Origin of the sequence: Micromonospora sp. NBRC 110009 (assembly GCF_030518795.1) — a bacterium.
Taxonomy (GTDB): Bacteria; Actinomycetota; Actinomycetes; order Mycobacteriales; family Micromonosporaceae; genus Micromonospora.
Map to the genome: position 1 here is coordinate 1,301,446 of NZ_CP130427.1, position 227,594 is coordinate 1,529,039.

Annotated in this window: 214 protein-coding genes, 1 tRNA gene and 2 pseudogenes (2 of these 217 only partly in view); 94 read left to right on the forward strand and 123 right to left on the reverse strand. The window is 73.3% G+C overall.

The features are described 5' to 3' along the window. Window positions 1–44, reverse strand: partial view of an SCO6745 family protein gene (locus Q2K19_RS06155; protein ID WP_302768325.1) — the start only. The gene continues 814 nt to the left of window position 1, outside the view; only the first 44 of its 858 coding nucleotides appear in the window; its start codon is at window positions 42–44; its stop codon lies off the left edge, out of view. A 173-nt stretch (window positions 45–217) separates the two neighbouring features. Between Q2K19_RS06155 and Q2K19_RS06160 the strand changes: the two genes are divergently transcribed. The 3 genes from Q2K19_RS06160 to Q2K19_RS06170 are packed head-to-tail and all read left to right on the forward strand — an operon-like array spanning window position 218 to window position 3,389. Then, window positions 218–1,501 carry a sigma-54-dependent transcriptional regulator family protein gene (locus Q2K19_RS06160; RefSeq protein ID WP_302768327.1) on the forward strand — a complete coding sequence of 428 codons (1,284 nt, stop codon included), beginning with the start codon at window positions 218–220 and terminating at the stop codon, window positions 1,499–1,501. 38 nt (window positions 1,502–1,539) lie between these two features. Then, a complete protein-coding gene (adh, locus tag Q2K19_RS06165) occupies window positions 1,540–3,045 on the forward strand; it encodes an aldehyde dehydrogenase (protein WP_302768329.1) in 1,506 nt (501 codons plus the stop codon). Further along, window positions 3,045–3,389, forward strand: coding sequence for a DUF779 domain-containing protein (locus Q2K19_RS06170; RefSeq protein ID WP_302768331.1), 345 nt, complete (start codon window positions 3,045–3,047; stop codon window positions 3,387–3,389). The genes adh and Q2K19_RS06170 overlap by 1 nt, the downstream gene beginning before the upstream one ends. 45 nt (window positions 3,390–3,434) lie before the next feature. On the opposite strand, the gene Q2K19_RS06175 is transcribed toward Q2K19_RS06170, so the two are convergent. From Q2K19_RS06175 to Q2K19_RS06220, 10 genes are read right to left on the reverse strand one after another with little or no spacing between them, the layout of a single operon-like run. After that, complete coding sequence (locus Q2K19_RS06175; protein ID WP_302768333.1) at window positions 3,435–5,543, reverse strand: HEAT repeat domain-containing protein; 2,109 nt, start codon at window positions 5,541–5,543, stop codon at window positions 3,435–3,437. Continuing rightward, on the reverse strand, window positions 5,518–5,829 hold the full coding sequence (locus tag Q2K19_RS06180) for a helix-turn-helix domain-containing protein (protein WP_302768334.1): 312 nt from the start codon (window positions 5,827–5,829) through the stop codon (window positions 5,518–5,520). The genes Q2K19_RS06175 and Q2K19_RS06180 overlap by 26 nt, the downstream gene beginning before the upstream one ends. Beyond that, a complete protein-coding gene (locus Q2K19_RS06185; RefSeq protein WP_302768335.1) occupies window positions 5,826–6,218 on the reverse strand; it encodes a type II toxin-antitoxin system RelE/ParE family toxin in 393 nt (130 codons plus the stop codon). The genes Q2K19_RS06180 and Q2K19_RS06185 overlap by 4 nt, the downstream gene beginning before the upstream one ends. A gap of 27 nt (window positions 6,219–6,245) precedes the next feature. Next, window positions 6,246–7,259 carry an agmatinase gene (speB, locus tag Q2K19_RS06190; RefSeq protein WP_302768336.1) on the reverse strand — a complete coding sequence of 338 codons (1,014 nt, stop codon included), beginning with the start codon at window positions 7,257–7,259 and terminating at the stop codon, window positions 6,246–6,248. Continuing rightward, window positions 7,256–8,458, reverse strand: a complete 1,203-nt coding sequence (locus Q2K19_RS06195) for a saccharopine dehydrogenase family protein (protein ID WP_302768338.1) — start codon at window positions 8,456–8,458, stop codon at window positions 7,256–7,258. Before Q2K19_RS06195 ends, speB begins: the two co-directional genes overlap by 4 nt. Further along, the gene (locus tag Q2K19_RS06200; protein WP_302768339.1) at window positions 8,458–9,879 is read right to left on the reverse strand and encodes an NAD(P)/FAD-dependent oxidoreductase; all 1,422 of its coding nucleotides are present in this window, start codon (window positions 9,877–9,879) and stop codon (window positions 8,458–8,460) included. Before Q2K19_RS06200 ends, Q2K19_RS06195 begins: the two co-directional genes overlap by 1 nt. After that, window positions 9,876–10,712 (reverse strand): ABC transporter permease, encoded by an 837-nt coding sequence (locus tag Q2K19_RS06205; RefSeq protein WP_302768340.1) that lies wholly within the window; start codon window positions 10,710–10,712, stop codon window positions 9,876–9,878. The genes Q2K19_RS06200 and Q2K19_RS06205 overlap by 4 nt, the downstream gene beginning before the upstream one ends. After that, entirely contained in the window at window positions 10,712–11,623 is a 912-nt protein-coding gene (locus Q2K19_RS06210; protein WP_302768342.1) for an ABC transporter permease, read from the reverse strand. Before Q2K19_RS06210 ends, Q2K19_RS06205 begins: the two co-directional genes overlap by 1 nt. Further along, window positions 11,620–12,774 carry an ABC transporter ATP-binding protein gene (locus Q2K19_RS06215; RefSeq protein ID WP_302768344.1) on the reverse strand — a complete coding sequence of 385 codons (1,155 nt, stop codon included), beginning with the start codon at window positions 12,772–12,774 and terminating at the stop codon, window positions 11,620–11,622. The genes Q2K19_RS06210 and Q2K19_RS06215 overlap by 4 nt, the downstream gene beginning before the upstream one ends. A 5-nt stretch (window positions 12,775–12,779) precedes the next feature. Then, window positions 12,780–13,964, reverse strand: a complete 1,185-nt coding sequence (locus tag Q2K19_RS06220; protein ID WP_302768345.1) for a polyamine ABC transporter substrate-binding protein — start codon at window positions 13,962–13,964, stop codon at window positions 12,780–12,782. Window positions 13,965–14,171: 207 nt separating this feature from the next. Here Q2K19_RS06220 and Q2K19_RS06225 point away from each other — a divergent pair, with 207 nt between their 5' ends. From Q2K19_RS06225 to Q2K19_RS06240, 4 genes are all read left to right on the forward strand, one after another. Further along, on the forward strand, window positions 14,172–14,684 hold the full coding sequence (locus Q2K19_RS06225; protein ID WP_302768347.1) for an Lrp/AsnC family transcriptional regulator: 513 nt from the start codon (window positions 14,172–14,174) through the stop codon (window positions 14,682–14,684). A gap of 148 nt (window positions 14,685–14,832) precedes the next feature. After that, window positions 14,833–16,179, forward strand: a complete 1,347-nt coding sequence (locus Q2K19_RS06230) for an aspartate aminotransferase family protein (protein ID WP_302768349.1) — start codon at window positions 14,833–14,835, stop codon at window positions 16,177–16,179. Continuing rightward, a complete protein-coding gene (locus Q2K19_RS06235) occupies window positions 16,164–16,883 on the forward strand; it encodes a pyridoxamine 5'-phosphate oxidase family protein (RefSeq protein WP_302768350.1) in 720 nt (239 codons plus the stop codon). Before Q2K19_RS06230 ends, Q2K19_RS06235 begins: the two co-directional genes overlap by 16 nt. After that, a complete protein-coding gene (locus Q2K19_RS06240) occupies window positions 16,883–18,259 on the forward strand; it encodes an NAD(P)/FAD-dependent oxidoreductase (protein ID WP_302768352.1) in 1,377 nt (458 codons plus the stop codon). Before Q2K19_RS06235 ends, Q2K19_RS06240 begins: the two co-directional genes overlap by 1 nt. Window positions 18,260–18,366: 107 nt before the next feature. Here Q2K19_RS06240 and Q2K19_RS06245 read toward each other — a convergent pair whose 3' ends face one another. Next, window positions 18,367–18,738: a DUF3499 domain-containing protein gene (locus Q2K19_RS06245; RefSeq protein ID WP_302768354.1), complete on the reverse strand. Its 372-nt coding sequence runs from the start codon at window positions 18,736–18,738 to the stop codon at window positions 18,367–18,369. Between the two features lie 154 nt (window positions 18,739–18,892). On the opposite strand from Q2K19_RS06245, the gene Q2K19_RS06250 reads away from it, so the two are divergent. Then, complete coding sequence (locus Q2K19_RS06250; protein ID WP_091260118.1) at window positions 18,893–19,342, forward strand: metallopeptidase family protein; 450 nt, start codon at window positions 18,893–18,895, stop codon at window positions 19,340–19,342. 94 nt (window positions 19,343–19,436) lie between these two features. Here the strand turns inward: Q2K19_RS06250 and Q2K19_RS06255 are convergent, their stop codons facing one another. The 8 genes from Q2K19_RS06255 to Q2K19_RS06290 form a co-directional block, all read right to left on the reverse strand. Beyond that, window positions 19,437–19,697, reverse strand: coding sequence for a WhiB family transcriptional regulator (locus Q2K19_RS06255; RefSeq protein ID WP_013284161.1), 261 nt, complete (start codon window positions 19,695–19,697; stop codon window positions 19,437–19,439). A gap of 493 nt (window positions 19,698–20,190) precedes the next feature. Next, window positions 20,191–20,532, reverse strand: coding sequence for a phospholipase (locus tag Q2K19_RS06260; RefSeq protein ID WP_302768372.1), 342 nt, complete (start codon window positions 20,530–20,532; stop codon window positions 20,191–20,193). Between the two features lie 10 nt (window positions 20,533–20,542). Beyond that, window positions 20,543–21,940: a DUF4331 domain-containing protein gene (locus tag Q2K19_RS06265; protein ID WP_302768373.1), complete on the reverse strand. Its 1,398-nt coding sequence runs from the start codon at window positions 21,938–21,940 to the stop codon at window positions 20,543–20,545. 96 nt (window positions 21,941–22,036) lie between these two features. Further along, on the reverse strand, window positions 22,037–22,315 hold the full coding sequence (locus tag Q2K19_RS06270) for a hypothetical protein (RefSeq protein WP_302768375.1): 279 nt from the start codon (window positions 22,313–22,315) through the stop codon (window positions 22,037–22,039). A 170-nt stretch (window positions 22,316–22,485) separates the two neighbouring features. Beyond that, window positions 22,486–24,993 (reverse strand): bifunctional FO biosynthesis protein CofGH, encoded by a 2,508-nt coding sequence (locus tag Q2K19_RS06275; RefSeq protein WP_302768376.1) that lies wholly within the window; start codon window positions 24,991–24,993, stop codon window positions 22,486–22,488. A gap of 167 nt (window positions 24,994–25,160) precedes the next feature. Further along, window positions 25,161–26,072: a hypothetical protein gene (locus Q2K19_RS06280; protein WP_302768377.1), complete on the reverse strand. Its 912-nt coding sequence runs from the start codon at window positions 26,070–26,072 to the stop codon at window positions 25,161–25,163. Continuing rightward, the gene (locus Q2K19_RS06285; protein WP_302768378.1) at window positions 26,069–27,547 is read right to left on the reverse strand and encodes a transposase; all 1,479 of its coding nucleotides are present in this window, start codon (window positions 27,545–27,547) and stop codon (window positions 26,069–26,071) included. The genes Q2K19_RS06280 and Q2K19_RS06285 overlap by 4 nt, the downstream gene beginning before the upstream one ends. After that, window positions 27,544–27,720 (reverse strand): hypothetical protein, encoded by a 177-nt coding sequence (locus Q2K19_RS06290; RefSeq protein ID WP_302768379.1) that lies wholly within the window; start codon window positions 27,718–27,720, stop codon window positions 27,544–27,546. Before Q2K19_RS06290 ends, Q2K19_RS06285 begins: the two co-directional genes overlap by 4 nt. Before the next feature lie 99 nt (window positions 27,721–27,819). Here Q2K19_RS06290 and cofD point away from each other — a divergent pair, with 99 nt between their 5' ends. Continuing rightward, window positions 27,820–28,767 carry a 2-phospho-L-lactate transferase gene (gene cofD, locus Q2K19_RS06295; RefSeq protein ID WP_302768380.1) on the forward strand — a complete coding sequence of 316 codons (948 nt, stop codon included), beginning with the start codon at window positions 27,820–27,822 and terminating at the stop codon, window positions 28,765–28,767. After that, window positions 28,764–29,852 (forward strand): coenzyme F420-0:L-glutamate ligase, encoded by a 1,089-nt coding sequence (locus Q2K19_RS06300; protein WP_302768381.1) that lies wholly within the window; start codon window positions 28,764–28,766, stop codon window positions 29,850–29,852. The genes cofD and Q2K19_RS06300 overlap by 4 nt, the downstream gene beginning before the upstream one ends. Window positions 29,853–29,909: 57 nt before the next feature. Here the strand turns inward: Q2K19_RS06300 and Q2K19_RS06305 are convergent, their stop codons facing one another. Then, the gene (locus Q2K19_RS06305) at window positions 29,910–30,911 is read right to left on the reverse strand and encodes an ArsR/SmtB family transcription factor (RefSeq protein WP_302768382.1); all 1,002 of its coding nucleotides are present in this window, start codon (window positions 30,909–30,911) and stop codon (window positions 29,910–29,912) included. Window positions 30,912–31,174: 263 nt separating this feature from the next. Then, window positions 31,175–32,212: a hypothetical protein gene (locus tag Q2K19_RS06310; protein WP_302768383.1), complete on the reverse strand. Its 1,038-nt coding sequence runs from the start codon at window positions 32,210–32,212 to the stop codon at window positions 31,175–31,177. A 39-nt stretch (window positions 32,213–32,251) separates the two neighbouring features. Between Q2K19_RS06310 and Q2K19_RS06315 the strand changes: the two genes are divergently transcribed. Then, window positions 32,252–32,827: an NUDIX hydrolase gene (locus Q2K19_RS06315; RefSeq protein WP_302768384.1), complete on the forward strand. Its 576-nt coding sequence runs from the start codon at window positions 32,252–32,254 to the stop codon at window positions 32,825–32,827. A gap of 21 nt (window positions 32,828–32,848) precedes the next feature. On the opposite strand, the gene Q2K19_RS06320 is transcribed toward Q2K19_RS06315, so the two are convergent. After that, the gene (locus Q2K19_RS06320) at window positions 32,849–33,940 is read right to left on the reverse strand and encodes a mannose-1-phosphate guanylyltransferase (protein WP_302768385.1); all 1,092 of its coding nucleotides are present in this window, start codon (window positions 33,938–33,940) and stop codon (window positions 32,849–32,851) included. A gap of 66 nt (window positions 33,941–34,006) precedes the next feature. Further along, window positions 34,007–35,152, reverse strand: a complete 1,146-nt coding sequence (locus Q2K19_RS06325; RefSeq protein ID WP_302768387.1) for a glycosyltransferase family 4 protein — start codon at window positions 35,150–35,152, stop codon at window positions 34,007–34,009. 150 nt (window positions 35,153–35,302) lie between these two features. Here Q2K19_RS06325 and Q2K19_RS06330 point away from each other — a divergent pair, with 150 nt between their 5' ends. Beyond that, window positions 35,303–35,992, forward strand: a complete 690-nt coding sequence (locus Q2K19_RS06330) for a TIGR03089 family protein (RefSeq protein WP_302768388.1) — start codon at window positions 35,303–35,305, stop codon at window positions 35,990–35,992. 7 nt (window positions 35,993–35,999) lie between these two features. On the opposite strand, the gene Q2K19_RS06335 is transcribed toward Q2K19_RS06330, so the two are convergent. Next, entirely contained in the window at window positions 36,000–37,988 is a 1,989-nt protein-coding gene (locus tag Q2K19_RS06335; RefSeq protein ID WP_302768389.1) for an acetoacetate--CoA ligase, read from the reverse strand. 176 nt (window positions 37,989–38,164) lie between these two features. Continuing rightward, on the reverse strand, window positions 38,165–38,683 hold the full coding sequence (locus Q2K19_RS06340) for an acyl-CoA thioesterase (protein WP_302768390.1): 519 nt from the start codon (window positions 38,681–38,683) through the stop codon (window positions 38,165–38,167). 23 nt (window positions 38,684–38,706) lie between these two features. On the opposite strand from Q2K19_RS06340, the gene Q2K19_RS06345 reads away from it, so the two are divergent. Further along, on the forward strand, window positions 38,707–39,366 hold the full coding sequence (locus Q2K19_RS06345) for a hypothetical protein (RefSeq protein WP_302768391.1): 660 nt from the start codon (window positions 38,707–38,709) through the stop codon (window positions 39,364–39,366). 48 nt (window positions 39,367–39,414) lie between these two features. Here the strand turns inward: Q2K19_RS06345 and Q2K19_RS06350 are convergent, their stop codons facing one another. Next, on the reverse strand, window positions 39,415–40,578 hold the full coding sequence (locus tag Q2K19_RS06350; RefSeq protein WP_302768392.1) for an acyl-CoA dehydrogenase family protein: 1,164 nt from the start codon (window positions 40,576–40,578) through the stop codon (window positions 39,415–39,417). Window positions 40,579–40,826: 248 nt separating this feature from the next. On the opposite strand from Q2K19_RS06350, the gene Q2K19_RS06355 reads away from it, so the two are divergent. After that, window positions 40,827–42,254, forward strand: a complete 1,428-nt coding sequence (locus Q2K19_RS06355) for a UDP-glucose dehydrogenase family protein (protein WP_302768393.1) — start codon at window positions 40,827–40,829, stop codon at window positions 42,252–42,254. A 160-nt stretch (window positions 42,255–42,414) separates the two neighbouring features. Further along, window positions 42,415–47,319 carry an SCO7613 C-terminal domain-containing membrane protein gene (locus tag Q2K19_RS06360; protein WP_302768394.1) on the forward strand — a complete coding sequence of 1,635 codons (4,905 nt, stop codon included), beginning with the start codon at window positions 42,415–42,417 and terminating at the stop codon, window positions 47,317–47,319. A 24-nt stretch (window positions 47,320–47,343) separates the two neighbouring features. On the opposite strand, the gene purE is transcribed toward Q2K19_RS06360, so the two are convergent. From purE to Q2K19_RS06375, 3 genes are all read right to left on the reverse strand, one after another. Beyond that, the gene (gene purE / locus Q2K19_RS06365) at window positions 47,344–47,814 is read right to left on the reverse strand and encodes a 5-(carboxyamino)imidazole ribonucleotide mutase (RefSeq protein ID WP_302772297.1); all 471 of its coding nucleotides are present in this window, start codon (window positions 47,812–47,814) and stop codon (window positions 47,344–47,346) included. Window positions 47,815–47,828: 14 nt separating this feature from the next. Beyond that, entirely contained in the window at window positions 47,829–48,989 is a 1,161-nt protein-coding gene (locus Q2K19_RS06370; protein ID WP_302768395.1) for a 5-(carboxyamino)imidazole ribonucleotide synthase, read from the reverse strand. A 66-nt stretch (window positions 48,990–49,055) separates the two neighbouring features. Then, window positions 49,056–49,532, reverse strand: coding sequence for a hypothetical protein (locus Q2K19_RS06375; protein ID WP_302768396.1), 477 nt, complete (start codon window positions 49,530–49,532; stop codon window positions 49,056–49,058). Window positions 49,533–49,633: 101 nt separating this feature from the next. Between Q2K19_RS06375 and Q2K19_RS06380 the strand changes: the two genes are divergently transcribed. Both Q2K19_RS06380 and Q2K19_RS06385 read left to right on the forward strand, forming a co-directional pair. Then, window positions 49,634–50,191: a PadR family transcriptional regulator gene (locus tag Q2K19_RS06380; RefSeq protein ID WP_302768397.1), complete on the forward strand. Its 558-nt coding sequence runs from the start codon at window positions 49,634–49,636 to the stop codon at window positions 50,189–50,191. 7 nt (window positions 50,192–50,198) lie between these two features. Then, window positions 50,199–50,849, forward strand: a complete 651-nt coding sequence (locus tag Q2K19_RS06385) for a pyridoxine/pyridoxamine 5'-phosphate oxidase (RefSeq protein ID WP_302768398.1) — start codon at window positions 50,199–50,201, stop codon at window positions 50,847–50,849. 3 nt (window positions 50,850–50,852) lie between these two features. Here Q2K19_RS06385 and Q2K19_RS06390 read toward each other — a convergent pair whose 3' ends face one another. From Q2K19_RS06390 to mca, 4 genes are all read right to left on the reverse strand, one after another. After that, complete coding sequence (locus tag Q2K19_RS06390) at window positions 50,853–52,889, reverse strand: thioredoxin domain-containing protein (RefSeq protein ID WP_302768399.1); 2,037 nt, start codon at window positions 52,887–52,889, stop codon at window positions 50,853–50,855. A gap of 52 nt (window positions 52,890–52,941) precedes the next feature. Further along, on the reverse strand, window positions 52,942–55,431 hold the full coding sequence (locus Q2K19_RS06395; protein ID WP_302772300.1) for a putative bifunctional diguanylate cyclase/phosphodiesterase: 2,490 nt from the start codon (window positions 55,429–55,431) through the stop codon (window positions 52,942–52,944). A gap of 220 nt (window positions 55,432–55,651) precedes the next feature. Further along, window positions 55,652–55,945 carry a hypothetical protein gene (locus tag Q2K19_RS06400; RefSeq protein WP_302768400.1) on the reverse strand — a complete coding sequence of 98 codons (294 nt, stop codon included), beginning with the start codon at window positions 55,943–55,945 and terminating at the stop codon, window positions 55,652–55,654. Between the two features lie 48 nt (window positions 55,946–55,993). After that, on the reverse strand, window positions 55,994–56,875 hold the full coding sequence (gene mca, locus Q2K19_RS06405) for a mycothiol conjugate amidase Mca (RefSeq protein WP_302768401.1): 882 nt from the start codon (window positions 56,873–56,875) through the stop codon (window positions 55,994–55,996). 212 nt (window positions 56,876–57,087) lie between these two features. Here mca and Q2K19_RS06410 point away from each other — a divergent pair, with 212 nt between their 5' ends. Next, window positions 57,088–57,522 carry a DUF4307 domain-containing protein gene (locus tag Q2K19_RS06410; protein WP_302768402.1) on the forward strand — a complete coding sequence of 145 codons (435 nt, stop codon included), beginning with the start codon at window positions 57,088–57,090 and terminating at the stop codon, window positions 57,520–57,522. Window positions 57,523–57,664: 142 nt separating this feature from the next. Next, window positions 57,665–58,165, forward strand: coding sequence for a transcription elongation factor GreA (gene greA, locus Q2K19_RS06415; protein ID WP_302768403.1), 501 nt, complete (start codon window positions 57,665–57,667; stop codon window positions 58,163–58,165). Between the two features lie 134 nt (window positions 58,166–58,299). On the opposite strand, the gene ilvA is transcribed toward greA, so the two are convergent. Genes ilvA through Q2K19_RS06435 form a run of 4 tightly spaced genes read right to left on the reverse strand, consistent with a single transcriptional unit; the run spans window position 58,300 to window position 63,059 of the window. Continuing rightward, window positions 58,300–59,520 carry a threonine ammonia-lyase gene (gene ilvA / locus Q2K19_RS06420; protein WP_302768404.1) on the reverse strand — a complete coding sequence of 407 codons (1,221 nt, stop codon included), beginning with the start codon at window positions 59,518–59,520 and terminating at the stop codon, window positions 58,300–58,302. Beyond that, entirely contained in the window at window positions 59,517–60,437 is a 921-nt protein-coding gene (locus Q2K19_RS06425) for a DUF4328 domain-containing protein (RefSeq protein ID WP_302768405.1), read from the reverse strand. The genes ilvA and Q2K19_RS06425 overlap by 4 nt, the downstream gene beginning before the upstream one ends. Before the next feature lie 50 nt (window positions 60,438–60,487). After that, window positions 60,488–61,900: an amidase gene (locus tag Q2K19_RS06430; RefSeq protein ID WP_302768406.1), complete on the reverse strand. Its 1,413-nt coding sequence runs from the start codon at window positions 61,898–61,900 to the stop codon at window positions 60,488–60,490. 16 nt (window positions 61,901–61,916) lie between these two features. After that, a complete protein-coding gene (locus Q2K19_RS06435; protein WP_302768407.1) occupies window positions 61,917–63,059 on the reverse strand; it encodes a cystathionine gamma-synthase in 1,143 nt (380 codons plus the stop codon). 96 nt (window positions 63,060–63,155) lie between these two features. Between Q2K19_RS06435 and Q2K19_RS06440 the strand changes: the two genes are divergently transcribed. The 4 genes from Q2K19_RS06440 to msrA all read left to right on the forward strand — a co-directional run bounded on the left by Q2K19_RS06440 (window position 63,156) and on the right by msrA (window position 65,476). Continuing rightward, entirely contained in the window at window positions 63,156–63,485 is a 330-nt protein-coding gene (locus Q2K19_RS06440; RefSeq protein ID WP_302768408.1) for a hypothetical protein, read from the forward strand. Beyond that, entirely contained in the window at window positions 63,486–64,178 is a 693-nt protein-coding gene (locus Q2K19_RS06445; RefSeq protein ID WP_302768409.1) for a nucleotidyl transferase AbiEii/AbiGii toxin family protein, read from the forward strand. It begins immediately after the preceding gene. 95 nt (window positions 64,179–64,273) lie between these two features. Beyond that, a complete protein-coding gene (locus Q2K19_RS06450) occupies window positions 64,274–64,693 on the forward strand; it encodes an HIT family protein (RefSeq protein WP_302768410.1) in 420 nt (139 codons plus the stop codon). A gap of 123 nt (window positions 64,694–64,816) precedes the next feature. Beyond that, the gene (gene msrA, locus Q2K19_RS06455) at window positions 64,817–65,476 is read left to right on the forward strand and encodes a peptide-methionine (S)-S-oxide reductase MsrA (RefSeq protein WP_302768411.1); all 660 of its coding nucleotides are present in this window, start codon (window positions 64,817–64,819) and stop codon (window positions 65,474–65,476) included. Between the two features lie 40 nt (window positions 65,477–65,516). Here the strand turns inward: msrA and Q2K19_RS06460 are convergent, their stop codons facing one another. Further along, a complete protein-coding gene (locus Q2K19_RS06460; protein ID WP_302768412.1) occupies window positions 65,517–66,050 on the reverse strand; it encodes a carbonic anhydrase in 534 nt (177 codons plus the stop codon). Window positions 66,051–66,135: 85 nt separating this feature from the next. On the opposite strand from Q2K19_RS06460, the pseudogene Q2K19_RS06465 reads away from it, so the two are divergent. The 4 genes and pseudogenes from Q2K19_RS06465 to Q2K19_RS06480 all read left to right on the forward strand — a co-directional run. Then, a pseudogene (locus tag Q2K19_RS06465) lies at window positions 66,136–66,213 on the forward strand (peptide-methionine (S)-S-oxide reductase MsrA); the annotation flags it as partial. Window positions 66,214–66,418: 205 nt separating this feature from the next. Then, window positions 66,419–68,203 carry an N-acetylglutaminylglutamine amidotransferase gene (locus tag Q2K19_RS06470; protein WP_302768413.1) on the forward strand — a complete coding sequence of 595 codons (1,785 nt, stop codon included), beginning with the start codon at window positions 66,419–66,421 and terminating at the stop codon, window positions 68,201–68,203. 2 nt (window positions 68,204–68,205) lie between these two features. Next, a complete protein-coding gene (ngg, locus tag Q2K19_RS06475) occupies window positions 68,206–70,032 on the forward strand; it encodes an N-acetylglutaminylglutamine synthetase (protein ID WP_302768414.1) in 1,827 nt (608 codons plus the stop codon). Next, window positions 70,029–71,204, forward strand: coding sequence for an osmoprotectant NAGGN system M42 family peptidase (locus Q2K19_RS06480; protein WP_302768416.1), 1,176 nt, complete (start codon window positions 70,029–70,031; stop codon window positions 71,202–71,204). Before ngg ends, Q2K19_RS06480 begins: the two co-directional genes overlap by 4 nt. Before the next feature lie 104 nt (window positions 71,205–71,308). Here Q2K19_RS06480 and Q2K19_RS06485 read toward each other — a convergent pair whose 3' ends face one another. Beyond that, on the reverse strand, window positions 71,309–73,024 hold the full coding sequence (locus Q2K19_RS06485; protein ID WP_302768417.1) for an alpha/beta hydrolase domain-containing protein: 1,716 nt from the start codon (window positions 73,022–73,024) through the stop codon (window positions 71,309–71,311). A 471-nt stretch (window positions 73,025–73,495) separates the two neighbouring features. Here Q2K19_RS06485 and Q2K19_RS06490 point away from each other — a divergent pair, with 471 nt between their 5' ends. The 3 genes from Q2K19_RS06490 (at window position 73,496) to Q2K19_RS06500 (ending at window position 75,983) form a co-directional block, all read left to right on the forward strand. Further along, a complete protein-coding gene (locus Q2K19_RS06490) occupies window positions 73,496–74,425 on the forward strand; it encodes a ribonuclease Z (RefSeq protein WP_302768418.1) in 930 nt (309 codons plus the stop codon). Continuing rightward, window positions 74,422–74,931 (forward strand): GNAT family N-acetyltransferase, encoded by a 510-nt coding sequence (locus Q2K19_RS06495; RefSeq protein WP_302768419.1) that lies wholly within the window; start codon window positions 74,422–74,424, stop codon window positions 74,929–74,931. Before Q2K19_RS06490 ends, Q2K19_RS06495 begins: the two co-directional genes overlap by 4 nt. A 101-nt stretch (window positions 74,932–75,032) precedes the next feature. After that, window positions 75,033–75,983, forward strand: a complete 951-nt coding sequence (locus Q2K19_RS06500) for a S1C family serine protease (protein ID WP_302768421.1) — start codon at window positions 75,033–75,035, stop codon at window positions 75,981–75,983. 111 nt (window positions 75,984–76,094) lie between these two features. Here Q2K19_RS06500 and Q2K19_RS06505 read toward each other — a convergent pair whose 3' ends face one another. Both Q2K19_RS06505 and Q2K19_RS06510 read right to left on the reverse strand, forming a co-directional pair. After that, complete coding sequence (locus Q2K19_RS06505; RefSeq protein WP_302768423.1) at window positions 76,095–77,465, reverse strand: cystathionine beta-synthase; 1,371 nt, start codon at window positions 77,463–77,465, stop codon at window positions 76,095–76,097. 75 nt (window positions 77,466–77,540) lie between these two features. Then, on the reverse strand, window positions 77,541–77,897 hold the full coding sequence (locus Q2K19_RS06510; protein ID WP_302768425.1) for a YkvA family protein: 357 nt from the start codon (window positions 77,895–77,897) through the stop codon (window positions 77,541–77,543). A gap of 139 nt (window positions 77,898–78,036) precedes the next feature. Between Q2K19_RS06510 and Q2K19_RS06515 the strand changes: the two genes are divergently transcribed. From Q2K19_RS06515 to Q2K19_RS06530, 4 genes are all read left to right on the forward strand, one after another. Further along, on the forward strand, window positions 78,037–79,080 hold the full coding sequence (locus Q2K19_RS06515; protein WP_302768427.1) for an SGNH/GDSL hydrolase family protein: 1,044 nt from the start codon (window positions 78,037–78,039) through the stop codon (window positions 79,078–79,080). 138 nt (window positions 79,081–79,218) lie between these two features. Next, window positions 79,219–80,016 carry an SGNH/GDSL hydrolase family protein gene (locus tag Q2K19_RS06520; protein ID WP_302768429.1) on the forward strand — a complete coding sequence of 266 codons (798 nt, stop codon included), beginning with the start codon at window positions 79,219–79,221 and terminating at the stop codon, window positions 80,014–80,016. Between the two features lie 77 nt (window positions 80,017–80,093). Continuing rightward, window positions 80,094–81,356 carry an acetyl-CoA C-acetyltransferase gene (locus tag Q2K19_RS06525; protein WP_302768431.1) on the forward strand — a complete coding sequence of 421 codons (1,263 nt, stop codon included), beginning with the start codon at window positions 80,094–80,096 and terminating at the stop codon, window positions 81,354–81,356. Window positions 81,357–81,396: 40 nt separating this feature from the next. Beyond that, window positions 81,397–82,878: a CYTH and CHAD domain-containing protein gene (locus tag Q2K19_RS06530; RefSeq protein WP_302768433.1), complete on the forward strand. Its 1,482-nt coding sequence runs from the start codon at window positions 81,397–81,399 to the stop codon at window positions 82,876–82,878. A 5-nt stretch (window positions 82,879–82,883) separates the two neighbouring features. Here the strand turns inward: Q2K19_RS06530 and Q2K19_RS06535 are convergent, their stop codons facing one another. From Q2K19_RS06535 to Q2K19_RS06550, 4 genes are all read right to left on the reverse strand, one after another. Continuing rightward, entirely contained in the window at window positions 82,884–83,204 is a 321-nt protein-coding gene (locus Q2K19_RS06535) for a hypothetical protein (protein WP_302768434.1), read from the reverse strand. A gap of 17 nt (window positions 83,205–83,221) precedes the next feature. Beyond that, window positions 83,222–83,980 carry a Bax inhibitor-1/YccA family protein gene (locus Q2K19_RS06540; RefSeq protein WP_302768435.1) on the reverse strand — a complete coding sequence of 253 codons (759 nt, stop codon included), beginning with the start codon at window positions 83,978–83,980 and terminating at the stop codon, window positions 83,222–83,224. 128 nt (window positions 83,981–84,108) lie between these two features. Then, a complete protein-coding gene (locus tag Q2K19_RS06545; protein ID WP_302768436.1) occupies window positions 84,109–84,945 on the reverse strand; it encodes a Bax inhibitor-1/YccA family protein in 837 nt (278 codons plus the stop codon). Window positions 84,946–85,051: 106 nt separating this feature from the next. Beyond that, window positions 85,052–85,135 (reverse strand) — tRNA-Leu (locus tag Q2K19_RS06550). A 103-nt stretch (window positions 85,136–85,238) separates the two neighbouring features. Between Q2K19_RS06550 and Q2K19_RS06555 the strand changes: the two genes are divergently transcribed. Beyond that, window positions 85,239–87,071, forward strand: a complete 1,833-nt coding sequence (locus Q2K19_RS06555) for a hypothetical protein (protein WP_302768437.1) — start codon at window positions 85,239–85,241, stop codon at window positions 87,069–87,071. A gap of 94 nt (window positions 87,072–87,165) precedes the next feature. On the opposite strand, the gene Q2K19_RS06560 is transcribed toward Q2K19_RS06555, so the two are convergent. The 11 genes from Q2K19_RS06560 to Q2K19_RS06610 all read right to left on the reverse strand — a co-directional run bounded on the left by Q2K19_RS06560 (window position 87,166) and on the right by Q2K19_RS06610 (window position 96,409). Beyond that, complete coding sequence (locus tag Q2K19_RS06560) at window positions 87,166–88,497, reverse strand: NAD(P)/FAD-dependent oxidoreductase (RefSeq protein ID WP_302768438.1); 1,332 nt, start codon at window positions 88,495–88,497, stop codon at window positions 87,166–87,168. A gap of 102 nt (window positions 88,498–88,599) precedes the next feature. Beyond that, a complete protein-coding gene (locus Q2K19_RS06565) occupies window positions 88,600–89,172 on the reverse strand; it encodes a hypothetical protein (protein WP_302768439.1) in 573 nt (190 codons plus the stop codon). Continuing rightward, window positions 89,169–90,533 (reverse strand): DUF58 domain-containing protein, encoded by a 1,365-nt coding sequence (locus Q2K19_RS06570; protein ID WP_302768440.1) that lies wholly within the window; start codon window positions 90,531–90,533, stop codon window positions 89,169–89,171. Before Q2K19_RS06570 ends, Q2K19_RS06565 begins: the two co-directional genes overlap by 4 nt. Further along, complete coding sequence (locus tag Q2K19_RS06575) at window positions 90,533–91,540, reverse strand: AAA family ATPase (RefSeq protein WP_302768441.1); 1,008 nt, start codon at window positions 91,538–91,540, stop codon at window positions 90,533–90,535. Before Q2K19_RS06575 ends, Q2K19_RS06570 begins: the two co-directional genes overlap by 1 nt. Beyond that, a complete protein-coding gene (locus Q2K19_RS06580; RefSeq protein WP_302768442.1) occupies window positions 91,540–92,124 on the reverse strand; it encodes a hypothetical protein in 585 nt (194 codons plus the stop codon). Before Q2K19_RS06580 ends, Q2K19_RS06575 begins: the two co-directional genes overlap by 1 nt. Next, window positions 92,121–92,861 (reverse strand): DUF4129 domain-containing protein, encoded by a 741-nt coding sequence (locus Q2K19_RS06585; protein WP_302768443.1) that lies wholly within the window; start codon window positions 92,859–92,861, stop codon window positions 92,121–92,123. Before Q2K19_RS06585 ends, Q2K19_RS06580 begins: the two co-directional genes overlap by 4 nt. A gap of 20 nt (window positions 92,862–92,881) precedes the next feature. Continuing rightward, entirely contained in the window at window positions 92,882–93,595 is a 714-nt protein-coding gene (locus Q2K19_RS06590) for a uracil-DNA glycosylase (RefSeq protein WP_302772301.1), read from the reverse strand. Between the two features lie 19 nt (window positions 93,596–93,614). Beyond that, window positions 93,615–94,301 carry a dienelactone hydrolase family protein gene (locus tag Q2K19_RS06595; protein WP_302768444.1) on the reverse strand — a complete coding sequence of 229 codons (687 nt, stop codon included), beginning with the start codon at window positions 94,299–94,301 and terminating at the stop codon, window positions 93,615–93,617. Between the two features lie 112 nt (window positions 94,302–94,413). Then, entirely contained in the window at window positions 94,414–94,935 is a 522-nt protein-coding gene (locus Q2K19_RS06600; RefSeq protein ID WP_302768446.1) for an LppU/SCO3897 family protein, read from the reverse strand. 143 nt (window positions 94,936–95,078) lie between these two features. Next, on the reverse strand, window positions 95,079–96,080 hold the full coding sequence (locus Q2K19_RS06605) for an HAAS signaling domain-containing protein (protein ID WP_302768447.1): 1,002 nt from the start codon (window positions 96,078–96,080) through the stop codon (window positions 95,079–95,081). After that, window positions 96,077–96,409: a PadR family transcriptional regulator gene (locus Q2K19_RS06610; protein WP_302768448.1), complete on the reverse strand. Its 333-nt coding sequence runs from the start codon at window positions 96,407–96,409 to the stop codon at window positions 96,077–96,079. Before Q2K19_RS06610 ends, Q2K19_RS06605 begins: the two co-directional genes overlap by 4 nt. 82 nt (window positions 96,410–96,491) lie before the next feature. Here Q2K19_RS06610 and Q2K19_RS06615 point away from each other — a divergent pair, with 82 nt between their 5' ends. After that, complete coding sequence (locus Q2K19_RS06615) at window positions 96,492–97,121, forward strand: LysE family translocator (RefSeq protein ID WP_302768449.1); 630 nt, start codon at window positions 96,492–96,494, stop codon at window positions 97,119–97,121. Window positions 97,122–97,198: 77 nt separating this feature from the next. Then, window positions 97,199–97,891, forward strand: coding sequence for a hypothetical protein (locus Q2K19_RS06620; protein WP_302768450.1), 693 nt, complete (start codon window positions 97,199–97,201; stop codon window positions 97,889–97,891). A 99-nt stretch (window positions 97,892–97,990) separates the two neighbouring features. Here the strand turns inward: Q2K19_RS06620 and Q2K19_RS06625 are convergent. Next, window positions 97,991–98,154 (reverse strand): annotated as a pseudogene (locus Q2K19_RS06625) (Ppx/GppA phosphatase family protein); the annotation flags it as partial. Window positions 98,155–98,178: 24 nt separating this feature from the next. Here Q2K19_RS06625 and Q2K19_RS06630 point away from each other — a divergent pair. Then, window positions 98,179–98,421 carry a LysE family transporter gene (locus Q2K19_RS06630; RefSeq protein WP_302768451.1) on the forward strand — a complete coding sequence of 81 codons (243 nt, stop codon included), beginning with the start codon at window positions 98,179–98,181 and terminating at the stop codon, window positions 98,419–98,421. A 34-nt stretch (window positions 98,422–98,455) separates the two neighbouring features. Here Q2K19_RS06630 and Q2K19_RS06635 read toward each other — a convergent pair whose 3' ends face one another. Continuing rightward, on the reverse strand, window positions 98,456–98,629 hold the full coding sequence (locus Q2K19_RS06635) for a VOC family protein (RefSeq protein ID WP_302768453.1): 174 nt from the start codon (window positions 98,627–98,629) through the stop codon (window positions 98,456–98,458). Window positions 98,630–98,660: 31 nt separating this feature from the next. Here Q2K19_RS06635 and Q2K19_RS06640 point away from each other — a divergent pair, with 31 nt between their 5' ends. Then, window positions 98,661–99,023, forward strand: a complete 363-nt coding sequence (locus Q2K19_RS06640) for a type II toxin-antitoxin system RelE/ParE family toxin (protein WP_302768454.1) — start codon at window positions 98,661–98,663, stop codon at window positions 99,021–99,023. After that, window positions 99,020–99,337, forward strand: coding sequence for a helix-turn-helix domain-containing protein (locus tag Q2K19_RS06645; protein WP_302768456.1), 318 nt, complete (start codon window positions 99,020–99,022; stop codon window positions 99,335–99,337). Before Q2K19_RS06640 ends, Q2K19_RS06645 begins: the two co-directional genes overlap by 4 nt. A gap of 28 nt (window positions 99,338–99,365) precedes the next feature. Here Q2K19_RS06645 and Q2K19_RS06650 read toward each other — a convergent pair whose 3' ends face one another. The 6 genes from Q2K19_RS06650 to eno form a co-directional block, all read right to left on the reverse strand. Continuing rightward, window positions 99,366–99,539, reverse strand: a complete 174-nt coding sequence (locus Q2K19_RS06650) for a hypothetical protein (protein ID WP_302768458.1) — start codon at window positions 99,537–99,539, stop codon at window positions 99,366–99,368. Window positions 99,540–99,550: 11 nt separating this feature from the next. Further along, a complete protein-coding gene (locus Q2K19_RS06655; RefSeq protein WP_302772303.1) occupies window positions 99,551–100,480 on the reverse strand; it encodes a Ppx/GppA phosphatase family protein in 930 nt (309 codons plus the stop codon). Between the two features lie 88 nt (window positions 100,481–100,568). Continuing rightward, window positions 100,569–101,081 (reverse strand): amino-acid N-acetyltransferase, encoded by a 513-nt coding sequence (locus Q2K19_RS06660; RefSeq protein WP_302768460.1) that lies wholly within the window; start codon window positions 101,079–101,081, stop codon window positions 100,569–100,571. A 1-nt stretch (window position 101,082) separates the two neighbouring features. Then, window positions 101,083–101,640 carry a DUF501 domain-containing protein gene (locus tag Q2K19_RS06665; protein ID WP_302768462.1) on the reverse strand — a complete coding sequence of 186 codons (558 nt, stop codon included), beginning with the start codon at window positions 101,638–101,640 and terminating at the stop codon, window positions 101,083–101,085. Between the two features lie 23 nt (window positions 101,641–101,663). Then, the gene (locus Q2K19_RS06670; protein WP_302768464.1) at window positions 101,664–102,299 is read right to left on the reverse strand and encodes an FtsB family cell division protein; all 636 of its coding nucleotides are present in this window, start codon (window positions 102,297–102,299) and stop codon (window positions 101,664–101,666) included. Window positions 102,300–102,328: 29 nt separating this feature from the next. Then, window positions 102,329–103,612, reverse strand: a complete 1,284-nt coding sequence (gene eno, locus Q2K19_RS06675) for a phosphopyruvate hydratase (protein WP_302768467.1) — start codon at window positions 103,610–103,612, stop codon at window positions 102,329–102,331. Between the two features lie 209 nt (window positions 103,613–103,821). On the opposite strand from eno, the gene Q2K19_RS06680 reads away from it, so the two are divergent. Further along, window positions 103,822–104,514, forward strand: coding sequence for a hypothetical protein (locus Q2K19_RS06680; RefSeq protein WP_302768469.1), 693 nt, complete (start codon window positions 103,822–103,824; stop codon window positions 104,512–104,514). Beyond that, entirely contained in the window at window positions 104,511–105,368 is an 858-nt protein-coding gene (locus Q2K19_RS06685) for an NAD(+) diphosphatase (RefSeq protein WP_302768470.1), read from the forward strand. Before Q2K19_RS06680 ends, Q2K19_RS06685 begins: the two co-directional genes overlap by 4 nt. A gap of 45 nt (window positions 105,369–105,413) precedes the next feature. Here Q2K19_RS06685 and Q2K19_RS06690 read toward each other — a convergent pair whose 3' ends face one another. The 4 genes from Q2K19_RS06690 to mfd all read right to left on the reverse strand — a co-directional run bounded on the left by Q2K19_RS06690 (window position 105,414) and on the right by mfd (window position 112,605). Beyond that, entirely contained in the window at window positions 105,414–107,033 is a 1,620-nt protein-coding gene (locus Q2K19_RS06690; protein WP_302768473.1) for a DUF885 domain-containing protein, read from the reverse strand. 78 nt (window positions 107,034–107,111) lie between these two features. Beyond that, window positions 107,112–108,113, reverse strand: a complete 1,002-nt coding sequence (locus Q2K19_RS06695) for a nucleoside triphosphate pyrophosphohydrolase (protein WP_302768475.1) — start codon at window positions 108,111–108,113, stop codon at window positions 107,112–107,114. Window positions 108,114–108,115: 2 nt separating this feature from the next. After that, window positions 108,116–108,913: a hypothetical protein gene (locus Q2K19_RS06700; protein WP_302768478.1), complete on the reverse strand. Its 798-nt coding sequence runs from the start codon at window positions 108,911–108,913 to the stop codon at window positions 108,116–108,118. 47 nt (window positions 108,914–108,960) lie between these two features. Further along, window positions 108,961–112,605 carry a transcription-repair coupling factor gene (mfd, locus tag Q2K19_RS06705; protein ID WP_302768481.1) on the reverse strand — a complete coding sequence of 1,215 codons (3,645 nt, stop codon included), beginning with the start codon at window positions 112,603–112,605 and terminating at the stop codon, window positions 108,961–108,963. Between the two features lie 134 nt (window positions 112,606–112,739). Here mfd and Q2K19_RS06710 point away from each other — a divergent pair, with 134 nt between their 5' ends. Then, on the forward strand, window positions 112,740–113,648 hold the full coding sequence (locus Q2K19_RS06710) for a helix-turn-helix domain-containing protein (protein ID WP_302768483.1): 909 nt from the start codon (window positions 112,740–112,742) through the stop codon (window positions 113,646–113,648). A 270-nt stretch (window positions 113,649–113,918) separates the two neighbouring features. Continuing rightward, a complete protein-coding gene (locus tag Q2K19_RS06715) occupies window positions 113,919–114,602 on the forward strand; it encodes a cyclase family protein (RefSeq protein WP_302768484.1) in 684 nt (227 codons plus the stop codon). A 10-nt stretch (window positions 114,603–114,612) separates the two neighbouring features. Here the strand turns inward: Q2K19_RS06715 and Q2K19_RS06720 are convergent, their stop codons facing one another. After that, window positions 114,613–115,653, reverse strand: a complete 1,041-nt coding sequence (locus Q2K19_RS06720; RefSeq protein WP_302768486.1) for a S66 family peptidase — start codon at window positions 115,651–115,653, stop codon at window positions 114,613–114,615. A gap of 82 nt (window positions 115,654–115,735) precedes the next feature. Here Q2K19_RS06720 and Q2K19_RS06725 point away from each other — a divergent pair, with 82 nt between their 5' ends. After that, the gene (locus Q2K19_RS06725; RefSeq protein ID WP_302768488.1) at window positions 115,736–116,788 is read left to right on the forward strand and encodes an ABC-2 transporter permease; all 1,053 of its coding nucleotides are present in this window, start codon (window positions 115,736–115,738) and stop codon (window positions 116,786–116,788) included. Window positions 116,789–116,912: 124 nt separating this feature from the next. Then, window positions 116,913–119,699 (forward strand): phosphoenolpyruvate carboxylase, encoded by a 2,787-nt coding sequence (gene ppc / locus Q2K19_RS06730; protein WP_302768489.1) that lies wholly within the window; start codon window positions 116,913–116,915, stop codon window positions 119,697–119,699. Window positions 119,700–119,759: 60 nt separating this feature from the next. Here ppc and Q2K19_RS06735 read toward each other — a convergent pair whose 3' ends face one another. After that, complete coding sequence (locus Q2K19_RS06735) at window positions 119,760–120,566, reverse strand: hypothetical protein (RefSeq protein WP_302768492.1); 807 nt, start codon at window positions 120,564–120,566, stop codon at window positions 119,760–119,762. Window positions 120,567–120,620: 54 nt separating this feature from the next. On the opposite strand from Q2K19_RS06735, the gene rmuC reads away from it, so the two are divergent. Both rmuC and Q2K19_RS06745 read left to right on the forward strand, forming a co-directional pair. Then, window positions 120,621–121,799, forward strand: coding sequence for a DNA recombination protein RmuC (rmuC, locus tag Q2K19_RS06740; RefSeq protein WP_302768495.1), 1,179 nt, complete (start codon window positions 120,621–120,623; stop codon window positions 121,797–121,799). A 242-nt stretch (window positions 121,800–122,041) separates the two neighbouring features. Beyond that, on the forward strand, window positions 122,042–125,311 hold the full coding sequence (locus Q2K19_RS06745; protein ID WP_302768496.1) for a S8 family serine peptidase: 3,270 nt from the start codon (window positions 122,042–122,044) through the stop codon (window positions 125,309–125,311). Window positions 125,312–125,376: 65 nt separating this feature from the next. Here the strand turns inward: Q2K19_RS06745 and Q2K19_RS06750 are convergent, their stop codons facing one another. Then, window positions 125,377–125,820, reverse strand: coding sequence for a hypothetical protein (locus Q2K19_RS06750; protein ID WP_302768497.1), 444 nt, complete (start codon window positions 125,818–125,820; stop codon window positions 125,377–125,379). Window positions 125,821–125,861: 41 nt separating this feature from the next. Continuing rightward, window positions 125,862–126,848: a 4-hydroxy-3-methylbut-2-enyl diphosphate reductase gene (locus Q2K19_RS06755; RefSeq protein ID WP_302768498.1), complete on the reverse strand. Its 987-nt coding sequence runs from the start codon at window positions 126,846–126,848 to the stop codon at window positions 125,862–125,864. 245 nt (window positions 126,849–127,093) lie between these two features. On the opposite strand from Q2K19_RS06755, the gene xseA reads away from it, so the two are divergent. Both xseA and Q2K19_RS06765 read left to right on the forward strand, forming a co-directional pair. Then, window positions 127,094–128,260 carry an exodeoxyribonuclease VII large subunit gene (xseA, locus tag Q2K19_RS06760; RefSeq protein ID WP_368046143.1) on the forward strand — a complete coding sequence of 389 codons (1,167 nt, stop codon included), beginning with the start codon at window positions 127,094–127,096 and terminating at the stop codon, window positions 128,258–128,260. Window positions 128,261–128,273: 13 nt separating this feature from the next. Then, a complete protein-coding gene (locus Q2K19_RS06765; protein WP_302768502.1) occupies window positions 128,274–128,486 on the forward strand; it encodes an exodeoxyribonuclease VII small subunit in 213 nt (70 codons plus the stop codon). A gap of 50 nt (window positions 128,487–128,536) precedes the next feature. Here the strand turns inward: Q2K19_RS06765 and Q2K19_RS06770 are convergent, their stop codons facing one another. Together Q2K19_RS06770 and Q2K19_RS06775 are read right to left on the reverse strand one after the other, a co-directional pair. Further along, a complete protein-coding gene (locus Q2K19_RS06770) occupies window positions 128,537–129,379 on the reverse strand; it encodes a hypothetical protein (RefSeq protein WP_302768504.1) in 843 nt (280 codons plus the stop codon). Window positions 129,380–129,575: 196 nt separating this feature from the next. Next, entirely contained in the window at window positions 129,576–130,343 is a 768-nt protein-coding gene (locus Q2K19_RS06775) for a DUF4245 domain-containing protein (protein ID WP_302768507.1), read from the reverse strand. 159 nt (window positions 130,344–130,502) lie between these two features. Between Q2K19_RS06775 and glpX the strand changes: the two genes are divergently transcribed. Continuing rightward, window positions 130,503–131,534, forward strand: coding sequence for a class II fructose-bisphosphatase (glpX, locus tag Q2K19_RS06780; protein WP_302768509.1), 1,032 nt, complete (start codon window positions 130,503–130,505; stop codon window positions 131,532–131,534). Then, complete coding sequence (locus tag Q2K19_RS06785; protein ID WP_302768512.1) at window positions 131,531–132,502, forward strand: DMT family transporter; 972 nt, start codon at window positions 131,531–131,533, stop codon at window positions 132,500–132,502. Before glpX ends, Q2K19_RS06785 begins: the two co-directional genes overlap by 4 nt. A gap of 3 nt (window positions 132,503–132,505) precedes the next feature. On the opposite strand, the gene Q2K19_RS06790 is transcribed toward Q2K19_RS06785, so the two are convergent. After that, the gene (locus Q2K19_RS06790; protein ID WP_302768514.1) at window positions 132,506–133,423 is read right to left on the reverse strand and encodes an NAD-dependent epimerase/dehydratase family protein; all 918 of its coding nucleotides are present in this window, start codon (window positions 133,421–133,423) and stop codon (window positions 132,506–132,508) included. 135 nt (window positions 133,424–133,558) lie between these two features. Here Q2K19_RS06790 and Q2K19_RS06795 point away from each other — a divergent pair, with 135 nt between their 5' ends. Further along, complete coding sequence (locus tag Q2K19_RS06795) at window positions 133,559–134,251, forward strand: TetR/AcrR family transcriptional regulator (protein ID WP_302768516.1); 693 nt, start codon at window positions 133,559–133,561, stop codon at window positions 134,249–134,251. Window positions 134,252–134,265: 14 nt separating this feature from the next. Here Q2K19_RS06795 and Q2K19_RS06800 read toward each other — a convergent pair whose 3' ends face one another. The 6 genes from Q2K19_RS06800 to Q2K19_RS06825 all read right to left on the reverse strand — a co-directional run bounded on the left by Q2K19_RS06800 (window position 134,266) and on the right by Q2K19_RS06825 (window position 139,659). Continuing rightward, window positions 134,266–135,234: an NAD(P)/FAD-dependent oxidoreductase gene (locus Q2K19_RS06800; RefSeq protein WP_302768517.1), complete on the reverse strand. Its 969-nt coding sequence runs from the start codon at window positions 135,232–135,234 to the stop codon at window positions 134,266–134,268. A gap of 103 nt (window positions 135,235–135,337) precedes the next feature. Then, complete coding sequence (locus tag Q2K19_RS06805; RefSeq protein WP_302768520.1) at window positions 135,338–136,000, reverse strand: rhomboid family intramembrane serine protease; 663 nt, start codon at window positions 135,998–136,000, stop codon at window positions 135,338–135,340. A 116-nt stretch (window positions 136,001–136,116) separates the two neighbouring features. Next, on the reverse strand, window positions 136,117–136,791 hold the full coding sequence (locus Q2K19_RS06810; protein ID WP_302768522.1) for an aggregation-promoting factor C-terminal-like domain-containing protein: 675 nt from the start codon (window positions 136,789–136,791) through the stop codon (window positions 136,117–136,119). Window positions 136,792–137,076: 285 nt separating this feature from the next. Then, on the reverse strand, window positions 137,077–138,492 hold the full coding sequence (locus Q2K19_RS06815) for a PhoH family protein (protein ID WP_302768523.1): 1,416 nt from the start codon (window positions 138,490–138,492) through the stop codon (window positions 137,077–137,079). A 344-nt stretch (window positions 138,493–138,836) separates the two neighbouring features. Further along, window positions 138,837–139,283, reverse strand: a complete 447-nt coding sequence (locus Q2K19_RS06820) for a hypothetical protein (RefSeq protein WP_302768524.1) — start codon at window positions 139,281–139,283, stop codon at window positions 138,837–138,839. A gap of 34 nt (window positions 139,284–139,317) precedes the next feature. Continuing rightward, window positions 139,318–139,659, reverse strand: a complete 342-nt coding sequence (locus Q2K19_RS06825; RefSeq protein WP_302768525.1) for a hypothetical protein — start codon at window positions 139,657–139,659, stop codon at window positions 139,318–139,320. A 264-nt stretch (window positions 139,660–139,923) separates the two neighbouring features. Here Q2K19_RS06825 and Q2K19_RS06830 point away from each other — a divergent pair, with 264 nt between their 5' ends. The 3 genes from Q2K19_RS06830 (at window position 139,924) to otsB (ending at window position 141,791) form a co-directional block, all read left to right on the forward strand. Continuing rightward, entirely contained in the window at window positions 139,924–140,364 is a 441-nt protein-coding gene (locus tag Q2K19_RS06830; protein WP_302768527.1) for a helix-turn-helix domain-containing protein, read from the forward strand. Window positions 140,365–140,543: 179 nt separating this feature from the next. Then, a complete protein-coding gene (locus Q2K19_RS06835; protein WP_302768530.1) occupies window positions 140,544–140,897 on the forward strand; it encodes a hypothetical protein in 354 nt (117 codons plus the stop codon). Between the two features lie 69 nt (window positions 140,898–140,966). Beyond that, window positions 140,967–141,791, forward strand: coding sequence for a trehalose-phosphatase (otsB, locus tag Q2K19_RS06840; protein WP_302768531.1), 825 nt, complete (start codon window positions 140,967–140,969; stop codon window positions 141,789–141,791). A gap of 127 nt (window positions 141,792–141,918) precedes the next feature. On the opposite strand, the gene Q2K19_RS06845 is transcribed toward otsB, so the two are convergent. From Q2K19_RS06845 to Q2K19_RS06860, 4 genes are all read right to left on the reverse strand, one after another. After that, on the reverse strand, window positions 141,919–142,689 hold the full coding sequence (locus Q2K19_RS06845; RefSeq protein WP_302768534.1) for an isoprenyl transferase: 771 nt from the start codon (window positions 142,687–142,689) through the stop codon (window positions 141,919–141,921). A 31-nt stretch (window positions 142,690–142,720) separates the two neighbouring features. After that, window positions 142,721–143,857, reverse strand: a complete 1,137-nt coding sequence (locus Q2K19_RS06850) for a geranylgeranyl reductase family protein (protein ID WP_302772305.1) — start codon at window positions 143,855–143,857, stop codon at window positions 142,721–142,723. A gap of 122 nt (window positions 143,858–143,979) precedes the next feature. Next, entirely contained in the window at window positions 143,980–144,849 is an 870-nt protein-coding gene (locus tag Q2K19_RS06855) for a hypothetical protein (RefSeq protein ID WP_302768536.1), read from the reverse strand. Between the two features lie 39 nt (window positions 144,850–144,888). Further along, window positions 144,889–146,730 (reverse strand): phosphoenolpyruvate carboxykinase (GTP), encoded by a 1,842-nt coding sequence (locus Q2K19_RS06860; protein ID WP_302768538.1) that lies wholly within the window; start codon window positions 146,728–146,730, stop codon window positions 144,889–144,891. A 436-nt stretch (window positions 146,731–147,166) separates the two neighbouring features. On the opposite strand from Q2K19_RS06860, the gene Q2K19_RS06865 reads away from it, so the two are divergent. After that, window positions 147,167–147,757 carry a GtrA family protein gene (locus tag Q2K19_RS06865; protein ID WP_368046130.1) on the forward strand — a complete coding sequence of 197 codons (591 nt, stop codon included), beginning with the start codon at window positions 147,167–147,169 and terminating at the stop codon, window positions 147,755–147,757. Window positions 147,758–147,820: 63 nt separating this feature from the next. Beyond that, complete coding sequence (locus Q2K19_RS06870; RefSeq protein ID WP_302768543.1) at window positions 147,821–148,516, forward strand: GtrA family protein; 696 nt, start codon at window positions 147,821–147,823, stop codon at window positions 148,514–148,516. Between the two features lie 85 nt (window positions 148,517–148,601). Here Q2K19_RS06870 and Q2K19_RS06875 read toward each other — a convergent pair whose 3' ends face one another. After that, complete coding sequence (locus Q2K19_RS06875) at window positions 148,602–149,174, reverse strand: PH domain-containing protein (RefSeq protein ID WP_302768545.1); 573 nt, start codon at window positions 149,172–149,174, stop codon at window positions 148,602–148,604. A gap of 129 nt (window positions 149,175–149,303) precedes the next feature. Further along, on the reverse strand, window positions 149,304–150,179 hold the full coding sequence (locus Q2K19_RS06880; protein ID WP_302768548.1) for a biotin--[acetyl-CoA-carboxylase] ligase: 876 nt from the start codon (window positions 150,177–150,179) through the stop codon (window positions 149,304–149,306). Window positions 150,180–150,277: 98 nt separating this feature from the next. Here Q2K19_RS06880 and Q2K19_RS06885 point away from each other — a divergent pair, with 98 nt between their 5' ends. After that, the gene (locus tag Q2K19_RS06885; protein ID WP_302768550.1) at window positions 150,278–151,861 is read left to right on the forward strand and encodes an acyl-CoA carboxylase subunit beta; all 1,584 of its coding nucleotides are present in this window, start codon (window positions 150,278–150,280) and stop codon (window positions 151,859–151,861) included. Between the two features lie 49 nt (window positions 151,862–151,910). On the opposite strand, the gene Q2K19_RS06890 is transcribed toward Q2K19_RS06885, so the two are convergent. The 5 genes from Q2K19_RS06890 to Q2K19_RS06910 all read right to left on the reverse strand — a co-directional run bounded on the left by Q2K19_RS06890 (window position 151,911) and on the right by Q2K19_RS06910 (window position 155,824). Further along, the gene (locus Q2K19_RS06890; RefSeq protein ID WP_302768551.1) at window positions 151,911–152,792 is read right to left on the reverse strand and encodes a hypothetical protein; all 882 of its coding nucleotides are present in this window, start codon (window positions 152,790–152,792) and stop codon (window positions 151,911–151,913) included. Further along, window positions 152,785–153,288: a SigE family RNA polymerase sigma factor gene (locus Q2K19_RS06895; RefSeq protein ID WP_302768554.1), complete on the reverse strand. Its 504-nt coding sequence runs from the start codon at window positions 153,286–153,288 to the stop codon at window positions 152,785–152,787. The genes Q2K19_RS06890 and Q2K19_RS06895 overlap by 8 nt, the downstream gene beginning before the upstream one ends. A 58-nt stretch (window positions 153,289–153,346) precedes the next feature. Next, on the reverse strand, window positions 153,347–154,330 hold the full coding sequence (locus tag Q2K19_RS06900) for a ketopantoate reductase family protein (RefSeq protein WP_302768555.1): 984 nt from the start codon (window positions 154,328–154,330) through the stop codon (window positions 153,347–153,349). Window positions 154,331–154,354: 24 nt separating this feature from the next. After that, entirely contained in the window at window positions 154,355–154,960 is a 606-nt protein-coding gene (locus Q2K19_RS06905) for a class I SAM-dependent DNA methyltransferase (RefSeq protein ID WP_302768556.1), read from the reverse strand. Between the two features lie 120 nt (window positions 154,961–155,080). After that, complete coding sequence (locus Q2K19_RS06910; protein WP_302768557.1) at window positions 155,081–155,824, reverse strand: M50 family metallopeptidase; 744 nt, start codon at window positions 155,822–155,824, stop codon at window positions 155,081–155,083. Between the two features lie 100 nt (window positions 155,825–155,924). Here Q2K19_RS06910 and Q2K19_RS06915 point away from each other — a divergent pair, with 100 nt between their 5' ends. Together Q2K19_RS06915 and Q2K19_RS06920 are read left to right on the forward strand one after the other, a co-directional pair. Further along, the gene (locus Q2K19_RS06915; protein WP_302768558.1) at window positions 155,925–156,476 is read left to right on the forward strand and encodes a Uma2 family endonuclease; all 552 of its coding nucleotides are present in this window, start codon (window positions 155,925–155,927) and stop codon (window positions 156,474–156,476) included. A 124-nt stretch (window positions 156,477–156,600) separates the two neighbouring features. Next, window positions 156,601–157,353, forward strand: a complete 753-nt coding sequence (locus Q2K19_RS06920; RefSeq protein ID WP_302768560.1) for a GH25 family lysozyme — start codon at window positions 156,601–156,603, stop codon at window positions 157,351–157,353. A gap of 96 nt (window positions 157,354–157,449) precedes the next feature. Here the strand turns inward: Q2K19_RS06920 and Q2K19_RS06925 are convergent, their stop codons facing one another. Both Q2K19_RS06925 and Q2K19_RS06930 read right to left on the reverse strand, forming a co-directional pair. Beyond that, window positions 157,450–157,680 (reverse strand): hypothetical protein, encoded by a 231-nt coding sequence (locus tag Q2K19_RS06925; protein ID WP_302768563.1) that lies wholly within the window; start codon window positions 157,678–157,680, stop codon window positions 157,450–157,452. 88 nt (window positions 157,681–157,768) lie between these two features. Further along, window positions 157,769–159,742, reverse strand: a complete 1,974-nt coding sequence (locus tag Q2K19_RS06930; protein ID WP_302768566.1) for a serine/threonine-protein kinase — start codon at window positions 159,740–159,742, stop codon at window positions 157,769–157,771. Window positions 159,743–159,833: 91 nt separating this feature from the next. Between Q2K19_RS06930 and Q2K19_RS06935 the strand changes: the two genes are divergently transcribed. The 6 genes from Q2K19_RS06935 to Q2K19_RS06960 all read left to right on the forward strand — a co-directional run bounded on the left by Q2K19_RS06935 (window position 159,834) and on the right by Q2K19_RS06960 (window position 164,475). Further along, entirely contained in the window at window positions 159,834–160,046 is a 213-nt protein-coding gene (locus tag Q2K19_RS06935; protein WP_302768567.1) for an acyl-CoA carboxylase subunit epsilon, read from the forward strand. Window positions 160,047–160,138: 92 nt separating this feature from the next. Continuing rightward, a complete protein-coding gene (locus Q2K19_RS06940; protein WP_302768569.1) occupies window positions 160,139–160,591 on the forward strand; it encodes a hypothetical protein in 453 nt (150 codons plus the stop codon). Beyond that, window positions 160,588–162,006, forward strand: a complete 1,419-nt coding sequence (locus tag Q2K19_RS06945) for a hypothetical protein (RefSeq protein WP_302768571.1) — start codon at window positions 160,588–160,590, stop codon at window positions 162,004–162,006. Before Q2K19_RS06940 ends, Q2K19_RS06945 begins: the two co-directional genes overlap by 4 nt. A 56-nt stretch (window positions 162,007–162,062) precedes the next feature. Beyond that, window positions 162,063–163,145: a S8 family serine peptidase gene (locus Q2K19_RS06950; RefSeq protein WP_446839764.1), complete on the forward strand. Its 1,083-nt coding sequence runs from the start codon at window positions 162,063–162,065 to the stop codon at window positions 163,143–163,145. Between the two features lie 10 nt (window positions 163,146–163,155). After that, window positions 163,156–163,812: a Maf family protein gene (locus Q2K19_RS06955; protein ID WP_302768575.1), complete on the forward strand. Its 657-nt coding sequence runs from the start codon at window positions 163,156–163,158 to the stop codon at window positions 163,810–163,812. Window positions 163,813–163,821: 9 nt separating this feature from the next. After that, window positions 163,822–164,475 carry an O-methyltransferase gene (locus tag Q2K19_RS06960; RefSeq protein ID WP_302768577.1) on the forward strand — a complete coding sequence of 218 codons (654 nt, stop codon included), beginning with the start codon at window positions 163,822–163,824 and terminating at the stop codon, window positions 164,473–164,475. A 4-nt stretch (window positions 164,476–164,479) separates the two neighbouring features. On the opposite strand, the gene Q2K19_RS06965 is transcribed toward Q2K19_RS06960, so the two are convergent. From Q2K19_RS06965 to Q2K19_RS06980, 4 genes are all read right to left on the reverse strand, one after another. Then, window positions 164,480–165,841, reverse strand: a complete 1,362-nt coding sequence (locus Q2K19_RS06965) for an MFS transporter (protein WP_302768579.1) — start codon at window positions 165,839–165,841, stop codon at window positions 164,480–164,482. Between the two features lie 128 nt (window positions 165,842–165,969). Next, window positions 165,970–166,725, reverse strand: coding sequence for an ABC transporter permease (locus Q2K19_RS06970; protein WP_302768581.1), 756 nt, complete (start codon window positions 166,723–166,725; stop codon window positions 165,970–165,972). A 17-nt stretch (window positions 166,726–166,742) separates the two neighbouring features. Beyond that, entirely contained in the window at window positions 166,743–167,702 is a 960-nt protein-coding gene (locus Q2K19_RS06975; RefSeq protein WP_302768582.1) for an ATP-binding cassette domain-containing protein, read from the reverse strand. Between the two features lie 121 nt (window positions 167,703–167,823). Then, the gene (locus Q2K19_RS06980) at window positions 167,824–168,435 is read right to left on the reverse strand and encodes a PadR family transcriptional regulator (protein WP_302772307.1); all 612 of its coding nucleotides are present in this window, start codon (window positions 168,433–168,435) and stop codon (window positions 167,824–167,826) included. A 145-nt stretch (window positions 168,436–168,580) separates the two neighbouring features. On the opposite strand from Q2K19_RS06980, the gene Q2K19_RS06985 reads away from it, so the two are divergent. Beyond that, window positions 168,581–170,332, forward strand: coding sequence for an acetyl/propionyl/methylcrotonyl-CoA carboxylase subunit alpha (locus tag Q2K19_RS06985; RefSeq protein ID WP_302768584.1), 1,752 nt, complete (start codon window positions 168,581–168,583; stop codon window positions 170,330–170,332). A gap of 132 nt (window positions 170,333–170,464) precedes the next feature. Beyond that, entirely contained in the window at window positions 170,465–171,904 is a 1,440-nt protein-coding gene (locus tag Q2K19_RS06990; protein ID WP_302768586.1) for a GuaB1 family IMP dehydrogenase-related protein, read from the forward strand. A gap of 53 nt (window positions 171,905–171,957) precedes the next feature. Here Q2K19_RS06990 and Q2K19_RS06995 read toward each other — a convergent pair whose 3' ends face one another. Further along, the gene (locus tag Q2K19_RS06995; RefSeq protein WP_446839686.1) at window positions 171,958–172,518 is read right to left on the reverse strand and encodes a TetR/AcrR family transcriptional regulator; all 561 of its coding nucleotides are present in this window, start codon (window positions 172,516–172,518) and stop codon (window positions 171,958–171,960) included. Between the two features lie 92 nt (window positions 172,519–172,610). On the opposite strand from Q2K19_RS06995, the gene Q2K19_RS07000 reads away from it, so the two are divergent. From Q2K19_RS07000 to Q2K19_RS07010, 3 genes are all read left to right on the forward strand, one after another. Next, window positions 172,611–173,132 (forward strand): MarR family winged helix-turn-helix transcriptional regulator, encoded by a 522-nt coding sequence (locus Q2K19_RS07000; RefSeq protein WP_302772309.1) that lies wholly within the window; start codon window positions 172,611–172,613, stop codon window positions 173,130–173,132. Further along, window positions 173,126–174,859, forward strand: coding sequence for an ABC transporter ATP-binding protein (locus tag Q2K19_RS07005; RefSeq protein ID WP_302768590.1), 1,734 nt, complete (start codon window positions 173,126–173,128; stop codon window positions 174,857–174,859). Before Q2K19_RS07000 ends, Q2K19_RS07005 begins: the two co-directional genes overlap by 7 nt. Window positions 174,860–174,933: 74 nt before the next feature. Continuing rightward, window positions 174,934–176,967 carry an ABC transporter ATP-binding protein gene (locus Q2K19_RS07010; RefSeq protein ID WP_302772310.1) on the forward strand — a complete coding sequence of 678 codons (2,034 nt, stop codon included), beginning with the start codon at window positions 174,934–174,936 and terminating at the stop codon, window positions 176,965–176,967. A 112-nt stretch (window positions 176,968–177,079) separates the two neighbouring features. Here Q2K19_RS07010 and thrS read toward each other — a convergent pair whose 3' ends face one another. Then, on the reverse strand, window positions 177,080–178,297 hold the full coding sequence (thrS, locus tag Q2K19_RS07015; protein ID WP_302768593.1) for a threonine--tRNA ligase: 1,218 nt from the start codon (window positions 178,295–178,297) through the stop codon (window positions 177,080–177,082). Between the two features lie 502 nt (window positions 178,298–178,799). Here thrS and Q2K19_RS07020 point away from each other — a divergent pair. Together Q2K19_RS07020 and Q2K19_RS07025 are read left to right on the forward strand one after the other, a co-directional pair. Beyond that, complete coding sequence (locus Q2K19_RS07020) at window positions 178,800–179,420, forward strand: DedA family protein (RefSeq protein ID WP_302768595.1); 621 nt, start codon at window positions 178,800–178,802, stop codon at window positions 179,418–179,420. 83 nt (window positions 179,421–179,503) lie between these two features. After that, window positions 179,504–180,127 (forward strand): DUF998 domain-containing protein, encoded by a 624-nt coding sequence (locus Q2K19_RS07025; protein ID WP_302768598.1) that lies wholly within the window; start codon window positions 179,504–179,506, stop codon window positions 180,125–180,127. Here Q2K19_RS07025 and Q2K19_RS07030 read toward each other — a convergent pair. Next, window positions 180,105–181,508 carry an NAD(P)H-quinone dehydrogenase gene (locus Q2K19_RS07030; RefSeq protein WP_302768601.1) on the reverse strand — a complete coding sequence of 468 codons (1,404 nt, stop codon included), beginning with the start codon at window positions 181,506–181,508 and terminating at the stop codon, window positions 180,105–180,107. The two genes, Q2K19_RS07025 and Q2K19_RS07030, sit on opposite strands and share 23 nt — an antisense overlap. A 106-nt stretch (window positions 181,509–181,614) precedes the next feature. Between Q2K19_RS07030 and Q2K19_RS07035 the strand changes: the two genes are divergently transcribed. After that, window positions 181,615–182,070, forward strand: a complete 456-nt coding sequence (locus Q2K19_RS07035; RefSeq protein ID WP_302768602.1) for a gamma-glutamylcyclotransferase — start codon at window positions 181,615–181,617, stop codon at window positions 182,068–182,070. 72 nt (window positions 182,071–182,142) lie between these two features. On the opposite strand, the gene Q2K19_RS07040 is transcribed toward Q2K19_RS07035, so the two are convergent. Genes Q2K19_RS07040 through Q2K19_RS07055 form a run of 4 tightly spaced genes read right to left on the reverse strand, consistent with a single transcriptional unit; the run spans window position 182,143 to window position 185,494 of the window. Next, on the reverse strand, window positions 182,143–183,102 hold the full coding sequence (locus Q2K19_RS07040) for a GNAT family N-acetyltransferase (protein WP_302768606.1): 960 nt from the start codon (window positions 183,100–183,102) through the stop codon (window positions 182,143–182,145). Between the two features lie 36 nt (window positions 183,103–183,138). Then, a complete protein-coding gene (locus Q2K19_RS07045) occupies window positions 183,139–183,882 on the reverse strand; it encodes an SCO6745 family protein (RefSeq protein WP_302768608.1) in 744 nt (247 codons plus the stop codon). Between the two features lie 43 nt (window positions 183,883–183,925). Further along, window positions 183,926–184,864 (reverse strand): coiled-coil domain-containing protein, encoded by a 939-nt coding sequence (locus Q2K19_RS07050; protein WP_302768610.1) that lies wholly within the window; start codon window positions 184,862–184,864, stop codon window positions 183,926–183,928. A 3-nt stretch (window positions 184,865–184,867) separates the two neighbouring features. Beyond that, window positions 184,868–185,494, reverse strand: a complete 627-nt coding sequence (locus Q2K19_RS07055; RefSeq protein ID WP_302768611.1) for an MBL fold metallo-hydrolase — start codon at window positions 185,492–185,494, stop codon at window positions 184,868–184,870. Window positions 185,495–185,616: 122 nt separating this feature from the next. Here Q2K19_RS07055 and Q2K19_RS07060 point away from each other — a divergent pair, with 122 nt between their 5' ends. Then, window positions 185,617–186,594 carry a DUF4349 domain-containing protein gene (locus Q2K19_RS07060; RefSeq protein ID WP_302768615.1) on the forward strand — a complete coding sequence of 326 codons (978 nt, stop codon included), beginning with the start codon at window positions 185,617–185,619 and terminating at the stop codon, window positions 186,592–186,594. Here the strand turns inward: Q2K19_RS07060 and Q2K19_RS07065 are convergent. Continuing rightward, the gene (locus Q2K19_RS07065; RefSeq protein WP_302768617.1) at window positions 186,551–187,810 is read right to left on the reverse strand and encodes an amidohydrolase; all 1,260 of its coding nucleotides are present in this window, start codon (window positions 187,808–187,810) and stop codon (window positions 186,551–186,553) included. The two genes, Q2K19_RS07060 and Q2K19_RS07065, sit on opposite strands and share 44 nt — an antisense overlap. A 631-nt stretch (window positions 187,811–188,441) precedes the next feature. Beyond that, the gene (locus tag Q2K19_RS07070; RefSeq protein ID WP_302768620.1) at window positions 188,442–190,025 is read right to left on the reverse strand and encodes an acyl-CoA mutase large subunit family protein; all 1,584 of its coding nucleotides are present in this window, start codon (window positions 190,023–190,025) and stop codon (window positions 188,442–188,444) included. 208 nt (window positions 190,026–190,233) lie between these two features. On the opposite strand from Q2K19_RS07070, the gene Q2K19_RS07075 reads away from it, so the two are divergent. Both Q2K19_RS07075 and Q2K19_RS07080 read left to right on the forward strand, forming a co-directional pair. Next, complete coding sequence (locus Q2K19_RS07075) at window positions 190,234–192,267, forward strand: serine/threonine-protein kinase (RefSeq protein WP_302768622.1); 2,034 nt, start codon at window positions 190,234–190,236, stop codon at window positions 192,265–192,267. Between the two features lie 49 nt (window positions 192,268–192,316). Further along, the gene (locus tag Q2K19_RS07080) at window positions 192,317–193,984 is read left to right on the forward strand and encodes a phospho-sugar mutase (protein WP_302768623.1); all 1,668 of its coding nucleotides are present in this window, start codon (window positions 192,317–192,319) and stop codon (window positions 193,982–193,984) included. Window positions 193,985–194,047: 63 nt separating this feature from the next. On the opposite strand, the gene Q2K19_RS07085 is transcribed toward Q2K19_RS07080, so the two are convergent. Further along, the gene (locus Q2K19_RS07085; protein WP_302768626.1) at window positions 194,048–194,728 is read right to left on the reverse strand and encodes a GOLPH3/VPS74 family protein; all 681 of its coding nucleotides are present in this window, start codon (window positions 194,726–194,728) and stop codon (window positions 194,048–194,050) included. Between the two features lie 141 nt (window positions 194,729–194,869). Then, on the reverse strand, window positions 194,870–195,502 hold the full coding sequence (gene upp, locus Q2K19_RS07090; RefSeq protein ID WP_302768629.1) for a uracil phosphoribosyltransferase: 633 nt from the start codon (window positions 195,500–195,502) through the stop codon (window positions 194,870–194,872). A 123-nt stretch (window positions 195,503–195,625) separates the two neighbouring features. Here upp and deoC point away from each other — a divergent pair, with 123 nt between their 5' ends. The 10 genes from deoC (at window position 195,626) to Q2K19_RS07140 (ending at window position 207,182) form a co-directional block, all read left to right on the forward strand. Then, on the forward strand, window positions 195,626–196,585 hold the full coding sequence (gene deoC / locus Q2K19_RS07095) for a deoxyribose-phosphate aldolase (protein WP_302768632.1): 960 nt from the start codon (window positions 195,626–195,628) through the stop codon (window positions 196,583–196,585). A 5-nt stretch (window positions 196,586–196,590) separates the two neighbouring features. Next, the gene (locus Q2K19_RS07100; protein ID WP_302768635.1) at window positions 196,591–198,021 is read left to right on the forward strand and encodes an aldehyde dehydrogenase family protein; all 1,431 of its coding nucleotides are present in this window, start codon (window positions 196,591–196,593) and stop codon (window positions 198,019–198,021) included. Further along, a complete protein-coding gene (locus Q2K19_RS07105) occupies window positions 198,014–198,838 on the forward strand; it encodes an aldehyde dehydrogenase family protein (protein ID WP_302768637.1) in 825 nt (274 codons plus the stop codon). The genes Q2K19_RS07100 and Q2K19_RS07105 overlap by 8 nt, the downstream gene beginning before the upstream one ends. Before the next feature lie 205 nt (window positions 198,839–199,043). Beyond that, a complete protein-coding gene (locus Q2K19_RS07110; RefSeq protein ID WP_302768639.1) occupies window positions 199,044–199,475 on the forward strand; it encodes a BlaI/MecI/CopY family transcriptional regulator in 432 nt (143 codons plus the stop codon). A 10-nt stretch (window positions 199,476–199,485) separates the two neighbouring features. Next, complete coding sequence (locus Q2K19_RS07115) at window positions 199,486–200,391, forward strand: M56 family metallopeptidase (protein WP_302768642.1); 906 nt, start codon at window positions 199,486–199,488, stop codon at window positions 200,389–200,391. A 102-nt stretch (window positions 200,392–200,493) separates the two neighbouring features. Further along, window positions 200,494–201,741: a cytochrome ubiquinol oxidase subunit I gene (locus tag Q2K19_RS07120; RefSeq protein ID WP_302768644.1), complete on the forward strand. Its 1,248-nt coding sequence runs from the start codon at window positions 200,494–200,496 to the stop codon at window positions 201,739–201,741. 11 nt (window positions 201,742–201,752) lie between these two features. Further along, entirely contained in the window at window positions 201,753–202,760 is a 1,008-nt protein-coding gene (locus Q2K19_RS07125) for a cytochrome d ubiquinol oxidase subunit II (RefSeq protein ID WP_302768647.1), read from the forward strand. Next, window positions 202,757–204,433 carry a thiol reductant ABC exporter subunit CydD gene (gene cydD / locus Q2K19_RS07130; protein WP_302768649.1) on the forward strand — a complete coding sequence of 559 codons (1,677 nt, stop codon included), beginning with the start codon at window positions 202,757–202,759 and terminating at the stop codon, window positions 204,431–204,433. The genes Q2K19_RS07125 and cydD overlap by 4 nt, the downstream gene beginning before the upstream one ends. Before the next feature lie 134 nt (window positions 204,434–204,567). Continuing rightward, window positions 204,568–206,457: a thiol reductant ABC exporter subunit CydC gene (cydC, locus tag Q2K19_RS07135; protein WP_446839762.1), complete on the forward strand. Its 1,890-nt coding sequence runs from the start codon at window positions 204,568–204,570 to the stop codon at window positions 206,455–206,457. Window positions 206,458–206,513: 56 nt separating this feature from the next. Continuing rightward, window positions 206,514–207,182, forward strand: coding sequence for a permease prefix domain 1-containing protein (locus Q2K19_RS07140; RefSeq protein ID WP_302768650.1), 669 nt, complete (start codon window positions 206,514–206,516; stop codon window positions 207,180–207,182). Between the two features lie 6 nt (window positions 207,183–207,188). Here Q2K19_RS07140 and Q2K19_RS07145 read toward each other — a convergent pair whose 3' ends face one another. Further along, a complete protein-coding gene (locus tag Q2K19_RS07145; protein ID WP_302768652.1) occupies window positions 207,189–207,530 on the reverse strand; it encodes a PadR family transcriptional regulator in 342 nt (113 codons plus the stop codon). Window positions 207,531–207,609: 79 nt separating this feature from the next. Here Q2K19_RS07145 and Q2K19_RS07150 point away from each other — a divergent pair, with 79 nt between their 5' ends. The 3 genes from Q2K19_RS07150 to Q2K19_RS07160 all read left to right on the forward strand — a co-directional run bounded on the left by Q2K19_RS07150 (window position 207,610) and on the right by Q2K19_RS07160 (window position 212,343). Continuing rightward, complete coding sequence (locus Q2K19_RS07150; protein ID WP_302768655.1) at window positions 207,610–208,617, forward strand: DNA primase; 1,008 nt, start codon at window positions 207,610–207,612, stop codon at window positions 208,615–208,617. A gap of 40 nt (window positions 208,618–208,657) precedes the next feature. Beyond that, entirely contained in the window at window positions 208,658–210,988 is a 2,331-nt protein-coding gene (locus tag Q2K19_RS07155) for a transposase (RefSeq protein ID WP_302768657.1), read from the forward strand. Window positions 210,989–211,119: 131 nt separating this feature from the next. Further along, window positions 211,120–212,343 (forward strand): ABC transporter substrate-binding protein, encoded by a 1,224-nt coding sequence (locus tag Q2K19_RS07160; protein ID WP_302768658.1) that lies wholly within the window; start codon window positions 211,120–211,122, stop codon window positions 212,341–212,343. 126 nt (window positions 212,344–212,469) lie between these two features. Here Q2K19_RS07160 and Q2K19_RS07165 read toward each other — a convergent pair whose 3' ends face one another. The 4 genes from Q2K19_RS07165 to Q2K19_RS07180 all read right to left on the reverse strand — a co-directional run bounded on the left by Q2K19_RS07165 (window position 212,470) and on the right by Q2K19_RS07180 (window position 217,483). Further along, the gene (locus tag Q2K19_RS07165) at window positions 212,470–213,063 is read right to left on the reverse strand and encodes a GTP-binding protein (protein WP_302768660.1); all 594 of its coding nucleotides are present in this window, start codon (window positions 213,061–213,063) and stop codon (window positions 212,470–212,472) included. Window position 213,064: 1 nt separating this feature from the next. After that, window positions 213,065–213,442, reverse strand: a complete 378-nt coding sequence (locus tag Q2K19_RS07170; protein ID WP_046567086.1) for a DUF742 domain-containing protein — start codon at window positions 213,440–213,442, stop codon at window positions 213,065–213,067. 100 nt (window positions 213,443–213,542) lie between these two features. Next, window positions 213,543–213,947, reverse strand: coding sequence for a roadblock/LC7 domain-containing protein (locus Q2K19_RS07175; RefSeq protein ID WP_302768662.1), 405 nt, complete (start codon window positions 213,945–213,947; stop codon window positions 213,543–213,545). Beyond that, entirely contained in the window at window positions 213,944–217,483 is a 3,540-nt protein-coding gene (locus Q2K19_RS07180; RefSeq protein ID WP_302768664.1) for a sensor histidine kinase, read from the reverse strand. The genes Q2K19_RS07175 and Q2K19_RS07180 overlap by 4 nt, the downstream gene beginning before the upstream one ends. 460 nt (window positions 217,484–217,943) lie before the next feature. On the opposite strand from Q2K19_RS07180, the gene Q2K19_RS07185 reads away from it, so the two are divergent. Further along, window positions 217,944–218,285 (forward strand): hypothetical protein, encoded by a 342-nt coding sequence (locus Q2K19_RS07185; RefSeq protein WP_302768665.1) that lies wholly within the window; start codon window positions 217,944–217,946, stop codon window positions 218,283–218,285. Here the strand turns inward: Q2K19_RS07185 and Q2K19_RS07190 are convergent, their stop codons facing one another. Both Q2K19_RS07190 and Q2K19_RS07195 read right to left on the reverse strand, forming a co-directional pair. Then, complete coding sequence (locus Q2K19_RS07190; RefSeq protein ID WP_302768667.1) at window positions 218,286–219,362, reverse strand: adenosine deaminase; 1,077 nt, start codon at window positions 219,360–219,362, stop codon at window positions 218,286–218,288. A gap of 45 nt (window positions 219,363–219,407) precedes the next feature. Continuing rightward, entirely contained in the window at window positions 219,408–219,821 is a 414-nt protein-coding gene (locus tag Q2K19_RS07195; RefSeq protein ID WP_302768669.1) for a PPOX class F420-dependent oxidoreductase, read from the reverse strand. A 102-nt stretch (window positions 219,822–219,923) separates the two neighbouring features. On the opposite strand from Q2K19_RS07195, the gene Q2K19_RS07200 reads away from it, so the two are divergent. Beyond that, a complete protein-coding gene (locus Q2K19_RS07200; RefSeq protein WP_302768671.1) occupies window positions 219,924–220,409 on the forward strand; it encodes a MarR family winged helix-turn-helix transcriptional regulator in 486 nt (161 codons plus the stop codon). A gap of 1 nt (window position 220,410) precedes the next feature. After that, the gene (locus tag Q2K19_RS07205) at window positions 220,411–221,346 is read left to right on the forward strand and encodes a putative RNA methyltransferase (protein ID WP_302768674.1); all 936 of its coding nucleotides are present in this window, start codon (window positions 220,411–220,413) and stop codon (window positions 221,344–221,346) included. Between the two features lie 8 nt (window positions 221,347–221,354). Here Q2K19_RS07205 and Q2K19_RS07210 read toward each other — a convergent pair whose 3' ends face one another. From Q2K19_RS07210 to Q2K19_RS07235, 6 genes are all read right to left on the reverse strand, one after another. Further along, window positions 221,355–222,035, reverse strand: coding sequence for a DUF4272 domain-containing protein (locus Q2K19_RS07210; protein WP_302768677.1), 681 nt, complete (start codon window positions 222,033–222,035; stop codon window positions 221,355–221,357). A 101-nt stretch (window positions 222,036–222,136) separates the two neighbouring features. Next, window positions 222,137–223,417, reverse strand: coding sequence for a thymidine phosphorylase (locus Q2K19_RS07215; protein WP_302768680.1), 1,281 nt, complete (start codon window positions 223,415–223,417; stop codon window positions 222,137–222,139). A 64-nt stretch (window positions 223,418–223,481) separates the two neighbouring features. After that, on the reverse strand, window positions 223,482–224,201 hold the full coding sequence (locus Q2K19_RS07220) for a cytidine deaminase (RefSeq protein WP_302768682.1): 720 nt from the start codon (window positions 224,199–224,201) through the stop codon (window positions 223,482–223,484). A 93-nt stretch (window positions 224,202–224,294) separates the two neighbouring features. Next, complete coding sequence (locus Q2K19_RS07225) at window positions 224,295–225,575, reverse strand: ABC transporter permease (RefSeq protein ID WP_302768684.1); 1,281 nt, start codon at window positions 225,573–225,575, stop codon at window positions 224,295–224,297. Between the two features lie 2 nt (window positions 225,576–225,577). Further along, window positions 225,578–226,936: an ABC transporter permease gene (locus Q2K19_RS07230; RefSeq protein ID WP_302768685.1), complete on the reverse strand. Its 1,359-nt coding sequence runs from the start codon at window positions 226,934–226,936 to the stop codon at window positions 225,578–225,580. Further along, window positions 226,933–227,594, reverse strand: the end of a protein-coding gene (locus Q2K19_RS07235; RefSeq protein WP_302772315.1) for an ABC transporter ATP-binding protein. It continues 931 nt past the right edge of the window; the window shows 662 of its 1,593 coding nt (coding positions 932–1,593); the start codon falls outside the window, past its right edge — the gene reads right to left on this strand; it ends in the stop codon at window positions 226,933–226,935. Before Q2K19_RS07235 ends, Q2K19_RS07230 begins: the two co-directional genes overlap by 4 nt.

Sequence of the window (227,594 nt, forward strand, 5' to 3'; positions counted from 1 at the left end):
GGCTCGATGAGCTGCCACATCTTCCGGACCATCGTCAGTTCCACGTCTGCCTCCCGAGACCGTCATCTTGTCGATGTCAAGTTTGGCCCCGGCGACAGCAACTTGTCAATGACAAGATAGGCCCGACACTTCGTCGGGCCCATCGCCGGGAGAAGTCAGCAACCGGTATTGGCGATCAGCGGTGAGCTGGGTCACCATGGGCGCGAGGAGGTCGCCGATGGCTGACCCGTGGCTCGCCCTGGAATTCGGCGCCGATCCGGCGGAGCGGATCGCGCAGGTCGGTGCCGCCCACGAAGCGTTCCTCAACGGCGGCACCCCGCCGGACCGGGTCCGCGAGGTGGTCCGGCGATCGTGGGAGCGGTCCGCCCTGCTCGATCCGGAGACCACCGCCCCGGTCGACCTCACCGACGACGCCCTGGAGAGCTACCGGGCCGCCCACCCCCTCGCCCGGGTGCTGCCACTCTTCCGCGACCTGCTCGGCGGCATCGCCACCGACGGCGCCCACCTGATGGCGGTCTGCGACGCCCACGGGCGGCTGCTCTGGGTGGAAGGCCACCCCGGGGTGCTCCGGCACGCCGAGCGGATGAACTTCGTGCCCGGCGCCCGCTGGGACGAGACCCACGCCGGCACCAACGCCCCCGGCACCGCCCTGGCCGTGGACCACAGTGTCCAGATCTTCGCCACCGAGCACTTCGTCCGGCCGGTGCAGCGCTGGACCTGCGCCGCCGCCCCGATCCACGACCCGATCACCGGCCGGCTGCTCGGCGCCGTCGACATCACCGGCGGCGACCACCTGGCCATCCCGCAGAGCCTCGCCCTGGTCCGGGCCACCGCCCGGGCCGCCGAGACGTTCCTGGCCGGGGCCGCCCCCGCCGAGCCCGACCTGCTGCACGTCACCGCGCTCGGCCGCGACGAGGCGGACCTGCGGATCGGCGGCCGGCGCATCCGGCTCGGGCGGCGGCACAGCGAGCTGCTGGTGCTCCTCATCGACCACCCCGAGGGGCGGACCGGCGAGCAGCTCGGCCTCGACCTCTACGGCGACGACCGGCTGCACCCGGTCACCCTGCGCGCCGAACTGTCCCGGCTGCGCCGGGCGCTCGGCGAGGAGCTGCTCGACTCCCGCCCGTACCGGCTGCGGCCGAGCGTGCGCGCCGACTTCCGTACTGTCACCGAGCTGCTGGAACGCGGCGACCCGGCAGGGGCGCTCCAGGCGTACCCCGGGCCGTTGCTGCCCGGGTCGGACGCACCGGGAGTGGCGCGACTGCGCCGCCTGGTCGACGGGCAGCTGCGCGCGGCCGTGCTGGCCACCGCGGACCCGGCGCTGCTCGCGGCCTGGACCGCGACGCCCGCCGGCGCCGACGACCTCACCGCGTGGCAGGCCCTGGCGCGGGCGTTGCCGCCGGGCGCGCCCCGCCGGCCGCTCGCCGTCGCGCGGGCCCGCCAGCTCGCCTCGGAGTACGACCTCCCGCGCGCAACGTTCCTGCAACGTCGCGGAAACTAACGTCGCTCGCCATCCACCCACGGACGGCGGAGGTACCCATGGCGCGCTACGACGCCCCCACCCACTGGCAGTCCCGGTACGACCACTTCATCGGCGGCGAGTACGTGAAGCCGCACGGCGGCCGGTACTTCGAGAACCCCACCCCGGTCACCGGGCAGACCTTCTGCGAGGTGGCCCGGGGCACCGCCGAGGACGTCGAGAAGGCCCTCGACGCGGCGCACGGCGCCGCCGACGCGTGGGGCCGCACCTCGGTCGCCGAGCGGTCACTCATCCTCAACAAGATCGCCGACCGGATGCAGGAGAACCTGGAATCCCTCGCCATCGCCGAGACCTGGGAGAACGGCAAGCCGGTACGGGAGACCCTGGCCGCCGACATTCCCCTGGCGATCGACCACTTCCGCTACTTCGCCGGGGCGATCCGGGCCCAGGAGGGTTCGCTCGGCGAGATCGACGACGACACGGTGGCGTACCACTTCCACGAGCCGCTCGGGGTGGTCGGGCAGATCATCCCGTGGAACTTCCCGCTGCTCATGGCCACCTGGAAGCTCGCCCCGGCGCTCGCCGCCGGCAACGCGGTGGTGCTCAAGCCCGCCGAGCAGACCCCGGCGTCCATCCACTACCTGCTCTCGCTCATCGCCGACCTGCTGCCGCCGGGCGTGGTCAACGTGGTCAACGGCTTCGGTGTCGAGGCGGGCAAGCCCCTCGCGTCCTCGTCCCGGGTGGCGAAGGTGGCGTTCACCGGCGAGACCACCACCGGGCGGCTGATCATGCAGTACGCCAGCGAGAACATCAAGCCGGTCACGCTGGAACTGGGCGGCAAGAGCCCGAACATCTTCTTCGACGACGTCAGCGCCGCCCGCGACGACTTCTTCGACAAGGCGCTCGAAGGCTTCACCATGTTCGCCCTCAACCAGGGCGAGGTCTGCACCTGCCCGTCGCGGGCGCTGATCCAGCAGGGCCACTACTCCGACTTCCTCGCCGCCGCCGTGGAGCGGACCCGTCAGGTGCGGCAGGGGCACCCGCTGGACACCGAGACGATGATCGGCGCGCAGGCGTCGAACGACCAGCTGGAGAAGATCCTGTCCTACCTGGACATCGGTCAGCAGGAGGGCGCCAAGGTGCTCACCGGCGGTTCGCGGGCGGACCTCGGTGGGGACCTGTCCGGTGGCTACTACGTCGAACCCACGATCTTCGAGGGCGACAACTCGATGCGGGTCTTCCAGGAGGAGATCTTCGGCCCGGTGGTCTCGGTGACCTCCTTCGCCGACCTGGACGACGCCGTGAAGATCGCCAACGACACCCTGTACGGCCTCGGCGCGGGCGTCTGGACCCGGGACATCAACACCGCGTACCGGGCCGGGCGGTCCATCCAGGCGGGCCGGGTCTGGACCAACTGCTACCACGCGTACCCGGCGCACGCCGCGTTCGGCGGCTACAAGCAGTCCGGCATCGGCCGGGAGAACCACAAGATGATGCTGGAGCACTACCAGCAGACCAAGAACCTGCTGGTCAGCTACTCCCCGAAGAAGCTCGGCTTCTTCTGATGGGCGACCCGGTGACGCTGACGCCCGCGGCGGCCGACCTGATCCGGTCGCTGCGGGCGGCGCACGGCCCGATCATGTTCCACCAGTCCGGCGGCTGCTGCGACGGCAGCGCCCCGATGTGCTACCCGGCCGGCGAGTTCCGCACCGGCGGCTCCGACATCCGGCTGGCCTCGCTCTCGGTGGACGGCGTCCCCGAGCCCGTCGAGTTCTGGATGTCCGCCGCCCAGTGGGAGCTGTGGAAGCACACCAGGCTCACGGTCGACGTGGTGCCGGGTCGAGGCAGCGGCTTCTCCCTGGAAGCCCCCGAGGGCGTCCGCTTCCTCATCCGCTCCCGACTCGCCTGACCAGCCGGGGCCTCCCGACCGCCGGGCGGCCCCGGCTGCCGGCGATTACCGGTCGAGGACGGCCACCGCCGCGCGCAGGTCGCGCCGGAGCCGCTCGTCCTCCCAGGCGGTGTCCACGTAGACCCCGCCGGTGACCACCCGGGCGTCCCGCTCGGCGAAGTCCCGCAGCGCCGGCAGCACACTCCGGGCTTCCATCTCCACCAGCAGCGGGAGCACGTCGCGCGTCCGCCCCTCCTCGATGAGGCGGACCAGGAGCGGCGCAAGGTCGTCCGGGGACACGCCGATCCGCCAGAGCGCCCGTACCGGCGCCACCGGGCCCACCCGCTCGCCGAGCAGCTTCCACAGGGCCGGTTCGTACTGCGGCTCGGGGAACCGGGCCACCAGGTCGGCGGCGGCGGACGCGGCCCACCAGCCGGTGCCGAGCACCGCCTGGACGGTGGGCGGCACCGCGTCACGGTCGCCGGTCAACCCGCCCACCACCCGGGCGGCCAGCAGCTGCGCGTACCGCTCCGCCTCCGTCTCCAGCGCAATCCCGGTCAGGTACGACCGCAGCCTCGGCAGCAGCGCGCCGAGCGCCGGGACCGCGTCGAAAGCCTGCCGGAGCCGCCAGTCGTCGCCGTTCGGTCCCGCGTCGAGCTGCCGGGCGACAGCGGTCACCACCGGCTCGACCTCACCCGTGACCCGCCACAGCGTCACCCCGGCACGGACGTCGCCCCGGGCGGCCGCCATCCGCAGCTCCGGCACCGCCGGCTCGGGCGCCGCCCCGATCGCGGCGAGCGCGGCCGCCACCCGCGCCGGGGCGACCGGCAGGGCGGCCACCAGCTCCGGTACGGCGGCGGAGGCGGCCGGCCCCCACCGTTCGAGCAGGGTGGCCAGCCCGGTGACCAACGTCGGGTGGTTTGCGCCGGCCAGGTGACGCCGGGCCGCGGCGAGCACGGCTTCGTCAAAGGGTGGCTGGTCAACCGGCAGTCGCACCTCGTGCCCGCCGGCCCAGACCGCGCAGATCACGTCGACCCAGCGCGGGTCGGCCAGCATGGCGAGGGTCTCCACCGCCCGCTGCTGCGGTGTAAAGCCGGTGGCTTCCACCACCGCCGGCCAACCGGCGGCGACGCGTGCCAGCTCGTCGGCGTGGGCAGCCGCGGCCGGACCGGCGGTGCGCAGCGCTCGGACCGCCTCGGCCCGGACGCTCTCGTCCGGGTCGTGCAGCGCCTGCCCGAGCAGGGGCAGCAGCAGGGCCGGGGCGGAACGCAGCTGCCGGCACCGGTCACCGATCGCGTACGCCGCGGCCATGCAGGCCTGCGGCGCGGCGGTCAGCAGGCGGCCGAGCAGTTCCCGCACGAACCGCTCGTCGGCCTCGCTCACCAATTCGTCCAGCGCCCCACCCTGGCGCTGCCAGGCGTAGTCCAACTCCACCGCCTGGTCGAACGCGGCGGCCAGCGCCTCCGCCGCACCCGCCGGCCAGGGCAGCCCGGCCCGCTTGATCGCAACGGCGGCGGCGACGCGTACCGGATGTTCCTCCTCGTGCAGCGCGGCGGCCAACAGACCAGCGGCCCCGCCCGTGTCCCGCAGCCCGAGCGCCAGCGCGAGCGCGGCCCGGACGGTGGGATCGTCCTCGGTGGCCCACCGGTCCCGCAGCAGGGTCACCGGGAGCCGGTCGCCGCACTGCGCCACCGTGTACGCCGCGGCCGCCCGGATCTCTGGATCGGGATCGTCGAGCAGCGGCGGGAAGCGGTCCGCCTGCGCGCGTACCGCCTCGCAGACCTCCTCCGCCTCCTCGCCCCACGCGTGGTGCGGGTCGGCCAGCATCCCGACAGTGGCGAGGAACCAGCCCCGCCGGTGCTGCGCGGTCGACGCCAACTCGACGAGGAACGGGACGGCCGGCACCGTCGCGGGGTAGACGTCGCCCTGGTGGAAGATGCTGCCGATGATCTCGTCAAAGGCCTCGCCGACCTCGTCGTCGTCGTCGGAGGCGAGCGCCCGCAGCAGGTCAGGGATATCCTCCGCCGTCCCGTAGGCGTGGGTGAGCTGCGTCCAGTCGATCTCGTCCAGCCGGTTCAACACCCGGCGCACTCTACGCCGCAGCTCGGCGCAGGCGTACCCGTCGCCGTCCAGGTCGTACCGGTACGGCTCACGCGATCTGACGAAGGTCGTCACCGTAGTCGAAGATGATCCGCAGCCTGGCCCCGAGAGCGTTCGCGTACCGGCTCAAGGTGGCCACCTCGTTCACGTCGAGGTCGCCGTTCTCGATCTGGCTCACCCGACCCGGCGTGACACCCATGAGGTCGGCGACCTGCCGCTGGGTGAGCCCCAGCCGCTTGCGCTCCTCGGCGAGGTGGAAGGCACTCACCCACGCCTCGGTGCGAGTCCGCTCCTCCTCGTACGCCGCGTCGTCACCGCCGAGCTCGGCGCGCACCTCATCCCAGTCGTAGAACTCCGTCACGACTCCCCCCTTCGCTCGCGCTCAGTGTCGAGCCAAGCCTTGTACGCAACCTCCGCCACCGGGATGTTCCGCTGATACCACCCGGCCCAGTCCCGCGCCTTGTTGCCTGCGACGAGGAGCACGGCCTGCGACCAGGGGTCAAAGACAAACAGCACGCGGATCGCGACCTCCCGGCCGGACCGAGGCCGAAGCTCCTTCAGGTTACGAATGCTGCTCCCGCGCAGTGTGTCCACGAGTGGCCGCCCCAGTCCCGGCCCAACCTCCGCCAACTTGTCCACGGCGACCCGCACGCTCTCGTACGAGGCGGGGTCGGATCGCCGCAGCTCGCGTAGCCACTGGCGAACCTCACCGGTGACCCGGACCGACCAACGTCCCCCGCCAGCACCCATGCCTCAACTATAGCTCGAACTAAACCCTCAGCGGGCGTCGAGGAGGGGTTGGCGGGGGTTCCAGGGGGGGCCGCCGGCGGCGTCGCGGCGGCGGCGGGCGATCGCCGACAACGCCTCCAGGACCACGCGGTTGCCCAGGTAGGCGGTGATGTCGGCGTGGTCGTACGGCGGGGCGACCTCGACCACGTCCACCCCGACGATCGGCAGCTCGTAGCAGCAGCGGCGGACGGCGTCGAGGAGCTGCCGCGAGGTCAGCCCGCCGGGTTCCGGGGTGCCGGTGCCGGGGGCCATGCCGGGGTCGACCACGTCCACGTCGACGGAGAGGAAGACCCCCTCGCACTCGTCGGTCGCGATCCCGAACGCCTCCGTGAGGCACTCGTCCAGCCCTCGGGCCACCACCTCGGTCATCTCGTACGAGCGCATCCGCTGGTCGGCCATCCAGGACAGGGTCTCCGGGCCGGGCCAGTAGCCGCGCAGGCCGATCTGCAGGAAGCGGTCGCCGCGGACCGCGCCGGACTCGATGAGCCGGCGCATCGGCTGGCCGTGCCCGTGCAGCGAGCCGAACTCGATGTCCCCGGTGTCGGCGTGCGCGTCGAAGTGCACCAGCGACACCCGGCCGAACCCGTGCTGCCGAGCCACCCCGGTGGCGTCGGGCAGGGCGATCGAATGGTCCCCGCCCAGCACGATCGGGATGGCGCCGGCGCGGGCGACCGCGTGGACCGCTGTCTCCAGCGACGACAGCGACCGCTCGATGTCGCCGGAGAACATCTCCACGTCACCGGCATCGTAGACGCGCAGGTCCTGCAACCCGTCCACCCGCAGCGCGAGGGATGGGCGGGAGCCGTCGTGCGGCAGGTAGCAGGCCTGGCGGATGGCGGACGGGCCGAACCGGGTGCCGGGCCGGTGCGAGGTGCCGCCGTCGAAGGGCGCCCCGACGATCACCACGTCCGCGTCGGCGTAGGTGACCGGCTCCTCCAGGGTGCACGGTGGCACCCCGAGGAAGGTGATGTCGGGTCCGAACATGGGACCGTAGCGGGTCACCGCTCCTCCATCCCCCACGGCGAGCCGTAGCTGGTCAGCAGGTCGAGGAAGGGTACCGGGGGCAGCGCCTCGGGGCCGAGCACGCCGGTGCCGGACCAGGCGCCGGTGGCGAGCAGTTCCAGCGCGACGACGGGGTTGATCGCGGTCTGCCAGACCACCGCCTGGTGGCCGTACTCCTTCATCGACCACTCGTTGTCGACCACGTGGTAGAGGTAGACCTTCCGGTGCCGGCCGTCCGGGCCGGTGCCGGTCACGTACGTGCCGGCGCAGGTCTTGCCGCGCATCCGGTCGCCGAGCGTGGCCGGGTCGGGCAGGCAGGCGGCCACGACATCGCGGGGAGAAACCGAGGCGCCGCCCACCCGAACCGGCTTCGTCGAGTCGAGGCCGAGCTTGTGCAGGGTCTTCAGCACCTCGATGAACTCGTCACCGAGGCCGTACTTGAAGGTGACCCGCTTCGCCTTCACCCAGCGCGGGATCAGCAGCACCTCCTCGTGCTCCACGTTGACGCACTCGACCGGGCCGATCCCCTCGGGGAACTCGAAGACCTCCGGCTCCGAGAACGGCGGGGTGGTGTACCAGCCCCGGTCGGCCGCCCAGATCACCGGCGGGTTCAGGCACTCCTCGATGGTGGTCCAGATGGAGAACGAGGGCGCGAAGTCGTAGCCGTCGACGGTGAGGTTCGCCCCGTCGCGTACCCCGATCTCGTCGATCTCGGCGAAGAGCTCGTCGGCGGCGTAGCGGGCGAACACGTCGGAGAGGCCGGGCTCGATGCCGATGCCGCAGAGCGCCAGCCGGCCGGCGTCGGACCACTGCTCGGCCACGGCGAACTGCTCGTCGCCGAGCTTCACGCCGGTCTCCGCGTGGGGCGCGGTCGGGTGCGGCCGGGACAGCGACATCGCCATGTCCAGGTAGTCGGCCCCGGCGGCGAACGCGCCCTCGAAGATCGGCATGACGAAGCGCGGGTCGACCGCGTTGAGCACATGGGTGATCCGGTGTTCCCTACAGAGCGCGGCGACCGCCTCGGCGGAGGAGGCGTCGACCCGGGCGGCGACGAACCGGTCGCCGTGGCCGGCCACCGCCAGCGACGCGCGGTCGAGATCGTAGTCGGCGACCACCATGGTCTCGAAGAAGGAACGGCGGGCGGCGATGGATACGGCGGCGGAGCCGACGCCACCGGCGCCGACGAGGAGGATACGCATCAGGAGTCGAACCCCAGTCCAAGATGATCGAGAGTACGGAGCCAGAGGTTGCGGCGCCCCTCCCGCGCGTCGGCGCGGGCGAGCGACCAGCGGGTGAGGTTGATGCCGGCGGCCCGGAAGGGCTCCGGCGGGAACGGCAGCGGCTTGCTCCGGACCAGGTCGAGCCGGGTCAGCGGAGTCTCCTCGTCGCCGAGCAGGTCGAGCATCACCCGGGCGCCGAACCGGGTGGCTCCGACGCCGAGCCCGGTGAACCCGCCCGCGTACGCGAGCCGCCCCTCGTAGGCGGTGCCGAAGAACGCGCAGAACCGGGTGCAGGTGTCGATCACCCCGCCCCAGCGGTGGCTGAACGCCAGCCCTTCCAGTTGCGGGAAGGTGGTGAAGAAGTGTTCGGCCAGGGCGGTGAAGGTGGCCTCTCGCTGCTCCAGCTCCGGGGCGATCCGGTTGCCGTAGTGGTAGATCGCGTCGTAGCCGCCGAAGAGGATCCGACCGTCGGCGGTGATCCGGTAGTAGTGGAACTGGTTGCCGACGTCGGCCAGCCCCTGCCGGTTCACCCAGCCGACCGCCTCGCGTTGCGCCGCCGACAGCGGCTCGGTCATCAGCGCGTAGTCGTAGACCGGCACCAGCCAGGCGCGCAGCCGGCGCAGCAGCGGCGGGAACGCGTTGGTGGCGAGCACGACCTGCCGGGCCCGGACGGCACCGGGTGCCCCGTCCGGGCCGCCGGCCGTGGCCGCGCGCAGCGCGCCGCCGTCGTGGCGCAGGCCGGTGACCCGGGTCTGCTCGTGCAGGCGTACGCCCAGGTCGAGGGCGGCACGGCGGAGCCCCCAGGCGAGCTTCGCCGGGTCCAGCATGGCCACCCGGTCCCGGTCCCACATCCCGCCCAGATACGTCGGGGAAGCCACCTCGGCGCGTACCTCGTCGCGGTCGAGCAGTCGGACGTCGTGGCCGTACCGGCGGGCCAACTCGGCGTCCTCGGCGAGCCCGGCGAGCTGGTACGGCTCGACGGCCACCGCCAGCTCGCCGGTGCGCTCGAAGTCGCAGTCGATGCCGTGCTTGTCGAGGGTGACCGCGATGGCGTCCAGGTTCTCCCGGCCGAGCCGTTCCAGCTCGGCGATCTCGCCCGGGAACCGGTCGACGCCGTTGGCCAGGCCGTGGGTGAGCGAGGCGGCGCAGAACCCGCCGTTGCGCCCGGACGCCGCCCAGCCGCAGGTGCCCGCCTCGACCAGGAGCACGTCGCGGTCCGGGTCGGCCTCCTTGGCGAGCAGCGCGGTCCAGAGGCCGGCGTACCCGCCGCCGACCACCAGCAGGTCGGCGTCGTGCGGGCCGGTCAGCGGCGGCAGCGGGTCGGGGCGTTCCGGTCGGTCCAGCCAGTACGGCACGGGCGCGGCGTCAGCCAGCGCCCGGCCGGTATGCGGGAGGTTCATGACGCGCTCGTCGGCGCCCCGACGGCCGCGGCGGGCGCCACCAGCGCCGCCCGGCGCGCCCGCCGGCCGCGCAGCGTGCTGGCGCCAACCAGCACCAGCGCGATCACGAACATCGCCGTGCCGATGACGTTGACCTGCGGCGGGATGCCCCGCTGGGCGGCGCCCCAGACGTACATCGGGAAGGTGACGGTGGTGCCGGCGTTGAAGTTCGTGATGATGAAGTCGTCGAAGCTGAGCGAGAAGGCCAGCAGCGCGGCGGCCACGATGCCGGGCAGCACCAGGGGCAGGGTGATCCGCCGGAAGGTCTGCCACTCGCTGGCGTACAGGTCCATGGCGGCCTCCTCCAGCCGCCGGTCCATGCCGGCGAGCCGGGCCTTCACGGTGACCACCACGAACGACACGCAGAACATCACGTGCGCGATCACGATGGTCCAGAAGCCCTGCGGCACCCCGGCGGAGACGAAGAGGGCGAGCAGCGAGGTGCCCATCACCAGCTCGGGGGTGGCCATCGGCAGGAAGATCAGGCCGTTGATCCCGGACCGGCCGCGGAAGCCGTGCCGGACCAGGGCGAACGCCATCAGCGTGCCGAGGATGGTGGAGACCACGGTGGCGATCAGGCCGATCTCCATGCTCCGCACCACCGCGTCGCACATGTCCGCGGTGGCGCACGGCTGGGTCCAGTTGTCCAGCGTGAACTCGTTGAAGTCGTACGACAGCCGGCTGGACGGCCGGTTGAAGGAGAGCCCGGCGACCACCAGGATGGGCAGGGAGAGGTAGCCGAGGACGAGCAGGGCCACGCCCATCACCCACCGATCGGCGATCCAGCGCCGCATCACAACACCTCCTCCGTGCCGGCCTTGCGCAGGTAGACGAAGACGATCGCGAGGATCGCCGCCATCAGCAGGAACGACAGGGCGGCGCCCTGCGGGTAGTCCAACCGGACCAGGAACGCCGAGTCGATGACGTTGCCGATCATGTATTCGTTCGGGGTGCCGAGCAGCTCGGCGTTGATGTAGTCACCGGTGGCCGGGATGAAGAAGAGCAGCGTGCCGGCGATCAGGCCGGGCATGGACAGCGGCAGGGTGACCTTCCGGAAGGCCCGCAGCGGGCTGGCGTACAGGTCGCTCGCCGCCTCCAGCAGCCGGTAGTCGAGCCGCTCCAGGCTCGCGTACAGCGGCAGCACCAGGAACGGGAGGAAGTTGTACGTCAGGCCGAGCACCACCGCGAACGGGGTGGCCAGCAGCCGGCCGTCCGGCCCGAGCAGGTGCACGTCGCGCAGCAGCCCGACCAGCCAGCCGTTGTCCGACAGGATGGTCTTCCAGGCCAGCGTGCGCACCAGGAAGCTGGTGAACTGCGGCGCGACCACGGCGACCAGCAGCAGGTTCTTCCACCGGCCGGCCTTCTGCGCGATCGCGTACGCCAGCGGGTAGCCCATCAGCAGGGCCAGCACCAGCGCGATCGCCGAGTAGGCGAACGACCGGACGAAGTGCGGCCAGTACGCCTGCAACGCGTCCGGGTAGTTGCCGAACGCCCAGGTCATCGCGTACCCGGTGGAGAGGGATCCGGCCGGGTCGTAGAGGCTGGCGGCGGCGAGCTGGAGCAGTGGCAGGGCGAAGAAGACCAGCAGCCAGGCCGCGCCCGGCAGCAGCAACAGGTACGGCAGCAGCTTGAACCGCCCCCGCCGGGGTGCCGGCGGCGTGGCCGGCTCCCCCGTCGAGGTCGGTACGTGGGCCAGCGCGGTCATGACGCCACGCCCACCGGCGGCTCGTCCAGCAGTGGGGCGGTCTGGTCGTCCTCACCGGAGCCGCGGGGCAGCACGAAGGCGTGCCGGGGGTCCCAGTGCGCGGTCACCGGGGCGGCGAGGGAGAGCCGGCCGCCGACCCCGCTGTTCGCGGCGAACACCGACAGCTCGCTGCCCCATGCCGTCCGCACCAGGTACTGGGTGCTCACCCCGACGTACGAGGCGTCGGTGACGATGCCGCCGACGTGCTGGTGCCCGCCCGGCACGTCGGCGGGGTCGTCGACCAGGTGCAGCTTTTCGGGGCGTACCCCGAGGAAGACCGGCCCGCGGTCCACCCGGGCCCGGGCCGCGGGCACCGAGAAGCGCGAGCCGTGGGCGGTGACCAGCACGTCGTCCCCGCTGCGCCCGGCCGCCTCGCCGGCGAGCAGGTTGGACTGGCCGAGGAAGTTCGCCACGAACGCGGTGGCCGGGAACTCGTACAGGTCGGCCGGGGCGCCGAGCTGCTCGATCCGGCCGGCGTTCATCACCGCGACCGTGTCGGCCATGGTCATGGCCTCCTCCTGGTCGTGGGTGACGTGCACGAAGGTGATGCCGACCTCGGTCTGGATCCGCTTCAGCTCGATCTGCATCTGGCGGCGCAGCTTCAGGTCGAGCGCGCCGAGCGGCTCGTCCAGCAGCAGCACCTGCGGGTGGTTGATCAGCGCGCGGGCCAGCGCGACCCGCTGCTGCTGCCCGCCGGAGAGCTGGGCGGGCTTGCGCCGGCCGTAGCCTTCGAGCTGCACCAGCGCCAGCATCCGCTCGACCTGGTCGGTCACCTTGCGGATGCCGCGCCGCCGGAGCCCGAAGGCCACGTTCTCGTGGATGTCGAGGTGCGGGAAGAGCGCGTAGCTCTGGAACACGGTGTTCACGGGCCGCTTGTACGGCCGCAGCCCGGCGATGTCCCGGTCACCGAGCAGCACCTGCCCGCTGGTCGGCTCCTCCAGCCCGGCGATCATCCGCAGCGTGGTGGTCTTGCCGCAGCCGGACGCCCCGAGCAGGGCGAAGAACGAGCCCTGCGGGATGGTCAGGCTGAGGTCGTCCACCGCGGTGAAGACGCCGAACCGCTTGGTCAGGTTGGCCAGCCGCAGATCGCCGGCCGGTGTCTCGTGTCCCATCGTTCTCACGCCCCGATGACCTGCTGGAACTTGGTCTCGTACTCCTTCTCCTGCTTCTCGTCCAGGGCCATGAACACCTTGGACTTCGACAGCGTCGCGTCATCGGGGAAGATCAGCGGATTCTTGGCCAGGTCCGGGTCGATCTTCTCCATCTCGGCCCGCGCGCCCTGCACCGGGCAGATGTAGTTGACGTAGGCGGCGAGCTTCGCGGCGACCGCCGGGTCGTAGTAGTAGTTGATCAGCTCTTCGGCGTTCGCCTTGTGGCTGGCCTTGTTCGGCACCAGCATGTTGTCGGACCAGAGCATCACGCCGGACTCCGGCTGCACGAACTTGATGTTCTCGTTCTCGAAGCCGAGCTGGATGACGTCGCCGGACCAGGCGACGCAGGCGGCGATGTCCCCCTTGTTGAGGTCCGGGGAGTAGTCGTTGCCGGTGAACTTGCGGATCTGGCCCGAGTCGACGGCCCGCTTCAGCTTGGCCAGCGCGTCGTCGAACTGCGCGGCGGTGAAGTTCGCCGGGTCGTGGCCGTTGGACTGCAGCAGCAGGCCCATGGTGTCGCGCATCTCCGACAGCGCGGTCACCTTGCCCTTCAGGTCGGGGCGGGTGAGCAGCTCGTCGACGGTGCGGATCTCCTTGGTCACCTTGGCGTTGTAGGCGAGCCCGGCGAGGCCGGACTGCCACGGAACGGCCAGCTGGCCGTCCTTGTCGAAGGAGCGGCCGCGCAGCGAGGGCAGCAGATTGGCCTCGACGTTGGGCAGCTTCGCCTTGTCCAGCTTCTGGACCCAGCCGAGCCGGATCATCCGGGCCGCCATCCAGTCGGTGAGGACCATGATGTCCCGACCAGTGGCCTGACAGCCGGCGAGCTGGTTCTGCACCTTGCCGAAGAACTCGTTGTTGTCGTTGACGTCCTCGGTGTAGGTCACCTGGATGCCGGACTTGGCGATGAACGCGTCCAGCGTCGGCCGCTTGGACTCATCCTTCTCGTCCACGTCCATGTACTGCGGCCAGTTCGAGAACGCGATCTTCTTCTCCGTCGCGGAGAGGTCATCACTCTTGCAGCCGGCCTCGGTCTGCTGGGCACCCTTGGTGCCGCAGCCGGCCAACGTGCCCGCGGTGGCGAGCAGAGCGGCCGAGCCGAGGGTGCCAGTGAGCAGACCGCGCCGGGTGAGGCTCCGGAGGGGACTACGCATGACGACTCCTAAGGGGGGTCATCGTCGGCGGCGGGACGGGGGTGGCGCGCCGGCGGGAGGGTCAATGGCGATGGACGACTGATCCTGACATGAGGTGACCTTCCTTACAAGGGATTCCGTTGTGGGAATAGCCTGAGACCACGAAATACGCCAGACTGCGCCGAAGCACTACGCTCAGCGGCAACGATTCGGACATGGGGAGCGACGATGGTCAACCGGCAGCTGGAGAGCGGCAACGGCGCACGCCGGATCACGGTGCGTGAGGGGGCCAGCCACGCTCTGCTCGACGACGTGGCCAAGCAGATCATCGAACAGCTCCAGGAGGACGGTCGGCGCCCGTACGCGACCATCGGCAAGGCGGTCGGCCTCTCCGAGGCGGCGGTCCGGCAGCGGGTGCAGCGCCTGCTCGACGCCGGGGTGATGCAGATCGTCGCGGTGACCGATCCGCTCCAGCTCGGCTTCCCCCGCCAGGCCATGATCGGCCTGCGGACCGACGGCGACCTGGAGACCGTGGCCGACCGGCTCGCCGAGTTCGAGGAGATCGACTACGTGGTGATCACCGCCGGCTCGTTCGACCTGCTGGCCGAGGTGGTCTGCCGCAACGACGAGCACCTGCTGGAGATCCTCCAGAAGCTGCGCGGGGTGTCGGGCGTGGTCTCCACCGAGGCGTTCGTCTACCTCAAGCTGCGCAAGCAGACCTACAGCTGGGGCACCGCCTGATACGGATTCCGTTGCGGTGACAAACCCTGCTTGCTGAATCCGTTGCCGTTTGCCCCCGACGCTTGCCTTATCGGCATTGCCTGTGGGATAACCGTGGGCAGAGCGGCCGGTGTCACCCCTGACCGGCCCGAGACCCGATGGGGCTGACATGGCCAACGCCACCGACCACCTCTGGATGCACTTCACCCGGATGGCCAGCTACTCCGCCGGCGAGGTACCGACGATCGTCCGCGGCGAGGGCGCGTACGTCTGGGACTCGCAGGGCCGCCGCTACCTGGACGGACTCGCCGGGCTCTTCGTCGTCAACGCCGGCCACGGCCGGACCGAACTCGCCGAGGCGGCCGCCAAGCAGGCCGCCGAACTGGCCTTCTTCCCACTGTGGTCGTACGCCCACCCGACCGCCGTCGAGCTGGCCGAGAAGGTCGCCGCGCTGGCCCCCGGCGACCTGAACCGGGTCTTCTTCACCACCGGCGGCTCCGAGGCCGTCGAGGCGGCGTGGAAGCTGGCCCGGGCCTACTTCAAGCGCACCGGCCAGCCGAACAAGTACAAGGTGGTCAGCCGGTACATCGCGTACCACGGCACCTCGATGGGGGCACTGTCCATCACCGGGCTGCCCGGCATCAAGAGCGACTTCGAGCCGCTGGTGCCCGGCGGCATCAAGGTGCCGAACACCAACTTCTACCGCGCCCCGGAGCACGGCGACGACGCCGAGGCGTTCGGCCGCTGGGCCGCCGAGGAGATCGGCCGCGCCATCGAGCGGGAAGGGCCGGACACGGTCGCCGCGGTCTTCCTGGAGCCGGTGCAGAACTCCGGTGGCTGCTTCCCGCCGCCGCCCGGCTACTTCCAGCGGGTCCGCGAGATCTGCGACGCGTACGACGTGCTGCTCGTGAGCGACGAGGTGATCTGCTCCTGGGGCCGGCTCGGCGAGTACTTCGGCGCCACCCGGTACGGCTACCAGCCCGACATCATCACCACCGCCAAGGGCATCACCTCCGGCTACGCCCCGCTCGGCGCGATGATCGCCAGCGACCGGTTGATGGAGCCGTTCCTCACCGAGACCGGCATGTTCGCCCACGGGGTGACCTTCGGCGGCCACCCGGTCTCCTGCGCGGTGGCCCTGGCCAACCTGGAGGTCTTCGCCCGCGAGGACCTGGTCGGACACGTCCGCGCCAACGAGGCCGCGTTCCGGTCCACCCTGGAGAAGCTCACCGACCTGCCGATCGTCGGCGACGTCCGGGGCGACGGCTACTTCTACGGCATCGAACTGGTCAAGGACAAGGCGACCCGGGAGACCTTCGACGACGCCGAATCCGAGCGGCTGCTGCGCGGCTACCTCTCCACCGCGCTGTTCCAAGCCGGGCTCTACTGCCGCGCCGACGACCGCGGCGACCCGGTGGTGCAGCTCGCCCCGCCGCTGATCGCCGAGCAGCAGCAGTTCGACGAGATCGAGCAGATCCTGCGCGCCGTGCTGACCGAGGCATGGTCGCGCCTCTGACCGGCGGCTCAGGGCCGGACGGGGCCGGGACCCGCGACGGGTCCCGGCCCCGTCCCGTCGCCGCCGCGGTCGACCCGGCCGCCGTCGGGGCCACCGACCGGACCCGGGTACGCCGCCTGCCCGATCTCGCCGTCCACGACCGGTCGGTCCTGCACGCCGTGCTCGACGCCGGCCGGGTCGCCCACCTGGCCATCGCCGACGGCGACCAGCCGTACGCGCTGCCCGTCGCGTACGCCCGGGACGGGGAGCGGGTGCTGGTGCACGGGTCCACCGGCAGCCGGCTGTTCCGGCACCTCGCCGCCGGCGCCCCGGCCTGCCTCACGGTGACCCTGCTGGACGGCCTCGTGCTGGCCCGCAGCGCCTTCGAGTCCTCGATGAACTACCGCTGCGCGATGGTGCTCGGCCGCCTCGCCGTGCTGGACGGCGCCGAGAAGCTGGCCGCCCTGGCCCGCCTCTCCGAGCACCTGCTCCCCGGGCGCTGGGCGGAGATCCGGCCACCGTCGGCCAAGGAACTGGCCGCCACCCTGGTCCTCGCCCTGCCGCTGGACGAATGCTCGGTGAAGGTCAGCGCCGGCCCGCCCGACGACCCCGAGGACGACCTCGACCGGCCGGTCTGGGCCGGGGTGGTGCCGGTCGTCGAGGCGTACGGAATTCCGCAGCCCGATCCGCGGCTGCGCCACGACCTGCCCCCACCGGAGTGGTGATGCGCTACCAGGAGCTGTCCTACTGGCTGTCCAGCGTGGACGGGCCGTTGACCCCGCGCCCCGGCCTGGCCGGGGACACCGACGCCGATGTGGTGATCGTCGGGGCCGGCTACACCGGGCTGTGGACGGCGTACTATCTCGCGGCGGCGGACCCGGCGTTGCGGATCGTGGTGCTGGAGAAGGAGATCGCCGGGTACGGCGCCTCCGGGCGCAACGGCGGCTGGTGCTCCGCGCTCTTCCCCACCTCGCTGCCCGCGCTGGCCCGCCGGCACGGCCGGGACCGGGCACTCGCCATGCAGCAGGCCATGCAGGAGACGGTCCGCGAGGTCGGCCGGGTGGTCGCCGCCGAGGGCATCGACTGCGACTGGCGGGCCGGCGGAACGGTGGTGCTGGCCCGCACCGAGGCCCAGCTCGGCCGGGCCCGGGCCGCGGTCGCCGAGGCCCGCGAGCACGGACTCGCCGACGCGGACCTGGTGCTGCTCGACGCCGCCGAGGCGACCGCCCGCTGCTCGGCCGACGGGGTACGCGGCGGCACGTACACCCCGCACTGTGCCGCCGTGCACCCGGCGAAGCTGGTCCGCGGCCTGGCCCGGGCGGTGGAACGCCGGGGCGTCCGGATCTTCGAGCGAACCCCGGTGACCGCCCTACGTCCGGGCGCGGCGGTGACCCCCGCCGGGGTGGTCCGCGCGCCGGTGGTGGTCCGGGCGACCGAGGGCTTCACGCCCACCCTGCCCGGCCAACGGCGGGTCGTCGCGCCGGTGTACTCGCTGATGGTGGCCACCGAGCCGCTGCCCGAGTCGACCTGGGCGCAGATCGGGCTGGCCGAGCGGGAGACCTTCTCCGACTACCGGCACGTCATCATCTACGGCCAGCGCACCGCCGACGGCCGGCTCGCCTTCGGCGGGCGGGGCGCCCCCTACCACTTCGGCTCCCGGGTCCGTCCCGGCTACGACCGGGAGCCTCAGGTCTTCGCCGCGCTGCGCCGGGTCCTCGGCGACCTCTTCCCGGTCCTCGGGCCGGAGGTGCCGGTGAGCCACACCTGGGGCGGCCCGCTCGGCGTCGCCCGGGACTGGGCCGCCTCGGTGGGGCTTGACCGAGGCACCGGCCTGGCCTGGGCCGGCGGGTACGTCGGCGACGGCGTGGGCACCAGCAACCTGGCCGGCCGCACCCTCGCCGACCTGATCCGGGGCGAGGCGAGCGAGCTGACCTCGCTCCCCTGGGTCAACCACCGCTCGCCGAGGTGGGAGCCCGAACCCCTGCGCTGGCTCGCCGTCAACGCCGGCCTCAAGGTCATGTTCTCCGCCGACGAGGCCGAGCTACGGACCGGACGCCCCGCCCGCCGCGCCGCCGCCTTCTCCCGCCTCCTCGGCCACTGACGGCAGCCCACCCCGGGGCTGTCGATCAAGAGGTTCGCGTCAGGAGTCGCGCTCCGGATGACGCGAACGTCTTGATCGACGCGGACGTCGGGCGCCGACCCGGTGGGTCAGTGGGTGGGGGGGATGACGCGGAGGTGGCCGCGGCGGCCGGTCTGCTGCGGGCCCTGCCCGACGGCCTGGTCGTCCTCGGGCGGCCGGGGCGGGGCGGGGCGGGCGGCCTCGCGGACGGCCTCGGCCAGGGCGACCAGGTCGTCGGTGGTGGGCGGCGGCGGCTCGAACTCGCCCTCGTGCCGGACCACGTCCCAGCCGCGCGGCGCGGTGAGGTTGCGGGCGTGCGGCTCGCAGAGGTCGTACGTGTGCGGCTCGGCGAAGGCCGCCAACGGGCCCACCACGGCGGTGGACTCGTTGTAGACATAGGTCAATGTGGCGACCGCTTGCCGGGGGCAGCCGTTACGGGAGCAGCGCCGTGGTGACCTCACGGCGGCAGGGTATCCCCATTACCGGGTCCGGCGCACCGCTTCGCGTTGCGACACGCCCGTCATGGTGATCACAATTCGTCCGATCGGCGCACCGGCGCGCCGCACCGACGGCGCGACGGCGGGCGGGCAGGCGGCGCGGGCTACCCTTTGCGTCATGACGAGCCCGGAAAACCGCCGCCCCGGCTCCGGCCGGCGCACCCACCGCGACCGCCACGGCCGCGGCCTGCGAGGGCGGCTTGTGCCGGCCACCGTACCGCTGGCCCGGACCAAGGCCGAGGTCTTCGACGACCTGGTGTTGGACACGGTCGAGACGCTGGAACGCCGCTTCGCCAAGGAGTTGGCCGGGGTCGAGTTCGCCGTCGAGGACGTCCCGCCGGACCTGAACGTCTACGACTCGGACGTGCTGGAGGACGGCGAGGTGCCGCTCGCCCGGCTGCTGCCCGGACGCCCGGGCCGGCAGGAGGTGCCGCCGCGGATCGTGCTCTACCGGCGACCGCTGGAGTTCCGCGCGATGGACCGCGAGGACCTCGCGGATCTCGTGCACGACGTGATCATCGAGCAGGTGGCGAACCTGCTCGGGGTCGACCCCGACGAGCTGGCCTGAGGCGCCCAACCGCGTCCCGATGACCGGCCGGCCCCCACCGGCCGAGTCGTCGGGCCCGAGCCCGGGCGGCCCCCACCGCCCCGGCCCGTACGCGTCAGGCCGCGACCCGCCGCTTCAGCTTGCGCCGCTCCCGTTCCGAGAGCCCGCCCCAGATCCCGAACCGCTCGTCGTGACCCAGGGCGTATTCCAGGCATTCCGTCTTTACCTCGCACCGCGAGCAGATGCGCTTCGCCTCACGGGTCGAGCCGCCCTTCTCGGGAAAGAACGCCTCCGGGTCGGTCTGCGAGCAGAGCGCCCGCTCCTGCCACTCCGGCGCGTTTCCGAGCAGGTCGGCCACCTCGAGCTGGCCGTCCATCCATTGCCTCCTTGTCGCGCACCGGCGTCATCGCCGCTGCAACCCCCCACGCGAAAGGCGTGCTTGTCCGTCCGCACCCAATTTGTTGTGTTCCGAACGAACAACCCCATTCAAATTACACGCGTGTAATGCGTGCGCCGTCAAGCCAAACTTGATAATGGAGTCGCCCTCCCGACACGTTCCGGACGACCATCCGGCCGCCCGAGCCTCGCAACCTGCCCTATCGATTCAGACCCCGGACGAGTAACGCCCTCCCCGGCGAGTTGCCCGAGATTTTCGCCGTGGCGTACCCGGTGCGGACACCGTCGGAGGCCCCCGCGGGAGGCTCCGGCGGGCCGTACCCGGGCGGCCGTCGCGACGCCGTCCAAGATCAGCATTGTGGTGGGGCAAAGGTTAACCCGGCTTCCGCAGAACCGCCCGTCGAGCCCGGAAACGCCGAGCGCGCCCCGTCCACGTGATGCACGGGGCGCGACCGTGGGCCGGGCGGGTGCGGTCAGCTCGCCCCCGGCGGTGAGCTGGTCGGCCAGACAAACTCGGCGACGGCGCCACCGGCGACGGAGATCGCCCCGGCCGGGGTGCCCTCGTCCCACCAGACGGTATAGAGACCCGACTCCAGATCCGGGTAGACGGCACTGTGGAACACCCCGTCGCGGACGTGGCGCTCCCGTACCGCCGAATGGGTGCGCCGCCCCTCCCGGTCGGCCCGGCTGATCTCGATCTCCCGCCCGTGCAGCTCCCGTCCGGTGTAGATGATCAGCGCGCCGGAGTCACCACCCAGGTCGAGCACGACGCTGCCGCTCTCCGACGGCCCGAGAGTGTGCTGATGCCGGTGCACGGCCCGCTCCTCAGGACTTCTTCGCCGGCGGGTTGTTGAACCCGTCGTACGGGGTGCCGAGGAACGGGAAGTCGCCGAGGAACGGCGCGGTCACGTCGGCGGCGCTCAGGCCCGGGGTGACCGCGGCCGCCGCCGCGTCCGGCTTGAACGTCTTGTCCACCAGCGGCACGGTGAGCCCGGCGATCGCCCGCAGTGCGATGGTGACCACGTCGTCACCGACCCGCCGGCCGTTCGGGAAGCCGGCCAGATCACCGCCGAGCACGCCGAACCGGTTCGGCTTGCGGGTGGGCGGGATGGCGGTGTTCAGCCGCAGCAGGTCCGCCTGGACGTCCCCGGTGGTGTTGGCGAAGCCGTCGATCAGGCCGGCCGGGATGCCGGTGAGCAGGATCGCCGCCAGGTCGGCCCGGGGTTTCCGGGACTTGTTCAGCGCGTCCAGGTTGGGAAAGACACCCGGGTAGAGCGCGGGCAGCAGGGCGGCGAGCTCGGGGTGCTCGACGAACTGGGCGAACCGCTTGTCCTCCGAGGGCGGCAGGGTGTTCCACAGGTCCTTCCTGGACATCGGTACGATGACCTCGTTGAACAGCGGATTACCCAGCCGGGACACCTGGGTGAAGGGGCCGGCCGCGGTGTCCGCGGCCACCCGGTCGCCGAGCACCCGGACCTGCTGGCGGGACGCCGTGGTCCACACGCCGATCGTCGCCGCGCGGTCGGCGTAGCCGTACCGGCTGGCCTTGCGGCGCACCAGGGAAAGCGGCACCTGCACCGCGATGCTGTGCACGTTCGTCCGGTCCAGCGCGTTGACCGGCTGGCCCTCGGTCTTGAAGAGCTTCTTGCCCGCGACGTGGAGCTGCTGGAACGGGCGGAGCGTACCGAGGTCGAAGATGGCGCCCAGGTCGACGAAGAAGCCGTCCGCCCGCTGCCCGGCGAAGACCTTCTCCCCCGTCGACAGGCGGTAGGTGGCCTGGCGGACGAGGTCGTGGTACTTGGGCGTGGAGAGCGGACCCACGTTGCAGGGCGGGCAGGCCAGCTTGTGCGCCAGCAGGTGCGCCCGGCCGTCCGCCACCCGGGTCAACCGGTAGAACTGCCGCCGGTTCCAGTTCTTGCTGTCCAGCGACTCGATGGGTCCGGTGTTGTAGAGAAAACTGTTCGGATTCGTGATCTCGGTGGTGAATTCGAAACGATAGGTGACATCCGGATAACCGTCACCATCGTTGTCGATGTGAATCTCGTACCGGACGTCGTCGCCGAACTCGAAGAAGTTCGGGCCGCCGGAGGGGAGCTGCACCGGCACGTAGTTGGCGATCAGCGTGACCGTGTCGGGCCGGCTCGGGCTCACGAACGCGTACAGGTCGGAGCTGTCGGCGACCGGATCCTTGGCTATCTCCGGGGCTTCGCGGTGAGAGGACATGGCGGACCACACCTTCGTCGAAATGAAGTCGAGGGGAAGACCGGCGCCGAGAGCCCGCGCCGGGAGGGGCCGCGCCGCCGACGGCGACGCGGACGGTCAGCGCCGACCGGCGGCGCGCACCAGCCGGTCCGCCAGGCCGCGGTCGCGTACCTGGATCCGCTTCGTGCCGACGAAGACGTCCATCGCGCCGGAGGCCGCGTCGCGGAGGTGCACCACGATCGGCTCGTCACGGCGGCCCGCGGTAGGCGTGTTCTGTGCGGCGGACAGGCCCGGCACGGTGAGGGCGGCGGCGCCCAGGGTGGCGCTCGCGGCGGCGGTCAACGTCTGCCGGCGGGTCAGTCGCGGCCAGGGCCGCTTCCGCTGATCACTGGTCATGGGCAACCTTTCCGGGCCGGCGCCGCAGCGCCCGCGGTGGGCGGGAGACCCGGCAGGTCCGCCGTGGCGGACGCCGCCGGGTCCCCCGGTGAGGGGTCACCGGCGGCGGCCCTCGCCGCAACCGCCGCCGGCGTCCACTGGTACGGGCGGCGGCGGGGAAAGGTTCGACGCTACGCGCCGGCGTGACCGTACGCGGTCGTCCGCTTGCGGGCCGGTCGACCCGCCGCCGCCGCGATCGCCCGGAGCTGCTCCTCGGTGCGGGCCGAGCCGTTGCCCGAGCCGGCCATCCGGGAGATGGTCTCCTCCATCAGCGTGCCGCCCAGGTCGTTGCAGCCGCCCTGAAGCATCGCCACCGTCCCCTCGTCGCCGAGCTTCACCCAGGAGCACTGGATGTTGGCGATCCGGCCGTGCAGCAGCAGCCGGGCCATCGCGTGCACCGCCCGGTTCTCCCGCCAGGTCGGCCCCGGGCGGGCGATGCCGGCGAGGTAGATCGGCGCGTTGGTGTGCACGAACGGCAGCGCCACGAACTCGGTGAAGCCCCCGGTCCGATCCTGCACGCCGGCCAGCACCCGGAAATGGGCGAGCCACTGTCCGGGGTGGTCGACGTGGCCGTACATCATCGTGGAGCTGGACCGGATGCCCAGCTCGTGAGCCGTGCTGACCACCTCGACCCAGGCGGCGGCCGGCAGCTTGCCCTTGGTGAGCACCCAGCGCACCTCGTCGTCGAGGATCTCCGCGGCGGTGCCCGGGATGGTGTCCAGGCCGGCGTCGCGGAGCTGGCCCAGCCACTCCTTCACCGGCACGCCCGCCTTCGCCGCGGCCGTGACGATCTCCATCGGGGAGAACGCGTGCACGTGCATGCCCGGCACCCGGGCCTTGATCGCGCGGACGATGTCGGCGTAGCCGGTGACCGGCATCTTCGGATCGATCCCGCCCTGGAGGCAGACCTCGCTGGCACCGGCCGCCCAGGCCTCCTCGGCCCGGTCGGCGACCTGCTCCACCGAGAGCCGGTACGCGTCCGCGTCGCTCTCCCGCTGGGCGAAGGCGCAGAACCGGCAGCCGACGTAGCAGACGTTGCTGAAGTTGATGTTGCGGTTGACCACGTAGGTCACGTCGTCGCCGACCGCGTCCCGGCGCACGTCGTCGGCGATCCGGCACAGCGCGTCCAGCGCCGGCCCGTCGGCGCCGAAGAGCGCCAGCGCCGCCTCCTCGTGCCTCGGCTCCAGCAGCGCGGCCGGGTCGTCGGCGGCCAGCCGCAGGCCGGCCCGCAGGTCGGGGTCGCTCGACCCGGTCGCCGGGACGGCCACCTTGCCCGCCACCGCCGACCAGTCGCCGTAGACGCTGTCGAAGTCGCCGCGCCGGTCCCCGCTCCGTCCGGTGGTGTCGATCGTGGCGTGCAGGTCGATCCGCCCGCCGAACACCTCCTCCGGCTCCTGCCAGGGCCGCCCCACCGGGCGGGCCGCCTCGACGGCGAGGCCGGTCTCCGGGTCGGCCAGGGCGGTGACGTGCGGCAGCAGGCGCGGATCCAGCCACGGGTCGCCGGCCCGGACGTACTCCGGGTAGATGGTGAGCCGCTCGCGCAGGGTGAAGCCCGCCGCGGCGGTGTGCCGGGCCAGCTCGTCGAGCTGCGGCCAGGGACGCTCCGGGTTGACGTGGTCCGGGGTCACCGGCGACACGCCGCCCCAGTCGTCGATGCCGGCGCGCAGCAGCAGGTCGTACTCCCCCGCGATGAGGTTCGGCGGGGCCTGGATGCGGGCCCGCGGGCCGAGCAGCACCCGGGCCACCGCCACGGTGGCGGCCAGGTCGTGCAGCTCGGCGTCGGGCATGCCGCGCATCGCCGTGTCCGGCTTGGCGCGGAAGTTCTGCACGATCACCTCCTGGAGGTGGCCGTACTCCCGGTGCGCGCGGCGGATCGCGAAGAGCGCGTCGACCCGCTCGGCCGGGGTCTCCCCGATGCCGATCAGGATCCCGGTGGTGAACGGCACCCCGACCCGGCCGGCGTCGTCGAGCACCCGGAGCCGGACGGCGGGTTCCTTGTCCGGCGAGCCGAAGTGCGGGCCACCCGGCTCCGACCAGAGCCGGGTGGCGGTGGTCTCCAGCATCATGCCCATGCTCGGCGCGACCGGCTTGAGCCGTTGCAGCTCCGACCAGGACAGCACGCCCGGGTTGAGGTGGGGCAGCAGGCCCGTCTCCTCCAGCACCGCCACGGCGCAGGCGCGCAGGTAGTCGAGGGTGGAGTCGTAGCCGCGCTCGTCCAGCCACCGCCGGGCCGCCGGCCAGCGCTCCTCGGGGCGGTCGCCGAGGGTGAACAGGGCCTCCTTGCAGCCCTGGGCGGCGCCCTCCCGGGCGATGGCGAGGACCTCGTCCTTCTCCAGGTACGCGCCGGGCAGCCGGTGCGGCACCGTGGCGAAGGTGCAGTAGTGGCAGCGGTCCCGGCAGAGCCGGGTCAGCGGGATGAAGACCTTCTTGGAGAAGGTGACCACGCCCGGCCGGCCGGCCTCGCGCAGCCCGGCGTCGCGTACCTCGCCAGCGACCCGGAGCAGCTCGTCCAGCGCGGGGCCGCGCGCACTCTGCAGCGCGCTCGCCTCGTCGACGTCCAGCGCCCGCCCGGTGGCGGCCCGGCGCAGCGCCCGCCGGACGCTCGCCTCGGTCGGGACGGACCCGATGCGATCAACCATCCGTCCAGCCTAGGCGCTGGACGTCCCGCGCCCGCCCGACCCCGCCCACCCGCCGCGACCCGGCACGCCGTTGGCGCACTTTCACGGAAAGAGTGGCCTCCCGGTGCCGGGAGGCCACTCTTTCCGTGAATCTGTCGCCACGTTGGCGCCGCGGGCGCGGGGGGCGGTCAGCGGGGGTGGTTCGGGTCGTCCCGGTCGAAGCGCTGGGTACGGTCGCTGTCCGGGTCGGACGGCTGAGCCGGGTCGGCCGGCTGGCGCGGGATGGCCTGGGTCGGGTCGGCCGACGGCGGCTGGCCGAACGGCGGCGCCGGGTGCGGGCCGCCGAACGGGGGCCCGGGCTGCGGGGCGCCGAACGGCGGTGCGGACTGCGGGGCGCCGAACGGCGGCCCCGACTGCGGGGCGTGCGGCGGGGCGGGGTTGAACGGCGGCGCCGACTGCGGCGGGCCGTACTGGCCGGGCACCGGGTAGCCACCGGGCTGGCCGGGGTGGCCGCCGGGCACGTAGCCGCCCTGGCCGGGGACCGGGTAGCCGCCCGGCTGCTGCGGCCAGCCCGGCTGCGGCTGCCCGTACAGCCCGGGCTGCGGCTTGGGCTTCGGGACGAAGTAGAGGGTGCGCCAGATCCGGAACACCACGAACGCGGCGATCCCGAAGATCGCCAAGTAGGCCACCTGGGCGAGCATGTCGCGGAAGGCTTCCAGCACGTCTCCGTCGGCGAGCCGGCCGACGAGCGAGATCAGGAAGGTCAGCGCACCGAAGAGGGCGGCGAAGGCGTACTCACCGAGGGCCGCCTGGGTGATCAGTTTCGCCCTGGCCAGCACCGGACGTACGTGGGTGGCCAGCAGGACGGCCAGCAGCGGCAGCACGGCCGACTCGACGCCGATGAAGATGAAGAAGGTGGTCCCCGCCCGGCCGGTGATGGTGCTGTAGTCGTTCGTCGGCACCAGCAGGCGGAGCAGGCCGACGAAGAGCAGCACGGCGTTGGCGCCGAGCAGGACGAGCGCGGCCAGTTCGCGCAGTGGCTTGGTCACCTGGCTGGCCTGCGTGGCGTCGCCGGACGCGGGCTCGGCGGGGCTGGTCACGAACTCCCCCTGGGGACGAAAACGGACAGTTGCCGAAGTGAGCGTAGTCTGCTTCCTACTGGTTGCTCATTGCTGAGCGGTTCGGATGTTTCGCTCTCCGCTCGGTGGTGGCCCGGGCTGGAGTCCTGGACCGGCAGTCTGGTCCGGTGGCGATCGGTCCTATCCTGCAGGATCTGCTTCACCCTGAGGTGCGGGGTGCGCAGGGCGATGTCGGGGTCGCTTGCTCGCTGCAGGACGTTGATCGCGGCGTTCACGTCGGCCTGCCACACCACCCCGCACCAGGTGCAGTGAAACTTGTCCCCGCCGCGTCGGCCGAGCCGGCCGCAGCGGTGACAGGTTTGTGAGGTGTAGGCGGCGTTGACGTGCACGAGCGCAGAACCTCTGCGCTCCGACACACTTGCCAGCGCCTCCGCGGTGACCCCTTTGGTCCACGCGGCCAAGCGCCGGATGATGTTCTTGCCGAGCTTCTGGCGTCCGGCGAACGTCTTGGTGAGGTCTTCGGCGACCACGGTGGCGGCCTTGTCCACGACCCGGTGCACCGCGGTGAAGGTCTCCGTACGCACCCGCGCCCGGTGCCGGGCAGCCTGCCGGTCCCGCTTCGCGGTGCCGAGGTTGTTGGCCTTGATCCGGTGCGCCTTCGCGTGGTCTCCGCGGAGGGCCGCGGTGTTCGCGATCGAGCGCAGCTTCGCCCGACGACGGTTACGCTTCTTCAGCCGGTCCGACTCTGCGGTTAGCAACTCACCCAGGCCGCAGCCGTGGCGGTCGCCGTCTGAATCGGTGAGGGCTTCGGTGTAGCCCTTGTCCACGCCGATCTTCCGGTCGCCGCACGGCCGCTGCGAGGACCGCATCAGCGACGCGTCGATCTGGTAATGCACCTCCACCCGGCCACCGCGCAGGATCAGCCGCAGCGTGCCCCTCGGAGCCACGGTCGACGACAGCGGGATCTTGACCATGTGGCGGCGTTGCAGGCCCGGGACTGCCAGCCACAATCGGCCTTGCCGGTCGACGAGGGTGTTGTAGTTGTCGGCGCGCACCACGATCTGTGTATGCGTGCGACTACGGCCACGCTTCCAGTGTTCGCGCATTAGCCGAGACAGGAACCGGTCGCCAGCCCAATGGTCCGCCTTCAATGCGTTCAGCATCCGCTTACGCTCCACGGGGTCGTTGGTACGCCGGCCGATGGCCCGCCGGACTTCGACCTTGGCCGCCGCCAGATTCGCTGCGATGTCGGCCATCGCGTCGCGGACGGTCTCCTTCCACGCATTCGCCAGCACCCCGAACTGGACGTGCGTGCCGTCAGCCAGCCACCGGTCCCGCACCTGCCGGTCCGTCAGCCCAGACGCGACCCCACTGACCGATCCGTAACGCTGCCACACCTCGCTGCGCACCCGACCCAATCGGCGAGCCTGCTCTCGCAGCGCTGCGTATTTGCCGGGATTCAGGCCGGCAGAGTAAGCGATACGCGTGACCTTCACCGGTGACCAGCTCCGGTCGGGTCCAGCAGATCTAGTTCCTCCTCGAAGGGCCGGAACCAGTCCAACCACCACGAGAAGGCATTCATGACCGCCAGCAGATCCTCCACCCGTTCCAGCCGCGGGTACAACGCCACCCACTCGGCAAAATCACCGATCCGGTAGACGCCACGCACAACAAGCAACGATAGACAGGTGTACTGACAAAATCGACAACGTCACAGCTCCCCGGACACCTGCCGGCCGACGGCCGCGCGTGCGGAAGGATGGACGCCATGCGCATCGTGGTTCTGACCGGCGGGATCGGGGGCGCCCGGTTCCTGCTCGGCGTCCGGGCGTACGCCCGGGAGGTGGGGGCCGAGGTGACCGCCGTGGTCAACGTCGGCGACGATCTGCTGCTGCACGGGCTGAAGGTCTGCCCCGACCTGGACAGCGTGATGTACACGCTGGGCGGCGGCGCCGACCGGGAGCGAGGCTGGGGTCGAGTCGGCGAGAGCTGGACGGTCAAGTCCGAGCTGGCCGCGTACGGCGCCGAGCCGACCTGGTTCGGGCTGGGCGACAAGGACATCGCCACCCACCTGGTGCGGACGACCATGCTCAACGCCGGCTACCCGCTCTCCCAGGTGACCGAGGCGCTCGCCACCCGCTGGCAGCCCGGCGTACGCCTGCTCCCGGCGACCGACGACCGGCTGGAGACGCATGTGGTGGTCGACCTGGACGGCGGCCAGCGGGCCATCCACTTCCAGGAGTGGTGGGTGCGCTACCGGGCGGAGCTTCCGACGCACCGGTTCGTCTTCGTGGGCGCGGAGACGGCGAAGCCGGCGCCGGGCGTGCTGGAGGCGATCGGCTCGGCCGACGTGGTGCTGATCGCGCCGAGCAACCCGGTGGTGAGCATCGCCCCGATCCTGGCCGTGCCCGGGCTGCGGGACGCGGTCGCCGACGGCCGGGCTCCGGTGGTCGGGGTGTCGCCGATCATCGGCGGCGCGCCGGTCCGCGGCATGGCCGACCGGTGTCTCGCCGTGGTCGGCGCGGAGTGCAGCGCGGCCGGGGTGGGCGGGCTCTACGGTGCCCGGTCGGCCGGCGGTCTGCTCGACGGCTGGCTGGTCGCGCCCGAGGACGAGGGGACGCTGGTGCCGGAGGTGATCGTGCGGTCGGTGCCGCTGCGCATGACGGACGAGACGGCCACGGCGACGATGGTCCGGGCCGCATTGGAGCTGGTGTGAGGCTGGAGATCCTGCCGGTGCCGGGCATCGGCGACGTGACCGAGGGCGATGACCTGGCGGCGCTGATCGCCACCGCGGCGCCATGGCTGCGCGACGGCGACGTGCTGGTGGTGACCAGCAAGATCGTGTCGAAGGCGGAGGGTCGGCTGGTCGACGTGCCGGCGGACGGGCCGGAGCGGCTCGCCGCCCGGGACGAGGTGCTGGCCGGGGAGACGGTCCGGGTGGTGGCCACCCGCGGCGCCACCCGGATCGTGCAGACCCACCACGGCTTCGTGATGGCCTCCGCCGGCATCGACGCCTCGAATGTGGACAAGACCCGCCTGGTGCTGCTGCCGAAGGACCCGGACGCGTCCGCCCGGGCGCTGCGGGCCGCCCTGCGCGACCGCTACCACGTGGACGTCGCGGTGATCATCAGCGACACCATGGGCCGCCCCTGGCGCAACGGCCTGACCGACGTGGCGCTCGGGGTGGCCGGGATGCCGGCGATCCGCGACCATCGCGGCGAGATCGACCCGTACGGCAACGAGCTTCAGCTGACCCAGATGGCGGTGGTCGACGAGCTGGCCGGCGCCGGTGAGCTGATCAAGGGCAAGTGCGACCAGGTACCGGTCGCGGTCGTGCGGGGTTACCTGGGTGTGCCGCCGGACGACGAGGGCGAGGGGGCCCGGGCGCTGGTTCGGGACGCCACGATGGACCTCTTCTCGTTGGGCACCGCCGAGGCGAGGGCGGCCGGGCTCCGGGAGGCCGCCACCCTGCCCGACGGCCCCGGCCCGACGCCGGCCGACCCTGCCGCCGTCGACCGGGCGATCGCCGCGGTCGCCGAGGTGATCGCGCCCGGCACCGCTTTCCTCCACGTCACCGACGACGAGGTACGTGCCGGTCTGGTCGCCGGCGTGCCCGGCTGGCCCGCGCACGCCAGCGCTCTCGTGCTGGGCGCCCCGCCGACCCCGGTCGACCAGGCGGACCTGGTGAGGTTCGGCGCAGACCTGCAGCGACTGCGGACCGCGCTGGCCGCCGAGGGCGTCTCCTCCGCGTTGCTGCCACCCCCCACCGGCAGCACCGCCAGCGCCGCCCTGGCCATCTGACCGAGGCGCCTCTTTCGGGGAATCTGCGCGGATCTTGGCGGCGTGGCGGGCGGGCGGTCAGGCGTCGAGGACGGCGCGGCCGAGCGGGGTCAGGGTGTGCAGCACGGTGTTGCGGTCCCGGTGGCTGACCAGCAGCCCGGCGTTGCGCAGCACGCTGGTGTGCTGGCTGGCCGCGGCGGGCGAGATGCCCAGCCGGCGGGCCATCTCCCCCGTGGTGCAGCCGTCGTCGGCGGCGACCAGCACGGCGGCCCGGGTGCGGCCGAGCAGGGCGGCGAGGGCCTCCCGGGCGGCGTCCGGATCGCCGGCGGCGGCGGAACCGGGCCCGGGCGCGAGCCCACCGAGCCGGTCCACCGGGTAGACCAGCACCGGGGGCAGCGTGGGGTCGAGGAGCGCGACCGGGATGCGCGCGCAGAAGAAGGACGGCACCAGCAGCAGGCCCCGGCCGTCCAGGTGCAGCTCACGGGTGTCCGGGTAGTCGAGCACCTCGAGCACCCCGTCCGCCCACCGCATGCCCGGACGGAGGCTGGCGAGCAGCCCCTCGGGCCCGTCGGCGAGCATGGCCCGGGCCCGCCGCGCCCGGTCCGCCTCCACCGCCGCCTGGATGCGGGACCAGTACGGGGTGATGGCGAACGCCTGGTAGTGCGTCATGGAGTCGGTGAGGTGGCGCAGCACCTCGGGCTCGCCCCGGGCCAGCCCGGCGGCCGAAGCGGGCAGAGTGTTCTCCTCGGCGAGCACGGTCAGATCACGGCGGAGCAGGTCGACCGGGGTGCCGCGGACGGCCTCCAGCCCCGCCTGGAAACCCTCGCGGCTGGCGTACGGGGTGAGGAAGTCGGGGAAGTAGCCGCGCGGCGGGTTGAGGGCGAAGAGCAGCCGGAAGCGTTCGGTGCCGCTGTCGGTCTGCAGGGTGCGGGCCACGGCGCGGCGCCATTCGAGGAGCAGCGGCTCAGGCCCGCGGCCCTGGAGCAGGTGCAGGCTGAGGACCATTTCCCAGACCGGGTCCGCGGCGGGTGCCACCCTGGTCCGCAGGATGTCCTCGCTCGAGAAGTAGATCTTCAGCATGGAGAGCGCTCCCGGGGCGGGCAGAGGGAGCGCCCGCCACCACCGGCACTCTACCCGCTGGAACAAATCTCCATCTTTAAGCGTGGACTGAAAAACCTCGACGGCGAGCGGGCCGGCTGGGCAGACTGCCCTTGCCCGCCCGGCCGGAGGTGTCCCACCGACGACCACCGGGGGGTTGGGGGACGGGCGACCGGGCGGCACCACGAGGGTCTGCGGCGACACTCCGCAGAGGTGCCATCCGGTCGTCCACCCCGTCCCGCCGCTCAGGCGACCCAGAGCGCCACCCGGTGGTCCTCGTCCGTGACGTAGTAACCGGACCCGTCCAGCTCCGCCAGCCCCTCCACGTGATGGAACGGGGCCAGGTCGGCCACCAGCTTCCCCGCCACCCGGGCGTCCGGGCCGGCCTCCCACCGGAACGCGACGTGCCGGGAGGTCACCTCGCCACCGTGCGGATGGTCGTCCAGCAGCACCGAGCCCTTGCCGAGCGCGTCGATCGAGCCGACCACCGCCGCGTACCCGCCGTCGGCGGTGGGGGTGACGGCCCGGAAGCCGGTCAGCGCGCCCGGCGGGGTCACCCCGGTCAGCGCGTACGCCCCGACGGCGCGGGGCCAGCCCGGGACGGCGGCGAACATCTCCGCCACCCCGGCCAGCTCGACCAGGATCGGCTCGCCCTCGGCGGTGACCGGGAAGCGCAGCCCGAGCAGCACGGTCCCGGCGGGCGTGAACGCCGCCGCCTCGACGTTGATCGGCAGGTCGTCCGCCGCCAGCCGGCTCACCCAGCGCTTCGCCTGGGCGGCGCCCCGGGCCACGGTCTCCACGATGAACCGCTCCCGGACCCGGTCTCCCGGAGGCAGCGGGGTGAACGGCGCCGCCGCGAGCGCGTCGTTGACCGCCCGGTGCAGCCGGAACCGGTTGCGCACCACGTGCACCGGCAGCACCCCGGCGGCGGCGTCCGCCTCGCGGAACCGGGCCACGAACGCGCGGCGGGGCCGCAGCGGGCCCGCCTTCGAGCCGAAGTGCGAACCGAAGACGTACACCCAGCCGTCGTGGTGGGCGAGCGCCTCGCCGTCCTCGGTGCGGCCGTTCTCCCGGCCGGCGTCGGCCGCCACGTGGTGCGCCACCCACTCGCCGTCGTCCCGCTCCAGCAGCAGGGCCAGGCAGCGTTCCACCGGGCCCTCGTCCAGCACGGTCCAGAAGCCCCGGCGGGCACCGTGGGCGCGCAGCAGCGCCCGGGACCGCACCGGCAACAGGTCGCTGGCCTCGTTGCCGGCCACGACGAACTCCACGAGTCGCAGGGTCACGCGGCCAGGGTACGAAGGCACCGCTCGTAGAGTGTCCGGGTGCACACCGACCTCCGGACGTACGCCGACCTGCACGCCGACGCCACCGCGGTGCTGAGCCGCTGGACGGCGACCAGCCCGGCCGCCGCCGCGAACCGGGACCGGACCCTGGAGCTGCTGGCGGCCGGGCCGGTGGCGATGAGCCGCGAGCACCTCCCCGGGCACGTCACCGCCAGCGCGCTGGTGCTCGACGCCGCCGGCGAGCGGGTGCTGCTGTGCCTGCACGGCAAGTTCCGCAAGTGGGTGCAGCTCGGCGGCCACTGCGAGCCCGGCGACCGCACCCTGGCCGCCGCCGCGCTGCGCGAGGCCGCCGAGGAGTCCGGGATCGGCGGGCTGGTGGTCGACCCGACCCCGATCGACGTGGACATCCACCCGGTCACCTGCCAGGGTGGCTCGCTGCACTACGACGTCCGATTCGTCGTGCTCGCCCCGGCGGGGGCGATCGAACGGGTCAGCGACGAGTCCGAGGCGCTGGGCTGGTTCCCGCCGGACCGGCTGCCCGAGCCGCTGGCCGACGGGACCGTCCAGCTGGTCGCGCCGGCCCGGGCCGCGCTGGCCCGCCGGGCCGCCCGCTGACCGGGCGGCCCGGCGGGCCAGTCAGACCAGGCCCTCCTCGCCGCGCTCCTTGAGCTCGTCGACCAGCTTCTTCACGTCCTGCGCCCGGTCCCGCGGGCAGACCAGCAGCGCGTCCGGGGTGTCCACCACGATCAGGTCGCGTACGCCGAGGGCGGCCACCAGCCGGCCCGACTGCGGCACCACCACCAGGCCGGCGGTGTCCCGCAGCAGCACGCCCGGCTTGGCGTCGGTGCCCAGCACCACGTTGCCGTCGGCGTCGGCGGGCAGCACCTCGCCGAGGGTGTGGAAGTCGCCGACGTCGTTCCAGCCGAAGTCGCCCGGCACGGTCGCCACCCGGCCGGCGGTCGCCGCGCCCTCCATCACCGCGTAGTCGACGGAGATCTTCGGCAGGGTCGGCCAGACGGTCCCCAGCACGTCGTCCTGCTCGGGGGTGCCCCACGCCGCCGCGATCGCGGTGATCCCCGCGTGCATCGCCGGTTGCTGCCGGGCCAGCTCGGCGAGGAAGACGTCCACCCGCCAGACGAACATGCTGGCGTTCCAGAGGTGCCGGCCGGAGCGGACGTAGACCTCGGCCACCTCGGCGGCCGGCTTCTCCTTGAACTCGGTCACCGGGCGCAGCGGGCCGTCGCCCACCGGCTCGCCGGTCTCCAGGTAGCCGTAGCCGGTCTCGGGCCGGGTCGGGGTGATGCCCACCGTCATCAGCAGCCCCTGCTCGGCGCCCCGGATCGCCTGGCGGACCACCTCGGCCCAGCGGGCCGGGTCACCGATCAGGTGGTCGGCGGCGAACGAGCCCATCACCGCCGCGGGATCGCGCTCCGCGATCACCGCGGCGGCCAGCGCGATGGCCGCGCAGGAGTCCCGGGGCGAGGGCTCGACCAGGATGTTCTCCTCCGGCAGGCCAGCCAGTTGCCGGGCCACCGCCGCGACGTGCGCGGCCCCGGTGACCACCAGCGTGCGCTCGGGCGTGGTCAGCGGCGACAGCCGGTCCACCGTCGCCTGCAACAGCGAGGCCGGGGTGCCGGTCAGCGGGTGGAGGAACTTGGGATGGCCGGCACGGGACAGCGGCCACAACCGGGTGCCACTGCCGCCCGCCGGGATGACGGCGTAGAACATCAGCACATCATGCCCGAAGCGTCCGGCCCGGGTCGGAGGGTCGCCGCCACCCGCCGCCGGGAAGGCTCAGGACCGGGCCCGGCTCCACGCGGCGACGTGCACCTCCGCGCTGGACTCCCAGGTGAACTCCTTGGCCCGGTCGAAGCCGGCCTTGGCCAGGGCGAGCCGGCGCTGCTCGTCGTCCAGCAGGGCGGCCAGATCGGTGGCGATCTGGTCCGGGTCCTCGCTGGTGTAGGCCACCGCGTCGCCGCCCACCTCGGGCAGGGAGAGCCGCGGCGTGGTCAGCACCGGCGCGGCGCACGCCATCGCCTCCAGGATCGGCAGGCCGAACCCCTCGCCGTAGGACGGGTAGGCGGCGACCAGGGCGCCACCGAGGAAGCCGGGCAGGTCGGCGTAGCGGAGGTAGCCCGGCCGGAGCAGCCGCAGGTGCGACGGGACCTCGGCCACCGCGCGGTCGATGTCGTCGTCGTGGCCCTGCCCGCCGGCGATCACCAGCGCGGGCGGGTTCTCCCGGTCGGCCACCGCGCGGGCCCAGCCCCGGATCAGGTTGGGCACGTTCTTGCGCGGCTCCTTGGCCCCGAGGAACGCGAGGTAGCTGCTGCTGCCCAGCCCGAGGCGGGCGCGCACGCGGGCCTTCTCCTCCTCGCTCGGGGCGTGGAAGGCGGCCTGGTCGACGCCGTGGTACGCGACGTCGATCCGGGTCGGGTCGGCGTCCAGCAGGCGGATCAGCTCGTCCCGGGTGGCCTTGCTCGGCACGATCACCCGGTCGGCCCGGCGCAGCGAGGTCTTGATCGCGCTGCGGAAGAACGTCCGGCGGGACTTGTCGTAGTGCTCCGGCTCGGTGAAGAAGGTCGCGTCGTGCACGGTGACCGTCACCGGGCAGCCGGCCCGCAGCGGGCAGGTGTAGAAGGGCGAGTGCAGCACCTCGGCACCCACCTGCTGGGCCAGCAGCGGCAGGCCGGTCTGCTCCCAGGCGAGCCGGGCCGGGCGGTGCGCGACCGCCGCCGGGGCGGGGATCACCTCGGCCGCCGGCAGCATCCGGGTGTAGCGCTCCAGGTCGGTGCGGAGGCTCACCACGACCAGGTCCACGGCGGACCCGCAGACCCTGCCGAGGGCGCCGAGCAGGCCATCGACGTATCTACCGACGCCGCCACGGTCGGCGGGGACACTCGTGGCGTCGATGAGCACGCGGGGCGGGCGACCGGCGGTCACGGGGCGACTCCTCAGGCAGGCGATCTGTGGGGAACAACACTGTCGGCAAGCCTACGCCGGGCGCGGGTCCCGGCGGTGACTGCGACCCGACGGTACGCCGACTTGTCCTTGTCATCGAGTACGGGTCACCGGCGCGTATCGTTCGCGCCGATGGCCGACAACATTGCCCGGGTCTTCGCCGACGCACTCGCGACCGACCCCACCCGACCCATGCTGACGTGGTACGACGACGCCACCGGCGAGCGCACCGAGCTGTCCGGCGCGACCCTCACCAACTGGGTGGCCAAGACGGCGAACCTGCTCGTCGACGAGGTCGCCCTGGCCCCCGGCGACACCGCCGCCGTGCTGCTGCCCCCGCACTGGCAGACCGCCGCCGTGCTGCTCGGCTGCTGGTCGGCGAAGCTGACCGTGATCGACACGCCGGGCAACGTGGATGTGCTCTTCGCCGCCGCCGACCGGGTCGACCAGGCGGCGGCCTGGCCGGCCGGCGAGCGGTACGCGCTGGCGCTCGACCCGTTCGCCCTGCCGATGCGGCAGGTGCCGCCCGGCTACGCCGACTTCGTCTCGGCGGTACGCGGCCACGGCGACCACTTCACCCCGTACCCGCAGGGGGGCGAGACGGACGCGGCGTCGCTGGCCCGTGCGGAGGCCCGCGCCGCGGAGCTCTGCCTCACCCCGGGCGACCGCCTCCTGGTCGACACGGCGCAGTATCCCGACCCGGTCGACTGGCTCCTGGCACCCCTCTCGGCCGGCACCACCCTCGTCCTCTGCGCCAACCTGGATCCCTCCCGCCTGGACCCCCGCACCGCCGCGGAAAAGGTCACCCGCACCCTGGCCTGACGGCGGGTCAGGCCGGGGCCGGGTCGGTGTCGGTGGCGCGGCGCTGGGCGAAGGCGGCGAAGGCGGTGAGGGACTCGGGGTTGGCGAGGGCACCCTTGGCGGCGGCGTTGTCGACCGGGGTGCCGGTGAGGATCTTCTTGACCGGGACCTCCAGCTTCTTGGCCGAGAGGGTGCGCGGGACGGCCCGGACCTGGTGGATCTCGTCGGGGACGTGGCGCGGCGAGAGTGCGGTGCGCAACTCCCGGCAGATCTTCTTCCGCAGCTCGTCGTCGAGTTCCAGGCCCTCGGCGAGCACCACGAAGAGCAACAGCTCCCCGGCGCCGCCCTGGTCGTCCTCCAGGTGCACCACGACCGAGTCGACGACCTCGTCCAGCCCCTCCACCACGGAGTAGAACTCGGCGGTGCCGAGCCGGACGCCGCCCCGGTTCAGGGTGGCGTCGGAGCGGCCGGTGATCACGCAGCCGCCCCGCTCGTTGATCGTGATCCAGTCGCCGTGCCGCCAGACGCCCGGGTAGACCTCGAAGTACGCCTCCCGGTAGCGGGCGCCCTCCGGGTCGTTCCAGAAGCCCACCGGCATGCTCGGCATCGGCTCGGTGATCACCAGCTCGCCCAGCTCCCCGATGACCGGGGTGCCGTCGCCGGAGCGGGCCTCCACCTTGGCGCCGAGCGCCCGGCAGGTGATCTCACCGGCGTGCACGGGCAGCAGCGGCACCCCGCCGACGAAGCCGGTGCAGACGTCGGTGCCGCCGGAGAGCGACTGGAGCTGGAGGCGGTCGCCGACGTTCTCGTACACCCAGGTGAAGCCCTCGGCGGGCAGCGGAGCGCCGGTCGAGCCGACCCCGCGTAGCGCGGCGAGGTCGGCGATCGCCTTCGGAACCAGGCCGGACTTGCGGGAGGCCAGCAGGAACGGCGCCGAGGTGCCGAAGTAGGTGGTGCCGGTCTCCGCGGCCAGCCGCCAGAGCGCACCCAGGTCCGGGTGGCCCGGGTTGCCGTCGAAGAGCACGATCGACGCGCCCACCGCCGGCCCGGAGACCAGGAAGTTCCACATCATCCAGCCGGTGGTGGTGAACCAGAAGAACCGGTCCGCCGGGCCCAGGTCGTGGTGCAGGGCCAGCATCTTGAGGTGCTCCAGCAGGATGCCCCCGTGGCCGTGCACGATCGGCTTCGGCAGGCCGGTGGTGCCGGAGGAGTAGAGCACGTAGAGCGGGTGGTCGAACTCCACCGGGGTGAAGGTCAACGGCTCGTCGGTCGCCGCCGCCAGCTCCGCCCAGGAGATGGCGCCCTCGGGCGGGGCGCCGGCCGGGTCGAGGTACGCGATGCCGACGGTGTGCTCCACCGACGGCAGGGCGGCCCGGATGGCGGCCACCTCGCCCCGCCGGTCGACGGGCTTGTCGCCGTACCGGTAGCCGTCGACGGCGACCAGGACCTTCGGCTCGATCTGCTGCCAGCGGTCGGTGACGCTGCGGGTGCCGAACTCGGGGGCGCAGGAGGAGAAGATCGCGCCGAGGCTGCTGGTGGCCAGCAGCAGCACGAAGGTCTCCGGGATGTTCGGGGCGTACGCGGCCACCCGATCGCCCCGGCCGACGCCGAGCCGGCGCAGCCCGGCCGCCACCCGGCGGACCTGCTCCCGCAGCTCGGCCGCGGTCAGCGTCTCGGGCGGGCGGGTCTGCCCGTGCGCGATCACCACCGGGTCGTCGTCGCCCCGGCCGGGCATCCGCAGCACGTTCTCCGCGTAGTTGAGCGTCGCGCCGGGGAACCACCGGGCACCCGGCATGGCCCGGCCGGTGAGGGTGGCGGTCGGCGGGGTGTGCGCGACGACCTCGAAGTAGTCCCAGATCGACCGCCAGAAGGCGTCGAGGTCGGTGACCGACCAGCGCCACAGCGCGTCGTAGTCGGCGAACTCCAGCCCCCGGTGCTCGGCCAGCCAGCGCAGGTAGTCGCCGATCCGGGACCGCTCACGTACGTCGGCCGGCGGCGCCCACAGCACGTCACCCACTGCTCCACCCTCCCTGAGGCCCGGTCACGACACTGTGCATGGGCCGTGCCGCCATCTTGCCCTACCTCGCCAGGCCATTGTCCGCACCGGGTGCCGCCGAGGGGGCGTGCCCCGCCCACACCCCGCACCCCCACAAGATGTGGATCCGGTGCAAGGAAGGGCCCCCTCCTTGCACCTCAGCCGGCGCGGTGCGCCTGGATGGCCCGGCGCCGGGCCAGGCGGTGGGCGCGGCGGATCTCCGCCTCCCGGTAGCGCCGCTCGTCCTCCACGGTCTCCGGCAGCACCGGCCGCACCGGGCGGGGCGCACCGCCCACGTCCACCCCCACGAAGACCAGGTACGCGGTGGCCACCCGGACCGGCTCGTCCTCGGCCGAGTCCCAGCGCTCGGCGACCACCTTCACCCCGACCTCCATCGAGGTGTGTCCGGTCCAGTTGACCTGGGCGTGCGCGTGCACCAGGTCGCCCACCCGGACCGGCTCGGAGAAGACGATCTCGTCGATCGACGCGGTGACCGCGGTGCCCCCGCTGTGCCGGGCGGCGGCCGCCCCGGCGACGTCATCGACGAACTTCATCAGTACCCCACCGTGCACGGTCCCGTACAGATTGACATCGACGGCAGTCATGATCCGGCTCAGGGAGACCCGGGAGTACGAGGTCGGCTTGCCCACCGGCCCGGTGGAGGGGTGATCTGTCATGCCGAAAACGGTACGGTGCGCGGATGCGACATCTCTGGAGCTTCCTCGCCGGGTTGGTGGTGGCGCCCGTCACCTGGGTGCTCGTCACTCTCGGTCAGGACGGATCTGGACGCACCATCCACCGCTGGGTGGAACTCGGTACGTACAGCACGCCCAACCTGATCGAGCCGGCCGTCTACCTCGGCGTCGCCGGCGTCCTGCTCGGCCTGCTCGCCACGCTACGCCTCTCGCCGTTCGGCCCGCTGGTGGCCGGACTGCTGCTGGTCGTCCCGTACATCGGGATGTTCGTCGCGCCGTTCACCGTCCGTGACCAGGTCCCCGAGGGCTGGAAGCTGCTCGGGGACCCCCTGCCGCTGCGCCAGCCGCTGGAGAACGGCACGCTGTTCCTGATCGGCGTGCTGCTCCTGATGGCCGTGTTCAGCGTCGGGCGCTGGCGACGGCCCGGACAGCCGGCGGCCGAGGCAGAGCTGACCCCGGCCGACAAGCCGATCGAACCCAACCCCTCGCTCGGCGACTGGCCCCCGGCCGACGCCAGCAAGGACCGGGACACCGCCTCGGTCACCCTGGGCTATCCCGATCCGACCCCCACCGAACCCCTGCCCCGCCGCACCGGCGGCGAGTCGCCGTGGTCCGCGCCCCCGCGCGCGACCAACCGACCGGAGGGCACGACCGAGATCCGCTGACCGCCGTGGGCGGGCCGGGAAACCGGCCCGCCCGCCCGACCGGCCGGGTCAGCCCTTGAGCAGCTGGCGGGCCATGACGATGCGCTGCACCTGGTTGGTGCCCTCGTAGATCTGGGTGATCTTGGCGTCCCGCATCATCCGCTCGACCGGGTAGTCGCGGGTGTAGCCGTAGCCGCCCAGGAGCTGCACCGCGTCGGTGGTGATCTCCATGGCGGCGTCCGAGGCGAAGCACTTCGCGGCGGCGCCGAAGTAGGTCAGGTCGGCGTCGCCCCGCTCGGACTTGCCGGCGGCGGCGTAGGTGAGCTGGCGGGCCGCCTCGAGCTTCATGCCCATGTCGGCCAGCATGAACTGGATGCCCTGGAAGTCGGCGACCGGCTTGCCGAACTGCTTGCGCTCCTGGATGTAGCCCTTGGCGTAGTCCAGCGCGCCCTGGGCGATGCCGACCGCCTGGGCGGCGATGGTCACCCGGGTGTGGTCGAGGGTCCGCATCGCGGTGGCGAAGCCGGTGCCCTCGGCGCCGATCATGCGGTCCGCCGGGATCCGCACGTTGTCGAAGTAGACCTCGCGGGTGGGCGAGCCCTTGATGCCGAGCTTCTTCTCGGGCGCGCCGAAGCTGACCCCGGCGTCGGACTTCTCCACCACGAAGGCCGAGATGCCCTTGGAGCGGGCTGTGGGATCGGTCACAGCGAAGACGGTGTAGTACTCGGAGACGCCCGCGTTGGTGATCCACCGCTTCACGCCGTTGAGCACCCAGTGGTCGCCGTCCCGGACCGCCTTGGTGGTCATCGAGGCGGCGTCGCTGCCCGCCTCCGGCTCGGAGAGGCAGTACGAGAACATCGCGTCGCCCGCGGCGACCGGGGTCAGGTACTTCCGGTTCAGCTCCTCGGAACCGGCCAGCAGCAGCGGCATCGTGCCCAGCTTGTTCACCGCCGGGATCAGCGAGGACGAGGCGCAGGCCCGCGCCACCTCCTCGATCACGATGGCCGTGGCGAGCGCGTCCGCGCCGGCGCCGCCGTACTCGACGGGGATGTGCGGGGCGTGGAAGTCGGCCGCGCGGAGCGCGTCGTAGGACGCCTTCGGGAACTCACCCGTCTCGTCCGCCTCGGCGGCGTGCGGAGCCACCTTCGCCGCACAGACCTCACGGACCGCCTCCCGGATCGCCTCGTGCTCCTCGGGCAACCGGTAAACGTCGAACGACTGCTCTGCGGGCATGTCGGCCCCTCCCCTTCACCGCTAAGATGCGCAATCTGTGACGCCCGGAGGCCGCCGACTCACGCAAACTGAAGGATAGCCACCAGGTTCAGCCGGACCTTACCGGCGGGTAGTCTCACGCATGGCCGGCGTCGACCCGGCACAACTACCCTCACACGTAGACGACAGGTTCCCTCGGTGCCCCGGCCACGGCGCCCAGCCGATTGCGACGCAACGAAGCGCCGCCAGTGCGAGCGGAGAAGACAGGCGTGACGATCCCGTACCCGAACACCCAGCCGGTGCCCGCCATCGCGGCAGTGACCCCGCCCTCCGGCGCGGCCCGGCCCCGGGTGACCTTCCTCGGCACCGGCTACCTCGGCGCGACGTACGCCATCTGCTACGCCGAGCTCGGCTACGAGGTGCTCGGCTACGACGTCGACGCCGACAAGATCGCCAAGCTGAACGCCGGCGAGGTGCCGATCCACGAGCCCGGCCTGGACGAGCTGCTCCGGCGCAACCTGGCCGCCGGCCGGCTGCGGTTCAGCACCGACATCCAGGAGACCGCCGACTTCGGCGACGTCCACTTCATCTGCGTGGGCACTCCCCAGCGGGCCGACGGCATGGGCGCCGACCTGTCGTACGTCGAGGCGTCGGTGACCAGCCTGGCCCAGCACCTGACCCGCAAGGCGCTGATCGTCGGCAAGTCGACCGTGCCGGTCGGCACCGCCGAGTGGGTGGAGCAGCTGGTCGGCAAGCACAGCCCGGCGGACCTGGGCGTCGAGGTGGCGTGGAGCCCCGAGTTCCTCCAGGAGGGCTTCGCCGTCGACGACGTGCTGCGGCCCAACCGGATCGTGGTCGGCGTCAAGAGCGAGTGGGCCAACGGCATGCTCTACGCCGCCCACAAGGGGGTCTTCGACCTGGCCGCCACCGAGGACCGCGAGGTGCCGCTGGTGGTCACCGACTTCGCGACCGCCGAGCTGGTCAAGGTCGCCGCGAACGCCTTCCTGGCCACGAAGATCTCCTTCATCAACGCGATGGCCGAGGTCTGCGAGGCGGCCGGCGGCGACGTCACCCAGCTGGCCCGCTCCATCGGGTACGACCCCCGGATCGGCAACCGCTTCCTCCAGGCCGGCCTGGGCTTCGGCGGCGCCTGCCTGCCCAAGGACATCCGGGCGTTCCAGGCCCGGGCCCAGGAGCTCGGCGCCGGCGAGGCGCTGCGCTTCCTGCACGAGGTCGACCTGATCAACCTGCGCCGGCGCACCCGGGTGGTGCAGCTCGCCGCCGACCTGCTCGGCCGCCGCTCCGGCCCGGCCGGGCCGGACCTCTCCGGCACCCGGATCGCGGTGCTCGGCGCGACCTTCAAGCCGAACACCGACGACGTCCGGGACGCCCCGGCGCTGGCGGTCGCCGCGCTGCTCGGCAAGGCCGGCGCCGACGTGCACGTCTTCGACCCGCAGGGCACGGAGAACGCCCGCCGGGCGGTGCCCGAGCTGACGTACGAGGCGAGCATGGTCGACGCCGTCCGCGACGCCGACCTGGTCTGCGTGCTCACCGAGTGGGCCGAGTTCCGCAACGCCGACCCGGTCGCCCTGGGCGAGCTGGTCAACGGCCGCAAGGTGGTCGACGGCCGCAACTGCCTCGACGCCACACTGTGGACCCAGGCCGGTTGGGAGTACCGCGGCCTCGGCCGCCCCTGAGCCGCACCGACTGTCGGCCGGCCGGCCGTGGCGAGCGCCACGGCCGGCCGGTTCTTTTTGTTGTCCGGAACGCGCCGGCAACGGTCGAAATCCGCGCCCGGCCAAGGCATGCTGCGACAGTGGGGGTCCACACCAGGGGCCGGCCGGACGGAGGGACGTCGTGCAGACCTTCAGGTGCGCCTCGTGCGGGCGGGAGATCAAGCCGGCGGTGATCTGCCCGCACTGCGGGGCGGACCAGCCACAGTGGGCCGAGCACCTGGCGGACATTGAACGCTCGATCGCGGAGATGAAGGCCCGCGACGCCGAGATCGCCCGCGAGCAGCGGCAGATCGCGGCCAAGATGCAGGCGGCCCTCTTCCAGCGGGACTTCCTCGCGCACGCCGGTGAGGAGCGGACCAAGCAGACCGCCCGGCCCCGCCGGGTGCTGCGGCGCCGGGCCGGCCGCCGCCCGCCCACGGCCACCACCGGCGCGCCGCCCCGGGTGCCCCGCCAGGGCACCCCACCGCCCGGCCCGGACGACCTCCCGCCGCCCCGGACCAGGGCGCAGTGGCTCGACGTGGACGACCCGGAGCACCCGCCGGAGGCGTCCTCCCGCGAGGTGCAGAACATCCCCCTCGGGCTCGGCGCGCTGCTGCTCGGCGTCGCCGCGGTGGTCTTCGCCGCCGTCGCCACCAGCTCCATGGACGCGCTGGCCCGGCTCGGCGTGCTGCTGGTCGCGACCGTGCTCATGCTGCTGGCGCCGCCGGTGCTGGCCCGTCGGGGGCTCACCTCGACCGCGGAGACGATCGCCGCGGTGGGCCTGCTGCTGCTCCCCCTGGCCGGGTACGCGCTCTGGGCCGTGAACCGGGTCGGCGGCGCCGCCTCCGGCTCGACCTTCGCCGGGTCGATCTTCCTGGTCACCACCCTCATCTCGCTCGGCTACGCGTACGCGACGGGGCTCCGCGCGCCCCGCTTCGCCACCGTCCTGGCCGTCCAACCGGTGCTGCCACTGCTGGCATACGAGCGGATCACCGGGCCGGCCGGATGGGCCCTGGTGCTGACCGTGGTGGCCGTCGTCGACCTCGCCCTGGTCCGCTCGGCGGTGGTCCTCGAGCGGCCGGTCCGGCGGGACCTGCCCGCCCCGGAGCCGGCGCCCGCCCCACCCCGGCAGCGTTCCGCCGCCGAGCGGCCCGAGGCGGCCCCGGAGGAGTCGGCCGAGGTGCTCGGCGCGGAGCTGCCCGGCGACGACCAAGCCGTCCCGCCGGCCCGCCCGGTGCCCTGGCTGCGCGAGCTGACCTGGCTGCTGCACGGCACGGCGGTCGCCGTCGCCCTGGCGTACGCGGTCACCGCGCTGCTGCGCGCCGCAACCGTGCCGGCCGCCACCGGAGCCGGGGCGGTGCTGCTGCTCGCCGCGCTGGTGGGGCTGGCCGGCACGCTGGTGCTGGGCCGCCCGCCGCTGCCGGACGTGGGCGCCGGCATCGTCACGCTCGCGGTGATCGGCGCGCTGGGCCGGGTCGCCTCGGTCGCCTTTCCCGGCCGGTCACTGCTGCTGATCGCCGCGGTCATCGCGCTGACCGGGTTCGCCGTCCGGGCCGTACCGAAGGCGGTCCGGCGCGGCCCGCAGCTCGCCTCGGCGGTGGCGCTGACCGTGAGCGGCCTGGTGGTGGCCGGCGGCGCGCTCCGCGCCGGATTGGCACCGGTCCGCGCGTCGCTGCCCGCCTGGTCGACCGACCTAAGCCGGTGGCACGCCGAGCTGGCGGCGGCGGTGGGACCGACCGGCTGGCAGCTCGCGGCGAGCGCCCTGCTGCTCACCATCGCCGCGGTGATCGCCCTGCCGGCGGAGATCCGGCGCGAATTCGCGTTGGTCGGGGCGGCGCTGACCGCGCTCGCCGCGCCGGCCTCCCTCAACCTGGGCTGGGCCGCCGCCTGCTGGCCGATGCTGCTGACCGCGGTGGCCATCGGCGTGCTGGGGCTCACCGCCGGCACCCGGCGGGCCGCGGTGGTGCACGCGGTGACCGCCGCCGGGCTCGGCGTGATCGGCGCGGGTGCCTCGCTCGCCCGGCCCGCGCTCACCGCCGCCGCGCTGACCGTGCTCTTCCTGGCCGGCGCGCTGGTGTCCCTGGCGCCCCGGGTCCGGACCGCCCCCGCCGCGGCCGACACGCTGTCCGGCTGGGCTGCGGGCGGGGCGGCGTTCGCGCTCCCCGGGGCGGTGGCCGCGTTCGTCGCCGCCACCGAACCGACCGCGCCGAATCTCAGCCCGGCCAGCCTGCGCGAGGTCACCGTCCCGATCCTCGCGGCGAGCTTTCTCGGCGTCTGCGTCACCCTCGGCTACGCCGCCATCGTCCAGGTCGCCCAGCGGCACCTCAGCGCGCCGCACGCGGTCGGCACGGTGCTGGGCGCGGTCGGGGTCGCCACCGCCGGCTTCGGGGCGCGCGGCGCCACCACCGCCGACGCCTGGGTGGGTGGCCTGCTGCTGCTCGCCGCGGCGCTGCTGGCGCTGGCCCCCCGGATCGACGCCGGCCGCCGCTCCGACCTGTCGCTGGACGGCTCGGACCTGGCCCTGGCGGCCACCACGGCGGCGCTGATCGCCACCCTGGTCCGAATCGCCGCCGTGCTCGCGCCCGGTGGTCAGCTCGTGGTGGCCGCCGCGCTGGTGCTGCTGGTCGCCGTCGTCGCCCGGGCGATGCCCGAGGAGTGGCGGCGCGGCCCCATCCTCGGCATCGCGATCGCCGGCACGCTGATCGGTCTGATCGCCGGCTGGAGCGCGCTGCGCGGCGGGGTCGGCGTCCTGGCCACCCCGGGCCCGATCTGGTCCGGCGACCTGAGCGGGTGGCCGGCCGCGCCGACCGGCGGGTCGACCTGGCAGGCGCCCGTCGCGCTGGCGCTGCTGGCGGGGGCCGCCGGCATCCTGCTGCCGCCGCCGTGGAAGTACGACATCTCCGGGGCGGCCGTCGTGCTCGCCACCATCGGCGCCCCGGCCGCCTTCGACCTGCCCTGGTGGTCGCCGGTGCTGGTGGGCGCCATGGTCGCCACGGTCTTCGGGATGGCGTCGGCCGCCACGGTCGAGCCGCGGGCCGCGCTGTCCCGGGCCACCGTGGCCGGGGTGGTCGCCCTGCACGCCGCCGGCGCCGGCCTGGTCCGGCCGTGGACCACCGCGCTGGCCCTGGGCAGCATCGCGCTGATCGGGGTGGTGGTGGGGGTCGTGGCCCGGGTGGTCGCGCCGGCGTTGGTCGAGAACGTGCGTACCGAGGGAATGCCGCTGCACCTGGTGCAGGTGGGCGGCGCGGCGGTGGGCGCCGCCCTGCTCGCCCTGCCCGGGGCGGTGGCCGCCCTCGCCGCCGAGTTCGGGCGTTCACCGCAGGTGGTGCTGACCGCCGCGCTGGCCGCGTCCAGCATCGGGCTGGCCGCGGTGGCGGCGGTCCGCCGGCAGGTCCCGCAGTACCTGCCGTACGTCAGTGTGGCCGTGGTCGGCGGCGCGACGGTGAGCGCGATCGCCGCCGTGGTCACCCACCTGCCGTCCGGGGTCTACGCCGCCGCCGCGGCGCTGCTCGGGGTGCTCGCCGAGCTGATCCGGGCCGCCACCGTGCCGCCCGCCGGCTCCGCCCAGCCGGTACGCCGCTGGTCGGTGCTCCTGGACGGGGCGCTGCGCCGGCCGCCCACCGACGGCACGGAGCTGCGCTGGCGGGTCAGCCCGGCCGCCGGGGCGCTCGCCGCGGCGGTGTTGCCGACCGCCCTCGCCCTGGTGACCCTGGCGCCGCCGCTGGTCGTGGCGCTGGTCGAACCGATGCGGGTGCTGTCCCGGATCTGGCAGGGGCCGCCGCCCGAGCTGCTCACCCCGCCCGCCGAGGCGGTGGACCCCACCCACGTGCTGACCGCGCTGCTGCTCACGGTGACGGCCGCGCTCGCCGCCACCGGGTTCAGCGGTGGCCGGCGCTCCCGCGCGGTGCCGGTGGTGCTGCCGGGCGCGGCCGTCACGCTGCTGATCACGCCGGTGGCGCTGGGCCAGGGCTGGCCGGAGACCGCGCTGGCCGGGCTGGCCGTCTTCACCATCTCCATGCTCGGGCTGGCGCTGACCGTGCCCCCGGCGCTGACCGAGCCGGCCCGCTCGCTGCGGGTCGCCCGGGTGCTGGTTTTCGCGATCGGGCTGGCCGCCGGGAACGCCGGTCTGGCCGGCAGCCTCGCCACTCGGGAGCTGACCCTCTTCACGCTGGGCGGGGCGGTCGGCGTCGGGGCGGTCGCCGCCCTCTTCGGCACCACCCAGCGGGCCCGGATCCTGGGTTGGCTGTTCGCCTCGCTGATGGCCCAACTGTTCGTGCTCACCCTCGGCCTGGTCGCCGGGCTCGCCGCGGTCTGGTCGGCGTTCGGGGTGCTGGCCGTCGGGGCGGCGCTCCAGGTGTTCTCCGCGACCCTTCCCCGGCTGCGCCGCCCGGAGGCGTACCGGGAGGCGGCCACCGTGGAATGGAGCGGGTACGGGGCGGCGCTCATCGCGCTGGCCCTGGCCTACGACTCGCCTCGGCACATCGCCGCGCTGCTGGCCGCCTGGGGTGCCGTGCTCGGGGTGGCGGCCAACCGCCCCGGTCGGCGGCCGGTGGAGCGGCGGATCCTGTTCTGGTCGGTGGTGGCCTGCGAGATCAGCGCCTGGTGGATCCTGATGCGGGTGGCCGACGTGGCGCTGCCGGAGGCGTACACCCTGCCGTTCGCCGCGCTCGCCCTGCTCGTCGGGGTGCTGGAGCTGCGCCACCGGGCGGACCTGTCGAGCTGGGTGGCGTACGGGCCGGCCCTGGTCGCCGCGTTCCTGCCCACGCTGGCGATCGTGGTGGCCACCGACTCCAGCATGTTGCGCCAGGTGCTGCTGCTGCTCGGCGCCGTGGCAGTGCTGATCTTCGGCTCGATGACCCGGCAGCAGGCCCCGGTGATCGTGGGCGCCACGGTCACCGCGGTGGCCGCGATCCACGCGCTGTTCAGCCTCGGGCCGTGGCTGGTGTTGATCCCGGTCGGCTTCATCCTGCTGGTGCTCGGGGCCAACAACGAACGCCGCCGCCGGGCGCAGGAACGCCTCCAGACCGCCCTGCGCGGCATGAGGTGAAGCTCGAGGGGTCGGCGCGAGGGGTCAGGTGAGGGAGGCGCGGAGGGCGGCTTCCTTCTCGGCGACCAGGTCCTCCAGGCTCGCCTGGTAGGCGGCCATCCGCTCGCGCAGCGCCAGGTCGGCGGCGGCCAGGATGCGCACCGCGAGCAGGCCGGCGTTGCGGGCGTTGCCGATCGACACCGTGGCCACCGGCACGCCGGCCGGCATCTGCACGATGGAGAGCAGCGAATCCATCCCGTCCAGGTGCTTCAGCGGCACCGGCACCCCGATCACCGGCAGCGGCGTGACCGAGGCGACCATGCCGGGCAGGTGAGCGGCCCCGCCCGCGCCCGCGATGATCACCTGGACGCCCCGGTCGGCGGCCGAGCGACCGTACTCGATCATCTTGACCGGCGTGCGGTGGGCGGAGACCACGCCGACCTCGTACGGCACCTCGAACTCGTCCAGCGCCTCGGCGGCGGCCTTCATGGTCGGCCAGTCCGAGTCGCTGCCCATGATCAGCCCGACGGTCACTCGTGCCCCTCCCGGAGCCAGCGGGCGGCTCGTGCGGCCCGGGCCCGTACGTCGTCCAGGTCGTTGCCGAGCACGGTGACGTGCCCGATCTTGCGGCCCGGGCGCACCTGCTTGCCGTACAGGTGGACCTTGGCCCCGGGCTCGGCGGCGAAGAGGTGGTGCAGCCGCTCGTCGATGGACATCCCGCCCGGCTCGCCGCCGAGCACGTTCGCCATCACCACGACCGGCGCGGTGAGCGAGGTGTCGCCCATCGGGTAGTCGAGCACCGCCCGCAGGTGCTGCTCGAACTGGGAGGTCCGGGCCCCCTCGATGGTCCAGTGCCCGGAGTTGTGCGGCCGCATGGCCAGCTCGTTGACCACCAGGCCGGCGGGCGTCTCGAACAGCTCGACCGCCAGCAGGCCGACCACGCCGAGCGCGGTGGCCAGGTCGATGGCGAGCTGCTGGGCGCCGACCGCCAGCATCTCCGGCAGGTCGGGCGCGGGGGCGAGCACCTCGACGCAGATGCCGTCCCGCTGCACCGTCTCCACCACCGGGTACGCGGCCACCTGCCCGAACGGCGAGCGGGCCACCTGCACGGCCAGCTCCCGGCGCAGCGCGACCCGCTCCTCGACGATCAGCGGGGTGCCGCCGGCGAGCAGCGTGGCGGCCAGCTCGGCCGCCTGGGCCGCGTCGTCCACCATCCAGACGCCCCGGCCGTCGTAGCCGCCCCGGGCCGCCTTGAGCACCACCGGCCAGCCCGCCTCCTCGCCGAACGCGACCAGGTCCGCCGGCTGCTCGACCGGACGCCAGGCCGGGTTGGGAGCGCCCAGCTCGCCGAGCCGCTCGCGCATCACCCGCTTGTCCTGCGCGTGCAGCAGCGCGTCGGCCGGCGGGCAGAGCTTCACCCCCTCCTCGGCGAGGGTGCGGATGTGCGCGCTGGGCACGTGCTCGTGGTCGAAGGTGACCACGTCGCAGCCCTTGGCGAAGGTGCGCAGGGCGGCGAGGTCGGTGTGGTCGCCGTACTGGACGTCGGCCGCGACCAGGGCGGCACCGTCGTCCGGGGCGAGCGCCAGCACGCGCAGCGACTGGCCGAGGGCGATGGCGGCCTGGTGGGTCATCCGGGCCAGCTGGCCACCGCCCACCATGCCGACGACGGGGAGGCCGGTACGGGAATCCATAGCCCGGCCAGCCTATCGGGGCGGTGAGCGGCGCGAGCCCGGAGGGCAGCCCCGCTGGCCGGCCGCTCAGCCTGCCGTGCGGACCGCGATGCGGCGCGGCGCCCGGGCGACCTCGCGGGCGGTGGTCCGGGCGATCAGCAGCGAGCCGAGCACCGTCGGGGCCAGCCAGGCGACCAGGTGCCCGCCGGTCATCTGCACGGCGAACCCGGTGACGAAGGCGATCACGGTGCTGCCCATCAGGTTGAGGTGCCAGATGCGCCAGCCTCGGCCGCCCAGCCCACGCGGGCGGCGCCGGGCGAACCACAGCCCGCCGACCAGCCAGCCGAGGGTGAGGGCGCCGAGCAGAGCCAGCCCCCAGAGCCGCGCCGGGTCGTAGGCGAAGAGCCCGAAGGCGCTGAGGCTGAGGCCGACGGCGGCGCCCGCGTAGACCCGGCCGAGCAGGGTGTGCCGCCCGCGCCGCTTCGGGGCGAGCAGCACCGGGAGGGCGAGGAGCAGCCCGGTGGTGCCACTGGCGGCGTGGATCACGACGAGAACGGTGTGCACGGCTCCCCCTCCCGCGACATCCCAATGTGGGAGGTCAACGCATCCAGCATCTGACCTGACACAATGGGATGTCAAGGGAATCCGCGAAGGAGAACCGACCCATGCCCGACCGGCCGCTGAACGCCACCGCCGCCTCCCTGCTCGGCTTCCTGCACGACGGGCCGATGACCGGGTGGGACCTGGTCACGGTCGCACAGCAGCGGATCGGGGCGTTCTGGTCGCTGACCCAGAGCCAGGTCTACCGGGAGCTGACCACGATGGCGGCGGCCGGACTGGTGCGGGCCGGCGAACGGGGCCGCCGCGACCGGCAGCCGTACGAGATCACCGAAGCCGGACGGGCGGCGTTCGCCGAGTGGGCGCGCAAGCCACCGGCCGACGAGACGATCCGATTCCCGCTGCTGTTGACCGTGCTCTTCGGTCGCCACCTGCCGCCGGACCGGCTGGCCGGATTCCTCGCCGCGCACCGGGCCGCCCACGCCGCCCGACTCGCCGGCTACCAGGCGGCCGCGGCGGGGCTGCCCGAGGAGGCGGACGCCGTCGACCCGTACTCGGTGGCCACCCTGCGATTCGGGCTGGCGTACGAGCAGGCGGTGCTGGACTGGTTCGACGCCCTGCCGGACCCGTTGCGGCCGGCGACCGAGGGCGCCGACGAGGCATGATCACGTCATGACGATCCGTGAGACGCTGCGCGGGCTCCCGGTGCTGGCGCACGACATGCCCTCCTTCGACCCCGTCGACGTGCCCGGCACACCGCTGGACCTCTTCGCCTCCTGGCTCGCCGCTGCGGTCACCGCCGGGGTGGACGAGCCGCATGCGATGACCCTCTCGACCGTGGACGCCGACGGCGCGCCGGACGCGCGGGTACTCATCCTCAAGGACCTCGACGAGGAGGGATGGCACTTCGCCACCACCTCGACCAGCGCCAAGGGCCGACAACTCGCCGGCAACCCGCGGGTCGCGCTGAGCTTCCACTGGCGGGAGCTGGGTCGGCAGGTCCGGGTCCGCGGCGTCGCGCATCCGGCCGGACCCGAGGTCTCCCGACGGGACTTTCTGGCCCGCCCGTTCGGCTCGCGGGTCGCCACCCTGGCCGGCCGGCAGAGCGAACCGCTCACCGACCGGTCCGCCCTCGACGCCGAGTTCGCCCGGGTCAGCGAGCGGGCGGCCGCCGACCCGGATCTCGTCGCCGACGGACACACGGTCTACCGGGCGCGGCCCGAGACGGTGGAGTTCTGGCAGGCCGACCGGCAGCGCCGACACGTCCGGCTGCGCTACCGCCGCACCGCGGACGGCTGGGAGCGTGAGCTGCTCTGGCCGTGACCGTCAGGTCAGCTGCGCGACCAGGTCGTCCACGGAGGTGACCGGGCGGTCGCAGACGAAGCCCCGGCAGACGTAGGCGGTGGACCGGCCGTCCAGCGCCGGCCGCTCGGCCAGCAGCGGCACCCCCGGCTGGTCGCTCCGGCCGGCCACCACCACCGCGCCGGGCGGGGCGTGCCGCTGGGCCGCCGCGACGAGGGGGTCGCCCACCGGGTCGTCGGTCACCACCGCGATCTCGTACGGCCCGGAGAGCAGCGCCTCGCCGACGGTGGCCGCGTACCCGGCGAACCGGGCGTGCCGGCCGACGATCGGCGCCACGGTCGACAGAGCGGCCTCGGCCGCCTCCCGGTACCGGGTCTCCCCGCTCAGCGCCGCGTACGCGACCAGCGCCGCGACGATCGCGGAACGGCCGGACGGCGTGGCGTTGTCGGTGGGGTCGGCCGGCCGGGTGACCAGGCGCTCGGCGTCGTCGGCGGTGTCGTAGAAGCCGCCGTCCGGGGCGGCGAAGCGGGCCAGCGCCACGTCGAGGAGCTGGCCGGCCAGCGTCAGCCAGCGCCCCTCCCCGGTCAGCTGGTGCAGGGCGCAGAACGCCTCGGCCACGCAGCCGTAGTCCTCCAGCACGCCGGCCGGATCGCCGACCACCTTGTCCCGGGAGACCCGGCGCAACCGCCCGTCCACGAGGTGCACGGCGGCCAGGTGCTCGGCGGCGTCGCGCATCGCGCCGTCCGCGACGATGGTGACCCCCTCCATGAGGTTGGCGTCCTCGTCGTCGGGGGCCGCGTAGAGGGCGGCGACCTGCTGGAACTCGGCGATCGCGGTGATCGCCAGGCCGTTCCAGGCGGCCACCACCTTGTCGTCCCGGGCCGGCTGGGGGCGGGTGTCGCGGGCGGCGAGCAGCCGGCCGACCACCTCCTGCCACCGCTGGCGCACCGAGGGATCGGCGTCGTCCACGTCCCGGGCCAGCCGCAGCACGCTGGTGCCGTGTTCGAAGGTGCCGGACCCGGTCACCCCGAAGAGGTCGGCGGCGAAGCGGCCGTCCTCCTCCCCCAGCACCTCGACGAGCTGCGCCGGGGTCCACACGTAGGTGAGCCCCTCGACGCCTTCGGTGTCCGCGTCCAGCGCGGAGGCGAAACCCTCGCCCGGCCGGTGCATCTCGTCGGCGAGGAACCGGGCGGTGTCCCGGGCCACCCGCCGCGCCAGCCGGTCCCCGGTGAGCCGCCAGAGCTGGGTGTAGACCCGCAGCAGCAACGCGTTGTCGTAGAGCATCTTCTCGAAGTGCGGCACGGTCCAGTGACCGTCCACCGAGTAGCGGGCGAACCCGCCGGCGAGCTGGTCGTGCAGACCGCCCCGGGCCATCGCCTCGCCGGTGTGCCGGACGATCTCCAGGCTGCGGGCCGAGCCGGTGCGCTGGTGGTGCCGGAGCAGGAAGAGCAGGTTCATGTGCGGCGGGAACTTCGGCGCCCCGCCGAACCCGCCGTTCGTCTCGTCGTACTCCCGGTGGAGCTGAGCCGCGGCGGCGTCGAGCAGCTCGGCGGTGAGCGGGGCGCTGAGCCCGCCCACGGCCTGCGCGCCCCCGATCGCCTCGACCACGGCGGCGCCCTGCCGCAGCACCGCCTCGCGCTGGTCCCGCCAGGCGGCGGCGACCGACCCGAGCAGGCGGATGAAGTTGGGCCGGGGGAAGTAGGTGCCGCAGAAGAACGGGGTGCCGTCCGGGGCGGCGAAGACCGTCATCGGCCAGCCGCCCTGCCCGGTCATCGCCTGGGTGGCGGTCATGTAGACGGCGTCCACGTCGGGCCGTTCCTCGCGGTCCACCTTGACGCAGACGAAGTCGTCGTTCATGAGCCGGGCGACGGCCTCGTTCTCGAACGACTCGTGGGCCATCACGTGGCACCAGTGGCAGGCCGCGTACCCGACCGAGATGAGCACCGGCATGTCACGCCGCTTCGCCTCGGCGAACGCCTCGTCGCACCAGGGCCACCAGTCCACCGGGTTGTCGGCGTGCTGAAGCAGGTACGGGGAGGTGGCGTCGGCAAGTCGGTTCACCCGACGACCATAACCAGCGGCGTCGGGTCACCGCCCGGCGATGCGGGCGCGCTCAGGACGCGCCGTCGGCGCGGAGCGGGAAGACGTTGCCCTGGGCGTTGTCGCGCAGCGACCCCAGCACCGCCCCGATCTTGTCCGCCGGCATCGGCTTGAAGAAGTGGTAGCCCTGCGCGGCGGTGCAGCCCAGCTCCGCCAGGGCGGTCCGCTGCTCGGCGGTCTCCACCCCCTCGGCCACCACCCGCAGCCCCAGCTCATGGGCGAGCCCGACGGTGGTCCGGACGATCGCCGCCGCCTCCGGCGAGTCGGCCATCCGGATCACGAAGGAGCGGTCGACCTTCAGCTCGTCCACGGCGATCCGGGTCAGGAAGGTCAGCGACGAGAACCCGGTGCCGAAGTCGTCGACGGCCAGCTGCACCCCCATCGACCGCAGGGTGGCCAGCACCTCGTCGATGACCTCCAGCTCGCTCATCACCACCGTCTCGGTGATCTCCAGGACCAGCCGGTGCGGCGGGACCTGGTGCCGGCGCAGCGCGTCGCCGATCTCCCCGGGCAGCCGCGGGTCGAGCAGGCTGCGCGCCGAGAGGTTGACCGAGATCGGCACCTCCAGCCCCTCCCTGGCCCAGTCCGCCGCCACCGCGAGCGCCTTGTCCAGCACGTACCGGGTGAAGGTGCCGAGCTGCTCGCTGCTCTCCACCGGCCGGATGAAGTCGGCCGGGCCGAGCCAGCCGCGGCGGGGGTGCTGCCAGCGGATCAACGCCTCCACCCCGGTCGGCGCGCCGGTGGCCAGGTCCACCGCCGGCTGCAACGCCAGCACGAGCTGGTCGTCGGCCTCCAACGCCTCCCGCAGCTCGGCGAGGAGCGCCAGGTGGTCGGTGCTCGCCGCGTCGCGGGAGCTGTCGTACGCGGCGACGCTGCCGCCGCCCTCCTTCGCCTGGTACATGGCGATGTCGGCCCGGCGCAGCAGCTCGATCATGTCGGCGGTGCCCGCGTCGGCGACCACCACCCCGACCGCCACCTCGACGGACATCCGCACCCCGGCCACCTCGGTCGGCGCGGCGAGCCGCTCGGCGATCTCCCGGGCCTGGCGCAGCGCGTACGCGATCGGGGCGGTCCGGTCGTCGATCACCGGGACCGCGGTCAGCAGCAGGGCGAACTCGTCGCCGCCGAGCCGGCCGAGCAGGTCGCCGGGGCGGGCCAGGGCGGCCAGCCGGTTCGCGGTCAGCCGCAGCAGCTGGTCCCCCGCCGCGTGCCCCAGGGTGTCGTTGACCTCCTTGAACTGGTTGACGTCGAGCAGCAGCAGCGCCACCGGGTGGTCGTGGGCGCGCTGCCGCAGCGCCTGGTCGCCCTTGGTGAGCATGGCGGCCCGGTTGAGCAGCCCGGTGAGCTGGTCGTGCACCGCCTCGTAGGACGACCGGGCGGTGACCAGCCGCAGCTCGCGGTGGGTGGCGGCGTCGTGCAGGGCGGCGGCCAGCGCGTCGCCGAACGCGGCGACGCCGTCCCGTTCCCGGTTGGTCGGCGGCGCGGACCGGGGGAAATGGACCCGCAGCTGACCCACCTCCGCGCTGCCCACCACGAGCGACCGCACCAGCTCGTGGTCGCCCGATGCGGTGGGCGACGGCGGTGACACCTCCCGGTCGCGGACCTGACCGCCGGCGTCCGCCCGGTAACGGCGCCACCGGCCGTCGCCCCGGGCGACGTCCACCTCGACCAGTTCGGCGCCGAACAGGCTGAGGCCGCCGGTCGCGGCGGCGGTCGCCACACCGCGCTCGTCGAGCTGGTTGAGCGCGGCCGTGGCCTCGGCGAACGCCCGCCAGGTGCGCCGCTCCTGGTCGGCCCGGAGCCGGTGCCGGTAGGTCTGCTGGAGCAGCCACAGCGGCGGCGGGAGGAGCAGCAGCCAGCGAGGGTCCAGCTCCAGCAGCGCCACCACCACCAGGCCGACCGCCACGTTGCCGACGAACATGAGCAGCTTGCCGCGGAGCGCGGCGAACAGCGGCGGACCGATCGGGATGCCGTGCCGCAGCGCGAGGCTCGCGCCGCCCAGCCAGGCGGTGGTGAGCAGGTAGACCACCGACCCGACGATCAGCGCGGCGGCGAGTTCCGGGGTCGGCGCGGCGAGCAGCGGCCGGCCGAGCGCGCTGGCCACCGCGGCGGCGAGCGCGGCGGCGGCGGTCAGGGAGGCGATGATCCGGACCAGCTCCAGCACCGGCCGGCGGTCGGTGAGCAGGGACATCGAGGTCCAGGCGGCCCCGGCGCCGAGCAGGGCCGCGGCCGGCAGCCAGCCGGCCGGTACGAGATAGAGGCAGACGATGAGGGCGGCCTCGCCCCAGGTGATGCTGACCATGCCGGCGGCGGTCCGGAACCGCAGGCGGGCGAGCTGGGCCACGGCGAACGTGGCGACCGCGAGGCCGAACCGGGCGGGTGGCGGCAGCGGGTCGTCCGGCGGGAGGGACGCGGGGACGGTGAGCCCCACCAGGGTGGCCACCAGGGCGGTGACCGCGACGGCCGCGGTCACCAGGAGGACGCCGGCCGGCGTGCCACGCAGGCCGAGCCGGTCCGGGGGGTGAGCTTCCCCGCCGGAGGTCACGGGCCCACCCCGTCCACCGGTGGTCCGAGGGCACGGCGGGCGGCCACGGCTGCCACGGACATCGGCGCCCCCTCCCGCGCACGGCTCAGGGACTTTCGGTCCCCCGGCGGAAGGCTAAGCCAAAGCCGGTGGTCGCAACAGGGGGCGACGACCGGCTTCGGCGTGATTCACCCGCCGACTACCCGTTCCGGTGCTGCTGGGAGCCGTTGGGAGCGTCCGATGGTGATTCCTGCGATGAGGTCGCGTCTGTCGGATCGGCGACTGACGCATCGGTGCGACTGTGGTCGGCCGGGCCGGCCTGCGGCGGGAACCGGTCGGGCAGCCGGCGCAGCCGGGCGTTCATGTTGCGGATCAGCAGGATGGTGACGGTGGCCAGCGCAATGATGAGGAAGAGGCCCATCGGGCCGGCCAGGCCACCCGTACGGGTGTCACCGAAGTTGTTCTCCGCGAGCACCTGGGCGGTGGTCAGCATGGTGTTCCTCCGATGTGCGGCTGACCACCAGGGTAGCCCTCCGCCGGATCAGCGGGCATGCGCCGTCTCCCGAACGCCGGCGAACAGGTCGGACTCGGGCAGCGGGCTGTCCACCAGCGAGCGGGCGAGCTGGTAGTCCTCCGTCGGCCAGGCGCGCTGCTGCAGCTCCATCGGCACGTGGAACCAGAAGCCGTCCGGGTCGATCTGGGTGGCGTGGGCCCGCAGGGCGTCGTCGCGGACCGGGAAGTATTCGGCGCACTCCACCCGGGTGGTGATCCGGGGGCCCTTGTCGGGGCGGTCCTCCCAGCGCTTGAGCCACTCCTCGTACGGCGACTCCAGGCCGGCTTCGAGCATCGTCTCGTGCAACGCGGTGATCTTGCCCTTGGAGAAGCCGATGTCGTAGTAGAGCTTCAGCGGCTGCCAGGGCTCGCCCAGCTCGGGGTGGCGCTCCGGGTCGCCGGCGGCCTCGAACGCGGCGACGGTCACCTGGTGGGTCATGATGTGGTCGGGGTGCGGGTAGCCGCCCTCCTCGTCGTACGTGGTGACGACGTGCGGGCGGAACTGACGCATCAACCGCACCAGCGGGGCCGCGGCGACCTCGACGTCCTGGAGCGCGAAGCAACCCTCGGGCAGCGGCGGCAGCGGGTCGCCCTCGGGCAGCCCGGAGTCGACGAAGCCGAGCCAGGCCTGCTCGATGCCGAGGATCGCGCGGGCGGCGTCCATCTCGGCGCGGCGGATCTCGGCGATGTTGGCCCAGACGTCCGGGCGGTCCATCTTCGGGTTGAGCACGCTCCCCCGCTCGCCACCCGTACAGGTAACGACCAGGACATCGACGCCTTCGGCGACGTATTTCGCCGTGGTCGCGGCACCCTTGCTCGACTCGTCGTCGGGATGGGCGTGCACCGCCATGAGACGCAACTGCTGGGCCACCTTCGGCGCTCCTCGTCTGTGCCGACCGGCCGGGCCCACCCGGGCCGGACCGGCTGACCTGCCGGAATCTTCCCGCGCGCCTGCGAAAGCCCCCGTGCTGGCCGGTCGGCGGCTCCGCCGACCTGCCATCCTTGACTCAGCGCCGGGCTGGGAAGATGGACTCTGCCATTCTTGCCGATGCCGCCGACCACAACGCCAGGAGATACCCGCCGGTGAGCGAGACGCACGCCACAATCGCACCGGGTGCGCCGGTGTTCCCGCCCGGCCGCTACGGCCGCCGCCGGGAGCGGGGGCGCCGCCGTCCGCTCCTGCTGGTCGGGCTGGCGGCCGCGCTGCTGGCGGTCCTCGGGCTGGTCGCCGCCAAGCTCTACGACCAGTACGGCGACCCCGAGTACCGGGCCGAGGTGATCACCTACACCGGGATCACCGACACGCGGGTGGTGGTCGACTTCCGGGTCACCGTGCCCCCGGGCGGGTCGGCGACCTGCCTGCTGCGGGCCCGGTCGCACGACGGCGCCGAGGTGGGACAGGCCGAGGCCACCGTGACGGCCCGCCCCGGCCAGCGGCACGTCACCGCCCGGCACGAGGTGCCCACCACCGCCCGCCCGTTCATCGGTGAGGTGCTGCGCTGCCGGCCGGCCGGCTGACCTCACGCGGCCCGGCCCGCCCACGCGTACCCCCGGTTCAGCCAGCGGCACCGGGGGTGATCGGCGACACCCTGACGGGTGCGGCACTGGTAACTTGGTAGTTCACCTGTCAGCCAGTCCGCACCAACCGAGGAGACCGCCTGTGTCCACCAACGGCAACGAGGCGCCCGCCACCTGGCTGTCCCAGGAAGCGTACGACCGCCTGCAGGCCGAGCTCGACGAGCACATCGCCAACCGGCCGGTCATCGCCGCCGAGATCAACGCCCGCCGCGAGGAGGGCGACCTGCGGGAGAACGGCGGCTACCACGCCGCCCGCGAGGAGCAGGGCAAGGCCGAGGGGCGCATCCTCTACCTGAAGGAGCTGCTCCGCACCGCCCAGGTGGGCGAGGCCCCGACCGCCGACGCGGTGTCGCCCGGCATGGTCGTGACGATCTACTTCGACGACGACGCCGACGACACGGAGACCTTCCTGCTCGGCTCCCGGGAGATCGCCTCCACCACCGACCTGACCGTCTACAGCCCCGAGTCCGCGCTCGGCAAGGCGATCCTGGGCGGCAAGGAGGGCCAGACCTGCACCTACAAGGCACCGAGCGGCGCCGACATCAAGGTGACGGTCGTCAAGTTCGAGCCCTTCACCGGCTGAGAGCCACCGGACCCGCGCCGGCCGGCTCGGGTCCGACCCCGACCGAGGCTGACAGGCTCCTCGGACCCGAGCCACCCGCGACCGCCCCGGACCGAATCATCGGCCGGGGCGGTCGCGTCGTCGCGGACCGGGAATCACGACTCGGCCGCGAACACCACCTGGTAGCCGCTGGCCCGCAGGGCGCTGATCAGCTTGTCCGAGTGCTCCACGCCGCGGGTCTCCACCGAGAGCGCCACCTCCACCTCGCCGAGGCGCAGGTGCGGGTTCGCCCGCTGGTGCTCCACGTCCACCACGTTGGCCCGGTGCTCGGCGATCTCGCTGAGCAGCGAGGCGAGCTGACCCGGCCGGTCCGTGCAGCGGACGGTCACCCGCAGGTAGCGGCCGGCGGCGGCCAGGCCGTGCTCGATCACCCGCAGCATCAGCAGCGGGTCGATGTTGCCGCCGGAGAGCACCGCCACCACCGGCGCCTCCACCTCGACCGCCCCGGCCAGCAGCGCGGCCACCCCGACCGCGCCGGCCGGCTCCACCACCTGCTTGCCGCGCTCCAGCAGCATCAGCAGGGCCCGGGAGATGTCCTCCTCGGAGACGGTGACGATCTCGTCGACCAGCTTGCGGACGTGGGTGAAGGTCAGGTCACCGGGACGGCCGACCGCGATGCCGTCGGCGATCGTCGAGAACGACGGCAGGCGGACCGGCTCGCCGGCCTTGAGCGAGGGCGGGAACGCCGCGGCGGTCGCCGCCTGCACGCCGATCACGCGTACGTCGGGACGCAGCGCCTTGGCGGCCACCGCCATCCCGGAGATCAGGCCACCGCCGCCCACCCCGGTCACGATCGTCCTGACGTCCGGGCACTGTTCGAGGATCTCCAGCGCCACCGTGCCCTGACCGGCGATGACGTCCGGATGGTCGAACGGGTGGATGAACATCGCCCCGGTGCGCTCGGCGAAGGTCTGCGCCGCGACCAGCGACTCGTCCACCGTGTTGCCGACCAGTTCGACCGCGGCGCCGTACCCCTTCGTGGCGGCCACCTTGGGCAGCGGCGCGTTGACCGGCATGAAGACCGTGGCGTGCGTGCCAACCAGGCCGGCGGCGAGCGCCACCCCCTGCGCGTGGTTGCCGGCGCTCGCCGCGACCACGCCGCGTTCCCGCTCCTCGGCGGAGAGCCGGGAGATCCGCACGTACGCCCCGCGCACCTTGTACGACCCGGCGCGTTGCACGTTCTCGCACTTCAGCCACGCCGGACCGCCCAGCACGGCGCTGAGCGGCCGGGAGGGCTCCAGCGGGGTGGTCCGGGTGACGCCGGCGAGCAGTTCCCGCGCGGCCTGTACGTCGGCGAGACCGACCAGTTCCGTCATGCCCCGATCGTGCCACCCGCCCCCGGGGGAACCTGCGGCGACGCCACGGTCGGATCGCTCGCGACCTGCGGCGACGGCCCGGTCACGGGCTGCGTCGGGTAGCCCACGGCGTACCCGGCCGGCGCGCCGGGCCAGCCGGGGGCGACCGGCCAGGCCGGTGCGGCACGCGCGATCCGGTCCTGTTGGGCGGCGGAGATCCGGCGGATCAGCACGATCAGCGTGACCCCGGCGACCAGGCAGGCGGCCGTGGGGATCAGCCGCGGGCCGATCGCGTCCTGGTAGTAGCGGACGTACGTCTGGAACTCCGCGTCGCTGCGGGGCCACTCGGTCAGCCTGGTGTACCGCTGGTCGTCGAGTCGGCTGACGACGCGCTCGCCGAAGGTGAACACCAGCCAGGCGGCCCACCAGAGCCCGACCAGGCCGGGGGTGCTCCGGCGCCACAGGCTGTCCCGGGCCACGTTGGCCACCACCCGCGCCGGCACCACGAAGTTGGCGAACGGCACCAGCCACCCGGCGATCGCCCATCCCGGACCCATCGTCGGCAGGGCCCCCGGAAACGCCTCGAGGTTCTTCCGCACCCGCCAGGTCCAGATGATCACCAGCACCGCAGCGGTCAGGAAGGCCAGCAGGTAGGGCAGGACAAGGAGGAGTTCGGCCACCGCCGCGCCCATCAGCAGGTCGCGGTCGGCCTGCTCGGCCGCCGCGCGGGCCACCCGCACCCCGACGACGGGGAACAGCGCGCTCGGCAGGTAGAGCACGCTGGCCGCGCCGACCGCGATCGCGGCGGCCGTGCCCAGGCCGCGCACCGCGTACGTGGGCACGCCGGGGCTGACCGCCGGCTGGCCGAGCGGGGTGCCGCAGCGCTGGCACTCGTTGAAGGCCGGGGACGTGGCGTCCCCGCAGGTCTGGCAGGGCATCGACGTCATCCCCCGTGGTCCGCGTGTGGAAGTGCGGACACGTTAGACGATCATGCGGCGGCCGGCGACCCCGTGCCGACCCGGGGGTAGCCGGGGGCGTGCCGCTGCCAGGGGGCCTGCATCTCGAACTGGCCAGCGACGCCGAGCAGCAGCAGCTCCGAGCCGGGCGGGCCGACGAACTGCACGGCGACCGGCAGGCCGTCCGGGCGGCGGCCCACCGGCACCACGATCGCCGGCAGCCCGGCGATGTTCCACGGCGCGGCGTACGGGGCGTACCGGATGTTGGCCCGCATGTTCGCCAGCCAGGAGCGACCGGACCAGCCGGCAGCCTCCGGCGGCAGGGCGGCCAGCGCCGGGGTGAGCAGCAGGTCGATCGAGTGGTCGGCGAAGAAGTTCACGGACCGCTCGCGCCAGGCGGCCCGGTCGGCCTCGCGGACGTACCCCCGGCGCTGCGCCCACTCGCCGAGGCTGACGTGCCGGCGACTGCGCGCCTGCAGCCCGCGCCGCTCCACCCCGGCGGCCCGGACATCGGCGGCGGCCGCGGCGAACCAGGTGGCCAGGCCCTTGAGGCCGAGCGCGGTCGGGTAGATCGGGTCGGCAGGGACGGTGTCGTGCCCGGCGGCGGCGAGCAGCCGGCCGGCGGCGGCCACCGCGTCCCGGTTGGGGGCGTCCGGCGAGACGCCCCGAACCGGCGAGCGCAGCGAGACGCCCACCCGCAGCCGCTGCGGCGGCACCAGCTTCTCCGGGCGGCGGCCGGCCAGCACCGAGAAACCGACCGCCGCGTCGGCGACCGTGGTGGTCAACATGCCGTGCTCGGCGAGGCCGAACCAGTCGTCCGCGCCGAGCTGGTAGGGGATCACGCCCCGGCCGGGCTTGAGCCCGACCAGGCCGCAGCAGGCGGCCGGGATCCGGATCGAGCCGAGGCCGTCGTTGCCGTGCGCCATCGGCACCAGCCCGGCGGCCACCGCGGCGGCCGCGCCGCCGGAGGAGCCGCCGGGGGTGCGCCGCAGGTCCCAGGGGTTGCGGGTCACGCCGGTCTCGTCGTCGGTGAGCGCCCAGAGGCCGAGCTCCGGCATCCGGGTCACCCCGAGGATCACCGCGCCCGCACCGCGCAGGCGGCGGACCACCTCGTGGTCCGCCTCCGCCACCGGGGTACGGCAGGCGGCCGACCCGTTCCAGGTGGGCAGGCCGGCGACCGGGGTGTTCTCCTTGACCGCGACCGGCACCCCGGCCAGCGGGAGGTTGGCCAGGTCGTCCTGCTCGTCGACCTTCTCCGCCTCGGTGATCGCCTCCCCGCCGCGCACCGTGCGGAACGCGGCCAGGTCGGCGTCGGTGCGCCCGATGTAATCCAGGTGGTCGGCCACCACCTGGGTGGCGGAGACGTCACCCCGGCGTACGCCCCGGGCGACCTGCTTGGCGGTCGCCCCCACCCAGGTCGTCGGCATGATGTCCGGCACGGCCATCCTCCCCAGCCAGCGGTCAGCCCAGCGCCTGCTCCAGATCGGCGAGCAGGTCGTCGACCGTCTCGATGCCGACAGACAGTCGCACGAGATCGCCGGGAACTTCAAGCGGCGAGCCGGCAGCACTTGCGTGTGTCATCCGTCCCGGGTGCTCGATCAGGGACTCGACCCCGCCGAGGGACTCGGCGAGCACGAAGAGCTTGGCCCGGTTGCAGATCTCCACGGCGTGCTCCTCGCCGCCCGCCGCGCGGAACGAGATCATGCCGCCGAACCGGCGCATCTGCTTGGCGGCCACCTCGTGACCGGGGTGCGACGGCAGGCCCGGGTAGATGACCTGGCCGACCTTGGCATGACCGTCCAGGTAGGCCGCGATCCGCTCGGCGTTGTCGCAGTGCCGGTCCATCCGTACCCCGAGGGTCTTGATGCCCCGCAGGGTGAGCCAGGCGTCGAACGGGCCGTTGACGGCGCCCATCGCGTTCTGGTGGTAGCGCAGCTCCTCGCCGAGCGTCCGTTCGGCGGCGATCAGGGCGCCACCGACCACGTCGGAGTGTCCGCCGATGTACTTGGTGGTGGAGTGGACCACCACGTCCGCGCCGAACGCGATCGGCTGCTGGAGGTACGGCGAGGCGAAGGTGTTGTCGACCACCAGCAGCGCGTCGGCCTCGTGCGCGACGCCGGCCAGGGCGGCGAGGTCGGCGATGCCGAGCAGCGGGTTGGTCGGCGTCTCCACCCAGACGATCTTCGTGGCGCCCGGGCGGATGGCCGCCCGCACGGCGTCCGGGTCGGAGACCTTCGCCGGGGTGTACGCCAGCCCCCAGCGCTCGGCGACCTTGGCGAAGAGCCGGTAGGTGCCGCCGTACGCATCGTCCGGGATAACCACGTGGTCACCCGGCTTGCACACGGTCCGCAGCAGGGCGTCCTCGGCGGCCAGGCCGCTGGCGAAGGCGAGCCCGACCGGCCCGCCCTCCAGCGCGGCCAGGCACTCCTGGAGCGCGTCCCGGGTCGGGTTGCCGGAGCGGCTGTACTCGTAGCCCTGCCGGGGCGCGCCGACGGCGTCCTGGGCGTACGTGCTGGTCTGATAGATCGGTGGGATCACCGCGCCGGTGCGGGCCTCCGGGTCCTGACCGGCGTGGATGGCGAGCGTGTCGAAGCCGTGACTCATGCCCGAGACGTTAGTCCGCCCTCCCGTCCCACCGGGTGGAACCCCGCCGCGGGTCACACCGTTCGCCGTGTCGGTGGGGCAGGCCATACTGGCTCGGTGACGTCAAACGTGCCGCTGCCGTCCCGGCTGATCGGGGCGGCCGACCGGATCCCGTCCTCGCTCGGACTGCTGGCCGGCCCCGATCGGGGAACAGTGCGCCTTCCGGTGCAGCTCGCCTGGTCAGGGCCGGCGGACTATGACGTCGCCGACCCGCGCGAACGGCTGACGCTCTACTGCCTCCTGCTCGACTGCGGCCAGCGTGACGACATCGTCCGGTACGTCAACGCCACCCTGCTCCGCCGGGACTGGCCCCGGATCAAGCGCCTGACGGCTCGTCGTCTGACGATGCTCTGGGAGCGCAGGCTGCCCGAACTCTGCGCGGGCTAGATGGACGAGCTGCACCGCCGGCTACTCGAGGTCGGCTTCGCCGCCGGCGACGACCTCGGGCTGATGCTTGCGGGCGGATACGCCATGTGCGCTCACGAGCTGGTGGACCGCCCCTCCCAGGACATCGACTTCGCGACCGCCACCGCCCTGCCGCTCACCGTCGTGGTGGCGCGACTCTCGGACGCGTACCTCGCCGCCGGGTTCGCCGTTCAGGTCATCGAAACGACACCACGGATGGCCCGGATGCTCGTCACGGACGGCGCGGTGTCCTGCGAGGTCGACCTCCTCAAGGAGGCCCTGAGGCCACCAGCCCGGCTGAACATCGGGCCGGTCCTCGCCTTCGAAGACGCGGTCGGGCTCAAGGTGCGCGCGCTGCACGACCGGGCCGCGCACCGGGACTTCATCGACGTGCGCGCCGCGAACGGTCAGCTCGGTTGGGTCGAGCTGGAGAAGCTGTGTGCCTGCCACACGGTCGGCTTCTCCCTGGAAGAGCTGGCCGATCGGTTGGGTGGCATCGAGGAACGCGACACTCGCACCTTTCTCTCGTACGGACTCGACGCCTCGGCCGTCAACGAGCTGCGCGACTGGGCGCTGCGATGGGAGACGGACATCAGGAATCGGCTGGCGAGCGGGGAGACCGGCCCCACCGGCGTTCTCGACAGCGAGTGGGAAACCTACCTGGACCGGCTGTAGACGGAGTGCTTGGTCCAGGCCAGCCCTCAGCGAACCGGGGACTGACCGGCGCCCGGCGGGCGGCGGCGTCCCGGCGGAGCGCATAGCCTGGCCCGGTGAGCGGGTGCGTGTTCTGCGGGATCGTGGCGGGCAAGGTGCCCGCGTTCACCGTCGTCGACGAGCCGGACGGGGTCGCCTTCCTGGACACCCGACCGGTGTTCAAGGGGCACGTGCTGGTGGTGCCGCGCCCCCACGTGGTCACCCTCGACACGCTCCCGGCCGAGCTGCTGCCCGGCTACTTCCGGCTGGTCCAGCGGATCATCGTCGCGGTGGAGACCGGCCTGGGGTCCGGTGGGACGTTCGTGGCGGTCAACAATAAGGTGTCCCAGTCCGTCCCGCACCTGCACACCCACGTGGTGCCCCGGACGAAGGGCGACGGGCTGCGCGGCTTCTTCTGGCCGCGTACCCGCTACCCGGACGACGCGGAGGCCCGGGAGTACGCCGACCGGATCGCCGCCGCCATCAACCTGCCGTGAGGATGCTCCGGCGGTCGCCGGCCGAACGGGGGACGGCCCACGGCCTGACCGCAGACGGTGCGGGTAAGGATGCCGGGCCCGGCGGCGTTGCAGCCTGCGAACGGTACGAAAGGAGTCCCGACCGTGTTCCTTCGCCGCATGAAGGCCGAAATGATCTCCCCCGACCAGGCCCTGCCGGGCCGGCTGATCGCGATGCCCGTCGCCGACCGGCACGAGGTGCTGCCGTCCGCCCTGAAGGGCCCCTTCCCGGAGGGCTCGCAGGTGGCCGTCTTCGGGATGGGCTGCTTCTGGGGCGCCGAGCGGCTCTTCTGGACCCTCCCGGGCGTGATCACCACGTCGGCCGGTTACGCGGGTGGCTACACCCCGAACCCGACGTACGAGGAGGTCTGCTCGGGGATGACCGGGCACGCCGAGGTGGTCCAGGTCGTCTACGACCCGACGAAGATCAGCTACGAGGACCTGCTCAAGGTCTTCTGGGAGAACCACGACCCGACCCAGGGCATGCGCCAGGGCAACGACGTCGGCACGCAGTACCGGTCGGCGATCTACGCCGGCACCGACGAGCAGCTCGCCACCGCACAGGCGTCCCGGGACGCGTTCGCGCCGATCGTGGCGCGGGCCGGCAAGGGTGAGATCACCACGGAGATCACCCGGCTCGGCGACTACTACCTGGCCGAGGACTACCACCAGCAGTACCTGGCCCCGACGAAGAACCCGTACGGCTACTGCAACCATGGCCCCAACGGCATGACCTGCCCGGTGGGCGTGGCGAAGACGGCGTAACCCCCAAGTGTCTGGCGCGGGTCACGGATCCGCGCCAGACCTATCCGTCATCGCGACTGCGCGGCGGCACCACGGTGGTCAGTTTGCCGGTCTTCACGTCGTACGCGTATCCAGAGACCTTGATCTTCGGCGACACCTGCGGCGTGTTGATGAGCTTCTCCACATCTCCCGGCACGGTCTGGGTCGGGTCGAAGACCGCGTTGTCAGCCAGGGCGGCGTCATCAAGGCCTCGCTCGCGGAACCCTTTGCGCAGCGCGGCATCGGCGAACCCCATCCCGCAGTCCGTGTGATGCACGACAGCGATGTCGAACCAGTCCGCGTCGGGCGCCTTGATCTCGTGCAGATAACTGATCCACGCCAGGTCCAGGATCGCGGCGGGAGTGACCCGACCGCCCAATGACCGGGAGACGATGGCGTCCCCGAAGGACAGATCGAAGATGAACGCCGGGTCAACCCGCGGATCGAGGCACGTGATGACGAAAAGCTGCCGGTTGGGGATGAACGGGATCTTCGGGGCACGATCCACAGCATCCGTGGCAGCGAAACGGACATTGCGCTGCAGCAGATCGTCCATTTTACCCATTTTCGGAGCCTAAGTCGGCCGCCCCGCCAAGCGGCCTCGAACGCGCAATCCAGGCGACATCGGAGTACCGCTCTGGTCGAAGAACCCGAACGGGTACTGCAACCACGGCCCCAACGGGCTGAGCTGCCCGGTCGGCGTGGCCCGTACCGCCGGCCGACCCACCGGATGTCCGTTTCCGGGCCTGCGGTGTTTGTCACACCACAGGCCCGATCCGATTCGGGCACCCGGCGGGCGGCCGATCGGAAACCCGCCCCTGGCCGCCCACAGAATTTGCGGGGCGGGCATCCTAGCAAAGACCCAACACCAGCGATATCACCTCAACAGGCGGACCGCACCGAGCTCTGGCAGCATTGCCTGGCATGTGCGGACTGGCTGGGGAGTACCGCCGTGACGGCTCACGCGCCGATGTCGGTGCGGTCGAGCGCATGGCGGCCACGATGGACGACCGAGGGCCCGACGACGGCGGGGTGTGGTCCCAGGGCCCGGTGGCCCTCGGTCACCGCCGCCTGAAGATCATCGACCTGTCGGCGGCCAGCGGCCAGCCCCTGGTCGACCCCACCGCCGGCCTCACCGGCGTCTTCAACGGCTGCATCTACAACTACCGGGAGCTGCGCGAGGAGCTGCGGGCCAAGGGCCACCGCTTCTTCTCCTCCGGCGACAGCGAGGTCGTGCTCAAGGCGTACGCCGAGTGGGGGCTCGACTTCGTCGACCACCTGGTCGGCATGTTCGCCGTGGCGATCACCGAGCGGGACACCGGGCGCCTGGTCCTGGCCCGGGACCGGCTCGGCATCAAGCCGCTCTACCTGGCCGAGACCCCGGGCGCGGTGCGCTTTGCCAGCACCCTGCCGGCGCTGCTGGCCGGCGGCGGGATCGACACCTCGATCGACCCGGTGGCGCTCGCCCACTACCTGAGCTTCCACAGCATCGTGCCGCCGCCGCGGACCATCCTGCGCGGCGTCAGCAAGCTCCCCCCGGCCACCGTCCGGGTGTACGAGGCGGACGGCGCCACGCACGAGCGGGTCTACTGGGATCCGTCCTTCACCCGCGCCGCCGAGCGGTCCGGGTGGACGGAGCGGGACTGGCAGGACGCGCTGCTGGAGTCGCTCACCACCGCCGTACGCCGCCGCATGGTGGCCGACGTGCCGGTCGGCGTGCTGCTCTCCGGTGGGCTGGACTCGAGCCTGGTCGTCGCGCTACTGGCCGGCGAGGGCCAGTCCGGCCTGGCCACCTTCTCCATCGGCTTCGACGCGGTCGGCGGGCGGGAGGGCGACGAGTTCGTCTACTCCGACCTGGTGGCGAAGACGTTCGGCACCGACCACCACCAGCTCAAGGTGCCCACCGGCGACCTGCTGCCACCGCTGGAGGCCGCGGTCACGGCCATGAGCGAGCCGATGGTCAGCCACGACTGCGTCGCGTTCTGGCTGCTCAGCCAGGAGGTCGCCCGGCACGTCAAGGTGGTCCAGTCCGGCCAGGGCGCCGACGAGATCCTGGGCGGCTACCACTGGTACCCGCCGCTGGCCGGGGTCGACCGGGAGCGGGCGCTCGACACGTACGCGAAGGCCTTCTTCGACCGCGACGCGGCCGGACTGGCCCGGGTGCTCAACCCGGCGTGGCTGGCCGACGGCGACCCGGCGCGGGAGTTCGTCGCCGCCCACCTGGCCCGGCCGGGGGCGCAGACCGCGGTCGACGCCGGCCTGCGGATCGACACCCAGGTCATGCTGACCGACGACCCGGTCAAGCGGGTGGACAACATGACCATGGCGCACGGGCTGGAGGCCCGGGTGCCGTTCCTCGACCACGAGTTCGTGGAGCTGGCCGCGAGCTGCCCGCCGGAGCTGAAGCTGGCCCAGGGCGGCAAGGGCGTGCTCAAGGAGATCGGCCGGCGGGTCCTGCCGCACGAGGTGATCGACCGGCCGAAGGGCTACTTCCCGGTGCCGGGCCTCACCCACCTCGAGGGCAAGCTCCTCGACCGGGTAAGCGACGCCCTCTCCGCGCCCGCGGCCCGCCGCCGGAACCTGTTCCGCGCCGAATACGTCGACGCGCTGCTCGCCGACCCGAACGCCGAACTGACCCCGTTGAACGGAAACAAGCTGTGGCAACTCGGACTCCTGGAAATGTGGCTCCAGAGCCACGGAATCGACTGACCGTGACGGACACCCTCGCCACCGGCACGGCCCGTACCGACCGGGAGCGGGTGCTCGGCCGGCGCCGGGAGAGCGTCGGCCCCGGCGGCGATCCGGTCGCCCCCGGCGTTCCCGAGCCCCGACGGCAGCCGTCCGACGGATCCGGCGTGGTGCTGGACTGCGGCTGGGGCCGGCTGGTCTTCGGGCAGACCTTCGCCGAGCAGGTCGACGTCGCCGACGTGCTGCGCTCCGAGGCGGTCGGCGCCCGGGACATCTGCATCTACCTGCGCGATCCGCACGTGCTGGTGTCCCGGCTCCCGGACGAGCTGTTCATCGACCCGTCGCTGACCTACCGGCTGCCGCTGGGCGAGCGCCGACCGGCCGCCACCGAGAACGGGCAGATCCCCGGCCTGACCATCCGCCCGCTGCGCGACGCCGACGACGCGGACGCGGTGAACCGGATCTACGCGCGCAACGGCATGGTCACCGCGCCGGTCGAGGTGCTGGTCGACAACGCCCACACCGACCGGTTCCTGCACCTGGTCGCCGAGGCCGCCACCGGGGAGGTGGTCGGGACGATCACCGGCGTGGACCACGTCGCGGTCTTCGCCGACCCGGACAACGGCGCGAGCCTGTGGTGCCTCACCGTGGACTTCAACGCCGCCCCGCCCGGCACCGGCCAGGCCCTGCTGACCGCGCTGGCCGACCGGCTCGACGAGCGGGGCCGCGCGTTCGTGGACCTGTCGGTGCTGGCCGAGAACTCCGGGGCGATCCGGCTCTACGAGCGGCTGGGCTTCCACCGCACCGGGACGCTCTGCGTGAAGCGGAAGAACCCGATCAACGAGCGGCTCTTCCTGCCCGCGGCCCCCGAGGGGTACGACGAGCTCAACCCGTACGCGAAGATCATCGCGGACGAGGCGATGCGGCGCGGGATCCGCGTGGAGATCACCGACCCGCACTGGGGCGAGCTGAAGCTGAGCAACGGCGGCCGGACGGTGCACACCCGGGAGTCGCTGTCGGAGCTGACCTCGGCGGTGGCGATGAGCCGCTGCGACGACAAGCGGGTGACCCGGCGGATCGTCACCGAGGCCGGTCTCGCCGTGCCGCGCGGACGGACGGCGACCGGCGACCCGGACGACCTGGCCTTCCTGGCCGACTTCGGACCGGTGGTGGTGAAGCCGGCCCGGGGCGAGCAGGGCAACGGCATCACCGTTGGGGTGCGTACGCCGGAGGCGCTGACCGCGGCGGTCGAGCTGGCCCGCCGGTTCTGCCCGGACGTGCTGATCGAGGAGCTGCGCGACGGCGAGGACCTGCGGGTGGTCGTCATCGACCACGAGGTGGTGGCCGCCGCCGTGCGCCGCCCGGCCCAGATCACCGGCGACGGCGTGCACGACGTCACCGAGCTGATCGAGCGGCAGAGCCGGCGGCGCGCCGCCGCCACGGGTGGCGAGTCGCGCATCCCGGTCGACGACATGACCCGGGAGGTCGTCGCCGCGGCCGGCTACCGGATGCACGACGTGCTCCCGAAGGGCCAGGTGCTGGCCGTACGCCGGACCGCCAACCTGCACACCGGCGGCACCATCCACGACGTGACCGCCGAGCTGCACCCGGTGATCGCCGAGGCGTGCGTGGCGGCCAGCCGGGCGCTGGACATCCCGGTGACCGGGCTGGACCTGCTGGTGCCCGCCCCGGACCGCCCGGAGCACGTGTTCATCGAGGCGAACGAGCGGCCCGGCCTGGCCAACCACGAGCCGCAGCCGACCGCCGAACGTTTCGTCGACCTGCTCTTCCCCGGCACCCGGGCGCCGCAGCGGCTCTGGTCCCCGGCCGGTACGGGAGGCGCCGCGTGAGCCCGAAGCCCCTGGAGATCGACCTCGACTACCTGCGTCAGGTGCTGGTGGAGCTGCTGGAGATCCCCAGCCCGTCGGGGCGTACCGACCACGTCCAGCAGTACGTGGGGGAACGCCTCTCCGCGCTCGGCATCAGTTCGACGCTGACCCGGCGCGGGGCGCTCAGCGCCTACCTGCCCGGCCCCCGGTCCAACGGCGCCGACCGGGCGATCGTGGTGCACACCGACACCATCGGCGGCATGGTGAAACGGCTGAAGCGCAACGGCCGGCTGGAGCTAAAGCCGATCGGCACGCACAGCGCCCGCTTCGCCGAGGGCGCCCAGGTGCGGATCTTCACCGACGACCTGGACCGGGTGATCACCGGTCAGGTGCTGCCGCTGAAGGCCAGCGGCCACCGCTACAACGAGGCCGTCGACCTGCAGGGCGTCGGCTGGGAGTTGGTCGAGGTACGGGTAGACGAGCCGGTCTCCGACCTCGCCGGCCTGCGCGCGCTCGGCATCGACGCGGGCGACTTCGTCGCGCTGCTGGCCGACCCGACCATCACTCCCAGCGGGTACGTCAAGTCCCGGCACCTGGACGACAAGGCCGGGGTGGCCGCGGTGCTGGCCGCGTTCAAGGCGATGGTCGACGCCGGGGTCACCCCGGCGGTGACCGCCCACCTGCTGGTCACCGTCACCGAGGAGATCGGGCACGGGGCCAGCCACGGCCTCGACCCGGACGTGGCGGAGATCGTCTCGGTGGACGCCGCCGTGGTCGCACCCGGTCAGCAGTCCCGGGAGGATGCCGCCACCCTGGCCATGGGGGACGGGGTGGGTCCGTTCGACTACCACCTGACCCGCCACCTGGCCGCGATCGCCCGGGAGCACGGCGTGGACCTGGTCCGGGACGTCTTCGACTACTACCGCTCGGACGTGGCGGCGGCGGTCGAGGCGGGCGCGCACGCCCGGGTGGCCCTGCTCGGCTTCGGCGTGGACGCCACCCACGGGCACGAGCGCACCCACCTCGACGGGCTGCGTGAGCTGGCCCGGCTGCTCTGCCTCTACCTGCAGCACCCGCTGGTCTTCCCGGAGTGGGACGCCGAGCCCGAGGGCGACCTGGCCGACTTCCCGTCGCTGGCCGTCCAGCCGGCTTCCGCGGAGGGTCCCCGCGACGGGCCGATCGGGATCGACTGACCGCAGCGCTGCGCCCGCCGCTCCTGGTCGCGGCGGGCGCAGCGTCGTACATCGCGCCGGCGGGCGGGCGGGCGAGGGCGTGGGGCGCCGCGGCCCGTCGACCCTTACCCGTCGGTGCGCTCCGCCTCGTGGCGGCGGAGTGCGATGAGCGCCTCGCTCACGCGGAGCACCGCGTCGCGGGCCGCGGGATCCTCCGTGATCAGAGCTTCCGCCTGGTCGGCGAGGTGCCCCAGGAGGACGATCGTGGGCCGTTCGTCGCCGGCGGTGCCCGCCCGCTCGGCGGGTCGGAGGCGGGCTTCGAGTGCGGCCCCGACGTGCTCGGCGATGCGGCCGGCGGCGACGTACTCGGCGATGAGGTAGCGGATGTCGGAGTACCAGGCGGGGTCGCGGGTGACGTCCTCGGGAACGTAACCGGCCCTGACGTTGGCCATCGTCACCGCGACGCTCTCGACGACGTACGACTGAACGGTCGGGTGGAGCACGGCCAACTGCGCATCGGTCAGGGGTAGTGAACTGCCGTCGAGGAAGCAGAAGCCCGGTCCGGTGTTGCTGCCGCTGTTGACCCGCAGCGGCACCTCGTGCTGGGCGAGCCGGATCCCACCGAGCGCGAGCCCGAGATCGTCACGGGCGACGGCCGGCGGCGTGCTCCCGGTCATCTGGATCTTCGGCGCGGTCGGCGGCTGCAGGCCGTACGCGACCCAGTTGACCGTGTGGTCGTACACCGCGTTCTGCACCATGTGCTGCGGGATGCGGGACAGCGAGGGAAGCGCGCACGTCTGCGGCTCACCCGGATAGCCGCCGGGGTAGCTGCCGATGTCCCGCTTCCGCAACGGGCCGTAGTCGGTGATGAGCTTCCAGTCCCCGTGCGAGGCGCCGGCCACCTCCCAGGCACGAAGGACCGGCGAGTCGGCCTGGGCCCGGGCCGCTGCGGAGAGGATCCCGCTCGCCACGTCCCCCTCGGAGTTGATCCGGAAGACCGGCGTGGTCAGGTCGGTCCGGAGGACCCCACCGCCGCCATGCAGGACGACCGCGTCGACGACGTTCGCCAGCGGCTGGATGCCGTTGAAGTAGTTCGCGAGGCGCCCGGCCGACTGCGAGTGACCGGTGGCGATCACGTACCGGGGCGGCGACAGCCGGCCGAGCGGGGCGACGCCCGCCGGGCTGCGCACCGCCTTCACCGCCTGGCTGAAGATGTCGTAGGAGAGGCTGTCGTCGGTGACCGTCCCGCCCACGGTGACGTCCAACGCGCCGTAGCGAGTCGGGCTCCAGGCCCTGAGGCCCGTCGCGGAGTGCAGCCCGGCCCGCTGGGCGGAGACGCCGACCCAGGCGTATCCCTCCCGGATCAGGTGCTCGTGTGACTGGAACCAGTCGACCTCCTGGTCCCACTGGTTGCTGACGTTGTTCCACTCGGCGAGCACCACGCCGTTGAACTTGTCGTCGGAGAGCGGCCGGCGCACCACGATGCGGGTGGCGTACGGCTGGTCGGTGCTGATCACCACTGCCGTGTCCGTACCCCGGGTCGCGTAGCGGGTTGCCGTGCCGGAGATGAAGAACTCCTGCTCGACATAGCCGGCCGCGGCGAGGTTGACGTCGGTGGCGAGGAAAGGGTAGCCGTGGCTGGGGTCCCCGACGGGGGAGGTACTGGCGATCGGTCCGGTGACCAGCGGGTCCGAGACGCTGTCACCGGTCGCGGTGGAGGGACGGCGGGCTCCGTCGGTGGCACCCGCGGGCGGGGCGAGGAACGCGGTCGACGCGCCGATCAGGCTCAACGCGAGCAGGAACCGGGAAGCATTGCGCCGGACTGTGGGCAGGACAGACAAGGTTCACCTCACGATGGGAGCGGCTGGCGCTGAGCCAGGCTGGTGAGACGTCTGTGCGTTACGGCTCTGCCGCACACGGTAATGCTCGGAATAGACGCAAGATATAGCGAAGAAAGTCGAACTTTTGCCTCCGCCGCCAAAAGTGGCTCCTGAGTCGCCCCTCGCCTGTGTGATCCAAACCAGTTGCCGGGCTCCTGCCGGACTGGATAGCGTGGCGGTACACGGGAAAGGAGGTGGTCCAGACTTGTATAGCAATCGGACTCGTGAGGTGGCTGTCCGCTAGCCGCTGTCCTCGACAGTGAAATCCCGTCCGCCGCGAGGCGGGCACCAGGCACCATCGTCGAGACCGTGTGGCAGCGGTGCGGCGAAACCACGACAGCCACCCGACCCCCGGGGTGCCGGCCCAGTCCAGCCGGCCCGCGCGCGAGCGCGGAAGCCCCGGGGGTCGCTTCATGTGTGAGGGGGCCTGCATTGTCGATGCGCGAGCTGGTGGTGCTCGGTACGGCCAGCCAGGCCCCGACCCGGCAACGCAACCACAACGGCTACCTGCTGCGCTGGGACGACGAGGTGCTGCTCTTCGACCCGGGCGAGGGCAGCCAGCGGCAACTGCTGCACACCGGGATCTCCGCCACCGACCTCACCCGGATCTGCGTCACCCACTTCCACGGCGACCACTGCCTGGGTCTGCCCGGCATGATCCAGCGCCTCTCCCTGGACCGGGTGCCCCACCCGGTGGCGGTGACCTTTCCGGCCGGCGGCGCCGACTTCTTCGCCCGGCTGCGCCACGCGTCGAGCTTCTACGAGACCGCCGAGCTGGCCGTGGAGCCGATCGACGCCGACGGGCAGCGGATCAGCCTGGGCATCGGCACGCTGGAGGCGCGCCGCCTGCGACACCCGATCGAGACGTACGGCTACCGGCTGGTCGAGCCGGACGGCTGCCGGATGCTCCCGGAGAAGCTGGCCGCGTACGGCATCGCCGGCCCGGCCGTCGGCAAGCTGCTCCGCGACGGCCACCTGGACGTCGACGGACGCCGCGTCACCCGGGACGAGGTGAGCGTGACCCGGCCGGGCCAGCGGTTCGCCTTCGTGATGGACACCGGACTCTGCGACGGGGTGTGGGCGCTGGCCGAGCACGCCGACCTGCTGGTGATCGAGTCGACATTCCTGGAGTCGGAGGCGGCGCTCGCCGCCGAGGTCGGCCACCTCACCGCGGCGCAGGCCGCGCGGGTGGCGGCCGAGTCGGGGGTACGCACCCTCGTGCTCACCCACTTCTCCCAGCGGTACGCCGACCCCCGCCGGTTCGCCGACGAGGCCCGCGCGCACTTCACCGGGGAGCTGGTGATCGCCGAGGACCTGATGACCGTCCCGGTGCCGCCCCGGCGGGTAGCCTCGCCCGGGTGACCGTCGCCCTGCGCCCCGCCACCGAGGCCGACCTGATGGCGGTCGGCGCGCTGCACCAGCGGTCCCGGGTGGCGGCGTACTCGTCGTTCCTGCCGGCGGAGGCGCTGGCCGCGCCGACGCCCGAGGAGATGGGCCGGTACTGGGTGGAGCGGCTGACCTGGGAGCGGGCCGACCACCGGATGACCGTGGCCGAGCGGGACGGGCGGCTGGTCGGCTTCAGCTATCTGGGGCCGGACGACGCCGGGGACCCGGCCACCGGGCTGCTCAATGCGATCCACCTGGCGCCGGACGAGCGGGGGCGGGGCACCGGGCGGACCCTGATGGTCGACGCCCTGGCCGCGATGCGGGCGCGCGGCTGGAGCCGGGCGGTGCTGTGGGTGCTCCGGGAGAACTTGTCCGCCCGCCGCTTCTACGAGCGCGGCGGCTGGGCCGCCACCGGCGAGGAGCGCGCCGACCGGATCGGCCCCGCGCTGGTGCCCCAGCTCCGCTACGCCCGGAAGCTGTAACCCTTCTTAACGCCTCCGGTAGCGAAGGGTGCCCCGCTTAACCGCCGTTCGCTGTGAGCGGATCGGGGCATGGGGGCCGGCAGCGGCGCGTTGGCATCGGCATGGACAGCGAGCACAGCGAGCGGGCGGAGGACGCCGCGCTCGACGCGTACTCCCGGGTGGTGACCGGCGTGGCGGCCCGGGTGCTGCCCAGCGTGGCCGCCCTGTCGGTACGGACCCCCCGCGGGGCCGGGGCCGGTTCGGCCGTGGTGATCGGCCCGGACGGGCAGTTGCTCACCAGCGCCCACGTCGTGCAGGGGGCCGGGGGCGGCACGGCCGCCTTCGGTGACGGCACCGAGACCCGGTTCCGGGTGGTCGGGGCCGACCCGCTGTCGGACCTGGCCGTGCTGCGCGCCGAGCAGGCCACCGTGCCGCCGGTGGAGCTGGGCAACGCGGACCGGCTGCGGATCGGCCAGCTCGTGGTGGCGGTCGGCAACCCGATGGGGCTCGCCGGCTCGGTCACCGCCGGGGTGGTCTCCGGCCTGGGCCGGTCCCTGCCAGCGCGGGACGGGCGGGTCACCCGGCTGATCGAGGACGTCATCCAGACCGACGCGGCGCTGAACCCGGGCAACTCGGGCGGCGCGCTGGCCGACTCGGCCGGCCGTGTGGTCGGGGTGAACACGGCGGTCGCCGGGCACGGCCTCGGGCTGGCCGTGCCGATCAACGCGACGACCCGGCAGATCATCGCCGACCTGACCAGCGACGGCCGGGTCCGCCGGGCCTGGCTGGGGGTCGCCGGCGTGCCCGTACCGCTGCCGCCGGAGATCACGGCCCGCACCGGGCAGCGTCGTGGGCTGCGGGTGGTGGAGGTCGTGCCGGGCAGCCCGGCCGGGGTGGCCGGGATCTATCTGGGCGACGTGATCGTGGCGGCCGGCGGCCGGCCGGTACAGGACGGCCAGGGCCTGCAACGGCTGATGCTCGGCCCGGCGATCGGCACCCGCCTGCCGGTCACCGTGCTGCGCAAGGGGGCGTACGTCGACGTGGTGGCGGTCCCCACCGAGCTGGGCCGGTAGCCGTCACGCCCCGTCCCGGTCCGAGTCGAGTCGGCGACCGGCGGCCGGGGGCGGTGACGGCGAGGGCCCTTTCCCCGGCCGGGGAAAGGGCCCTCGCTCAGGCGGTCCGGGTCAGCGGGCGCCGAGGTGGGCGAGCAGGTCCTGCCGGGTCAGCACGCCCTTCGGCTTGCCGTCGACCAGCACCAGGGCGGCGTCGGCCTTCTCCAGCAGCGCGACCGCCTCGCTGACCGGCTGCCCCCCGCCGATCATCGGCAGCGGCTCGGCCATGTGCCGCTCGATCGTGTCGTGCAGGTGCGCCTGCCCGGTGAAGAGCGCGTCGAGCAGGTCCCGCTCGGCGATCGAGCCGGCGACCTCGCCGGTGACCACCGGCGGCTCGGCCTTGAGCACCGGGAGCTGGGAGACGCCGTACTCGCGCATGTAGTCGATGGCGTCGCGGACCGTCTCGGTCGGGTGCACGTGCACCAGCTCGGGCAGGCCGCCCGGCTTGCTGGCGAGGGCGTCGGCCACGGTCGGCTCGGTGCCGGAGTCGTCCAGGAAGCCGTACCGGGCCATCCATTTGTCGTTGAAGATCTTCGACAGGTAGCCGCGACCGCTGTCCGGCAGCAGCACCACGACCACGTCGTCCGGGCCGGCCTTGCGGGCCACCTCCAGGGCGCCCACCACGGCCATGCCGCACGAGCCGCCGACCAGCAGGCCCTCCTCGCGGGCCAGCCGTCGGGTCATCTCGAACGACTCCTTGTCCGACACCTCGACGATCTCGTCGGCGACGGTCCGGTCGTACGTCTCCGGCCAGAAGTCCTCACCGACGCCCTCGACCAGGTAGGGCCGGCCGGTGCCGCCGGAGTAGACCGAGCCCTCCGGGTCGGCGCCGACGACCCTGACCCGCCCCTCCGAGGCCTCCTTCAGGTAGCGGCCGATGCCGGAGATGGTGCCGCCGGTGCCGACGCCCGCGATGAAGTGGGTGATCCGCCCCTCGGTCTGCTGCCAGATCTCCGGACCTGTGGTCTCGTAGTGCGAGCGCGGGTTGGCCGGGTTGCTGTACTGGTTGGGCTTCCAGGCGCCGGGGATCTCCCGGGCCAGCCGGTCGGAGACGTTGTAGTAGGAGCGCGGGTCCTCCGGCGCGACGGCGGTCGGGCACACCACCACCTCGGCGCCGTACGCGCGCAGCACGTCCTGCTTGTCCTGGCTGACCTTGTCCGGGCAGACGAAGACGCACTTGTAGCCCTTGAGCTGGGCCACCAGGGCCAGGCCCACCCCGGTGTTGCCGCTGGTCGGCTCGACGATCGTGCCACCCGGCTTGAGGATGCCCGCCTGCTCGGCGTCCTCCACCATCCGCAGCGCGATCCGGTCCTTCACCGAACCGCCCGGGTTGACGTACTCCACCTTCGCCAGCACGGTCGCCTGGATGCCCTCGGTGACGTTGCGCAGGCGTACCAGCGGGGTGTTGCCGATCAGCTCGACGACGTTGTCGTAGTACTGCACCTCGTTGTGCCCTTCGTTGCGCCGCCGCCGACGGCGGCCGGGAAGACTTCGGTCCGTCGCCCAGCGTACGTGCCGTCAGGGCACCACATGTCCGGGGATGACGGAGCTGCGACGTGCCTCCCACTCCAGGAACCGCTCGGTCTCGGCGAGCACGCTGCCGGCCAGCCAGGTGACCATCACCGCGTCGTCGGCCAGCCCGAACACCGCCAGCGGGATCTCCGGCAGCAGGTCGATCGGCGAGACGATGTACGCCGTGGCCGCGGTCATCAGGGCCAGCCGGAGGCCGCCGTCGTACTCCCCCTTCGCGGTGGCCCGGATCATCCGGGGCAGTGCCGCCAGCCGGGCGCCCAGCGACGGTCCGCTCCGCGCCCCCGTCGTCAGCGCCCGAGCCAGCGCCGCGAAGGCCGCGCTCCGCTTCAATGTCTTCGCCATCTCCTCGCCCCTTTCCGCTCGACCAGGGTGCGGTCCCGGCGCAAGCCCGCCCCTGTCGGTACTGGTACCCGGAACCCTCCCGTCCCAGCCGCCCGATCATGGGAGAGCGCGGGTCGTGGCGGCGCGATAATGTCGGTGCATGGGGGACGCTGGTTCCGTCGCGCCGGGCGGCTGGCAGCGCGCCCGGCGGATCGCCCGGATGGCGGCGATCGGCACGGGCGCCACGATGGCGGCCACCGCCGCCACGGGCGGGGTGCTGCTCGGCCAGGCCCGGCAGGCCCGGCGCACCATCCCGATGGCCGAGGCGCCCCCGCCGCGCTGCGACGGCGTCTACGGCGCCAAGCTTCCCGGCCCGCCGGTCACCATGGTGATCCTCGGCGACTCCTCGGCCGCCGGCTACGGCGTGCACCGCCGCCGCGAGACCCCCGGCGCGCTGCTGGCCACCGGGCTGTCCCGCCGGCTGCACCGGCCGGTCCGGCTGCACCGGTTCGCCGTGGTCGGCGCCCTGTCGGCGGGGCTGAAGCCGCAGGTCGAGTCGGCCCTGGAGGTCGATCCGGACATCGCGGTCGTGCTGGTCGGCGGCAACGACGTCACCAACCGCACTCCGCTCTCGGTGGCCGTGCGTTACCTGGTCGACGCGGTGCGTACGCTGCGCGCCACCGGTTGTGAGGTGGTTGTCGGCACCTGCCCCGATCTGGGCGCGATCCGGCCGATCCAGCCGCCGCTGCGCTGGCTGGCCCGGCGCTGGAGCCGCCAGCTCGCCGCCGCCCAGACGATGGCGGTGGTCGAGGGGGGCGGCTGGACGGTCTCCCTCGGTGACCTGCTCGGTCCCCGCTTCGCCGCCGAGCCGGCCCGGATGTTCGCCTGGGACCGGTTCCACCCGTCCGCTGAGGGGTACGCGGTCGCCGCGGCGGCACTGCTGCCCACCGTGCTGTCCGCGCTCGGCGCCGGCCAGGAACGCCGGGCCGGGCTGGTGCGCGGCGAAGGCGTCCGGTCGCTCCCGGAGGCGGCCCACGAGGCCGCCCGGCACGCCGGCACCGAGGTCAGCGCCACCCAGGTCCGGGGCCGGGACCGGGGTCCCGGCGGGCGCTGGGCGCAGCTGCGGCGGCGTGCCTTCTTCGGCGTCGGTGCGGTGCCGCAGTCCGGCCCGGCGGAGTCACCGACGCTGGAGGGACTGGCATGAGCGGGGGTAGCGGGGGCATCATCAGCAGGCACAACGCGGGTCACGCTCACGTCGACGCCGGTCCCGGCGCCCCGGCGGCCGGGGTCGGCGCCACGAGCGGAGCGGCCCGCGCATCATCGGACCTGGGGAGGTGCCGTCATGACGCAGCGTAACGAGCTTGTGGTCCGGCTGGGTCGGGCCGCGGCGCTCTCCCTGGTCGCCGGCACGGTGGGCGGGGCCGCGGTCCTCGCCGGCCAGGCCATCGCCGCCCGCAGCCGTCAGTACGCGCAGCCCGAGTTGAGCCTCGTGCTGCGAGCCACGGTGGGCCGCACGGGCGCCCCACCGCTGCGGCTGGTGCTGCTCGGCGACTCCTCGGCGCTCGGCGTCGGGGTGGAACGCTTCGAGGAGACGGTCGGCGGCCAGCTCGCGCACCTGCTCGCCGAGGGGCCGACCGGCCACCGGGTGCACCTGTCGAGCGTGGGGGTCTCCGGCTCCCGCTCCACCGACCTGGCCACCCAGGTGGCCCGGGCGCTGCTCGGCGAGCGTCCCGACGTGGCGGTGATCCTGGTCGGGGCGAACGACGCCACCGCGCTGGCCCGTCCGGGGGACGCGGCGGCGTACCTGGGGTCGGCGGTGCGCCGGCTGCGTGAGGCGCACGTCGAGGTGGTCGTGGGCACCTGCCCGGATCTGGGCGCGGTCCGCGCGGTCGCCTCCCCGCTGCGCCACGTGCTGGCCTGGTCCGGCCGACGGATCGCCCGGGCCCAGACGGCGGCCGTGCTGAACGCCGGCGGCAGCGTGGCGGACCTGGGCACCGAGACCGGCCCGGTGTTCCGGGCGGACGCCGGCACGCTCTGCCACGACGGCTACCACCCCTCCGCCGACGGCTACCGGGTCTGGGCGCACGCCCTGCTGCCGGTGGTCGAGGCGGCCGCCGCCGTCGCCTCCCGGCACCACTGACGCGGCCCCGGCGGGGTGACATTTCCCGCCCGGCCGCCAACTTCCGCGTCAAGTTACTCGCGGGTTAACGTTGGTTCATGCCGATTGAGTCGCCGCGCGACGCCGTCATCGTCGCCACCGCCCGGTCCCCCATCGGCCGGGCGTTCAAGGGTTCCCTGCGGGACGTCCGCCCGGACGACCTCGCCGCCACCATCGTCCAGGCCGCGCTCGACAAGGTCCCCGCGCTCGACCCCACCACGATCGACGACCTCTACCTGGGCTGCGGGCTGCCCGGCGGTGAGCAGGGCTTCAACATGGCCCGGGTGGTCGCCACCCTGCTCGGCCTGGACGGCCTGCCCGGCGCCACGCTGACCCGCTACTGCGCCTCCTCGCTGCAGACCAGCCGGATGGCGATGCACGCGATCAAGGCCGGCGAGGGTGACGTCTTCATCTCCGCCGGCGTCGAGACCGTCTCCCGGTACGCCCGGGGCAACTCGGACACCCTGCCGCCGGAGGCGCAGGCGCTGGTCGGCGGCGGCTGGGAGAACCCGCGCTTCGCCGAGGCCCGCGCCCGCTCCACGGCCCGCGCCCAGGGCGGCGCCGAGGTGTGGACCGACCCGCGCGCGGACGGCCGGCTCCCCGACATCTACCTCACGATGGGGCAGACCGCGGAGAACCTCGCCCAGGTCTACGACATCACCCGCGAGGACATGGACGCGTTCGGCGTCCGCAGCCAGAACCTGGCCGAGAAGGCCATCGCGGACGGCTTCTGGGCTCGCGAGATCACCCCGGTGACCACGCCCGACGGCACCGTGGTCAGCGCCGACGACGGGCCGCGCCCGGGGGTCACCCTGGCGGCCGTCGCCGGCCTGAAGCCGGTCTTCCGCCCGGACGGTCGGATCACCGCCGGCAACTGCTGCCCGCTCAACGACGGCGCCGCCGCGGTGGTCATCATGAGCGCCCAGCGCGCCCGCGACCTCGCCCTCACCCCGCTCGCCCGGATCGTCTCCACCGGCGTCACCGCGCTGTCGCCGGAGATCATGGGCCTGGGCCCGGTCGAGGCGTCGAAGCAGGCCCTCAAGCGGGCCGGCATGACCATCGACGACGTCGACCTGGTCGAGATCAACGAGGCGTTCGCCGCCCAGGTGATCCCGTCCTACCGGCAGCTCGGCATCCCCGAGGAGAAGCTGAACGTGATGGGCGGCGCGATCGCCGTCGGCCACCCGTTCGGCATGACCGGCGCCCGGATCACCGGCACCCTGCTCAACGCCCTGGAGTGGCACGACAAGACCATCGGTCTGGAGACCATGTGCGTCGGCGGCGGCCAGGGCATGGCCATGGTGCTCGAGCGCCTGAACTGAAGTCGATTCGCCGGGGATCCGGCCGGGTACCGGAGGCGCCATGGCGACGCTGGTGGAGCGGGAACGCAAGTACTCCGGTGACGCGGAATTCCGGCTGCCCGACCTGACGGGGTGCGGTGGCGTCGCGACCATGTCCGACGCCACCACCCTCGACCTGGACGCGGTCTACCTGGACACCGCCGACCTGCGGCTGGCCCGCAGCGGCTTCGCGCTGCGCCGGCGGACCGGGGGGCACGACGCGGGCTGGCACCTCAAGGTCGGGGCGGCCGGTGGTGCCCGGACCGAGTACCAGTTCCCGGCCGCGCCGGACGAGGTCGACCCGCCCCCGCAGCTGGTCACGCTCTTCCGGGCGGCGTCCCGGGGTGGGACGGTCGCCCCGGCCGCGCGGATCGTCACCCGCCGCCGGGAACGCCGCCTGCTCGACGGCGCCGGCCGCCCGCTGGCCGAGGTCGCCGAGGACAGCGTCGAGGCGCAGGACCTGGTCAGCGGCGAACGGCAGGCGTGGCACGAGATCGAGGTCGAGCTGGTCGACGGCGACGAGGCCCTGCTCGACGCGGTGGAGGCCCGGCTCCGCGAGGCCGGCGCGCGCCCGGTGCCGGTGTCGAAGTCGCATCGCGCCCTCGGCACCCGGCTCGCCGCCGCCCGTTCGGCAGCGCCCGATCCGGGGGTGGCGCCGGTCCTCGACTACGCGACCGCCCAGCGGGACGTGCTGATCGCGAACCATCCGGGGGCGTGGAGCGGCGACGAGGAGGCAGTGCACGACGTGCGGGTCGCCGTCCGCCGGCTCCGCTCCACCCTGCGTACCTTCCGGGGGCTGTGGGACCGGCGGGAGAGCGAGTCGCTGCGGGCGGAGCTGCGCTGGCTGGGCGGGCAGCTCGGGCCGGTCCGGGACAGCCAGGTGATGGCCGCCCGGCTCGCCGGGGCCGTCCGCGCCGAGCCGGACGAGCTGGTGCTCGGGCCGGTCGCGGCGCGGATCGCCGAGCGGTTCGCCGCCGACCTGGCCGTCGCCCTCGCCGAGCTGCGCACGGCGCTCGACTCCGACCGGTACGCCGACCTGCTGCGCCGGCTCGACGCGCTGCTGGAAGGCCCGACGGCCCGGACGGTGGATGCCCGCTGGGTGGCCCGCCGGGTGCGCCGGGCGGTGACCCGCGCGGACGACCGGCTGGACCGGGCGCTGGCCGGCGCGACCGACGACGCGGCGCTGCACGAGGCCCGGAAGGCGCACAAGCGGGCCCGGTACGCGGTGGAGGTGCGTGAGCCGGCCGCCGGGCGGCCCGCCGCCCGGCTGGTGACGCGGCTCAAGGAGCTCCAGGACTTCCTCGGCGCCCACCAGGACTCGGTGGTGACCCGGGACGTGCTGCGCCGGCAGGCGCTACGGGCGTTCGCCGACGGCGAGAACGCCTTCACCTACGGGGTGCTGCACGCCCGGCAGGCCGCGGCGGCCGACCGGGACCTGCCAGGCCTGCTCCGGGCGCGGGACCGGGTCCGGCAGCGGAAGGTCCGGCGCTGGCTGGCGGAGTGAGGCGATCAGAGGGCGGAGCGGGTCTTGGCCACCGCGCCGGCCGCCTCGGCCAGCACCGGCCCCGGCGGACCGGCCGCCACCAGGTCGGCGGCGACCACCCGGAGCTGATCGGGCAGGACCAGGTCGTTGCCGAGCCGGGGTACGTCCCGGCGCGGCTCGCCCTCCGCGTCCGCCGCCAGGTTGGCGATCTCCTGCACCAGCTTGTGCACCAGGTCGGCGCGGGACACGTTGCCGCCCTCGGCCTGCGCCGACCAGCGCGGCTGCGTCCAGTGCCCCACCTGACGGACCAGCAGTTCCACCGCCCGGTCCAGTTCCGCTGCGCTCATCCCGGCCGAGTCTACGGTCAGCGGCGGACGTAGCTGAGCAGGCGGAGGATCTGCCAGTACAGGAAGATCAACCCGACCAGCAGCCCGAACGCGCAGTACCAGGCGTACCGGCGGGGCAGGCCGGCGCGGGCGGACCGCTCGACCAGGTCGAAGTCGAGGATGAAGCTCAACGCCCCGGCGATGATCGCCACCCCCGAGAAGAGGTACGGCAGCCAGCCGACCTGGGCGGTCAGGTTGTAGACCTCCAGCCCCTGCCGCCCGGTGAGCAGGTAGGCGACCAGGTTGACCAGGCCGAGCGCGACGATCCCGAGGAGCGTGCCGAGCACCAGCCGGGCCAGCCGCGGGGTGGCCCGGACCACCCGGGCCCGGTAGAGCAGCGCCATGCCGAGGAAGACGCCGAAGGTGCCGATCACCGCCTGGGCGACGATCCCCGGGTAGACCAGCTCGAAGGCCCGGCTCGCCACGCCGAGCAGCAGCCCCTGGAGCACCGCGTACGCGGCGATCACCGCCGGGTTGGTGACCTGCTTCAGCGAGATGAACAGCACCAGCGCGAGGCTGGCCAGGGCGCTGCCGGCGAGCGCCGCCGAGATCCAGACCGCCTGCGGGACGACCACCCAGGCGACCGCCGCCGTGACCCCGGTGAGCAGCAGCAGGCCCACCGTCCGGCTGACCACGTCGGCCACGGTCATCGCCTCGACCGCCCCGACACCCAGCACCTGGCGTTCGGTCCGGCCCACGTCGTCCAGCCGGTCCAGCACCGGGTTGGCACTGCGCACCGTGACCTCCTCGCCGACGTACCCCGGCCTTCACTCTGCCCCGCGGGGCGCGGCGGCGGCGGGAAAACGACGACGCCCGCCGGCCGCGGTCGCGGCGGGCGGGCGTCGGGGGTCGACGGGCGGGAACGTCAGTCGTCGCCCTGGAAGTAGCTGAGCAGGCGCAGAATCTCAAAGTAGAGCCAGACCAGGCCGACCACGATGCCGAAAGCGGCGGTCCAGGAGTAGCGCTGCGGGAGCCCCATCCGGACGCCGTCCTCGATCTGGGCGAAGTTGAGCACGAAGCTCAACGCCGCGACCACGATGCAGACCAGGCTGAACACGATGGCCAGCTTGCTGCCGTCGCGCAGGTGGGTGTTGACGCCGAACAGCGCCAGCATCAGGTTGATCAGCATGACCGCGAAGAGGCCACCGATGACCGCGATCATGATCCGGGTGAACTTCGGGGTGGCCCGGATGACCCGCGCCTTGTAGAGCATCGCCATCAGGAAGAAGACGCCGAAGGTCGCCACCGTTGCCTGGAGCACGATGCCGTCGTAGAACGACTCGAACGCCTTGCTGACCATGCCGACGAGGACGCCCTCGACGATCGAGTACGTCACCACCAGTGCCGGGTTGGCCACCCGGGAGAACGAGATGATCAGGCCGAGCACCAGCGTCACGACGATGGCGCCCATCAAGGCGACACCGACCAGGGCGTCCGGAACGAGCACCCAGGCGGCCGCGGCGAAGATGCCAACGATGCCGAGCAGCATGACCGTCTTGACGACCACGTCGTCCAGAGTCATCGGGGTCACGGCGGGCGGGGCCGCCGGGTAACCGGGGCCGGCCGGGTACTGCTGCGGGTAGGGCTGGTACTGCTGTGGATATCCGGGCTGACCGTACGGCCCGGGCTGGGCGTACCCGGCCGCCCGCTCCCGCGCGGCCGCCTGACCGAGCCGGGAGAGCACCGGGTTCGAGGTCTTCACTTCTCAGGCCTCCCTCAGAGGTCGATGCACGTGAACGTGCCGCCTCCAGGGTAAACGGCACCGGCACCCCCGCGCCGGGAGTGAAGCTGTGGGAAAGCTGAGAGTCTGGTGCCCGGGGCGGGGGTCGAACCCGCACGCCTTGCGGCAGCCGCTTTTAAGGCGGCCGTGTCTGCCGTTCCACCACCCGGGCGGGTGACACCGACACGCCGGCACGCGGCGGTGCATGTCCCACCGTAGTGGGTGCCCGGCGACCGGGCGTACCCCGTGGGGGCCCCGCCGTTATGGTCGAGGCCGTGACCAGCGCCGCCCCCACCGCCCCCGGGCCCGACCCGGACCAGGCCGTCCTCCTCGAGCCGGCGGTCGTCCGTCCGACCCGGACGGCCCGTCTGCTGGCCACCGTCGTCCGCCACCGCGCGGACCTGCTCGCCGCGCTGCTCTTCGCGCTGCTGGCCGGTTGGCTGACCCACGGGTTGTGGCCCGCCCCCGGCCAGCGGGTGCTCGCCCTCAACCCGGCGGACCAGACCCTCTACGAGTGGTTCCTGGCCGTCGACTCGCGCGCCGTGCTCGGCGACTTCAGCCTGCTCACCGACCGGCTGAACGCGCCGGACGGGGTCAACCTGATGGCCAACACGACGGTGATCGCGCTCGGCGTGCTGCTCGCCCCGGTCACCGTGGCGTTCGGGGCCCCGGTCAGCTTCGCCCTGCTTGCCGCCGGCAACCTGGCCGGCACGGCGGTCGCCTGGTATCTGCTGCTCACCCGGACGCTGCGGACCCGCCGGCTCGCCGCCGGGCTGGGCGCCGCGCTCTGCGGCTTCGGCCCCGGCATGGTCTCGCAGAGCAACGCCCACCTGCACATGACCGCCCAGTGGCTGGTCCCGGTGATCGTCTGGCTGGTGGTCCGGCTGCTCCGGGCCGCCGACCCGGCCGGCCGCCCGGACGGGCCGGACCGCCGCCGGCTGGTCACCTCGGCGGTGGGGCTGGCCGCGGCGGTCACCGTGCAGGTCTTCATCGGCGAGGAGGTGCTCTTCCTCACCGCCGTCACCCTGCTGGTGATGACCGTCGCGTACGGCCTGGCCGACCGGGCACTGCTGCGGCGGGCGCTGCCGGCGTTCGCCGGCGGGCTGCTGACCGCCGCCGGCCTGGCGCTGCTCGTGCTGGCGTACCCGCTGTGGCACCAGTTCGCTGGCCCGCAGGGCGTCGCCGACGGGATGTTCAGCCCCGACTACTTCTCCGCCGACCTGACGGGTTGGTCGACGCTCTCGCCGCTCTCCGTGCTGGGCAGCGACGCCGCGGCCCGGCTGACCACCGGGCCGGCCGAGTTCAACACCTTCCTCGGCTGGCCGCTGCTGCTGGTCACCGCCGCCTGCGCGGTCTGGCTGGGTCGCCGGCCGCTGGTCATCGCCTGCGCCACCGGGGCACTGGTGATGGCCGTGCTGTCGCTCGGCCCCGAGGTGGTCGTCTCCGGCGAGCGGACCGCGCTGCCCGCCCCGTACGCGCTGCTGGCCGGGCTGCCGGTGGTGGACGGCGCGCTGCCGATGCGGTTCGGGCTGGCCGTGCTGCCGCTGGCCGGCACGGTGCTGGCCCTGGCCGTGCACCGGGCGCTGGGCGAACGCGGGTCGGCCCGCCGGCTGGTCCCGCTGGCGGTGGGCGCGGCCCTGCTCAGCGTCTTTCCCGCCCCGCTGCCCACCACCGACCGGCCGCCGCTGCCCGAGTTCATCACCGCCGGTCACTGGCGGCAGTGCGTACGCCCCGGCGGGGTGCTGGTGCCGGTGCCGACGGCCACCCCGAAGGACCCCTGGCCGATGCGCTGGGGCACCGCCGCCGACGCGGCGTTCGGCATGCCGGAGGGCTTCTTCATCGGCCCGTACGGCAAGAACGGCTCGGCGGTCATGGGCACCTACAAGCAGCCCACGTCGGCGCTGCTGGCCGACGTGGCCAAGCGTGGCGTGCCACCGGCGATCGGGGACGAGCAGCGCCGGCAGGCCGCCCGGGACATCGGCTTCTGGGGCGCCTCCTGCGTGGCGCTGACCGACGACGCCCCGCACGCGGAGACCCTGCGGCGGACCCTGGAGCAGCTCTTCGGCCCCGGCACCCGGGTCGCCGACGCCTGGACCTGGCGGTTCTGACCGCACCTGCCTGAGACCACCGGGCCGACGAGCCGGGTCGGGCCGGACACGGAAAGGGCCCCTCCCGTCCGGGAAGGGCCCTTTCTCGGCGAACTCAGCGGCGCGCCGCGCCGACCGGGGCGGACGCCTCGGCGAACTCCTCGCGCGGGTCGTGCAGCTGGCCCAGCGCGACCACCTCACGCTTGAGGAAGAACGCCAGCGTCCAGTCGACCACGACCCGGACCTTCCGGTTGAAGGACGGGATCCGCGACATGTGGTAGGTGCGGTGCATGAACCAGGCCGGCCAGCCCGTCATCTTCACGCCGTAGACCTGCGCCACGCCCTTGTGCAGGCCGAGGCTGGCCACGCTGCCCGCGTGCTTGTGCTTGTAGTTGACCGGCTCGCGCCCGCGGATCACGTTCGCGATGTTGTCGGCCATCCGGGCGGCCTGCCGGACCGCGTGCTGCGCGCTCGGCGAGCAGAAGTTGCCCGGCTCCTTGGTCAGGTCCGGCACGGCGGCGCAGTCGCCGGCGCTCCAGGCACCTTCGACCACCTCGTCGCCATCCACGATCTGGAGGGTGGGCAGGCAGGTGACCCGGCGCCGCTCGTCGCGCGGGAAGTCGGTGGCATCCAGCATCGGCGACGGCTTGACGCCCGCGGTCCAGACGATGGTGTCGGCGGGGAAGCTGTCCCCGTCGGAGAGCTTCACAACGCCGTCGACGCAGGACTCCAGCCGGGTGTCCAGACGGATGTCCATGTTCCGCTTGAGCAGCTGCTGCACCGTGTAGGCGCCCATGTCCCGATCGACCTCGGGCAGCACCCGCTGGGTGGCCTCGACCAGAACCCAGCGCATGTCCTCCGGCTTGAGCTCCGGGTAGTAGCGCAGCGCGTCCCGGGCCATGTCCTCCATCTCGGCCAGCGCCTCGATGCCGGCGTAGCCGCCGCCGACGAAGACGAAGGTGAGCGCGCGCCGGCGGACCTCCGGGTCGGTCGTGGCGGCCGCCACGTCGAGCTGGTCCAGCACGTGGTTGCGCAGGAAGATGGCCTCACCGATGGTCTTGAACCCGATGCCGTGCTCGTGCAGGCCCGGGATCGGCAGCGTGCGGGAGACCGACCCGGGGGCGACCACGACGTGGTCGTACTGCACCTCGCGGATCGGGCCGCTGATCGGCTGCACGAGGGCGGTCCTGCGGTCGTGGTCGATCCGGGTGACCGTGCCGGCCAGGACGGTGCACTTGCGCAACTCCCGTCGCAGCGGCACCACGGCGTGCCGGGGCGAGATGTTGCCCGCCGAAGCCTCCGGGAGGAACGGCTGGTACGTCATGTGCGGCTGCGGGTCGACGACGATGACCTCGGCCTCACGGGAGCTCAGCTTCTTGGACAGGCGCAGAGCGGCGTACAGGCCGACGTGCCCGGCACCCACGACAAGGATCCGCTTCGGATTCACGTCATCTATCTTTCCCCGGGCGGCTCGGCTAATCCCGATCGAGACCCCGTTCTGTGACGGAGCACAACCGCTGTGACCTGCGCAACGTCCCCGACGGTCCCGCTATCTGCGACGCAGCAGCCAGCCCAGCAGGGCGCTGAGCCCGACCGCCACGAGCAGGCCGACCACCGTCACCGCCTGGAAGCCCCGGTCGCCGCCGACCCCACCGAGCCCGGCCAGCACGACGCCGACCACCGCGCTCGTCAGCACCACCCCGCCGGCCCGGGTCAGCCAGCGGACCACCAGGTCCGGATCGACCACCGCATCGAACGGCAGCAGCGCGGCGAGCGCGCAGAGGGTGTGCGCCAGATAGAGCAGGGTCGCCACGGCGAGCAGCCGCCACAGCGCCGGCGGCCGGTCGAACCCGACCGTGGCCAGCAGCCAGCCGCCGACCGTGACGAGCGCCGCGAAGGTCGGCCAGAACCGGCGCGGCCCGGCCGCCGGCAGCACCGCCACCACGGTCAGGGCCAGCAACGACCGCGGGGCGAGGGCCTCCGCCGGGTAGGCGACCAGGAAGCCGACCAGCACGGTGAGGAAGATGCCGGTGCGGATCAGCAGCGGGGCAAGGCTGATCCGGTTGACCAGGAACCGCGCCGCCCGGATCCGCTCGTGCAGCCCTTCCACCAACTCGTTCATCGGGCACCCGTCCGGGGGGCGGTGGCCAGCCGGGCCACGTCGCGCAGCACCTGGTCGAGGCTGCCGGCCCCGGCCCAGCGGACCACCGGCACGCCGTGCTCGCGGAGCTGCCCGATCATCGTGTCGCGGTCCAGGCGCCACAGCCGGTACGCCACCTCGGCCCAGCCCCGTTCCCGCGGCGCGGACAGGTCCGCCGGCAGGGTGTCCACGGCGACCACGAAGCGCCCGCCCCGGGCCATCCGGGCCAGCATCTGGGCCGAACGCTCGTCCAGCAGTGGCGTGAGCACCACCACCAGCGCGTCCGAGGAGAGCAGCTGCGGGCCGAAGACCTGGTCGTAGGGCTCGTGCGGGGAGGACTCCGCCTTGACGTCCAGCAGCCACTCCAGCACGGTCAGGTACTGCCGGCGCCCGGTCGCCGGGCGGAGCCGGCGGGCCGCCGGCCCGTACTCCAGCAGCGCCACCCGATCACCCCGGTGCAGGTAGTGCTCGGCGATCGCGGCGGCCGCCCGGACGGTGGTGTCCATCACCGACGCCGGCCCGCGTACGCCGCCGGAGCGGCCCGCCTCGGCGAGCACGTCGAGCAGGACCACCACCTCGGCGTCCCGGTCGGAGAGGGTGGCCGCCACGTGCAGCTGCCGGGTCCGCAGCGAGACCCGCCAGTCGATCCGGCGCAGCCGGTCCCCGGGGGCGAAGACCCGGACGCCGGCCAGCTCACCGCCCTCCCCCGGCCGGCGGGAGCGGTGGGCGCCGACCAGTCCGGCCGCCCGCGGCATCGCCTCGACCGCCTCGAACGGGTCGGTCATCGGGTAGACGCGCATCCGGACCGGCGCGGTGATCACCGCGCGGGAGACCAGCAGCCCGTCGGCGGCGGCCACCCGCGCGCCGGCCGGGCCGATCGGGTGCCGGCCCCAGCGCAGCGCCGTCCCGGTCAGCGCCAGGTCCACCGCAGCGCCGGAGGGCACCGAGGTGACGAACGGACGGTCGGCCCCGCCGGAGCGGCTCACGTCGACCCCGGCCCCGCCGAAGCCGACCCGCTCCACCCGCAGCCAGCGCGACATCCGGGTCCGCACCACCGCCACGTCGTAGGCGACGGTGTCCGGGTTGGCGACGGCCACCGTGGCGGCCATCGGGGCACCCTCGACCAGGTGCGCGTCCCCGGTGCCGATCTCCAGCTCGGGCAGGGCCGTGGGCCGGCGCCGCAGCCCGTACGCGGTGCCCAGCGCGAACGGCGCGGCCAGCACCACCAGGTCGGTCCGGCCGAGCAGCACGGCCGCGACGAGCAGGAGCCCGGTGAGCAGCACGGCCCGGCCGAGCGCCGCGGTGGGCGCCCAGCCGGCGGCGGGCTCGTGACGGTCGGTCATCAGCGCCCGGCGTGCCCGGCGGCGTAGCTGGGCAGGGCGCCGCTGGCCGGGGCCGGCGTCGACTCCAGCACCTCACCGACCACGAAGGACGGGTCGACCCGGCGCAGCCACATCTCCGGCCGCAGGGTGATCCGGTGCGCCAGGGCCGGCACCGCCACCGCCTTGACGTCCTCCGGCACCACGTAGTCGCGGTTGGCGAGCACCGCCCGCACCCGGGACAGGAGCAGCAGCGCCAGCGAGCCGCGCGGGGACGCGCCGACCAGCGCGGACGGGTGCTCCCGGACGGCCGCGGTCAGCGCCACGATGTACCGGCCGATGGAGTCCTCGACCACCACGTCCTCCAGCGCGGCCTGCATGGCGCGCAGCGTTTCGGCGTCCACCACCGACTTGATCTCGGCCTCCTCGCGGCGGCGGGCGATCCGCCGGCGCAGGACCTCCCACTCCTCCTCGTGGTCCGGATAGCCGAACGACACCCGCAGCAGGAACCGGTCGAGCTGCGCCTCCGGCAGCGGGTAGGTGCCCTCGTACTCGATCGGGTTGGCGGTGGCGAGCACGTGGAACGGCTCGTCCAGTCGGTAGGTGACGCCCTCGACGGAGACCTGCTTCTCCTGCATCGCCTCCAGCAGCGCCGACTGGGTCTTCGGCGGAGTCCGGTTGATCTCGTCGGCGAGGAGCAGGTTGGTGAAGACCGGTCCGGCGCGGAACGAGAAGTCGCCGCTGCGCTGGTCGTAGAGGAAGGAGCCGGTGACGTCGGCGGGGAGCAGGTCCGGGGTGAACTGGAGCCGGCGGAAGTCCAGCCCGAGGGCCTGCGCGAAGGAGCGCGCGGTGAGCGTCTTGCCCAGGCCGGGCAGGTCCTCCAGCAGCACGTGGCCGCCGGCCAGGATGCCGGCGAGGACCAGCTCCAGCGCCTCCCGCTTGCCCACCACGACCGTGCCGACCGCCTCCAGCACCGCCCGGGCCAGCCGGCCCACCTCGGCGGGGGGCATGCTCCGGTCCACGTCGTTCATCAGAGTTTCTCCAGTTCGGCGACGATCGCCGCGAGGTCCCGCGGCGACGGGGGGCGGCGGGTGGGGGTGCCGAGGAACGTCCACAGTGGCTCGCCCAGCAGGGCGCGGGCGCGGGCCGGGTCGGACTCCCGGGTGAGGCCGTGCTTCTGGCGCAGCCGCTCGTCGGCCAGCTCGCCGAGGCGCGGCAGGATCCGCTCGGTGAACCGCTCCCGGTTGCCGGCGGACCAGTCCAGCGGGCGCTCCCAGCCGTTGATCGCGGCGCGTAGCGCGTCCCGGGAGCCCCAGTTCCAGGTGCCCGGCTCCTCGCCAGCCGGGGCCCGGACTCCGGCCCGGGGCGGCGGCGGGGGCGCCAGGGCGGCGGTCACCCGGCGGACCGCGAGCACGGCGAGCACGCCCGCCACGACGATCCAGAGCGAGATCCGCAGCCCGACCGCGCGCAGGCCGACCACCACGACGACGGTGAACGCCGCGGTGACGGCGAGGGTACGCAGCACCGCCCGCAGCCGGCCGCCGCCCCGCTCGCCGGTCCGGGCCTCGGCGGGCTCCTCGTCGAACGACAGCAGGTCGTCGATGCTGGTACTCACTGGACGGCCGCCTCCCCGGCGGCCAGGCTGGTCAGCTCGCCGCGGAGCCGCCGCAGCGCCGCCCGGGCCTGGTCGCGCATCCGCGCGTCGACCGTGTGCGTGGCGTACCGGGCCTCCCGGTAGACGTGCGCGAAGCCGTCCAGCACGTCGGCGCTGGCGATCGCCGGGACGCCGGCCGCCGGGTCGCCGCGCAGCAGCCGGCCGACCAGGTCGGTGGGGGTGTCACCGGCGCGCCTCGGCACCCCGGCCTCCTCCGCGGCCTCCTCCAGCCGCACCCAGCAGGCGATCACCGCGGTCCGCGGGTCGGTGTCCTGGTCGTCCAGTTCCACCAGGCCGGCGTCGAGGGCGGCCACCACCTCCCGGGCGGTGCCCTCGGCGGTCCGGCGGGCCCGCTGCGCCGGCAGGGCCCGGGTGGTCCGCCGCAGCGCCCCGGCGATCAGCGTCCAGACCACGTACCCGACGACGACCAGCGCGGCCAGTGCGAGCAGGGCGCCGGCGGTCCAGGCGATCCACCCGGGAATCCCGCCGGAGGTGGGCGGGCCCACGCCCCGGGGCTCGGCGGGGATCGAGGGGGCCGGCTCGGCGGAGGGGTAGTCCGGCACGTACGGGACGTTGTCCGCGGCGGGCGGGATCCGGCTGGCCCCGATGGCGGAGTGGCCCGCGGCGAACGCGGCGGCGGCCAGCAGCACGATCACCGCCGCGACCGGCCACCACCTGCGCAGCACGCCGAGGTCCATCCCACCGCCCTACGCGCTTCTCAGTCCACCCCGGCCAACTGCTTCGCCCGGGCGAACACGTCGTCCAACATCGCTGGTGTCAGCCGTCCGGTGAAGGTGTTCTGCTGGCTGACGTGGTAGCAGCCGAGCAGATCCGGCGCGGACGTGCCGGACCAGTGTGCCCCATGACCGAAGGCCGGGCGCGGAGTGGGCGGCCGCCGGCCGTACACGTCGCGCAGGACCGGCCACCACGCGGCCCAGGCGAACGCGCCCAGCGCGACCACGACGCGCAGCGTGGGCCGGATCAGCGCCACCTCGCGGTGCAGCCAGGGCGCGCAGGTGTCCCGCTCCGCCGGGGTGGGCTTGTTGTCCGGCGGCGCGCAGCGCACGGCGGCGAAGATGCGGGTCTCCCGCAGGGCGAGGCCGTCGTCGACGGACACGCTGGTCGGTTGGTTGGCCAGCCCGGCCCGGTGCAGCGCCGCGAAGAGCACGTCACCGGAGCGGTCCCCGGTGAAGATGCGGCCGGTGCGGTTGCCGCCGTGCGCGGCGGGTGCCAGGCCGAGGATGGCGATCCGCGCGTCGGGCGGGCCGAAGCCGGGCACCGGTCGCCCCCAGTAGTCCTGGTCGCGGAAGGCGGCCCGCTTGGTCCGCGCCACCTCCTCCCGCCAGGCGACCAGGCGCGGGCAGGCGAAACAATCGCTCACCGCGCCGTCGAGGTCGGCCAGGTCGGTCGCCCGCGCGGCGCGGGCGACCACCTCGGCAGGGGTACGGGGCTCAGCCAAGCTTGGCCCGGAACAGTTCCAGGGTGCGCGCCCAGGCGGTCGCGGCGGCCCGCTGGTCGAAGTGCTCCGGCCGGTCCTCGTTGAAGAACGCGTGCGCGGTGCCCGGGTAGTCGTACGTCTGGCAGGAGCCGCCGGCCGTCTCGATGGCCCGGCGTACGCTCTGCACCCCCTCGGCGGCGGAGGTGCCGTCCGCTTCGGAGCAGTGGATGAGGGCGGCCTTGCCCGCGTAGTCCGACCAGTCGGTGCGCATGCCCTCCCAGGGCAGCCGCGGGTAGAAGCCGGCGGTGGCGACGATGCGCTCGGAGAACGTCCCGGACCAGAGGGCCAGGCTGGCGCCGGCGCAGAACCCGGCGCAGCCGATCTTGTCGGCGACCTCGGCGCGGCCGGCCAGGAACTCCGCCGCGGCGGCGATGTCCGTGGCCGCCTCGTCCATCTGGGCGCTGTTCAGCATCTGCCGGGGCTCACTCGGCTTGCTGGCCGGGCCGCCGTGCCGGAAGTCCGGGGCGAGGGCCACGAAGCCGGCCTCGGCGAAGCGGTCCACCACCGCCCGGACGTGAGGCACCAGGCCCCACCAGTCCTGGATGACGATGACCGCCGGGCTGGCCGCACCGCCGGAGGGTATCGCGAGATACCCCTCGCTCGTCCCCCCGTTGCCGGTGAAGCTCACCATCTCGCCCATTGGCCCGTCCTCCTAGCGGTCAGTCATCGTTGGCTGGTCGCCCAGTGGGTGTTACGTGCCGGTAGCCTGCCACGCGCGCCACGGCCCGGGGAAGACGCGCGACGAGTGGGATTCACCTCCCGTTCGCCCGGTGGACGAGACAGAGCAGATAGCCGTCGCCGTCCCCGCCGACCCGGTAGAGCACGTACCCGTCGTCGTCGGGACGGAAGTACGGCTCGCACGCGTCCGCCGAGCGCTCCCGCGCCGCCGTCGCGTCCTGCACCCGACCGACCACGGCGTACGCGGCGTCGGCGGCGGTGCACGGGACGACCCGGGGGTCGTCGGCCGCCCTCGCCTCGGCACCGGCCACCCGGGGCAGTCCGGCCACGCAGTCGCCGACCTTCGCCTCGGCGGTGCCGTCGACCGTGACGAACACCTCGCGGAGACTGCCGCCCGCGCCGACCTTGATGGCCAGCCCCGCCAGCAACGCGGTCGCGACGCCGAGCAGGAGCACGAGCACGCCCAGCACGGCGCCGGCGCGGGACGGGGCGGCCGGCTCCGGGGCCGGCCCGACGAACGGCTCGGTGGACGGCTCGACAGGCAGTGGCGCTTCGGTCTCGGGCCGTGGGGGCGCCAGGGTCGGCGGCTCTGACACGGGGGGTCCTCTCGCACGGGTCGATGAGCGAACGACACCGTAGCGGCCGGCATCGGGGCGCGCTGCCCCTCCCCCCGACGGTCGGTCCATCGTGGACCGGCGGAGGGGCGCCCGCCGGTCGACGGGCGCCCCTCCGCGCAGGTTCAACGGGTCGCGGTCGGCTCCGGCACCGGGGCGGTGGGCGACGTGGCCGGCGGGGAGGCGGTGGGCGCCCCGCCGGGGAGGGCGGACGGGCTCGCGGTCGGCGCGGCGGTGGCGGGCGACGCGCTCGCGCTCGGCAGCGCCGGGGGCGCGGACGGCCGCGGCGGCGCGAAGGGGGCCCGCTCCGGGCAGTACGGGTAGACGTTGTGGGGCGGCGGCACGGCCCCGCTCCCGTCGACGCAGGTGGGCCAGCCGAGCCGGATCGGCACGCCGTTCTGGTCGAAGAGGCGGGCGTTGGTCACCAGCCGACCCTGCTCGTCGTAGACGAAGACGTCCTCGATGGAGTCGTAGGGGTTGCCGACCTTCACCTCTTCGTAGTAGCCGTGCCGGGCGGCACGCCCGTCCAGGTTGCCCATCAGGACCAGCCCGAAGACGACCAGCACCAGGGTGCCCAACCGGGTCAGCCGACGCGGCCAGCGCCGCAGGTGGTCGGTGTTGCGGCCGAGCGCGATCGAGGCCAGCACCGCGGCCACCACGAGGAGGACGCCGAGCACCGCGCTCTGGAACGGCCGGGGCAGCAAGGTCAGGCCCCCGCCGGTCATCGCCCCGAGCAGCGCCGCCGCCAGGTAGCCGCGCAGCACCCACCAGGCCGGACGCAGCAGGCGGAGGAACTCGCCGGCCGACGCGTACCCGAGGATGGGGCCGAGCCGGGCGTCGAGCGCGGACAGCCGGGCGCGGGCCCGGTGCCGGGCGGCGGCCAGCCGGCGGTCGAGGGAGGACCGCCGGGCCGTGCCGTCCGCGCCGGCGGCGGCCCGCAGCTCGGCCGCGTACGCCTCCGGCTCGCCCAGCCGGTCGACCAGCGTGCCGTCGGTCTCGGCGGCCACCTCGGCGAGGTGCTCCGGCAGGTCCTCGGTCAGCTCGTCGCGGACGTCGGGTGCCAGGTCGGCCAGGGCCGCGCGCACCCGGTCGACGTAGTCCGCGATCTCCTGCCCAGTGACGGTCATGCCGCCATCCCCCGATCGTCGAGCAGAGCGTTCATGGTGGTGGCGAAGGAGCGCCAGGTCTTGCCGGAGCGGGCGAGCTGGTCCCGGCCGGCGGCGTTGATCGCGTAGTACTTGCGGTGCGGGCCGGACTCGCTCGGCACCACGTACGTGGTCAGCAGGCCGGCGGCGAAGAGCCGGCGCAGCGTGCCGTAGACCGACGCGTCACCGACCTCCTCCAGGCCGGCCTCGCGCAGCCGCCGGAGGATGTCGTAACCGTAGCCGTCCTCGTCCTTGAGCACGGCGAGTACGGCCAGGTCGAGCACGCCCTTGAGGAGCTGTGTCGTATCCACGCTTGACACGGTACTGCGGATTGCGCAGTACCGTCAAGAAAACAGTAGTTCTTCCCCCTCGTGTCGGTCGTAGGGTCGGGGCATGTCGTGGAGCAGCTACGCCTCCTTCCTGGTCTTCGCCACGGTGCTGATCCTGATTCCCGGGCCGGACTTCGCCGTGGTAACCCGCAACACGCTGGCCGCCGGCCGCCGCCGCGGCCGGTGGAGCGCAATCGGGGTGACCGCCTCGAACGCCGTTCAGGGCGGGGCCGCCGCAGCCGGACTGGGCGCGCTCGTCGTCCGCTCCCAGCCACTGTTCGAGACGATCCGCTGGGCCGGCGTGGCCTACCTGCTGTACCTCGGCGTGCAGGCCGGGCGGTCCGCCTGGCGCGGCACGTACCCGCCGCTGGCCGGCGACGCCGCCGGCGCGCCCGGTCAGGCCATCACCGGGTTCCGGCAGGGGTTCCTGTCCAACATCACCAACCCCAAGGTGCTGGCCTTCTACCTGGCCGTGCTCCCGCAGTTCGTCGGCGGCCCGGCACCGCTGGCGGTGCTGCTCGCCTACGCGCTCAGCCACGCCGTGCTCGGCCTGGCGTACCTGCTGGTGCTGGTCGGGACGCTCAACCGGGCCCGCGACCTGCTGTCCCGCCGGCGGGTACGGCGCTGGCTGGACGGGCTGACCGGGGTGGCCCTGCTGGGCTTCGGCACCCGCCTCGCCACCGAACGCGCCTGAGCAGCGCGGCGGCGGTCGACTTTAAGTTTCGCTTATGAGACCTGCTCCTCGTCGAGGATGATCGGTACCTTGCCCGGATGCGACACTTCGGCACCGTGATCGCCGCGGCCATCGTTGGTCCGCTGGCCTGGATCCTCTTCGCCCTCGGCCAGGACCGGTCGGAGCAGGCATTTGCCGCCGCCCAGAAGGGCGGTGCGCTGGACAACGGCGATTTCGTCCGACCCGCACTGGTGCTGGCCGGCGCCGGGATCGTGCTCGGGCTCATCGCCACGCTCCGGTTCTCCCCGCTGGGCGCGGCACTGACCGGGCTGGTCTACTCGGCCTCCTACCTGGGTCTGCTGGTCAGCCCGACCACCGTGATGAGACTGCTCGACCACAAGCTGACCGTGAGCGGCCATCAGGTCGACCTGGCGGCCCCCCTCCGGACCGGGACGACGTTGCTGGTCGGCTCACTGCTGCTCGTCGGGGTGGTGAGCGTCCGGCGCTGGCAGCGGTGGCCGCAGCCCGCGGCCGACGCTTCCGCGGCGCTGCAACCGGACGACATCATCCCGCCCGCGACGCGACCGGACCGCCCGCTGGGCGTGGACGGGCTGGGGCTGGGCACGCCGCACAGCAGCGCGCCGGAACCGGAGCTGATCCGGGCCGGCCGCTCGGACCAGGCAGGCGGTACGGACTGGGCTGGTCGTTCCGACTGGGCCGGGCTGCTGTCGGGCGGCTCCGGAAGCCGGCAGGGAGGATCGTCGGGCTCGCCGCGCCAGCCGTCGAGGTGAGGACGGCTCGGTGGGCCGGCGGGGAGGTCTGAGTCGGCTCACCGCCGGCTGCCGTCGGCCCCGTCCGCAAGGCTCCAGCGGCGGCGATCTCGTCCAGGCCGGGCGGTCGCCGTGCAGGTGGCGCTCCGTCATCCGGACGCAACCAATGTCCATCGAGGTCGCCGCCTAGACCCCGCCCTTGCGGGTGTGACCTCGGTCGAGCCGCCGCCGAGGTAGACCATCAGGTACGGCGGTTCGGCGTCGGCTGACAGGCCACGGACCGCCTGTCCAACGTCACCAGCCCGAAGGTGCTGGCCCTCTACCTGGCCGTGCTGCCGCAGTTCGTCGGCGGCGCGGCGCCGATCGGGGCGCTGCTCGCCTTCGCGCTCAACCACGCCGTGCTCAGCCTCGCGTACCTGCTGGTCCTGGTCGCGGCGCTGGACCGGGCCGGAGACCTGCTGTCCCGGCGAGCGGTCCGGCGCTGGCTGGACGGGCTTACCGGCGCGGCGCTGCTCAGCTTCGGCGCCCGCCTCGCCGCCGAGTGCACCTGACACGCGGCTAGTCGTGGCTGCTGGGTCACGTTGATCACCGCGCCGTTCGGTCGCGGACGAAGAACCGGCGCAGCCCCCACGGCTCGTCGGTCAGCGGGTAGACGATCTCGGCCCCGGCGGCGACGCAGCGGGCATGCACGTCGTCGAGGTCGTCCACCTCGATCGACACGTCAGCGTGGACGCCCGAGTGCGCCGAGTCTCTGCCCATCGGAGGTATACCGATTGCTATACTCGTCCTCATGGTGGCCGGCGAGTGGGATGTTTACCTCGTCAACGAGGTGCGGCAGTGGATGGGGACACTCGACGGCAACACCTATGCCCGGGTCGTGCAGGCAATCGATCTCCTCGCGGAGCACGGCCCCGGTCTCGGACGGCCGCTGGTCGACACCATCCGCGGCTCGGCCATGGCGAACTTGAAGGAACTGCGGCCCGGCAGCGTACGTATCCTCTTTGCGTTCGATCCGTGGCGTTCGAGCATCCTGTTGGTTGCCGGCGACAAATCTGGCCAGTGGAAGACGTGGTACCGCGAGGCAATCCCGCTCGCGGAGCACCGCTATGAGCTCTACCTGAAGGATCGGGCACGAGAGGAGGGGAAAGCATGAGCGACTACACGCGGTGGCAGGACATCCGCGCTGAGCACGTCGCACGTGCCGGCGGGGAACAGGCGGTCGAGGCAGGCAAGCAGGAACTCCTCGCCGAGGTGATCGGTCACCGGCTGGCCGAGGTACGCCGTGCCCGAGGGCTGACCCAGCAGCAGGTGGCGGACCGGATGGGCGTCACCAAGGGCCGCGTCTCCCAGATCGAACAGGGCAAGATCTCCGGCCAGGAGGTGGTGGCCCGCTTCGCCGCCGCCCTGGGTGGCCGGCTCCACCAGGCCATCTACTTCGACGACGGAGACATCGCCGCCATCGCCTGAGCCGACGGCGTGTCCGGCCTCCGATCCGTCAGGAGCGCGGAAGGCCCCGATACGCGTCCAGCCAGACCCAGTCACCGGGGTAGGTGGCCAGATCGGCGAGGCAGTAGTCGAGAGCGTCCGGCAGGGTCTTCGTGTCGACGCGGATCATGACATCGACCTGCCGCCGCCCCAACTCGTCCATGAGCAGCTCGATGTCGATCACGCCGTGCCGCCTCAGGCCAGGGACCAGGCGATGCCGTCGAGGATGTCGTGCTCGGAGGCGACCACCGAGGACATGCCGGCGCGCTCCATGATCACCCGGAGCACCAGGGCCCCCGCGCCGATCACGTCGGCCCTTCCGGGGTGCATCACCGGGATGGCGAGCCGCTCCTCGCGCGTCTTCGCCAACAGGTCGGCGGTGACGTCGGCGACCTGCTCGTAGGACACCCGGGCGTGGTGGATGCGCGCCGGGTCGTACTCGCGAAGGCCCTGCGCGATGGCGACCACGGTGGTGACCGACCCGGCGAGGCCGACCAGGGTGGCCGCCTCGCGGCCCGGCACGACCGCCAGCGCGCGGTCCACCGCGACGGCGATGTCGGCCTGCGCGGCGGCGATCTCGTCGAGGCCGGGCGGATCGCCGTGCAGGTGGCGCTCGGTCATCCGGACGCAGCCGATGTCCATCGAGACGGCGGCCTGGACGCCGCCCTCCCGGGTGCCGACCACGAACTCGGTCGAGCCGCCCCCGATGTCGACCACCAGGTAGGGCGGCTGCGCGCTGGCCGCCAGGCCACGCACCGCGCCGGTGAACGAGAGCCGGGCCTCCTCGTCGCCGGTGACCACCTCGGGCGCCACACCGAGGGTCTGCTCCACCATGGCCCGGAAGTCGGCCGCGTTCGCCGCGTCCCGGGTGGCCGAGGTGGCACACATCCGTACCCGCTCGGCACCCAGCTTCTCGATCTCCGCCGCGTAGTCGGCGAGCGCCACCCGGGTCCGCTCGATCGCCTCGGGGGCCAGCCGGCCGGTCTTGTCGACCCCCTGACCCAGCCGGACGATCTCCATCCGGCGGGTCACGTCCACCAGGGCCGCCTCCGGCCCGGCGGACGGGTCGGGCAGGTCGGCGACCAGCAGTCGGATCGAGTTGGTCCCGCAGTCGATGGCGGCCACGCGCGTCGTCACGGCTGCCACCCTACGGCAGCCCGCTGGGCCGGACCCGACGGTCGCAGGCCCGGCGGGGCCGCCGACGCACATGGGATCAGAGGCGCAGCAGCATCCGGGTGTTGCCGAGGGTGTTCGGCTTGACCCGTTCCAGGTCGAGGAACTCCGCCACACCCTCGTCGTACGAGCGGAGGAGCTGCTCGTAGACCGGCTGTGGCACCGGCGCGCCGTCGATCTCGCGGAAGCCGAAGGCGCCGAAGAACCCGGTCTCGAAGGTCAACACGAAGATCCGGGCCACCCCCAGCTCGCGGGCCGCGTCGATCAGCTCGCCGACGATCCGGTGCCCGATCTTGTGCCCCCGGCAGTGCGGGTCGACCGCCACCGTCCGGATCTCGGCGAGGTCCTCCCACATCACGTGCAGCGCGCCGCAGCCGACCACCGTGCCATCGGGGGTCACCGCCACCCGGAACTCCTGCACGTCCTCGTAGAGGGTGACGGTGGCCTTGCTGAGCAGCCGCCGGTCGTCGGTGTAGGTGTCGACCAGCCCCCGGATGCCGCGCACGTCGGAGGTGCGGGCCCGGCGGACGGTGATCTCGCGGGTGGTGGTCATCTCACTCCGCCGGTGGGACGTCCACGCACGGGCCGGTGGCCCACCACTTCTCCACCAGGGCGAGGGTCTCGTCGCCGAACGGGTTGACGCCCGGCCCGGCGGCGAGCGCGTGCCCGAGGTGCACGTGCAGGCACTTCACCCGCCCCGGCATGCCGCCGGCGGAGATCCCGGCGATCTCCGGCACCTGGCCGATCGCCTCCCGGCGGGCCAGGTAGTCCTCGTGCGCGGCCCGGTAGCGGGCGGCCAGCTCCGGGTCCTCGGCGAGCCGCTCGGCCATCTCCTTCATCAGCCCGGCCGACTCGAGCCGGCTGCACGCCGCGGTCGCCCGCGGGCAGGTCAGGTAGAACAGCGTCGGGAAGGGCGTGCCGTCGGCCAGCCGGGGCGTCGTCTCCACCACGTCGGGCAGGCCGCAGGGGCACCGGTGGGCCACCGCGCGGGTGCCGCGGGGCGGGCGCCCGAGCTGCGCGGCCACCGCGGCCAGGTCGGCCTCGGTGGCCGGTTGCCGTTCCGGCGGGGGTACGGAATCCGCCGCCGGGTCCTGCGGTGGTACGACGCTCACGGTGCCTGTCTCTCGTCCGGTGCTCACTTGTCGGGGCGTTCGGCGTTGGCCGCCTGCACGCTCGACCACAGGGTGTCGTACCAGGGGTCGGGCGGTTTCGGCGGCCCCGGCTTCGCGCCCTTGCCGGCGTCCTTCGCAGCCCCCTCCGGGTCGGAGAGCACCACCAGCAGCGTCTCGCCGGGCCGCCCCATGAAGAAGCGTTCCCGGGCCTGGGTCTCGACGTACGCCGGGTCCTGCCACTTGGCCGCCTCGGCGGTGAGGTCCTCGATCAGCTTGCGCTGGTCGGCCTGGGACGCCTCCATCCGCTCGATGTCCGTCTGCTGGTCGAGGTAGACGCGGACCGGATAGGTGTACGCCAGGGCGAGCGCGATCAGCACCGCGAAGAGCACGGTGGCGCGCCCGGTGAGGCGCCGGGGTTGGGGTGCGGTGAGCCGCTTGACCGTGCCGCCCGCGGCGGTACGCCGGGCGGCCGCCGGGCGGCTCGCGGAGCGTACGCCGTCGGTGGCGCGGGCGGCGCCGGGTGACCGGCCGGTGGCGCGCGGCTCGGCGCGGACGCCGCCGTCGCGGCCCGACGACCGGGCCCGGGCACCGCCCGCCCGGCCGGCCTGACCCGGCCGACGGGCGGGACGCTGACCACCCGGTGTGCGGCGCTGCTGCATCGTCACACCCCTCCCCGGGAGCTTGCGGCTCAGGCCGAACGGTAGCGCGGGAACGCGCCGGCGCCGGCGTACCGCGCCGCGTCGGCCAGCTCCTCCTCGATCCGCAGGAGCTGGTTGTACTTCGCGACCCGGTCGGAGCGGGCCGGGGCGCCGGTCTTGATCTGGCCGCAGCCGGTGGCGACCGCCAGGTCCGCGATGGTGGTGTCCTCGGTCTCGCCGGAGCGGTGGCTCATCATGCACGTGAAGCCGGCCCGGTGGGCCAGGTCCACCGCGTCCAGCGTCTCGGTCAGCGAGCCGATCTGGTTGACCTTCACCAGCACCGCGTTGGCGGCCTTCTCGGTGATGCCCCGGGCGATGCGCTGCGGGTTGGTGACGAAGAGGTCGTCGCCGACGATCTGGATCCGGTCGCCGAGCGCCGCGGTCAGGGTGGCCCAGCCGCTCCAGTCGTCCTCGGAGAGCGGGTCCTCGATGGACACGATCGGGTAGTCGCCGACGAGCTTGGTGTAGTAGTTGCTCATCTCCTCGGCGGTCTTCGCGCTGCCCTCGAAGGTGTAGGTGCCGTTGTCGAAGAACTCGGTGGCGGCCACGTCGAGGGCGAAGACGATGTCGGTGCCGAGCCGGTAGCCGGCCTTCTCCACGGCCTCGGCGATCAGGTCCAGCGCGGCGGCGTTGGTGGGCAGGTTCGGGGCGAAGCCGCCCTCGTCGCCGAGACCGGTCGACAGGTCCTTCTTCTTCAGCACGGACTTCAGCGCGTGGTAGACCTCGGCACCGGAGCGCAGCGCGTCGCGGAAGGTGGGCGCGCCGATCGGCGCGATCATGAACTCCTGAATGTCGACGTTCGAGTCGGCGTGCGCGCCACCGTTGAGGATGTTCATCATCGGCACCGGCAGCAGGTGCGCGTTCGGGCCGCCCAGGTAGCGGAAGAGGCTCAGCTCGGCGCTGCCCGCGGCGGCCTTCGCCACGGCCAGGGAGACGCCGAGGATGGCGTTGGCGCCCAGCTCGGCCTTGTTGTCGGTGCCGTCGATTTCGATCATCTTCTGGTCGATCAGCCGCTGCTCGCTGGCCTCGTACCCGATGAGCTGGTCGACGATCCTGTCCTCGATGTTGGCGACCGCCTTCTCGACACCCTTGCCCTGGTAGCGGTCCTTGTCACCGTCGCGCAGCTCGATCGCCTCGAAGGCGCCGGTGGAGGCGCCGGACGGCACCGCGGCGCGGGCGATCGTGCCGTCGTCGAGCCCGACCTCGACCTCGACCGTCGGGTTGCCCCGCGAGTCCAGGATCTCCCGGGCGACGATTCCCTCGATGGTTGCCACTGAGTCGCTCCTCGTTTGTGTGTTCCGGTCCGGTATGGGCCGCGACGGTGCGGCTGAGGCAGGTGTTGAACGCAGCGTATCGGTCGGCGGTCGCCCGCACGCCCGTCGGGGCGGTCCCGGCCCCGGGCGACACGGACATTCCCGGATTCTCGGGCCTCAACCGGCAACCGGTTTGCGAGACGTTGCGTGAATCGACAAGGCTGGGCACCATGCCCGCCGCCTCGACGACTCTCCGCGTGCTCGCCGCCTCGGTCATCACGTCGCTCTCGGTCACCGGCTGCCAGGCCCTCGACGACGCCGGCGTCGCGCTCGGGCGGGCCGACCTGGTCAACGACCTCGCCTCCCGGATGGACCGGGCGCTGGAGCAGACCTGGGCCGCCGACTACCAGCTCCCCGGCGGCCGGAGCGCCTCGATCGCACAGACCACCGACCCGCTGCGCTCCGCGTACACCTGGCCGGACGGCAAGATCACGGTGACCCAGGAGGCGGTGACCCGGTGCGGGAACGCCGGCGGGCGTACCTCCTGCGAGGTGTCGCCGCCGGTGCTGACCGCCGGCAGGCCGTCGGTGATCGTCTACGCCGAGGCCCGCAAGCACGGCCTGGTCACTCCGCCGGCGGTGATCCGCCTGCTCACCGAGGCCGCCCTCGACCCCGAGGCCGTCATCGACGAGACCGACACCACCCTGGCCGGGCACCACGCGACCTGCGTCGACGTCACCCGCTCCGGGGACCGGTTCACCGCCTGCGTCACCACCGAGGGGGTGCTGGGCAGCTTCACCGGCACCCTCGACGGGAAGCCCGCGGAGGCCACACTGAGCCGCTACACCGACACCGTCGAGGCGGCCGCCTTCAACGTGCCGGCCGGGGCCGGCGTGGTCGACCGCCGCCCGGCCACCTCGTGACCCGGTCCGGGCCGACCGGTCCGGGCGGCTTCGTCCCGGGTGCCGGCCGGAGCCGACCGCCGTCGCCCGACGACCTGGCCCTGCCGGTGGCCGGGCGCAAGCTGCTGACCGGCCCGGCCGGGCACTTCCCCCGGATCGGCGAGCTGCCCGCCGGCCTCGACTGGGTGCCGGTCGGCACGCTGGCCGGGACTCCCGCGTGGGCCGCCGAGGTCGCCGACGCCGAGGCGCTGCCGGGACGCTGGCGCGGCTGGCGGGGCATCGCCGCCGAACTGCCGGAACCGCTGGCCGCCCTCGCCGGGCGGGCACTCGCCGTGGTCACCTGGCGGCGTACCCACCGGTGGTGCGGGGCCTGCCGGGCCGAGCTGGCCGACGTGCCGGGCGAGACCGCGCGGCGCTGCCCCGACTGCGACCTGACCGTGTTCGTGCCGCTCTCCGTCGCCGTGCTGGTGGCCATCACCCGCTCCGGCCCGGACGGCGGCCCCGACGAGCTGCTCCTGGTCCGGCACGCGTACGGGCCGACGGACCTGTGGGCGCTGGTGGCCGGGTTCGTCGAGGCCGGCGAGTCGCTGGAGGCGGCCGCGCACCGGGAGGTCGGCGAGGAGGTCGGGCTGACCATCGGCCGGCCCGCCTACGTCGACAGCCAGCCCTGGGCGATGTCAGGCCCGAGCACCCTGCTGGCCGGCTTCACCGCCGCCGCCACCGACCCGCACGCCGAGCCGGTCGTCGACCCGAAGGAGCTGACCCAGGCGCGGTGGTTCCCGATGGACGCGCTGCCGGTCGAGCTGCCCCCGGCGTACTCCCTCTCGCGCTGGCTGATCGACGCGGTCGCCGCCCGCGCCGCTTCCCCTCGGTGAGAAGGGCGTCCTTCTCTACCGGAGGCGTTAACCGGGGGCCCCTCCTTACAAGCCCAGCAGGGTGCGGAGGTGGCGCGGGGGCGGACAGTCGTGGGACAGCATCGCGTCGTGCCAGTCGCGCACCGAGACGTCGTCGGGGCGGGCGCGGGCGATGTCGGCCAGCTCGCTGTAGCCGACGAAGTAGGTGGAGAGCTGGGTGGAGGTCAGCAGCGCCCGCCGCCACTTGCCGGCCGCCTCACCCTCCTCCTGGAAGCCGCGCCCGGTCATCAGCGCCATCGCCTCCGCCTCGGGCAGGTCCTCGCCGTGCACCAGCTGGTCGAGCAGCGCGTTGATGGTCATCCGGAGCTGCATCTTGAGCTGCTGGAGCCGGACCGGCAGGCCACCGAAGCCGAGACCGGCCATCAGCTCCTCGGTGTAGACCGCCCAGCCCTCGACGAACACCCCCGACTCGGTGAGCCGCCGGACCCGGGTGGGGCCCGCGTACCGGCGGGCGTGGGCGAGCTGGAGGAAGTGGCCCGGCATCGCCTCGTGCACCGTCAGGTTGCGGATCATGTGGTCGTTGTACTCGCGGTAGAACGACTCGACCCGCTGCGCCGGCCAGTCCGCCGGAGTGGGCGCGATGCAGTAGAAGGTCGGCACGTTCGCCGTCTCCAGCGGCCCCGGCGAGTCGCAGTACGCCACCGCCACGCCCCGGGCGAACTCCGGCATCTCCTGGATCACGCACGGGTCGTCCACCAGGCTGACCAGGTCGTGCGCGCGGACGAAATCGGTCGCCTCGTCGAGGGTGATCGAGGCCAGGTCCACGATAGTGGCGTCGTCGGGGTGCTCGGCGGCGAGCAGGTCCAGCGCCCGGCGGACGGTCGCGTCGTCGGCCGGGCCGCCGACCAGCTCGGCGGCCGCCTCCCGGATCTCGGCGGTGACCCGCTCCAGGTTGTCCCAGGCCCGGCGCTGAACCTCGGCGGCGCTCAGCTCGGTGTCGAGGGTGTGCCAGAGCCGCGCCTCCCAGCGCCGCCGCCCCAGCCGGGGGTCGCGCCCCGGGCCGGCGTCGGCGGACAGGCCCATCCGCAGCCAGGCCACGAACTCCTCCAGCGCGGCGATCGCCGCCGTGGCCGCCGGCTCGACCCGGTCGTACATGGCCGGCGCCTCGGCCAGCAGCCCCGGCAGCTCGTCGCGGATCAGCGCGGCCGTGCCGGTGAACTGGCCGACCGCCGTCTCGGCGTGGATCCGCGGCATGTCGCGCAGGGTGGCCCGCGCGGTGGCCAGGGCGTCCGGTACGGCGGAGAGCCGCCCGGTGAGACTCTCCAGCCGCACCTCGGCGGGGGCGAAGGGGCGGGCCAGCAGGGCGTGCAGCAGCGGGCCCGGGTTGTGCCGCAACGGGTCCCACTCGTGGGCCCGGATCTCGGTCGCCTCGAACAGCCCCCGGTCGACCAGGCTGCTCAGCAGCGCGTGGTCGACCCGCTCGTCGACGTCGAGCGAGTCCGGGTCGATCTCGGAGAGCGCGTCGGCCGCGTCCCGGAGCATCGCCTGGTCGGCGGCGAGGCCGTCGGCGGAGAGGTCGGGCAGTCGGTCGTCGTACCGGTGGTCCCCGGCGGACGTGGCCAGCCCGGGCCGGCTCTCCAGCAACGCCTCCACGATCCGCTCGGCAAGCGGCACGAACGCTTCCATGCGCACGACCCTACCGATCTTCCCCGGTCCGGACCGACCGCCGTGATCAAGAGATCGGCGTCGACCCGAACCTCCCGATCAACTCGGCTGGTCGGGGTGGGCGGCGCGGGCGGCGGCCTCGGCGGATCGGACGGCGTCGGCGTAGGCCAGGGCGGTGCGGCGGAGGGCGGCCTCGGGGTCGATGCCGGCCTGCCGCGCGGCGGCGACCGTGGCCAGCAGGCTGGCGCCCAACCGGGCCTCCGGGTCCACCTGGGAGTCGGCGAGCGGCGGGGGCACGGCCAGGCCGATCCGGGCGGCCCGGTCCAGGATCTTGGCGGCCAGAGCGAGGGCCGGCTGGCTCATCGCGATGCCGTCCAGCACCGACTCGCGGGTCTTCTCGGCCCGCTTGATCCGCTCCCAGTTCGCCTCGATCTCCTCGATCGAGCCGGCCTCGGCACCCGAGAAGACGTGCGGGTTCCGGCGGACCATCTTGTCGACCAGGTCGCCGGCCACGTCGTCGACGGTCCAGCGCTTCCCCTCGGGCAGCTCCTCGGCGAGCCGGGCGTGCAGCAGCACCTGGAGCAGCACGTCGCCCAGCTCCTCGCGCAGCGCGTCCGTGTCGTCCGCGCTGATCGCGTCGTACGCCTCGTAGCACTCCTCCAGCAGGAAGCCGGCGAGGCTGCGGTGGGTCTGCGCGCGCTTCCACGGGTCGCCGCCGGGGGAGGCCAGCCGGTCCATCACCTCGACCGCGTCGAGCAGCCGGGCGCCCGGCGGATCCCAGGAGCCGTACATCAGCTCCAGCTCGGCCAGGCCGGGCTGACGGGCCAGCCGCAGCCCCAGCTCCCGGGCCAGCGCCTCGTCGCCCGTCGCCCCGGCCAGCCAGACCGCCGTGCCGCGCGCCGCGACCGCGTCGAGCAACGCCTGCGTCGCGCCCTCGGTCACCACCGTGACCTCGGCGCCCGCCGCCCGGACCCGTCCGGTCAGCTCGCTCTCCGCGCCGGCCAGCACCGGCGCGGAGCGTACGACGTCCCAGGCGGCCGCGGTCAGCAGGCCGGCCGGCAGCCGGGGCGAGGTGACCAGCAGGACGATCCGCGCCGTCATGTTCAGGTGGTGGCCGGGCCGGTGGACGGGTCGGCCTCGGTGGAGTCGCTGACCTCCGGCTCCGGGGTGGAGATGTCCGTCACCTGATCCGCCCCGTCCACGTACGGCAGGTCGTACAGGCTGATGGTGCGCAGCTGGAGCAGGGCGGGGACGGCCAGCGCCGGGTAGCGCGGGTTGACCTGGACGTCCTGCCGATCCACCTCGGCCTTCAGCGCCTCGCTCAGGCCCACGACCGCCGACACCTGAGGGGCGATGGTCGGGTCGGCGAAGGCCTGACGCTGCTCCTCCACGGACCAGCCGGGCGGGGCCACGTTCGCCTTCACCAGCGCCTCGTAGACCGCGGTGCGGTCGACGTCGGACAGCTCCGCCTTCGGCAGCCCCTGGCCGAGCGCGTAGAAGACGTCGTACCACTCGGCGGCGAGCTTCGCGTACTCGGTGTCCGGCACATTGAGCGCCTGGCCGATGTCGGTCGCGCTGATGCCGTCGGCCAGCTGGAGGTGCTTCTCGGCGACGATCCGCTTGCCCAGGTCGAGACCGACCAGCAGGTTGACCACGTCCTGCCCGTCCAGGTCCAGCTGGCGCCGCTCGGCGGGCACCGTCTGGCCCTGCTCCTCGGCGGCCTTCACCACCGCGGCGTACGCCGTCGCGGCCTCGTCGCGGATGGCGTCGACCCGGTCGATCGAGTAACTGGTGTCCCCCACGTACACGGCGACGTCCGGCGCGGACCGGCCGCAGGCGGCGAGGGAGAGCACAGCGACGGCCGCGACGCTGGCGGCGGCGATGAGACGGCGAGCACGCATGACGGCCACTCTCTCACGCCCGGCAGGCGGTTGTGACGCCGCCCACCTCACCGCGCCCCCGCCCCGGCCGGCTGGGCCGTCGCCGGCTCCCCGAGGACGTCGGAGAGGAGCTGGGCGCACCACTCCAGCAGCGCCTGGTCGCGCAGCGGCTCGCCGCCCACCCGGCGGGTGCTCGGCCGCGGCACGCTGACCTGGTCGAGCGCCTGCTTGTAGACCGAGTCCGGGTGGTAGCGCTTGAGCCGCAGCTGCTTCGAGTCGGGCAGCGGCAGCGGGCTGAACCGGATGTGCTTGCCCTGCATGGAGACGTCGGTTAGGCCGTACCGGCGGGCCAGCAGCCGGAACCGGGCCACCGCGACCAGGTTCTGCACCGGGGCGGGCGGCTCGCCGTAGCGGTCGGTCATCTCGGCGACCACCTCGCGCAGCCGCTCGTCGTCGCGGGCCTCGGCCAGCTTGCGGTACATCTCCAGGCGCAACCGCTCCACAGCGACGTAGTCGTGCGGCAGGTGCGCGTCGACCGGCAGGTCGACCTTGACCTCGGCCTCCTCCTCCGGGTGCTCGCCCTTGAACGCGGAGACCGCCTCGCCCACCATCCGCACGTACAGGTCGAAGCCGACGCCCTCGATGTGCCCGGACTGCTCGCCGCCGAGCAGGTTGCCGGCGCCCCGGATCTCCAGGTCCTTCATCGCCACGTACATGCCGGCGCCCAGCTCGGTGTGCTGGGCGATGGTGGCCAGCCGCTCGTGCGCGTTCTCGGTGAGCGGCTTGTCCGCCGGGTAGAGGAAGTACGCGTACGCCCGCTCCCGGCCCCGGCCGACCCGGCCCCGGATCTGGTGCAGCTGGGCCAGGCCGAGCAGGTCGGCCCGCTCCACGATCAGCGTGTTGGCGTTCGGGATGTCGATGCCGGACTCCACGATCGTGGTGCAGACCAGGACGTCGAACTCCTTCTCCCAGAAGCCGACCATCACCTTCTCGAGCGCTTCCTCGCTCATCTGGCCGTGCGCCACCGCGACCCGGGCCTCCGGCACCAGCTCACGCAGCTTCCGGGCCGCCCGCTCGATCGACTCGACCCGGTTGTGCAGGTAGAAGACCTGGCCGTCGCGGAGCAGCTCGCGGTGGATGGCGGCGGCCACCTGCCGGTCGTCGTGCGCCCCGACGGCGGTGAGCACCGGATGCCGCTCCTCCGGCGGGGTGGCGATGGTGGACATCTCCCGGATGCCGGTGATCGCCATCTCCAGGGTGCGCGGGATCGGGGTGGCCGACATGGCCAGCACGTCGACCGACGCCCGCAGCGTCTTCAGGTGCTCCTTGTGCTCGACACCGAAGCGCTGCTCCTCGTCGATGATGACCAGCCCCAACTGCTTGAACCGGGTCGCCGACTGGAGCAGCCGGTGGGTGCCGATGACGATGTCGGCGGTGCCGTCGGCGACCATCGCCAGGGTCTGCTCGGTCTCCTTCGGCGTCTGGAACCGGGAGAGCTGCCGGATGGTGATCGGGAACTGGCTCATCCGCTCGGCGAAGGTGTTGTAGTGCTGCTGCACCAGCAGGGTGGTGGGCACCAGCACGGCCACCTGCTTGCCGTCCTGCACCGCCTTGAAGGCCGCCCGGACCGCGATCTCGGTCTTGCCGTACCCGACGTCGCCGCAGATCAGCCGGTCCATCGGGACGGTCTGCTCCATGTCCCGCTTGACCTCCTCGATGGCGGCCAGCTGGTCGGGCGTCTCCTGCCAGGGGAAGGCGTCCTCCAGCTCCCGCTGCCACGGGGTGTCCGGGCCGAAGTTGTGCCCCTTGGACGCCTTGCGGGCTGCGTAGAGCTGGATGAGCTGGGCGGCGATCTCGCGGACCGCCTTGCGCGCCCGGGCCTTGGACTTCTGCCAGTCCGAGCCGCCCATCTTGTGCAGGGTGGGCTGCTCGCCGCCGACGTAGCGGGAGAGCTGGTCGAGCTGGTCGGTGGGGACGAAGAGCCGGTCGCCGGGCTGGCCGCGCTTGCTCGGCGCGTACTCGATGACCAGGTATTCCCGGGAGGCGCCGTTGACGGTGCGCTGCACCAGTTCGACGTACCGGCCGATGCCGTGCTGCTCGTGCACCACGTGGTCGCCGGCCCGCAGCTCCAGCGGGTCGATGGTGTTGCGCCGCCGGCTGGGCAGCTTGCGCATGTCGCGGGTGGAGGTGCCCCGGCCGCCGGTCACGTCGTTGCCGGTGAGCAGCACGAACCGGGACGCCTCGTCGACGAACCCGGCGGTCAGGCAGCCGCAGGAGACCAGCACCTCGCCGGGGGCGGGCGCGGCCGGCACCTCCTCGGTGAGCCGGGCGCCCAGACCGGCGTCGCGGAGCACCTCGACGGCCCGCTGGGCGGGGCCGTGCCCCTCGAAGACCAGCGCGATGGACCAGCCCTCGCCGGCCCAGCGCTTGAGGTCGTCGACCACCCGGGCGGTCTCGCCGTGGTAGAGCGGGGCGGGCTGGGCGGCCAGGGTCACCGCGATGGCGTCGTCCGGGGTGACGTCGATCTCGGTGGACTCGTCCTCCCAGGGCTGCCGGGCCGGGGCGGCCGCCACCTCGACCAGGCCGAACGGGGCCAGGGTCCACCACGGCTGGCGCAGGGCGCGGGCCGCCGTGCGTACGTCGGCCAGGGTGCGGAAGGCGGCGGCGCCGAGGTCGACCGGGGCCTGGCCCCCGACGGCGGCCGCGGCCCAGCTGGCCTGGAGGAACTCCTCGGAGGTACGGACCAGGTCGTGGGCCCGGGTGCGGATCCGCTCCGGGTCGCAGAGCAGCACGTGGGTGCCGGCCGGCATGCAGTCGAGCAGCAGCTCCATCGAGTCGGCGCCGATCAGGGCCGGGGCGAGGGACTCCATGCCCTCGACCGGGATGCCCTCGGCCAGCTTGTCGAGGATCTCGGCCAGCTCGGGGTGCTCCTGGGCCAGCGCGGCGGCCCGCTTGCGCACCGACGGGGTGAGCAGCAGCTCCCGGCAGGGCGGCGCCCAGAGCTGCGGGACGCCCTCGATGGTGCGCTGGTCGGCGACCGAGAAGGTGCGGATCTCCTCCACCTCGTCGCCCCAGAACTCGACCCGGGACGGGTGCTCGTCGGTGGGTGGGAAGACGTCGAGGATGCCGCCGCGCACGGCGAACTCGCCCCGCTTGGTGACCAGGTCGACCCGGGCGTACGCCATGTCGGTGAGCCGGCGGGCGACCTCCTCCAGGTCCGCCTCGTCGCCGGCGGCGAGCTGCACCGGCTCGAGGTCGCCGAGCCCCTTGAGCTGGGGCTGGAGCAGCGACCGGACCGGCGCCACGACCACCCGCAGCGGGCCGGTGCGCCCGTGCGCGTCGGCCGACTCCGGGTGGGCGAGCCGGCGCAGCACGGCCAGCCGCCGCCCGACCGTGTCGGAGCGGGGCGAGAGCCGCTCGTGCGGCAGCGTCTCCCAGGACGGGAAGACCGCCACCTGCTCGGGCGGGAGCAGGCTGCCCAGCGCGGAGGCGAGGTCGTCGGCCTCGCGGCTGGTGGCGGTGACCGCCAGCACGGGCCGCCCGGCGCCCCCGGCCGGTTCGTCCGCGGCGACCGCGGCGACCGCGAACGGGCGCAGCGCGGCCGGGGCGGTGAGGTCGAGACCGTCGACCTGGGCGGCACCGGAGCGCGCCAGGTCACGCGCCCGGGCGAGCCCCGGGTCGGCCAGGGCGGCGGAGAAGAGTCCGGTGAGCATCAGTGATCACTTCCAGGAGATCGACGCACGGCGACGACCCCGCGTCCGGCCGGACGGGGGGTGCACCCTTCGAGACTATCCCGCGCCGGGGACAATCCGGGTGGCGCCGGGTAGCGCGCATGGGGGGAGGAACGATGCCGGAACAGGTCGGCAGCGATCCCAGGAGGCCCACCACCACCGCCCGGTGGCAGGTGCTGGGCGCGCCGCGCGGGATGCTGTTCTACCAGGTCAAGTGCGTCGTCGAGGATCCGGGCTGGCACGGGCCGACGCCCGAGGTCGGCCACCGGGTGTTCCTCGGCCGCGCCGGCACCGCCCAGGTGCGGCTCAACGGCCGGGTCAGCCTCACCGACGCCACCTCGATGTGGTTGACCCGACCGGGTGACGAAATGGCCACCAGCCACCCGCACGGCGACGGCGACGTCTACAGCTGCCTGGAGCTCGACCCGGAGGTGCTCGCCGCCCGCCCGGACACCGAGCAGTGGCTGCACCGGCGCGGCTGGTGGGGCAGCGCCGACGAACGGCTGGACCTCGACCACCGGATGCTGGTGGCCCAGTGTCGGCGCGGCATCGACCAGTTCGAGGTGAGCGAACGGCTGCACCGGTTCCTGGGCCGGCTGTTGAGCCGGACGCCGCTGGGCCCGGGCGAGCCGGGCGCGGAGATCGAACGGGCCGTGGGCCGGCGGCCGGCCACCCTGGCCGCTCACCGCCGACTGGCCGACCGGGCCCGGGAGGTGCTGGCCGGCTCCGACTTCCGGCTCGGGCTGACCGAGGTCGCCGAGCAGGTCGGTTGCTCGCCGCACCACCTGAGCCGGGTGTTCCAGCGGGTGACCGGCCAGAGCCTCACCGCCTACCGGAACCGGCTGCGGGTGCGGTCGGTGCTGACCGTGCTGGCCGACGGGGACGGGCCGCCACTGGGCGAGGTGGCCGCCGCGCACGGCTTCGCCGACCAGGCGCACCTGACCCGGGTGGTCCGGGAGCAGGTCGGGCACCCGCCGGCCCGGCTGCGCCGGCTGTTCGCCGCCCGGGACGGCGGCGCCGCCTGAGCGGCGTCGGTCACCCCGTCCGCGCACATTTCTTCAAGAAATCGCCCGGCTTGGCCTCGAGGATGGGTCGCGTCAGCCGGCGCGGGTCGCCGGTGACGACGGACGAGGGGTACGCGGGCCTGTTCGGGGAGGTCCGACGCCCCTCGCCGGGCCTTCGGGCGGCCCGACCGGGTACGCCCACGGAGGTGCCGTACTCCCCCCCGGTGCGGCACCTCCGCCGGCCCGGTCGCAGATCTTGACCCGCGGGCACCGGCATGGTGCGGTGGGCGCGTGACGGAACGGAAGCCAGCGCGGTTCGTCGAGTTGAGCCAGGTGATCACGGACGGGATGACCACCCTGCCCGGCTGGCAGCCGCCCCGGATCACCGACTGGCTGACCCGGGAGGCGTCCCGGTCGAGGTACGCCCCGGGCGTCGAGTTCCACGTCGGCCGGATCGACATGATCGCCAACACCGGCACCTACCTGGACGCCCCGGCGCACCGCTGGGCGGACGGCCCGGACCTCACCGGCGTCCCGCTGGACCGCCTCGCCGACCTGCCCGGGCTGGTGGTGCGGGTGCCCGCCGGCACCCACGCGGTGGGCCGGTCGATGCTCGCGCCGTACGCCGTGGCCGGGCGGGCGGTGCTGCTGCACACCGGCTGGGACGCCCACTTCGGCACCGACCGTTACGCCGGCCCCGACGCGCCCCACCTGACCGCCGAGGGCGCGGACTGGCTGGTCGAGGCGGGGGCGACCCTGGTCGGCATCGACTCGATCAACATCGACGACATGACCCCGGCCGCCGCCGGCGAGCGCCCGGCGCACAGCGCCCTGCTCGCCGCCGGCATCCCGATCGTGGAGCACCTGACCGGGCTGGCCGCCCTGCCCGAGGAGGGGTTCCGGTTCACCGCCGCGCCGCCGATGGTGGCCGGCATGGGCACCTTCCCGGTCCGCGCCTTCGCGATCGTCGACTGACCGCCCGGCTTCAGTAGCGCACCGAGATCCGGCGCTCGACCGCGTCGACCCGGATCTCCCCGCCGTACGGGATGATCAGCTGCGGGTCGGTGTGGCCGAGGTCGACGTCGAAGACGACCACCGCGTCCGGGTGGTAGGTCGCCAGCGCCTCGGTGATCGCCGCCCGCTGCGCCTCGCCCCAGGCCCGCCGCTCGTCGAGCGTGTGCGGCTGGTCGAAGTCCCACGCCTTCGGGCGGCCGACCACGATCGCCGGGAAGGCCGACAGGAGCCCGCGCTCGCCCATGTTGCGCACGATCCGGAAGACCTCCTGCGCCGCCGGCAGCTCGTTCGAGGTCTCGACGACCAGCACCGACCCGGCCAGTTCCGCGGTGGACGGGACGCGGTCGGTCGCCATCAGCCAGTGCAGGATCTCCAGGCACCCGCCCCAGGTGCGGCCCTGCACCACCCGGTCCGGCCCCTGCCAGCGCCAGCCCTCGCCGGGGAACATCACCGGCTCGTCGGCCAGCGTCGCCGGGTCCCGCCAGTCGCGTGGCTCGTCGCCCCACTCGGTCGCCGGGGCCAGCTCGTACCAGCCGGAGCTGAAGAGGGCGGCGCGCAGCGAGTCGAAGGTGACCGGGTTCGGCTTGCCGGACCGGCCGAGGTGCACCAGCACCGAGCCGCCGTGGTACGCCACCATCCCGAGCCGGTACAGGTGGTTGAGGATGTTGGTGTTGTCCGAGTACCCGTAGTAGGGCTTCGGGTTGGCCCGCAGCACCGCGTCGTCCAGATGCGGGGTGACGGTGATCAGGTCGTCCCCGCCGACGGTGGCGAGCACGGCGGTGATGCTCGGGTCGGCGAAGGCGGCGGTGAGGTCCCGCGCCCGGTCGCGCGGGTCGGCACCCATCACCCGGGTGGTCGGATATTCCACCGGCTCCAGGCCGAACTCCTCCCGAAGCCGGCGCAGCCCCAGCTCGTGCACGTGCGGGAAGAGCGCCGGCAGCCCGGCGGAGGGGGAGACCACGGCAACCCGATCGCCCGGTTTCGGCTTGGCGGGATAGCTCGGCTGCGTCATGATCCGACGCTATCGGTCCGGGCCAGCGATTTCCGCCCCGGAAACCCCCGAGCCGGGCAAATGCGGGCAATAGGCTGAGCCCGTGGAGGAGGCGGAGCGGGTCCTTCCGGTACGCGACTGGCTACCGCGCACCGTGGCGCTGCTGGTCGGCACGCTCGCCCTGGCCACCGCGTTCATCGCCGCCTACGTGGGGGCGCTGCACCAGCCCACCCCGCGCGACGTGCCCGTCGGGGTGGTGCTCGGCGACCAGCGCGCGCAGGCGGTGATGTCCGGCGTACGCGGCCGGACCAACAAGATCAAGCCCGTCGAGTACGACGACCCGGAGGCCGCCGCCGACGGGCTCACCGCCCGCGAGGTGTACGCAGTGCTCAGCTCCGGCCCGGACAACGGGCTGCGCCTCACCACCGCCAGCGCCTCGGCGCCGGCCGCCGCCGAACTGGTCACCCAGGTGTTCACCCAGGCGGCTCGGCAGGCCAACCTGCCGCTCCAGGTCAGCGACGAGGTGCCGGTGGAGCGAACCGACCCGCGCGGGCTGGTGCCGTTCTACCTGGCCGTGGGCTACGTGCTCGGCGGTTACCTGGCCTCCACCGCGCTGGGCCTGCGGACCGGCACCGCCCCGGTGAGCCTGCCCCGCGCCGGGCTACGGGTCGCCGCGCTCGCCGCGTACGCGGTGGTCCTGGGCATCGTCGGGGCGGCCATCGTCGGGCCGGTACTCGACGTCTGGCACCACGACATCCCTTCGGTCGCCGCGGTGGGCGCGCTGACGGTCTTCACCGCCGCGATGGTGGCCTCCGCGGTGCAGGCCTGGCTGGGCCTGCTCGGCACCGGCATCGTGATCCTGCTGCTGGTGGTCCTCGGCAACCCCGGCTCCGGCGGCATCTACGCCCCGGAGTTCCTGCCCGGCTGGCTGCGCGGGATGCACCGGTGGAACGTGCCCGGCCTGGCCACCGACCTGGTCAAGTCGGCTGTCTACTTCGACCGCCGGTCGATGGGCTGGCCCCTGACCGGGCTCGCCGGGTGGGCCCTGGCCGGGATCCTCGGGCTGGTCACCGCGACGGTCTTCCGCGCCCACCGCCGGGCCGTCCGCAGCCGGTCCCGCCCCGCCCCCGCCGGTGGGTCGCCCGCCGATGGCTGAGCCGACCCGCCCGTCCCAGAGTGCAGATCATCACGCGGTCCCCCTGCTGCCGCCGGGCCCGACGCGGATACGATCCAGGGAGTCGGACAGCGCTGTCCTTCGTACTCACGTAAGGAGCGCACCTGTGACCGACCAGCACGACCACGACGGCCCGGACGCCGCACTGCGGGCCGACATCCGCCGCCTCGGCACGCTGCTCGGGCAGACCCTCGCCCGGCAGGAGGGCCGCCCGCTGCTCGACCTGGTCGAGGAGATCCGCGCCCAGGTCCGCTCCGACGCCCCGGCCGCCGCCCAACGGCTCGCCGGCCTCGACGTCACCACCGGCACCAAGCTGGCCCGGGCCTTCTCCACCTACTTCCACCTGGCCAACATCACCGAGCAGGTGCACCGGGCGCGGGACCTGCGCCGCCGCCGGGCCATGCACGGTGGCTGGCTGGACCAGGCGGCCAAGATGATCGCCGAGCGCGGGGTGCCGGCCGAGGAGATCGCCGCGGCGGCCCGCCGGCTCGCGGTACGCCCGGTCTTCACCGCCCACCCCACCGAGGCGGCCCGCCGCTCGATCCTGTCCAAGCTGCGCGCGGTCGCCGACGAGCTCGACGCTGAGACCACCAACGCCATCCTCTACGGGGCCAGCGACGAGGGGCCGGCCAACCGGCGCCTGGCCGAGCTGCTGGACCTGATGTGGCAGACCGACGAGCTGCGGCTGGACCGGCCGGACCCGACGGACGAGGCCCGCAACGCCATCTACTACCTGCGCGACCTGCACGCCGAGGCCGCCCCGCAGGTCCTCGACGACCTCGCCGACACGCTGCGCACCCTCGGCGTGGAGACCTCCCCGACGGCCCGCCCGCTGACCTTCGGCACCTGGATCGGCGGCGACCGGGACGGCAACCCGTTCGTCACCCCGACGGTCACCCGTGAGGTGCTGCGGATCCAGCACGAGCACGGCATCGAGGCCACCGAGAAGGCGATGGACGAGCTGATCAGCGAGGTCTCCGTCTCCCGCCGGCTGCGCGCGGTCTCGCTGGACCTCTCCGCCAGCCTCGCCGCCGACCTGGACGCGCTGCCCGAGGTCGCGCCCCGGTTCCGCCGGGTCAACGCCGAGGAGCCCTACCGGCTCAAGGCGCGGTGCGTGAAGGCGAAGCTGGCCAACACCCGGGAGCGGCTGCGCACCGGCACCGCGCACGTGCCGGGGCGGGACTACCGGGGCTCCGCCGAGCTGATCGCCGACCTGGAACTGCTGCGCGCCTCGCTGGCCCGCAACTCCGGGCAGCTCACCGCCGTGGGCCGGCTCGCCTCCACCATCCGTACGGTGTCCGCGTTCGGGCTGCACCTGGCCACCATGGACGTCCGGGAACACGCCGAGGCGCACCACGCGGTCCTCGCCCAGCTCTACGCGGCGGTCGGCGAGGTGTCCGACTACCCGTCGCTGAGCCGGCTGGAGCGCACCAAGCTGCTCGCCGACGAGCTGGCCGGCCGCCGGCCGCTCTCCACCCTGGACACCCCGCTCACCGAGAACGCTCGCAAGACGTTCGACGTGTTCACGGCGATCCGCGAGGCGCAGGACCGGTTCGGCACCGAGGTGATCGAGTCCTACATCATCTCGATGACCCTGGGCGTGGACGACGTGCTCGCCGCGGTGGTGCTGGGCCGCGAGGCCGGCCTGATCGACGTGCACAGCGGCCGGGCCCGGATCGGCTTCGTGCCGCTGCTGGAAACCCCGGCCGAGCTGAACGCCGGCGGCGAGCTGCTGGACGAGCTGCTGTCGCTGCCCGCGTACCGGGCGCTGGTCTCGGCCCGGGGCGACGTGCAGGAGGTGATGCTGGGCTACTCCGACTCCAACAAGGAGGCCGGCATCACCACCAGCCAGTGGTCGATCCACCGGGCCCAGCGGGCGCTGCGTGACGTGGCCGCCCGGCATGGCGTACACCTGCGGCTGTTCCACGGCCGGGGCGGCACCGTCGGCCGGGGCGGCGGCCCGACCCACGACGCCATCCTGGCCCAGCCGTACGGCACGTTGGACGGCGCGATCAAGGTCACCGAGCAGGGCGAGGTCATCTCCGACAAGTACACGCTGCCCGCGCTGGCCCGGGAGAACCTGGAGCTGACCGTGGCCGCGGTGCTCCAGGCGACGCTGCTGCACACCGCGCCCCGGCAGCCGGCCGAGATGCTGGAACGCTGGGACGCCACCATGAACGTGGTGTCCGAGTCGGCGTTCCGGTCCTACCGGTCGCTGGTCGAGGACCCGGACCTGCCGGCGTACTTCTGGGCCTCCACCCCGACCGAGTTGCTGGGCCAGTTGAACATTGGCTCCCGTCCGGCGAAGCGGCCGAACACCGGCGCGGGCCTGTCCGGCCTGCGGGCCATCCCGTGGGTGTTCGGCTGGACGCAGACCCGGCAGATCGTGCCCGGCTGGTTCGGCGTCGGGTCCGGCCTGGCCGCGGCCCGGGCGGCGGGCCTGGAGGATGTGCTCGCCGAGATGCACCGGAACTGGCACTTCTTCCGCACGTTCCTGTCGAACGTCGAGATGATGCTGACCAAGACCGACCTGACCATCGCCCGCCGGTACGTGGAGACGCTGGTCCCGAAGAAGCTGCACCCGATCTTCGACCAGATCGAGCAGGAGTACGAGCTGACCAAGCAGGAGGTGCTGGCGGTCACCTCGTCGCCGGCCCTGCTGGACAACTCCCCGGTGCTCCAGCGCACCCTCGCGGTGCGCGACACCTACCTGGAGCCGCTGCACCATCTCCAGGTCGCGCTGCTGCGCCAGTACCGGGACTCCGGCGCCGCCGGCCGGGCGGTGGCCACCGCGCCGGGCGGCCGCCGCGCCCCGAACGACAGCACGGCGCTGGAGCGGGCGCTGCTGACCACGGTCAACGGCATCGCCGCCGGCATGCGCAACACGGGCTGACCCGGTCGACGGACAACGGCCCCGGTCGCGCCGACCGGGGCCGTTGTCCGCTACGCGGGCCTACCAGTCGCCGCCGCCGAAGTCACCGCCACCGAAGTCACCGCCGCCGTAACCGCCGGAGTAGTCGCCCTGGCCGGCGAAGTCCTGACCCTGGTCGCCGAAGTCCTGGCCCTGGTCGCCGAAGTCCCCACCCTGGTCCTGGCCGTCGTCGAAGCCGTCGTTGAAGCCCTCCTGGTAGCCGGCCTCGTAGCCGTAGCCGGGATCGGCGAAGGCCGGCGAGAAGAGCGCGTCGGCGATCAGCAGGCCGCCGAGCACCCCGGCGCCGGTGCCGAGCGCGGTCTTCCACCACGGCGTCGAGTACCAACCGGCCGGCACCGGCCGGCCCTGCCAGGTGCCGCCCGGGTAGTAGTAGGGCGTCTGGTTGCCCGGCTGCGGGCCGGCCCGGTAGGTCTGCCCCTGCACGTTGACCTCGCGCTCCTTGGTCAGCGTCCCGGCGCCCCGGGCGGCGGCCAGCGGCGGCAGCTCCGGGCCGGGGTCGATGCCCATCGCGGTGCGGGCCGCCCGGATGTACGCCAGCCCCTCCAGCGCGGTCTCCCGGGCCAGCGCGAACTGGTGCGGGGTGGCCGCCTGCTCCAGCTGGGAGCCGGCCGCGTTGTACCGCTCCCCCGCGTCGGCGAGCGCCTGCCGGACCGCCGGGGCGTCGCCGTGCAGGTTCATCAGCTGACCGCCCAGCCGCTCGTACCAGCGCTGCGCCTCGGCGCGCGCGTCCGCCAGCTCGGTCGCCCGCCGGGACCTGCTTCCCCACCGCCAGAACACGAGCGCACCTCCGAGCATCAGCACCAGGACGAACCACAGCGCAACTTTCATGACTCGACGGTACCCACCGGGGGCACGTCGTACCCGTTTGGCAAGCTTCGGAGGGTGACGAGCTTCGCAACGCTGGCCGTGGTGATCATCTGCCTCGCCGCGGGCGGCGCGGTCGGCTGGCTGGCTGCCCGAGCCCGCTCGGCGACCGAGATCGCCCGGCTGGAGGCCACGCTCGCCGCCACCCGGGAGGGCGAGGGGCGGCTGGAGCAGTCCATGCGGGCGCTCAGCTACGAGGCGACGGCGCAGTCCCAGGAGGCCGTGGCGCGGGCCGTGGCCCCGCTGCACGAGACCCTCCGCCGCTACGAGCAGCGGGTCGTCGAGCTGGAGCGGGACCGGGTCGACGCGTACGCGGAGCTGCGCGAGCAGGTCCGCGCGATGAGCACCGTCTCCGGCGAGCTGCGCACCGAGACCAAGCAGCTGGTGGCCGCGCTGCGTGCGCCGCAGGTGCGGGGCCGCTGGGGCGAGCACCAGCTCCGCCGGATCGTGGAGGCGGCCGGCATGCTGGAGCACTGCGACTTCAACGAGCAGGTCACCGCCGCCACCGACCACCAGGGGGTCCGCCCCGACCTGGTGGTCCGGCTGCACGGCGGCCGGACGGTGGTGGTCGACGCCAAGGCGCCCTTCGAGGCCTACCTGACCGCCATGGAGGCGCGCGACGAGCGGGGGCGGGACACCCAGCTCGACGCGCACGCGCGGCACCTGCGCGGGCACGTGGACAGCCTTGCCGCCAAGTCCTACTGGGCGGCGTTCGACCAGGCCCCCGAGTTCGTGGTGCTCTTCGTGCCGGCCGACCCGTTCCTCGACGTGGCGCTGCAGCGTGACCCGACGCTGCTGGAGCACGCCTTCGCGCGCAACGTGGTGCTGGCCACGCCGGCCACGCTGGTGGCGCTGCTGCGCACGGTGGCGTACTCGTGGCGGCAGGAGGCGTTGGCCCGCAACGCCGCCACCGTGCACTCGCTGGCCCGTGAGCTGTACGGCCGACTGTCCACTCTCGGCGACCACGTCGGCAAGCTCGGCGCGTCGCTGGGCGGGGCGGTGACCGCGTACAACCGGGCGGTCGGCTCGCTGGAGGCACGGGTGCTGGTGAGCGCCCGCAAGCTGGCCGAGCTGGGCGTCTCCGACCAGGAGCTGATCGCTCCGGCGCAGCTCGAGGTGACGCCCCGCCAGCCGCAGGCGCCCGAGCTGGCCGAGGGCGCCCCGATCGTGCGCTATCCGCGGGACATGTCCGACTGATTCGACGGTCGGCCGCTATCACCCGAACGGTCGTCCGACCTGGACGATCGACGTGCCGCAATGCCGGAGTTAGTGGTTGTCACCCGGCAACCGTTTCGGGCACTGTGACAGAGTTGCTCGGCCCACGACACAACGAGGTCACAACTCGCAGCGCGCCAGTGACAGTCGCGCGCCGATCATCGAAGATCCATCTCATCCGCCCTGCATCCCCCAGGGCTCCTTTCTCGTCGGAGGAAGCGAACGTGGACAAACCCCCAAGCTGGACGCGTCGCGTCTCGGCCGGCTTCGCGGCGTCGGTCGTCGCTGCCGGTGCGCTCACGCTGACGGCCAGCGCTACCAGCGCGAGCGCCGCACCCCAGGCACCGGCCAAGGCCCCGAAGGGCCATGGGTCCGACAAGCTCGGATCGCACGACCACGAGCTGCTCGCCCAGGCCCGGGCCAAGGGCGACAAGCGCGTGGTCCTGATCGTCGCCACCGACAAGGGCAAGGCCGGCACTGTCGCCGACGAGCTCCGCAAGCTGGGCGCCACGGTGGCCAAGGAGGTGGATGGAGTCGGATACGTCCGCGCGTCCGTGCCCACCGACGCCGTGCTCCAGGCCGCGAAGCTGCCCGGCGTGGCGGCCATCGACCTGAACGAGTCGATCCCGCTGCCGAAGCCCGAGCCGGTCACCGGCTCCGCGGAGGGAGCAGCGCAGGCCGCCGCCGCGGCGGCACCCGGTCCGGACACTCCGGCCGCCAACCCGTACATGCCGACCAACGAGACCGGTGCCGTCGCGTTCAAGCAGACCCACCCGGAGTGGGACGGCCGCGGCGTGACGATCGGCATCATGGACTCCGGTGTGGACCTCGACAACCCGGCGCTCCAGACCACCTCCACCGGCGAGCGCAAGATCGTCGACTGGTTCACCGCCACCGACCCGCTGCTGGACGGTGACGGCACCTGGCGCGCCATGCTGACCGAGGTGACCGGGCCGACCTTCAGCTACGCGGGCGCCACCTGGACGGCGCCGGCCGGCACCTGGCGGATCAACCGGTTCTCGGAGAGCATCACCGCCAACGACGAGCCCGGCGGTGACATCAACAAGGACGGCGACAAGACCGACACGTTCGGCATCCTGTACGACTCGGCGAGCCACGACATCCGGGTCGACACGAACCAGAACCGCGACTTCACCGACGACCCGGTGATGCGCCCCTACCAGGAGCGCTTCGACGTCGGCCACTTCGGGACCGACAACCCGGCCACCGCGATCGCGGAGCGGACCCCGTTCGTCGTCGAGTACCGCGAGGACGTCGACACCACGCCCGCCGGGCTGCCCGGCAAGGCCGACTTCGTCAACATCGGCATCGTCGAGGCCCAGCACGGCTCGCATGTCGCCGGCATCACCGCGGCGAATGACATGTTCGGCGACGCCGCGTTCGACGGGGCCGCGCCCGGCGCCAAGCTGGTCTCGGCCCGGGCCTGCAGCTGGGGCGGCGGCTGCACCTACGCGGCGCTCACCGACGGCATGGTGGAGCTCGTGGTCAACCGGCACGTCGACGTGATCAACATGTCGATCGGTGGCCTGCCCGCGCTCAACGACGCCAACAACGCCCGCGCCCAGCTCTACGACCGGCTGATCAACGACTACGGCGTGCAGCTGTTCATCTCGGCGGGCAACTCCGGCCCGGGCACCAACACCGTCGGCGACCCGTCGGTGGCGAGCAGCGTGGTGAGCGTGGCCGCCGGGATCAGCAAGGAGACCTGGCTGGCCAACTACGGCTCCGAGACCCGGACGCCGTACCAGCTGTTCAACTTCTCCTCCCGCGGGCCGCGGGAGGACGGCGGATTCAAGCCGAACATCACCGCACCCGGCTCGGCCATCTCCACCACGCCGCTGTGGCAGCCGGGCGGACCGGTACCGGAGGCCGGTTACCAGCTGCCGCCGGGCTACTCGATGCTCAACGGCACCTCGATGGCCTCGCCGCAGGCCACCGGCGCGGCGGCGCTGCTGCTCTCGGCCGCCAAGGCCAACGGGTTCGGGGTCTCCCCCGCCGAGCTGCGTCGCGCGATCTACTCCTCGGCCAAGTGGATCGAGGGCGTGCCGGCACACGGCCAGGGCAACGGCATGTTCAACACCGTCGGCGCCTGGAACCTGCTCGCCGGCCGCGGTCTCCAGCCGCGGAACTACGCGGCCACCGCGCCGGTCTGCTCCGCGCTGTCCGGCTACCTGGCGACTCCGGGCACGGGTACCGGTGTCTACAACGCGTGCGCCGCGAGCCAGGGCGGTCAGGCGCCCAACGTGGACAAGACCTACACTCTCACCTTCACCCGGACCACCGGTCCGGACCGGCCCATCCGGCACGACGTGAGCCTGCTGGGCAACGACGGCACGTTCCGCGACTACCGGCACAGCCTGGTGCTGCCGTTGAACACGCCGGTCAAGCTCCAGCTCGAGACCAAGGGCGGGTACGGCGTGCACAGCGCCGTCATGCGGGTCGACGACCCGGCCACCCCCGGCGTCGACTTCGAGGTGCTCAACACGATCGTCATCGGCCAGGACGTGAGCGCCCCGGACTACCGCGTCACCACCTCCGGCTCGGTGGACCGCAACGGGTTCACCTCGTACTTCGTCAACGTGCCGGCGGGCGCGTCGGCGCTGCAGGTGAACCTGTCGGGCCTGGCCAACGGCTCGCAGACCCGGTTCATCGCGTTCAACCCGTACGGGGTGCCGGTCGAGAGCACGGCCAGCACCGGCTGCTACAACAACTTCACGAACCCGGCCAACACCTGCAAGGCGGACGAGCGCGACTACGCCAACCCGCTGCCGGGCCTGTGGGAGATCGAGGTCGAGTCGCGGCGTACCTCTCCGCTGCTGGCGAACCCCTTCACGCTCACTGCCGCGGTGCAGGGCGTGACGGTCGACCCGGCGACGGTGGAGCTGCCGTCGGTCACCGCCGGTCAGGCCACCCCGGTGACCTGGAGCCTGACCAACGCCTTCGGTCCGGTGACGGTGAGCGGCAAGGGCGGCCCGCTGGGCAGCGCGGCGGTCAGCCGACCGACCATCGCGGACGGTGAGCAGCAGACGTACCACGTGACCGTTCCGGCCGGCGCGACCCGGCTCGACGTGGCGATCAACAACCCGAGCGACCCGAAGGCCGACCTGGACCTGGTCGTCCAGCGCAACGGGGTCCGGGTGGCCTCGTCGGCCGACGGTGACTCGGACGAGTCGGTGTCGATCGCGAACCCGGCCGCCGGCACCTACGACGTGATCATCGACGGGTACTCCGTGCCCGCCGGCACCACGACGTACGACTACCGGGACGTGTTCTACGCCGCCGCGCTCGGCAGCCTGGACGCGACCGCGACCACCGTGGCGCTGGGCAACGGCGCGTCGGCCAGCCTGAGTGGCTCGGTGACGGCGCAGTCGGCGCCGGCACCGGGTCGCCGCCTCTTCGGTGAGCTGCTCGTGGTCACCGACCAGGGAGCGGTCGTCGGGCGCGGGAACGTCTCGATCGGTGCCGTGAACTGATCATCTGGTAGGACCACGGAGCCCGTCCCCGGACCCGGGGGCGGGCTCCGTGCCGTCGGGCCGGGTCAGGCGCGGCGGGCGGACTCCACGACGAACGGGGTGCCCTGCTGGCAGGTGGTCATCATGTCCGGCTGCGGGTGACCGGTGACGGTGACCCGGGCCCCGGGCGTCAACACGTCGCGCGGGCCGCCGACCAGCAGGTTGCCGTCGAGCAGCAGGCAGTTCGGCTCCACCCCGGCCTGCACCGTGCCGGTGAGCGTGGCGGCGCCGGGGCCGGGCGGCTTCGACGGGCCGCCGGGCTTCGCGGGTGTCGGGTCGACCGGGTTCTGCGGGTCACCCGGCGTGCCGCTCGGGTCCGGGCTGGGCTGGCTGGTCACCGAGGCGGCTCCCGTCGGTCCGGGGCTGGTGGGCGTGGTGCCGGGGCTGCCGGGCTCGACGCCCGGGCCGGCGCAGGCGCTCAGCGCCAGACCGGCGACCAGGGCGACGAGCGCCGTCCGAGGAGTCTTCATGCCCGGTTGGACGTGCTTCGCGGGGAATCCGTTCCGGCGGGTCAGCCCCGGCCGGCGGCGGCCTTCAGGTCCCGCTTGAGCTCCTGCGGCAGCGAGAAGGTCAGCCGCTCGTTGGCGGTGGTGACCTCGTCGACGTCGGTGAAGCCCCGCTCGGCCAGGTGCGCGAGCACCTGCTGGACCAGCTCGTCCGGCACGCTGGCGCCCGAGGTGACGCCGACCGTGCGGGCGTCAGCCAGCCAGGCGTCGTCGATCTCGTGGGCGAAGTCGACCAGGTGCCCGGCCCGGGCGCCGGCGTCCAGGGCGACCTCGACCAGGCGCACCGAGTTGGAGGAGTTGCGCGAGCCGACCACGAGCACCACGTCGCAGTCCGGGGCGATCTCCTTGACCACGTGCTGCCGGTTGGAGGTGGCGTAGCAGATGTCGTCACTGGGCGGCGACTGGAGCAGCGGCAGCTTCTGCTTGAGCCGGGCGACGGTCTCCAGGGTCTCGTCGACCGAGAGGGTGGTCTGGGAGAGCCAGACGACCTTGCTCGGGTCCCGCACGGTGACCTTGTCGACGCCGTCCGGGCCGTCCACGAGCTGGATGTGCGCCGGGGCCTCACCGGCGGTGCCGATGACCTCCTCGTGCCCCTCGTGGCCGATCAGCAGGATGTCGTAGTCCTCGGCGGCGAACCGCCGGGCCTCCTGGTGCACCTTGGTGACCAGCGGGCAGGTCGCGTCGATCGCCTTGAGCGAGCGCTCCTTGGCCTGCTCGTAGACCTCGGGGGCGACGCCGTGCGCGGAGAAGATCACGGTGGCGCCCTCCGGCACCTCCTCGTTCTCCTCCACGAAGATCGCGCCCTTGGCCTCCAGGGTCTGCACCACGTGCTTGTTGTGCACGATCTGCTTGCGGACGTAGATCGGGGCGCCGTAGAGCTTCAACGCCTCCTCGACGGTCTGCACCGCCCGGTCCACGCCCGCGCAGTAGCCGCGGGGCTTGGCCAGGAGCACGCGCTTGCCGGTCCGGGGAGTGGTCTCAGCCTCAGTCACCCGACCATCGTACGTGCCCGGTTTTCGCCCGACAGCGCCTGCGACCCGGACCACAGCCGGGGCACCGGCTGGCCGGGTGGGCGGACCGGTGGCGCGTACGGCCACCGGATGACCCGTTCCGGTCACGAGAGGACGCGCGCGGCGGTGTCGGCCCCGGGCCGTAGGGTGGGCGGGTGAGCACGGGCGAGGCGGGGCAGGGCGGCGAGGCGGGCCGGAGCACGTCGGAGGAGCCGTGGCCGGTCCGGGTGGTCAGCCAGAAGATCAGCGCGTGGATCGCCCGGCTGGGCTGGGTCTGGGTGGACGGGCAGGTCGCGCAGATCAGCCGGCGGCCCGGCGCGACGACCGTCTTCCTCACCCTGCGTGACCCGTCCGCCGACCTCAGCCTCACCGTCACCACCAACCGGGACGTGCTCGACGCGGGCGCGCCCGAGCTGCGCGAGGGCGCCCGGGTGGTGCTGCACGCCAAGCCGGAGTTCTACGCCGCCCGGGGCACGCTCAGCCTGCGCGCCGACGAGATCCGTCAGGTCGGTCTGGGCGAGCTGCTGGCCCGGCTGGAGAAGCTCAAGAAGCTGCTCGCCGCCGAGGGGCTCTTCGACCGGGCCCGCAAGCGCCGCCCGCCGTTCCTGCCCGGGCGGATCGGTCTGATCACCGGCCGGGCCTCGGCCGCCGAGCGGGACGTGCTCACCAACGCCCGGCGGCGCTGGCCGGCGGTGGATTTCCGCACGGTCAACGTCGCGGTGCAGGGGCCGAGCGCGGTGCCGCAGATCGTCGACGCGCTGAAGGTGCTCGACGCCGATCCGACCATCGACGTGATCGTCATCGCCCGGGGCGGGGGCAGCATCGAGGACCTGCTCCCCTTCTCCGACGAGGCGCTGTGCCGGGCCGTCTTCGCCTGCCGCACGCCGGTGGTCAGCGCGATCGGCCACGAGACGGACGCGCCGCTGCTCGACTACGTCGCCGACGTCCGCGCGTCCACGCCGACCGACGCCGCCAAGCGGATCGTTCCCGACCTCACCGAGGAGGTCCGCCTCATCGGCCAGGCCCGCTCGCGGCTGGAGCGGGCGGTGCGCAACCTGGTCGACCGGGAGTCGCACCGCCTTGACCTGCTCCGGTCGCGCCCGGTGCTGGCCCGGCCCCAGGTGATGGTGGAGCAGCGGGCGACCGAGGTGACCGCGCTGCGCGACCGGGCCGGGCGGTGCCTGGACCACCGGCTCGGCGCCGCCGGCGACGACCTGCGACACACCCTGGCCCGGCTGCGGGCCCTCTCCCCGGCGGCGACCCTCGACCGGGGCTACGCGATCGTCCAGCGGGCCGACGGCCACGTGGTCCGCGCGGCGTCCGAGGTGGCCAAGGGCGATCCGCTGCGGGTACGGCTCGCCGAGGGCGAGCTCGCCGCGACCGTGGACGGCTGATGGAATGGGACCGATGACTGACGAGAAGAAGGACGAGCGGCTCAGCTACGAGCAGGCCCGCGCGGAGCTGGCCCAGGTGGTCGAGCGGCTGGAGGCCGGCGGCACCTCGCTGGAGGAGTCGTTGGCGCTCTGGGAGCGCGGCGAGCAGCTCGCCGGGATCTGCCAGCGCTGGCTGGACGGCGCCCGGGCCCGAATCGACGCCGCCCGGCAGCGCGCCGAGGAGTAGGCGGGCACGCCCACGGGACGGCCGGAGCCGTCCCGTGGGGCGTGCCGGGTTCAGTTGAACAGGTTGTAGAACTCCGCCGGCGCCTCGACGACCTGGTCGGCCGGGGGCTTCTGCGCGGCGGTCGCGTTGCCGTAGTCCGTGTACGTGATCTTGATGTCCTGGGCGGCGCTCTGCCCGGCGGCGGGGACCTGCAGCACCAGCTCGCTGAGCCGGCCCTGCGGGTCGACCTTGGCGGTGAACGGCACCGTCTGCGCCTGCGCGCCGAGCGCGGTGATCACCGCCGGGTCGAGCGAGCCGGCCTCGGCCGCCTTCGAGATGTCGACGGTGCCCGCGTACGCGCCGTCGCCGGTCTGGTGGACCTCGGTGATCCCCTGGGTCAGCACGGCGCTGCCCGCCGGGTCGAGCTTGTCGAAGTCGAAGCCGAGCGCCCGGTTGCCCTTGATCCGGGTCTGGTCGAGGTGCTGGTACTTGCCGAGGTTGAGCTTCTGCACCCCGGGGACGCTGCTGGCGGCCTTCCCGCCGAGCTCGACCTTCACCCAGCTGTCCGGCTTGTAGTGGATCAGGTCCAGCTTCATCATCAGGTCGGACGACGCGTCGCCGATCGTCATCCGCATCTGTGCGCTCTGGCTCGGCTCGTGCACCTGCCCCTCGGCGGTGGAGCCGGCGCCGGACATGGTGAACCGGAAGTTCCCGTCGCGGATGGCGTTGGTGGAGTCGAGCAACGCCTGCTTGGCGTCGCCGGTGCCCGGCGTGCCGCTCGGGGCGATGCTGCCGGAGACCGTCGGGGACGCGGAGGCCCCCGCCTCGCCGGTCCCGGTGCCGTTGCAGGCCGTCAGGCCGGGGATGAGCAGCGCCGCGGCGAAGGCCGCCGCGCTGAAGCGTCGAATCTTCACGTGAACTCTCCAGGTGGGTCGTCCGGCCCACGGAGGCGCCGGAGGCGGTGCGCCGCAGCCCTGGACGCCGGCTCCGGCGCACGAGCCCCGTCGCGCCGCGGTGACGGCGATGGGCTCGCGTCCTCTTCTGTTCCCTGAAGCGGTGTTGCGCAATCCCTGTCCGGTCCGAGCGGCCTGCGCCCGCAGCTCGGCCCGGTCAGCGCAGCGCGGTGGCGAGCTGGCGCAGCTCGTTCTCCCGGGCGTCACCGACCACGATCACCGTGCGGTTCGGCTGCATCAGGACCAGGGCCCGCTCGTTGTTCCGGGCGCTGTACCGCTGCCAGCTCCCGCCGGGCAGCTCGGCCGGCCCCTGCGGCTGGCCGCCCTTCAGCTCGGCCGGCAGCAGCTTGTCGGCGGGCACGTTGCTCTCCACCAGCTGCGCGCCCCGGCCCTCCGGAGTCAGGTAGCCGATCCGCAGCGTCGCGCCGCCCGGCTCCGCCTGGTAGCGGGCGCTGACCGTACGCCAGCCGGAGGCCAGCCCCGCCGGGCGGCTGACCGGGAAGGCACCCGCCGCCTGGGCCTGCTCGACGGCGGGTCCGGGGTCGACGCGGGCCGGCTCGTCCCCGCCCAGGAAGCCCCGGTAGAAGGCGAGCAGCAGCACGATCGGGACCAGCAGCACCAGCAGCGAGAGGGCCATGTCCCGGGGCGACCGCTCGGAGCGCGACTTCTCCTTACGGGCGGGCGGCGCCGGCTGGTCGCCGGAGACGGCCGGGTGGGGGCCGGCCCCGCCCCGGGCCGGCCCGTCGACCGGCTCGACCAGGGCCGGCTGGCCCGCGTCGGCCAGCGGCGCGAGCCCCGCCGACGGTTCGACCAGGGCCGCCTCTCCCGCCTCGGCGGTCGGCCCGGCGGTCGACCGGACCGGCGGCTGGCCGTCGGGCGGGGTGGGGTCGGACGGTACGCGGTCGGCAGGCTGTGCGGGTTCCACCCGGCCATTCTCGCAGCCGTCCGGCTGGCGTGATCCTGGCCTCCTCCGCCCCGCTCCGGCGCCGAACCTGAGATCGTGTGAGGATCAGCGACAAAGCCGGCGGCGGCGACGGCCGCATCCCGCCGGTCCACCCCGCAACGTCGCGAGGAGGAAGCCGTCATGTCAACCATCAGGACGCGGACCCCGCAGAACCTCGACCGCAACCTCGCCCTCGACCTGGTCCGGGTCACCGAGGCCGCAGCCATGGCCGCCGGCCGCTGGGTCGGCCGGGGCGACAAGGAGGGCGGCGACGGAGCCGCGGTCGACGCCATGCGGAAGCTGATCAACTCGATCCCGATGCGCGGTGTCGTGGTGATCGGCGAGGGCGAGAAGGACAACGCCCCGATGCTCTTCAACGGCGAGGAGGTCGGTGACGGGACCGGTCCCGAAGTGGACGTGGCGGTCGACCCGATCGACGGGACCACGCTGATGAGCAAGGGCATGCCGAACGCCCTCGCGGTGCTCGCGGTGGCCGAGCGCGGCGCGATGTTCGACCCGAGCGCGGTCTTCTACATGGAGAAGCTCGCCGTCGGCCCGATGTACGCCGACGTGGTCGACATCAACGCCGGCGTGGCCGAGAACATCCGCCGGATCGCCAAGGTCAAGGGCGCCGACGCGGCCGAGGTGACGGTCTGCGTCCTGGACCGACCGCGCCACGACGACCTGGTGAAGCAGATCCGGCGTACCGGGGCCGGCATCCGGCTGATCTCCGACGGCGACATCGCCGGCGCCATCGCGGCGGCCCGCGGCGAGTCGGACGTGGACGTGCTGATGGGCGTCGGCGGCACCCCGGAGGGCATCACCGCGGCCTGCGCCCTCAAGTGCATGGGCGGGATGATGCAGGCCAAGCTCTGGCCGAAGGACGCCGAGGAGCGGGAGAAGGCGCTCGCCGCCGGCCACGACCTGGACCGGGTGCTGTTCACCGATGACCTGGTCACCGGGGACAACTGCTTCTTCGTGGCCACCGGGGTCACCTCCGGCGACCTGCTGCGCGGCGTGCGCTACCGGGCCGGCGGCGCGTACACCCAGTCGATCGTGATGCGGTCCAAGAGCGGCACGATCCGGGTGATCGACTCGTACCACCGGCTGGAGAAGCTCGCTCTCTACTCGGCGGTCGACTTCGACGGCCGCCCCCTGGCCGAACAGGAGTGACGGCGACCGGGACGGCGGCGCGCCCGACGCTGTCGACCACGCGGCGGATCGCCGGCATCGGGCTGGCCACCGCCTCGGGAGTCGCGGTGGCCGTCCAGTCCCGGATCAACGGCGAGTTGGGCGTACGGCTGGCCGACGGGATCGCCGCGGCGGTGGTCTCGTTCGGCTTCGGCCTGCTGATCCTGCTGGTGCTGGTCCCCGCCACCGCGGGCGGCCGGCGCGGGCTGGCCGCCCTCCGGGCGGCGCTACGGGACGGCTCGCTGCGCCCGTGGCAGTGCCTCGGCGGGGTGTGCGGGGCCTTCCTGGTCGCCACCCAGGGGTTGACCATCGGCACGCTCGGCGTGGCCGTGTTCACCGTGGCCGTGGTGGCCGGGCAGTCCGGCAGCAGCCTGCTGGTGGACCGGGCCGGCATCGGGCCGACCGGGCGGCAGCCGGTCACCCCGAGCCGGCTGGTCGGCGCGGTGCTCACCGTGCTGGCCGTGGTGCTGGCGGTGGGCGACCGGCTCGGCGAGCCGGGTGCCCTGGCGCTGGCCCTGCTGCCGCTCGCGGCCGGGGTCGGCATCGCCTGGCAGCAGGCGGTGAACGGCCAGGTGCGGGCGGCGGCCGGCAGCGCCATGACGGCCACCCTGGTCAACTTCTCCGTCGGCACGGTGGCGCTGCTCGCGACCTTCGCGGCGGACGTGGCGGTGCGGGGCCGCCCGGCCGGCGGCTTCCCCGGCGAGCCGTGGCTCTACCTGGGCGGCCCGATCGGCATCGTGTTCATCGCGCTGGCCGCCGCGATCGTCCGCTTCACCGGGGTGCTGCTGCTCGCCCTGGCCACCATCGCCGGCCAGATCGTCGGGGCGGTGCTGCTGGACGTGCTGCTCCCGACGGCGGCCTCGCACCCCGGGCTGAACACCCTGCTCGGCGCGGCGCTGACCCTGGTCGCGGTGCTCGTCGCCGCGCTGGGACCGCCGCCGCGCCGCTGACGATCAGCCGCGCAGCCCCGCCACCGTCTCCTTGACCACCCGGTCCAACGGGGTGGGCTCGATGCCGAGGGTCGCGGTGGCGGCCGTGGCGTCCATCACGAACGGCCGGTCGAACTGGTAGGCGGTCTCCCGCAGCTCACGGGCCATCGGGTTGGCGAGGCCGCCGAGCCAGAGCACCGGGTAGAGCATCCGGGTCAGCTTCGGGGCCGGCGCTCCGACCAGGGCCGCCGCGCGGGCGGCCAGCTCCCGCATCGGCACGGCGGGCGCGCTCGGCACGTGCCAGGGCCGCCCCCAGGCCCGCTCGTCGGTCGCGGCGGCGACCAGGGTACGGGCGACGTCGGGAATGTACGTCCAGGTGTGCGGGGCGTCCCAGTCGACCGGCAGGAACACCCGCTGCCCGGCGAGCACCCGGGGCAGCACCATCATGGCCAGCGAGGTCCCGCCGACGCCGACGTAGTCGGAGCCGCGTACCTCGGTGACCCGGGCCCGCCCGGCCTGGTGCGCGGCGAGCGCGTCGGTCCACATCCGGTTCCGGACCCGCCCCTTGGTGCCGGCGGCGGCGAGCGGGGTGTCCTCGGTCATCGGACCGTCCACCGGCCCGTACCCGTAGAGGTTGCCCACGGTGGCGAGCACCGCTCCGGTCCGCTCGGCGGCGGTGAGCAGCGCGGCGGCCAGCGGCGGCCAGTCCACCGGCCACCGGTGGTAGGCCGGGTTGGCGCAGTTGTAGAGGGCGGCGGCGCCCTCGGTCAGGGCGGCCAGCCGGTCCGCGTCGGCGGCATCGGCGGCGGTCCGCTCGACCGCCGGATGCTCGGGTCCGGTGCCGCGGCGGGTCACCACGCGCACCCGCTCGCCGCGCTCGGCGAGGAGCTGGGCGGTGGCGGTGCCGACGGGTCCGGCACCGACGATCACGTGCAGGGACATGGGTCCACCCTTCGGAAGCAGAAGCCTTCTTCGAGAGCGCCGCTCTCGCAATAGAGCATGCCTCCTCGGACGGGCCGCGTCAAGAGCGGTGCTCTCTGTTTTGATTGGCGCTCTCACACGTGGCAGACTGGGGGCATGGTCGCTCCCTCGCTCCGCGCCCGGGTCCGCGCCGGCATGATCGAAGAGATCAAGACGGTGGCCCGCCGTCACCTGGCCACCGACGGCGCCAATCTCTCGCTGCGCGCCGTCGCCCGGGACATGGGCATGGTCTCCTCCGCGATCTACCGCTACTTCCCCAGCCGGGACGACCTGCTCACGGCGCTGATCCTGGAGGCGTACGAGTCGCTCGGCGACGCGGTGGAGGCGGCGGACGCCGCAGCCGACCGGGCCGACCTGCGCGGACGCTGGCACGCCGTGTGCCGGGCGGCCCGGACCTGGGCGCTCGACCACCCCGCCGAGTACGCCCTGCTCTATGGCAGCCCGGTCCCCGGGTATGCGGCCCCGCAAGATACCGTCGCGCCAGCATCGCGGCCCCCGCTCACCCTGGTCGGCATCCTGCGCGACGGTGTGGCCGCCGGCCGGCTGGATCCGCCCGACGACGACCTGGCCGAGCCGGTTCGCGCCGACCTCGCGGAGTTGGCCGCCAGCTTCTTCCCCCGGCTGCCCGAACCGCTGCTGGCCCGGGGCATGGCCGGCTGGACCCAGCTCTTCGGGCTGATCAGCTTCGAGCTGTTCGGCCGGATCAACGAGATGCTGCCGCACCGCGACGAGTACTTCGACCACCAGACCGGGCTGATGGCCGACCTGATCGGCCTGCCCACCGCCTGACCACGGCCGCACCCTCAACTTCCGTCGGAGGAGTGGCCGGGGAACAGGTGGGCGGTCGGGTCGATGACCACGGCCGCGTTGTTCACCGCCGTGGCGGCCTCGCCGAAGCCGGTGGCGATCAGCCGGACCTTGCCCTGGTATTCGGTGATGTCGCCGGCCGCGAAGACCCGGGGCAGGTTGGTGGCCATCGCACTGTCCACCACGATGTGCCGCCGGTCCAGCTTCAGCCCCCACTCGGCGAGCGGCCCCAGGTCGGCGGTGAAGCCGAGGGCGGCGACCACGCTGTCCACCGGCAGGGTCTCCACCGCGCCGCCGCGTACGGTGAGCTCGGCCCCGGTGACCCGGCCCTCGCCGTACAGCCCGGTCACCTCGGCGTTGACCACCACCCGGACCGGCAGAGCGTGCACCCGCGCCACGGTCGAGGCGTGCGCCCGGAACTTCTCCCGCCGGTGCACCAGGGTCACCGACCGGGCGATCGGCTGAAGCGTGACCGCCCAGTCGAAGGCCGAATCGCCGCCGCCCACGATGAGCACGTCCCGGCCGGCCAGCTCCGCGGGCTGGGGCACGAAATAGACGATCCCGGCGCCCACGAAGCTGTCGGCCACCGGCAACGGCCGGGGCGTGAAGCTGCCCAGCCCGCCGGTCACCACCACCGCGCCGCAGCGCAGCTGCTCGCCCCCGGCGAGGCCGAGCACCGGCCGCCCGTCGACGTACGACAGCTTCTCCGCCCGGGTGCCGAGCAGGTACTCGGGGTGGAAGGGCGCGGCCTGGGCGACCAGGTTCGCCACCAGTTCCCGCCCCTTGACGGCGGGGAACCCGGCGACGTCGAGGATGAGCTTCTCCGGGTACATGGCGGTGACCTGGCCACCCGGCTCGGGCAGCGCGTCGATCACCGCCACGGAGAGGCCGCGGAACCCGGCGTAGTACGCGGCGAAGAGCCCGGCCGGACCGGCCCCGATCACGGCGACATCGACCTCGCGCATGGCAGACCGTCACTTTCGCCCACGGATCAACGCGTGTTGATCCCGACGGTAGGCGGCCCGGGGTGGCCCGGCAAGCACCTCCCGGCCACGGTTCGACGGCCGGTCAGGGCAGCGTGACGGTGGGCGACCCGGTCGGGTCCGGGTCGGACAGCTCGGCCCGGCGGCGGCGGAACAGGATCGCCGCGACGATCCCGCCGAGCAGCCCGAACAGATGTCCCTGCCAGGAGATGCGCTCGTCGGTGGGGAGGATGCCGAGCAGCTGCCAGCCGTAGAGGAGGCCGACCAGCAACACCACGCCGAAGTTCCACCAGCTCCGCTCAACCACGCCCCGGGTGAGCAGGATGCCGAGGTAGCCGAAGATGACGCCGCTCGCGCCGACCACCACCGAGTTCGGCGACCCGGTGAACCACACCCCCAGCCCGCTGACCAGGATGATCACCAAGGTCGACCAGAGGAACCGGCGGGTGCCGGCCGCCAGCACGAAGGTGCCGAGCAGGATCAGCGGGATGCTGTTGCTGTAGAGGTGGTTCCAACCGGCGTGCAGGAACGGCGAGAAGACGACCCCGTCGAGCCCCTGGATCCGGCGCGGGATGATCCCGGCGGTCACGTCGAGATTGGCGTGCAGGCCGACGTCGAGCGCCTCGATGAGGAACAGCACCGGCACGAACGCGCACATCGCCACGAAGGCCCGGCCCAGGGAGGCGTAGAACGCCTCGGTGCCGAACCGGTGGGGATCGCCGCCCGTGGGGCCGCCGCGCCAGGTCACGTACCAACAGCTATCAGCAATCGGGGCCGACCGCCACTCGTGCGCCGCGCCACGCCGAAGCACGACGGCGGCGGGGTGTGCGGATCCCCACACACCCCGCCACCGTCAGTGTCCGGTCAGTACCAGCCGGTGCTCTGCGAGTGCTGCCAGGCACCGCAGGGGTCGTCGTACCGGCCCTCGATGTAGCCGAGGCCCCACTTGATCTGGGTGGCCGGGTTGGTCTTCCAGTCGTCGGCGACCGAGCCCATCTTGCTGCCCGGGAGCGCCTGCGGGATCCCGTACGCGCCGGACCCCTCGTTGTAGGCCTTGTGGTTCCAGCCGCTCTCCTTGGTCCAGAGCTTGTCCAGACACGGGAACTGGTCGATGCCGAAACCCTCGTCCAGCATGATCGCGCAGCCGATCTGCCGGTTGCCGCTGTACTCCTCGCAGGAGGTCGGGATCGGACCGTCGTACGGCTTGGCCCTGGCCGCGGCCTCCCGCTCCTTCTTGCGGGACGCGGCTGCCGCCTCGGCCTCCTTGGCCCGCTCGGCGGCCTCCTTGGCCGCCGCGGCGGCCCGCAGCCGCGCCTGGTACTCGGCGGCCCGCTGCTTGGCCGACGCCAAGCGGTGGTCGGTCTGCCGGTCCCGCTGGTACGCGTACTCGGCCCGGTCGACCTCCAGGCCGACCTGCGCGGTCAGGCCCTGTTGCTGGGTCTGTCGGTCTTCGCCCAGGTAAAAGCCGCCGGCAACGCCCACGGAGAGCAGTGCGACAGCGGCCGTACGGGCGCCGAACCGGCTCCACAGCCGACTCACGAAGTGGTCCCTTCGTCGGGGGCAAGGACACGGCGCGTCGGCTGGCCCTCGTGGCCACGCCGGCGCCGTGAGCGCCCCGACCCCTGCGGTCGCAGCCGACGCACCATGGTCCGTGGCTCTCCGCCGTCCTGCGGCGAACGATGCTCGACGATCTTCCTGGTGCGTGGGCGCTCGATGGACACCATTGCGCACAGTGAGGCGGTTGGGAAACCAAGAGGGCCATTTGTGATCTGCGCCACAAAGTGAAGCCACTCAAAGCGGGACATAAAGGCCGGCGAATGGGCCTCAGAGCGGGATGTCCTCCAACAGATCCGTGACCATGGCGGCGATCGGAGAACGCTCCGAACGGCTGAGGGTGACGTGCGCGAAGAGCGGATGGCCCTTCAACGCCTCGATCACCGCGGTCACCCCGTCGTGCCGCCCCACCCGCAGATTGTCCCGCTGCGCCACATCATGGGTGAGCACCACCCGCGACCCCTGGCCGATCCGGGAGAGCACGGTGAGCAGTACGCCCCGCTCCAGCGACTGCGCCTCGTCGACGATCACGAAGGCGTCGTGCAGGCTGCGGCCCCGGATGTGGGTCAGCGGCAGGACCTCCAGCAGACCCCGCGAGGTGACCTCCTCCAGCACGTTCTCGTGCACCACCGCACCGAGCGTGTCGAAGACCGCCTGCGCCCAGGGGGACATCTTCTCCGTCTCGGAGCCCGGCAGGTAGCCGAGCTCCTGGCCGCCGACCGCGTAGAGCGGGCGGAAGACGATCACCTTCTTGTGCCGGCGGCGCTCCATCACCGCCTCCAGCCCGGCGCAGAGCGCCAGGGCGGACTTGCCGGTGCCGGCCCGACCGCCCAGCGAGACGATGCCGATCGACTCGTCCAGCAGCAGGTCGAGGGCGACCCGCTGCTCCGCCGAGCGGCCGTGCACCCCGAACGCCTCCCGGTCACCCCGGACCAGCCGGACCGTCTTGTCCGGCAGCACCCGACCCAGCGCCGAGCCCCGCCCGGAGTGCAGCACCAGCCCGGTGTGGCAGGGCAGGCCGGCGGCGGCGTCCAGGTCCAGCGCCTCGCCCGCGTACAGCCGGGCGATCTCCTCCTCGGCCAGTTCCAGCTCGGCCATGCCGGTCCAGGTCGGATCGCTGGCCTGGCCGTGCCGGTACTCGTCGGCCGGCAGGCCCACCGAGGCCGCCTTCACCCGCAGCGGCATGTCCTTGCTGACCAGGGTGACCTCCCGCCCCTCGGCGGCGAGGTTGAGCGCCACGGAGAGGATCCGGGCGTCGTTCGACTCGGTGCGGAAGCCGGGCGGGAGCACCCCGTCGTCGGTGTGGTTCAGCTCCACCCGCAGGGTGCCGCCCTGGTCGTTGGCGGGGATCGGCCGGTCCAGCCGGCCGTGCTTCACCCGCAGCTCGTCCAGCATGCGCAGCGACTGGCGGGCGAACCAGCCCAGCTCGGGGTGGTGCCGCTTCCCCTCCAGCTCGGAGATGACCACCAGCGGCAGCACCACCTCGTGCTCGGCGAAGCGGTGGAAGGCCGCGGGATCGGAGAGGAGGACCGAGGTGTCCAGGACGAAGGCCTGGCCGGCTGGTCGAGGCTCCTCGGTGCCGGCCGACCCGGCGGCCGCGGTGCGGCGGCTGCGGGTGGTGCGGCGGGTCGTGGCGGTCGCGGCCGGGGTCTGGTCGGCACCAGCGGGGGTACGGCGAGTGGTCACAGGCCTGCTCCGCGGATGGGCACCCGGCCACCCGAGTTCCGCCTCGTCCGGTGCCCGGTGGACACGGGGTCGGATGCGGGCCCCGTGCGCGAGGTCGCAGGTCCGGGCTGTCCGGCCGGCCCGGGAAAACCCCGGTGCCATGCCTAGACGCTAATGCCACGAACGCCCGTCGGCTAGGGGTCGCCGTGGATCACACTTGACCGGAAGGTGAAGGGTGCGCGGCGAGCCGGCCGGGATGCGTGCCCCCTGCGCGCATCCCGGCCGGCGGAGCCACCGTCACCGGTCTGACGTGGCCCCGACGGTGCGTGTCCGCCGCGGACGACGCACCGTGCCCTGGGCGGGTCTCAGCCCTGCCGGCGGACCAGGGTTCCGGTCTGCCGGCCGCCCGCCGAACCGGCGGACGCGCTGAACGAGGACCCGGTGTACGTGGTGCCCTGCCGGGTGACGAGGCCGCCGAGCTGAGCGGTCGCGGTGGCGGTGGCGCGCGGGGACGGGCCGGCCGCCGGCCGGGCGGTGACCGCGGCCGGGACGGCCGTGCCGGCGAAGGGGACGGCGGCGCGGGTCGCGGTGGCGGTCATCGACATCGGAGTGGGCCGGGTCGCCGACGAGCCGATCACGGCCTGCGCGTCGCGGCGCCGCCGGTTCCAGGCGCCCCGGTCCCCGTCGAAGTATCCCTGCCGGTAACCGAACCGGTAGCCGATCCGGTAGCTGAGCTGGCCGTGCAACCGCCCCGCCGCGTAGCAGGTCGAACCGAGCACGAGGACGAGGACGACGGCGAGGAACGGGCTCATCCCGCCCCTCCGGTGGGCGTCGGGGACAGCCGGCTCATCGCTCCTCCGGCTCGACCAGGGGGTCGGCGACCAGCAGCCGCTCCAGGTCCTCGGTGCTGACCTCCTCGACCAGCTCGACGCTGATCCGGCAGCCCTCCAGCATCACCTCGGCGACCGAGGCCCGGCGGATCTCGCCGCCGGCGTCGTAGACCCGGACGCTCAGTTCCGGGCAGCCGAGGTGGGTACGCCACGCATTCCACTCGTCCCGGTCACCGACGCTGAGGGAGAGGTACCGGCAGCCCCGGGCGAGGTAGAGACGCCACGGGGCGGTCAGCCCGGCGGCCACCCCGTCCGCGATCAGGCCGAAGGCCTGGGCACGGGTCGCGAGCTCGGTCACGAGACCCCCTCGGCAACCGCGGAGTGACGCATATGAGCACTCGTCGTCTCATGCACGTGACACACCGTAAGTTGTCCCATGAGCGTGACAGTATCAGCTTTTCGTCTGTTTACCGCCGTACTGGCGTCTATCTATTCTGCCCGGGTGACACCCCTCAGGAGCAGCACAGAATCGTTTACCGGAAATCCGGGCCAGCCGTCACATCAGCGTGACAGCAGCGCGCCGGGCCGCGCCGGAGCGGCGGACTGGCCGTACGGTCACGGGGTGAGCGAGACCGCCAACGCACGGAAGATCGCCTTCGCCACCTTCGTCCGCCGCGCGCTGGACGACGCGCGCGCCATGCGGGCGTGGAGCGGCACCGAGGTCTCCCGGCGCACCGGCGTCTCCCGGCAGACCATCAACCGGTGGGTGCGCGGCGACTGGGCGAGCGACCCCGAGGTGGAGCGGGTGGTGGCGTTCTGCGAGGGGCTGGGCCTCAACCCGGCGGCGGCGTTCGCCGCGCTGGACTGGGACCGGGCCGCCGCTCCGCGCACCACCCCCACCCCGCCGCCGATGGATCCCGACGTCGAGGCGCTGCTGCGCCGGCTGGTCGACCCGAACGTCTCCGAGGCGGAGAAGTTCCACATTCGAGAAACCATTCGCTACCTCGCCTATCGCCCGACCATGCCCGTCGATGCCGGAAAACGAGGCAGGCAGGCCGGATAGACGACACGCCGCGGGGTTCCGCAAATGGCGAAAGAACGGTACGGCAGAGCTGATTGTTCCCCTCCGGGGCCGGAAGGGGCGCGCTAGCGTCCCTATTCGTACTGCTCGGGGCTCGTCGTCGGCGGGGGGACGGGACAAGGCCGAACTCAGCCCTGCGGGACAGAAGGAGGGGTCTGTCCATGACCCTGAAATGGTTGGCAGTCGTGGTCGCGGTGGTGTCGGTGACATCGTGCGTGACCGGCAACGTGGTGGTCGGCGTACTGGACGGCGGGCAGCTTCCCCTGGTCGTCAACCTCTTCGCCCTCACCACGGCCGGCACCGCGGTGGTCCTCGCCGTCGTCGCCGAACTGCACGACCGGCTCAACGATCGGGTCAGCGCGCTCACCGAGTTCCTCGTGGCGCGGCTCAACGAGATCGAGGCGCACACCGGCGACCGGAACACCGGATTCGTGGAGGGCTACCTGCTCAGCCACGGTCAGGAGGCGGCCGTGCTGCCGTTCGGACGCCGGGGACGGGGAGCCGCCGAACGGTGATTCCCGCGCCGGCCGGGCGTCACATCTCGGCCACGAATACGCCGCCCTGCCCGGGGTACGCTGTCGCGCGTGCCGCCGTTGAATCTGGGCAACCAGCAGCCGAAGACCCCGTTGGACGCCGAGCACGCGTGGCGCGCCACCGCCGCCCGCGCGGCCGACGTGGTGTTCTTCTTCGACTTCGACGGCACACTCGCGCCGGTCGACGACGACCCCACCGCGGTCCAGCCCGCCCCGAAGGTGCTCGCCGCGCTGGAGGCCCTCGCCCCCCGCGTACGCCGGATCGCCATCGTCTCCGCGCGCCCGGTGGAGTTCCTCCGCGACCACCTGGGCGGCCTCGCCGGCATCGACCTTTACGGCCTCTATGGCCTGGAGCACAGCCACTCCGGCGGTGAGACGGTCACCGAGCCGGCCGCCCTGCCATGGGTGCCCACCATGGCCGAGCTCGCCGAGCAGGCCCGCGCCGAGCTGCCGCCCGGCGCCCTGGTGGAGTTCAAGCGGCTCTCCGTCGCCCTGCACTGGCGCACCGCCCCGCAGCTCGGCGACCTGGTCCAGGAGTGGGGCCGGGCCCAGGCCGACCGGCTCGGCCTGCGCTGCCAGGCCGGGCGGATGGTGCTGGAGCTGAAGCCCCCGGTCGACCGGGACAAGGGCATGGTCATCGGCGAGATGGTCCGGGACGCCGGCGGCGCCTGGTACTTCGGCGACGACGTCTCCGACATCAGGGCCTTCGCGGCGCTGCGCGCCCGGGCCGCCGCCGACCCCGAGTTCCTCGGCGTGTGCGTCGCCGTCGCCAACTCGGAGACCGGCCACGAGGTCGCCGACGCCGCCGACCTCACCCTCGACTCCCCCGCCGCCCTGGCCGACTTCCTCACCAAGGCCCTCCCCCACCTCCCCTAACCCCTGCGTTCCCCTCCCTCCTCCGCGATCTTGCAATTGCTGCCCCGACAAACCGGAGCGAAAGCCGCGGAAGCGGGGCCGAAACTGCAAGATCAGCGGGGCGGGGGCGGGGGATGCGGGAAGGGCGTCAGGAGCCGAAGCGGCGTTGGCGGGTGGCGTAGGAGCGCAACGCGCGGAGGAAGTCGACGCGGCGGAAGTCCGGCCAGTTGAGTTCGCAGAAGTAGAACTCGGAGTGGGCGCTCTGCCAGAGCATGAAGCCGGAGAGGCGCTGCTCGCCGCTGGTTCGGATGATCAGGTCCGGGTCGGGCAGGCCCTTGGTGTAGAGGTGCTCGGAGATGTGGTCGACGTCGATCGAGCTGGCCAGCTCCTCGATGGTCCCGCCGGTCGCCGCGTGCTCCAGCAGCAGCGAGCGGACCGCGTCGGCGATCTCGCGCCGGCCGCCGTACCCGACGGCGATGTTGACCTGCGCGCCGCCGCTGCGGGCCCGGGTGCGCTCCTCGGCGGCCTTGAGCGCGGCGGCGTGTTGCGCCGGCAGCACGTCGAGCGCGCCGACCATCCGCAGCCGCCAGGGGTTGCCCTCCTCGGCCAGCTCGGTGGTGAGGTCCTCGATGATCTGGAGCAGCGGGTCCAGCTCGGCGGCCGGCCGGGACAGGTTGTCGGTGGAGAGCAGCCAGAGCGTCACATGTCCGACGCCGGCGGCGTCGCACCAGCGCAGCAGCTCCTTGATCCGCTCCGCGCCCATCCGGTGGCCGTCGTTCGGATCGACGAACCCCATCTCCCGGGCCCATCTGCGGTTGCCGTCACACATCACGCCGACGTGCCGGGGCACCGGCTTGCCCGCGAGCTTCGCCGTCAGCCGGCGCTCGTACACGGAGTAGAGGAGTTTCCGCAGAGTCATCACCTTGCAGGGTAGCGACCCGGATTGAAGATCAGTGCCGCGGTGGCGCATCCCGCCCGACGAGACCGAAGCCGATCATGGCCAGAGTGCGGGCGTCGAGACGTCCGTCACCCAGTCCCAGCTCCATCACCGTGCGGTAGACCCGGTCGTCGCGCCGGGCGGCGCGTACCGCCGCGTCCACCACCCCGCGCCGCCGGGCCAGCCACACCGCGACCGAGCTGTGCCGCAGGTGGGTGCCGAGGCGGCGGCGCAGCGCGTCGGCGTACCGGCGGGCCGCGTGCGCCGGGGTGCCGGCCGCCGCCGCGCCGGCCAGGGCCCCGGAGCGCAGCGCGTAGAAGATCCCCTCACCGGTGAGCGGGTTGATCAACGAGAGCGCGTCGCCGGCCAGCACCACCCGGCCCCGGCCCGGTGCCGGCCGGTGCGTGGAGAACGGCAGGTGGTGCGCCCGCAGGTCGGTGACCGCGGCCGGATCGGTGCCGGGGAGCAGGGCGGCCAGCCGGTCCAGCAGGTGGGCGCGGGTCAGCGGCTGATCGCGCAGGACCTCCCCGTACCCGACGTTCGCGCGGCCGTCACCGATCGGGAAGGACCAGGCGTACGCCGGCCAGCGCGCCGTCGAGGTGACGATCATCTGCTCGGGCGGACCGGGCCGGGCCGGGGCGTAGCCGCGGATGGCGAGCGCGAGGTGCCGGTCCGGGTTCACCGGGTGGCCGAGCGCCCGGCGCAGCATCGAGCCGGCGCCGTCCGCCCCGACCACCGCCCGCGCGGCCAGTTCCCCGTCCAGCACCACCCGGTCGTCGCGGAGCTCCACCCGGCGTACGGTGTGCCGGCGCAGCTCCGCTCCGGCGGCGGTCGCCGCCGCCACCAGCCGGGCGTCGAACACCTGCCGGGGCACCGTGTACGCGGCCCGGGGCAGCGTCCGGGCCACCGTGCCGCCGCCGGGACCGACGAGGCGCAACGCGGGCACCGGAGCGTACCCGTCGACCGCCCCGGTCACGCCGAGTTCGGCGAGGACGTCCAGCGCGTGCGCGGCGATCCCGTCCCCGCACGCCTTGTCCCGCGGAAAGTCGTATCGGTCCACCAGCAGCACCCGCGCCGCCCCCGCCCGCCGCGCCGCCAGGGCGGCGGCCGCCCCCGCGGGCCCACCCCCCACCACGATCACGTCCCAGATCTCCCCCACCCCGCCATCCTCCCCGCCCCGCCCCCGCCCACTCGGCGCGCCGCGCCCGCCGAGCGGCGTTGATCAAGGGGTTTGCGTCAGGAATCGGCCGTTCCCCGACGCAAACCTCTCGGTCAACGCGGTGGTGGGGTGGGGGTCGGGGCGCGACCGGTGGCGCGGGCCAGGGAGTAGAGGGTGAGGAGGGCGGCGGCCAGGAGGGGGCCGCCGTCGCGGATCAGGCCGTCGAGGCCGAGGAGCCACCAGCAGAGGGGGAGGTCGACGGCGAGGGTGGCGAGGGTGATGGCGACCAGCAGTTTGCGGGCCCAGCGGCGGTCACGCAGCAGGAACGCGGTGCAGAAGAGCACCGCGTAGCTGACCGCGATGCCGGCGCCGAACCAGAAGAGCACCGCCGGCACCGCACTGAGCCGGCCGTCCAGGATGGAGCCGGCCGCGACCAGGGCCGGGACCAGCATCAGCGGGCTGTAGGTGAACGCGGCGACCCGGGCGGTGAGCAGCCAGCCGGTCACCGGCGGGCGCTTCGGCACGACCTCCCGCCAGGAGATCGTGCCGCCCTCGATCACCAGGCCCTTGCGGTGCCGGACCAGGTGCCCGCCCACCGCGTCGGAGCGGTAGAGCAGCGCCACCACGGCCACGCAGAGCGCGGTGAGCACCCCGAAGCCCAGCAGGCCGGGCAGCGGCGGCACCCCCGCCCGGGGTACGACCAGCCGCCCCACCGCGAAGACCGTGGTGATCGCGAGGATCAGCCCGAACGGCCGGGCCGCCACCCGACCCCGGTTGACGTGCCCGATCAGCACCAGGAAGCCGAGCGAGCGGAGCATCGCCCAGCCGGTACGGACGGCGAGGCCGAACTCCTGTTCCGGGGCGTACCAGTAGTTGAGCAGCTCGACCACGACGGTGGCCGCCGCGGTGACGGCGAGCAGCGTGGTCAGCGCCCGGACGGCGGACGGCCGCCGGACCTCGACAGGTTCGGCGGCCGTCCTCATGACATCCGATGTTGCCCGGTGCGGGCAACCGTCACACCTCTACCGCTGCGGCTCCGCGTCGAGCCGGGCGCGCAGGGCGTCCAGCTCGGCCCAGAGGACGCCGGGGAGCTTGTCCCCGAACTTCTCGAACCACTCGGTGACCAGCGGCAGTTCCTTGCGCCACTCCTCCGGGTCGACCTTGAGGGCGATCCGGACGTCCTCCGGGGTCATGTCCAGGCCCTCGACGTCCAGCGCGTCCTGGGCCGGGACCATGCCGATCGGGGTCTCCACCGCGTCGGCGGTGCCCTCGATCCGCTCGACAACCCACTTGAGCACCCGGGAGTTCTCGCCGAAGCCCGGCCAGAGGAAGCTGCCCTCCGGATCCTTGCGGAACCAGTTCACGTAGTAGATCTTGGGCAGCTTGGCCGCGTCGCCGTCGGCGCCCTTGCCCATCTCGATCCAGTGCCGGAAGTAGTCCCCGGCGTGGTAGCCGATGAACGGCAGCATCGCCATCGGGTCGCGACGGACCACGCCGACCGCGCCGGAGGCGGCGGCCGTGGTCTCGGACGAGAGCGTGGCACCCATGTAGACGCCGTGCACCCAGTCGCGGGCCTCGGTGACCAGCGGGACGGTGTCCCGGCGACGGCCGCCGAAGAGGATCGCGTCGATCGGCACCCCGTTCGGGTCGTAGTACTCCTCGGCCAGGATCGGGCACTGGGTGATCGGGGTGCAGAACCGGCTGTTCGCGTGGGAGGAGGTGTTCTCGCTCTCCGGCGTCCAGTCGTTGCCCTTCCAGTCGATCAGGTGCGCCGGCGGCTCACCCATGCCCTCCCACCAGATGTCGCCGTCGTCGGTGAGGCCCACATTGGTGAAGATGGAGTTGCCGCGGTCGAGCGTCCGCATGGCGTTGGCGTTGGTCTTCCAGTCGGTGCCGGGCGCGACGCCGAAGAGGCCGTACTCCGGGTTGACCGCGTAGAGGCGGCCGTCCTCGCCGAACCGCATCCAGGCGATGTCGTCGCCGATGGTCTCGACCTTCCAGCCCGGGATGGTCGGTTCCACCATGGCCAGGTTCGTCTTGCCGCAGGCCGACGGGAACGCGCCGGCGATGTGGTAGACCTTGCCCTCCGGCGAGGTGATCTTGAGGATCAGCATGTGCTCGGCGAGCCAGCCCTCGTCCCGCCCCATCACGCTGGCGATCCGCAGCGAGTAGCACTTCTTGCCGAGCAGCGAGTTGCCGCCGTAGCCGGAGCCGAAGGACCAGATCTCCCGGGTCTCCGGGAAGTGCGAGATGTACTTCGTCTCGTTGCACGGCCACGCCACGTCCTGCTGGCCGGGGGCGAGCGGGGCGCCGATGGAGTGCAGGGCGTGCACGAAGTCCGCCTCGTCACCCATCGCGTCGAGCACCTTCGCGCCCATCCGGGTCATGATCCGCATCGAGGCGACCACGTACGGGCTGTCGGTGATCTCGACGCCGAACATGGGGCTCTCGGCCTCGACCGGGCCCATGACGAACGGGATGACGTACATGGTGCGCCCGCGCATGCTGCCGCGGTAAAGGTCCGTCATCGTCCGCTTCATCTCGGCCGGCGCCATCCAGTTGTTGGTGGGGCCGGCGTCCGCCTCGTCGACGGAGCAGATGAAGGTGCGCTCCTCGACCCGGGCGACGTCCGTCGGATCCGTCCGCGCGTAGAACGAGTTGGGCTTCTTCTCAGGGTTCAGCCGGACCAGTGTGCCCTTTTCGACCAGTTCGTCGGTGAGGCGGCGCCACTCCTCATCGGACCCGTCCACCCAGACCACCCGGTCGGGGGTGGTCAGTTCCGCGACCTCACGTACCCAGGCGAGCAGTTTGGGGTGGGATGTCGGGGCCTGATCGATACCCCGAACAGTAGCCGGAGCAACCATGTCACATCTCCTTGTGGTCGACGCTGACCGATGTATGGGATGCACGAGTACTGGCGAGCGTGTCCTCGCCGTCGTGGAAACCTGGGATTGGGCTCAGCGTAAACCGGGCTGCCTCGCGAGTCAGTGGGACTGGTTGTGAAGAACTGCACAAGGTAGGGCCACGCTGCGGCATCGCGATCTGATACCCGCTTTCGCGCGCAGTTTCACGCAAATCCTGCGGAGAACCTTCGACGGGCCCCCACGACGCCGCCCCCCAGAGGTGCGCGATCCGCGTAAGCGCGCGCCGGGGTCGGGAAAGTCGATTCGGTGATCCCGTCCACAATTCCGCCACACGCGGTTACGCTCCGCTCACGGAGATCGCGGCGGGGAGCCGGCCGCCGGACGGCGCCATGACCGCCACGGGGCGCCCGCCGGGCACGAGTGGGCGCGGTGGCCGTTGTTACCGCTCCCATCAAGACCGAACCGGTACTCTCGGCGGGTGGCCGCGACGATGACCCGGAACCAGCCGGTGGCTCCGCAGACCCGTCGGGGTCTGCTCCGCGCGCTGCTCGACCGGTTCGGCCACCTGGTCCACGAGATGAGCAAGTTCGCCACGGTGGGCGGGCTCGCCTTCCTCGTCGACCTCGCGCTCTTCAACTACCTGGCCAGCGTCCGGCACATGCCACCGGTGGCGGCGAAGACCATCTCCACCGTGATCGCGGCGACCCTGGCGTTCCTCGGCAACCGGTTCTGGACCTGGCGGCACCGCCAGCGCTCCCACCCGGCCCGCGAGTACGCGCTGTTCTTCTTCTTCAACGGAGTGGGCCTCGGCATCGCGGTGGCCTGCCTCGCGATCAGCCGCTACGGCCTGGGCAGCGTCTGGCCCGGGGTCTTCCAGACCCCACTGGCGGACAACATCGCCAGCTTCGTCGTCGGCACCGGGCTCGGCACGCTGTTCCGATTCTGGTCCTACCGGCGGTTCGTTTTCGTGGAGGCGGGAACTCCCCCCGTTCCGGGAACGAGCCACGACCGAGAGTCCGGGGCGTGACCTACCGCCCACCCCGTCCGGCCGGGCCGAGTCGGCCCCGCCCGCTGCCCTAAGGTGTTGCGCATGCCTCTTGTCCGTCTGCTGCCCGAGCGCTGGCAGAAGTTCGTCCACGAGGCGCTCAAATTCGGCATCGTCGGCGGCATCAACACCGTCATCAATTACGCGGTGTTCAATGCGCTGGCACTCACCGTTTTCCGTAACGGCCAGCTCAAGGCGACCGTCGTCGCGACCATCGTCGCGACGATCACGTCATATCTGATGAACCGTCACTGGACGTACCGGGACCGACCGAAGTCGGCGTTGAAGCGGGAGTACGTCCTGTTCTTCCTGTTCAACGCCACCGGCCTGCTGATCGAGCTCGGCGTCCTGGCCGCGGCGAAGTACGGGCTCGGCGTCACCAGCCTGTTGATGCTGAACGTCGCGAAGACCGGCGGCGTCCTGCTGGCCACCCTGTTCCGTTTCTGGTCGTACCGGACCTTCGTCTTCCAGCCGATCCCCCGGCACGCCGAGGAGACCTGGCACAGCATCCCGCGCGACGAGTGGGACAACGTGGCGGAGCTGGACCCGGTGGCGGAGCTGGCCGAGTCGGTCAGCGAGCTGGAGGAAACGGAGCCCCGCCCGGGTGTGGTCGGCAAGCTGCGGCCCGACTACACCCCGCCCCAGGGCCGCCCCGCTCCGGCCGACGCCGCCCTGGGCCGCACGTTCGGCACCGACCTGACCTCCGGGCTGCAGCCCACCCCGCGCCGCCCGCGCCGCTGACGCGCGGCCCTCGGGGCCGAGGGCCGAAGAAGTCCGCGTCGGGTGGTCCGACGCGGACTTCTCGATCGGCAGATGACCCGGCAGGTCAGGCGGAGGGGTCGCGGAGCGGTTTGCCCTCGCGCATGTCGGCCAGGATCTCGCGCATCTCGCCATCACCCAGGCTGTGCTTGTCGTGGTGCGCCTCGACCAGCTCGTAGAGCTTCGTCTGCACCCGGTCGACGCGCGGCACGTCGTTGAGCACCGACTGGCCCCGCTCGCCGGCCGACTCGATGGTCAGGGTGCCGCAGCCGAGCAGCCGCTCCAGGAAGCGCTGGTGCATGGAGTGGTCGTTGATCCGGGTCAGCGGCAGGTCCCGCCGGTTGCGGGAGAAGACACCCTCCTGGAGCAGCACCCGCTCGTTGGTGAAGAGGTAGTGGGTGGTGCGCCAGACCAGGAACGGCCACAGGCCCAGCCAGAGCATCAGCACCAGGGCCAGAGCGGCGATCACGTAGAGCGCGATGGTGGCGCCGCCGCCCTCGGGCAGCAGGACCCAGCCCGCGACCACCGCCGCGACGGCGAGCACCAGCACCAGAATGGGCCGGATCAGGGCCTTCCAGTGCGGGTGCAGGTGCAACACGACGTGCTCGTCCTCGGTGAGCACGTCTTCGGGGAACGCCACGGGAACCTCCTCGCAGAACAGGACGCGCTGACCGTAACCGGTCGACGCTCGCCCGCGGGATCAGCCGCGCGGCGGGTGTTAAGAGGGGGCCCCTCCGCTGCCGGAGGCGTTAATAAGGGGCCCTTCCTTTCACCGCAGGTGCAGCACGTCGCCGGCGGCGAGGCGCAGCTCGCCGTCCGGGCCGTCGACCAGGAGCTGCCCGTCGGGGTCGACGCCGGTGGCGGTGCCGCGCACCTCGCTGCCGTCGGGAAGCAGCACCCGGACCTGGCGGCCGACGGTGGCACAGGCCGCCACGTAGGCGTCCCGCAGGCCGCTGGCCACCGCGTCCCCGCCGGCGTCGCGCCACCGCTCGTACCAGTCGGCGAGGGCGCGGAGCAGGGCGCGCAGCAGTGGATCACGGTCGGTGGCGGCGGCCCCGGCGAGCTGGAGCGAGGTGGCCGGGAGGCCGGTCGGGTTCTCCGGCAGCTCGTCGGCGCGGAGGGTGACGTTGAGGCCGATCCCGACCACGATCGCGGGCGGCTGGGCCGGGGACTCACCCGGTACCGCCTCGGCCAGCACACCGGCGCACTTGGCCCCGTCGACCAGCAGGTCGTTCGGCCACTTCAGGCGGGCGTCCAGCTCGGCCAGCCGGGCCACCGCCTCGACCAGCGCGACCCCGGCGAGCAGCGGCAGCCAGCCGTACCCCGCGGGTGGCACGGGCGACCAGCCGCGCTCCGCGACGGCCTCGCCCGGCCGGAGCAGGACGCTGGTCGCGATGCCGGCCCGGGACGGCGACTGCCAGACCCGGCCGCGGCGACCGCGCCCCGCGGTCTGCCGCTCGGCGACCACCACCAGGCCCTCCGGCTCGCCGGACCGTGCGGCCGAGACCACGTCGGCGTTGGTCGAGCCGGTCTCGGCCCGCAGCTCCAACCGCCGCCACGGCCCGTGCGGGGCGACCAGCGCGCGTTGCAGCCGGGCCGCCGACAGCGGCGGGCGGTCCAGATCGGTGTACGGCGAGCCGGCCATCCCGCCAGCCTACGGCCCCCGGGTCGGCGGGGTTGCCCGGAAGCCGGTGAGGCGCACTGCACAGCGGCGCCCGCCTGAACCATCGTTATATTCCGTGGGTGACTACCGAGACCGGGATCAACATCCACACGACCGCCGGCAAGCTGGCGGACCTGGAAAGTCGGGTCGACGAGGCGGTGCACGCCGGGTCGGCGCGCGCGGTCGAGAAGCAGCACGCGCGGGGTAAGAAGACCGCCCGGGAGCGGATCGAGATGCTGCTCGACGAGGGTTCCTTCGTCGAGCTGGACGAGTTCGCCCGGCACCGCTCCACCAACTTCGGCCTGGATAAGACGCGCCCGTACGGGGACGGCGTGGTGACCGGCTACGGCACCGTGGACGGCCGGCAGGTCTGCGTCTTCGCGCAGGACTTCACCGTCTTCGGGGGCTCGCTGGGCGAGGTCTTCGGCGAGAAGATCGTCAAGGTGATGGACCTGGCCATGAAGATCGGCTGCCCGGTGGTCGGCATCAACGACTCTGGCGGCGCGCGGATCCAGGAGGGCGTCGCCTCGCTCGGCCTCTACGGCGAGATCTTCTTCCGCAACGTCCGGGCCAGCGGGGTCATCCCGCAGATCTCCCTGATCATGGGCCCGTGCGCGGGTGGCGCGGTCTACTCGCCGGCGGTCACCGACTTCACCGTGATGGTCGACCAGACCTCGCACATGTTCATCACCGGCCCCGACGTGATCAAGACGGTCACCGGCGAGGACGTCGGCATGGAGGAGCTGGGCGGCGCCCGGACCCACAACTCGCGCAGCGGCAACGCGCACTACCTCGGCACCGACGAGGAGGACGCGATCGAGTACGTCAAGGCGCTGCTGTCGTACCTGCCGTCGAACAACCTGGACGAGCCGGTGGTCTTCTCCGCTGACGTGGATCTCGACGTCACCGACGAGGACCGCGAGTTGGACACCCTGATCCCCGACTCGGCCAACCAGCCGTACGACATCCACCGGGTCATCGAGCACGTCCTCGACGACGGCGAGTTCCTCGAGGTCCAGCCGCTCTACGCGCAGAACCTGGTGGTCGGCTTCGGTCGGGTCGAGGGGCGCCCGGTGGGTGTGGTCGCCAACCAGCCGATGCACTTCGCCGGCACGCTCGACATCGCCGCCTCCGAGAAGGCGGCCCGCTTCGTGCGCACCTGCGACGCGTTCAACATCCCGGTGCTGACCTTCGTGGACGTGCCCGGCTTCCTCCCCGGCACCGGGCAGGAGTGGGACGGCATCATCCGGCGCGGCGCCAAGCTCATCTACGCGTACGCCGAGGCCACCGTCCCGAAGGTCACCGTCATCACCCGCAAGGCGTACGGCGGCGCGTACGACGTGATGGGTTCCAAGCACCTCGGCGCGGACCTGAACTTCTCCTGGCCGACCGCCCAGATCGCGGTGATGGGCGCGCAGGGCGCGGTGAACATCCTCTACCGGCAGGAGCTGGCGAACGCCGAGGACCCGGCCGCCGTCCGGGCCGAGAAGATCGCCGAGTACGAGGACACGCTGGCCAACCCGTACATCGCCGCCGAGCGCGGGTACGTCGACTCGGTGATCCCGCCGCACGAGACGCGTACCCAGATCGTCCGCGCGCTGCGGGTGCTGCGCACCAAGCGCGAGACCCTGCCGCCGAAGAAGCACGGCAACATCCCGCTGTAGGGGCGGCTCGCGAGGCCCCCGCCGGACGTCCGGCGGGGGCCTCGACGCGTCAGCAGCCGGGGTTGGCGGCGACACACAGCCGGCCGGCCGCGGCGCGCGCCAGGTCGAGCAGCCGCGCCTGCGTCATGGTGTTTCCCGGCACGCCAGGCTGCAGGGGGTCTTCCGGAACCAGGACCGTGACCAGGTCGCCGACCCGGACGACCAGCCGGTCCTCGGGCCGGGGCGGGATGGCCACCGGCTCGCCGGTCGCCGGGTCCGCCTCCACGGACATGGTGTGCCGGAGCAGGATCGCCTGGTCACCGGCGAAGGCGCTCGCGGCAACCGTCCACTGGTGCACGACCGTCGTGTCGACCATCCCCTGATCGCGCTGAACCCGGCTCATCTGCCCCCATCCTGCGCAGGCCGCCACCGACCGGTCGAGGTCGGCGAAGAGCCGGTCCGCCGCCCCGGGATCCAGCCGGTAGACGTCCTGGCTGATGACCGGCCTCCGGTAGGGGGCGAAGCCGTCCACTTCGACGGTTCCCATCAGGGTCTGCGAGCGCGAGTAGCGCGAAACGGCCTGATCTGTCGGCAGCCCCTGCTCCTGTGCGCACGTCCGGAGGATGTCGTCGACCCGGACCCGCTCGTCGAGGCCCGTGTCGCCGAGCCGCTCGTCCGTCTCCGCCGGCACATCGGCCGGGGTCAGCATCGCCTCCGCGGAAATCTCCGCGCGTCCGCCGACGCCGGTGCCCGGTGGAGCTGGTGTCGGCGTCCCGGCCCGGCCGACGGCGACGGCGGAGACCGAGGCGACCGCCAGCACGGCCGCAGCGGCCGCCACCGCCGTACGCCGGCTGCGGCGGCGGGCCGTGGTCCGGATCTCGGCCGGCTCCGGCCAGCGGACCTCCCGCAGGTCCCGCTGCAACAGTTCGACGAATGTCACGTCGTCACGCATCTGCGGCCTCCTCCTCCAGATCCACGACGGCCAGCAGCCCGGCCAGCGCAGCCCGCCCGCGCGAGAGCCGGGCCTTGACGGTGCCCACCGGCGCCTCGGTCTCCCGGGCCACCTCGGCCACCGGCATCCCGAGCAGGTAGTGCAGCGCGATGGCGGTGCGCTGAGCCTCCGGCAGCCGGCGCAGTGCGGCCACCACCTCCAGCGTTCCGGTGCTCGGCGCGGGGACGCTCTCCTCCGCCCCGTGCCGCAGGTACGCCCGGGCCCGGCTGCGCAGGCTGCGCCAGCGGCTCACCGCGATCCGGCTCGCCACCACGCGGACCCACGCCTCCGGGTCGTCGTACCCGCGCACCGTCGACCAGCGCTGCCAGGCCCGGATGTACGCCTCCTGCACCGCGTCCTGGGCCTCGGCGAGATCGCCGGTGAGCACGTACACGAAGCCGAGCAGCCGTTGCCGGCTGCCCCGGTAGAACTCGTCGAATCCGTCGCTGTCGGGCACCTGCCACCTCCCCGTCTTCCCAGGGGACACGCCTGGCGGGCGCGGTGCGGTTGCCCGGTCAGCCGAGCATTTTCTCCAGCTCGACGAGCGGGAAGCCGCCGGCCGGGATGCCCTCGCGTACCGCCCGGCGGACGGCGACCTGGACGGCCGCGTTCGCCGGCGTCGGTACGCCGTGCAGCCGGCCGAGCAGCACGATCTCGCCGTTGAGGTGGTCCGCCTCGGCGGAGCCCGCGCCCCGGGCCAGGCTCTGCCAGGTGGAGCCCCCGGCCCGCTCCGCGCCGTCCACGGTGCGGTGCTGCACCTGGTCGCCCCGCTCGGCGGACTCCTCCTCCGGGGTGGTGTGGGCGATGCCGGCGGCGGCCAGCGCGGCCTCCCCCTCCGCGCGTACCCGGGTGGCGAGCGACTCGGGGATGTCCGCGCCGAGCAGCGCCTGGAGGCCGTTGCCGAGGTTGGCGAGCAGCTTGCCGTACTTCCAGCGCATCACGTCGTCGCGGACCGGGGCGACGAACCCGGCGGCGGCCAGGTCGGCGGCGACCGCCCGGCTGGTCTCGTCCGCACCGGACGGGTAGCGGCCCAGGTGCAGCATGCCCGAGTGCGGGTGACCGTTCGCCACCACCACACCGGGCTCCAGGTGGGTGGCGGGCAGCCAGACGCAGACCGGGTGCACCCGGGCGAAGAGGCGCAGCGCGGCCCGTTCGTTGGCCACGCCGTTCTGGGCCAGGACGATCGGCAGCCGCTCCCCTGCCGTGCCGCCACCCTGGACCGGGGTGTCCACCCAGGTGGCCAGCGCCGCCTCGGTGTCCTGCGACTTGACGGTCAGCACCAGGACGGTGTCCGCGGGCAGCGCCCGGTCGTCCGGCCCGGCCGCCGCGGGCAGCCGGCCGGTCAAGGTGCCGTCCGGCGTCCGCAGGGTCAGGCCCCGCTCCCGGATCGCGTCCAGGTGCGCGCCGCGGGCCACCAGCGTCACGTCCCGGCCGGCCTCCCCCAGCCGTACGCCGATGGTGCCGCCGACCGCGCCCGCTCCGATGATCACGTACCGCATCTGTCCGATTCTGCCTGTCGCCGATCAGGCCGCGACGGCGAGGTGGCAGAGCCAGCGTTGCCCGACGTCCGAGACGTCCCGCAGCAGCCGCTGCGGGGCGAACCCGGCGGCCCGCAGCAGCGCCTCGATCTCGTCGGCTTGGTACCAGGCGAAGAAGCGGTCGGCACCCTCCCCCGGCCAGCGTTCCCAGCTCTCCCCGTCGCCCTCCTTGACGCTGAGGAGCAGCGGCCCGCCCGATCGCAGCACCCGCCGGACGCCGGCCAGCGCGGCCGGCGCGACGGCCTTGGGCAGGTGCAGCAGGGCGGCCGAGCACCAGACCCCGCCGAACGCGCCGGAGCGGAACGGCAACCGCAGCAGGTCACCCTGCACCAGCGGTACGCCCACCCGCCGTCCCGCCTCCCGCAGCATCGCGGCGGACAGGTCGAGGCCGACCGGGGCGGCGCCCCGCGCGTGCCAGAAGGCCAGGTCACGACCGGGCCCGCAGCCGAGGTCGAGCAGTGGCCCGGCGAGCTGGCACCGGAACTCGTCCGCCACCGCCCGGTAGGTGGCCGGCACCTCCGGGTTCCGCGCGGCGAAGTCCCCCGCGATCCGGTCGTACGCGGCCCGGTTCCGGGTGATCACCTCGTCCATGCCCGGGCAGCCTAGCGACCGCCCGGGTTCTGCGAAGCCCTTGCCGGCTCGCCGCAGTCGGCCCGGCGTTGCCGCCCAGCGCGGCAGGCGGGCGGCGGCGGACCGGCGGCAGCGGGGTGGTCAGACCGTGAGGCCGAGGTCGGTGAGGATCGGGCCGGCGAGCAGCAGCGCTCCGACGGCCAGCGCGGCGAGACTGCCCACCATGAACAGGCCCACCCAGAACAGCGGCGGGAACGGCGTGAGCCGGGCGAGCTGGTCGGCGTCGGACTCCGGCATCCGGCCGCGGCTGCGCAGCCGTTGCAGCTCCACCACCGGGCGTACACCGCCGAACAGCAGGAACCACACCGACGTCCAGGCGAAGGCCGCCTGCACCTGCGCGGAGGCGTACCACGAGACGGCGAGCACGACGCCGCCGGTGACCAGCAGCGACAGCACGCCGAAGACGTTGCGGATCATCACCAGCATGGCCAGCAGCAGCGCCACCGCGACCCACAGCAGGAGGGTGATCCGGTTGCCGGCGAGCAGCCACGCGCCGGCGAGACCGACCAGCGACGGGGCGACGTAGCCGGCGAGCAGGGTGAGGATCATGCCGGGGCCGGTGGGGCGGCCCGCCGACAGGGTCAGGCCGGAGGTGTCCGAGTGCAGCCGGATGCCGCGCAGCTTCCGGCCGGTGAGCAGCGCCGTCAGGGCGTGGCCGCCCTCGTGGGCGATGGTCACCGCGTTGCGGGCGATCCGCCAGGGCAGCCGGGTGGCGACCACCGCCACGGCGACCACGGCGGTGAGCAGGACCAGCAGCGGCGGCGGGTCGGGCTGCGCGCTCAGCAGCTTGTCCCAGATGGTGGTCAGGCCGTCGATCAGGGGCATGGGCGGGGAGCCTACTCGCTGATCGAGTGTCACTTCAGGGCCGGCGGCCCGTATGGTGTGAAACTGATCGGGTGGCAAATGGAGCAGGAGGTGAACGCCGATGAGTGCGGCACCCCTTGAGCCCCATGTCGGCCTCTGGACCGAGGCCGACTACTTCGCCATGGGCGAAAGCCCCAACCGGATCGAACTGCTCGACGGGAGCCTGATCGTGAGCCCTGCCCCGAGCAGGCGGCACCAACGAGTGGCCCGCCGTCTGGCGAACAGCATCGAGGCTGCGGCCGAAAGCGTCGGACTCAACGTCTTCGACGCGGTGAACGTCCGCCTTGGCGTCAACCGGATCGTGATCCCCGACCTCGTCATCACCGAGGCCGACGACGACGGAACCGTCCTCGAGCCTCACGAGGTGGTACTGGTCGGAGAGATCGTCTCCCCGGGGAACGCGGCCGCCGACCGCCTGGTCAAGATGCAGCTCTACGCCATCGCCCGGATCCCGTGGTATCTGCTGGTGGAGCAGGACGGCGACAGTCAGTCGCTGCGGCTGCACCGACTCGACGGCGGGCACTACGTCGAGGACCGGATCGCCAAGGCCGGTGAGAACCTCAGCATCACCCAGCCGTTCCGCTGGGTACTTGACCCGGCGACGCTCCGCTGACCGATCCTGACCGGCCACCGCCATGACGACGGCCGTCCATGAAAATTTCCTTAGCACCCCTTGCGCTCTTGGGCAGTTACCTCCAAAGATGATGGTCAATCAATTGACGTCCATGGAGGCATCAATGGTCCGCAGACTCTCCGTCCGCCGGCTGCTCGCCGCCGGCATCAGCGTCGTCGCCACCGCAACGGTGGCCCTCGTCGCCACGGCCGGACCGGCCGCCGCGGCAACCACCCCCGGCATCGACGTCTCGCACTACCAGGGGACGATCAACTGGACCAGCGTGCGGAACGCGGGCATCCAGTTCGCCTTCATCAAGGCGACCGAGGGCACCAGCGTCAGGGACTCGGCGTTCAACACCAACTACGTGGCCGCCTACAACGCCGGTGTGATCCGCGGGGCCTACCACTTCGCCCGGCCGAACATCTCCTCGGGCGCGACCCAGGCCAACTACCTGGCCAGCAACGGCGGCGCCTGGTCCGCTGACAGCCGCACCCTGCCGGCCGCCCTGGACATCGAGGCGAACCCCTACAGCGGCGGCTACTGCTACGGCCTCAGCACCACCGGCATGCGCAACTGGATCCAGGACTTCCTCAACACCTACAAGTCCCGCACCAGCCGCTACGCCGTCATCTACACCACCACGAGCTGGTGGAACCAGTGCACCGGCAGCTGGACCGGCCCGTGGGCCAACCACCCGCTCTGGCTCGCCCGCTGGTCGAGCACGCCCGGCACCCTGCCCGCCGGCGCCCCGGTCTGGAGCTTCTGGCAGTACACCAGCACCGGCAGCGTCTCCGGGATCAGCGGCAACGTGGACCGCAACTACTGGAACGGTGACCGGACCCGGCTGATCGCCCTGGCCAACAACACCGCCTGACGTCCGCGCCGCGACCGGTCGGCGGCAGCGGGATCGGCTCTCACCCTTGGGTGAACAGCTGGTCCGGCTGCCGCCGCCGTCGTGTCCGGTGTCCGGTCAGGCCCTGCGTCGCGTGGCGACCGGCACGGGCGCCCCGGCCCGCCCGGTCAGGGTGGTCCGCCGGGCCAGCCGCCAGGTCGCCACCCCCGCGACGGCGAGGACCACGACACCGAGCACCGCAACCGGCGCGGACAGGCCGGCGCTCACCAGCAGCAGGACGATGTCCCCGAGCGCGACCAGCATCCACAGTGCCAACCGGGGTCCGGTGTCCTTGTGTCGGCAGCTCATGTCGTACCTCCTTCCGTCGTCGGAGGTTCAATACCCCCGACGACGGAGGGCCATGCGAGTCAGTTTCGGGGCGGGTGATTCCCCCGGCTCAGTTCGCCCGGTCGGGCTGGAAGCCCTTGATAATGGTGTTCCAGCTGGCCAGGTCGGCGCCCCAGGAACTCGCCGGCACCTCCCAGCGCAGGGCGAAGCCCCGGTTGCTGGCGGTGGCCACACCCCGGTTCCGGACGTGGAAGCGGACGCCGTCGCGGGTCTCCAACCAATCCCAGTCGGCACAGGTCCGGTACCAGTCGCAGGACTTGATGCCGATGAGCTGGTAATCGTTGACCCGGCTCCGGCGGGCCGGCTCCTGCTGCCTCCAGTCCGCGGCCGCGTCCTTCTTCGGCGAGTTGGTCCACTGGACGAGCAGCACCCGATTCGCGCCGCCGACCTCGTACAGCACCACCGAGTGGTCGGAGAGGTTGACCCGCGCCTTCCACCCCTTCGGGATCGGCACCTTGAAGCCGATCGGCCCCTCATACCACTGCCAGCCCGCCGGCAGTGCGAAACCGGTGGCAGAGGGGGTCGCCGACGGCGTCGGGCTCGGGGCGGCGCTGCTCGGGGCGGCCGAGGTCGGCGCGGCGCTGGTCGGGGCCGGTGCGGCCGGGTCGGAGGTGGCGGCGGACGGCTGCCCGCCGTCGCCCTTGTCATCACCGCTGTTGAGGAGCGGCACGGCCACCACGAGGCCGATCAGCAACAGCGCGACCAGCGCGCCGATCAGCAGGTTGCGCCGGCTGTGCCCCGGCTTCGTACCCGGAATGACGGCAGCCCGGCCGGTCGACGGCGCCGGACTGACCGGCGCCGCCAGGACCGAGGTCGGATTCTTCGGCGGCTGCGGCGGCTCGACCGGCGTGGCCGACACCGCCGGCGCGCCGTCGACCCGCGTCTCGTCGAGGGCGGAGGCGGCGTCGTCCACCCGGGTGTCGTCGGCGGCCGGCTGCGGCTCGGCATCGAGCTTCGCGGTCGGCTCGGCGACCGGCGGGCTCACCTTCGCGGTCGGCGTCGCGTCGGCGGAGCGGAGAGACTTCTCCGCAGCGGCCGGCGCGGCGGCGGCAGCCGTGCCCGGCGCGAAGGCGGGCGGGGTGGACGCCCGCTCGGCACGCTCATCGGTCGAGCGCGGCGCCGGCAACAGCGGTGGCCGCGGCACGCGCGGACCGTTCGGCCCCGGCCGGCGTGCGCCGTCCAGCAGCGGGATGCCCTTCGCGCGCCGGCCGGCGGCCTTGCGGAGCATGCGCTCCGCCACCTCAGCGGTGATCCGCTCGGCCGGGTCCTTGCGGAGCAACCCCTGCAGCACCGGCTTGAGCGGCCCGGCGTTCTTCGGCGGCGGCAGCGGCTCGGTGGCGAGCGCGGCCAGGGTGGCGATCGCCGACGGCCGCGCGTACGGCGACTTGCCCTCCACCGCGGCATAGAGGGTCGCGCCCAGCGACCAGAGATCGGCCTCCGGCCCCGCCGTGCCGTCCTTCGCCCGCTCCGGCGCGATATAGGCGGGCGAGCCGAGCACCATGCCCGTGCGGGTGACGTTCGGGTCGCCCGGGATGGTGGCCAGACCGAAGTCGGTGAGCACCACCCGGCCGTCGTTGCCGAGCAGCACGTTGCCCGGCTTGACGTCGCGGTGCATGATACCGGCCTTGTGGGCGGCCTTGAGCGCCCCCAGCACCCCGAGGCCGATCTCGACGGCCTTCGCCGGCGTCACCGGGCCGTCCTCGGCGATGGTGTCCTGCAAGGACTTGGACGGCACGTACTCCATGACGATCCACGGATCGCCGTCGGTGCGCAGCACGTCGAAGATGCGGACCACGTTGATGTTGTTGAGCCGGGCGATCGCCCGCGCCTCCCGCAGCGAGCGTTCCCGCATCTCGCGGCGCTCCTCCGGGGTGAGGCTGGGCGGCGGGACCAGTTCCTTGATCGCCACGTCCCGGTGCAGGACCTCGTCGCGCGCCTTCCACACCCGACCCATGCCGCCCTGGCCGAGCGGCGAGATGAGCCGGTACCGGTCGGCGACGAGTTGGGGAAGCGGGTTAGACATCGCTGAGACGGTACCCGGCAGCCCCGACGCCCACACCGCCGGCACGCCACTGTGCGGCGAAGGTCAAGTTCTCGACGCGTACCCTGAGGTCATGTCTGCCGAAGAGCCGCTGTTCCGGATCGTCCGCGGGGTGCCCACCGCCGAGGAGCTGGCCGCCCTGGTCGGCGCGATCGTCGTGCGGACCCGGCCGGCCGCCGCCCCCGCCCCGGCCCCGGTGTCGCACTGGACGCGCAGCGCCCGTCCGGCGGCCGCGGCGCCGATCCCCGGCCCGGGCGCGTGGCGCGCCTCCGGCCTCCCCCGCTGACCCCTTCCCGGGTACGCCCGGGACTGCCGGTATTCCGCGCAAGCCATTAACCTCACTCAGGGAAACGGCGCGGTGACAGGCAGGGAGGGTCGATGATCCCCGAGGAGAACCAACCGGCGGGCTGGCTGCGTGGCTACGACGGCATCGAGGCCGACATCCGACAGATGCGCGAGTTCGCCGATCGGCTCCAGGACGAGGTCACACGCAACTACGCCCCACACCTGTCGTACATCGCGGACGACATGAAGGCGGAGATCCCCAACCCCGCGGACGCGTTCATCGAGCTGGTGCAGTTCCTCCAGGCACACCACGAGACCCAGACCGCGACCGTGGAGCTGGTCTGGGGCATGGTGCCCGCCACCGGCCGCCTCGCCGACGCCGCCGGGGTCATCGCCGCCACGTACCAGCACTCCGATGCTTTCTCCGCCGCCCGGGTCGCCGACGTCGAACGCGCCCTGACCGCACCGTCCACAACGGCGCCACGCCCCGTGCCCCCGCTCTCCGACCCGACCGGGCCGGAGGACGGGCCGGTGATGCTGCCGTGATCGAACGAGGCAGCGGCCGCACCTCCGGCCTCACCGACTGGCACCTCATGGACCTGCTCAGCATCTGGGCCTGCGTCCAGGACCAGGACACCACCGGGCAGTGGAAGCAGGTCGCCGGCTGGCGCAAGATCTGCGACCTCGCCCTCGCCCACCTCAGCCGGCTGCAGGAGTATCGCCGCGGCCTCGCCGAGGTCTGGCCGCCGGAGACCAACGCCGCCGCCCGCACGTACATCGGCGAGCTGGACCAGCTCATCGACAAGGTGCAGCGCACCCACGACGCCGCCGCCGCGAACTACGACGCGCTCGCCGCCGCCACCCGCGCCCTCGCCAGCACCCGCACCGACCTCAAACCGCTCTACGACGAGTACGCGGAAAAGCTCCAGCAGAAGCGGGCGTACGAGGCGACGGTCGCCGACCCGAAGGCCGTGGCGGTCGGCCGCCTCCCGAGCACGCCGCCGGTGACGGAGGCCGACCTGGAGCGGTTGAACGTGGAGGCACGAGGGCTGATGGTGGGGCTGAGCGGCGAACTCCAGCAAGCCCAAGCAATGCTCCGCCAGCCACCGCCACGGCCAAATATCCGGAGGCAGCCAGACGGAAATGAGGTGACGGGCGACGCAAGCTCGGTGCCGATCATTCCGCCCGTCGTGCCGGTGCCAACGATGGTAAGTGCGCCGACTGCCCGCCAAGAAGCTGCTTCTGTCAAGCCGGTTCCGGCGACGGCTCGACAGACGGCCGGGCCAGTCCTCGGATCAGGGCCAATCCTCGGGGGAGTGGAAACTGGTCTTGCCCCGGCGCCCCCTGCCGCAGGGGCGCCGCAGGTGACGCCACCCCTGACATCCGGCCAGCCGATCGGACCGACTGCGCCGCCACCCATGCGCCATTCATACGGCCCGATCAGCCCGAATCAAGGACAAATTTCAGAGACTAGGCGTGGGCAGGCAAGCCCTTTCGGGAAGCCAGCAACTGGTGGAGCGAGCGAACCGCCACGCTCCTCCCCCCGCCCGCTCCCGTTCGGAGGGCTCATCGGCGAGCCCCCAAGTGCTGGGATAGGGCAATCGGGCAACAAAGGACTTTCAACTCGTCGGGTCAACCCGATCGGCGGCGTGATCGGTGGCGGCGGCGCTGGCACCGCCCCGAGTGGCGCGGCTGGGTCGCGCCCTGGATCGGGTCGCGCTTTCCAATCCGGTTCCCAGAGTGGCCTGCCCCCGATCGGCGGAGCACCGAACATGCATCCTCATTCAGGCGCCAACGGCTTTCCTGGTCGCGGGATTCAAACCCCAAACGGCGATCGCGAGGCCCGGACTTGGGACCGCGACCATCCATGGGACGTCGACGAAGGGGTGCCCCCAGTGATGCGGTCCCCGGATGAGGATGGACCCATAAACCCTGGACCTGCCATAGGCCTCGATCGGTGAGAAGGTATCGCTACAACAGAACCCTTGCAATTTCTGCCGCAGCAGTGGCATTCTTTCTGGCGCCACCAGGTAGAGCACACGCCGATGCCATTGGGCCGAGCCAAGTGCGGAGCGCCCAGTGGCACCTGCGTTACCTCGACGTGCCGGGGGTTCATCAGATCAGTCAAGGAAACGGCGTGGTCGTCGCTGTGGAAGACACGCAGGTTTATGACCATCCTGACTTACGCGGGAGCCTCCTTCCTGGAACGGACCTTCTCGAGACTGAGCAGGGGCACAAACAGCAGGAGCCCTCCAGCCACGGAACACTTATGGCGGGTTTGATCGCAGCGCATGGTCAGGGCGCAAATATGGGAGCCCTCGGCATCGCCCCGAAAGCAAGAATTCTACCCGTGCGAGTGCAGCCCGATGTGGAACAAGGTACAACCGATGCACTCGCGGCAGGGGTTGAGTGGGCTACGGCGAAAAATGTAGACGTGATCAGCGTGTCGTCAGTAGCAGGAGCGAGTGCCCGCCTTCAACGGGCGGTGAGGGCAGCCCTTGACGCAGATATCGTTGTCGTTGCAGCGGCAGGCAACCGTCCAGAGGATATGAGCGTCGGCTATCCGGCATCTTTCGAAGGCGTTATCGCCGTCGGCGGCATTGACCAAACGGGTGGGCACGCCTTGGTATCAGTCGCTGGCCCGGGAGTCGACGTCGTAGCACCGGCGGTCGACATCTACAGCACCAGCTACGGAGGTAAGTACTCGAAGGGCACCGGTACGTCGAGTGCCACAGCCATCGTCGCTGGGGCCGCTGCTCTCATTCGTTCCAAGTACCCCGACCTGCCCGCCGAGGAGGTCGCCCACCGCCTGACCGCCACCGCGATCGACAAGGGCCCACCTGGCCGCGACGACGAGTACGGCTACGGTGTCATCGACCTGGTCGCGGCCCTCACCGCGGACGTACCTCCGCTGGGCTTCGAGTCGGCCACCGCGACCCCACCCGCCTCGGCACAGGCGCTGCCTGGGGACGAGAGCGCAGGCGCGACGACGACGCGCGGCCTGGTGACGCTCGGCGTACTGCTGGCGGCGGGCGGGGGTTATCTGGTGTGGCGGCGGTGTCGCCGTGCCGAGGACCCGCCGCCCCGGATCAGCCGGTAGCGTCGGTCACGTGTTGAGTTCCCCACCGCTGCGCCTCGTGCTCGCCTCGCAGAGTCCCGCCCGCCGCAAGCTGCTCCAGGCCGCCGGGATCGAACCTGACGTGCTGGTGAGCGGCGTCGACGAGTCCCAGGTGGTCAGTGACCGGGCGGAGGAGCTGTGCCTGGAGCTGGCCCGGCTGAAGGCGGAGGCGGTGCTGGGCCGGCTGCGCGCCACGCCGGACGAGCGGACGCTGGTGCTCGGCTGTGATTCGGTGCTGGCGTTCGACGGGGAGATCCTGGGCAAGCCGGCCGACGCGGCGGACGCCACTCGGCGGTGGCGGCGGATGCGTGGGCGCAGCGGGGTGCTGCACACCGGGCACTGCCTGATCGACGTGGCCCGCGAGGCGCGGGCGGAGGCGGTGGCCTCGACGACGGTGCACTTCGCGGACATCAGCGACGAGGAGATCGCCGCGTACGTGGCGACGGGCGAGCCGCTGGCGGTGGCCGGGGCGTTCACCATCGACGGGCTGGGCGGGGCGTTCCTGACCGGCATCGAGGGTGACCCGGGCACGGTGGTCGGGCTCTCCCTGCCGCTGCTGCGCAGCCTCCTCGCCGAGCTGGCGCTGAGCATCACCGATCTGTGGACCAAGGTCGCGCCTGGGGGCCAGGAAATCGAACATCTCGGCTAACGTCCGGTCATGACCACGAAGCCGTTGCCGCTGACCCCGGAACTGCACGCCTATCTCGTGGCCCACGGTTCAGCTCCGGACGAGGTCGTCCGTGAGCTGGCTGAGGAGACCCGGACGCTCCTCCCCGCCCAGGCGGGGATGCAGGTCGCGCCAGAGCAGGCCGCGTTCCTGACCTTCCTCACCCGGCTGCTCGGCGTCCGGCAGGCGGTGGAGGTGGGCACCTTCACCGGGCTGTCCTCGCTGGCGATCGCCCGGGGGCTCGCCGAGGGCGGCCGGCTGACCTGCTTCGACATCTCGGAGGAATACACGGGCATCGCCCGGCGGTACTGGACCCGCGCCGGCATGCAGGACCGGATCGAGCTGCGCATCGGTCCGGCCGCGGACACGCTGCGCGAGCTGCCCCGCGAGCGCTACCTGGACTTCGCGTTCATCGACGCGGACAAGGTGGGCTACCCGGTCTACTGGGACGAGCTGGTGCCCCGGATGCGGCCAGGCGGGGTCGTCGCGGTGGACAACACGCTGCGCGGCGGCCGGGTGCTCGCCCCGCAGAACGCCGACGACCGGGCGATCGCCGCGTTCAACGACGAGATCCTGTCCGACGTCCGGGTCGAGGTGGTCATGCTCCCGATCGCCGACGGGGTCACCCTGGCCCGGGTGCGCTGACCGCTCAGGAGCGGGCGGCGAGCAGGGTGGCCGCCGGGTGGTCGGCGGGGCGGGGTGCCCGCAGGGCGCGACCGAGTCGCACCGCGAGCAGCAGGGCCGCCGCGATGAAGCCGGGCAGCAGCAGGAAGGCCAGGTGCGGGCCGACGCCGTCGGCCACCCAGCCGAGCGCGACCGGCGCGATCCCGAACCCCACCCCCATCGAGTACGAGGACCAGCCGGCCGCCTTGTCCGCGGCCGGCCCGGCGACGGCCAGGGCGATGGAGATCGCCAGCGGGTAGTGCAGGGCGTTGCCCAGCCCGAGCACCACCAGGCCGGTCACGGCCAGCCAGCCGACCGGGGCGGACCAGAAGAGCGCGAACCCGGCGAGGGAGACGGTCAGCGCGGCGAGCAGCAGCGGCACCGGCGGCCAGCGCAGCGCGACCCGGCCGCCGGCCGCCCGGCCGACGAACATCCCACAGACGATGGCCGCGATCGCCGCGGACGCACCGCCGGCGCTCAGCCCGGCGTGGGTACGCAGCACGTCGGCCGTCCAGAGCGACAGGCAGACCTCGATCGAGCCGGTCACCGACATCAGCACCCAGGCGATCCAGTAGGCGCGCGGCAGCCCGCCGGCCACTGGGCGGCTCGGCCGGTCGGCAGCCCGCTCGGCGAGGTCGACGCCGGCACCCGCCCGGGTCGGCCGCGCGGGGTCAGGGCGGGAGGCACCGGCGCGGGGCCGGTCCGGGCGGGAATCGGCCGGTTCCGCGATCGCCGTGGCGGTCACCCCGACCGGGTCGGCGGCAGCCACGGCAGCGGGGGCGGCGTTCGGCAGGCGTACCCGGAAGGTCAGGGCGGCGAGCGCGACCAGCGCGATCAGCCCGACCTCGACGGCCATCACCGGCCGCCAGCCCAGGCCGGCGCCGACGGTGGCGCCGATGACCAGCGGCGCGAGGATGCCCATGCCGGCGCAGGCCGCGTTGGCCTCGGCGAGCGCCGCCGGCGCGGCGGGCCCGTGGTGGCCGGCGAGCACGACGTTCACCCCGCTGATCACCAGCATGCCGAAGGTCGCGATGACCGCGACGGCCGCGATGGTGGCGGGCAGCGCACTCAGCAGCCCGAGGGCGGCGACGCCGGCGGCCACCCCGGCGAGACCGAGCCAGATGGCCGGGCCGCGCCCGACCCGGCGGGCGACCGGGGCGAACAGGGCCCCGCCGAGCAGCGCGCCGACCGCGATGCCGGTGCTGTGCAGGCCGGCGATGGCGGCGCTGGTGCCCTGTTCGTCGCGGAGCAGCGGGACGACGGGACCGAACCCGTAGAGAAAGAAGCCCCACAGCCCCAGCTGGGCGTAGGTCAGCCAGGTGATCTTGTCATGGGTGAGGCGGGGCACTGGCCTTACGCTACGCGCGCACGCCCACCGCCCCGCCCCTGATGAGAGGCAACTCTCCTCTGCTCCGGCGGGGTGAGAGGGGAACCCTTCTCTACCTCCGGCGTTAAGAAGGGGCCCCTCCTTTCACCTCAGCGGACGCTGCGGGCGAACTGCCGAGCGGCCCAGACCACACCGGCGACGGCGAGCACGGCCACGATGGTCAGCCCCTGCCAGACCTTGGCGTTGCTCAGGTCGCCGGCGAAGAGCGCCCGGACGCCGTCGACGGACCAGGAGAAGGGGTTCCACTTGGCGATGCCCTGGAGCCAGCCGGGAGCGAAGGTGAGCGGCAGCAGGATGCCGGAGAGCAGCAGCACCGGCTGGGCGACGGTGTTCATCAGCGGGGCGAGCGCGTCCTCGCTCTTGACCTTGAGCGCGACGCCGTACGAGACGGCCGAGGTCATCAGCGCGATCAGCGCCAGCATCAGGTACGCCAGCAGCAGGTAGCCGATGAAGACGCGCAGATCGAACAGGAGCGCGAGCAGGGTGATGATGACCGCCTGCGCGACCAGCGAGACCACGTCGCGCAGCGAGCGGCCGAGCAGCAGGGCGAGCCGGCTGACCGGGGTGACCCGGGACCGCTCGATGACCCCGGCGCGCAGCTCGGCGATCAGGCCGAAGCCCTGGAACAGGCCGCCGAAGATGGCCAGCAGCACCAGCAGGCCGGGGACGAAGATCTTGTACGCCTCGGCCTGGGTGGGCGCGTTCAGCGCGGGCTTGAGCAGTGGGGCGAAGAGCAGCAGGTACATCACCGGCTGGAAGACGCCGACGAAGACCCAGACCGGGTTGCGCAGCAGCAGTTGGATCTGGCGCTGGAAGATGAGCCAGGTGTCGCGGGCGAGTTTCATGAGGGTTCCCCTGTGTTTCAGGACTCGCGCAGCGAGCGGCCGGTCTTGGTGAGGAAGACGTCGTCGAGGCTGGGGCGGTGCAGCTCGACGGAGGAGAGCACGAGCCCGGCGCCGTCGAGGCGGCGCAGGATCTGCGGGATGGCGGTGGCGCCCTCGTCCACGTAGAGGCGCAGGCCGCCCTCGTCGGCGGTCTCCAGCTTGTTGACGTACGCCTCGGTGTCGAGCAGTTCGGCGGCGCGCGGGGTGGTGGCGGCGTCGAGGCCGACGAGCACCACCTCGCCGGAGATCTCGCGCTTCAGCTCGGCCGGCGTGCCCTCCGCGACCACCTCGCCGTGGTCCATGATCGCGATCCGGTCGCAGAGCGCGTCCGCCTCGTCGAGGTAGTGCGTGGTGATGAAGACGGTCATCCCCTCGGTGCGTAGCCGGCGGATCTCGTCCCACATGTGCGCCCGGCTCTGCGGGTCGAGGCCGGTGGTCGGCTCGTCCAAGAAGACGATCTTCGGCTCGTGGATGATGCCGAGGGCGATCTCCACCCGCCGGCGCTGACCGCCGGAGTAGGTCTTGCACTTGCGGTCGGCGTACTCGCTGAGCTGGAAGGCGTCCAGGGCGCGGGTGGCGCGCCGGTGCGCCTCGGCCTTGCCGATGCCGTAGAGCCGCGCCTGCAGCACCAGCTCCTCGCGGGCGGTGGACTCGTCCCAGGTGCTGCCGCCCTGGGCCACGTAGCCGATGCGACGGCGCACCTCGGCCGGGTCCTTGCGCAGGTCGGCCCCGGCGATGGTGGCCTCGCCGCCGTCCGGCTCGATGAGGGTGGCGAGCATCCGCAGGGTGGTGGTCTTGCCGGCGCCGTTGGGACCGAGGAAGCCGAAGATCTCCCCCTCGGCGACCTCGAGGTTGACCCCCCGGACCGCGTCCACGGTCTTCGTCTCACGACCCGCCCGGGAGCGGAACGACTTCCGCAACCCCCTGGTCTCGATCATGTCTGCTCCTGGTCGTCCGGGCCGGACGTCACCGGCCGCCGATCGTCCGCGCGGAAGACGCACCCCTCCCCCGCGGTTCGCGCTGAGACTAACGCGATATAGCTCTTGTGGTCAACGTTGATTATTTCGCGCTGCCCTCGCCGGGCGGCGCACCGTCCGGCCAACCCGGCCACTCCGCGCCCTGCTCCATTCCAGCGGGCAGGTACGACACTCCGGACTCGATCCGCTCGGCGATCCGCTCGCACCAGGCCATGTCCGCCTCGGCCCGGGCCAGCCAGAGCTCGAACATCCAGCCGACGTGCGCCGGCTTCCTGGTCCGCACCCAGTCCGACTCCAGCGAGGCGCGCATCGACCCGATGCCGGCCCGGATCAGGTTGGCCCGGTTGCGCAGGGCCGCCGCCGCCTCGTCCCGCGGCATCGCGGGCAGGAAGGAGAAGGCCGCCACGAACGGGTCCGGCGGCTCGTTGAGCTGCCACCACTGCGCGCGCAGCAGCGTCTCGAACTCCTCCTCGCCCTTCGGGGTCACCTCGTAGGTGGTGCGGGCGGGACGCGCGCCGACCTGCTCGACGGAGACCGTGCGCAGCAGCCCCTCGTCGGTGAGCTTGCGCAACGCGTGGTAGATCGATCCCGGTTGCACGTTGGCCCACTTGTCCGCGCTCCAACTCAGCAGCTCACGGCGTACGTCGTAGCCGTGCACCGGCTGCATCCACCGGACCAGGCCCAGAATCATCATTCGTGTTGCCGACACCGGACAAGCGTAATAAGCAAGTTTGACTAAGGAACGGCACGGGAGTGCCACATCCCACACTGAGCGATCGTTAGGGCCAGATGAGAGGCCGATACACTCCCGGCATCGACCTCCGGGAGGAGCCAACAAGGTGCGCAAGGTACTCATCGCCAACCGCGGCGAGATCGCCGTCCGCGTCATCCGGGCCTGCCGGGACGCCGGCCTGGACAGTGTCGCGGTCTACGCGGACTCCGACCGGGACGCCCTGCACGCCACCCTCGCCGACGAGGCGTACGCCCTGGGCGGCGACACCGCGGCCGACAGCTACCTGCGGATCGACAAGCTGATCGACATCGCCGGCAAGTCCGGTGCCGACGCGGTGCACCCCGGCTACGGCTTCCTCTCCGAGAACGCCGACTTCGCCCAGGCCGTCATCGACGCCGGGCTGACCTGGATCGGCCCCACCCCGCAGGCGATCCGCGACCTGGGCGACAAGGTGACCGCCCGGCACATCGCCCAGCGCGCCGGCGCGCCCCTGGTCCCCGGCACCCCGGACCCGGTCGGCAACGCCGACGAGGTGATGGCCTTCGCCGTCGACCACGGCCTCCCGGTCGCCATCAAGGCGGCCTTCGGCGGCGGCGGCCGCGGGCTCAAGGTGGCCCGCACCATGGAGGAGATCCCGCACCTGTTCGAGTCGGCCACCCGCGAGGCGGTCGCCGCATTCGGCCGGGGCGAGTGCTTCGTCGAGCGGTACCTGGACAAGCCCCGCCACGTCGAGGCTCAGGTCCTGGCCGACCAGCACGGCAACGTGATCGTGGTGGGCACCCGCGACTGCTCGCTCCAGCGGCGGCACCAGAAGCTGGTCGAGGAGGCCCCGGCGCCGTTCCTCACCGAGGCCCAGCGCCGGCAGATCCACGACAGCGCCAAGGCGATCTGCCGGGAGGCCGGCTACCACGGCGCCGGCACAGTGGAATACCTGGTCGGCGTGGACGGCACCATCTCCTTCCTGGAGGTCAACACCCGGCTCCAGGTCGAGCACCCGGTCACCGAGGAGACCGCCGGCATCGACCTGGTCCGCGAGCAGTTCCGCATCGCCGACGGCGAGAAGCTGCGCTTCACCGAGGACCCGACCCCGCGCGGGCACTCGATCGAGTTCCGGATCAACGGCGAGGACCCGGGCCGCAACTTCCTGCCCGCGCCCGGCACCATCACCGCGCTGCGGCTCCCGACCGGCCCCGGCGTCCGGGTGGACACGGGCATCACGGCCGGCGACGTGATCGGCGGCAACTTCGACTCGCTGCTCGCCAAGGTGATCATCAGCGGCGAGACGCGCACCGAGGCCCTGGAGCGGGCCCGCCGGGCGCTGGACGAGATGGTCGTTGAGGGCATGGCCACCGCGCTGCCGTTCCACCGGCTGGTGGTCCGGGACGAGGCGTTCACCGCCGAGCCGTTCACCGTGCACACCCGGTGGATCGAGACCGAGTTCCACAACACCGTGCCGGCCTTCACCGCCCCCGCCGGGGCCGCCGAGGGCCCGGCCGAGCGCGAGACTGTCGTGGTCGAAGTGGGCGGCAAGCGGCTGGAGGTGGTTCTCCCCGCCGGCCTGGGTTCGGGTACGGCGGCCGCCGCGCCCGCCGCGAAGAAGCCGGTCCGCCGGGGCGGCGGCGCCAAGGCCGGCGCCGCGGTGAGCGGCGACACGCTCACCTCTCCCATGCAGGGCACCATCGTCAAGATCGCCGTCGCGGACGGGGACACCGTCGCCGAGGGCGACCTGGTCGTCGTCCTGGAGGCGATGAAGATGGAGCAGCCGCTGCACGCGCACAAGGCGGGCACCATCAGCGGCCTCTCCGCCGAGGTCGGCGCGGTGATCACCGCCGGCGCGGCGATCTGCACCATCGCCTGATCCGCCGCAGCACCCCCGACCGGCCCGGTGACCCACCGGGTCGGTCGTCGTACCGGGGGCGTACCGAGGCGGCGAGAGTGGTTTGGGCCACCAGCGGCGGCAGGACCGGCCGCCAGCAGGAATGATGTTCCGGTGCGGTTCCTTCACGGCGCGGTCCCCGCGCACGATCTGACCTACAACGACGTCTTCATGGCGCCCAACCGCTCCGAGGTGGGCTCCCGGCTCGACGTCGACCTGGCCACGACCGACGGCACCGGCACCACCATTCCCCTGGTGGTGGCGAACATGACGGCGGTCGCCGGCCGGCGGATGGCCGAGACGGTGGCCCGGCGCGGCGCCATCGCGGTGATCCCCCAGGACATCCCGATCGAGGTGGTGGCCAACGTCGTCGCCTGGGTCAAGCAGCGGCACCTGGTGCACGACACGGCGATCACCCTCGGCCCGGCGGACACCGTCGGCGACGCGATCCACCTGCTGCCGAAGCGCTCGCACGGCGCGGTGATCGTGGTGGACGAGGCGGGCCGGCCGCTCGGCGTGGTCACCGAGGCGGACACCGTCGGAGTGGACCGCTTCGCCCAGCTCCGGCACGTGATGTCGACCGAACTGCACACCGTGCCGGCGGACGCGGACCCGCGTACCGGCTTCGACCGGCTCTCCGCGGGCCGGCGACGGCTCGCCCCGGTGGTGGACGCCGAGGGGCGGCTGGTCGGCGTGCTGACCCGGCCGGGCGCGCTGCGCGCCACGCTCTACAAGCCGGCGGTGGACGACCGGGGCCGGCTGCGGATCGCCGCGGCGGTCGGCATCAACGGCGACGTGACCGGCAAGGCGGCCGCCCTGCTGGAGGCCGGGGTGGACGCCCTGGTGGTGGACACCGCGCACGGCCACCAGGAGCGGATGATCTCGGCGCTCCGGGCGGTCCGCAAGGTGGACCCGGCGGTCCCGGTCGCGGCCGGCAACGTGGTCACCGCCGACGGGGTACGCGACCTGGTGGAGGCCGGCGCCGACATCGTCAAGGTCGGCGTCGGGCCGGGTGCGATGTGCACCACCCGGATGATGACCGGGGTCGGCCGGCCGCAGTTCTCCGCGGTGCTGGACTGCGCCGCGGCGGCCCGGGCGCTCGGCCGGCACGTCTGGGCCGACGGCGGGGTACGTCACCCGCGCGACGTGGCACTGGCCCTCGCTGCCGGCGCCTCGAACGTGATGATCGGTTCCTGGTTCGCCGGGACCTACGAGTCCCCCGGCGATCTCTACACCGAACCGGACGGTCGACGCTACAAGGAGAGCTTCGGCATGGCGTCGGCCCGGGCGGTCAGCGCCCGGACCGCCGAGGACAGCGCGTACGACCGGGCCCGCAAGGCGATCTTCGAGGAGGGCATCTCCACGGCCCGGATGTACCTCGACCCGACCCGCCCTGGGGTGGAGGACCTGATCGACGAGATCATCTCCGGGGTGCGCAGCGCCTTCACCTACGCCGGCGCCCGCAACCTGGAGGAGTTCCACGACCGCGCCCTGGTCGGCGTGCAGAGCGCCGCCGGCTACACCGAAGGCATGCCGCTGCCGACGAGCTGGTGACGCGTTAGGAGGGGCCCCCTGTTATACGCCAGGCGTTAACAGGGGGCCCCTCCTTACGTCTGGAAGAGGCGGCGGATGACGGCGCGGGCGGCGACCTCCGGGTCGGGGTCGGTGCCGGGTGGGATCGCGCCGGCCAGCCACAGGGTGGCGAAGCCGTGCACGATCGACCAGGCGGCGAGCGCGTCCCGCTCGGGCTCGGCGGGCGGCGCGGGCAGGGCGGCGACACCGCCGCGCAGGGCCGCCCCGGCCCGGGTGCGGGCGGCCACCGCCGCCGGGTCGTCGGCCCGGTAGAGGCCGGGCGAGAACATCACCTCGAAGTACGCCCGGTGCCGCACGGCGAACCGCACGTACGCCACCCCGGCCTCCAGCAGGTCGCCGCCGGCCCGGTCGAGTGCCTGGGCGAGGAGGTCGAAGCCCTCCACGGCCAGGGCGGTGAGCAGGCCGGCCTTGTCGCCGAAGTGGTGGGCGGGGGCGGCGTGCGAGACGCCGGCCCGGCGGGCCAGGTCACGGAGGCTCAGTGCGGCCGGGCCGGACTCCCCGATCGCCTCGGCCGCCGCGTCCAGCAGGGTCCGTCGCAGGTCGCCGTGGTGATAGCCGCGGATAGTGGTGGTCACCGCCGAAGCATATCTTGTCATTGCCTAGATGACGGGTTTCCGAAATTAGTTTGGGGCCTGACGGTCTGGGGGCTAATCTAGCGCCCGTGAACATGGGACCTCTCGTCCGCTTCCCCGACGCGCTGCAGCACGCACCGCTCGGCCGGCTGATCTCCATCGCCGGCCACGTGGTCGAGCAGCACTGGGGCCGCTACCTCGCCGAGCACCACGGCCTGACCTCCGCCGGGATGCGCGTGCTCCTCATCCTGCTGCGGGCCGGCGACAGCAGCCACCGCGAAATGGCCGAACGATGCTTCGTCCGGCCGGCCACACTCACCGGGATCGTCGACACGCTGGAGCGCGACGGCTTCGTCGCCCGGCAGCGGGACCCGAACGACCGGCGCAGCGTCCAGCTCACCCTGACCGACAAGGGCCGGCAGCACGCCCTCGCCATCATCGACCTCATTCACAGCGACCGCCCGCTCACCTCGGTCGACGCGGACCCGGCGAAGAAGGCGGTCGTGCGGGAATTCCTCACGGAAATCATCACGACCATGTCCGATGGGGACCTTCGTCGGTTGAACCGGAACAGCGAGCCCAACACCGAGAACCCATCGGGGAGCCGTCCGTGCTGATCCGCCTGCTCCGCACCCACCTGCGCCCGTACCAGCGGTTGCTGGCCGCGGTGGTGGCGTTCCAGTTCGTCGGCACGATGGCCTCGCTCTACCTGCCGAGCCTCAACGCCGACATCATCGACCGTGGCGTGGCCCTCGGCGACACCGACCAGATCCTGCGTACGGGCGGCTGGATGCTGCTCGTCAGCCTGCTCCAGATCGCCTGCTCGATCGTCGCCGTCTACCTCGGCGCGAAGACCGCGATGGGCTTCGGCCGGGACGTCCGGGCCGGCATCTTCCGCCACGTCAACCGCTTCTCCGCCCGCGAGGTGACCCGGTTCGGGGCGCCCTCGCTGATCACCCGCAACACCAACGACGTGCAGCAGGTGCAGATGCTCGTGCTGATGAGCTGCACCATGCTGGTCGCCGCCCCGATCATGAGCGTCGGCGGCGTGGTGATGGCGCTGCGCGAGGACGTCGGCCTCTCCTGGCTGATGCTGGTGTGCGTGCCGGTCCTGGCGATCGCGCTGGGCCTGATCATCCGGCGGATGGTGCCGGGCTTCCGGCTCATGCAGACCCGGATCGACACGGTGAACCGGGTGCTGCGCGAGCAGATCAGCGGCATCCGGGTCGTCCGGGCGTTCGTCCGCGAGCCGTACGAGACGAAGCGGTTCGGGGCCGCCAACGCCGACCTCACCGCGACCGCCCTGCGGGTCGGCCGGCTCCAGGCGCTCATCTTCCCAGTGGTCATGCTGGTGCTGAACGTCTCCAGCGTCGCGGTGCTCTGGTTCGGCGCGGAACGGGTCGACGCCCGGCAGATCCAGGTCGGCGCGCTGACCGCGTTCCTGCAGTACCTGATGCAGATCCTGATGGCGGTCATGATGGCCACCTTCATGCTGATGATGGTGCCGCGCGCGGCGGTCTGCGCCGAGCGGATCGTCGAGGTGCTGGACACCGATTCCTCGGTGGCGCCGCCGGCCGAGCCGATGCTCGCCATGACCCGCCCCGCCGAGCTGGAACTCCGCCGGGTCGGCTTCCAGTACCCCGGGGCGAGCGCGCCGGTGCTGCACGACATCTCGTTCCGGGCCAGCCCCGGCCGAACCACGGCCATCATCGGGTCCACCGGCGCCGGCAAGACCACGCTGCTCACGCTGATCCCCCGGCTGGTGGACCCGACCGCCGGCGCGGTGCTGGTCGACGGGATGGACGTGCGGCTCATGGAACTGGACGAGGTGTGGCGCCGGATCGGGCTGGTGCCACAGCGGCCGTACCTGTTCAGCGGCACGGTGGCCAGCAACCTCCGGTACGGCAACCCGGACGCGACCGACGCCGAACTCTGGGCGGCGTTGGAGGTCGCCCAGGCCCGGGACTTCGTCGCGGAGATGCCGGGCGGGCTCGACGCCTCGATCGCGCAGGGCGGCACGAACGTCTCGGGCGGCCAGCGGCAGCGGCTCGCGATCGCCCGAGCGCTGGTCCGGAGGCCGGAGATCTACCTGTTCGACGACTCGTTCTCCGCGCTGGACCTGGGCACCGACGCGCGGCTGCGGGCCGCGCTGAAGCCGGTCACCGCGAACGCGGCGGTGGTGATCGTGGCCCAGCGGGTGTCCACGATCGTCGACGCCGACCAGATCATCGTGCTGGAGGACGGGGGCGTCATCGGCATGGGACGACACGAGGAACTGCTGGAGAGCTGCCCGACGTACGCCGAGATCGTGGCGTCCCAGCAGACGGCGGAGGTGACCGCGTGAGCGCCGTGCCCGGGCAGAAGCCGGCCGGCGGGCCGCCGAAGGCCGGCCCGCCGGGGGGCGGCGCCGACGGGCGGATGCCGAACCGGCTGCCGCCGGCCGGGCGGCGCCCCGGCCAGGGGCCGCCGTGGATGGGCGCCGCGATGCCGGCGGAGAAGTCGATGAACTTCGGCCCGTCCGCCCGGCGGCTGCTGCGCCGCCTCCGGCCGCACCGGCTGCAACTGGCCGCGATCATCACCCTGGCGGTGGGCAGCGTCGCGGCGAGTGTGATCGGCCCGAAGATCCTCGGCCACGCCACCGACCTCATCTTCAGCGGGGTGATCGGCCGCCAGATCCCCGCGGGCCTCACCGCCGAGCAGGCGGTGGCCGCGGCCCGGGCGGCCGGCAACGACACCTACGCCGACATGCTGGCCCGGATGGACGTGGTGCCCGGGGGGGGCATCGACTTCACCGCGCTGGGCCGCACCCTCACCCTGGCGCTCGGGCTCTACCTCTGTGCCAGCCTGCTGATGTGGTGGCAGGGCTGGCTGCTCAACGGGGTGGTGCAGCGGACCGTGCTGCGGCTGCGCGACGAGGTGGAGGCGAAGCTCAACCGGCTGCCGCTGCCCTACTTCGACCGGCAGCCCCGGGGCGAGCTGCTCAGTCGGGTCACCAACGACATCGACAACATCTCGCAGACCCTGTCGCAGACGCTGAGCCAACTGCTCTCCGCGCTGCTGACCGTGGTCGGCGTACTGGCCATGATGTTCTGGATCTCGCCGCTGCTGGCCCTGGTCGCCCTGGTGGCGGTGCCCCTGTCGGTGATCGTCACCCAGCAGATCGCGAAGCGGTCGCAGCGCCGGTTCATCGCCCAGTGGCGGCACACCGGTGAGCTGAACGGCCTGATCGAGGAGGCGTACACCGGCCACGAACTGGTCAAGGTCTTCGGCCGGCAGCGGGAGGTGGAGGCCGCCTTCGCGGCCAAGAACGACGAGCTGTTCCGGGCCAGCTTCGGGGCCCAGTTCATCTCCGGGATCATCATGCCGGCGATGATGTTCGTCGGGAACCTCAGCTACGTCGCGATCGCCGTGGTCGGCGGGCTGCGGGTGGCCTCCGGGTCGATGAGCCTCGGCGACGTGCAGGCGTTCATCCAGTACTCGCGGCAGTTCACTCAGCCGCTCACCCAGGTCGCCTCGATGGCGAACCTGCTCCAGTCCGGGGTGGCCTCCGCCGAGCGGGTCTTCGAGGTGCTCGACGCCGAGGAGCAGGCCCCGGACCGGCCCGCGCCGCCGCGGGTCACCGGCCGGGTCGAGTTCGACCACGTCTCGTTCCGGTACGACCCGGACAAGCCGCTGATCGACGACCTGTCGCTGCTCGCCGAACCCGGGCACACGGTGGCCATCGTCGGGCCGACCGGCGCCGGCAAGACCACCCTGGTCAACCTGATCATGCGGTTCTACGAGCTGGACGCCGGGCGGATCACCCTCGACGGGGTGGACATCACCAGCATGCCCCGCGAGGAGCTGCGCGGCCGGATCGGCATGGTGCTCCAGGACACCTGGCTCTTCGGCGGCACCATCCGGGACAACATCGCGTACGGGCGGCCGAACGCCACCGAGGAGGAGATCCTCGCGGCGGCCCGGGCCACCTTCGTGGACCGGTTCGTCCGCAGCCTCCCCAACGGGTACGACACCGTGATCGACGAGGAGGGCAGCAACGTCAGCGCCGGCGAGAAGCAGCTCATCACCATCGCCCGGGCATTCCTCGCCGAGCCGTCCCTGCTGATCCTCGACGAGGCGACCAGCTCGGTGGACACCCGGACCGAGGTGCTGCTCCAGCGGGCCATGGCGGCGCTGCGCTCGGACCGGACCAGCTTCGTCATCGCGCACCGGCTCTCCACGATCCGCGACGCCGACCTGATCCTGATGATGGACCAGGGCCGGATCGTGGAGCAGGGCACGCACGACCAGCTCCTCGCCGCCGACGGGGCGTACGCCCGGCTGTACCGGTCGCAGTTCCGGGGCGCGGCGGTCGACGAGGAGGCTCCCGCGCCGCTGGCGGCGGCCGGACCGCCCGGGAAGCCGGCCGCCGGACCGCCCGGCAGGCCAGCGGCCGCACCGGCGGGGCGCTGACGTGCACGTCAGGAGCGGCCCGGCACCGGCTCCCCGCCCCAACGGTGGGGGGCCGGTGCCGTTGGACGGCGCCGGGGGCGGGGATCCGGCCAGGATCCCTGCGGGTCGACGGTCAGGCCGGCCGGAGCAGGTCGGCCGAGCGGGCGGCCACCACGGCGCCGATCAGCCCCAGCGCGTCGGCCGCCGGCATCGGGTCGAGCCCGCGCCCGTCGCGCAGGCGCAGGGAGATCGATCCGTCCGCCGCCTCCCGGGGGCCGACCACCCCGACGTACGGCACCTTGCGGCGGGCCGCGTCGCGGATCCGGGCACCCAACGAGCCGGCGAGGTCGACCTCGGCCCGCAGCCCGGCCGCCTCGGCCCGGCGGGCCAGCTCGACGGCGGCGTCCGCCTGGCCGTCGTCCACCGGGAGGAGCACCAGCTGCACCGGGGCGTACCAGGCGGGGAAGGCGCCCGCGTGCACCTCGATCAGGTAGGCGAAGAGCCGTTCCATGCTGCCGACCAGGCTGCGGTGCACCATCACCGGCCGCTTCCGGCTCCCATCCGCGTCGGTGTACGACAGGTCGAACCGCTCCGGCTTGTCGAAGTCGAGCTGGATGGTGGAGATGGTCGACTCCCGACCGGCCGGGTCGACGATCTGGATGTCGATCTTCGGGCCGTAGAAGGCCGCCTCGCCGGGCCCCTCGGTGAAGTCGACCCCGTCGAGCGCCGCCCGGAGCAGGTCCTCGGCCCGCGCCCACTGGGCGTCGTCGCCGACGTACTTCTCGCCCGGCCCGCGCAGCGACAGCCGGAACCCGGCCGGCCGCACACCGAGCGCGGCGTGCGCCGCGCGGATCAGCCGGAGGATCTCGCGTACCTCGTCGCCGACCTGCTCCAGCGCGCAGAAGTTGTGCGCGTCGTTGAGCGAGATGGCGCGCACCCGGGACAGCCCGCCGAGCACCCCGGAGCGCTCCGCCCGGTACATCCCGCCGATCTCCGCGATCCGCAGCGGCAGCTCCCGGTAGGAGCGGCCGCGGGCCCGGTAGACCAGCGCGTGGTGCGGGCAGAGCGCCGGGCGCAGCACGAACTCGTCGTCGGCGCTCAGCCGCAGCGGCGGGAACATGTCGTCGGCGAAGTAGCCGAGGTGCCCGGAGAGCTCGAACAGCTCCCGTTTGCCCAGCGGCGGCGAGTAGACGTGCCGGTAGCCGGCCCGGCGCTCCAGGTCCCGCACGTACTCCTCGACGGCGTGCCGGGCGGCGGCGCCGGCCGGCAGCCAGATCGGCAGCCCGGCGCCCGCCAGCGGGTCGGAGACGAACAGCTCCAGCTCCCGGCCGAGCCTGCGGTGGTCGATCATGTCGCTCTCCTTGATCGGGTACGACCCGGAGGCGAGCTGGCCCGGAACGCCGCGAGGCCCCGGGGCGGTTCGCCCCGGGGCCTCGTCGACGGAAACGTCAGTGCGGCGCGCCGGGGATTCCCGGCGTCGTGGTCACCACCGCGCTGCGCATGCGGCGACGGTACGCGCGACGGATCGGGTCGCGCACCCGGATTTCGGGGAGCGGGGGCGGGTCGCCGGCACGGGACCTGCCGGCGACCCGCAGCGACCCGGTCGTCAGGAACGGGGGACCCGACGGTCACGGGGTCGCGTGACAACGGTACGCCGGGAATCGGTGATCTGCCGCCCGCCGCGCTCGTCGGCGCCGCGCCCGGGGGTCGTCACATCCGGTCGTCCCAGGTCGTCGTCCACGGGTGGCCGGGTGGTGTCAGTGGTCACCACCGGGCGGGGCTGTCCGCGGTGACGCCGGACACGCCGTCAGGCTCGGTGCGGTTCAACGGGGAAATCCGGCGAGGTGGCGGTCGTGGCCGAACTCATCTCTGACGTCGCGTCGCCGACGTGGGCGTACGTCGTGCTGCTGGGGTTGCTGGTCGCCGACGCCTTCGTGCCGGTCGTGCCGACCCAGGTCGTCATGATCACCAGCGGTGCGCTGACCGTCTACGGCGGGCTCAGCCTGCCGCTCACCATCGCGGTCGGCGCGCTCGGTGTCTTCGCCGGCGACCTCGCCTGCTACCTGCTGGGCCGGGGCGCCCCGGACCGCCGGGTGTCCCGGCACGCCGTGCCGAGCCGGGCCCGCCGGGCCGTCGCCCGGGTGACCCGGGGACTGCGCGAGCCAGGGCCGCTGGTCATCCTGCTCTGCCGCTTCGTACCCGGCGGCCGGATGGCGGCCTGCTTCTCGGCCGGGCGCAGCCGCTACCCCTACCGCCTCTTCCTGCTGTACGAGGCCGCCGCCGCCACCGGCTGGGCCAGCTACGGCACGCTGGTCGGCCACCTGGGTGGCCGGGCGTTGACCGAGTCGGCCTGGCGGCTGGCGGTGATCGGCGGGGCGGCGGCGGCCGGGTTCGCCGCGGCCGGCTGGGCGATGACCGCGATCAGCGCCCGCAGCTCCCGCACCGAGACCCCGGTCAAGGTCCCGGTCGACTGATCGGCATCTAGGGGGCGACCCGGGGATCGAAGTGGGTGGCGGTCCCGGATCCGTTTCGGGTGGTTCCGGCGACAGGCTGAGGCATGCCTGGAATCCGAAGGAGCGGCCTGCTGGCCCTCGGCGGGATCGCCCTGGCGGCGGTGCTCGCCGTGCTCGGTCATCTTGAGGTGAACGACAACCTGAACCCCTGGTCGCTGACCGTCAGCGACTTCGCCGTCTCCGACCGGGGCGGCGTCATCGACGTGGCGATGGCGGTGCTCGCGGCGGCCACCGTCGTGCTCCTGCCGGCGCTGCGCCGGGCCGGTGCCGGCCGGCCGGCGGGCTTCCTGCTCGCGGCGTGGGCGGCCGGCCTGGTCACCGCCGCCGTGGTGCCCACCAACGAACCCGGTCTGCCCATGGACACCGCCGCCTACGCGCACCGGTACGCCTCGGTGGTCGCCTTCGTCGCCCTGCCGGCCGCCGGCTGGCTGCTCGCCGGCCGGCTGGGCGGACGCGCGCCGGGCTGGCTGCGCGGGCTCGCCCTGACCAGCCTGCTGCTGGCCGGGGCGATGGTCTGGTCCGCGTACCCGGGAGACCGGGCGCTGATCGGCCTCGCCGAACGGCTGCTCATCCTCGCGGAGGTCGCGCTGCTCGCCGTGGTGGCGGCCTACCTGGCCGGCCGGCCGGCGCGCCGGCCCGGGAAGGTCACTCCAGTTCGTGGAGCATGAGCTGGCGGGCGGCCTCGGTGATCGAGCCCGACAGCGAGGGGTAGATGGTGATGGTCTGGGCCAGCTCGTTGACCGTGAGGTTGTTCTCCACCGCCATGGTGATCGGCAGGATCAGCTCGCTGGCCTTGGGCGCCACCACCACGCCGCCGATCACCTGGCCGCTGGCCGGGCGGCAGAAGAGCTTGACGAAGCCGTCGGCCAGGTCGTCCATCTTCGCCCGGGCGTTGCCGGAGAGCGGCAGCATCACCTGGCGGGCCGGGACCTTGCCGGCGTCCACCTCGTTCTGCGAGACGCCGACGGTGGCCAGTTCGGGGTCGGTGAAGACGTTCGCCGCGACGGTACGCAGCCGCAGCGGCCGGACCGCCTCACCGAGCGCGTGCCACATGGCGATCCGGCCCTGCATCGCGGCGACGCTGGCCAGCGGCAGCACGCCGGTGCAGTCGCCGGCCGCGTAGATGCCGGGGACGTTGGTGCGGGACACCCGGTCGACGGTGACGTAGCCGCCACGGGCCAGCTCGACGCCGTACTCGGCGAGGCCCAGGTTGGCGGTGTTGGGGATCGAGCCGACCGCGATCAGCGCGTGCGAGCCGAACACCTTGCGGCCGTCGGAGAGCTCCACCTCCACGCCGTCCCCGGTCCGGCGGACCGCCTCGGCCCGGGAGTTGTTGAGGATGCTCATGCCGCGGTTGCGGAAGACCCGCTCGATCGCCGACGCGGCGTCGGCGTCCTCGTGCGGCATGACCCGGTCCCGGCTGGAGACCAGGGTGACCTCGACGCCCATCGCCAGGTAGGCGCTGGCGAACTCGGCGCCGGTCACGCCGGAGCCGACCACGATCAGGTGCTCGGGCAGCGCGGGCAGGTCGTACACCTGGCGCCAGGTCAGGATGCGCTCGCCGTCCGGGACGGCGGTGGGGAGCTGGCGCGGGGTGGCACCGGTGGCGATCAGGACGGTGGACGCGGCGATCGAGTAGTCCGCGGCGCCGTCGGCCGGGCTCACGACCACCCGGTGGGTGTGCCCGAGGGTGTCCTCGCCCAGCCGGGCGGTCCCGGCCACGAACTCGACCCCGGCCTTGATCAGCTTGGCGTGGATGTCGGCGGACTGGGCCAACGCGAGCCGCTTCACCCGCTCGTGCACCGCCGGGGCGTCGACGGTGACCGCCTCCAGCCCGTCGGAGTGCACCCCGAACTCCTCGGTGTCCCGGTAGCCGGTGACCACCTCCGAGCTGGCGATGAAGGTCTTCGACGGGACGCAGTCGGAGAGCACGCAGGCGCCGCCGGCCCCCTCCGCCTCGACCACGGTGACATCAGCGTCCAGCTGGGCGGCGACCAGCGCCGCCTCGTACCCGGCCGGCCCTCCGCCGATGATCACGATCTGGCTCACAGCGCTCGCCCCTCGTCAATGCTCACAGTGACTTTCTTCTCCCCATCCCGCTCGACACGCACCGTCGTATTCTCCCCCACCCGCCGGCCGGGCTATCGTCATCGCCGTGCGTCTTTACGCCGCTTACGGCTCAAACCTGGACCCCGCCCGCATGCGCGCCTACTGCCCGCATTCGCCGATGGTGGGCACCGGCTGGCTGGAGGGGTGGCGGCTCACCTTCGCGGGCGAGGATGTCATCGGCTGGGAGGGCTCGGTCAGCACCGTGGTCGAGTCCCCCGGTGACCGGGTCTTCGTGGCGCTCTACGACATCCACGCCTACGACGCCGCGCAGCTCGACGAGATCGAGGGCGTCACCGCCGGGACGTACCGGAAGCTCACCGTCCGCGTGTCGACGCTGGACGGCGACGTGACCGCATGGGTCTACGTCTTCGACGGGTACGAGGGTGGCCTGCCGACGTCGTGGTATCTGTCGGAGATCGCGAACGCGGCCGAGAAGGCGGGCGCGCCGGACGACTACGTCACCGGGCTGCGGTCCCGCCCCACCGGCACCGCGTCGGCGTAGCGCGTATCGCACGCGTCAAGTGTCCTCCGGCGGGTCGGCCCGCCGGGCGGCGACCCCGCAGCGGGTCGCCTATCACACATCCGTGGCGCTGACCGTCCGCTCGTACATGTCGGTCCAGCGCTCCTCCGCCAGCCCGACCGAGCGGTAGAGCGTGATCGGGACGGTCGGGTTGGCCAGGTCGACCCCGAGCCCGGCACCGGCCCGGCCCTTGGCGGCGTAGACCGCGAAGGCCCGCCGCAGCAGCGCCGCGCCCACCCCGCGCCGTCGGTATCCGGGCACCACCGACAGCGTCCGGACCCAGCCCATGTCGTGGTCGAGCGCCTGGTCCGACGACTGGAGCCCGCCGGCGGCCACGCCGTCGACCTCGGCGACGAACCACTCGTCCCAGACCTTGCCGGACGACGGGAGCAGCTCCCGCCACCGCTCGAAGTCGAGCGGCTCGTAGTCGGGGGTGTCCCGGAAGGCGGTGTCGAAGATCCGGTGGAACTGCCGCAGGTCCGCCTCGTCGTCGGGGCGCAGCGGCCGGACCGTCACCCCGGGCGGCGGCGGCGCGGCGGGCAGGTCGGCCAGGGAGCGGGTCATCCGGAGGTACCGCTTGACCCGGTGGAAACCCGCCTCGACCAGCTCGGCCGCCCAGCGGGTCTCCGGCGCGAAGACGGCGGTGCGGACGGCGAGGGCGGGCAGGCCCCGCTCGGCGGCCCGCTCGGCGACCCGGTCGAGCAGCCGGTCCAGCAGCGGGGCGCGCAGGTCGGCACCCCGGTCGGGGTCGACGTAGACCTCGACGAACTCCCGGCCGACGCCGGTCGGGTTGCTCATGATCGTCCAGGCGACCGCGGTGCCGTCCGGATCGGTGACCAGCCAGGAGTCCTGAGCCGGGTCGACGAAGGGGGCGGTCAGGGCGTCCTGGACGTCCTCCGCGTCGAAGTCCGGGTAGCCGACGGCGAAGGTGTCGGCCGCGTGCACCACCTTCAGGATCGCGGGCACGTCGGCGAGGGTGGGGCGGCGGGCGGTCCAGCCGGCGGGAAGCGTCACGCGGCGATCCTGGCAGGCCCCCGTCCACTCCGCCCTTCATTTATCCCCGCGCAGGTGCAGCCGCGTGGTGGTGAGCAGGTTGAGCAGCTCGGCGCCCTCGCCGGGGGCGAGCGCCCGGAACGCGGCCGAGGCCAGCCGGTCGGTCACCGCCTCGGCCCAGAGTCGCTGCCGCACCAGCGGCCCCACCGGCGGGTACGGGGGCGACCAGCCACAGGCCGCGGCCCCCGCCTCCCCCTCCGGGCCGGCCAGCACCGCCTCCAGCGGGGTCATCCCGGCGGCCCGGACCGCCAGCAGGTACGCCCCGGCGAAGTGCTCGCGGAGCAGCAGCAGCCCGACCGCCGCCCGGGCCCCCGGTGAGTGGTCCGGGACCGGCATGGCCCGCCAGGCGGCGAAGAGCGGCATCCCGCTGCCGTCGGCCGCCTCGACCGCCCGTTCCAGCAGGCCGGCCAGCCGAGGCGCCTCGGGGGCGTCGCCCAGGCGCTCGGTGCCCCAGCGGCAGCACTCGGCCAGGTTCGCGTCGGCCACCGCCAGCGGCGGGACGGTCCGCACCGCCGCGTCCCAGCCGTCGGCGACCGCGTCCGGGGCGATGAACCCGAGCGCGGCGGCGACCGTCTCGGCGCGGACGTCGCCGAGCGCGCCGGCCCGGCCGGTGATGTAGAACGCCCACCCGGAGATGCCGAGCAGCCGGGCCCGGCGCAGGGTCGCCGGGCAGCGCGCGAAGGCCTCCCCCAGCTCGAGCGCCAGCGGCTTGCTGGCGGCGGCGACCTGCTCCGGGGTCATCGGCGGGGCACCGCCGTCCGTCCACCGTGGTCATCCATCACGGTCAGTCTGCCTGCTGACCACTCGCTGCGGCATCCCCCTCTTCGGCGTCGAGCGCCTCCAGCGCGGCCTCCACCTCACCGGTACGCCGACGGGCCGCGGTTAGCTGCCGTTCCGCGCCCCGCCGGGCCAGCTTGGCGCGGCTCAGCTCCTGCTCGGCGACCGCCCGTCGGCGTTCCAGCTCGGCCAGCTCGGTCTCGATCCGGTCCAGGGTGGCGGCGCCGTCCTGCTCGGCGCGGGCCGCCCCGGTCAGCTCCCGCTCGGCCCCCTGCTGGTCGTCCCGGGCCTTCGCCAGCTCGCGTTCCAGCGCGCGGCGGCGCTTCGCCCGCTCGGCCCGGGCCGCGCGCTCGGCGGCCTGCTCGTCGCGGGTCCGCCGGGCCTCGGCCCGCTCGGCCGCCCGGTCCCGCGTGGGTGGCTCCTCGACGCCCCCGGTGACCAGCCGGAGCTGCGGCCGGGGCACCTCGCCGAAGCCGGCGTAGTGGGTGGCCCGGAGCAGCCGGCCGGCCCGGATCTGCTCGGCCACCTCGGTGTCGGAGAGCGCCGCGTTGAGCGTCGCCTCGACCTCGGCCAGCGGGAGCTTCCCGGCGGGTGGGGCCGCCGGCTCGGCGGCGGCCAGCTTGCGTATCTCGGCGACCAGGGCGCCCACCACCGCCCGACGCTGCGCGGAGAGCTCGCGGAGCTTGGCGCCGCGCAGTTCGCGCTGGGCGCTGCGGAGCGACTCGGCGAGCTGCGCCAGGTCGGCGACCAGTTCGGGCCGACGGATGGCGAGCAGGTTGACCAGCCAGGCGGCGACGGTGGGCCGGCGCAGCCGGCCGATCTCCCGGGCGGCCTTCGGGTCGCCGGCCTGGCGGGCCTCGGCGACGGCGGCGTCCCGGGCGGCGACGAACCGGTCCGGCGGCGTCGCATAGAGCCGCTGGACCAGCTCACGGGAGGGGTCGGGCATCGCTCAGGCGTCGATCCGGGTGCCCGGTTCCAGGCGGCGGTAGTCGGTGTTCGACAGCGCGGCGTACTGCCGGTCGAGCACCCCGAAGCCGTTGGCGTTGAGCAGCCCGTCGTGCAGCGCGTACGCCCGTCGCGGGGCGGCCGCCCGGATGAAGTCGACCACCTCGGAGAACTTGTTCCAGGGCGCGTGGATCGGGGCGAAGAGGGTGTCCACCTGGACGTCGGGAACCACGAGCGAGTCGCCCGGGTGGTAGACCACGTCGTTGAAGAGGTAGCCCAGGTTCTGGATCACCGGGATGTCCGGGTGGATGACCGCGTGCTGGCCGCCGTACGCCCGGACGGCCACCCCGGCGGCGGTGAACGACTCGCCCGGCGCCACCACGACCAGGGCGTCGGCGGCGTCGCCGAGGACACCGGCGAGCGAGGCCGGCCCGTTGACCGGGATCGGCCGGCGGTCCAGCGCCCGGGTCAGCGCCTCCACGTTCACGTGGTCCGGGTGCTCGTGGGTGATCAGCACCGCGTCCGCCCCGTCCAGCGCCTCGGGTTCGCTGTAGACACCGGGGTCCACCACGAGCACTCCCCCGTCGTGCTCGATCCGGAGGCAGGAGTGGGCGTACTTGGTGACCTGCATCGTGACTCCTCGATTATCGAATCGTGACGTCCTCGTCGCAGTCTGCCGGAACCGGCGCGACTGCGCGTCGCGTCCGACGTATCGGCCCCGGTGGCGGGGCCGCCGAGGATCGGAGCGGGGAGATGAGCAAAAGAGGAGGACGCCGCCGCGCTGTGCTGCTGGTGGCGCTGGGTGTGATGGCGGTGCTGGCCGCGGGGGCGTGCAGTGCCGGCGGCGGCGACAACGCCGGGACTTCCGGCGCGGCCCCGGCGGCGGGCGGGGACGCCGGCGCCGGGGTGGCCCAGGACAAGGCGGCTCCGGCCCAGACCGGCGGTGCGGACCTGCGGGTCGACCAGCGGTCGATCATCTACACCGGAACGATGCAGGTCCGGGTGGACGACGTGGAACGGGCGGCCCGGGAGGCGACCGCGGCGGTGACCGCCGCGGGCGGTTTCGTCGGGGGCGACCAGCGGCAGAGCGAGTCGGCGGACGCGCGGGCCGAGTTGACCCTGCGGGTGCCGGCGGACCGGTTCACCGCGGTCATCGACCAGTTGGCCCGGCTCGGCCGGCAGGAGCGGCGCGAGGTACGCACCGAGGACGTCACCGAGGAGACCGTCGACCTGGACGCCCGGATCGCCACCCAGCGCGCCCGGGTGGACAGCGCCCGGAAGCTGCTCGCCCGGGCCACCTCGATCAACGAGCTGGTCACCCTGGAGAACGAGGTGGGCCGGCGGGAGGCCGACCTGGCCTCGCTGGAGGCGAAGAAGCGCCGGCTGGCCGACCTGACCGCACTCTCCACGATCACGGTGACGTTCCTCGGCACCGACGCGTCGACCGCCGCGAAGGAGAGCGACCTGGGCTTCCTGGTCGGGCTGCGGGGCGGCTGGGAGGCGTTCCTCGGCTCGCTGAACGTGGCGCTCACCGTGCTGGGTGCGGTGCTGCCGTTCGTGATGGTGATCGGCGTACCGGTGGCGTTGCTGGTGTGGTGGTCGCGCCGACGGCGGGCGCGGCGGACGCCGCCGGCCGGTCCGGCGCCGATGGTGCCGGCACCGGCCGGTCCGGTGGGTGGCCCGACGCCTAGCGGGCCGCCGCCACTGCCCGCAACGCGGTCTGCACCATGAGGCGCACGCCGACCGGGATGGCGCGCTCGTCCACGTCGAAGGAGGCCCGGTGCAGGTCCACGTTGGGACCGTTCCGGCCGACCCCGAGGCGGGCGAGCGCGCCCGGCACGTGCTCCAGGTACCAGGAGAAGTCCTCGCCGCCCATGCTCTGCGGGGTCTCGGCGATCCCCTCGGGGCCGAGGGCCGCGGCGGTGGCGGCGGTGAGCACGCCGATGGCGCGCGCGTCGTTGCTGACCGGCGGCCGGCCGCGCAGGTACTCCAGGTCCACCGTGGCGCCGGTGGGGGCGATGACGTCCCGGACCACCTGCGCCACGATCTTCGGGGCCTGTTCCCAGGTGTCGCGGTCCATCACCCGCAGGGTGCCGGCGGCGCAGGCCTCGGAGGGGATGACGTTGTAGCGGGTGCCGGCCGACGCGTGGCCGAACACCAGCAGCAGTCCGCTGTTGGCCGGCACCCGGCGGCTGACCAGGGCCGGCACCTCGGTGACCAGCCGGCCGAGCGCGTCGACCAGGTCCACGGTGAGGTGTGGGCGGGCGGTGTGCCCGCCCGGGCCGGTGAGCCGGACGGTGACGTTGTCGGCGGCGGCGGTGATCGGGCCGACGCGCAGGCCCACCTTGCCGACCGGGAGGTTCGGGTCGCAGTGGACGGCGAAGATCTGCACCACGTCGTCCAGCCCGCCGGCCTCGATGACCTCCAGCGAGCCGCAGGGCAGGATCTCCTCGGCCGGCTGGAAGATCAGCCGGATCCGGCCGTCGAGCTCGCCCAGGTCGGCGAGCTGGGCGAGCAGCATGCCGACGCCGAGCAGCACGGTGGTGTGCACGTCGTGCCCGCAGGCGTGGCAGGCCCCGTCGACCGTGGACCGGTACGGCACGTCCTTCGGGTCGGTCAGCGGCAGCGCGTCGATGTCGGCGCGGAGCGCGATCACCGGGCCGTCCGGGCGCCCGTCGATGTCGCAGATGACGCCGTTGCCCTTGGGCAGCAGCCGCGGCTTCAGCCCGGCGAGGGAGAGCTCCCGGTGGATCAGGGCGGCCGTCTCGAACTCCTCGCCCGACAGCTCCGGGTGGGAGTGGATGTGACGGCGGGTGGCGATGAGCCCGGGTACCCGCAGGGCGAGCAGGTGGTCCAGCTCGAAGGGCAGGGACTGGGACCCGGTTGGCGTCGTCGGCCAGGACGACGCCAGTGGGCTGCTCGAAGGCAGCGTCAACGCACTCGTCACGTCGAATTCTCGATCACTAGAGATGGATGGATCATCGGGGAGAACAGCAGACAGCCTAGACCTCCGCCGGTGACGCTGCGCAACATCTTTCGGGTAGCGGTCGGACCGCACAGCGTCACGAATCCCCTGGTGGGAGGGTTCCAAAATCTGCGGGACAGCAGGTAGATCGCGGTTGAACGACGTCATCTGCCCCACACCTCCTACAACGCGTAACCGATTCAACGGTCACCAAAACCCGGGCCGCCGTTCCGAATTGTCGCATTAGTCGCGGCAATTAACTGCCGCTCGGACAATTGCGTGACAACGCTCGGCTGTCGGGCGACCCCCGAGGGTGACATGGTGGTCGGGAGTCCGACCGCACACGCTGTCCGTCCCGATCACCGATCGGGTTACCCGCATTCCCGATCCGCACACGCACCCGGGCGACGGGCCCCACTGCCCCAACGACCGGACGGACGGGCCGGGCGTCGTCGCCCGGGAGGTCCGCACCGAGCCGTCGCCGCCCCCGCCCGCATGCGGGGAGACCATCGACTGTACGCCGCCACGGCCGCCGTGACGAGATCGTCCGCCCAGGTCAGACGCGATCCGGACAGACCAGGGCGGCCCGCGCCGCGGACCGCCCCCGGAGCCGTCAGAACCGGTCGCTCGGCCGGTACGTCCCCCACACGTCGCGCAGCGTCCCGCAGACCTCGCCGACCGTGGCCCGGACGCGCAGCGCCTCCTTCATCGGGTAGAGCACGTTCCCGCTCCCCTCGGCGGCGGTACGCAGCTCCGCCAGGGCCCGCTCGACCGCGCCCGAGTCCCGCCCGGCGCGCAGCTTGGCCAGCCGCTCCCCCTGGGCCACCTCGATCGCCGGGTCCACCCGCAGCGGCTCGTACGGCTCCTCCTCGTCGATCTGGAACCGGTTGAGCCCGACCACCACCCGCTCGCCCGAGTCGATCTCCTGCGCGATCCGGTACGCGGACTGCTCGATCTCCCGCTTCTGGAAGCCGGCCTCGATCGCGTCCACCGCCGAACCGTGGTCGAAGACCCGCTGCATCAGCTCGTCAGCGGCCGCCTCGATCTCGGCGGTCATCGCCTCCACCACGTACGACCCGGCGAACGGGTCGACCGTGGCGGTCAGGTCCGTCTCGTACGCCAGCACCTGCTGGGTCCGCAGGGCCAGCCGGGCCGCCTTCTCGGTGGGCAGCGCGATCGCCTCGTCGAAGCTGTTGGTGTGCAGCGACTGGGTGCCGCCGAGCACCGCGCCGAGGCCCTGGATCGCCACCCGCACCAGGTTCACCTCCGGCTGCTGGGCGGTGAGCTGCACGCCGGCGGTCTGGGTGTGGAACCGCAGCATCATCGACTTCGGGTTCTTCGCCCCGAACTCGTCGCGCATCAGCCGGGCCCAGATCCGCCGGGCCGCCCGGAACTTGGCGACCTCCTCCAGCAGCGTGGTCCGGGCGACGAAGAAGAACGACAGCCGGGGCGCGAAGTCGTCCACCGCCAGCCCGGCGGCGAGCGCCGCCCGGACGTACTCCACGCCGTTGGCCAGGGTGAACGCGATCTCCTGCGCGGGCGTCGCGCCGGCCTCCGCCATGTGGTAGCCGGAGATGGAGATGGTGTTCCACTTCGGCACCTCCGTGCGGCAGTACGCGAAGGTGTCGGCGACCAGCCGCAGCGAGGGCTTCGGCGGGAAGATGTAGGTCCCGCGGGCGATGTACTCCTTGAGGATGTCGTTCTGGATGGTGCCGTTGAGCGCCGAGCCCGGCACCCCGGACTCCTCGGCCACCAGCTGGTAGAGCAGCAGCAGCACCGAGCCGGGCGCGTTGATGGTCATCGAGGTGGAGACCTTGTCCAGCGGGATGCCGTCGAAGAGCAGCCGCATGTCCTCGATGGAGTCGATGGCGACGCCGACCTTGCCCACCTCGCCGTGCGCGATCGGGTCGTCGGAGTCGTAGCCCATCTGGGTGGGCAGGTCGAAGGCGACGGAGAGGCCCATGGTGCCGGCCCGCAGCAGCTGGTGGTAGCGCGCGTTGGACTCGGTGGCCGTGCCGAAGCCGGCGTACTGCCGCATGGTCCACGGGCGCGACGTGTACATCGTCGGGTAGACCCCGCGGGCGTACGGGAACTCGCCGGGGGCACCGAGTCGCTCCGCCAGCTCCCCGGGCAGGTCCGCCGCGGTGTACACGCCCTTGATCGGGAAGCCCGACTCGCTTGACCGCCGTTCGTTCATCCCCGGATGGTAGGACGCGACCGGGCATCGATGAGTGAGGGATTCCGCACACCGCGGTGACGGTGGGGGTCGAGCGAGGGGTGAGTACCTGGACACATACGGTCGAGTAGGTAAAGGTCCGCCGCGTCGGGTTTCGCATCGGCCGTCGGAACCAGCAAGATAGGGGGGTTGTGTCCCAGCCCCCTCGATATCCCCCGGTGGCTTTTCTGTGACTCAGATCCCGACGTGGAGCGGCGGACCGATCAGTCCCCCCACTGGACGCGCGGCACCCGGCACCACCATCGGTGGTCGCTACTCCCTGCGCTCGCCCGTGGGCAACGGCGGCATGGGCACGGTCTGGCGTGCCACAGACACGCTGCTGCGCCGCGACGTCGCGGTCAAGGAGGTCGTCCTCCCCCCGGGACTGGCCCCCAGCGACCGCGACGCGATGTACGAGCGCACCCTCCGTGAGGCCCGCGCCGCCGCCGCCATCCAGCACCCCGCCGTGGTCCAGGTGTACGACGTGGTGACCGAGGGCGGCCGGCCCTGGATCGTCATGGAACTGCTGGATGCGCGCAGTCTGGCCGACATGGTGATCGAGGACGGGCCGGTCCCGCCCCGCGCGGTCGCCAAGATCGGCATTGCCCTGCTCGGCGCCCTGGAGGTGGCGCACGCGATCGGCGTGCTGCACCGCGACGTCAAGCCGGCCAACGTGCTGATCTGCTCCGACGGCCGCTGCGTGCTCACCGACTTCGGCGTCGCCCGGATGCCCACGGACGTGCAGCTGACCACGCCCGGCATGGTGCTCGGCTCGCCGCACTTCATCTCGCCCGAGCGGGCGATGGGCCGGGACTTCGGCCCGCCCAGCGATCTCTTCTCGCTCGGCGTCACGCTCTACACGGCCGTCGAGGGGCGCCCGCCGTTCGACAAGGGCGATCCGATCGAGACGATGTACGCCGTGGTCGAGGACGAGCCGGCCACGCCCCAGCGCAGCGGCCCGCTGACCCGGGTGCTGATGGGTCTGCTGGAGAAGGACCCGGCCCGCCGGCTCGACGTGCACACCGCCCGGGCCATGCTGCGCGAGCTGCTCGCCGGCCCGCTGACCAGCAACGCCACCGCGGTCAACTCGGTCACCGACCCGTACGCGGTGGTGCCGGTGCAGCGGCCGGCCACGCCGCCGCCCGTCGCGACCCCGGAGCCGAAGCCGACCGGGCAGATCGGTGGCCGGGCGATGATCGGGCCGGGTGAGTCGCTGACCGACCGGCTCGCCGCCCTGCGCCGGGGCGAGCGCCCCGAGTCGGCGTCCGCCGCCGGCGGCGCCGCGCTCGACGAGACCAGCGCCGACGCGCTGGCCGGGCCGCTGCACACCCCCACGGGCGCCATGCCCGCGACCGGCGCCCCGGAGGCCACCCAACGGATCTCGCCGGACGCCACCCAGCGCGTCCCGGCCGGCTACCCGGACGCCACCCAGCCGGGGTACGGCCGCCCCGCAGACGCCACCCAGCCGGTGTACGGCCGCCCCGCAGACGCCACCCAGCCGGTGTACGGCGGCAACCAGTGGTCGGTGCCGGGTACCGGCCAACCGTGGGCGACCCCCGCCGCGGCGCCGGCCGGCGGTGGCGCCGGCAAGGCCAAGGGCGTCGGCGGCCAGCTCGTCGACACGGTCAAGGGCTGGCCGCGCAAGGTGCAGCTCGCGGTGGCGGGCGGCGTCGCCGTGCTGCTGCTGATCGGGGTGTTCGCCCTCTCCGGCGGCGACGACCCGGGCCCGCCGCCGATCGTGACCTCGCTGCCCACCGCCACCGCCCCGGCCTCGTCACCGGTGGACATGGAGGAACAGTCCGTCAAGGGCGTCACCCTCCAGGTGCCGAAGGGTTGGGACAAGAAGACCGGCGGCGTCTTCGTCGACTTCGTCGACCCGCAGCAGGACGGTCGGAAGGTGCGGATCCTCGCCGAGGGCTGGCAGGGCGACTCGAAGGGCTGGGCCGAGTTCGCCTCGCGCAACCTGCGGACCAAGAGCAAGTCCTGCGCCGAGCCGTACGACCAGCTGGCGATGACGGAGACGACGCTGGCCGGCAAGCCGGCGGCCGAGTTCGAGTACACCTGCGGCGACGGCGACACCAAGCGACACGGCGTGTGGCGCGGCGTGGTGCACGATGGCAAGGTCTACTCGTTCTACCTGACCGCCAACGACGCCAACTTCGCCGCCAGCCGGCCGATCTTCGACGCGATGGCCAGGTCGTTCCAGTTCGCCTCGGCCAACTGAACCGAGGCCGACGGACCGTGGTGATCCGCCGCCGTGCTATCAAGAGGCAATGGCGGCGGATACCACTGATCTTGACGAACTTCGCGCACAGGCCCGGCGGTGGCTCGACGACGACCCCGACCCGGCCAGCCGCGACGAGCTGCGCGTCGTCCTCGACGGGCTGCCTGGCAGCGCGCCGGAGCTGGCCGACCGGTTCGCCGGTCCGCTGACCTTCGGCACCGCCGGGCTGCGCGGCCCGCTGCGGGCCGGCCCGAACGGCATGAACCTCGCCGTGGTCACCCAGGCCGCCGCCGGGCTGGTCACCTGGCTCGCCGACCAGGGCGGCACAGGTCCGCTGGTGATCGGGTACGACGCCCGGCACGGCTCGCGGGCCTTCGCCGAGCGCACCGCCCAGGTCGCCACCGGCGCCGGTCGCCCGGCGCTGCTGCTCCCCCGCCCGCTGCCCACCCCGGTGCTCGCGTACGCGGTGCGCCACCTCGGCGCGGTGGCCGGCGTGATGGTCACCGCCAGCCACAACCCGCCCCAGGACAACGGCTACAAGGTCTACCTCGGCGCCGCGCTCGGCGGGGAGCTGGGCGCGGGCGCCCAGATCGTGCCGCCGGCCGACGCCGGCATCGAGACGGCCATCCGGGCCGTCGGGGCGCTGACGCAGGTGCCGCTCGGCCCGCCCGGCGAGGTGCTCGGCGACGACCTGGTCGCCGCGTACGTCGAGCGCGCCGCCGCGGTGGTCGACCCGACCGGTCCACGCGACCTGAAGGTGGCCTACACCCCGCTGCACGGGGTGGGGGGCGCGGTGCTCACCGCCGCCTTCTCCCACGCCGGATTCCCGGTACCGGGCGTGGTGCCGGACCAGGCCGAGCCGGATCCGGACTTCCCGACGGTCAGCTTCCCGAACCCGGAGGAGCCGGGCGCGGTGGACAAGCTGGTCGCGCTGGCCGGCACGATCGGCGCGGACCTCGCCATCGCCAACGACCCCGACGCGGACCGCTGCGCGGTGGCCGTGCCGGACGGGGCCGACGGTTGGCGGATGCTGCGCGGGGACGAGGTGGGCGCGCTGCTCGCCGACCACCTGATGCGCCGCGGGGTGACCGGGCTCTACGCCACCACCATCGTGTCGTCCTCCCTGCTCCGGTCCATGTGCGCCGCCCGGGGTCTGCCGTACGACGAGACGCTGACCGGGTTCAAGTGGATCGTTCGGGCCGGTGGCGGGACCGAGCCGCTGGTCTTCGGCTACGAGGAGGCGCTCGGCTACTGCGTCGCCCCGGAGCACGTCCGCGACAAGGACGGCATCACCGCCGCGCTGACCGTCGCCGAGCTGGCCGCCGGCCTCAAAGCGAAGGGCCGGACGCTCAGCGACCGGCTGGACGAGCTGGCCGCCGAGTTCGGCGTGCACCACACCGACCAGCTCTCGGTCCGGGTGGACGACCTGCGGCTGATCGCGGAGATGATGACCCGGATCCGGACGACCACCCCGACCTCGCTGCTCGGGCACCCGGTGACCGAGGCGTCCGACCTGCTCCCGAGGGCGGACGTGGTGATCCTGCGGACCGACGCGGCCCGGGTGGTGATCCGCCCCTCCGGCACCGAGCCGAAGCTCAAGGCGTACCTGGAGGTGGTGGAGCCGGTCACCGACGGCGACATCCCCGCGGCCCGGCGCCGCGCCCAGACCGCGATCACGTCTCTCCGCACCGAGATCGCGGCCGCCCTCGGCCGGTAGGCGCAGGCAGGGCTCCCGCTGGACAGCTGCTCGTCGACCGGGGGCCCTGCCGTACCGCAGGCGTTACGAGGCGCGCTTGCCGAGGGCGGCGTCGACCGCCTGGGCCAGGGCGGCGATGACCAGGCTGACGGAGGGGCGGACAACGGAGTCGTCCAGGCTGACGGTGCCGGCGAAACCGGCGCTGGCGGCGATCTCCTGCAGTCGCGTGCCGGCCTCCTCGGCGGTGGTGCCGGTCAGGCCGAGGGCCGGTTCCATCCGCAGCACGGCCACCAGCGTGGCGAGCGCGGCGGTCCGCTCGTCGGGGACCTGCCCGCCGGTCAGCGCCTCGGCCAGCCGGCCCCGGATGTCGGCCTCGACCGAGGCGTCGGCGACCGGGTAGCGGTGCACGTGGATGAAGCCGAGCTCGGTCTCGTCGACGTCCCGGACCACGCCCCGGCCGCAGAGGTCGCCGAGGATCCGGTCGCGCAGGCCGTGCCGCAGCCGCTGTACCCAGGAGGACGGGGTGTGCGGGGTGTCGGCGGCGATTCGGGCGAGGACGTCGTCGGCGATCGGCTCGCCGGTCGGGGTCGGGTCGACCGCCGCGAGGGAACCCTCGGCGTAGGCGATCCGGCCGGCCAGGGCCAGCTCGACCAGCACCGCGGCGGCCATGCCGAGGTCCAGGCTGATCCGGGGCATGGTCGCCTTGCCGGTTTCGTCGTCATAGGCGAGGAGCAGCAGCTCTTCGGCGAGCGCAACACCAGTCATGGCCCGGAACGGTAGCGCCTCCCCGCACCCCGCGCACGGACTCGCCCACGCGTCCCCGGCGCCCGCCAAATTCCCGGAAAGAGGGCTGGTTCCGTGCGGGATGAGCCCTCTTTCCGGGAATCTGCCCGCAGCGATGCGGGGTCAGAAGCGGGGCATGCCGCCGAACTGGCGGTCGCCGGCGTCGCCGAGGCCGGGGACGATGAACATCCGGTCGTTGAGGCCCTCGTCGATCGAGGCGGTGACCAGGCGCAGCGGCAGGCCGCTCTGCGCCAGCCGCTCGATGCCGACCGGCGCGGCGAGGACGCAGAGCACGGTGATGTCGGTGCAGCCGCGGGCGGCCAGTAGCCGACAGCTGTGCTCCAACGAGCCGCCGGTGGCCAGCATCGGGTCGAGGACCAGCACCGGCCGGCCGGTCAGGTCCCGGGGCAGGGACTCCATGTACGCGCGCGGCTCGTACGTCTCCTCGTCGCGGGCCAGGCCCACGAAGCCCATCGACGACTCGGGGAGGAGCCCGAGCGCGGCGTCGGCCATGCCGAGACCGGCCCGCAGCACCGGCACCAGCAGCGGCGGGTTCGCCAGCCGGGTGCCCTCGGCGCCGGTGACCGGGGTCTGCACCGGGTACTTCTCGATCGGGAACGAGCGCGCGGCCTCGTACACCAGCATCGTGGTGAGTTCGTGCAGTGCGGCCCGGAAGTTCGCCGAGTCGGTCCGGGCGTCCCGCATGGCGGTGAGCCGCGCCTGGGCGAGCGGGTGGTCAATGACGAGTACGTCCACGATCGCTCAACCTACCGGTCCGGAGTGCGGCGCACTGCAGGTGCGGGGTGACCAGCGACCCCGCTCACGGTCGGCCCGACGTGACCAAGATCACTCGGCGCGCGGGTGCGTAGTATTCGTGGCATGACGGCGACAGCGACGTCGGCCCGGTCGGAGCTCTCCGAGCTGGGACGATCCGAGACCGCTCTGCGGACCTTCCTGCACGGCCTGCCCGGCGTGGACCAGGTCGGCGCGGAGCAGCGGGCGGCACAACTCGGCACCCGCTCCATCAAGACCACCGCGAAGGCCCAGGCGATCGACCTGGCCATCCGGATGGTCGACCTGACCACCCTCGAAGGGGCCGACACCCCTGGCAAGGTGCGGGCGCTCGCCGCCAAGGCGCTGCGTCCCGACCCGGCCGACCCGTCCTGTCCGCACGTCGGCGCGGTCTGCGTCTACCCAGCGATGGTCCCGTACGTGGCCGAGGTGTTGGCCGGTAGCGGTGTGCACCTGGCCAGCGTGGCGACCGCCTTTCCCTCCGGCCAGGCCCCGCTGGAGGTGAAGCTCGCCGACACCCGGGCGGCCGTCGCGGCCGGCGCCGACGAGATCGACATGGTGATCAACCGGGGCGCGTTCCTGGCCGGCCGCTACAAGGAGGTCTACGACGAGATCGTGGCCACCAAGGAGGCCTGCGGCGACGCCCACCTCAAGGTGATCCTGGAGACCGGCGAGCTGGCCACCTACGACAACGTGCGGCGGGCCTCCTGGCTGGCCATGCTGGCCGGCGGCGACTTCATCAAGACCTCCACCGGCAAGGTCCCGATCGCGGCCACCATGCCGGTGACCCTGGTGATGCTGGAGGCGGTCCGCGACTTCCGCGCCGCCACCGGGCGGCAGGTCGGCGTGAAGCCGGCCGGCGGCATCAAGACCACCAAGGACGCGATCAAGTACCTGGTCATGGTCAACGAGACCGTCGGCGCGGACTGGCTGGACCCGGACTGGTTCCGGTTCGGCGCGTCCAGCCTGCTGAACGACCTGCTGATGCAGCGCACCAAGCTGAAGACCGGCGTCTACTCCGGTCCCGACTACTTCACCCTGGACTGAGCGCGATGTTCGAATACGCACCCGCCCCCGAGTCGCGCTCGGTGGTGGACATCAAGCCCTCGTACGGGCTCTTCGTCGACGGGAAGTTCGTCGACCCGGTCGACGGCGGCAACTTCAAGTCGATCAACCCGGCCTCCGAGGAGGTCCTCGCCGAGGTCGCCGAGGCCGGCAACGAGGACGTGGACCGGGCGGTCCGCGCCGCCCGGAAGGCGTACGAGAAGGTCTGGGGTCCGATGCCGGGCCGCGACCGGGCCAAGTACCTGTTCCGGATCGCCCGGATCATCCAGGAGCGCTCCCGCGAGCTGGCCGTGCTGGAGTCCCTGGACAACGGCAAGCCGATCAAGGAGTCGCGGGACGTCGACGTGCCGCTCGTCGCCGCCCACTTCTTCTACTACGCCGGCTGGGCGGACAAGCTGGAGCACGCGGGCTTCGGGGCGAACCCCCGGCCGCTGGGCGTGGCCGCGCAGGTCATCCCGTGGAACTTCCCGCTGCTCATGCTGGCCTGGAAGATCGCCCCGGCGCTGGCCGCCGGCAACACCGTGGTGCTCAAGCCGGCCGAGACCACCCCGCTGACGGCGCTGCTCTTCGCCGAGATCTGCCAGCAGGCCGACCTGCCGGCCGGCGTGGTCAACATCGTCACCGGCGCGGGCGACACCGGCCGGGCGCTGGTCGAGCACCCGGGCGTGGACAAGGTCGCCTTCACCGGCTCCACCGAGGTCGGCAAGGCCATCGCCCGCTCGGTCGCCGGCACCCGCAAGAAGCTCACGCTGGAGCTGGGCGGCAAGGCGGCCAACATCGTCTTCGACGACGCGCCGATCGATCAGGCGGTCGAGGGCATCGTCAACGGCATCTTCTTCAACCAGGGGCACGTCTGCTGCGCCGGCTCGCGCCTGCTGATCCAGGAGTCGGTCGCCGACCGGGTGCTGGAGTCCCTGAAGCGCCGGATGGCGCAGCTGCGCGTCGGCGACCCGCTGGACAAGAACACCGACATCGGCGCGATCAACTCGGCCGCCCAGCTGGCCCGGATCCGGGAACTCTCCGAGGCCGGCTCGGCCGAGGGCGCCGAGCGCTGGTCGCCGCCGTGTGAGCTGCCCGACCGCGGCTTCTGGTTCGCGCCGACCATCTTCACCGGCGTCACCCAGGCGCACCGGATCGCCCGCGAGGAGATCTTCGGCCCGGTGCTGTCCGTGCTGACCTTCCGCACCCCGGCCGAGGCCGTGGAGAAGGCCAACAACACCCCGTACGGGCTGTCGGCCGGGATCTGGACCGACAAGGGCTCCCGGATCCTGTGGATGGCCGACCGGCTGCGCGCCGGCGTGGTCTGGGCCAACACGTTCAACAAGTTCGACCCCACCTCGCCGTTCGGCGGCTACAAGGAGTCGGGCTACGGTCGCGAGGGCGGCCGGCACGGGCTGGAGGCGTACCTCAATGTCTGAGCGGGTCGCGGTACGCAAGACGTACAAGCTCTTCATCGGCGGGAAGTTCCCGCGCAGCGAGTCGGGACGGTCGTACATCGTGCAGGACTCCAACGTCGTACTCGCCTCCCGCAAGGACGCGCGCGACGCGGTCCTGGCCGCCCGGGCCGCCGTGAAGGGCTGGGCCGGGGCGACCGCGTACAACCGGGGTCAGATCCTCTACCGGGTCGCCGAGATGCTGGAGGGCCGCCGCGAGCAGTTCGTCGCGCTCGGCGTGCCGGCCGACGAGGTCGACGCGGCGATCGACCGCTGGGTCTGGTACGCCGGCTGGTCGGACAAGCTCCCGCAGGTGTACGGGGGTGCGAACCCGGTCGCCGGGCCGTACTTCAACCTGTCCGCGCCCGAGCCGACCGGCGTGGTGGCCGTGGTGGCCCCCGAGGCGCCGGCGCTGCTCGGCCTGGTCAGCGTGATCGCGCCGGCGATCGTCACCGGCAACACCGTGGTGGTGGCGGCCTCGCCGGCCGCGCCGCTGGCCGCGGTGACGCTGGCCGAGGTGCTGGCCACCTCCGACCTGCCCGGCGGGGTGGTCAACGTCCTCACCGGCCGGCTGTCGGAGACCGTGCCGACGCTGGCCTCGCACATGGACGTCAACGCGATCGACCTCACCGGGGTGACCGACGCCGAGCTGGCGGTGGACCTGGAGGTCAAGGCGGCGGAGAACCTCAAGCGGGTGCTCCGGCCGGCGCCGGCCGACCACGACTGGTCCGCCGACCCGGGCCTCGCCCGGATGACCACGCTCCTGGAGACGAAGACCGTCTGGCACCCCAAGGGCGTCTGACCCTCGTCGCTCCCGGCAGGAGTGGCCGCCGATCCCCGGCCGGCCACTCCTGCCGTTTCCGGCCCTCGCCGGCGGCGCGACCTCGCCGAACCGGTGTCGATCATGTCCGGCGCCGGCCGGGTGCGGGGCTGCCCTGGCCGGCTGGGCGATCGGGTAGTCCACGCCGCCCCGCGGGGCCACCTACTACGCGAGGTAGGATTGGCGGGTGACTCGGCTCGGTGATCTCGAACGTGCGGTGATGGACGTGCTGTGGGACTCGGTCCCCGCCACGTCGGACGGCGTGACCGTGCGCGAGGTCGCCGACGCCCTCGACGGGCGGGAGCTGGCCTACACGACCGTGATGACCGTGCTGGACCGGCTCGCCGGCAAGGGCATGGTGCAGCGCGAACGCGAGGGGCGGGCCTGGCGCTACCGGCCCGCCGCCAGCCGCGAGGCGCACATCGCCCAGCTCATGCTCGACGCCCTCGACCTCGGCGGCAGCCGGGACGCCGCGCTGGTGCGCTTCGCCCGGTCGGTGACCGGCACCGAGGCCGACGTGCTGCGGGCGGCGCTCAGCGCCGAGGCCGGGCTGACCGACCGGGTCGAGGACCCGCGGGCCGGGCGCCCGGCGCTGGCCGACGAGGCGACGGACCGGTAGGGCGGCCGCCGTGGCGTACGCCGTGCACTTCGCCGCGACCATCCTGGCCTGCTGGCTGACCGCGCAGGTTCTCGCCGCCTCGACCTGGACCTGGCGCGCCCCGCGCGTGGCGATCCTGTGCTGGCAGTCGGTCGGGCTGGCGCTCGGCCTCTCCGCGATGGGCGTGCCGATTGCGGTCGGGCTGGCCGCGTACGACCGGCCGACCGGGAGCGCCCTGGTCGCCCTCGGGAACGACCTGCTGCACGGCCACCTGCCGGCCGGACTGGGCGCGGTCCACCTGGGCCTGGTCGGGGTCGGCTTCGGCATCGGCGCGGTGCTGCTGACCACGACCGTGCGCAGCATCCACGGCAGCGTCCGCGCCCAGCGCCGGCACCGGGAGCTGCTCAGCCTGGTGGCCCGCCGGGACCCGACCCTCCCCGGCGCGCTGGTGCTGGACCATCCGAGCGCGGCGGCGTACTGCCTGCCCGGGGTGAAGCCCCGGGTCGTGGTGAGCGCCGGGACGCTGAGCCTGCTCGACCGGGCCGAGCTGGAGGCGGTGCTCACCCACGAACGGGCGCACGCCCAGGAGCGGCACGACCTGGTGCTGCTGCCGTTCACCGCGCTCCGCCGGGCGCTGCCCTGGCTCCGCTGGGTGCGGCACGCGCACGAACGGGTCGCCCTGCTGGTCGAGATGCGCGCCGACGACAAGGCCCGCGAGCTGCACGCCGAGGAGCCCCTCGCCGGGGCACTGCGCCGGTTCGCCGCCGCCGGCCACCGGATCACCCCGGCCGGCGCGCTCGGCATCGGCGACCGGGATCTCGACGTACGGGTGCAGCGGCTGATGATCCCCGACCGGCCGCCCCGGGTGCTCGGGGCCACCGCGCTGGCCGTCGCGACCACCCTGGCCGCCCTGCCGATCTGCCTCTTCCTGAGCTGACCGCCCGGCGGCCGGGTCGCCTCGGCGACGGCCGGGCCGATAGGTAGTCAAGCTACGTGTAGGCTCCCTATGACAAGCGAGTCAACCCGTGGGAGAACCGCCATGGATCCCTTGCTCCTCGCCCGCCTGCAGTTCGCCACCACCACCTCGATCCACTTCCTCTTCGTGGTGGTCACCCTCGGCCTGGTCACCCTGCTGGTCGGGCTGCAGACGGCCGGCTTCGTCACCGGCAAGCCGGTCTACGAGCGGCTGACCCGCTTCTGGGGCCAGCTCTACGTGATCAACTATGTGCTCGGGATCGCCACCGGCATCGTGATGGAGTTCCAGTTCGGGCTGAACTGGAGCGGCCTGTCGCGCTACGTCGGCAACGTCTTCGGCGCGCCGCTGGCCATCGAGACGCTGGTGGCGTTCTTCCTGGAGTCCACGTTCCTCGGCATGTGGATCTTCGGCTGGCACCGGCTGCGCCGGGGCGTCCACCTCGCGCTGCTGTGGGGCGTGGCGATCACGGCATACGCCTCGGCGTTCTGGATCATGGTGGCCAACGCGTGGCTCCAGCACCCGGTCGGCTACGAGGTCCGTGACGGGGTCGCCCACCTCACCGACTTCGGCGCGCTGCTCACCAACCCCACCCTCGGCTTCGCCTTCGGGCACGTGGTCTCCGCGAGTCTGGTCACCGGCGGCATGCTGATGGCCGCGGTCAGCGCCTGGCACCTGATCCGGCGTACCCCGGACTTCGTACTCTTCCGGAAGTCGCTGCGACTCGGGCTGGTCACCGCGGCGCTCGCCGTGACCACCCTGCAGGGCTTCGGCTTCGCCCAGTTCGGCCCGGTCGGGCAGCTCCAGCCCACCAAGTTCGGCGGCGGCGCCGACCGGGACGCGCTGGTCGCCGAGTGGACGGCGAAGTTCGGGCCCGGCGACTACCTCCCGCCGACCCTCTCCAACGTCGGCCTCGGCTTCATGATCCTGATCGGCTTCACCCTCGGCTGCGTCTGGCTCCTGCTGCCGCTGCTCTGGCGGGACCGGGTCATCCGGCTGCGCTTCCCGCTCTGGCTGATCGCGCTGTCCCTGCCGCTGCCCTTCGTGGCGGTGATCCTCGGCTGGATCGCCCGCGAGGTGGGCCGCCAGCCCTGGGTCGCGTACGGGCTGCTGCCCACCGGGCAGGCCGTCTCGCCGGTCGGCAGCGGGCTGATGCTCACCTCGCTGGTCGGCTTCACCCTGCTGCTCGGCACCCTCGCCGTCACCAACTGGGTGCTGCTGGCCCGGCACGCCGCCCGGGGCGCGGCCGACCCCGCGCTCGGCCGCCCGCCCGCGCCCGACACCGACGCCCACCCCCACCCCGTGTTCGCCTGAGGGAGCCCGCCGTGGAACTCGCCTGGTACGCCCTGCTCGGCCTCTTCTTCGCCACCTACCTCGTCCTCGGCGGCTACGACTACGGCGTCGGCCTGCTGCTCGCCCGCGGCGCCACCCCAGCGGCCCGCCGGGCCGCGCTCAACGCCGTCGGACCGTTCTTCCTCGGCAACGAGGTCTGGCTGGTCGCCGCCGTCGGCATCCTCTTCGGCGCCTTCCCCACCCTGGAGGGCGAACTCCTCTCCGGCCTCTACCCGGCGGTGCTCGGCGCGCTGGCCGGGGTGGTGCTGGTGACGGCCGGGGTGCAGCTGCGCAGTCGGCCTCGCGCCGGGGCGGCCCGTACCGCCTGGGACCGGGTGGTGGTGGCCGGCAGCGTGCTCGCCGCGCTCGGCTGGGGTGCTCTGCTCGGCGGGCTGCTCCAGGGCGTACCGCTGACCGCCGACCGGCACCTCGCCGGCACCGGCCACCTCTTCACCCCGTTCGTGGCCGCCGCCGGGCTGGCGATGCTGGCGCTGGTCGCCGTGCAGGGTGCGACCTTCCTCACCCTCCGGCTGCCGGCCGCCGACGCCGCCCCGGTCGCCCGGATGGCCCGCAAGCTGGTGCCGGCGGCGCTCACCGCGGTCGCCGCGGCCGCCGTCCTGGGCCTGTTCTCCGACCGGGTACGCGAGGCCGTGGCGCGCCCTGCGGTCGCCGTACTCCTGCCGTTGGCGCTGGTCACGGCGCTGCTGGCGGCCCGCGCGGCGCTCGGCCGGGGCCGGGCCGGGGTGGCCTTCGCGGCGACCAGCGCGGCGCTGGCCCTGCCGGTGGCGCTGGTCGGTGCGGCCCTCTGGCCGCGGGTGCTGGTCTCCACCGTCGACCCGGCCGCCTCGCTCACCGTCGCCGACGCCGCGGCGAGCGGACCGACCCTGTCCCTGCTGGGCTGGCTCGTGCTGCCGCTCCTGCCCGCCCTACTAGGCTTTCAGGCGATGTGCTGGTGGGTGTTCCGGGGACGGACCGACGGCAGGGCACCGGTGTACTGGTGAACCGCCGCCCGTTCGACCCGCGGCTGCTGCGCCGGGTCCCCGCGGCCCGACGCGACCTCGCCGTGCTCGCGGTGCTCGGCGGGTTGACCGCGCTGCTGGTGGTCGCGCAGGCCACCGCGCTGGCCACCCTGCTGGCGACGGCGGTCGACGGGCGGTTGCACCGGCCCGCGCTGGCCGGCTTCGCGGCGGCGGTGGCCGCCCGCGCGCTGGTGAGCTGGGCGCAGGGCACGGTGGCGGCCCGGGCGGCGGCGACGGTGAAGGCGGCGCTCCGCGCCGACCTGCTTCGCGCAGTCGGCCGGCACGGCCCCACCTGGGTCGCCGGCCAGCGGGCCGGTCAGCTCGCCACCCTCACCGGGCGCGGCCTGGACGCGCTCGACCCCTACTTCACCGGCTACCTGCCCCAGCTCGTGCTGAGCGTGACCGTGCCGCTGGCGGTGCTCGCCCGGATCGTCCTCGCCGACTGGAGCTCGGCGCTGATCATCGCGCTGACCATCCCGCTCATCCCGGTCTTCGGCGCGCTGCTCGGCTGGCAGGCGCAGGCCGCCACCGAACGGCAGTGGCGGCGGCTGTCCCTGCTCGGCGGGCACTTCCTCGACATGGTGGCCGGCCTGCCCACGCTGCGCGCGTTCGGCCGGGCGCGGGCCCAGGTCGACGTGGTGCGCCGGATGGCCGACGGCCACCGGCAGGCCACCATGAAGACGCTGCGGATCGCGTTCCTCTCCGCGCTGGTCCTCGAACTGGTCGCCACCCTCTCCGTGGCGCTGGTCGCGGTGCCGGTCGGCATCCGGCTGCTCGGCGGCGGGATCACCCTCTCCACCGCGCTGCTGGTGCTGCTGCTCACCCCGGAGGCGTACCTGCCGCTGCGGGCGGCGGGCAGCCGCTTCCACGCCAGCATGGAGGGACTCACCGCGCTGGACGAGGCGCTCACCCTCGCGGCCGGCCCGGAGGCAGCCGCCCCGGCCCGCACGGGCCCGGCGCCGGACGGCCACGGCGAGCTCCGGTTCGAGGGCGTCACGGTCGAATACGAGCGGACCACCGCGCTGCGGGACGTCACCCTCACCATCCGGCCCGGCGAGCGGGTCGCCGTCATCGGGCCCAGCGGCGCCGGCAAGAGCACGCTGCTCGGCCTGCTGCTCGGCTTCGTCAGCCCGACCGCCGGCCGGGTCACCGTCGACGGGGTGGACCTCGCCGCGGTCGACCTCGACGCCTGGCGGCGGCAGCTCGCCTGGGTGCCGCAGCGGGCCCACCTCTTCGCCGGGTCGCTGGCCGACAACATCCGCCTCGGCACGCCGGACGCCCCCGACGCCGCGCTCGCCCGGGCGGTCACCGACGCCGCGCTGGACGAGGTGGTCGCCGCCCTGCCCAACGGGCTGGCCACCACGCTCGGCGAGCGCGGGCACGGCCTGTCCAGCGGACAGCGGCAGCGGGTCGCGCTGGCCCGGGCGTTCCTGCGGGACGCCCCGCTGGTGCTGCTGGACGAGCCGACCGCCCGGCTGGACACCGCCAGCGAGGCGATCGTGCTGGCCGCCACCCGGCGGCTGGTCGCCGGGCGTACCGCACTGCTGGTCGCGCACCGGCCCGCGCTGCTGGCGGACGCCGACCGGATCCTGCGGGTCGAGGACGGTCGGGTCACCGAGCTGACCCCGGCACCGGCCGGGAAGGTGACGCGATGACCGACGGACCCACCGTGCCGGAGCGTCCCGACCAGCCGGTCCGGGGCGTGCCGGGTGGGGTGTCCCGGGACGGGATGACGCCGGCCGGCCGCGACCCGGGCGTGCCGACGGCCGCCGAGGCGAACCCGCCCGAGCTGCTGCCGGACGGTCCCGCCCCGGCGACCACTCCCGTCCCGGAGCCCGCTGCCCCGGGCGGCCGGCGCGCCGAGCGGGTGGTGCTCCGGTTGGCCCGGCCGTACCTGGGCCGGCTGGTCGGGGCGGGCCTGCTCGCCGCGGCCACCGAGTTCGCCGGGCTGGCCCTGATGGCCACCGCCACGTGGCTGCTGATGAGCGCCGCCGGCCGGCCGCCGCTGGATCGGTTGACGGTGGCGATCGTCGCGGTCCGGGCGCTCGCGGTCAGCCGGGGTGTGTTCCGGTACACCGAACGGCTCGCCGGGCACGACGCCGTGCTCCGCATGATCACCGACGTCCGGGCCCGGGTCTTCGCCAGCCTGGCCGCCCGGCGGGACGGGGCCGCCCAGCGGACCGGCGACGCGCTGAGCCGGCTGGTCTCCGACGTGGAGGCGGTCCAGGACCTGCTGCTGCGGGTGCTGGTACCGGGGGCGGCCGCCGCGCTGGTGAGCCTGCTCGCCGTCGGCGCGGCGGCGCTGATCTCACCCCCGGCGGCCGGTGTGCTCGCCGCCGGGCTGCTGGTGGCCGGGGTGGCGCTGCCGGCGCTGGCCACCGTGCTCACCCGCCAAGCCGCCGACCAGGTCGCCCCGCTGCGCGGCGCGCTCGCCGTGGACGCGATCGACCTGACCCACGGCGCCGCCGACCTGGCCGCCTTCGGTGCGACCGGCACGGCGCTGGCCGCCGCCGAGGGGCGGGCCCGCCGCCTCGCCCGGCTGGAACGCCGCCTCGCCGCGACCGGCTTCGGGGTCGACGCGGCCGGGGTGCTGGTCGGCGGGCTCACCGCCGCCGCCGTGGTCGCCGTGGCGCTGCGCGCCGGGGTCGGTGGGGTGCTGGTCGGCGTCCTGGCCGTCGGCACCCTGGCCGCGGTGGAGATCTCCCTCGCCCTGGTCGGGGCCGCCCGCCAGCGCACCCAGCTCCGCGCCGGCCTCGCCCGGGTCGCCGCCCTGCTCACCGGCGCCGAAGCCGCCCCCACCGGGCCCGCCCCCGCCGGGCGCACCACCGGGCCGATCCCCGCCGGTGCCACCGCGGGGCCGAATCTCGCCGCGCGGGCCACCGCCGGGCCGGCCGCGGTCACGGGAGCGGTGGCGGCCGGGCCCGACGTGCGGTTCGACCAGGTGACCGTGCGGTACCGCGAGGGTGCCCCGCCGGCCCTGGACGGGGTGAGCCTCGACCTGCCCGCCGGCCGTCGGGTCGCCGTGGTCGGGCCCAGCGGCGCGGGCAAGAGCACCCTCGCCGCCGTGCTCACCGGCACGGTGCGGCCGGACACCGGCCGGGTCACCCTGGACGGGGTCGACGTCTCCGCGTATCCGCCCGAGGAGCTGCCCCGGGCGATCGGCGGCCTGCTCGCCGAGGCGTACGTCTTCCACGCCACGGTCCGGGAGAATCTGCTGCTCGGCCGGCCCCGCGCCGACGAGGCGGAGCTGGCCGCGGCGACCCGGGCGGCCGGCCTGCTGGACTGGGTACGCGCCCAACCGGACGGCTGGGACACCGTGGTCGGCGAGGAGGGCGGGCAGCTCTCCGGGGGCCAGCGGCAGCGCCTCGCGCTGGCCCGGGCGCTGCTGGCCGCCCCGGCGGTGCTGGTGCTGGACGAACCGACCGAGGGGCTCGACCCGGCCGCCGCGGACGCCGTGCTCGCCTCGGCGCTGGCCGCCACCCCGGCCGGACACTCGGTGCTGCTGATCAGCCACCGGCTCAGCGGCCTGGCCGGGCTGGACGAGATCGTGGTGCTCGACGCCGGCCGGGTGACCCAGCGCGGCCGGCACGCCGAGCTGGTGGCGCGGCCGGGCTGGTACCGCGACCAGTGGCTGCTCCAGGAGGCGGCGGAGCGCGGCTACCTGGCCCTCGCCCCCTGAGCGTCTCCGGGGAATTCCCGGACGCGGCCGGCGGCGCGGGGTGGCAGGGTGGTGCCATGCAGGGGGACCGGGACGTGCTCGTTGAGGAGCGGCTGGACGAGCTGGCCGGCCGGCTGCGTGGCCCGGCCCGGCTCAAGGCCGACCTGGTGACCGAGGCGCGGCACGCGTTGCAGGACGCCGTCGAGGCGTACCGGGAGGGTGGCCTGCCGCCGGCGGAGGCCGAGCGGCGGGCGGTGGCCGAGTTCGGCACGCCCGCCCAGCTCGCCCCCGGCTACCAGGCCGAGCTGGCGGCCGGGGCGCTGCGCGGGCTGGCGCTGCGGGCGCTGGCGGTGGCGGTGGTGCTGATGGCCGGCGGCGACCTGACCTGGCAGGGGTCGAGCTGGAGCGACGGGCCCCGGCCGCCGGAGGGCTTCGTGCTCCTCCACGCCTCGCTCAGCGGGATCTGGATCCTGGTCGCCGGGCTGGCGCTGGCCGGCCTGCTGCTGGGCCTCCTCGCCGCCCGGTACCGGTCGTCCCGGCTGCCCCGGCTGACCCGCGCGGTCGGCTACGGGCTGACCGGCGGCCTGGCCGGTGGGGCGGTCGCCGGCAGCGCGCTGTTCGGCTGGTCCGTCACCCTCTGGGACGGGGCTCTGACCTGGCCCCCGATGCTCATCGGCGCGGTGGTGGTCAGCGCCGGCTGGTTCGCGCTCGCCCGGGCGGCCCGCTGCTGGCTGGCCACCTGCTGACGCCACTCAGGCGGGGCTCGCGGGCGGCTGCCCGGCGCCGAGGAAGCGGCCCACCGTGTCGCTGAACTCGCGCCAGCCGGCCCGCTCGCCGGCGAGCGCCCGGACGCCGGCGTCGGTGAGCTGGTAGGTGCGCCGTTCCCGGCCGTTGACGGTGCTCCACGAGCTCGCCACGTAGCCCGCACGCTCCAGCCGGCGCAGCGCCGGGTAGATGGTGCCGGTGGGCAGGTCCAGGGCTCCGCCGCTGCGGGCCCGGAGCGCCTCGATGATCGCGTAGCCGTGCAGCTCGCCCTGTTCCAGCACCGCCAGCAGCAGCGCGTCCAGGTGTCCGTGCAGCGCCTGGGCCTTCATGTGTAGTAACGCTACTTGTCCACCCGCCGGGACGCCACCGGGGTGCGGCTCCCGGCCCGGCCGGGCCGACCACTAGGGTATGTGCGCAGAGTCACTCGGCGGCCGAGGCGTCGCCGGGTGGGCAACCCGAAAGCACACGGAGGTCAGCGTGGCCCGCCAGTCGCCCCAACGGCCCGACGCCGACGAGCCCGAGCTCGACGACACCACCTCGTCGGCCGCAGATGACGAGGTCGACGTCGACCGTCCGGCGCCGGACCGCGCACTCTGGGACGAGCTGCGCATCGACCCGGTGGAGATCGCGCTGCCGGCGGGCACCGGCTTCACGCTGCGGGCGTACCGGCCGGCGCGGGAACTGACCCCGACCGATGTCGCCGATCGCGACCAGGACGACCCCTTCCTGGCCCGCCGCCAGGTCGTCGAGACCGAGGACGAGGAGGTGGTGATCCTCGACGAGGAGTTCGCCGCCCTCACGGCCGAGGAGGAGGACGAGGAGGAGCGCCCCGAGGGGCGCCGGCGGGGCAAGGCCGAGGCGGCGGACTCCGACGCCGAGGCCGACGAGGAGCACGAGGACGAGGACGAGGCGGAGGACGCCGCCGGCGACGAGGAGGTGCCCGCCTTCCTCACCCACCGGGGCCGGCTGCTGCTGTTCAAGACCCCGGAGTCGTTGGTCTCTTTCATCCGTTCCGGTGCGCCCAACGACCTGTCCCAACTGGACAGCTGGAACGAACTGTCCGAACGGGTGGAACCGGTCGACATCGCCCCGCTGGACGAGGACACCTACGAGCTCGACCTGGTGGTGGAGAACCTCCGCGGCGGCCACGACGCGTGGGATCCCACGCTCTTGATCGAAGCCGGTGAGGTCGCCCGTGACCTGGCGTACGCGCTGCGGCTACCCGCCGTGCTGGACATGCTCTCCGCGGGTTCCAGCCTGGACGACCTGGACGAGGCGCTGCGGGCGTCCGTCAACGGCGGAATCGGTGGATTCATGGGTCGGCGCCGGCTGAAGAAAATCGGGGCACAAACCGCAAGTTTGGGCTGGCGCACCATTGTCGGCAAGATCTCTGCTGTTGTGGACTGGCGCGACTGACCCGGAGCGGGGAGCATCAGTCTCTGGCAGAAAAAGCCTTGTGTCCCGGGAGGAGGACGACGCCGTGGCGCTCGTGCGCGTGTACTGCGGTCTGGCCTCGGCGGATCCGGCCGACCGACCGGCTTCGGCCGGTTCGACGCTGACGTCCGCTGTGGTCGACGACGCAGGCCGTCTGCTGCATGTCTGCGAGATCGGCGACGACCCGGCCGGCTATGCCCGGCTGGTCGCGCTGCTCGTGGAGCGGTCAGGCGGGCCGAGCGGTGCGGCCATCGCCGCCGACAGCGACGACCACACGGTCACGTCGCTGCTCAGCGCGGCCGGGCGACCGCTGGCGATCGCGGACGACGACTCGGTCGACGACTTCGCGGAGCGGTTCGCCGACGACGACTCGCTGGAGGAGATGCAGTCCCCGCCGGCCGAGCGTCGGGCGGTCGGGCTGGCCCGTGCCCTCCAGGCCGGCGCGCTCTCCGCGGTCACCCTGCCGGCGCCCCGGGACCTCGCGGGCTACAAGCAGGTGCTCAGCGCCCACGCCGCGCTGGCGAGCGGGCGGCACTCCGCCGCGGTGGCGCTGCGCGAGGTGCTCCGCGAGCTCTACCCGGCGGCGCTCCGGGCCTATCCGGACCCGGCCGAGCCGGTCTCCCTGGCCGTGCTGGACGCACTGCCGGAGCCCAGCATGTTGAGCGGCACCGTCTCCGGCGGCCGCGAGGTCGCGGTCGCCGCGGACGCGGTCGCCGCCCACCTCTCGGCCGAGGGTGTCGCGGATGCCGAGACCATCGACGACGCGGTGACCGCGCTGCGGGTCGCCATCGCCGAGACGCCGCGGCGCGCCGCGGTCAGCCGGGCGCTCACCGCCGCCGTCGCGGAGACCGTGCGGCAGGCGGTCGCCTCGGTGCGGGCCTGCGACTCCGGCTGCGAGGCGCTGGTCGACGCACTCAGCGCCCGGGTCACCGCGCCCGCTCCGGCGCCCGGCCGCCGGGCCGCCGCCCGGCGTGGCGAGTCGGTCGGCGAGCTGACCGGCATGCGGTCGATCCGCCCGGCCGAGCCCGAGCCGGTGGGCCGGCGCAACCGGCCCGAGCCGGTTTCCGGTCCGGCCGCGCCGGCGTCGCCCCGGCCGCTCGCGCCGCCGCCGGTCGCCCCGGCCCCGGTCATGCCCCCGCCGGTGGCCCCCGCCCCCGTCGCCCCTGCTGCCGCCCCCGTCGCCCCGGCGGCCGCAGCCGGCCGGCCGGCCTCAGCGCCGCCCGTGCGTCCCGGACCGGCCGGCGCGCCCCGGCCGCAGCGGCTGGACGGCCCCACCAACCGGCCCATCTCCGCGCCGCCCCCGCCGCCCGGGATCACCCCGATCACCCCGGCCCAGCGGGGCAACGTGCCCCCGGCCGAGGCCGGCGAGCCGTTCCGCCCGACGCTCACCACGGCCGCGATCAACAGCGCCCGGGCCGAGCGGCAGCGGACGATCATCCCGCCGCGGCCCAAGACCACCCCGGAGCCGCCGACCGGTGGTTTCAGCGCCACCGACCTGAGCATCCCGGTGCCGGCGCCGCGCCCGGGCCAGGAGTCCGCCCCTCCGGGGTCCCGGGCGAACTGGCCGCTGGTCAACAACGGCGACGAGCAGGAGGACCGCGCCAAGGAGGCACCGCCCGCCTACGGGTACGGCGGCCGCGGCGTGGACGCGCCGAGCGACCCGGGCCGGGTCACCCCGCCGTGGCTCGCGGACGACCTGCCGCAGGAGCCGCCGATGCTGCGGCTGGTGGAGCCGCCACCGCTGGCCGACCGGGCGCTGCGGAACGAGCTCGACCCACCGACCGACCCCGGCCTGGAGACGCCGCCGCTGCGGCTGGTCGAGCGGGAGGCTGCCGGCCGTCCGGCGCCCCGGGCCGAGCTGCCCACCCCGCTGGAGCGGCGCCCCGCGCCGAAGGAGCACCGGCCGCCGCCGGTCTCCGACGAGGGCGACGGCGACCTGCTGATCTTCGCCCAGGCGAAGTCCGCCTGGTTCGTCGGTCACGGCGACGAGGCCGACCTCGACTGGTCGAGCACCGCGGACAGCGGCTGGCAGGCCGCCGAGCAGGCGGCCCGCCCGTCGGTGGGCTCGGAGACCAAGGCCGGCCTGCCGAAGCGCGTACCGCAGGCCAACCTGGTGCCGGGCTCGCCGCTGCGCGAGGAGCGTCCACTGCGGATCGTCCGGAACGCGGCCAGCCTCGCCGAGAACACCACGGGCTACTTCCGGGGTTGGCGGCGCGGCCAGGAGATCGGCGGCTTCGCCGTCGGCGGTCGCCCCGGTCGGGAGGCGGCCGGCGGGTGGGACTTCACCCGGGACACCGGTGACCGCGACGACGAGCGGGAGTACGAGTACCGCTCCGCCGGTTACCGGTCCTGATCGGAGCCGCACCGCCTGCCACCCGCGTGTTCCTGCCCACACCCGGATAATTTGACGCCGGGTCGGACTGGCCGGAAGCATACCCGCGGACCAGCCGGCGCGGGCGTCGCCGGGGCGGGAAGGCGACTCCATTGGCGACCTCGGCATTCGACTCCACCGTGCTCACCCGTCGCGGCGTGCTCGCCGCGGCAGCGAGCACCCTGCTGCTCACCGCGTGCGGGCAGCCCGGCCAGCGACCCGACGACGCGGCCGGCAGCAGGGCACCGGACGACCACGAGCTGGTGGTCGGTGCGAGCCTGGAGCTGACCGGCCCGGGTGCCGCCCTCGGCGTGCTCCAACAGCGCGCCATGGAGATCACCGCGGAGGCGTTGAACGTCTCCGGCTTCCCGGTCGGCAACCTGCGCCGCACGCTGCGGTTGGAGATCCGCGACAACGGCAGCAACCCTGCTGAGGCGGCCCGGCAGGTCACCGAGCTGATCCAGCGGGACCAGGTGCACGCCCTGGTCGGCGGCACGCTCGCCGAAACCTCCATGGCCATCGTCGGGGTGGCGCAGCAGCTCCGGGTGCCGTTCCTGTCGCTGGCCGACGCCGAAGAGATCGTGCTGCCCCTGGCCGAGCGCACCTACATCTACAAGCTCACCCCGGACGCCGGCGATGTCGCCCGACGACTGGCCCGGCTGATCGAGTCGCTCCGGGTCCGGCGGGTCGCCCTGCTGGCCGCCGAGGGCCTGCACGGCGACGCCGGCGTACGGGCCGTGCGGACCGCCCTGCGGACCACCGATGTGCAGCTGCGGCGGACCGTACGGCTGCCGGCCACCGGGAGCGACTTCACCGCCGCCGCCGAGCGGGTGGCGGGGGATCAGCCGGAGGGCGTCATCGTCTGGGGCACCGCCCCGGACTCCGGTGCCGCCGCCCGCGAGCTGCGTCGCGCCGGTTACCGGGGCCCGCTCTTCTTCGACGCGGGCGCGGTCGCCGACCACACCCTCACCCGCCCGTACGCCGCGGCGGTGGAGGGGGCCTACACCGTCCACCCGGCCTGCCTCACCTCGTCCACGCTGGCCACCACCACCACGGCCGAGGAGGACCGGCGGGACTTCACCTACCGCTACCTCCAGCGGCACGGCAGCTTCAAGGGGTTCGCCCCGTACGCCTCGGACGCCCTGCGGCTCCTCGTCTCGTCGGCCCGGATGGCGACCAGCCTCGACCGTGGCCGGATCCGGGCGTTCCTCCAGACCCAGGTGCTCGAGGGCATCGCCGGCGCGTACGCGTACGCCGAGACCCGGCACGGTGGCATGGAGCCGGACTCGCTGGGCGTCTACGTGGTCGACAAGGCGAGCTGGACGCGCTACGCCTGACCGTCCACACCGGCCGTCCCGTCGGGACAGGACCTGCTCCGCGGGGCGGCCGGCGGCCGTCAGCGAACCGTGGACAGCGAGAAGCGCCCGGTGACCTCAGGTCACCGGGCGCTTTCGTGCCGCCGGTCAGGCGGGGGCGACCGCCCGCGAGCGCCGCATGGTGAGCACGTACTCGACCAGGGAGATCAGCACGTGCTTGGTCGACTCCCGGTTCCGGGCGTCGCAGGCCACCACGGGCACGTCGCTCGAGATCGCCAGCGCGTCCCGGACGTCCTGCGGGTCGTGGTACTGCATCCCGTCGAAGCAGTTGATGGCCACCAGGTACGGCAGCCGCCGGTGCTCGAAGAAGTCGATGGCGGCGAAGCAGTCGGCCAGCCGGCGGGTGTCGACCAGCACCACGGCGCCGATGGCGCCGCGGACCAGTTCGTCCCACATGAACCAGAACCGCGTCTGACCCGGCGTACCGAACAGGTACAGAATCAGGTCGCGGTCGATCGAGATACGACCGAAGTCCATCGCCACCGTGGTCGTCGTCTTGCCCGGCACCTGCCGGGTGCCGTCGACGCCCACGCCTGCGGTGGTCATGATCGCCTCGGTGGTCAGCGGCGTGATCTCCGAGACCGAGCCGACCAGCGTCGTCTTGCCGACGCCGAATCCACCGGCGATAACGATCTTCGCCGACGTCACGCGCCCGCTCGGGGCCGGCGGCCGGTGCGACATGTCAGAGCCTGCGAAGTCCACTCAGCACCCTCTCCAGCAGTTCAGTGCCCACCGCGTCGTCGGAGTCGTCCAGGATGGTCGGCTCGTGGACCGCGACCAGGCCGTCCGTCGCCATGTCGGCGATGAGCACCCGGGCCACGCCGAGCGGAAGCTGCATCCGCGCCGCGATCTCGGCGAGTGACTGCACGCGTCCGTCACACAGCGCGGCTATGTACTGGTGTTCACGGCCCTGTCCGCCGTTGCCAGTGGCAACGGCGCGGCCGCGCACCGTCGTCTCGACGAGCGCCTCCAGGGCGATCTCCAGCCGGGGACGGGTACGGCCGCGGGTCACGGCGTATGGACGGACCAACGCTCCAGTCGGTTCGTCACGATCGACCATGTCGCCGCTCACCTCCTTCGTACCCGGCACCGGCTTCGCCCGGTGGTGTTCGTCGATGTCGTAGTTGTTGCCGCTCCTGACCCACCGGTCAGCGCGTCGATCAGCCCATCATCCCGACAGCCGTACGCGGCTGCGGGGTCAGGGCGTCGCCCACCCGGTCGACGAGCAGGGCCATCTCATAGCCGACCTGTCCGACGTCGCAGCTGCGGGCCGCGAGGACCGCGAACGACGAGCCGTCCGAGATGGACATGAGGAACAGGAAGCCGTTGTCCATCTCGACCACGGTCTGCAGCACCGCCCCGCCCTCGAAGCAGCGGGCCGCGCCCTGGGTCAGGCTGACCAGGCCGGACGAAATCGCCGCGAGCTGGTCCGCGCGGTCCCGCGGAAGGTCACGGGACCCGGCGAGGAGCAGGCCGTCGGCGGAGACCGCGACCGCGTGCGCCACGCCGGGCACCCGGTCGGCGAAGTTGGCGAGCAGCCATCCGAGATCCTGCGTACTTGTCATCCTTGTTGCTCCTTCTGCCCGCTCCCGGCCACCGGGCCTGAGCCAGACTGCGAGGACTGCTGCCCGCCCGGAGTCGCCTCCGGGCCGGCCGAGTTGCTGTCGGTCGGGTTGTTACGCCCCCGCTGCACGCCCCGATGGTAGGCCGAGAGCAGACCCCGCACGCCTTCCGGCGTCCGGCGCTGCACCGACGTGGACGGCTTGTCGACGCCACCCGGCACCAGCTGCGCCATCGGCGTCCGCTTCGGCAGGCCCTTCTGGGTGGTCTCGGCGACCGGGACCTCGGTGGCGGCCGAGGCGGCGCGCCAGCCGTCGTCGGCGGCGCTCTGCCAGCTCGGCGACCCCTGCTGTTGCGCCCGCCGGTTGGGCAGCGGTTCGGCGAAACCGGGACGCGCGCCCCCGTTGGCCGGTCCGTTGTCGCGCGGCGCTCCGCCGGCCGCCGGGGTGTGTGCCATCGGCGTGTTACCTGTCGTTGCGGGTGGTGGCTGCGGGACGGCCCGGCCGGCAGCGTCGACCTTGGCGAACTGCTGGGTCGCGCCGGCGCTCGCCGCCGCACCCGGCGTCGCCGCCGTCTCCTCGTTCGGCCCCGGTCGGCGGGTGCGGAACCAGTTCGACTCCAGCTCCCGGAAGATCGGCAGCTCCATCGTCTCGTCCGCGTACCGCTGGCGGTTGGCCGACTGCTGCGGCGTCGGCCTCGGCGCCGGCGCGGGCACCGGCCGGCTGACCGCCGGCGGCACGGCGGCCGGCGGCGTCTCCGGGCGGCCGACCCGCGGCAGCTCGGTGGTCATGTCCAGGCCGGCCGCGAGACGTTCCGGCACCGGCGGGGCGGCCGGGTCGGGCGCGGCGACCGGCGGCCAGGCCGGCGGTGCGCCGACGCTCGGCGTGCCGGCCTGCGGAACCGGACGCTGCGGCAGCTGGTTCGCCGGCGGCACCGAGACCGGCTGGCCCGGGGCGGGCGCGGCCGACACCGGCTGGCCGGTGAAGGGCTGAGCCGAGACGGGGTAACCCGACACCGGCGCGGCCGAGACGGGGTAACCCGACACCGGCGAGGCCGAGACCGGAGCCCCGGAGACCGGCGGCAGCGGCGGCGCGGAGACCGGCGGGACCGGCGGAGCCGACACCGGCGGCGGGTAGTACGGCCCGGCCTCGGGGCTGCTCGGCAGCTGCCGCGGGATCGCCGCCTGCTGGCCGGTGCTGGCCGGGTCGCCCTCGGCCGGGTGGCGACGCTGCGGCAGCGGGTCGACCGGCTGGCCGTTCGAGGAGCGCGGGTTGAAGCCGTCGCCGCCGGCGGGGGCGCTGGCACCGGTGAGGTCGGACCAGGCCGGCATCGAGCGCGGCCCGCCCGGCGTGGCCGGGGCGCCGGAGCCGTTGCGCGCCGCCGGGTCGAACGCGCGGCCGCCGAGGGTGACCTGGTTGCCGGACGTGCCGGGGCGCGGGGCCGGCGGGGTGTGCGGGCCGTTGCTGAGGGCGGCCAGCGCGCCGAACGCGGGCGCCGGAGCACTCTGCTGGGGAGCGGCGGCCGGCAGTGCGGGCGCCGGCTGACCCCGGCCGGCGAGGGCGCGCGGCACCAGGACCGCCGGAGGCAGCGTGACGTCGGCGACGGTGCCGCGATCGGCGCCGGGCCGGAGCTCGACCTTGACGCCGTGCCGGGACGACAGCCGGGCGACCACGACCAGACCCATCATCCGAGAGACGGCCACGTCGACCTGCGGCGGCGTGGCCAGCCGCTCGTTGAGCTCGTACAGCTGCTCCCGGCCGATGCCGATGCCCCGGTCCTCCACGTAGAGGGAGGCGCGGTCGCCCACCCGCCGGGCCTCGACCATGACGTGGGAGTCCGGCGGGGAGAAGGCGGTGGCGTTGTCGAACAGCTCGGCGACCAGGTGCACGAGGTCGTTGACCGCGTGCGCGGCGATCTCGATGTCCCGGTCGATGACCCCGAACTCGATCCGGGTGTAGTGCTCGACCTCGGACTGGGCGGCGCGGAGCACGTCGATCAGGGCGGCCGGTTCGCGCTGCACGCGGGTGGAGTCCGCACCGGCGAGGACCAGCAGGTTCTCGTCGTTGCGGCGCATCCGGGTGGCGAGGTGGTCGAGCTGGAACAGCTCGGCCAGCCGGTCCGGGTCCTCCTCGCCGCGCTCCAGCCGGTCCAGGTGGCCGATCAGCCGGTCGACCAGGATCTGCGACCGCCGGGCCAGGTTGACGAACATGGTGGCGACGGACGCCCGGAGGGCGGCCTGCTCGGCCGCGGTCCGGACCGCCTCCAGGTGGACCGCGTTGAACGCCTCGGTCACCTGGCCGAACTCGTCCTTGCTCCGGACCGGGAGCGGCTCGGCGATCTGGTTGGCCAGCTGCACCGGGGAGAGCTGGCCGGTGACCTGCGGGTCCCGCAGCCGGGCCACCGCCTGCGGGAGGCCGTACTGGGCCACCGAGAGGGCGCCCTGCCGCAGGTCGCGCAGCGAGCGGGCCATCGAGCGGGCGACCAGGTACGCGAACAGGATCGCCAGCAGCAGCATGCTGAGCAGCAGGCCGGTCTCCAGGAACACCTGGCGTTGCGTGTCCGAGCGGAGGTTGTCGGCCTGCTTGACCACGTCGCCGTCGAACTTCGATTCGACGGCACGGACCATCTTGGCGTTGCCGACCATCGCGGCGTCCCACTCGTCCGGACCGAAGGAGAGGGTCGACAGGTCCCCGCTCTCGTTGAAGAGGATCTGGCCCTGGTAGGAGGTCACCTCGCGCAGGTCGCCCCCGGCGACGTTCTGCTGGTAGAACTCGCTCTCGGACCGATTGGCGATGGCGTCGAAGGCCTCGAGCGCCTGCTGCTCGGCGGTGACGGTGGAGATGTAGTCCTGACGCAGGGCCGGGCTGAGCTTGCGAGGCCCAAGGGCGCGGTGCACGACGACCCGGCGCTCGGAGATGAATTCCTTGGCGCGGGCGATGGCGGCGGCGGCGCGCATCCGGTCGCTCAGGTCGCTGTCGCCGGCGAGCTGGCTGCTCGAGTCGCGCGCCGCCAGCAGGTCGCTGATCAGGCCGTCGTACACCTTGATCGTGAAGCTGACCGCCATCTTGCCGTTGAAGACCTGACTGCGGGTGCCGGGCAGGTCGGTGAGGTTCTGGTCGATCCCGTCAAGGAGCTTCTCCAGCGTGGGCGGCAGACCCTCCAGCACGGCGCGTTGCTGCAGGTACCGGCCCTTGGCGTCGTCGACCTCCTGACCAGCCTTGGTGTACACCTCGGTGTACCGCGTCTTGACCTGCGGCTTGTTGGCACTCAGCAGCAGCACGGCGGCGGTCCGCTCGTCCTGCAGCCTATCGACCAGGTCACCCGAGTAGCCGATCAGGTTGGCCAGGTTGCCGGCCCGGTTGGCATTGTTGAGCGTCTGCAGGTGGTCGACCAGCCCGCTGGTGCCCACCACGACCGTGGCGATGGTCGGCACGATCATGATTAGACCGAGCTTGGACCAGATCGGCATGTCGCGCAGCCGGCTGGCCGGCCGGCGTAGACGCGACAGGAAGGAGCCCGCCGTCGTTGGCCGTTTGCTCACGTCACCGCCCTCGCATTACCGCGTCCGGACGTCGCCTCTGGGCAACGCCGAGCGACCGACCCGGCGGGTCGGACCCCCGAGATTCCATCACGCCGCTCCGCAAAGAGAAAGACCAGGCTGTCCCTCGCTGAAGGTGTGATGAGATGTTGATGCAATTTGATAGCAATCCGTCTGGCCGGAGTCACCAAAAGTAATGGCACACCCTCACCGCGTCGTCCTGCTCGCGGGGCCTTCCGGCTCCGGAAAGTCATACATTGCACACCAGACCGGACTTCCTGTGCTCTGCCTGGACGACTTCTACAAGGACGGCGATGACCCTACGTGCCCGCGTCAAAACGGGCAGGTGGACTGGGAGTCGCCCAGGTCCTGGGACGCGGCGTCAGCGGTGGACACAATCGCCCGACTGGCCCAGGAGGGCAAGGCCGAAGTGCCGGTTTATGCGATCGGCGCGGACCGGAGGGTGGCCACCCGGCCATTCGACGTCACCGGATCGCCATTTTTCATCGCCGAAGGGATCTTTGCTGCCGAGATCGTCGAGGAGTGCCGCCGCCGCGGCCTGCTCGCCGGGGCGTACGCGCTGCGCCGGCCGCGCGGGGCGACCTTCGTCCGCCGGCTCGCCCGTGACCTGTCCGAGCAGCGCAAGGCACCCGCGGTCCTGATCCGGCGCGGGCTGACGCTGCTGCGCGCCGAGCCGGCGGTGCTGCGCCGGCAGACCGGACTGGGCGCCGAGGCGGCCCGGGCTCGCGAGGTGCTGCGCCGGGTGGCCGACCTGCTCGCCGGCCACCCGCACCAGGAAGCCTGATCAGGCGACCAGCTTCGCGTACGCCGGCTTGATCACCTCGTCGATGATCGTCAGCCGCTCGTCGAACGGGATGAAGGCGCTCTTCATCGCGTTGATGGTGAACCACTGGAGCTCCTTCCAGCCGTAGCCGAAGGCCTCCACCAGCAGCGCCATCTCCCGGGACATCGAGGTGCCGCTCATCAACCGGTTGTCGGTGTTGACCGTCACCCGGAAGCGCAGGTCCCGGAGCAGCCCGATCGGGTGCTCGGCGATCGACGGCGCCGCGCCGGTCTGCACGTTGGACGACGGGCACAGCTCCAGCGGGATCCGCTTGTCCCGGACGTACGCGGCCAGTCGGCCCAGCATCGGCGGGTTGCCCGGGGTGATGTCGTCGACGATCCGGACGCCGTGGCCCAGCCGGTCGGCGCCGCACCACTGGATCGCCTGCCAGATCGACGGCAGCCCGAAGGCCTCACCGGCGTGGATGGTGAAGTGGAAGTTCTCCCGCTGCAGGTACTCGAAGGCGTCCAGGTGCCGGGTGGGCGGGAAGCCCGCCTCCGCGCCGGCGATGTCGAAGCCGACCACCCCGGTGTCCCGGTGCCGGACGGCCAGCTCGGCGATCTCCTGCGAGCGGGCGGCGTGCCGCATGGCGGTGAGCAGGGTGCCCACCCGGATCCGGTGACCCGCCTCGGCGGCCAGCACGCTCCCCTCCCGGAAGCCGGCCACCACCGCCTCGACCACCTCGTCCAGGGTCAGGTTCTGCTCCAGGTGCTGCTCCGGGGCGAACCGGACCTCGGCGTAGACCACGCCGTCGGCGGCCAGGTCGAGGGCGCACTCGCGGGCCACCCGGCGCAGCGCCGGCGCGGTCTGCATGACCGCCACCGTGTGCGCGAAGGTCTCCAGGTAGCGCTCCAGGGAGCCGGAGTTCGCCGCCTCGGCGAACCAGCGGCCGAGCGCCTCCGGGTCGGTGGTGGGCAGCTGGTGGCCGACCTCGGCGGCCAGCTCGACGATCGTCGCGGGCCGCAGACCGCCGTCGAGGTGATCGTGCAGTAACGCCTTGGGGACCTTGACGATGTCCTCGTACGAGATTGCGACCATGCTCAGACCCTAGTCACCACGGGTCGCGGCACGGCACCGGACCGGTCACGGCCGCCAGCCGTACACCCGCTCGACGGTGAGGCGCAGCACCAGCCGGCCGTCGGCGACCATCGCGGCCCGGTAGTCCGCCCAGTCCGGGTGCTCCCCCAGGATCCGCCGGTAGACCTCGACCAGCTCGTCGACCGTGGCGTCGTCGGTCGCCCCGGCGGGCGCGGTGAGCGTCACCGTGCCCTCGGCCACCGCGTACGCCCCGCCGTCGGCGGTGGTGACGTGGAAGCTGGCGCGCGGGTCGCGTCGCAGGTTGCGCACCTTGGCCCGGTCGGCGGTGGTGGAGCAGCGGAGCAGCCCCGGCTCCGCCAGGTAGTCCAGGTTGGAGAGCTGCGGTCGACCGTCCCGGCGCAGGGTGACCAGCACCCCGCGCCCCCGCTGTCCGAACAGCTCCCACAGCCGGGCGCTCACGCGGCCACCGCCCAACTGATCAGGAGCCGGAAAGGTAGTTGACATGTCATCGAACGTAGGCCGGCTTCGATGACATGTCAACCACTCGGCTAGGCTCGGCCCATGGACGAACCACGCTGGCTGGACGAGCGGGAGAACCGGGCCTGGCGCGGCTACCGCCGGATGCGCCGGCTGCTCGACCTGGAGCTGGCCCGGGAGCTGATGCAGGACGCCGCCCTCTCCGAGCCCGACTACGACGTCCTCTCCGACCTCTCCGAGACGCCCGACCAGCGCCTCCGCCTCAGCGAGCTGGCCGACCGGATGCTCTGGTCGCGCAGCCGCCTCTCCCACCACCTGTCCCGCATGCAGCAGCGCGGCCTGGTCACCCGGGAGGAGTGCCCGTCCGACGGCCGCGGCTCGATCGTCGCGCTCACCCCCGCCGGCCGGCAGGCCATCGAGGCGGCCGCCCCCGGCCACGTCGCCGCCGTCCGCCGGCACCTGATCGACCTGCTCGCCCCCGAGGAGGTCGAGGCACTCGGCGGGCTGACCCACCGGGTGGTCGAGCACCTCGCCGCCGGCGGCCGCCGGCGCGGCCGGGCGGAGGTCTGAGGTGGACCCGCGGATCCTGGCCCGGATGCGCTGCCCGGTCTGCGGCGAGCCGCTGGCCGAGACCACCGCCGGCACCGCCCGGGCGTTGCGCTGCCCCCGCCGGCACAGCTTCGACATCGCCCGCCAGGGATACGTCAACCTGCTCGCCGGCCGCACCCCGCACACCGGGGACAGCGCCGAGATGGTCGCCGCCCGTTCCGACTTCCTCGCCGCCGGCCACTACGACACCGTCGCCGCGGCCCTCGCCGCCACCGCCGCCGAGGTGGTTGACCGGGTACGCGCCGTCGGGCCACCCGCCCGCTTCGCCGCCACCGGCGCGGCGCCGGGCGACCTACGCGGGGACGAGGCCGGGCGGGACGGCGCGTACCCCCTGGTGGTGGACGCCGGCGCCGGGACCGGCTGGTACCTCGCGGCCGTGCTGGCGGCGCGGCCGGACGCGGTCGGCCTGGCCCTGGACGTCGCCAAGCCGGCGCTGCGCCGCGCGGCCCGGGCCCACCCGCGCGCGGCGGCCGCGCTGGCCGACACCTGGCAGCGGCTGCCGCTGGCCGACCGCTCCGCCGCCGTGCTGCTGAACGTCTTCGCGCCGCGCAACGGCGCGGAGTTCCACCGGGTGCTCGACCCGGCCGGCGCGCTGCTGGTGGTCACCCCGGCCGTCGACCACCTCGCCGAGCTGGTCGACGCGCTCGACCTGCTCCGGGTGGACCCGGCCAAGGCGGACCGGGTCGCGGGCAGCCTGGGCGCGCACTTCACCGAGGAGTCGGCCATGGTCCACCGGGCCCGGCTGCGGCTCGGCCGCACCGAGGTGGCCACCCTGGTCGGGATGGGTCCCAGCGCCTGGCACGCCGACCCGGCCCGGCTGGCCGAGCGGATCGCCGCGCTGCCTGAGCCGGTGCCGGTGACCCTCGCCGTCCGGCTCGCCGTGCACCGGCCGCGCTGACCCGACGCTCAGGTGGAGAGGTCGACCTCTTCCCAGCCCGGCGGCTCGTCGTGGTACGGCCCGCGCAGCACCACCACCCATTCCAGCGCCCACCGGCGCTGCCCGATCGCGTTCGCGTCGACCAGCCCGGGCAGCGCCAGGCCGGACTGCTCCGACTCCAGGTACGCCCAGTCCAGGCAGTAGTGCAGGTCGAGCAGGGCGGCCGCGTCGGCCGGATGCTGCGGCGCGGCCAGGATCCGGGCGCGCCACTGCGGGAAGGTCTCCCCGGCGGCCAGGTTCGGCATCCGCTCCACCAGCCGCTCGTCCACCGGCACCGTCGGGTCCAGCTCCTTGGTCAACCCGAGCACCCAGGCCAGCGAGAAGAGCGCGTCGTGGTGCAGGACGAACGACCGGTGGTCGCCCCGGCCGCCCATCACGAACTGCCACTCCGGCGGCGTCACCGTCTCGACCAGGTGCGACTCCAGCAGCCAGCTCATCGCGGCCTGCGGGGGCATCCCGAAGCACCGGGCCAGGATCACGTGCAGCACCGCGATCCGGGCCTCGATCTCCGCGGTCGGCCGCAGCTCGATCTCGTCCCCCGGCTCCCAGACCAGCGGGAACTGCGGTGGTGGCAGCGGGAGCCCCAGGCGGGACAGCTCGTCGAGGCTCGCCTCACGGACGGCCCGGGGGTCGGGAGCGGATACGCGCACGGCTCAGGTCCCTGTCTGCTCACATCGGCTCATGGCCGGTCGGTCCCCCCTGGCCTGCGAGAATAGCGGCTCGGCCGGCACCACACCATGACCGGAAAGGATCAGTCGATCCGCTCGATGACCAGCGGCGTCGCGGCCGGGGCGTCCGGCGCGATCCGGACCGCCAGCTCCGCCTCGGCCAGCGCCGCCGGGATCCGCTCCGCGTGCTCCGCGCGCAGCTCGTACAGGGGCTCGCCGACGCGGACCCGGTCGCCGGGGCGCTTGTGCAGCACCACGCCGGCCGGGATGCTCACCGGGTCCTCCTTGCGGGCCCGGCCGGCGCCGAGCCGCCACGCGGCCACCCCGATCGCGTACGCGTCGACCCCGGCGACGTAGCCGTCCTCGGTCGCGCAGACCACCTCGACCTCGTTGGCCGTCGGCAGCGGGGCGTCCGGGTCGCCGCCCTGCGCCCGGATCATCGTCCGCCAGGCGTCCATGGCCCGGCCGTCGCGCAGCGCCGCCTCGGGGTCCGCGTCCGGCAGGCCGGCCGCGTCCAGCATCTCCCGGGCCAGGGCCAGGGTCAGCTCCACCACGTCGGCCGGGCCGCCGCCGGCCAGCACCTCGACCGACTCGGTCACCTCGACCGCGTTGCCCACGGTCCGGCCGAGCGGGGTGGACATGTCGGTGAGCAGGGCGACCGTCCGCACCCCGTGCGCCCCGCCCAGCTCCACCATGGTCCGGGCCAGCTCGCGGGCGTCGTCGGCGTTCTTCATGAACGCGCCGGAGCCGACCTTCACGTCGAGCACCAGCGCGCCGGTCCCCTCGGCGATCTTCTTGCTCATGATCGAGCTGGCGATCAGCGGGATCGCCTCGACGGTGCCGGTGACGTCGCGCAGCGCGTACAGCTTGCGGTCGGCCGGGGCCAGCCCGTCGCCGGCCGCGCAGACCACCGCGCCGACGTCCCGCAGCTGGGCGATGAACTCGTCGTTGCTCAGCGCCGCCCGCCAGCCGGGGATCGACTCCAGCTTGTCCAGGGTGCCGCCGGTGTGGCCGAGGCCCCGGCCGCTCAGCTGCGGCACGGCGGCGCCGCAGGCCGCGACCAGCGGGGTCAGCGGCAGGGTGATCTTGTCGCCGACACCGCCGGTGGAGTGCTTGTCGACGGTCGGCCGGGCCACCGGGGAGAGGTCCAGCCGCTCCCCGCTGGCGATCATCGCGGCGGTCCACCGAGCGATCTCCGGCGCCGTCATGCCGCGCAGCAGGATCGCCATGGCCAGCGCGGACATCTGCTCGTCGGCCACCAGCCCCTTGGTGTACGCGTCGACGACCCAGTCGATCTGCCCGTCGCTCAGCACGCCCCCGTCCCGCTTGGTCCGGATGACGTCCACCGCCGTGAAAGCACTCACTGTCAGAAGTTCCTATCAGTCCAGTCGTTGCGGAGCCGATCCGCGGACCGCCACCACTGAGGGATCAAGCACCGGCCCAGCGGACCGGGATCTCCAGTGGCGGCTCGCCCTCGCCGGCCCAGAAGATGGTGCCCGACGCGTCCACCACCACCACGCGCGGTGTCCGGGCCAGCCCCCAGGTGATCGCCTCGGCCGGGTCGTCCCAGGTCGGGCCCTCCTCCAGCACGCCGGTCTCGGCCTCCTCGGTGTCTCCGGCCGACCGCTCCCAGTAGGCCGTCCAGACCTGCTGCCCGGCGGAGAGGTCCGGGTGCACGAAGACGGTGCCCCGCCCCCGCCAGGCGGCCAGCCGCTCCGGGACCACCGGCACCGGCGTCTCGCCGGTCACCGCCTCCAGGTCCTCCACGCCGAACGCGTGCGGCAGCAGCTCGGCCATCCGGAGCGTGCCGCCCTTCGCCTCGATCAGGCACTCCGGGCCGCCGTTCTCCCAGAGCAGCTGCCGGCACCGGCCGCACGGCATCAGCGGCTCGCCGGTGGCGTCGACGCAGGACAGGGCGACGATCCGCCCGCCGCCGGTGGCGTGCAGCGAGGACACCACGCCGCACTCGGCGCAGAGGACCACGCCGTACGCGGCGTTCTCCACGTTGCAGCCGACCACCACCCGGCCGTCGTCGACCAGGGCGGCCGCCCCGACGGGGAACTTCGAGTACGGCACGTACGCGTGCCGCATGACCTCGGTGGCGGCGGCGCGCAGCCGCTCCCAGTCGATCTCCATCACGCCTCCCATTCTGCCCAATTCACGCTGATCGGTCGCGGTACCGGCCCGGAGACGGCCGTGCCCGGCGGGTCTCCCCCGCCGGGCACGGTGCGTCGAGGACGGTCAGCCCTTGATGTACGGCTTGCCGTCGGCGGCCGGTGCCCGGACCCTTCCGACCAGCCCGGCCACCGCCAGGATGGTCGCCAGGTAGGGCAGCATCGCCAGGAACTGGCTGGGGATGCTGCTGCCGATCGCCCCCAGGTAGGTGGCGAGCTGGTCGGCGAAGCCGAAGAAGAGCGCCGCGAGCAGCGCCCCGGTCGGGCTCCACCGGCCGAAGATCAGCGCGGCCAGGGCGATGAAGCCCTTACCGCCGATCATGTTCTTGGTGAAGGAGTAGAGCGCCAGGGTGTACGAGGCGCCGCCGATCCCGGCAACCATGCCCGCCATGATCACGTTGCGGTAGCGGAGGCCCAGCACCCGCACGCCGAGGGTGTCCGCGGCGGTCGGGTGCTCGCCGACCGACCGGGTCCGCAGACCCCACCGGGTACGGAACAGCGCGATGTGGATGACCAGCACCAGGAGCAGGCCGAGGTAGAGGAAGATGTTCCCCCGGAACAGCGCCGGGCCGAGCAGCGGGATGTCCTTGAGCAGCGGGATCTCCCAGTTGCTGAACCGGGGCGCGCTGTTGTACTTCGTCGCGTCGGTCTGCATCAGCCGCTCGTAGAGGAAGCCGGTGACGCCGACCGCCAGCAGGTTGAGCACGATGCCCATGACCACCTGGTCGACCAGGTAGCGGATGGCGAAGACGGCGAGCAGCACCGAGATGAGCGCGCCGCCGATCGCCGCGGCGACCAGCCCCACCCAGACACTGCCGGTGATGCTGCCGAAGAGCGCGCCGGAGAAGGCACCCATCAGCAGTTGGCCCTCGATCGCCACGTTCACCACGCCGGTCCGCTCGCAGAGCACCCCGGCCAGCGCGCCGAAGATCAGCGGCAGGGCCAGGATGAACGTGCCCCGGACGATGTTGACCAGCGGCATGAAGTTGCGGCCCTCGGGGGCGGCGGAGACCTGCCAGCAGAGGAAGCTCAGCACGAAGGCGACCAGCCCGATGCCGAGCAGCAGGGTGAACCAGCGCTTCGGCACCCCGGCGAGCAGGGCGGCGCCGGCCGCGGCGGCGATGATCCCGAACAGGATCGCGCCGACCGTGCCGTTGATCTCCAGGGCGGCACCGCCCTCGGTCTCGCTGAGCGTGAAGCGGGCCTCCTGGCCGGTGGCGAGCGCGCCGAAGACCACCGCCGCGAGCACGCCCAGCGCCAGCAGGACCGCGCCGGTCTTGCGGACGCGGGTCCAGAAGCCCTCGTCGACCGTGGTCACGGCGACCTCGGGGACAGCCGTGGTGGACATGCTCACCAGCCCTTCGCGAGGCTCGTCTGCAGCCGGGCGGCGCGGGCCGCCCGGAGCTGGAAGATCGCCTTCACCAGGGCGGGCGCGGCGATGAAGATGACGATGAGCGCCTGGAGCACGGTGACCAGCTCCAGCGAGATCCCGGAGTACGACTGCATCCGGTTGCCACCGGCCTGGAGCGCGCCGAAGAGCAGCGCCGCCAGCAGCACGCCCCAGGGCTTCACCCGGCCGAGCAGCGCCACCAGGATGCCGTCGAAACCGATCTGCGCGATCACCAGCGGGGTGAGCGCGTTCGCGGTCGAGCCGAGCACCATCTGGCTACCGCCGAGGCCGGCCAGCAGCCCCGAGATCGCCATGACCAGCACGTACGTCTTGGTGACGCTGATGCCGGCGGTCCGGGCGGCGTCCGGGTTCTCGCCGACCGCGCGGAACTCGAAGCCGAGCGTCGAGCGGTTCAGCAGCCAGGCGACGGCCCAGGTGGCCAGCACGGCGACCAGGATGCCGGCGTGCACCCGCAGGTTGTCGCCGAGCAGCCGGGGCAGCTGGGCGGAGGACTCGACCGGCTTGCTGATCGCGTCCGACCGGTTCGGGTTCTGCACCCCGCTCTGGACGATGATCCAGGACAGGAAGTAGACCGCCACGTAATTGAGCATGATCGTGTTGATCACCTCGTGGGCGCCGGTGCGCGCCTTGAGGATGCCCGGGACGAAGCCCCAGAGCGCGCCGCCGGCCGCACCGGCGATCAGCGCGACCAGCAGGTGCACCCCCGGCGGCAGCGGCAGCGCGAAGCCGACGACGGCGGAGAGGATGACGCCGATGGTCGCCTGGCCCTGGGCGCCGATGTTGAACAGGCCGCCCCGGAAGGCGAGCGCCACCGCCAGGCCGGTGAAGACCAGTGGCGCGGTGTAGGTCAGCGTCTCCGAGATCGGGCTGAGCGCGGCGGTGAAGCCGGTCGCGTCCGGGTCGAAGATCGCGCCCTTGAACAGGTTCGCGTACGCCTCGCTGACCACCGACCAGCTGGAGTTGAGCGCGTCCGACGGCCGGGCGGTGATGTAGCTGTAGGTGGCCAGCACCTCCGGGTCGGAGACGATGATCAGCACCGCGCCGACCAGCATCGCCAGCAGCACCGCCAGCACGGTGACGGTGACCGTGTTGGCCGCCCAGAGGTTCTCCAGGAAGAGCCGGCCCAGCGAGGGGCGGGGTTCCGCGGGCGCGGGCTGCTTCGTCGCGGTGGCGGGGACCGCGCGCTCGGCGTCGCCGGCAGGCGCGGTCGGGGTCGCCCGCGCCTCGCTCCGCGCCTCCTGCGCCTCGGTCGCCGGCTCCTTGTCCGGGGATCCCGACACCGGGTTCGGGTTCGTCATGCCTCGTCCTCGTTGCCAGGGCCCTCGGGGGCCGGGGCCGCCGCGCCGGGCGTACCGCTGGTGTCGTCGGCGGGGGTCGCGGTGTCCGGGGTGATGCCCGCCATCAGCAGGCCGATCTCCTCGCGCGGGGTGTCCGGCCCGACCACGCCGATGATCCGGCCGCGGTACATCACCGCGATCCGGTCGGCCAGGCCGATGACCTCGTCCAGCTCGCTGGAGACCACCATGACGGCGGTGCCGATGTCCCGCTCGCGGATGACGCGGCTGTGGATGAACTCGATCGAGCCGACGTCCACGCCCCGGGTGGGCTGGGCGGCGATGAAGAGCTTCAGCGGCCGGGACAGCTCCCGGGCCACGATGACCTTCTGCTGGTTGCCGCCGGAGAGGGTGCCCACGGCCGCGTCGGCCGAGGAGGTACGGACGTCGAACTGCTCGATCCGCTCCTTCGCCGACTTGGCGATGGCGTCCGGCTTGAGCGAGAGGCCCTTGCCGAAGGGCGGCCGGTCGTAGATGTCGAGCACCAGGTTCTCCGCCACGGAGAACTCCTTGACCAGGCCGTCGACGCTGCGGTCCTCCGGCACGTAGCCGACGCCGGCGCGGAGCACCTTCTTGGTCGGCCAGCCGTGCACGGCCTCGCCGTCCAGGGTGACGGTGCCGG

Coding starts and splice junctions, on each gene's coding strand:
- Q2K19_RS07070 (WP_302768620.1), bottom strand. CDS start 190,025: ATGAACGAACGGCGGTCAAGCGAGTCGGGCTTCCCGATCAAGGGCGTG.
- Q2K19_RS06890 (WP_302768551.1), bottom strand. CDS start 152,792: ATGCGTGACGACGTGACATTCGTCGAACTGTTGCAGCGGGACCTGCGG.
- mfd (WP_302768481.1), bottom strand. CDS start 112,605: ATGCTCACCGGACTCTTCTCCGCCGCCCTGGCCGACCCGGGGCTCGCC.
- Q2K19_RS06870 (WP_302768543.1), top strand. CDS start 147,821: ATGCCTCTTGTCCGTCTGCTGCCCGAGCGCTGGCAGAAGTTCGTCCAC.
- Q2K19_RS06820 (WP_302768524.1), bottom strand. CDS start 139,283: ATGAGCCCGTTCCTCGCCGTCGTCCTCGTCCTCGTGCTCGGTTCGACC.
- Q2K19_RS07150 (WP_302768655.1), top strand. CDS start 207,610: ATGTGCGCAGAGTCACTCGGCGGCCGAGGCGTCGCCGGGTGGGCAACC.
- Q2K19_RS06515 (WP_302768427.1), top strand. CDS start 78,037: ATGGGGGACGCTGGTTCCGTCGCGCCGGGCGGCTGGCAGCGCGCCCGG.
- Q2K19_RS06970 (WP_302768581.1), bottom strand. CDS start 166,725: ATGAAACTCGCCCGCGACACCTGGCTCATCTTCCAGCGCCAGATCCAA.
- Q2K19_RS06880 (WP_302768548.1), bottom strand. CDS start 150,179: ATGGCCGGCTCGCCGTACACCGATCTGGACCGCCCGCCGCTGTCGGCG.
- Q2K19_RS06430 (WP_302768406.1), bottom strand. CDS start 61,900: ATGGCCGTGCCGGACATCATGCCGACGACCTGGGTGGGGGCGACCGCC.
- Q2K19_RS06860 (WP_302768538.1), bottom strand. CDS start 146,730: ATGGTTGCTCCGGCTACTGTTCGGGGTATCGATCAGGCCCCGACATCC.
- Q2K19_RS06350 (WP_302768392.1), bottom strand. CDS start 40,578: ATGCCCGCAGAGCAGTCGTTCGACGTTTACCGGTTGCCCGAGGAGCAC.
- Q2K19_RS06240 (WP_302768352.1), top strand. CDS start 16,883: ATGCGCTACCAGGAGCTGTCCTACTGGCTGTCCAGCGTGGACGGGCCG.
- Q2K19_RS06660 (WP_302768460.1), bottom strand. CDS start 101,081: ATGACCACCACCCGCGAGATCACCGTCCGCCGGGCCCGCACCTCCGAC.
- Q2K19_RS06275 (WP_302768376.1), bottom strand. CDS start 24,993: ATGGTTGATCGCATCGGGTCCGTCCCGACCGAGGCGAGCGTCCGGCGG.
- Q2K19_RS06915 (WP_302768558.1), top strand. CDS start 155,925: ATGAGTGCGGCACCCCTTGAGCCCCATGTCGGCCTCTGGACCGAGGCC.
- Q2K19_RS06380 (WP_302768397.1), top strand. CDS start 49,634: ATGCCCGACCGGCCGCTGAACGCCACCGCCGCCTCCCTGCTCGGCTTC.
- Q2K19_RS06470 (WP_302768413.1), top strand. CDS start 66,419: ATGTGCGGACTGGCTGGGGAGTACCGCCGTGACGGCTCACGCGCCGAT.
- Q2K19_RS06270 (WP_302768375.1), bottom strand. CDS start 22,315: ATGACCAGTGATCAGCGGAAGCGGCCCTGGCCGCGACTGACCCGCCGG.
- Q2K19_RS06535 (WP_302768434.1), bottom strand. CDS start 83,204: ATGAGCGCAGCGGAACTGGACCGGGCGGTGGAACTGCTGGTCCGTCAG.
- Q2K19_RS06765 (WP_302768502.1), top strand. CDS start 128,274: ATGACTGACGAGAAGAAGGACGAGCGGCTCAGCTACGAGCAGGCCCGC.
- adh (WP_302768329.1), top strand. CDS start 1,540: ATGGCGCGCTACGACGCCCCCACCCACTGGCAGTCCCGGTACGACCAC.
- Q2K19_RS07000 (WP_302772309.1), top strand. CDS start 172,611: ATGGGACCTCTCGTCCGCTTCCCCGACGCGCTGCAGCACGCACCGCTC.
- Q2K19_RS06925 (WP_302768563.1), bottom strand. CDS start 157,680: ATGAGCTGCCGACACAAGGACACCGGACCCCGGTTGGCACTGTGGATG.
- Q2K19_RS06525 (WP_302768431.1), top strand. CDS start 80,094: ATGCCGATTGAGTCGCCGCGCGACGCCGTCATCGTCGCCACCGCCCGG.
- Q2K19_RS06200 (WP_302768339.1), bottom strand. CDS start 9,879: ATGAACCTCCCGCATACCGGCCGGGCGCTGGCTGACGCCGCGCCCGTG.
- Q2K19_RS07170 (WP_046567086.1), bottom strand. CDS start 213,442: ATGGTCGATCGTGACGAACCGACTGGAGCGTTGGTCCGTCCATACGCC.
- Q2K19_RS06615 (WP_302768449.1), top strand. CDS start 96,492: ATGTCGTGGAGCAGCTACGCCTCCTTCCTGGTCTTCGCCACGGTGCTG.
- purE (WP_302772297.1), bottom strand. CDS start 47,814: ATGGGCAGCGACTCGGACTGGCCGACCATGAAGGCCGCCGCCGAGGCG.
- Q2K19_RS07165 (WP_302768660.1), bottom strand. CDS start 213,063: ATGTCGCACCGGCCGCCGGCCCCGAGCGGGCGCGTGACGTCGGCGAAG.
- Q2K19_RS06225 (WP_302768347.1), top strand. CDS start 14,172: ATGGTCAACCGGCAGCTGGAGAGCGGCAACGGCGCACGCCGGATCACG.
- Q2K19_RS06835 (WP_302768530.1), top strand. CDS start 140,544: ATGACCCTGAAATGGTTGGCAGTCGTGGTCGCGGTGGTGTCGGTGACA.
- Q2K19_RS06975 (WP_302768582.1), bottom strand. CDS start 167,702: ATGATCGAGACCAGGGGGTTGCGGAAGTCGTTCCGCTCCCGGGCGGGT.
- Q2K19_RS06340 (WP_302768390.1), bottom strand. CDS start 38,683: ATGACAGATCACCCCTCCACCGGGCCGGTGGGCAAGCCGACCTCGTAC.
- Q2K19_RS07200 (WP_302768671.1), top strand. CDS start 219,924: ATGGACGAACCACGCTGGCTGGACGAGCGGGAGAACCGGGCCTGGCGC.
- Q2K19_RS06645 (WP_302768456.1), top strand. CDS start 99,020: ATGAGCGACTACACGCGGTGGCAGGACATCCGCGCTGAGCACGTCGCA.
- Q2K19_RS07190 (WP_302768667.1), bottom strand. CDS start 219,362: ATGGTCGCAATCTCGTACGAGGACATCGTCAAGGTCCCCAAGGCGTTA.
- Q2K19_RS06205 (WP_302768340.1), bottom strand. CDS start 10,712: ATGCGGCGCTGGATCGCCGATCGGTGGGTGATGGGCGTGGCCCTGCTC.
- Q2K19_RS06855 (WP_302768536.1), bottom strand. CDS start 144,849: ATGAGGACGGCCGCCGAACCTGTCGAGGTCCGGCGGCCGTCCGCCGTC.
- Q2K19_RS06940 (WP_302768569.1), top strand. CDS start 160,139: ATGATCCCCGAGGAGAACCAACCGGCGGGCTGGCTGCGTGGCTACGAC.
- Q2K19_RS06900 (WP_302768555.1), bottom strand. CDS start 154,330: ATGCGGTACGTGATCATCGGAGCGGGCGCGGTCGGCGGCACCATCGGC.
- Q2K19_RS06210 (WP_302768342.1), bottom strand. CDS start 11,623: ATGACCGCGCTGGCCCACGTACCGACCTCGACGGGGGAGCCGGCCACG.
- Q2K19_RS06935 (WP_302768567.1), top strand. CDS start 159,834: ATGTCTGCCGAAGAGCCGCTGTTCCGGATCGTCCGCGGGGTGCCCACC.
- Q2K19_RS06720 (WP_302768486.1), bottom strand. CDS start 115,653: ATGACGCAGCCGAGCTATCCCGCCAAGCCGAAACCGGGCGATCGGGTT.
- Q2K19_RS06510 (WP_302768425.1), bottom strand. CDS start 77,897: ATGGCGAAGACATTGAAGCGGAGCGCGGCCTTCGCGGCGCTGGCTCGG.
- Q2K19_RS06790 (WP_302768514.1), bottom strand. CDS start 133,423: ATGTCCCTGCACGTGATCGTCGGTGCCGGACCCGTCGGCACCGCCACC.
- Q2K19_RS06530 (WP_302768433.1), top strand. CDS start 81,397: ATGGCGACGCTGGTGGAGCGGGAACGCAAGTACTCCGGTGACGCGGAA.
- Q2K19_RS06425 (WP_302768405.1), bottom strand. CDS start 60,437: ATGCCCTGCCAGACCTGCGGGGACGCCACGTCCCCGGCCTTCAACGAG.
- Q2K19_RS07140 (WP_302768650.1), top strand. CDS start 206,514: ATGCAGGGGGACCGGGACGTGCTCGTTGAGGAGCGGCTGGACGAGCTG.
- Q2K19_RS06680 (WP_302768469.1), top strand. CDS start 103,822: ATGCCCGCCGCCTCGACGACTCTCCGCGTGCTCGCCGCCTCGGTCATC.
- Q2K19_RS06695 (WP_302768475.1), bottom strand. CDS start 108,113: ATGACGGCGCGGATCGTCCTGCTGGTCACCTCGCCCCGGCTGCCGGCC.
- Q2K19_RS06710 (WP_302768483.1), top strand. CDS start 112,740: ATGCCGGAACAGGTCGGCAGCGATCCCAGGAGGCCCACCACCACCGCC.
- Q2K19_RS07100 (WP_302768635.1), top strand. CDS start 196,591: ATGTTCGAATACGCACCCGCCCCCGAGTCGCGCTCGGTGGTGGACATC.
- Q2K19_RS06575 (WP_302768441.1), bottom strand. CDS start 91,540: ATGAACGACGTGGACCGGAGCATGCCCCCCGCCGAGGTGGGCCGGCTG.
- ilvA (WP_302768404.1), bottom strand. CDS start 59,520: ATGACGGAACTGGTCGGTCTCGCCGACGTACAGGCCGCGCGGGAACTG.
- Q2K19_RS06690 (WP_302768473.1), bottom strand. CDS start 107,033: ATGGAAGCGTTCGTGCCGCTTGCCGAGCGGATCGTGGAGGCGTTGCTG.
- Q2K19_RS06845 (WP_302768534.1), bottom strand. CDS start 142,689: ATGACTCTGCGGAAACTCCTCTACTCCGTGTACGAGCGCCGGCTGACG.
- Q2K19_RS06185 (WP_302768335.1), bottom strand. CDS start 6,218: ATGGGTGCTGGCGGGGGACGTTGGTCGGTCCGGGTCACCGGTGAGGTT.
- Q2K19_RS06385 (WP_302768398.1), top strand. CDS start 50,199: ATGACGATCCGTGAGACGCTGCGCGGGCTCCCGGTGCTGGCGCACGAC.
- Q2K19_RS06605 (WP_302768447.1), bottom strand. CDS start 96,080: ATGACCGTCACTGGGCAGGAGATCGCGGACTACGTCGACCGGGTGCGC.
- cofD (WP_302768380.1), top strand. CDS start 27,820: ATGCGCATCGTGGTTCTGACCGGCGGGATCGGGGGCGCCCGGTTCCTG.
- Q2K19_RS06255 (WP_013284161.1), bottom strand. CDS start 19,697: ATGGACGGCCAGCTCGAGGTGGCCGACCTGCTCGGAAACGCGCCGGAG.
- Q2K19_RS07010 (WP_302772310.1), top strand. CDS start 174,934: ATGCCGAACCGGCTGCCGCCGGCCGGGCGGCGCCCCGGCCAGGGGCCG.
- thrS (WP_302768593.1), bottom strand. CDS start 178,297: ATGATCGACCACCGCAGGCTCGGCCGGGAGCTGGAGCTGTTCGTCTCC.
- Q2K19_RS06435 (WP_302768407.1), bottom strand. CDS start 63,059: ATGAGTCACGGCTTCGACACGCTCGCCATCCACGCCGGTCAGGACCCG.
- Q2K19_RS07175 (WP_302768662.1), bottom strand. CDS start 213,947: ATGACAAGTACGCAGGATCTCGGATGGCTGCTCGCCAACTTCGCCGAC.
- deoC (WP_302768632.1), top strand. CDS start 195,626: ATGACGGCGACAGCGACGTCGGCCCGGTCGGAGCTCTCCGAGCTGGGA.
- Q2K19_RS06400 (WP_302768400.1), bottom strand. CDS start 55,945: ATGCTGACCACCGCCCAGGTGCTCGCGGAGAACAACTTCGGTGACACC.
- Q2K19_RS06670 (WP_302768464.1), bottom strand. CDS start 102,299: ATGCAGCAGCGCCGCACACCGGGTGGTCAGCGTCCCGCCCGTCGGCCG.
- Q2K19_RS06330 (WP_302768388.1), top strand. CDS start 35,303: ATGGCCGACAACATTGCCCGGGTCTTCGCCGACGCACTCGCGACCGAC.
- Q2K19_RS06460 (WP_302768412.1), bottom strand. CDS start 66,050: ATGGACGATCTGCTGCAGCGCAATGTCCGTTTCGCTGCCACGGATGCT.
- Q2K19_RS06500 (WP_302768421.1), top strand. CDS start 75,033: ATGGACAGCGAGCACAGCGAGCGGGCGGAGGACGCCGCGCTCGACGCG.
- Q2K19_RS06960 (WP_302768577.1), top strand. CDS start 163,822: ATGACCACGAAGCCGTTGCCGCTGACCCCGGAACTGCACGCCTATCTC.
- Q2K19_RS06230 (WP_302768349.1), top strand. CDS start 14,833: ATGGCCAACGCCACCGACCACCTCTGGATGCACTTCACCCGGATGGCC.
- Q2K19_RS06920 (WP_302768560.1), top strand. CDS start 156,601: ATGGTCCGCAGACTCTCCGTCCGCCGGCTGCTCGCCGCCGGCATCAGC.
- Q2K19_RS06640 (WP_302768454.1), top strand. CDS start 98,661: ATGGTGGCCGGCGAGTGGGATGTTTACCTCGTCAACGAGGTGCGGCAG.
- Q2K19_RS06170 (WP_302768331.1), top strand. CDS start 3,045: ATGGGCGACCCGGTGACGCTGACGCCCGCGGCGGCCGACCTGATCCGG.
- Q2K19_RS06905 (WP_302768556.1), bottom strand. CDS start 154,960: ATGGACGAGGTGATCACCCGGAACCGGGCCGCGTACGACCGGATCGCG.
- Q2K19_RS06265 (WP_302768373.1), bottom strand. CDS start 21,940: ATGTCCTCTCACCGCGAAGCCCCGGAGATAGCCAAGGATCCGGTCGCC.
- Q2K19_RS06370 (WP_302768395.1), bottom strand. CDS start 48,989: ATGGATTCCCGTACCGGCCTCCCCGTCGTCGGCATGGTGGGCGGTGGC.
- Q2K19_RS06220 (WP_302768345.1), bottom strand. CDS start 13,964: ATGCGTAGTCCCCTCCGGAGCCTCACCCGGCGCGGTCTGCTCACTGGC.
- Q2K19_RS07050 (WP_302768610.1), bottom strand. CDS start 184,864: ATGCCCGACCCCTCCCGTGAGCTGGTCCAGCGGCTCTATGCGACGCCG.
- Q2K19_RS06800 (WP_302768517.1), bottom strand. CDS start 135,234: ATGCGCGAGGTCGATGTCGCCGTGATCGGGGCCGGTCCGGCCGGGCTC.
- Q2K19_RS06585 (WP_302768443.1), bottom strand. CDS start 92,861: ATGGACCTCGGCGTGCTGCGCAGGTGGTGGCCGGTCGCGGCGGTGATC.
- Q2K19_RS06215 (WP_302768344.1), bottom strand. CDS start 12,774: ATGGGACACGAGACACCGGCCGGCGATCTGCGGCTGGCCAACCTGACC.
- Q2K19_RS07105 (WP_302768637.1), top strand. CDS start 198,014: ATGTCTGAGCGGGTCGCGGTACGCAAGACGTACAAGCTCTTCATCGGC.
- Q2K19_RS07145 (WP_302768652.1), bottom strand. CDS start 207,530: ATGAAGGCCCAGGCGCTGCACGGACACCTGGACGCGCTGCTGCTGGCG.
- Q2K19_RS06565 (WP_302768439.1), bottom strand. CDS start 89,172: ATGAACGAGTTGGTGGAAGGGCTGCACGAGCGGATCCGGGCGGCGCGG.
- Q2K19_RS07220 (WP_302768682.1), bottom strand. CDS start 224,201: ATGGGAGGCGTGATGGAGATCGACTGGGAGCGGCTGCGCGCCGCCGCC.
- Q2K19_RS06735 (WP_302768492.1), bottom strand. CDS start 120,566: ATGAAAGTTGCGCTGTGGTTCGTCCTGGTGCTGATGCTCGGAGGTGCG.
- Q2K19_RS07225 (WP_302768684.1), bottom strand. CDS start 225,575: ATGTCCACCACGGCTGTCCCCGAGGTCGCCGTGACCACGGTCGACGAG.
- Q2K19_RS07045 (WP_302768608.1), bottom strand. CDS start 183,882: ATGACCCCGGAGCAGGTCGCCGCCGCCAGCAAGCCGCTGGCGCTCGAG.
- Q2K19_RS06445 (WP_302768409.1), top strand. CDS start 63,486: ATGGACGAGCTGCACCGCCGGCTACTCGAGGTCGGCTTCGCCGCCGGC.
- Q2K19_RS06700 (WP_302768478.1), bottom strand. CDS start 108,913: ATGCGTGCTCGCCGTCTCATCGCCGCCGCCAGCGTCGCGGCCGTCGCT.
- Q2K19_RS06320 (WP_302768385.1), bottom strand. CDS start 33,940: ATGTTCTACGCCGTCATCCCGGCGGGCGGCAGTGGCACCCGGTTGTGG.
- Q2K19_RS06910 (WP_302768557.1), bottom strand. CDS start 155,824: ATGCCCCTGATCGACGGCCTGACCACCATCTGGGACAAGCTGCTGAGC.
- Q2K19_RS07230 (WP_302768685.1), bottom strand. CDS start 226,936: ATGACGAACCCGAACCCGGTGTCGGGATCCCCGGACAAGGAGCCGGCG.
- Q2K19_RS06635 (WP_302768453.1), bottom strand. CDS start 98,629: ATGGGCAGAGACTCGGCGCACTCGGGCGTCCACGCTGACGTGTCGATC.
- Q2K19_RS07055 (WP_302768611.1), bottom strand. CDS start 185,494: ATGCAGGTCACCAAGTACGCCCACTCCTGCCTCCGGATCGAGCACGAC.
- Q2K19_RS07085 (WP_302768626.1), bottom strand. CDS start 194,728: ATGACTGGTGTTGCGCTCGCCGAAGAGCTGCTGCTCCTCGCCTATGAC.
- Q2K19_RS06620 (WP_302768450.1), top strand. CDS start 97,199: ATGCGACACTTCGGCACCGTGATCGCCGCGGCCATCGTTGGTCCGCTG.
- Q2K19_RS06305 (WP_302768382.1), bottom strand. CDS start 30,911: ATGCTGAAGATCTACTTCTCGAGCGAGGACATCCTGCGGACCAGGGTG.
- Q2K19_RS06520 (WP_302768429.1), top strand. CDS start 79,219: ATGACGCAGCGTAACGAGCTTGTGGTCCGGCTGGGTCGGGCCGCGGCG.
- Q2K19_RS06235 (WP_302768350.1), top strand. CDS start 16,164: ATGGTCGCGCCTCTGACCGGCGGCTCAGGGCCGGACGGGGCCGGGACC.
- Q2K19_RS06750 (WP_302768497.1), bottom strand. CDS start 125,820: ATGAAGACTCCTCGGACGGCGCTCGTCGCCCTGGTCGCCGGTCTGGCG.
- Q2K19_RS06795 (WP_302768516.1), top strand. CDS start 133,559: ATGGTCGCTCCCTCGCTCCGCGCCCGGGTCCGCGCCGGCATGATCGAA.
- Q2K19_RS06195 (WP_302768338.1), bottom strand. CDS start 8,458: ATGCGTATCCTCCTCGTCGGCGCCGGTGGCGTCGGCTCCGCCGCCGTA.
- Q2K19_RS06345 (WP_302768391.1), top strand. CDS start 38,707: ATGCGACATCTCTGGAGCTTCCTCGCCGGGTTGGTGGTGGCGCCCGTC.
- Q2K19_RS06250 (WP_091260118.1), top strand. CDS start 18,893: ATGACGAGCCCGGAAAACCGCCGCCCCGGCTCCGGCCGGCGCACCCAC.
- Q2K19_RS06980 (WP_302772307.1), bottom strand. CDS start 168,435: ATGATGATTCTGGGCCTGGTCCGGTGGATGCAGCCGGTGCACGGCTAC.
- Q2K19_RS07080 (WP_302768623.1), top strand. CDS start 192,317: ATGGCGGCGGATACCACTGATCTTGACGAACTTCGCGCACAGGCCCGG.
- Q2K19_RS06160 (WP_302768327.1), top strand. CDS start 218: ATGGCTGACCCGTGGCTCGCCCTGGAATTCGGCGCCGATCCGGCGGAG.
- Q2K19_RS06570 (WP_302768440.1), bottom strand. CDS start 90,533: ATGACCGACCGTCACGAGCCCGCCGCCGGCTGGGCGCCCACCGCGGCG.
- Q2K19_RS06930 (WP_302768566.1), bottom strand. CDS start 159,742: ATGTCTAACCCGCTTCCCCAACTCGTCGCCGACCGGTACCGGCTCATC.
- Q2K19_RS07025 (WP_302768598.1), top strand. CDS start 179,504: ATGCCTGGAATCCGAAGGAGCGGCCTGCTGGCCCTCGGCGGGATCGCC.
- glpX (WP_302768509.1), top strand. CDS start 130,503: ATGTCAACCATCAGGACGCGGACCCCGCAGAACCTCGACCGCAACCTC.
- Q2K19_RS06595 (WP_302768444.1), bottom strand. CDS start 94,301: ATGGGCGAGATGGTGAGCTTCACCGGCAACGGGGGGACGAGCGAGGGG.
- Q2K19_RS07120 (WP_302768644.1), top strand. CDS start 200,494: ATGGATCCCTTGCTCCTCGCCCGCCTGCAGTTCGCCACCACCACCTCG.
- Q2K19_RS07060 (WP_302768615.1), top strand. CDS start 185,617: ATGAGCAAAAGAGGAGGACGCCGCCGCGCTGTGCTGCTGGTGGCGCTG.